This window comes from Candidatus Vallotia laricis (assembly GCF_020541325.1).
Taxonomy (GTDB): Bacteria; Pseudomonadota; Gammaproteobacteria; order Burkholderiales; family Burkholderiaceae; genus Mycetohabitans; species Mycetohabitans laricis.
In genome coordinates this window covers 807,401-1,038,086 of record NZ_CP047399.1, presented here as the reverse complement: position 1 = coordinate 1,038,086, position 230,686 = coordinate 807,401, and the positions used below count along the sequence as shown (strand labels likewise).

147 protein-coding genes, 5 tRNA genes, 2 other RNA genes and 9 pseudogenes (2 of these 163 cut by a window edge) are annotated in these 230,686 nt (G+C 42.2%); 89 read left to right on the top strand and 74 right to left on the bottom strand.

Annotated features, from left to right (window positions below):
* Positions 1 to 573 carry the 3' portion of an exodeoxyribonuclease III gene (locus GKR41_RS03860; RefSeq protein ID WP_226809833.1) on the top strand. The gene continues 237 nt to the left of window position 1, outside the view, so 573 of the gene's 810 nt are visible here — the last part of the coding sequence; its start codon lies off the left edge, out of view; the stop codon is at positions 571 to 573.
* Positions 574 to 785: 212 nt separating this feature from the next.
* Here GKR41_RS03860 and GKR41_RS03855 read toward each other — a convergent pair whose 3' ends face one another.
* The 5 genes from GKR41_RS03855 to dapF form a co-directional block, all read right to left on the bottom strand.
* A complete protein-coding gene (locus GKR41_RS03855) occupies positions 786 to 2,084 on the bottom strand; it encodes an AmpG family muropeptide MFS transporter (protein WP_226809832.1) in 1,299 nt (432 codons plus the stop codon).
* 4,097 nt (positions 2,085 to 6,181) lie between these two features.
* The gene (gene hslU, locus GKR41_RS03850; RefSeq protein WP_226809831.1) at positions 6,182 to 7,513 is read right to left on the bottom strand and encodes an ATP-dependent protease ATPase subunit HslU; all 1,332 of its coding nucleotides are present in this window, start codon (positions 7,511 to 7,513) and stop codon (positions 6,182 to 6,184) included.
* Positions 7,514 to 7,610: 97 nt separating this feature from the next.
* Positions 7,611 to 8,147, bottom strand: a complete 537-nt coding sequence (gene hslV, locus GKR41_RS03845) for an ATP-dependent protease subunit HslV (RefSeq protein WP_226809830.1) — start codon at positions 8,145 to 8,147, stop codon at positions 7,611 to 7,613.
* Between the two features lie 251 nt (positions 8,148 to 8,398).
* Complete coding sequence (gene dksA, locus GKR41_RS03840; protein WP_226809829.1) at positions 8,399 to 8,818, bottom strand: RNA polymerase-binding protein DksA; 420 nt, start codon at positions 8,816 to 8,818, stop codon at positions 8,399 to 8,401.
* 2,020 nt (positions 8,819 to 10,838) lie between these two features.
* On the bottom strand, positions 10,839 to 11,723 hold the full coding sequence (gene dapF / locus GKR41_RS03835) for a diaminopimelate epimerase (RefSeq protein WP_226809828.1): 885 nt from the start codon (positions 11,721 to 11,723) through the stop codon (positions 10,839 to 10,841).
* A 1,064-nt stretch (positions 11,724 to 12,787) separates the two neighbouring features.
* On the opposite strand from dapF, the gene metK reads away from it, so the two are divergent.
* Positions 12,788 to 13,975: a methionine adenosyltransferase gene (gene metK, locus GKR41_RS03830; protein WP_226809827.1), complete on the top strand. Its 1,188-nt coding sequence runs from the start codon at positions 12,788 to 12,790 to the stop codon at positions 13,973 to 13,975.
* Between the two features lie 545 nt (positions 13,976 to 14,520).
* Here metK and GKR41_RS03825 read toward each other — a convergent pair.
* Positions 14,521 to 15,927, bottom strand: coding sequence for a branched-chain amino acid transporter BcaP (locus tag GKR41_RS03825; RefSeq protein ID WP_226809826.1), 1,407 nt, complete (start codon positions 15,925 to 15,927; stop codon positions 14,521 to 14,523).
* A 730-nt stretch (positions 15,928 to 16,657) separates the two neighbouring features.
* On the opposite strand from GKR41_RS03825, the pseudogene GKR41_RS04115 reads away from it, so the two are divergent.
* From GKR41_RS04115 to metF, 5 genes and pseudogenes are all read left to right on the top strand, one after another.
* Positions 16,658 to 17,301, top strand: a pseudogene (locus GKR41_RS04115) (adenosylhomocysteinase).
* Positions 17,298 to 17,693 (top strand): annotated as a pseudogene (locus tag GKR41_RS04110) (hypothetical protein). The pseudogenes GKR41_RS04115 and GKR41_RS04110 overlap by 4 nt, the downstream one beginning before the upstream one ends.
* A gap of 34 nt (positions 17,694 to 17,727) precedes the next feature.
* Entirely contained in the window at positions 17,728 to 17,874 is a 147-nt protein-coding gene (locus GKR41_RS04105) for an adenosylhomocysteinase (RefSeq protein WP_420885655.1), read from the top strand.
* A gap of 154 nt (positions 17,875 to 18,028) precedes the next feature.
* Entirely contained in the window at positions 18,029 to 18,394 is a 366-nt protein-coding gene (locus GKR41_RS03815) for a phage holin family protein (RefSeq protein ID WP_226809825.1), read from the top strand.
* A 59-nt stretch (positions 18,395 to 18,453) separates the two neighbouring features.
* Complete coding sequence (gene metF, locus GKR41_RS03810; protein WP_226809824.1) at positions 18,454 to 19,284, top strand: methylenetetrahydrofolate reductase [NAD(P)H]; 831 nt, start codon at positions 18,454 to 18,456, stop codon at positions 19,282 to 19,284.
* Positions 19,285 to 20,087: 803 nt separating this feature from the next.
* On the opposite strand, the gene GKR41_RS03805 is transcribed toward metF, so the two are convergent.
* Entirely contained in the window at positions 20,088 to 20,687 is a 600-nt protein-coding gene (locus GKR41_RS03805; RefSeq protein WP_226809823.1) for a 5-formyltetrahydrofolate cyclo-ligase, read from the bottom strand.
* Between the two features lie 1,312 nt (positions 20,688 to 21,999).
* On the opposite strand from GKR41_RS03805, the gene GKR41_RS03800 reads away from it, so the two are divergent.
* Positions 22,000 to 23,223 carry a multifunctional CCA addition/repair protein gene (locus GKR41_RS03800; RefSeq protein ID WP_226809822.1) on the top strand — a complete coding sequence of 408 codons (1,224 nt, stop codon included), beginning with the start codon at positions 22,000 to 22,002 and terminating at the stop codon, positions 23,221 to 23,223.
* Positions 23,224 to 24,958: 1,735 nt separating this feature from the next.
* Positions 24,959 to 25,258 carry an H-NS histone family protein gene (locus tag GKR41_RS03795; protein WP_226809821.1) on the top strand — a complete coding sequence of 100 codons (300 nt, stop codon included), beginning with the start codon at positions 24,959 to 24,961 and terminating at the stop codon, positions 25,256 to 25,258.
* A gap of 2,672 nt (positions 25,259 to 27,930) precedes the next feature.
* On the opposite strand, the gene GKR41_RS03790 is transcribed toward GKR41_RS03795, so the two are convergent.
* Both GKR41_RS03790 and rsmI read right to left on the bottom strand, forming a co-directional pair.
* Complete coding sequence (locus GKR41_RS03790) at positions 27,931 to 28,620, bottom strand: 3'-5' exonuclease family protein (protein WP_226810262.1); 690 nt, start codon at positions 28,618 to 28,620, stop codon at positions 27,931 to 27,933.
* 1,488 nt (positions 28,621 to 30,108) lie between these two features.
* A complete protein-coding gene (rsmI, locus tag GKR41_RS03785; RefSeq protein ID WP_226810261.1) occupies positions 30,109 to 30,993 on the bottom strand; it encodes a 16S rRNA (cytidine(1402)-2'-O)-methyltransferase in 885 nt (294 codons plus the stop codon).
* Positions 30,994 to 32,316: 1,323 nt separating this feature from the next.
* Between rsmI and GKR41_RS03780 the strand changes: the two genes are divergently transcribed.
* Positions 32,317 to 32,392, top strand: a tRNA-Ala gene (locus tag GKR41_RS03780).
* 947 nt (positions 32,393 to 33,339) lie between these two features.
* On the opposite strand, the gene bioD is transcribed toward GKR41_RS03780, so the two are convergent.
* The 7 genes and pseudogenes from bioD to GKR41_RS03745 form a co-directional block, all read right to left on the bottom strand.
* Entirely contained in the window at positions 33,340 to 34,077 is a 738-nt protein-coding gene (gene bioD / locus GKR41_RS03775; protein ID WP_226809820.1) for a dethiobiotin synthase, read from the bottom strand.
* 110 nt (positions 34,078 to 34,187) lie between these two features.
* Positions 34,188 to 35,555, bottom strand: coding sequence for an adenosylmethionine--8-amino-7-oxononanoate transaminase (gene bioA / locus GKR41_RS03770; protein ID WP_226809819.1), 1,368 nt, complete (start codon positions 35,553 to 35,555; stop codon positions 34,188 to 34,190).
* A gap of 1,129 nt (positions 35,556 to 36,684) precedes the next feature.
* Complete coding sequence (locus GKR41_RS03765; RefSeq protein ID WP_226809818.1) at positions 36,685 to 37,308, bottom strand: thiol:disulfide interchange protein DsbA/DsbL; 624 nt, start codon at positions 37,306 to 37,308, stop codon at positions 36,685 to 36,687.
* 107 nt (positions 37,309 to 37,415) lie between these two features.
* On the bottom strand, positions 37,416 to 38,192 hold the full coding sequence (locus GKR41_RS03760; RefSeq protein WP_226809817.1) for an SPOR domain-containing protein: 777 nt from the start codon (positions 38,190 to 38,192) through the stop codon (positions 37,416 to 37,418).
* Between the two features lie 111 nt (positions 38,193 to 38,303).
* The gene (argS, locus tag GKR41_RS03755) at positions 38,304 to 40,112 is read right to left on the bottom strand and encodes an arginine--tRNA ligase (protein ID WP_226809816.1); all 1,809 of its coding nucleotides are present in this window, start codon (positions 40,110 to 40,112) and stop codon (positions 38,304 to 38,306) included.
* 224 nt (positions 40,113 to 40,336) lie between these two features.
* Positions 40,337 to 40,564 (bottom strand): annotated as a pseudogene (locus GKR41_RS03750) (HflX-like GTP-binding protein); the annotation flags it as partial.
* A gap of 1,362 nt (positions 40,565 to 41,926) precedes the next feature.
* A complete protein-coding gene (locus GKR41_RS03745) occupies positions 41,927 to 42,184 on the bottom strand; it encodes a BTH_I0359 family protein (protein WP_226809815.1) in 258 nt (85 codons plus the stop codon).
* 1,005 nt (positions 42,185 to 43,189) lie between these two features.
* Here GKR41_RS03745 and GKR41_RS03740 point away from each other — a divergent pair.
* Positions 43,190 to 44,062, top strand: coding sequence for a ferritin family protein (locus GKR41_RS03740; RefSeq protein WP_226809814.1), 873 nt, complete (start codon positions 43,190 to 43,192; stop codon positions 44,060 to 44,062).
* A 299-nt stretch (positions 44,063 to 44,361) separates the two neighbouring features.
* Here the strand turns inward: GKR41_RS03740 and GKR41_RS03735 are convergent, their stop codons facing one another.
* The 3 genes from GKR41_RS03735 to GKR41_RS03725 form a co-directional block, all read right to left on the bottom strand.
* Entirely contained in the window at positions 44,362 to 45,183 is an 822-nt protein-coding gene (locus GKR41_RS03735; RefSeq protein ID WP_226810260.1) for a type III pantothenate kinase, read from the bottom strand.
* 52 nt (positions 45,184 to 45,235) lie between these two features.
* Positions 45,236 to 46,360 (bottom strand): biotin--[acetyl-CoA-carboxylase] ligase, encoded by a 1,125-nt coding sequence (locus GKR41_RS03730; RefSeq protein ID WP_226809813.1) that lies wholly within the window; start codon positions 46,358 to 46,360, stop codon positions 45,236 to 45,238.
* Between the two features lie 165 nt (positions 46,361 to 46,525).
* The gene (locus GKR41_RS03725) at positions 46,526 to 46,672 is read right to left on the bottom strand and encodes a hypothetical protein (RefSeq protein ID WP_226809812.1); all 147 of its coding nucleotides are present in this window, start codon (positions 46,670 to 46,672) and stop codon (positions 46,526 to 46,528) included.
* Between the two features lie 909 nt (positions 46,673 to 47,581).
* On the opposite strand from GKR41_RS03725, the gene GKR41_RS03720 reads away from it, so the two are divergent.
* The 4 genes from GKR41_RS03720 (at position 47,582) to lipA (ending at position 51,810) form a co-directional block, all read left to right on the top strand.
* Positions 47,582 to 48,820 (top strand): D-alanyl-D-alanine carboxypeptidase family protein, encoded by a 1,239-nt coding sequence (locus tag GKR41_RS03720; protein WP_420885654.1) that lies wholly within the window; start codon positions 47,582 to 47,584, stop codon positions 48,818 to 48,820.
* A gap of 64 nt (positions 48,821 to 48,884) precedes the next feature.
* Positions 48,885 to 49,166: an HP0495 family protein gene (locus tag GKR41_RS03715; protein ID WP_226809810.1), complete on the top strand. Its 282-nt coding sequence runs from the start codon at positions 48,885 to 48,887 to the stop codon at positions 49,164 to 49,166.
* A gap of 898 nt (positions 49,167 to 50,064) precedes the next feature.
* A complete protein-coding gene (lipB, locus tag GKR41_RS03710) occupies positions 50,065 to 50,763 on the top strand; it encodes a lipoyl(octanoyl) transferase LipB (protein ID WP_226809809.1) in 699 nt (232 codons plus the stop codon).
* A 33-nt stretch (positions 50,764 to 50,796) separates the two neighbouring features.
* A complete protein-coding gene (lipA, locus tag GKR41_RS03705; protein WP_320412911.1) occupies positions 50,797 to 51,810 on the top strand; it encodes a lipoyl synthase in 1,014 nt (337 codons plus the stop codon).
* A gap of 542 nt (positions 51,811 to 52,352) precedes the next feature.
* On the opposite strand, the gene GKR41_RS03700 is transcribed toward lipA, so the two are convergent.
* Positions 52,353 to 52,532 carry an accessory factor UbiK family protein gene (locus tag GKR41_RS03700; RefSeq protein WP_239024482.1) on the bottom strand — a complete coding sequence of 60 codons (180 nt, stop codon included), beginning with the start codon at positions 52,530 to 52,532 and terminating at the stop codon, positions 52,353 to 52,355.
* A 1,378-nt stretch (positions 52,533 to 53,910) separates the two neighbouring features.
* Here GKR41_RS03700 and gshB point away from each other — a divergent pair.
* The 3 genes from gshB (at position 53,911) to ptsP (ending at position 57,603) form a co-directional block, all read left to right on the top strand.
* Positions 53,911 to 54,861, top strand: a complete 951-nt coding sequence (gene gshB, locus GKR41_RS03695) for a glutathione synthase (protein ID WP_226809807.1) — start codon at positions 53,911 to 53,913, stop codon at positions 54,859 to 54,861.
* 504 nt (positions 54,862 to 55,365) lie between these two features.
* Positions 55,366 to 55,632, top strand: coding sequence for an HPr family phosphocarrier protein (locus GKR41_RS03690; RefSeq protein ID WP_226809806.1), 267 nt, complete (start codon positions 55,366 to 55,368; stop codon positions 55,630 to 55,632).
* Between the two features lie 225 nt (positions 55,633 to 55,857).
* Positions 55,858 to 57,603, top strand: coding sequence for a phosphoenolpyruvate--protein phosphotransferase (ptsP, locus tag GKR41_RS03685; RefSeq protein WP_226809805.1), 1,746 nt, complete (start codon positions 55,858 to 55,860; stop codon positions 57,601 to 57,603).
* A gap of 25 nt (positions 57,604 to 57,628) precedes the next feature.
* On the opposite strand, the pseudogene GKR41_RS03680 reads toward ptsP, so the two are convergent.
* Positions 57,629 to 58,355 (bottom strand): annotated as a pseudogene (locus tag GKR41_RS03680) (HesA/MoeB/ThiF family protein).
* A 1,217-nt stretch (positions 58,356 to 59,572) separates the two neighbouring features.
* Complete coding sequence (gene gpmA, locus GKR41_RS03675) at positions 59,573 to 60,307, bottom strand: 2,3-diphosphoglycerate-dependent phosphoglycerate mutase (RefSeq protein WP_226809804.1); 735 nt, start codon at positions 60,305 to 60,307, stop codon at positions 59,573 to 59,575.
* A 98-nt stretch (positions 60,308 to 60,405) separates the two neighbouring features.
* On the opposite strand from gpmA, the gene GKR41_RS03670 reads away from it, so the two are divergent.
* The 4 genes from GKR41_RS03670 to GKR41_RS03655 all read left to right on the top strand — a co-directional run bounded on the left by GKR41_RS03670 (position 60,406) and on the right by GKR41_RS03655 (position 63,421).
* The gene (locus GKR41_RS03670; RefSeq protein ID WP_226809803.1) at positions 60,406 to 60,819 is read left to right on the top strand and encodes a rhodanese-like domain-containing protein; all 414 of its coding nucleotides are present in this window, start codon (positions 60,406 to 60,408) and stop codon (positions 60,817 to 60,819) included.
* A 10-nt stretch (positions 60,820 to 60,829) separates the two neighbouring features.
* Positions 60,830 to 61,090, top strand: coding sequence for a glutaredoxin 3 (gene grxC / locus GKR41_RS03665; RefSeq protein ID WP_226809802.1), 261 nt, complete (start codon positions 60,830 to 60,832; stop codon positions 61,088 to 61,090).
* 151 nt (positions 61,091 to 61,241) lie between these two features.
* A complete protein-coding gene (gene secB, locus GKR41_RS03660) occupies positions 61,242 to 61,733 on the top strand; it encodes a protein-export chaperone SecB (RefSeq protein WP_226809801.1) in 492 nt (163 codons plus the stop codon).
* Positions 61,734 to 62,401: 668 nt separating this feature from the next.
* Entirely contained in the window at positions 62,402 to 63,421 is a 1,020-nt protein-coding gene (locus tag GKR41_RS03655) for a methyltransferase domain-containing protein (protein ID WP_226809800.1), read from the top strand.
* Positions 63,422 to 64,495: 1,074 nt separating this feature from the next.
* On the opposite strand, the gene cydX is transcribed toward GKR41_RS03655, so the two are convergent.
* From cydX to ftsY, 6 genes are all read right to left on the bottom strand, one after another.
* Positions 64,496 to 64,603, bottom strand: coding sequence for a cytochrome bd-I oxidase subunit CydX (cydX, locus tag GKR41_RS04100; RefSeq protein ID WP_420885677.1), 108 nt, complete (start codon positions 64,601 to 64,603; stop codon positions 64,496 to 64,498).
* 43 nt (positions 64,604 to 64,646) lie between these two features.
* Positions 64,647 to 65,783, bottom strand: coding sequence for a cytochrome d ubiquinol oxidase subunit II (gene cydB / locus GKR41_RS03645; RefSeq protein WP_226810259.1), 1,137 nt, complete (start codon positions 65,781 to 65,783; stop codon positions 64,647 to 64,649).
* Between the two features lie 63 nt (positions 65,784 to 65,846).
* On the bottom strand, positions 65,847 to 67,406 hold the full coding sequence (locus tag GKR41_RS03640; protein ID WP_226809799.1) for a cytochrome ubiquinol oxidase subunit I: 1,560 nt from the start codon (positions 67,404 to 67,406) through the stop codon (positions 65,847 to 65,849).
* Between the two features lie 5 nt (positions 67,407 to 67,411).
* Positions 67,412 to 67,609: a cytochrome oxidase putative small subunit CydP gene (gene cydP, locus GKR41_RS03995; RefSeq protein ID WP_338140482.1), complete on the bottom strand. Its 198-nt coding sequence runs from the start codon at positions 67,607 to 67,609 to the stop codon at positions 67,412 to 67,414.
* A 267-nt stretch (positions 67,610 to 67,876) separates the two neighbouring features.
* Entirely contained in the window at positions 67,877 to 68,803 is a 927-nt protein-coding gene (gene rpoH, locus GKR41_RS03635) for an RNA polymerase sigma factor RpoH (RefSeq protein WP_226809798.1), read from the bottom strand.
* Between the two features lie 714 nt (positions 68,804 to 69,517).
* On the bottom strand, positions 69,518 to 70,642 hold the full coding sequence (gene ftsY, locus GKR41_RS03630) for a signal recognition particle-docking protein FtsY (RefSeq protein WP_226810258.1): 1,125 nt from the start codon (positions 70,640 to 70,642) through the stop codon (positions 69,518 to 69,520).
* On the opposite strand from ftsY, the gene GKR41_RS03625 reads away from it, so the two are divergent.
* The 4 genes and pseudogenes from GKR41_RS03625 to GKR41_RS03610 all read left to right on the top strand — a co-directional run bounded on the left by GKR41_RS03625 (position 70,527) and on the right by GKR41_RS03610 (position 72,914).
* Positions 70,527 to 70,829 (top strand): hypothetical protein, encoded by a 303-nt coding sequence (locus GKR41_RS03625; protein ID WP_226810269.1) that lies wholly within the window; start codon positions 70,527 to 70,529, stop codon positions 70,827 to 70,829. The genes ftsY and GKR41_RS03625 overlap by 116 nt on opposite strands.
* A 264-nt stretch (positions 70,830 to 71,093) precedes the next feature.
* Complete coding sequence (gene rsmD, locus GKR41_RS03620; RefSeq protein WP_226809797.1) at positions 71,094 to 71,810, top strand: 16S rRNA (guanine(966)-N(2))-methyltransferase RsmD; 717 nt, start codon at positions 71,094 to 71,096, stop codon at positions 71,808 to 71,810.
* A gap of 158 nt (positions 71,811 to 71,968) precedes the next feature.
* A pseudogene (gene coaD / locus GKR41_RS03615) lies at positions 71,969 to 72,436 on the top strand (pantetheine-phosphate adenylyltransferase); the annotation flags it as partial.
* Between the two features lie 223 nt (positions 72,437 to 72,659).
* Positions 72,660 to 72,914, top strand: a complete 255-nt coding sequence (locus tag GKR41_RS03610; RefSeq protein ID WP_226809796.1) for a YfhL family 4Fe-4S dicluster ferredoxin — start codon at positions 72,660 to 72,662, stop codon at positions 72,912 to 72,914.
* A 24-nt stretch (positions 72,915 to 72,938) separates the two neighbouring features.
* On the opposite strand, the gene pth is transcribed toward GKR41_RS03610, so the two are convergent.
* The 6 genes from pth to GKR41_RS03580 form a co-directional block, all read right to left on the bottom strand.
* Positions 72,939 to 73,580 (bottom strand): aminoacyl-tRNA hydrolase, encoded by a 642-nt coding sequence (pth, locus tag GKR41_RS03605; protein WP_226809795.1) that lies wholly within the window; start codon positions 73,578 to 73,580, stop codon positions 72,939 to 72,941.
* A gap of 162 nt (positions 73,581 to 73,742) precedes the next feature.
* Complete coding sequence (locus GKR41_RS03600; protein WP_226809794.1) at positions 73,743 to 74,360, bottom strand: 50S ribosomal protein L25/general stress protein Ctc; 618 nt, start codon at positions 74,358 to 74,360, stop codon at positions 73,743 to 73,745.
* A 93-nt stretch (positions 74,361 to 74,453) separates the two neighbouring features.
* Complete coding sequence (locus GKR41_RS03595) at positions 74,454 to 75,407, bottom strand: ribose-phosphate pyrophosphokinase (protein WP_226809793.1); 954 nt, start codon at positions 75,405 to 75,407, stop codon at positions 74,454 to 74,456.
* 84 nt (positions 75,408 to 75,491) lie between these two features.
* A tRNA-Gln gene (locus tag GKR41_RS03590) sits at positions 75,492 to 75,565 on the bottom strand.
* A gap of 63 nt (positions 75,566 to 75,628) precedes the next feature.
* Complete coding sequence (ispE, locus tag GKR41_RS03585; RefSeq protein WP_226810257.1) at positions 75,629 to 76,525, bottom strand: 4-(cytidine 5'-diphospho)-2-C-methyl-D-erythritol kinase; 897 nt, start codon at positions 76,523 to 76,525, stop codon at positions 75,629 to 75,631.
* 1,019 nt (positions 76,526 to 77,544) lie between these two features.
* Positions 77,545 to 77,688, bottom strand: coding sequence for a hypothetical protein (locus GKR41_RS03580; RefSeq protein ID WP_226809792.1), 144 nt, complete (start codon positions 77,686 to 77,688; stop codon positions 77,545 to 77,547).
* 977 nt (positions 77,689 to 78,665) lie between these two features.
* Here GKR41_RS03580 and mutY point away from each other — a divergent pair.
* Positions 78,666 to 79,787, top strand: a complete 1,122-nt coding sequence (gene mutY, locus GKR41_RS03575; protein ID WP_420885676.1) for an A/G-specific adenine glycosylase — start codon at positions 78,666 to 78,668, stop codon at positions 79,785 to 79,787.
* Positions 79,788 to 80,149: 362 nt separating this feature from the next.
* Here the strand turns inward: mutY and GKR41_RS03570 are convergent, their stop codons facing one another.
* The 3 genes from GKR41_RS03570 to GKR41_RS03980 form a co-directional block, all read right to left on the bottom strand.
* A complete protein-coding gene (locus GKR41_RS03570) occupies positions 80,150 to 80,323 on the bottom strand; it encodes a RapZ C-terminal domain-containing protein (RefSeq protein ID WP_226809790.1) in 174 nt (57 codons plus the stop codon).
* 232 nt (positions 80,324 to 80,555) lie between these two features.
* Complete coding sequence (locus GKR41_RS03565) at positions 80,556 to 81,638, bottom strand: AI-2E family transporter (protein WP_226809789.1); 1,083 nt, start codon at positions 81,636 to 81,638, stop codon at positions 80,556 to 80,558.
* A 1,058-nt stretch (positions 81,639 to 82,696) separates the two neighbouring features.
* On the bottom strand, positions 82,697 to 82,831 hold the full coding sequence (locus GKR41_RS03980; RefSeq protein WP_276313953.1) for a hypothetical protein: 135 nt from the start codon (positions 82,829 to 82,831) through the stop codon (positions 82,697 to 82,699).
* A gap of 1,021 nt (positions 82,832 to 83,852) precedes the next feature.
* Here GKR41_RS03980 and GKR41_RS03560 point away from each other — a divergent pair.
* The 7 genes from GKR41_RS03560 to nudB all read left to right on the top strand — a co-directional run bounded on the left by GKR41_RS03560 (position 83,853) and on the right by nudB (position 95,427).
* On the top strand, positions 83,853 to 84,020 hold the full coding sequence (locus tag GKR41_RS03560; protein ID WP_226809788.1) for a hypothetical protein: 168 nt from the start codon (positions 83,853 to 83,855) through the stop codon (positions 84,018 to 84,020).
* Positions 84,021 to 84,532: 512 nt separating this feature from the next.
* A complete protein-coding gene (locus GKR41_RS03555; RefSeq protein WP_420885653.1) occupies positions 84,533 to 85,741 on the top strand; it encodes an MFS transporter in 1,209 nt (402 codons plus the stop codon).
* A gap of 56 nt (positions 85,742 to 85,797) precedes the next feature.
* Positions 85,798 to 86,304 (top strand): single-stranded DNA-binding protein, encoded by a 507-nt coding sequence (gene ssb / locus GKR41_RS03550; protein ID WP_226809787.1) that lies wholly within the window; start codon positions 85,798 to 85,800, stop codon positions 86,302 to 86,304.
* 2,531 nt (positions 86,305 to 88,835) lie between these two features.
* Entirely contained in the window at positions 88,836 to 89,876 is a 1,041-nt protein-coding gene (locus GKR41_RS03545) for a Tim44 domain-containing protein (protein ID WP_226809786.1), read from the top strand.
* A gap of 489 nt (positions 89,877 to 90,365) precedes the next feature.
* Positions 90,366 to 91,946 (top strand): ubiquinone biosynthesis regulatory protein kinase UbiB, encoded by a 1,581-nt coding sequence (ubiB, locus tag GKR41_RS03540; protein WP_226809785.1) that lies wholly within the window; start codon positions 90,366 to 90,368, stop codon positions 91,944 to 91,946.
* A gap of 1,184 nt (positions 91,947 to 93,130) precedes the next feature.
* Positions 93,131 to 94,957: an aspartate--tRNA ligase gene (gene aspS, locus GKR41_RS03535; RefSeq protein ID WP_226809784.1), complete on the top strand. Its 1,827-nt coding sequence runs from the start codon at positions 93,131 to 93,133 to the stop codon at positions 94,955 to 94,957.
* A complete protein-coding gene (nudB, locus tag GKR41_RS03530; RefSeq protein WP_226809783.1) occupies positions 94,957 to 95,427 on the top strand; it encodes a dihydroneopterin triphosphate diphosphatase in 471 nt (156 codons plus the stop codon). Before aspS ends, nudB begins: the two co-directional genes overlap by 1 nt.
* 3,012 nt (positions 95,428 to 98,439) lie before the next feature.
* Here nudB and GKR41_RS03525 read toward each other — a convergent pair.
* Positions 98,440 to 98,730 carry a hypothetical protein gene (locus tag GKR41_RS03525; protein ID WP_226809782.1) on the bottom strand — a complete coding sequence of 97 codons (291 nt, stop codon included), beginning with the start codon at positions 98,728 to 98,730 and terminating at the stop codon, positions 98,440 to 98,442.
* A gap of 34 nt (positions 98,731 to 98,764) precedes the next feature.
* Between GKR41_RS03525 and GKR41_RS03520 the strand changes: the two genes are divergently transcribed.
* From GKR41_RS03520 to erpA, 7 genes are all read left to right on the top strand, one after another.
* Entirely contained in the window at positions 98,765 to 100,048 is a 1,284-nt protein-coding gene (locus GKR41_RS03520) for a Glu/Leu/Phe/Val family dehydrogenase (protein ID WP_226809781.1), read from the top strand.
* Positions 100,049 to 101,907: 1,859 nt separating this feature from the next.
* Positions 101,908 to 102,177 carry an ATP-binding cassette domain-containing protein gene (locus GKR41_RS03515; protein ID WP_226809780.1) on the top strand — a complete coding sequence of 90 codons (270 nt, stop codon included), beginning with the start codon at positions 101,908 to 101,910 and terminating at the stop codon, positions 102,175 to 102,177.
* A 1,204-nt stretch (positions 102,178 to 103,381) separates the two neighbouring features.
* Entirely contained in the window at positions 103,382 to 104,473 is a 1,092-nt protein-coding gene (gene pyrC, locus GKR41_RS03510; RefSeq protein WP_226809779.1) for a dihydroorotase, read from the top strand.
* A 524-nt stretch (positions 104,474 to 104,997) separates the two neighbouring features.
* Positions 104,998 to 105,402, top strand: an RNA gene (gene rnpB / locus GKR41_RS03505) — RNase P RNA component class A.
* A gap of 692 nt (positions 105,403 to 106,094) precedes the next feature.
* Positions 106,095 to 106,523 (top strand): 50S ribosomal protein L13, encoded by a 429-nt coding sequence (gene rplM / locus GKR41_RS03500; protein WP_226809778.1) that lies wholly within the window; start codon positions 106,095 to 106,097, stop codon positions 106,521 to 106,523.
* Positions 106,524 to 106,536: 13 nt separating this feature from the next.
* Positions 106,537 to 106,929: a 30S ribosomal protein S9 gene (rpsI, locus tag GKR41_RS03495; protein ID WP_226809777.1), complete on the top strand. Its 393-nt coding sequence runs from the start codon at positions 106,537 to 106,539 to the stop codon at positions 106,927 to 106,929.
* Between the two features lie 138 nt (positions 106,930 to 107,067).
* Positions 107,068 to 107,424 (top strand): iron-sulfur cluster insertion protein ErpA, encoded by a 357-nt coding sequence (gene erpA / locus GKR41_RS03490; protein ID WP_420885652.1) that lies wholly within the window; start codon positions 107,068 to 107,070, stop codon positions 107,422 to 107,424.
* A gap of 727 nt (positions 107,425 to 108,151) precedes the next feature.
* Here the strand turns inward: erpA and GKR41_RS03485 are convergent.
* Entirely contained in the window at positions 108,152 to 109,042 is an 891-nt protein-coding gene (locus tag GKR41_RS03485) for a M23 family metallopeptidase (protein ID WP_226809776.1), read from the bottom strand.
* Positions 109,043 to 109,360: 318 nt separating this feature from the next.
* On the opposite strand from GKR41_RS03485, the gene tyrS reads away from it, so the two are divergent.
* Positions 109,361 to 110,605: a tyrosine--tRNA ligase gene (tyrS, locus tag GKR41_RS03480; protein WP_226809775.1), complete on the top strand. Its 1,245-nt coding sequence runs from the start codon at positions 109,361 to 109,363 to the stop codon at positions 110,603 to 110,605.
* A 469-nt stretch (positions 110,606 to 111,074) separates the two neighbouring features.
* Here tyrS and ruvB read toward each other — a convergent pair whose 3' ends face one another.
* The 4 genes from ruvB to purH all read right to left on the bottom strand — a co-directional run bounded on the left by ruvB (position 111,075) and on the right by purH (position 115,006).
* Positions 111,075 to 112,139: a Holliday junction branch migration DNA helicase RuvB gene (ruvB, locus tag GKR41_RS03475; protein WP_226809774.1), complete on the bottom strand. Its 1,065-nt coding sequence runs from the start codon at positions 112,137 to 112,139 to the stop codon at positions 111,075 to 111,077.
* Positions 112,140 to 112,191: 52 nt separating this feature from the next.
* The gene (ruvA, locus tag GKR41_RS03470) at positions 112,192 to 112,773 is read right to left on the bottom strand and encodes a Holliday junction branch migration protein RuvA (RefSeq protein WP_226809773.1); all 582 of its coding nucleotides are present in this window, start codon (positions 112,771 to 112,773) and stop codon (positions 112,192 to 112,194) included.
* A 62-nt stretch (positions 112,774 to 112,835) separates the two neighbouring features.
* Positions 112,836 to 113,378, bottom strand: coding sequence for a crossover junction endodeoxyribonuclease RuvC (gene ruvC, locus GKR41_RS03465; RefSeq protein WP_226809772.1), 543 nt, complete (start codon positions 113,376 to 113,378; stop codon positions 112,836 to 112,838).
* A gap of 62 nt (positions 113,379 to 113,440) precedes the next feature.
* Positions 113,441 to 115,006 (bottom strand): bifunctional phosphoribosylaminoimidazolecarboxamide formyltransferase/IMP cyclohydrolase, encoded by a 1,566-nt coding sequence (gene purH / locus GKR41_RS03460; RefSeq protein WP_226809771.1) that lies wholly within the window; start codon positions 115,004 to 115,006, stop codon positions 113,441 to 113,443.
* A 2,964-nt stretch (positions 115,007 to 117,970) separates the two neighbouring features.
* Between purH and lptD the strand changes: the two genes are divergently transcribed.
* The 4 genes from lptD to rsmA all read left to right on the top strand — a co-directional run bounded on the left by lptD (position 117,971) and on the right by rsmA (position 122,014).
* Positions 117,971 to 118,498 (top strand): LPS assembly protein LptD, encoded by a 528-nt coding sequence (gene lptD / locus GKR41_RS04095; RefSeq protein ID WP_420885675.1) that lies wholly within the window; start codon positions 117,971 to 117,973, stop codon positions 118,496 to 118,498.
* A gap of 322 nt (positions 118,499 to 118,820) precedes the next feature.
* Complete coding sequence (locus GKR41_RS03445) at positions 118,821 to 120,149, top strand: peptidylprolyl isomerase (protein WP_226809769.1); 1,329 nt, start codon at positions 118,821 to 118,823, stop codon at positions 120,147 to 120,149.
* A complete protein-coding gene (gene pdxA, locus GKR41_RS03440; protein ID WP_226809768.1) occupies positions 120,136 to 121,182 on the top strand; it encodes a 4-hydroxythreonine-4-phosphate dehydrogenase PdxA in 1,047 nt (348 codons plus the stop codon). Before GKR41_RS03445 ends, pdxA begins: the two co-directional genes overlap by 14 nt.
* Before the next feature lie 13 nt (positions 121,183 to 121,195).
* Entirely contained in the window at positions 121,196 to 122,014 is an 819-nt protein-coding gene (gene rsmA, locus GKR41_RS03435) for a 16S rRNA (adenine(1518)-N(6)/adenine(1519)-N(6))-dimethyltransferase RsmA (RefSeq protein WP_226809767.1), read from the top strand.
* 1,158 nt (positions 122,015 to 123,172) lie between these two features.
* Here the strand turns inward: rsmA and GKR41_RS03430 are convergent.
* The 5 genes from GKR41_RS03430 to ybeY all read right to left on the bottom strand — a co-directional run bounded on the left by GKR41_RS03430 (position 123,173) and on the right by ybeY (position 130,230).
* Positions 123,173 to 123,901: a lysophospholipid acyltransferase family protein gene (locus tag GKR41_RS03430; RefSeq protein ID WP_226810254.1), complete on the bottom strand. Its 729-nt coding sequence runs from the start codon at positions 123,899 to 123,901 to the stop codon at positions 123,173 to 123,175.
* 650 nt (positions 123,902 to 124,551) lie between these two features.
* Positions 124,552 to 126,654 carry a glycine--tRNA ligase subunit beta gene (gene glyS, locus GKR41_RS03425; protein WP_420885651.1) on the bottom strand — a complete coding sequence of 701 codons (2,103 nt, stop codon included), beginning with the start codon at positions 126,652 to 126,654 and terminating at the stop codon, positions 124,552 to 124,554.
* Positions 126,655 to 126,720: 66 nt separating this feature from the next.
* Entirely contained in the window at positions 126,721 to 127,689 is a 969-nt protein-coding gene (glyQ, locus tag GKR41_RS03420) for a glycine--tRNA ligase subunit alpha (RefSeq protein WP_226810252.1), read from the bottom strand.
* A gap of 539 nt (positions 127,690 to 128,228) precedes the next feature.
* Entirely contained in the window at positions 128,229 to 129,119 is an 891-nt protein-coding gene (locus GKR41_RS03415) for an HlyC/CorC family transporter (RefSeq protein WP_226809766.1), read from the bottom strand.
* Positions 129,120 to 129,720: 601 nt separating this feature from the next.
* Positions 129,721 to 130,230 carry an rRNA maturation RNase YbeY gene (gene ybeY, locus GKR41_RS03410; RefSeq protein ID WP_226809765.1) on the bottom strand — a complete coding sequence of 170 codons (510 nt, stop codon included), beginning with the start codon at positions 130,228 to 130,230 and terminating at the stop codon, positions 129,721 to 129,723.
* A gap of 2,883 nt (positions 130,231 to 133,113) precedes the next feature.
* On the opposite strand from ybeY, the gene GKR41_RS03405 reads away from it, so the two are divergent.
* Positions 133,114 to 133,938 (top strand): ferritin-like domain-containing protein, encoded by an 825-nt coding sequence (locus GKR41_RS03405; RefSeq protein WP_226809764.1) that lies wholly within the window; start codon positions 133,114 to 133,116, stop codon positions 133,936 to 133,938.
* Between the two features lie 197 nt (positions 133,939 to 134,135).
* On the opposite strand, the gene GKR41_RS03975 is transcribed toward GKR41_RS03405, so the two are convergent.
* From GKR41_RS03975 to GKR41_RS03395, 3 genes and pseudogenes are all read right to left on the bottom strand, one after another.
* On the bottom strand, positions 134,136 to 134,264 hold the full coding sequence (locus tag GKR41_RS03975; protein ID WP_276313952.1) for a hypothetical protein: 129 nt from the start codon (positions 134,262 to 134,264) through the stop codon (positions 134,136 to 134,138).
* Between the two features lie 163 nt (positions 134,265 to 134,427).
* Positions 134,428 to 135,606: pseudogene (locus tag GKR41_RS03400) on the bottom strand (DEAD/DEAH box helicase); the annotation flags it as partial.
* 2,084 nt (positions 135,607 to 137,690) lie between these two features.
* Positions 137,691 to 137,767: transfer RNA gene (locus tag GKR41_RS03395), tRNA-Met, on the bottom strand.
* Positions 137,768 to 139,717: 1,950 nt separating this feature from the next.
* Here GKR41_RS03395 and recA point away from each other — a divergent pair.
* From recA to sucD, 3 genes are all read left to right on the top strand, one after another.
* A complete protein-coding gene (gene recA, locus GKR41_RS03390) occupies positions 139,718 to 140,773 on the top strand; it encodes a recombinase RecA (protein ID WP_226809763.1) in 1,056 nt (351 codons plus the stop codon).
* 1,076 nt (positions 140,774 to 141,849) lie between these two features.
* Positions 141,850 to 143,028 (top strand): ADP-forming succinate--CoA ligase subunit beta, encoded by a 1,179-nt coding sequence (sucC, locus tag GKR41_RS03385; protein WP_226809762.1) that lies wholly within the window; start codon positions 141,850 to 141,852, stop codon positions 143,026 to 143,028.
* A 72-nt stretch (positions 143,029 to 143,100) separates the two neighbouring features.
* Positions 143,101 to 143,982 carry a succinate--CoA ligase subunit alpha gene (sucD, locus tag GKR41_RS03380; RefSeq protein WP_226809761.1) on the top strand — a complete coding sequence of 294 codons (882 nt, stop codon included), beginning with the start codon at positions 143,101 to 143,103 and terminating at the stop codon, positions 143,980 to 143,982.
* A gap of 2,242 nt (positions 143,983 to 146,224) precedes the next feature.
* Here sucD and GKR41_RS03375 read toward each other — a convergent pair.
* The gene (locus GKR41_RS03375) at positions 146,225 to 146,410 is read right to left on the bottom strand and encodes a zinc-finger domain-containing protein (RefSeq protein WP_226809760.1); all 186 of its coding nucleotides are present in this window, start codon (positions 146,408 to 146,410) and stop codon (positions 146,225 to 146,227) included.
* Between the two features lie 33 nt (positions 146,411 to 146,443).
* Complete coding sequence (locus GKR41_RS03370; RefSeq protein ID WP_226809759.1) at positions 146,444 to 147,364, bottom strand: branched-chain amino acid transaminase; 921 nt, start codon at positions 147,362 to 147,364, stop codon at positions 146,444 to 146,446.
* 271 nt (positions 147,365 to 147,635) lie between these two features.
* On the opposite strand from GKR41_RS03370, the gene GKR41_RS03365 reads away from it, so the two are divergent.
* The 9 genes from GKR41_RS03365 (at position 147,636) to GKR41_RS03325 (ending at position 157,104) form a co-directional block, all read left to right on the top strand.
* Positions 147,636 to 148,391: an AzlC family ABC transporter permease gene (locus GKR41_RS03365; RefSeq protein ID WP_226809758.1), complete on the top strand. Its 756-nt coding sequence runs from the start codon at positions 147,636 to 147,638 to the stop codon at positions 148,389 to 148,391.
* The gene (locus GKR41_RS03360) at positions 148,388 to 148,714 is read left to right on the top strand and encodes an AzlD domain-containing protein (protein ID WP_226809757.1); all 327 of its coding nucleotides are present in this window, start codon (positions 148,388 to 148,390) and stop codon (positions 148,712 to 148,714) included. The genes GKR41_RS03365 and GKR41_RS03360 overlap by 4 nt, the downstream gene beginning before the upstream one ends.
* 309 nt (positions 148,715 to 149,023) lie before the next feature.
* On the top strand, positions 149,024 to 150,217 hold the full coding sequence (locus GKR41_RS03355; RefSeq protein ID WP_226809756.1) for a phosphoglycerate kinase: 1,194 nt from the start codon (positions 149,024 to 149,026) through the stop codon (positions 150,215 to 150,217).
* Positions 150,218 to 150,397: 180 nt separating this feature from the next.
* Positions 150,398 to 151,834, top strand: a complete 1,437-nt coding sequence (pyk, locus tag GKR41_RS03350) for a pyruvate kinase (RefSeq protein WP_226809755.1) — start codon at positions 150,398 to 150,400, stop codon at positions 151,832 to 151,834.
* Positions 151,835 to 152,009: 175 nt separating this feature from the next.
* Positions 152,010 to 153,074 carry a class II fructose-bisphosphate aldolase gene (fba, locus tag GKR41_RS03345; protein ID WP_226809754.1) on the top strand — a complete coding sequence of 355 codons (1,065 nt, stop codon included), beginning with the start codon at positions 152,010 to 152,012 and terminating at the stop codon, positions 153,072 to 153,074.
* A gap of 140 nt (positions 153,075 to 153,214) precedes the next feature.
* Positions 153,215 to 154,102: a phosphoribosylaminoimidazolesuccinocarboxamide synthase gene (locus GKR41_RS03340; protein WP_226809753.1), complete on the top strand. Its 888-nt coding sequence runs from the start codon at positions 153,215 to 153,217 to the stop codon at positions 154,100 to 154,102.
* A 12-nt stretch (positions 154,103 to 154,114) separates the two neighbouring features.
* The gene (purE, locus tag GKR41_RS03335) at positions 154,115 to 154,675 is read left to right on the top strand and encodes a 5-(carboxyamino)imidazole ribonucleotide mutase (RefSeq protein ID WP_226809752.1); all 561 of its coding nucleotides are present in this window, start codon (positions 154,115 to 154,117) and stop codon (positions 154,673 to 154,675) included.
* Between the two features lie 186 nt (positions 154,676 to 154,861).
* Positions 154,862 to 156,016 (top strand): 5-(carboxyamino)imidazole ribonucleotide synthase, encoded by a 1,155-nt coding sequence (locus tag GKR41_RS03330; RefSeq protein WP_226810251.1) that lies wholly within the window; start codon positions 154,862 to 154,864, stop codon positions 156,014 to 156,016.
* Between the two features lie 92 nt (positions 156,017 to 156,108).
* Positions 156,109 to 157,104 carry an L-threonylcarbamoyladenylate synthase gene (locus GKR41_RS03325; protein WP_226810250.1) on the top strand — a complete coding sequence of 332 codons (996 nt, stop codon included), beginning with the start codon at positions 156,109 to 156,111 and terminating at the stop codon, positions 157,102 to 157,104.
* Positions 157,105 to 157,337: 233 nt separating this feature from the next.
* Here GKR41_RS03325 and GKR41_RS03320 read toward each other — a convergent pair whose 3' ends face one another.
* From GKR41_RS03320 to GKR41_RS03310, 3 genes and pseudogenes are all read right to left on the bottom strand, one after another.
* Positions 157,338 to 158,132 (bottom strand): metal ABC transporter permease, encoded by a 795-nt coding sequence (locus GKR41_RS03320; RefSeq protein WP_226810249.1) that lies wholly within the window; start codon positions 158,130 to 158,132, stop codon positions 157,338 to 157,340.
* Positions 158,133 to 158,524: 392 nt separating this feature from the next.
* Positions 158,525 to 159,034: pseudogene (locus tag GKR41_RS04090) on the bottom strand (metal ABC transporter ATP-binding protein); the annotation flags it as partial.
* Positions 159,031 to 159,930, bottom strand: coding sequence for a metal ABC transporter solute-binding protein, Zn/Mn family (locus tag GKR41_RS03310; RefSeq protein WP_420885650.1), 900 nt, complete (start codon positions 159,928 to 159,930; stop codon positions 159,031 to 159,033). The pseudogene GKR41_RS04090 and the gene GKR41_RS03310, both read right to left, overlap by 4 nt.
* Before the next feature lie 172 nt (positions 159,931 to 160,102).
* Between GKR41_RS03310 and GKR41_RS03305 the strand changes: the two genes are divergently transcribed.
* Entirely contained in the window at positions 160,103 to 161,056 is a 954-nt protein-coding gene (locus GKR41_RS03305) for an ABC transporter ATP-binding protein (protein WP_226809750.1), read from the top strand.
* Positions 161,056 to 161,817, top strand: a complete 762-nt coding sequence (locus tag GKR41_RS03300) for an ABC transporter permease (RefSeq protein WP_226809749.1) — start codon at positions 161,056 to 161,058, stop codon at positions 161,815 to 161,817. Before GKR41_RS03305 ends, GKR41_RS03300 begins: the two co-directional genes overlap by 1 nt.
* 218 nt (positions 161,818 to 162,035) lie before the next feature.
* Here GKR41_RS03300 and GKR41_RS03295 read toward each other — a convergent pair whose 3' ends face one another.
* Positions 162,036 to 163,868, bottom strand: a complete 1,833-nt coding sequence (locus GKR41_RS03295) for a glycoside hydrolase family 15 protein (RefSeq protein ID WP_226809748.1) — start codon at positions 163,866 to 163,868, stop codon at positions 162,036 to 162,038.
* Between the two features lie 676 nt (positions 163,869 to 164,544).
* Positions 164,545 to 165,705, bottom strand: coding sequence for an MFS transporter (locus GKR41_RS03290; RefSeq protein ID WP_226809747.1), 1,161 nt, complete (start codon positions 165,703 to 165,705; stop codon positions 164,545 to 164,547).
* 1,283 nt (positions 165,706 to 166,988) lie between these two features.
* Between GKR41_RS03290 and GKR41_RS03285 the strand changes: the two genes are divergently transcribed.
* The 7 genes and pseudogenes from GKR41_RS03285 (at position 166,989) to GKR41_RS03255 (ending at position 174,364) form a co-directional block, all read left to right on the top strand.
* Complete coding sequence (locus tag GKR41_RS03285; protein ID WP_226809746.1) at positions 166,989 to 167,279, top strand: co-chaperone GroES; 291 nt, start codon at positions 166,989 to 166,991, stop codon at positions 167,277 to 167,279.
* A 45-nt stretch (positions 167,280 to 167,324) separates the two neighbouring features.
* Positions 167,325 to 168,965, top strand: coding sequence for a chaperonin GroEL (groL, locus tag GKR41_RS03280; RefSeq protein ID WP_226809745.1), 1,641 nt, complete (start codon positions 167,325 to 167,327; stop codon positions 168,963 to 168,965).
* 706 nt (positions 168,966 to 169,671) lie between these two features.
* Positions 169,672 to 169,842, top strand: coding sequence for a rubredoxin (locus GKR41_RS03275; protein WP_226809744.1), 171 nt, complete (start codon positions 169,672 to 169,674; stop codon positions 169,840 to 169,842).
* A 996-nt stretch (positions 169,843 to 170,838) separates the two neighbouring features.
* A pseudogene (locus GKR41_RS03270) lies at positions 170,839 to 170,982 on the top strand (YqgE/AlgH family protein); the annotation flags it as partial.
* On the top strand, positions 170,979 to 171,416 hold the full coding sequence (ruvX, locus tag GKR41_RS03265; protein WP_226809743.1) for a Holliday junction resolvase RuvX: 438 nt from the start codon (positions 170,979 to 170,981) through the stop codon (positions 171,414 to 171,416). The pseudogene GKR41_RS03270 and the gene ruvX, both read left to right, overlap by 4 nt.
* Before the next feature lie 603 nt (positions 171,417 to 172,019).
* Positions 172,020 to 173,015: an aspartate carbamoyltransferase catalytic subunit gene (locus tag GKR41_RS03260; protein WP_420885674.1), complete on the top strand. Its 996-nt coding sequence runs from the start codon at positions 172,020 to 172,022 to the stop codon at positions 173,013 to 173,015.
* 65 nt (positions 173,016 to 173,080) lie between these two features.
* Positions 173,081 to 174,364, top strand: coding sequence for a dihydroorotase (locus tag GKR41_RS03255; RefSeq protein ID WP_226809742.1), 1,284 nt, complete (start codon positions 173,081 to 173,083; stop codon positions 174,362 to 174,364).
* Between the two features lie 321 nt (positions 174,365 to 174,685).
* Here the strand turns inward: GKR41_RS03255 and GKR41_RS03250 are convergent, their stop codons facing one another.
* Positions 174,686 to 175,564: a symmetrical bis(5'-nucleosyl)-tetraphosphatase gene (locus tag GKR41_RS03250; protein WP_226809741.1), complete on the bottom strand. Its 879-nt coding sequence runs from the start codon at positions 175,562 to 175,564 to the stop codon at positions 174,686 to 174,688.
* A 729-nt stretch (positions 175,565 to 176,293) separates the two neighbouring features.
* Between GKR41_RS03250 and rfbB the strand changes: the two genes are divergently transcribed.
* The 6 genes from rfbB to GKR41_RS03220 all read left to right on the top strand — a co-directional run bounded on the left by rfbB (position 176,294) and on the right by GKR41_RS03220 (position 183,417).
* On the top strand, positions 176,294 to 177,322 hold the full coding sequence (gene rfbB, locus GKR41_RS03245; RefSeq protein ID WP_226809740.1) for a dTDP-glucose 4,6-dehydratase: 1,029 nt from the start codon (positions 176,294 to 176,296) through the stop codon (positions 177,320 to 177,322).
* Between the two features lie 51 nt (positions 177,323 to 177,373).
* Positions 177,374 to 178,267, top strand: a complete 894-nt coding sequence (gene rfbA / locus GKR41_RS03240; RefSeq protein WP_226810247.1) for a glucose-1-phosphate thymidylyltransferase RfbA — start codon at positions 177,374 to 177,376, stop codon at positions 178,265 to 178,267.
* Positions 178,252 to 178,845, top strand: a complete 594-nt coding sequence (gene rfbC / locus GKR41_RS03235) for a dTDP-4-dehydrorhamnose 3,5-epimerase (protein ID WP_226809739.1) — start codon at positions 178,252 to 178,254, stop codon at positions 178,843 to 178,845. Before rfbA ends, rfbC begins: the two co-directional genes overlap by 16 nt.
* Positions 178,800 to 179,750, top strand: coding sequence for a dTDP-4-dehydrorhamnose reductase (gene rfbD / locus GKR41_RS03230; protein WP_226809738.1), 951 nt, complete (start codon positions 178,800 to 178,802; stop codon positions 179,748 to 179,750). Before rfbC ends, rfbD begins: the two co-directional genes overlap by 46 nt.
* Positions 179,751 to 180,846: 1,096 nt before the next feature.
* Positions 180,847 to 182,229, top strand: coding sequence for a phosphomannomutase/phosphoglucomutase (locus tag GKR41_RS03225; protein ID WP_226809737.1), 1,383 nt, complete (start codon positions 180,847 to 180,849; stop codon positions 182,227 to 182,229).
* 345 nt (positions 182,230 to 182,574) lie between these two features.
* Positions 182,575 to 183,417 carry an undecaprenyl-diphosphate phosphatase gene (locus GKR41_RS03220; protein WP_226809736.1) on the top strand — a complete coding sequence of 281 codons (843 nt, stop codon included), beginning with the start codon at positions 182,575 to 182,577 and terminating at the stop codon, positions 183,415 to 183,417.
* Here the strand turns inward: GKR41_RS03220 and trmB are convergent.
* The 7 genes from trmB to ribD form a co-directional block, all read right to left on the bottom strand.
* The gene (gene trmB / locus GKR41_RS03215; RefSeq protein ID WP_226809735.1) at positions 183,407 to 184,123 is read right to left on the bottom strand and encodes a tRNA (guanosine(46)-N7)-methyltransferase TrmB; all 717 of its coding nucleotides are present in this window, start codon (positions 184,121 to 184,123) and stop codon (positions 183,407 to 183,409) included. The two genes, GKR41_RS03220 and trmB, sit on opposite strands and share 11 nt — an antisense overlap.
* A 699-nt stretch (positions 184,124 to 184,822) precedes the next feature.
* On the bottom strand, positions 184,823 to 185,386 hold the full coding sequence (locus tag GKR41_RS03210; RefSeq protein WP_226810246.1) for a YggT family protein: 564 nt from the start codon (positions 185,384 to 185,386) through the stop codon (positions 184,823 to 184,825).
* Between the two features lie 854 nt (positions 185,387 to 186,240).
* Positions 186,241 to 186,678, bottom strand: a complete 438-nt coding sequence (gene nusB / locus GKR41_RS03205) for a transcription antitermination factor NusB (RefSeq protein ID WP_226809734.1) — start codon at positions 186,676 to 186,678, stop codon at positions 186,241 to 186,243.
* A 2-nt stretch (positions 186,679 to 186,680) separates the two neighbouring features.
* On the bottom strand, positions 186,681 to 187,187 hold the full coding sequence (gene ribH, locus GKR41_RS03200) for a 6,7-dimethyl-8-ribityllumazine synthase (protein ID WP_226809733.1): 507 nt from the start codon (positions 187,185 to 187,187) through the stop codon (positions 186,681 to 186,683).
* Positions 187,188 to 187,303: 116 nt separating this feature from the next.
* Complete coding sequence (gene ribBA, locus GKR41_RS03195) at positions 187,304 to 188,416, bottom strand: bifunctional 3,4-dihydroxy-2-butanone-4-phosphate synthase/GTP cyclohydrolase II (RefSeq protein ID WP_226809732.1); 1,113 nt, start codon at positions 188,414 to 188,416, stop codon at positions 187,304 to 187,306.
* A 696-nt stretch (positions 188,417 to 189,112) separates the two neighbouring features.
* Positions 189,113 to 189,769 carry a riboflavin synthase gene (locus GKR41_RS03190; RefSeq protein ID WP_226809731.1) on the bottom strand — a complete coding sequence of 219 codons (657 nt, stop codon included), beginning with the start codon at positions 189,767 to 189,769 and terminating at the stop codon, positions 189,113 to 189,115.
* A gap of 18 nt (positions 189,770 to 189,787) precedes the next feature.
* A complete protein-coding gene (gene ribD, locus GKR41_RS03185; RefSeq protein ID WP_226809730.1) occupies positions 189,788 to 190,939 on the bottom strand; it encodes a bifunctional diaminohydroxyphosphoribosylaminopyrimidine deaminase/5-amino-6-(5-phosphoribosylamino)uracil reductase RibD in 1,152 nt (383 codons plus the stop codon).
* 1,067 nt (positions 190,940 to 192,006) lie between these two features.
* Between ribD and zwf the strand changes: the two genes are divergently transcribed.
* The 3 genes and pseudogenes from zwf to GKR41_RS03170 all read left to right on the top strand — a co-directional run.
* The gene (gene zwf, locus GKR41_RS03180; protein ID WP_226809729.1) at positions 192,007 to 193,464 is read left to right on the top strand and encodes a glucose-6-phosphate dehydrogenase; all 1,458 of its coding nucleotides are present in this window, start codon (positions 192,007 to 192,009) and stop codon (positions 193,462 to 193,464) included.
* Positions 193,465 to 193,516: 52 nt separating this feature from the next.
* A complete protein-coding gene (gene pgl, locus GKR41_RS03175) occupies positions 193,517 to 194,203 on the top strand; it encodes a 6-phosphogluconolactonase (protein WP_226809728.1) in 687 nt (228 codons plus the stop codon).
* A pseudogene (locus GKR41_RS03170) lies at positions 194,184 to 195,257 on the top strand (glucokinase); the annotation flags it as partial. The gene pgl and the pseudogene GKR41_RS03170, both read left to right, overlap by 20 nt.
* An 849-nt stretch (positions 195,258 to 196,106) precedes the next feature.
* On the opposite strand, the gene GKR41_RS03165 reads toward GKR41_RS03170, so the two are convergent.
* On the bottom strand, positions 196,107 to 196,373 hold the full coding sequence (locus GKR41_RS03165) for a double-stranded DNA-specific endonuclease (protein ID WP_226809727.1): 267 nt from the start codon (positions 196,371 to 196,373) through the stop codon (positions 196,107 to 196,109).
* 1,354 nt (positions 196,374 to 197,727) lie between these two features.
* Positions 197,728 to 197,802 (bottom strand) — tRNA-Arg (locus GKR41_RS03160).
* Between the two features lie 478 nt (positions 197,803 to 198,280).
* Between GKR41_RS03160 and GKR41_RS03155 the strand changes: the two genes are divergently transcribed.
* The 3 genes from GKR41_RS03155 (at position 198,281) to parC (ending at position 204,734) form a co-directional block, all read left to right on the top strand.
* The gene (locus GKR41_RS03155) at positions 198,281 to 200,242 is read left to right on the top strand and encodes an ATP-binding cassette domain-containing protein (RefSeq protein WP_226809726.1); all 1,962 of its coding nucleotides are present in this window, start codon (positions 198,281 to 198,283) and stop codon (positions 200,240 to 200,242) included.
* 103 nt (positions 200,243 to 200,345) lie between these two features.
* Positions 200,346 to 202,334 (top strand): DNA topoisomerase IV subunit B, encoded by a 1,989-nt coding sequence (locus tag GKR41_RS03150; RefSeq protein ID WP_226809725.1) that lies wholly within the window; start codon positions 200,346 to 200,348, stop codon positions 202,332 to 202,334.
* A gap of 78 nt (positions 202,335 to 202,412) precedes the next feature.
* Positions 202,413 to 204,734, top strand: a complete 2,322-nt coding sequence (gene parC / locus GKR41_RS03145; RefSeq protein ID WP_226809724.1) for a DNA topoisomerase IV subunit A — start codon at positions 202,413 to 202,415, stop codon at positions 204,732 to 204,734.
* 1,592 nt (positions 204,735 to 206,326) lie between these two features.
* Here the strand turns inward: parC and GKR41_RS03140 are convergent.
* Entirely contained in the window at positions 206,327 to 206,785 is a 459-nt protein-coding gene (locus GKR41_RS03140) for a RidA family protein (RefSeq protein WP_226809723.1), read from the bottom strand.
* 728 nt (positions 206,786 to 207,513) lie between these two features.
* On the opposite strand from GKR41_RS03140, the gene htpG reads away from it, so the two are divergent.
* Positions 207,514 to 209,403: a molecular chaperone HtpG gene (htpG, locus tag GKR41_RS03135; protein WP_226809722.1), complete on the top strand. Its 1,890-nt coding sequence runs from the start codon at positions 207,514 to 207,516 to the stop codon at positions 209,401 to 209,403.
* An 808-nt stretch (positions 209,404 to 210,211) separates the two neighbouring features.
* Positions 210,212 to 211,114, top strand: a complete 903-nt coding sequence (locus tag GKR41_RS03130; protein ID WP_226809721.1) for a class I SAM-dependent methyltransferase — start codon at positions 210,212 to 210,214, stop codon at positions 211,112 to 211,114.
* A 282-nt stretch (positions 211,115 to 211,396) separates the two neighbouring features.
* On the opposite strand, the gene GKR41_RS03125 is transcribed toward GKR41_RS03130, so the two are convergent.
* The 4 genes from GKR41_RS03125 to GKR41_RS03110 all read right to left on the bottom strand — a co-directional run bounded on the left by GKR41_RS03125 (position 211,397) and on the right by GKR41_RS03110 (position 217,241).
* Positions 211,397 to 211,472: transfer RNA gene (locus tag GKR41_RS03125), tRNA-Thr, on the bottom strand.
* 125 nt (positions 211,473 to 211,597) lie between these two features.
* Positions 211,598 to 212,617: a class 1 fructose-bisphosphatase gene (locus tag GKR41_RS03120; protein ID WP_420885673.1), complete on the bottom strand. Its 1,020-nt coding sequence runs from the start codon at positions 212,615 to 212,617 to the stop codon at positions 211,598 to 211,600.
* 2,396 nt (positions 212,618 to 215,013) lie between these two features.
* Positions 215,014 to 215,374: a transfer-messenger RNA gene (ssrA, locus tag GKR41_RS03115) on the bottom strand.
* Positions 215,375 to 216,557: 1,183 nt separating this feature from the next.
* Positions 216,558 to 217,241: an OmpA family protein gene (locus tag GKR41_RS03110; RefSeq protein ID WP_226809719.1), complete on the bottom strand. Its 684-nt coding sequence runs from the start codon at positions 217,239 to 217,241 to the stop codon at positions 216,558 to 216,560.
* A gap of 423 nt (positions 217,242 to 217,664) precedes the next feature.
* Here GKR41_RS03110 and gyrA point away from each other — a divergent pair, with 423 nt between their 5' ends.
* The 6 genes from gyrA to GKR41_RS03080 all read left to right on the top strand — a co-directional run bounded on the left by gyrA (position 217,665) and on the right by GKR41_RS03080 (position 226,842).
* Positions 217,665 to 220,241 (top strand): DNA gyrase subunit A, encoded by a 2,577-nt coding sequence (gene gyrA, locus GKR41_RS03105; RefSeq protein WP_226809718.1) that lies wholly within the window; start codon positions 217,665 to 217,667, stop codon positions 220,239 to 220,241.
* Between the two features lie 128 nt (positions 220,242 to 220,369).
* On the top strand, positions 220,370 to 220,972 hold the full coding sequence (locus GKR41_RS03100) for a DUF2059 domain-containing protein (protein WP_226809717.1): 603 nt from the start codon (positions 220,370 to 220,372) through the stop codon (positions 220,970 to 220,972).
* A gap of 1,158 nt (positions 220,973 to 222,130) precedes the next feature.
* Complete coding sequence (gene cmk / locus GKR41_RS03095; RefSeq protein WP_226809716.1) at positions 222,131 to 222,844, top strand: (d)CMP kinase; 714 nt, start codon at positions 222,131 to 222,133, stop codon at positions 222,842 to 222,844.
* Between the two features lie 211 nt (positions 222,845 to 223,055).
* On the top strand, positions 223,056 to 224,771 hold the full coding sequence (gene rpsA / locus GKR41_RS03090; protein WP_226809715.1) for a 30S ribosomal protein S1: 1,716 nt from the start codon (positions 223,056 to 223,058) through the stop codon (positions 224,769 to 224,771).
* 6 nt (positions 224,772 to 224,777) lie between these two features.
* Entirely contained in the window at positions 224,778 to 225,110 is a 333-nt protein-coding gene (locus tag GKR41_RS03085; RefSeq protein WP_226809714.1) for an integration host factor subunit beta, read from the top strand.
* 1,513 nt (positions 225,111 to 226,623) lie between these two features.
* On the top strand, positions 226,624 to 226,842 hold the full coding sequence (locus GKR41_RS03080; RefSeq protein WP_226809713.1) for a hypothetical protein: 219 nt from the start codon (positions 226,624 to 226,626) through the stop codon (positions 226,840 to 226,842).
* A gap of 782 nt (positions 226,843 to 227,624) precedes the next feature.
* Here GKR41_RS03080 and mltB read toward each other — a convergent pair.
* Complete coding sequence (gene mltB, locus GKR41_RS03075; RefSeq protein ID WP_226809712.1) at positions 227,625 to 228,755, bottom strand: lytic murein transglycosylase B; 1,131 nt, start codon at positions 228,753 to 228,755, stop codon at positions 227,625 to 227,627.
* Between the two features lie 1,280 nt (positions 228,756 to 230,035).
* Here mltB and GKR41_RS03070 point away from each other — a divergent pair.
* Positions 230,036 to 230,686, top strand: the 5' portion of a protein-coding gene (locus tag GKR41_RS03070; protein WP_226809711.1) for an electron transfer flavoprotein subunit beta/FixA family protein. 99 nt of this gene lie beyond the right edge of the window; 651 of the gene's 750 nt are visible here — the first part of the coding sequence; its start codon is at positions 230,036 to 230,038; the stop codon falls past the right edge of the window.

The window sequence follows — 230,686 nt, the reverse complement described above, 5'->3', positions numbered from 1 at the left end:
TTTATCGCTGGCTTTGGCAATAGAACGTTTGATCATGAGGGGCGCTACGTTGAGCTACGATACGGCAACCTGTCACTAGTGTCGGTTTATATACCGTCCGGTTCGGGTAGTAAAGATCGGCAATCTGTAAAATACCGCTTCATGGACGATTTCTATATACACCTAGACAAGCTTCGCCAGGATCGCGAAGTAATTATCTGCGGCGATATAAATATCGTGCATAAGGAAATTGATATTAAAAATTGGAAAAGCAACCAGAAGAACTCTGGATGCCTGCCAGAAGAGCGTGCCTGGTTGGGCAAGATATTTAGTGATCTTGGCTATATAGATGTCTTTCGAATACTAGATCCTCGACCCGAACAGTACACATGGTGGAGCAATCGCGGTCAAGCCTATATGAAAAACGTTGGGTGGCGAATCGATTACCAGATCGCGACATCTAGTATTGCTTCCACCGCTAGATATGCTTCCATCTTCTCTTATACTAGGTTTAGTGATCATGCGCCACTCACAATTGACTACGAATATACACTATCCGGCCATACTTGTCATGCGGGTCTAAGACAGAGTTAAAATAATATCCAGCGCGCGACTTCAGAGATTTTAGCGTTCTAACTTAATTAACGTCTCGTTATTTTATTCCCCTAGAGGCAACCGCGTTTTTTAACATACAAAAATCTTTTAAGATAGCTCATACAACTCAATATTGTTTTAAAAGCTTTACTGGCGCAGTAGCTCAGAGGGGCCTCAGTTGATAACTTAGAAGAAGCAAGCCATAGCGGAAACTAACTCTCTTTATTAACGCGCTCTTTCCATGGTGCAATCCTCGGAAGTAGCATCATACCTGGAATTGCTAGTAAGGCACACAGCAAAAAAAACTCAAACCAACCAATCTGCGAGACGATATAACCAGCGCCAGCATTAGCGAAAGTTCGAGGCACTGATGCGAGGCTTGTAAATAACGCAAACTGTGTTGCGGTGTAACGTGGGTCAGTTGTACTCGCGATATATGTAGTAAATGCAGCCGTACCTAGTCCCGTAGCAAATGCTTCAAGGCTAATAACTATAGCCAGTCCTGGGATCGTATGACCTGTGCGGGCAAGAGCCGCAAAGCCTAGTACCGCAGCTATCTGGGCGATTCCGAAAATCCATAGCCCACGGGCTGTACCAATGCGCATTAGCCACATACCCCCCAAGATACCGCCAGCAATACTTGCCCAAAAGCTACTAGTTTTAGATACTATCCCAATTTCAGTTTTCGTAAAGCCAATATCAAGATAGAAGGATGTAGCTAGTGAGGTCGCCATATTATCGCCAAGCTTATACAGAAAAACAAACGCCAGCAAAATCAATGCCTGTTTTGCGCCATCACGTGCAACAAACTCCCGAAACGGCATTAGCACAGCCTCTTCCAGGGTATGCGGTAGAGTGCTCTGTATCTTCGGCTCACGAACCATAAGCGCTGTTACCACACCTGGCAACATAAACGCTGCAGTAATAGAAAAAACCGTTGACCAAGCGAAGTGGTCTGCTAGGATCAATGATAGCGAACCAGGCACAAGAGCAGCTAGTTTATATGCATTAACGTGAATTGCTGTGCCTAGGCCTTGCTCAGTATCTTTTAGCAACTCGCGGCGGTATGCATCAAGCATAATGTCTAGACTTGCACTTGCGAATGCGAGGGCAGCTGCAAGCACGGCTACCGTTCGAATTGAGTTGGTTGGTGATATAAATCCCATGGTAGCGACTAGCGTTAGAACGCCAAGCTGAGTTAGCAACATCCATCCTCGCCGTCGTCCCGGGCGCCATCGGCCAAATCTAGGTATAAAACGATCCATTAATGGCGCCCACACAAATTTCCACGTATATGGAAACTGTAATAACGCGAAGAGACCGATAGTTTTTATATCGACACCACCGTTTCGAAGCCACGCCTGAACTAGATTTAGGAGTGTGAAAAGCGGCAGGCCAGACGTAAATCCAAGAAACACGCAGATTAACATACGTGTATTAAAGTAGACTCGCCAACCAGAGTGTGGATCGTGTTCGGCTAGTGTATGGGCTTCGTAAGGCGGAGTGGACATGAGTTTTCAGTGAACGAACGAGGTCGGTCAATTTTTGAGGGCGCAGTGTTCTATTAGACTATCACGCTAGTTTATTCTTTACTGTTGTACATCTGCTGCCCGTACAGTACCCTGTCTAAAAGCAGGGTACCGAATTCCAGGGCAAGTAGACTGGAGTCAAAGATCATTTTATATGCCTGTCAGTTTTTTATGCGAAGCTGAATATGCCATCATTTAGTACGCTTACACTCGTCACGACCTAGCTCATCATTATATGAGAATCGATATGGATAGCGGCGCATTACAATCTCATTGGTTTATTCTGGTTCATTCGCGGATTTCCGTAGTGATAGGTTCTATCTCAATAGTCGCATATAGAATTGCTAGTGAATGCACTGTGTCTACGATATGCTAATTGTGCCACAAAGCGATGTTACGCTTATATTCGGGTAGATTTTAGGGCTGATCTCGCGAAAGAGAGCTAGCAGCAATAAAAAACAGTATTCTACAAAGCTAAACAGAAGGTGGGCAGCTAGTGTTTTCGCACGCGTCGCAGTCATATTTTGTTGTACGCTTTAATAGAATTAGGGTAACTCGATAATCTCCCAATCACGCATCGTACATTAGTAGCCAAGTGGCTAGTGCATTTGCTGAGGCTGTGGTGCTGCAAACGGGACTTAACTTTAAATTCATCATTAAAAGTAAGGTTACATATATTTTGCGCTTGGTCTATAAATCTTAATGTATTGGTAAACTTTAGCGCTACATTATTAGCGGATAATACATGATTGTTTAGCTATGTGCGTGATTCTGAATTTACGACACAGTATGTCACTGTAGTTTTCCGCTACAAAAATCTACAATAGAATAGAGGCGTTGAGCTAATAACTTTATGGAACCCCATCTTTTGTACTAATAAACCAAGCTTCCAAATGATTACCATGCAACATGCTAGACTATAAAAACATAGAATGTTCCAAACGACAACCCACATATTACTGGGTGAGTTATTTATAATCACAGTGAAACCCTAATTTCTAGAAGACGTACATCATAGAACTGGCTAGTAGTAAGATCAATACCTATAAGTATACTCAAGACGAGGAGATTCGAGATGCGATTATTAATCGCCGAGCATAAAGAAGTGTATTGTGTCAAGTGGCTTTTTCGTTTTCTATATCACAAAGAGTTTCCATTTTTGAGCTTTGTCTTGTATTCATACATCCTACTAGGTAGTATGACATATTTGGCGCTTGACAGAGAAAGATAGCTTTAGCGAGCGAGACCTTAAACACGCTAAAGCTCTTAATAATTAGACTCCAACCAGCTAGAGAGCAAACTACTTTTAGCTGTAGTGGTATGATGCTGTATGCTGTAGAAAACTTAGGCATAACAACATCGATCGAACTTATACTTTTGTCTGTGTTTTTATCTACTCCTGAACGTGCGGATAGCAGTCAACTAAAGATTAAAGAGTGCACTATATGCCTGAGAATAGGCTATTAAAATCATTAGCTATATTTTATACAACACCGCTTGGATATGCTCGTCTGCACTAAAATACTGCATGATGAGTCGATTCTCTATTAGCTATAATTAGTAATACCGTATCATCGGGCAACTGTCCGGTTAAGACTTTACGCAAAACTAAGTACCCGATGCGTCTATCAATAATATGCATGGATGTACGCTACTTTTGGTTACATCTAGCGCTGAAAAAAATTTCAGGCATCGTACTTCCGAAATTTTGTCAGCAAGCTGTATATGATGTTATATGCCGATAAATCCCTGAATAGCATACTGCTCTTGTGTATTACGCCAGGTATGCTCATCATTATGATGAGCTTTTCCTAATGAATTACAGATGCTATTTTAGCCTCAACAATGTCCGAGTTAATATTGTATGCAAGATCGTATTTACCTAATCCGATGAGTAATTTTACTGGAGTAAATACATCATTTTGAAGTATCTGTACGACTACAGCAGATTCATTTCTTCGATTTCACTTACCTAGTCAATATCTAAAAATATAAACAGTTTATGTATTTGTATGCATCAATTAGTCCACCATCTTTCCTGTGAAGCTAGTCGAGTGACTACTAAAATTATTGATTAGCAGAACGATACTTGCGAGTACCCACTCTACGACCTTCATCGTTTCTTGATGCCAATTTTTTAGCTCTTTATAAATTTTAGAATCACTACTGTAGATAATAACCGGATTAATTTTTATCCGATTTAGCAATACTACATCGCGCGCAAGGCCCTGCTTTAGATGATCCACCCATCATCCGTATCCGCTATATTTGATTACAACTGTCTTACCCTGACACTAAAAATATAAAGCAGTAATTCCACAAAGATCCCTGCTTTCAGCATGGATAAAACGGCAGGAGGATCGTTAGTATTAGTATGATTTAACGGACTGAGAAGAAAGCAGATCTTGGTGGCTAGGTACTGTACAATACCGTGTATCTAGAATTTTGACGTGCTGTATTTTACTACACTAACCAGTGGGACAAAATATGTAGATATAAGAACTTGATGAATAGTAATCATGATTACCCTAATAATAGCAGCTATTGCTGCCTAGTAAAACCTATAAGGTATCTATAAGGTATCTATAAGGTATCTATAAGGTATCTATAAGGTATCTATAAGGTATCTATAAGGTATCTATAAGGTATCTATAAGGTATCTATAAGGTATCTATAAGGTATCTATAAGGTATCTATAAGGTATCTATAAGGTATCTATAAGGTATCTATAAGGTATCTATAAGGTATATTTTTAGCCTATTGCGCAAGTCTCATTGTTATTTAGTGAGGGTGATGTTGGCATTCCGACTTAGATTCGCATAGCGAAAGCTACGTTAGAAACACGTATTCAGATAATCGGAGGATAGCTGTAAATTAATTTTACACAGTATTACTGTGTATCACAGTAGCCTTATTAACGGGCTCATATTTCCAAGCTTAGCTTAATAAAGTATACTTTTGCGATTTTACCAGTTGCTCACAGTATTCAGCTTGCTTAATTCGTTTTTGATTTAATATCATTAAAAGCTAAACAAACTATCTAACTTATTAGATTACTAAGTAAACTAGACTAGTATGTAGATAAATTTTTATTTAACATAAAACTATGTTTTAGTATATCTAACGCATATTTTTTGTACTGTAGAGGCTTCACAGTATGTAGTACACAAGTTACGGTGTTGCACACAAAATTGGTGTTTTCTACCAACAATTTCGATACTAGTCACATCACAACTCAAGCAACTAGACATTTTTTCCTGCATGAGCAGGAGCTGTCATTTTATACTATGCAGTTATAACCCTCTGGTAGCCAGCGATCTACCTATCGGTTCTATATCTGAAGAGTAAGTTAGACATATTTATGTCTATATGTGAATTCCTCGTAGATTAGTGAAATGTTTTCTTATCTATTGGTTCTATTATCTTGCAGCATCTCTCCTAGACAATATAGCTTGAGCTCACTACTTATTGGTAATATTATGGGTGAGATAGGGGGTATCGCTACTTTTCGATATCTGCAACCACGGTTTTTAAGCATCTCACCTAAATCTCGCAACAAACTAAGTTTATAATATGCGCAGGCACGAAATGAGATTGTGTCGTTGTTTTATATCTCGCTTTTATGCAAACGACTAGTTTAATTATATCTAAAAATTTTTAATCAAAAAACTTATTAGTGCTTAACAATATTTTGTCTACCTATACCTGCGGCTAAACCTGGTTTGTATACTGTTTATTAGATATATAAACCTCGAATAGCTCGCCCGGATTTTTTAGGTTCGGTCATAACAACAACCGTATAAATTTTGATGCGTTTGTTATGTAAACTATGACGTAGTCGCAGATTCTTGTTAGTGCCCGGTTATACAAATATAGAACGATAATGCTTTCCCTTACTAAGGTGTAGACAATGTCTTCGCTGTTTCTCGCCTGAGAAAAAACTTAAGATTTAATGGCACCCTAGTATGAGAACCTAGTTGACGGGGCATTTGACGGAGTGTGCGCTTTAGTGATAATAAATACAGTTTATTCTTGTCCAAGTATCTATAAAACAAGCGTACACACATTTTCTAGTTGTTTTATAGTACATAACGTGATAAATCCTCGTTTTTCGACACGTCATTCAGCGCGCTATCGACATATGCAGAATTAATCTTGATTGATTGTTCAGAATTGCTGTCTGCTGAGAATGAAATTTCTTCAAGAAGTTTTTCAATAACTGTATACAACCGCCTCGCGCCAATATTCTCAGTCTTTTCGTTAACTGAAAAAGCGATTTCGGCTAAGCGCTTAATGCCATCATTGGTAAATTCAAGATGAACGTTCTCAGTTGCAAGAAGTGCCTGGTATTGCTTGACCAGGCTCGCATCAGTACGTACCAGAATCGACTCAAAATCACCGACTGATAACGAATCAAGTTCGACGCGAATCGGAAATCGACCTTGAAGTTCTGGAATAAGATCGCTCGGTTTAGCGAGATGAAACGCGCCACTAGCAATAAAAAGAATATGATCGGTTTTTACCATGCCATATTTAGTGTTGATGGTTGTACCTTCAACAAGCGGCAATAGGTCACGCTGTACACCTTGGCGCGATATCTCACTGCCACTATTTTCTTGACGCGACGTAATCTTGTCAATCTCGTCGAGAAATACGATTCCGTTTTGTTCGGCGTTTTGCACTGCGCGAGTCTTAATATATTCTTCGTTGATCATCTTGGCAGATTCTTCATCCGTCAGTAGTTTCAAGGCTTCCTTGATCTTCGCTTTGCGATGTTGTTTCTTGCCTCCGCTGAGATTAGCAAACATCGCGCGGATTTGCTCCGTCATTTCCTCCATGCCAGGAGGGCCCATTATATCCATACTAGTCTGTGGCATCTCGATGTCTAGCTCGATTTCTTTGTCATCGAGCTGACCTTCTCGTAGCCGTTTTCGAAATGTCTGGCGGGTAACACTTTCACTCTCCTCACTAATTGTGCTACAGCCGACGGGACGTATTTCCGGTAGCAAGATATCCAGGATCCGGCTCTCCGCCAGTTCCCGCGCCTTTTTGCAAACTTTCCTCACTTCTGATTCACGTATCTGCTTAACCGAGATATCAATTAAATCACGCACGATACTATCGACATCGCGTCCGACGTACCCAACTTCCGTAAACTTCGTGGCTTCTATCTTAATAAACGGCGCATCGGCAAGCTTGGCTAGGCGTCGCGCAATTTCTGTTTTTCCTACGCCAGTCGGCCCGATCATTAAGATATTCTTCGGAGTAATTTCCTGACGTAAAGGCTCTAGCACCTGCTGACGACGCCAGCGGTTACGTAGGGCAACTGCGACTGCGCGCTTAGCGCGGTTTTGACCAATGATGTTCTTATTCAGTTCAGAGACGATTTCAGCGGGAGTCATAGTAGTCATGTTTGACATTTCAGATAGCGTCAATCCTGAATCGGCTCTTAAGCTTCGATACACAGGCACAATGGGTTTGTATAGGATCGCTTAGAGTAGCCGGAATTTATTCAATAATTTCAATAATGCGGTTATGATTTGTATAAATACACATATTGCCAGCAATTGCGAGCGATTTTTCGACGATGTCTCGCGCACTCAGATCAGTATTTTCCGCAAGTGCGCGGGCGGCAGCCTGTGCATATGCACCCCCCGAGCCGATGGCGCATATACCATTTTCCGGATCAAGCACATCACCGTTACCGGTAATCACTAGTGTTGTTTCAGCGTTAGCAGTAATCAGCATGGCTTCTAGTCGTCGAAGCATACGGTCAGTGCGCCAGTCTTTAGCAAGTTCGACAGCTGCTCGGGTCAGGTTTCCTTGGTGTTTTTCCAACTTGCCTTCGAAGCGATCTAGTAGCGAGAATGCGTCGGCAGTACCGCCGGCAAAACCTACCAAAACCTTGCCACTATAGATGCGCCGCACCTTCTTCGCGCCGCTTTTCATAACAATATTGCCTAGCGTTACCTGACCATCTCCGCCTAATGCAGTGCTATTGTTTCGACGTACTGAGACTATAGTTGTGCTGTGATATTGCTCCATGTGGAATTCCTTGAAATCGGGGTCCGCGCGAGCAGCGAAAAGCGGAACTGAGGTCTCGTATTCCCGCCTATTTTAGGGCAGCCCGAATAATATCAAGGCGTTCTCGGGGGGGGGTAGAGCTCATATGAGCGTAATGCACCTGCAGAATTCACCCGAGAACGCCTACTATGAATAAAAAAATTACGCTTATCGTGTGCTTTCTAGATCTAATCCGCCTAAATCAGATTAGGTCTCTATATGTTGTACAGTGTTTATTCGCCGAATAGCTTTTGTCGAAGTTCGCTGCGTTTCTGTGCCTCGAGAGACAGTGTTGCAGTCGGTCGAGCAAGCAAACGTGGAATTCCAATTGGTTCGCCTGTTTCTTTACACCAGCCATAATCACCAGATTTAATTCTTTCGAGAGATTGCTGCACCTTCTTTAGAAGCTTGCGCTCGCGGTCTCGTGTTCGAAGCTCAAGTGCATGCTCTTCTTCGATCGTCGCGCGATCAGCGGGATCTGGTACGATTACGCTCTCCCGGAGATTTTCTGTTGTTTGCCCAGCATTGCGCAGGATTTCTGCCTGTAACTGTTCGAGCCTGTGCTTAAAGAAGGCAATCTGATTTTCCTTCATATAATCCTTATCATTCATCTGCAGGATCTCGGCTTCGGTCAAAAGTCGTATCGTCGTCATCTGGCTAGCTGTCTTTATTGTAAGTCGCTGGATCAAGCATTATCCACACTTACCATAACCGCATCTACGGCGGTCTCGCCAGAATATATCTGGCGAGTACGGTAATTGTTGTGGGGCTGAACCTCTGTGGGTGCTATGTAGTTAGTATTTTCTGGCGGGCACATATTGTAACTGAACTAAATCGATTCCAAGAGTATCGGAAAATTTCACAGGGTATTCCTCAATTCGAAAGGAACTTTTTAGTATTGATATAATTATATCAATATACAGGAAAGATAATAAATCCAGAGTGTATAAAAAAGATGATTGACGGGCTATCTTGGGCGCTGCCAAGACATGAAGACTTAGTTTTCAACCTTACCCATGTTTAAGTTTTGTTTTCGGTTATTGCCTGCAGTTAGTGAATACTACAAATAGTATTTGCAGAATTTCGTATAAACAGAGCGACTGTGTATAGTAACGGGATCTTATTACAGATGAAAATATATTTATATAATATAATATATTCTATTTTTTGTTTGTGATATTCAGAGTAATAAGTATGCAATCGTCATAATTTTTCGATTACAGTAGATAACTGTAATAATATTTTTGAGATTCTAAGACCTTATCACAGAATTCCCAATAAATTCTCGAGGGGTATGCGAATTATATTCGATCGAGCTAATAACTTTCTTAATATCTATTACCAAAATTAATTTCTAGACTGATCTAGATTTTTGTATTCAGCAGGAATACATCAGCGATTGACCGATAGTCTAAGAATGCCTGAAATTGGATTATATATTTAATCCTATTCAGCACTTTATTTTTTGGATATGCTTTAGTTGAAAACTATCGAGAAGTGTTAATACTAACTTGAGGCATTAGTGATTTTGTAGCGCTGCCACTAGATTACTTTCTGTAGTCATTGACGATTAGTCAAAAGAGCCCAGTGTCTTCTCCAAAAAAATAAGTTGTAATGTATTAGTTAATGCAGAATGTGCTAAATTGCCTTTGTGGATTATAATACATAAGCAATAGTTATTCTGAGATTTTTAAAAGTGAATAAGCTCCATCATAGATGTAAGAAAGATACTGAAGCAGTAGACCTACGTAGCGTAGATACGCTACCCGAGTGATAGAGAAATTCTAGGCTGCACGAAGATTATTGATCGATTGCAGGAGGTACATCGCGAAGAAATGCTAAAGCACATGTGGGATGTACATAAAATAGAAAACCTCGGCTAACGCAGAGCGTTTGACCAGCGCGCATAATACTGCTGACATTCGCATGCTACGGGCTGATAAGAATCAAAAGTTTTTGTAATTCTTGAAGAATTTATTATAAATTGTAAGCTGCTGATGCAATATATCTATTGCCCACCGATTAGCACTATTCGGCGCCATCATCCTTTGCCGAGCACAGTGATATTCATTGCGTATTCGATCGATCGAGTACGCTGAGTGATATTGTGAAATATGATATGAATCTACTCCGATAACCAGAACAGCCGCAGACCTTCAAGAGAAACTATCAAAAGTACAGTATCTGCTCTATAATTTTTTGATCTTGCTAGTGCAAGAAGTATTTCAATACGCGAGCTTCTACTAGTGTAACAGCGTTGTTGATAGATAACGCCTTAGAAGTGCTCTAGATTGTTTTGGCGAACATAAACTAGCTAATTGATAATTAGAGATCGATAGTTATATCTTCCTCGCTGCCGCGAAGCTTCTATAAGCTAAGAACTCATAAACTCAACTGCTCCGAATGCGCTCGATGCGGTGTTCTAGTGTCCCTTACTAATACTATATTGATTGGAGATTTAGTGCATTGGCCTCTTTTAGAACTTGGCGTCTAGGCTATGTAGCGTTCTAATTCGTTTCTTTCTCCGTGAGACTATAGCTATACTTTAAGGCTATTAATGTTAATTTAGTTTTACTTAGTAAAGTATTTCACGACTCGCAGACAGTCTATTATCATAGACTGTCTGCGAATACTGAACAGTATATAGTGCACCCTTTTTCTAGAAAATCTCGCTTATACAAGGAAGCAGTTGGGAATATCGATTTCTCCTTTGAACACAGTGCTTGCTGGACCGGCCATCATGACTGAGGGGTTGTTATTAGCATGACGACTATTCCATGAGATAGTCAGCACGCCACCTCCGCGCGTACGAACGCGAACCGGAGAATCTAATACTCTCCGACGGATTCCAGCTACTACCGCCGCACACGCGCCAGAGCCGCATGCGAGTGTTTCACCTACACCTCGCTCATAGACGCGCAGTCTAATTTCATGCCGCGAGACGATTTGCATAAATCCTGCGTTCACTTGGTTTGGAAAGTTCGATTGCGATTCGATGAATGGCCCATCCCTAAGTACCTGTGCGGCATTAATATCATGAACGATTTGCACTGCGTGGGGATTGCCCATCGAGACTACAGAGATCCATTGTGTCGAGCCGTGCACATTAAGTGGCCACAGTAAATCATCACCATCGCTGACCGGTATTAACCCGGATGGGTCAAATGGCACCTGTACCGGAGTTAAGCCCGGAGAGCCCATATCAACTAGTACTTCGCCATTTTCCTGAAGACTTAATGTGCTTACTCCGTGTTGAACCTGCACGCGAATTGTATGCGCATAACTTAAGCCGGTTTCATGTACAAACTTTACAAAGCATCGGGCACCATTACCACAGTGCTCAACTTCACGGCCGTCACAGTTAAAGATCCGGTATTTAAAATCCACACTATTTATAGTTGGTCGCTCGACTAGCAGTACTTGATCTGCGCCAATACCGAAGTGTCTATCAGCAAGGTAACGTACCAATGCGGGTGTGGGTGAGATTATGTTGCGTACACCATCAAGGACTACAAAGTCATTTCCAGCACCGTGCATTTTAGTAAATTTAAGCTTCATAACATCACATAATAGTTAAGCAATAGTATGGTTAAGCAATAGTCAAGCCTGATTTGCCTAATAGAGATGTTTTCAGGCGTTTATGTATTAGCAATATTGCCCAGAGATACAAAGAATTTTTCTTCTAGCCATGTATTCATGCGTCGTGATTGCAATAAGGAAACCATTGCGTAAAGGATTTTCTGGAGGGCAAAGATTTTAGTCAATGACTCTTATAATTAGACGGTATCTAACAGATGAGCGATGCCAGCCTAGATGTTCTTATATTAGCAAGCCCGCTGTGCACCGAAAATGGTATGGAAGCTGCCTATATTTTATAATCGATTTTAATGTTAAGTATAATTATTTGGGGCTCGCGTATACGATCCATGGCATCGAGTCATAACGATGACCTATGACTGTTAGCACGATTTGGCATATCCGCGCACTTCTAACGAAACTAGCGGAAAATTGATTTAGACTGCGTGTCTCGAAATTCGCACTGAAAAACATCGTCGATGGAAAATGGTAGTATTTTACGAGCCCATCGTACTTGCCAGGCCAGCAACTCTTCTTTAATTTATGCCTCAAGATAAATCACTGCGCATTTCGTATCGGAAATACCTATAATGATCTTCCTATATTGCTTGATTATATTATATGAGGCGAAGTGCTAAGCTAGAGTTCACTATGCGCTAATAATTGTTCGGAATTCATTGTGTTAAACTGCCTAGCAGCGTTTCGACAAAAAAGAAATCCAGATGGCGACGGAGAGCAAAGTTTTACAAACTAGATAGCAGGTTAGGAACAAGCCAAGTTCTGAAGATACCTGATATAGAGGCTTACGTAATAAGCCGCCCTTTATTAGTATAATAAAATGGCAAGGAAGAGGCTCTTGTAAATGCTAATATACAAGTCGATCTAATATAGAAGTCCTCAAGTTTATGAGGCAGCTTTCTCGACAATAATAGGCGCGGCGCTTATAGAACGGCGCCTGAAGCGTAATTCGCCAAAGCGTCGCCGCTTCGATTCGAATCCGGCAAAAACGTGCAAATTCAACCGACTTCATCACTGGAGCCAACGAAGTGGCGAACAGCTATCTTTTTACCTCAGAATCCGTATCTGAGGGTCATCCAGACAAGGTGGCTGACCAAATTTCCGATACAATTCTGGATGCGATCCTGGCACAGGATCGCTATTCTCGTGTAGCAGTCGAAACTTTATGTAACACCGGTCTAGTGGTTCTAGCTGGAGAAATTACAACGCATGCAAATGTCGACTATATTCAAGTTGCGCGAGACACGATCCGGCGTATTGGATATGACAACACCGATTTTGGCATTGATTACCGCGGTTGTGCAGTGCTGGTAGCCTACGATAAGCAGTCTCCAGATATTGCGCAAGGTATAAATAATGCGCATGACGATAACTTAGATCAAGGTGCAGGTGATCAAGGCTTGATGTTTGGATATGCATGCGACGAAACGCCTGAATTAATGCCGCTACCAATTCATTTATCGCATCGTCTTGTCGAGCGGCAAGCCGACTTGCGGCGTGACGGTCGGCTTCCGTGGCTTCGTCCGGACGCGAAGTCGCAAGTGACGGTGCGATATATTGATGGACGTCCTGACTCAATTGATACAGTTGTGCTCTCTACGCAGCATTCGCCAGATATTGATCTATCTACATTGCGAGAGGCTGTGATTGAGGAGGTCATTAAGCCGGTGTTACCAAATAATCTAATCAAGAATAATCTAAAGTTCCTGGTTAATCCAACTGGCCGATTTGTGATCGGCGGCCCCCAGGGAGATTGTGGGCTTACTGGACGTAAAATCATCGTCGATACGTACGGTGGAGCTGCGCCACATGGCGGAGGAGCTTTCTCTGGAAAGGATCCATCTAAAGTAGATCGTTCGGCTGCGTATGCTAGCCGATACGTTGCCAAGAATATCGTTGCTGCAGGTCTTGCCTCCCGATGCTTAATCCAAGTTTCATACGCTATCGGGGTGGCACACCCAACATCAGTGATGGTGAATACATTTAAGACGGGTCGGGTACCGGATTTAGTAATTACTAAGCTTGTGCATCAGTATTTCGATCTACGCCCTAGAGGTGTTATTCAAATGCTAAACTTGCTACGTCCGATTTATGAAAAGACCGCTGCCTATGGTCACTTTGGTCGCAAGGAGCCTGAATTTTCATGGGAATACACCGATAAAGCAATTGCTCTATCTAAAGCAGCAGGCATCGAGCCGGTAGTTACCGCGATCTGATACACGCGCATAGTTATAACTTATGTATTAGATGAATCTTGAGCGACATAAAGAGCGACTAGAGTGCCCCCCCCTTTTTTAATAGCTAGCTCGTGAATACATACTTTGATATCTAACGTAGAGAATGTAGAAATATGTATTCTGTTCTAACTGTTACCCATTACCCATTATAAAGTACCACCAACACCAGCGCGAAACATACGGCCTTGAGTGTACGGCATATCTACTATCAGATTGGCACTCAAAATTGATAACGGTCTGTATATTTAAGTCTTATTAAGAACGACGCTGATATAGTAATCCGGCATGAACTCAGATTTAATTATTTAATAGACAGCGCTAAGCTAGCCTATAATATTTATTATATTGATTATTATTCTTGGTGGAATACCCTTAAAAAATCTTATAAGAAGTACCTATGGTAATCATAGGATTACATCTGCTGTGTGGCACAGATGCGGCCGACTTTCATACTGAAAGATCGAGCCGCACATATACCAGAGGATATTCAAACGCCTTGCACCTCTTTGTACTTATTTACAAGTCTATCTATGTTCTGGATTCAAGGCAATCTTTGCGTGTCTCCGTGAGTAACTAAAGTATACGATTATCCCCAGTACTATCCATATCACAAATGCGACCCACGTCATCGCTTGCAAATGAGCCATCAGAAATACACAGGATGCAACTGCTAATATTGGTACAAGCGGTATGCCTGGACATCGAAATGCTCGCGGTAGCGCTGGGTGTGTTCGGCGAAGAATCAGAACTGCGATAGAAACCATCGAAAAAGCCGCAAGAGTACCTATATTAATTAACTCCGCTAGAACACCCAGTGGCATCAGCGCACCAATTAGTGCAAAAAAGATACCTACTAGCCAGGTAGTAGCCAATGGTGTCTGGAATCGCGGGTGGACACGAGAGAGGGCGGCAGGTAACAAGCCATCTCGTGACATCGCGAAGATGATACGTGTTTGACAGTACATCATTACAAGAATCACTGTTAGCATTCCGAGGACCGCACCAAGATCAACAAATCCGGCAACCCAATCAGCTCCTATCACTTGAAGCACGTAGGATACGGGATGCGAGACATGGGCAAACTCACTGTACGGCACAACTCCAGTAACGACAGCAGCAACTCCCATATAGAGTGTTGCACAGACGGCGAGCGATCCAATGATACCAATCGGTAGGTCGCGCTTCGGATTCTTTACTTCTTCTGCTGCCGATGATACTGAGTCAAACCCAATAAAGGCGAAAAACATTACTGCAGCAGCTCCAAAGACGCCAGATAATCCCATCGGCATAAATGGATGCCAGTTGACGGGTTTGATATGGAGCGAACCCACTACGATCACTAGCAACACAATACCCAGTTTAATGGCGACCATCACATTGTTGATTCGAGTAGATTCCCGTATACCGATTGATAGCAGAAGTGTGATGGCGATCATAACGAAAAACGCTGGCAGATTAAACCATGTTATATGGTCGGGTACAGTGCCAGGCGCCGCAGTCAGCATCTCTGGTAACGTAATGCCAAAGCCAGATAATAACGATTGCAGGTAGCCTGACCACCCAACTGATACAGCTGACGTTGCAAGTCCGTATTCAAGCATGAGATCCCAGCCAATGATCCAGGCAGCAAGCTCGCCAAGAGTCGCATACGAATAAGTATAAATGGAACCAGCAACTGGAATCGTCGACGAGAATTCAGCATAGGCAAGGGCCGCAAAGCAGCATGCGGTCGCCGCAATGAAAAAAGATAGCGTTAGAGCTGGGCCAGCAATCACTGCGCCGGTTCCTGTCAGCACAAAGATGCCGGTACCGATGATAGCCCCGATACCAAGAAGCGTAAGATCTAATGGACCTAATGTTCTTGGTAAGCTATTGTCGGCATTGCGGCCAGCCAGCATATGATCAATATTTTTCTTTCGAAACAGTGACATAAGGCAATACTCGGCAGCCGGAGAGTGGCGCAGCCGACCTCAGTAAAAATGTCTATTCTAACTGACTAGTAGTGAATTCGGCGCTATTAGCTGTAATTCTTAGTTAGTATTGTCGTCGTAGTAGTGAGGGTTCGATAGCACTGTGGTGATGTATATTTTTAGTTACCGACTAACAGCGCGATCAACGTAGGCTTGGAGCGCTAATTCTGTTTGAGGTGTATGCTATCCGGCTAAGCTGCATACGCATCATAGTATAGTTATTTTTAAGATTGCAACTACCGTGGTCGGAATCCTGCTCGGAAAACTAATGCTGACATTTTATGTAGCTTAAGCGTATGCGCTTGAACCCACGGGATACTAGACAGCTTGGGAGGGTGTCGTTTCCAGAGGAAACGTGCGTGTTCATCTATTTTCTAGTTGTCTAGTCTAATTGAGCGATATCTGTCATTTTGATACCACATGAAAGCTTGTTTTGAGAAGCGTTGCGACGACTAGTAGCTACCAGACTCGAATTCTTTGATTAATTCTTCGATTAGCGCGTTTAGCCTATATAAATTCCTGCGGTCGTGGCTATAACGGCACTTACGTCTTTTATTCCTTTTAATAGAAAAAAGGGGGGGGCATGATGAACGCTATAGTCTACGAAAATCCCCCCCCCACAGGATTGTGTAATTTCTAATGCATCGCTCGCCGAATAGGGTCGGAAGAGTTAAACATTGCTGAGACTAAAATGCCGGGCCTAATGCAGGTGCGTAGAGAGTACCGCGCCGAGCGGCCATTAAAAGCGCTCGTATTGCTAGATCGCTACACATAATAATCCAGACCGGCGTACTAATCGAGACGCTAAAAGCGCTAGGCGCAGGCGTACGCTGGACCTCGTGCAATATCTTTTCTACACAGGACCACGCTGCGGCAGCGATTCTCCCTTGTACGCTAGCATTGGCGTACAAGGGAGAATCGCTAGATGAATACTGGGAATTTACTTACCGGATCTTTGGTAGCCAGGTAACTTGTGTGCCACTATCATCAGAGATGATAGTGGCACACAAGTTACTAATGATCGGGGCTTAAGCTGGCCAAGATCGCTCTGTGCTTTCTAAGCCGTCGAGTAAAGAAGGGGTTGCATTATGCGGCACGATTATCCGCTATCTTAGATTATATCCGCACTGGTATTCTACACACCTCTCATATACTCGAGGAGTAACCGAAGAAACCATAACTGGTGTACATCGATTGTATGAGATGGAACATCAGTCTCGTCTGCCATTTCCGGTTATAAATATGAATAATTCGGTAACGAAATCTAAGGTTGACAACCGATATGGTTATCGCGAATTATTGGTGGACGTATCCAGCGGGCAACTAACGTCATGATTGCTGGTAAAATCGCCGTAGTGGTTGGCTACGTCGATGTTGGCAATGGCTGTACCAAATCCCCGCTGGGGGGGCATGGTATAGGTAACCGAGATTGATCCAACTGCGCATTACGGGCTGCTATGGAAGATTATCGTGTTGTCACAATAGACAGTGTAGCGGATAAGGCTAACATTTTTGTAACAGCTACTAGTAATTATCATGTAATTAACCATAACCATATGAAAGCGATGCGTCATGATGCAATCGTTTGCAATATTAGTCACTTCGATTTAGAAATTGACGTGGCGTCTACGTGTCAGTACCAATGGGTAAATATTAAGCCATTGGTAGACCACATCACCTTCTCGGAAGGTAAGAGAATAATTTTATTAGCTGAGGACGGCTTGTAAACCTTACTGCGCGACCGGTCATTTATCATTTGTAATGTCCACTTCGTTCACACATCAGATACTCGCGCAGATCGAGTTATTCACTCGCAACGGACAGCATCACAATAAGGTTTACATGCTGCTGAAGCATTTAGTAGATGAGAAAGTCGCTCGTTTCTGTCGCATACTAGAGCCACATTGACCGAGCTAGGCGATGCGCAGGCACGATATATTGGCGTGGACAAGAGGGGTCCCGTTCAAGCTCGATCACTATCGTTATTAACTGTATCCGAGCGTACTGCAGCGAGATTAGCAGCGTGCACCAATGTACGCTGCCCTTATCACAAGGAGTTCTAATGAAAGTATTGTTAACCTGGTTGATCAATTCGCTTGCGCTACTAATTATTAGATATATCGCGCCTTCGATCCAAATTAAGGGCATCGGCACTGCATTAATCGTGACAATCGTGCTCGGGTTAATTAACTCGATTATTCGGCCAGTTCTAATCCTATTCACAATGCCCTTAACTGTGCTTACCCTGGGATTATTTGTTTTAGTGATTAATGCACTCTGCTTTTGGTTATGTGCGATGTTGCTCAGGGGGTTCGAAGTCTCCGGATTTTGGTCGGCATTCTGTGGCTCGATTCTATATAGCACTGTATCGTATCTACTAAGAGTATTAATCCTTGGTCAGCGTTTTGCTATCGACCGCTGGTACTAATAATCAATCGCTAGCGGAATACCTCTCTTTCCCGTAGCTCTATTTTGCTTCTAATCTTTATGTCTTCTCCCCAAATATCGTTCGAGTTTTTTCCGCCGAAGACTGCGGAAGGAACCGAGAAATTACATGTAACGCGCGCGCGATTATCGTTACTTAAGCCAAAATTCATGTCAGTGACATTTGGTGCTAGTGGCTCGACCCAGCAGGGTACATTCGACACCGCGCTTGAAATAGTGAGTGATGGCTTTGATGCTGTGCCACACCTGTCCTGCATTGGTGCGTCTAAACAGAGTTTGCGTGGGATTTTAGCGCAGTACCATGCGCACGGCATTCAACATATTGTTGCGTTGCGAGGCGACTTACCCCCTGGAATGAAGAAGGTTGGCGAGCTGCACTATGCCTGCGAACTAGTTGCGTTCGTGCGAGCGGAGTACGGCAACTGGTTTCATATCGAAGTCGCTGCTTATCCGGAATATCATCCCCAGGCAAAGTCACCGCGCGCAGATTTGGAGAATTTCGTGCGCAAGGTAAAAGCTGGTGCAAATTCAGCTATTACACAGTATTTCTATAACGCAGACGCCTATTTTCGCTTTGTCAACGATGTGCACAAGCTTGGTGTAGACATACCAATTACGCCTGGCGTCATGCCGATTACAAACTATACGCAACTGATGCGGTTTTCTGCAATGTGCGGTGCAGAAGTCCCGAAGTGGATTGCGCGGCGGCTGGAATCCTTTGGTGACGACCGTGATGCTATTCAAGCATTCGGACTCGATGTTGTGACTGCAATGTGTGAGCGGTTAATTATGAACGGTGCGCCAGGATTGCATTTCTATACACTGAATAGTGCCGTAGAGAGCAAAACGATATGCGAGCGACTTAATATCTAATTTTGCAGGAGTACCAAGCATGCGTCAACTCGTTTCATATTCGCCAACTTTGTTGGTCTAGTGGCGTGGCATCTAGTGCTTTCAGGCCTATTACCATATTGCTCACAACAATAATCCATAGCAGGTATGTATATAATCCTAAACCTTAATTATCTAAAACTGAATGCTGTATTCCTCTAAGCTGCATCACACATAAGTTATTATTGTATTCATAACGTCTTACTGATACTAATTTCACTGCCAAATTTTACTGTCTTAATTCACTAAAGAGTTTAGGCGCAGTAGCATGAAATGAAGTGTATGTCGCTGGATAGCCGCTAATACATTACAAAGCGCATACTAAGGCCTACCGTTGAAATGACTACATTATAAGAACTAGGGAGTCATCATAAGCTTTAAACACATAGCCATGCAGACAACAGCTAGCTATTGTAATGGGGTATAGATGTCCCTGTAGTTTTACAAACTTTGGTACCTATCTTCTAGCGAATGATGCGTTGCACTAAATATGCGTTGTTGTACTAAGCTATACCTATATCTATAGCAGCAGTATCCTACGTTCTTTGTTTGTTTCAGCACTGCATCAAACTAATTCGACGTGCGCACTAAAAGAACTACTGCGAGCTGCTATACGACAAACAAGAAAATCAGGCAGCATCTGTTTTATAGCGACTGAGGTTAGTCGGGGGGGTAGCGTAAATATGAAAAGAGATATAAGCGTAGCTTCTACTTGCTGAATTTATTCCTCTATAACACCGCTATAGGCACTGTTGCTATTGATTTGAAAGTTTGCCCCACGAAGATTAATAACAGATTGTATCTGTGACGATGATATCCATGGGTAAGTCGTGCGCCTTATGTGGAAGCGACTTTATCCTCGAACACTCATATGCGATCCCAACTGTGACTGGCGGGCTAGCGTGCTTAGGCCAAGTAGCTAGAGTCCGGTCAAAATAGCCTCCTCCGTAACCAAGTCGGTATCGTGATTTGTCATAGCCAACACATGGCACTAGTAGAAGATCTGGTATGACACCATCTTCATGCCTTGGAACGGGAATTCGATGTCGCCCTTCCTTCATCTGTGAGTTAGGTGTCCATGCATGGTAAACCATTGGCGAGTACGAAGTAACACTCACTGGTAATGCTGCCTGCCGTGTAGAGTCGCCCCTGAGCCAGCGAGTAACTACCGGTCGTACGTCAAACTCTGCAAAAACCGGCCAGAATAGACCAATGCATCGCGGGGAGTACCGTTGCAGTACCGCATCTAGGCGAACCGCTAATTCGATATCGGCTTGGATACGCTGTGGCGTCACAGAGAAGCGCATGCGTTTTATCACTAACCTAGTGCGCAACGCCATCTTCAGAGAATATCGAGTTGTGCTCGGCAGTTTTAACTTATCCATTATGTTTTTAAACATTTTTGTCTTTATTTAGACATATAAAACATCGGCCTGCCCCCGCTTATCTACTAGATATATTATGTAATTAGGAACGCCCTAACACCTAGAATTTTCTGTCTGTGGTATGGCGCTATCGACTATACTTATGGTGATAGCAGGCCGATTCGGACTAGAATGCAGGATAGCGTGCTAAAGCAATGCGCTAGCATTGTCTAATTTTATGGATTCACTTATCACTATTCTACTGAGTTATATCTAGTGTACTTTTAGTAGTACTACGCAATTATAAATACGAGTGACATTATTTATGCTCGATTTATATCGAGCTATTATAGCGGTTGGTTGTAAAGCGGATGCTCTACAATTATTTTTCCGTGTTTAGTACTTGTTGTATTTAAATACATTATGTCTCTCAGACGAATTATGTAATCGATAAACATATACAGCGTAATGCTACTGCTAAATCCTAAGTAGTAGCGGTTCCAGGATGTCTCTAACATGGCGTAATTATTACTGGTAGTGATTGTAAAGAATATAGAGACGACCTAATACCTCTTAAGCACTACATAATTTTATTTCGCACTAATAAATGATAGAGTAAGATTTTTAACACCAAATCCCACAGATAGGATCGCGTCTATACGACGGTGTGCTTTATGACTCTTTAGCTATCACGCTTAACGTCTTTCAAGGAGCAAGGGATTGCAATAATTAATGGTCAGAGCTTTAGCTTCAATAAGGTGAAGTATTAAAAAAATAATATCAATATTTCTTGAGCAACGTATAAAATTCTTACCGCGTGCTGATGTTCTAGCATAGACCAGAATTATGAGTTTTCTATTTATAGATTAAATTAATTTGTACCTTGTTGCAAGATAACGATTTACTGTGCATTGTATTGTGCGGTTACTAAGTTTAGTATAATAAACAGGGTGTTTAACTTTATACTGGATTATTTATACTATCCGTCAGACGGTAAATAGCTATACGCGATATACTCAGCCAACATTAAAGCATATATCACAACATATTCTTCAACTAGCCCGGATGGGGCTAGCTGAAGAATATTCGGGGAGCATATCTTTTCGGGCACGATCTTATAGCTAGAAATTCGGGCTATGTAATCCACTGCACTCAGGAATTACTATAACGCGCCGGTCTATCTGATATAACAAGGGTGCGATAGCGTACGAATCACCTGCCTTATTTATCGTTATATCTTTAATTAAAAGTTTATAGACTCTGCTTGAAGCATGCGGAATGCTCTGCTGCTGTATTGGCCTAGTGCCGCATAACCTCGAAAAGAAAAATGACAATGAAAGTATACGTGGTGGGCGGCGCTATTCGCGATGAATTGCTAGGCAAGCCAGCTAAAGATCGCGATTATGTAGTAGTCGGGGCAACGCCTAAACAAATGATGGCACAAGGTTTTCGCCCCGTCGGAAAAAACTTTCCGGTATTTCTTCATCCTCGCTCGCAAGAGGAATATGCTTTAGCACGCACTGAGCGTAAGATAGCAGCCGGCTATCACGGTTTCCAGTTTTTCTATACGCCGAACGTGACGCTTGAGGAAGATTTGGCTAGGCGCGATCTGACTATTAATGCAATGGCACGGGCAGTATCCCCCGATGGGGGTATGCATGGACCTATAATTGATCCGTTTAACGGCCAGATGGATCTTCAGTCGCGTATTTTTCGACATGTAAGTGATGCCTTCGCTGAAGACCCTGTTCGCATTATACGCGTAGCACGCTTAGCTACAAGATTCACTAATTTCATTGTTGCGCCGCAGACGCTGTTGTTGATGCGACAAATGGTCATAGCAAAAGAAGCCGATACACTAGTGCCTGAACGCATATGGCAGGAGTTTTCTCGCGGCTTAATGGAACAAGAACCATCTCGTATGTTCTATATACTACACCAATGTGGTGCTCTAAGGCGCATACTGCCTGAAGCGTCAAGACTGTTCGATATTCCGGAAAACCATGCCGTCACACATGCGATGATGGTAATCGACTATTCGGCAGCACGGAATTATGCACTTCCAGTGCGCTTTGCTGCACTTGCGCATAATCTGTGCGAGATTAACGCTCCGCCACATGTACTGTCACGCTATATGAGATATAAGGAACGTAGCGTCGAGCATATTCTCCAACTCTGCAAACGTCTTAGGGCTCCTAGCGATTGCCGTGACCTAGCAGTGCTAGTAGCACATGAATATGGTAACATCCATCGCGTGATGGAGATGAGAACTACCACGCTGCTACATATGCTCGAGCGCATCGATGTGTTTCGTAGACCTGCTCGGTTTATGCAAGCTCTACAAGCCTACGAGGCAAATTTTCATGGACGTTTAAGTTTTTCGTTTCATGCTCATCCTCGAGTCGAGCGATTTCTCGTCGCGACGATAGCCGCTCGAGGTGTTGATGCCGGCGCTATTGCCCACCGTACGTTTGGCGGGCCAGCTTGTATTAAGGAGGCCCTACATGCAGCGCGCATACAAGCCATTAAGTGTGCGATACAAGAAAGTATACGGTAGTGGAGTGAGCTAGCCCTATCTCAATCAAAGCACTACGGGCTTGTTATGATACATCCTGGTATGAAATAGAAAGTGTTCATCTCACTGAGATTGTCGTGGGTGCTCCGGATGCGATTAGCTTTGAGCTAATATCCTGCTTACATCCCCATCTAACCATTCTGGTGGGCATCTATTATCTAGCAATACTATATTATATAAAACGGATAATAGGCCAACTAATCGCGGTAGTGTTTGTAGCAGCTACAATATGCGGTAGATATTAATGCGTCTAGCGTAATTAAGCATTTCCAGGAACTGAGAGCGATCTATCTGCTACTACTGAAGTGGTATTGTCACCTCTTATATCTATGTTGAGTGACCTCACTACTTCCGCATGATGCCGGCACATAACAATCAGTGTGGCGGCATCTAGCAATGCGTAGTATCTGCATTCTAGGCGCATGGCCTCCCTGTCAAAAATTTATTTGAGTAATTACCACCCACCTGCCGGTAGCGCGCACAACAATCCTATACCATTACGTCACTCTCCTTTGGTATTTTATGAAGTCCAAGCTATTTTATATTTAGCATCAACATCACATAACTCTTTGCCGCGTACCGAACAATTTATATGCGGATATATTAATGAGTTGAAAATATTTTCAATGACTTACTATATAGTATATATACTAATAAGATATTATTATTAGTATATGACTCTATTAATAATAATATGTATTTCTCAAGCAAGAATAAATATAAATTCAATAAATAATAGAGAATTATTTCAGATAAGTATAAAAATAATGTGGTCAATCAGATAAATATGTATTTCTTTCGTATGCGATGCGCCGAATATTATCACTAACTAGATAAAAATCGCTAACTTAACTAATATATTAAATATTAAAGATAGAAATCCGAGTACTTTAATATTTTACGCTTATTTATATTTAGACAGGCAACATGTATCGATGTACGTGTACTAATGTCGTTCGCAAACCTCTTGCTTATACTTGCATTGACACTGTGTGAGGTAAACTTGCATTATGGATTTTAATAACCAAGAACTAATCGATAATTTAATCGAGATCGCTGCCGTTTAAGTCGCACTACTGATGCAATGGGTAAGAAAAGTATATTGACGAGTATACATTAAGCACTTTTAGCTGGAAATTGAATAGTAAAACCCCTTCCTACTCTTGAAAAGAGTTAGCCTATTTATAGGTTTGTACCGAAAATATAGCAGTATGCGATTTTAGCCTGCTAAGCATTAGTTTTGTATATAGATTAGGCTTACTTGATTATATGTTTTTGTGCTATAAGCGATTCTCAAAGTAATTAAGATATGTTGAGATCGGCTTGTGCTATCGAAAAAATTTTTAATTAGACAGATCTTCTGAGTAGTGACTCTCTTGCCAGACTAAATTATTAGTAAATAAAAAAGTATGCACTCTTCTAGAAAAGTGCGATCTAATCAATATATAAGATCGTATGGTTTATAGAATGTTAACATCGATACTAAAATCCTTAATGATCGATAACTAGTAGTTCTTAACTGCGTTATTTACTGTAATAGATGGTTACTTAAGTATTACATTTTAATGTAACCTAAATTTTATGAAAATATAAATATTTTTTATTTGTATTATTCAAATTCTGTGTTAAATTTAGTAAAATTTCATTTTTATATGATTCTTATTGTATTAATTTAACGCGTACAAAACTGAGTCGTATATACTATATAAGGACCACTATGTCATCGTACAAAGATCTTCTTGCGCAGCGTGAAAAGCTCGAAAAGCAAATTGAGGAAGCAAAAGCTAAGGAGCTTATTAGAATAATAAACGATATTAAACAAAAGATGTCTGATTACGGACTGACCTTAGCTGACCTTGGTTTTGGCCGGAGTAAGATGGCCAAGGCTGTTCGTCCTCGTTCAGGTGTAGCACCAAAGTATCGGGATCCTGTTAGTGGCAGTACGTGGTCTGGTCGCGGCAAACCACCAAAGTGGATTGCTGGAAAGAATCGGGATGAATATTTAATTCAGCAATAAGCCAAGAAAGCATATAAAGCATACGGTAGAAGCATAGAGGAGCTTATAAAGAAAAAGCGGTACTCAACACAAGCCTATTGCTTTGCCTAGAACTAGTGACGCCCTAAAATAGGCTGCGCCTTAAGCTATATCTCAGAGTTATATGCGAGAGCTCTACGAAGTTTAGAGAACGTGAATAAAAATGCATTACGTTTATATGGGGAATTTCATTCTGCATAAAATTGGTTAGAACTAGATTACTTGATATTACAGTTTTCTCTAGTCCGATCTATTGTGATAGAGCTTCTATTTCCCAGGTGCTTAATTTCTGCTCAAAATATGTAGGTATTACACTTCATACGGTGTTAATACTATTACAAATTATTGTCGAAGTGCCTTGTTTATTCTTAAACCATGATTACCTACTAGCATATTTATTTACTAACTTAGTATCTCATTATTATTTGATGATGTATCATAATAGCAGAGATTATCAAAGCACTAATTAGAACTATGGTTCTGGTTCTAACTACTTGAAAGAGTTTCTTCGATTTTTCTACTAGATATCTTGTTTTTATTTATGGAATAGGAATGACATAAGAGTACGCGCCGCATAGTTATCAATAAAAACTTAACCTTATGTATATTTACGCTTGTTTCTAGAGCAAAAGGTGATGCTTAGTGACTAATTCATAGTATTTATTGATCATAGTATGTATTGATCCAGTGTTACATCCACGGTTATAGTTAATATCGCTGGTGAGTACTAGTTAGCTCCTTGCAGGAGCTGCTGTTAACTTTATAATTGTTATAGGAAATTATATTTTAGCTGGAAGTAGTCTGAGATCCATTAGAGTGAGAGCAATGTAGGTAGACGACATACGGATCCCTGGGTGCATGATCGACACTCGGCATGCAAAAGTACGCCAATTAGGAATACCTAAAATAAAATTAGTTAATACATATATCATTGCGGCATCTAAATCAGCTCTTATACGGGACTGTCTTTTGGACATAGCCAATCTGCTATATGTTGAAAGATATACTATGTTTTATTGCATTTAACTGGGTTAATCTGAGAAATTAAAAAAACCACCTAGCAAGAAATACTGTTACAGTGGCATTTTTCATAAAAATCTGAAGCGAGCCTTATTTATTCGCGACGTACATTATGTCGTTTAACATCTATTTAGTATCGACGAGTAGCTCAGTGTATTAGACTTAACCCTAGAAGGGAGTTCGGTAGGGGTAGTATTAAGAGAGATAAAGCAAAAGCTTAAAGAAAATGATTCGCACTAAAGCAGCAATTTACAAAGCAGTAATGTATATGGCATTTAATTTCCAACGCGTAAGATACGATATCGTCAGCAACAATTTAGGGGGGGGTAATTAGCCTTTTCGTCGATTGACGATATATTTATGTAATTTCTCTTTTTAGAGTCGAGCAGTTTAGCGTAGGCTCCGGATAAAATCCAATTGCTTTATTTGCTTTATTTGTCACACGCATAGTGTGATTGATAAACTCGATGGATCTAAAATTTTAGAGTGCTTTTTAGCAGGTTAGGATCAGTTCAACATTTTGAAAAATATATTAATCGCTAAAATGCTTCTTTCATTAAATCTTTACTTCCAAAGTAAGGATATCAAAAGATAAGTGACTTATTCTAAAGACTAGATTCCATCCGGGATGTTATTTACGGTGCTTATACTTATCTACTGCATAAATATAATTAATCGTTGTTTAAGTTAAGATTGCTCTATTAGAAATAGCAGCTTCTAATAAAAATTATCCTATGCATGTCGCTTTAACAATAACTACTTTGTGGTCTTGCTATCTTTTAACTAGGCCACCACATGGGCTTATAGTCATATGCATTAATATTCGTATTATGCTACTCAAGATATCTTAAGCAAGGTATAAACGTGTTGGTAATTTTGAGTGAGTATGCATGCTAGTAACATGCTACTAAGTATTAAAATCAAGTATAATTTTCAAAATAAATATTTATAGTTCGATCAAATCTAAGTTAGCTAGAGTGCTATATATATCCTACATGTTTATAAATGCCACTTTGTCTTATAGGTGACTATAGTACTGCACTGCTTTGCTCTTTGTTTGTGATGTGTGTTCTTATATTAATAACTAGTGGATTTAGCTATAGACAAATAATTAATTCATTGAAAACATAAGTATTGTATGAGCAGAAACTAATTCCACCTATTTCGCACGCTATATAACAAATATGTCTAGCAATAGTATTCGTCTTCTGCTAATTATCCCCGATAAAGTTGATGAATAAGTCGAAATAGCTTGTTTGAAAGTACACCTACAGATGTGATAGCTTGTCCTAACCAACGCCATTCATCTAGGGATGAATGGCGTTGGTTAGATACACTCATGGAGTACAGAAAGTTTGATTAAGTATTTAATATGTCACATACATATAACAGTAGCGTATATTTTAATTTACCTGTATTGCAATCTTATTGTGAGTATTTACCTAGTACCTCTTTGGATGGACGGACAAAGTTAAATAGCTGGTGATGACAAAAGTAATCAGCAAGTATTTAAAATGTAATCAATAGTAAAACTAGATTGCTATATACGTCTATGTCTGGCAGTACTCCGTCAGATTAATTAGGGATTATGACATATCAGCAATATAAACAGCTCGAGTTTAACGGGTTAATATCTACCCATCTGATGGTTCTAGATCTGATGGGTCCAGTTTTGTTTTGGATTCTCTAGAGCTTACTTTCGGAGGAAAAGGTATTTTCTTATCGAATTCTCTATTTGTTATCCCTGCGCACCATTGAGCATGCATTAACTGCCGGACACGTAACTCCGAAAGCATGTTGCAAAACAATGCTCCTTGTTCGATGGCATCATCAAGCGCAATATGCGTGTGCAGATCTGTATCGAACCAGTTTTTTGGCAACCGTGGCTTGATCGATTTCCGATAAGGCAGCCCAGTCATCGCAAATGCCAGCGTTTTTATATCTAGTGCTGACCAGGAGAATGGGCAGCGGCCAACAAAGCGTATCATATACCAGAACATAAACGTAAAGTCGAAGCCTGCTGGATAAGCTACGAAAACAGGCTTTCCAGGTAAAGCCTCAACCCAATCAACATAGGCGGGCAGTGCTTCTTCGGGTGAGCGCGTATTTCTATGGCACGCTGCCCAAGCGTCAGGTTGTGTTTTCCACCACGCGTCTTGAAGTGGGTGTGGGGATGCGCCAGGCAGTGTTTCTAAGTTAGCGGAGAACGTAGCAGTTAGTTGTTTGCCTGCTGTATAAGCCGCGGACGCGAAGCTTAACATCGAATGTGGACCGGGAATTGGGCCATCAGCTTCGATATCAGTGCTGATATAAATTTCATTCATTAAATATTCGATTAACCAGCAATAACGTGGTCTGTCTATCACGCATGGGTTCGTGCGTCGCTCTTCTCTGAAGGTTGACATTGGAGACATGTCCGGGGACGAAGCGCACATCGCCCCCCCCCCAAGAGGCCATAGATTCTTTTAAATCGACGAGATAAGATTTATATGACTGCTATATGAGAAATCTGTTCGCCTAAAATTGACCCCACAAATAGTACGTTTCCAACTAAAGCAAGTCGACCATTTCGACTAAAAAATTACGTGTCTGGGAGTATGTTCCAGGCAGTGAATAACCTCCAGTATTTCATTACCAAACTGCACAGTGTTACCAGCGTAGCCACCGATCTGGAGCGAATTTTGTTTGGGAAGATCTAAAATCGTGTTCTGTTGTGGAAGCAATAATAGCTAGAATTGCTCATCCGGATTCGCCCTCCCCTCGATCGGTGTACTATAATAAATCGCTAATGCATCCGCGCATGCGCAGTGATCAATATGTCTATGCGTCAACAATACTTTTTTACGTTTACGCTATGCTTTTTCACCTGCGCTTGAATTAACTTTAAATTCCCCCCCGGGGGGGTCGATAATATCAGTGTGCATCGTCTGTTCACATACAAAAAGCGAACAGTTTTTCATAAAATTAGCAATGGAGTCAGCATGACTTACATCGAGTTCGGGAGCGTACCAAGTGTTTAATTAGTATAAACAATATTGTAGTCTGTATATTTCAACTGTGCATCTGTATAACTTTCAGTAAAGCACTACAAGAATTGTACGAATTGAGCCTGACGACAGAGTTATTCTGGAGGTTAAGAAGTATTGTTTGGTATTCTCTCTCTATACAAAAAATAAAAAAGTACTATTTAATAGTAACGCTTTATACAAAATGTAGTAATTTCAGACTAAAAGTTCATTCAATACGTTTATCCAGCTGAGCATAAAGCATCTAATTTAGAGCATAGCTTAGTCCCAAGCAAGAGTACTTGCGCTACGAGTTAAGACAAAATCCAGCGGATTATAGTATGTACTATTTTTGTATATTTAGTTCGCAGCCTAGTCTAGTTAGCATGATTTTCAATCATGCTAACTATTGAGAATATTATCTATTGATCAAAGATCATAATAATAATGGTTTAATCATAAAATCCTAATTGACTGGGCGTATGGAGTATTTGTATCACCATTTTCATAGCGTAGATATACGATGGAGCCAATTGTAAAAGCTATTAACAATGAGTTTAGATAATCAGTAGGATTATCTAAACGTGTCTATTAACGCAATCAAACTAAATACCACCTTAACGTAGTTTCCTGCAATTAGGGGGGGGGCACCAAATACACTATTATTTTTTTATGCTCTTACTTATCACACATAAGGACAGTACTAAAATTCCGTAACTACTTTCAGCTGAGAATATTCCTAGGTAGTGGAATTATTAATATCGTCTAGATAACCTAGACAGCGGGTGATTGGAACAATACTCTGTCTCAATCATGTTTTCTTGGGCTCGATTTATCTTTTTTCAATTCTAATGCGCGTGAATAAATCTTACTATGTGATACGCCTGTGAGCGTAACTGCTAATTTTACTGCGGTTCTAAGTGGAACTTCATCTAGGCACGCTATTAGTATGGCATCATGCTGATGAGAAATACGCTGCATGGATGTAGCAGCACCTTCAACTATAAGTATGAACTCCCCTCGAAGTCGATTCGGATCCATGGCTAGCCATTCCTTTCCTTCCGAAAGGATACACTGATGTAGGCTTTCGTGTAGCTTGGTCATTTCTCGACCGATTAATATTCGACGAGATGGGCCAAACGTGTCAGCTAATGCGCTTACGGTCTGAAGCGCGCGGTGCGGTGCCTCACAAAAAACTAGTGCTTCCTCTCGAGACGCTAGTACCTGGAGCTGAGCAGTCCGCTGCTTCGGCTTGGTCGGTAAAAAGCCGGCGAATGTAAACGTACTGGCCCAATTGCCAGTTACACTCAGCGCAGCGGTGATTGCACTGGCGCCAGGTATTGGAATCACTTGTAGTCTTTCACTGCGTACCGCATCAACTAGTCGTGCCCCTGGATCTGAGATACCGGGCGTTCCTGCATCGGACACATATGCTATACGCTCGCCCATATGCAGGAAATCAACGATACGCTGTGCAGCTTTGCATTCGTTATGTTTATGAAGAGCCAGTAATGGACGCGCGATTTTGTAACGTGCAAGCAGTTGTGCTGTGTGTCGCGTATCTTCTGCTGCAATTCGGTCTACTAGCGCCAGCACGTGTAATGCACGAATAGTGATGTCTGAGAAGTTGCCAATCGGTGTTGCTGTCACATAAAGAGCTGATGCCGGATAGTTCTGGTTCTCAGTAAGCATGAAAGAATTAATCAATAAACATCTCAGAAAAAGCGATAAACAACAAATATTTGCTACGACGTAATATGAAGACTGAGCATTTTTTATCAGGCAATACCAGTATCCAATGTGGTAGACTATTGTTCATGCTGTTCGGTGCTAAAGAGCTCGATAGTTATATTTTGAGACTATAGGATTAGTACATTATTTAAGGTACCTCGCATTAATGTTGGTGACACATAATATATGTTAAGCATATAGAGTTACACTTTGTCTAAAGACCCCCGATATGTATCAGGGAAGATTTGTTTGAATAATTCATCAGATACGCGCCGCTCTGTTTATATACTTGTTGATATGACTACTGGCCCTCGTTCCCCTTATTATTGATCTGGGCAATAGTAAATACCTAACTAGTATTGACATCTATATTTATATATTTCGGCAATGTCAAGCTTAAATTCCCGGGTTGAAGGTGCTCACTACCTATCATTATTGGAACTAAAATTAGCATAATCTTTTTTGCAAAAAAGATTAATGAAATAATGGAGAGCCTGTCGATAACAGCTAGACGCGCTTATACAACTCTTATGCAAGCGCGTCTAGCTGTAATCTTTTCTTCGTCGCTTAATAACTTCGGCTGATGATTTCTAGAGGCCGTTGCTGGCGGCATACTAATAGCCGTCGATCTAGAACATTTTTAGCTTAAAAAGAAGACCGAGAGATTCAACTTAAGGTATGAAATCGCATTAAAAATTCATTTCCGGAAACTACCTATGTTAATTAGACAGTCTATAACCGTCGAACTAGTAATGGAGCTCGTGAGTTCATTTTCTTCATGCGCCAGGATATATATTAGTAACAAGATATAAGCTGAGTTGCTCAGAAAAAAATATTTTACAAATTATTATAAATAAACTATAAAGTTCGGTATTGTTTATCAAATAAACTTAGTGACGATTTCCAAGGGTAATAAGGGTTGGGCGCTGTCAGTCGTATAACTGGCATAAGGAGGGTCGTGAAACTTTTTCAGTATGTGAGGTTTGTAGATACGAAGGCGCTGATAGAGTCGCGGGTATCCACTGTACAGTGTAGTTTCCGAACACAAAATTGTGACTAGATAAGATCTAGACGGAGCTCTTCTGAGAGAATCAGACTTATCATCGCTTGATCAAGATCTAGCTACTAAATATTAGCATACCCTCGGTAAAGTAAGATCACCAAGTAAGATCACTAAATAAGTGTTAGTAGGTTAGATTATTGGCATGGATTGCAGAAGTAGCGGGAAACGACTTACTTTCACAAGTCTATGTCTATATTACTGCTATAATTTAATACTTAATTGGGGCGGTAGCTCAGCTGGGAGAGCGTCGCGTTCGCAATGCGAAGGTCGAGAGTTCAATCCTCTTCCGCTCCACCAAAAACTACACAGAAATAAATTATCTTTAATAAATTTTGCACTAAGCCAATTTGTAATTTAGATACCGCGCTGGCTCTAAGGTTCTGTTAATCTCTAGCTAATCAAACTACTGCGCAAAAGGTTCACTGCGATAGTAATAGAAGCTAAGCGATGAGCATGTGATTATCTAATATCATCCATCGTAAATATAGTGCCTAATATTTATTAGCTATATAACTTTTCTGTATTATTAAGCGACTGATAATCTTGCAATGCTTTAGCAAAAGATATATTGCTAATAATTACTTCTACTACTTTATATGGTCCTAATATATGAAAATTATAGGGAGTAATTGCTATCTCTAATCGTTTCCTAGCACATGACTCGTAGATTCTGACGACTGCAATAGATCGCATAAAGTCATGAGTTTAGCTTAAAATATGCATGTATAAGATAAAATGAGTGCACCTCGATTTTTATTTGGAATAGCTACAGCATTTCCTCTGGATAGTAAATCTAGTTAGTGTAATTAGCTCCAGTAATAGCGCTGTGTATTTGAATGCCATTTTGTACTTCTAATAAAATTGCGAAACTAGTAGTTTACTATTATCGGATATGTATTAGTCCGGGGACTTCAATGCAGTGCGGTAATCTACGTGTATACACACTCCACATCCCACACTCCACATCCGGTCGGGTAGTAACCCGAATAGCAGCCTCAGATCACTTATCGTTAATTAGATTTATTGTGGCGTAGATCTAAAGCTAGATTTCTTTAATATCGCAAGTTATCTCCAAGACTTTATCCGGATTTTCATTCAAGTGCATGTCTAACTATGCGCAGCGCACTTAATACTGCCTTATATAACAATATAGGGGTTGCCTCGCTTAGTCACAGAATCTGATCAAATTTACATGTATGAATACCGTGGTTTATTTGCATAAAAACTTACCAACGAGACGAGATTTATCGAAAAGGATTAGACTGATGCGCATGTAAGTATCGGAGACGCTTAAGCAATGTGTCAATATCAAGGTATGATGCCGTTTTATCGGAACGATTTCCATCAAGGCGTGGAATTATACCGAGCAGCGGTGCACTATACTGTCGATCAAAGCGTTGTCGAACTGCCTCAATATTCTCAGCAGAGCATGTCATATATGGGTCAACTACATTAGCAATCCATCCCGCTAATGTGAGGCCACGTGTCGCAATTGCTTCAGCACTAAGCAGTGCATGATTAATACACCCTAATCGCAATCCAACAACCAATAAAATTGGTAATTTAAGCATAATTGCGATGTCAGATGTATCCTTCATCTCATCTATCGGTACACACACACCACCCACGCCTTCAACAATCACTACATCAGCAAGCTGTGCAGCGTCGTGATAACACGATTGAATATAGCTGATATCTATCGGAAGACCTTGATGTGCGGCTCCGATATGTGGCGCTACTGGTTCTCGCAGCAAATAAGGCGTGATTAGATGTGGCTGGAGCGTAACATTAGACTCATCTAGTAAAAGCTCCGTATCTTCGTTTAGCCAAACCCCGTTATGCAGTTTCGCGCCAGCGGCAATCGGCTTGAGAGCTACAACTCGCTGATCCCGTGCGCAAAAGCTGCGCAATAGTGCACATGAGACAAACGTCTTGCCGATTCCAGTATCAGTTCCGGTAACGAATAGCGAAAGCGCTTTCATTGTGGTATCCCCTAAGATCCCGAGTCGCAGCAAGTGTCTAAATTAACCTCGAACCGCACGTTAATATAATATATCCTAACAGAAGTGGACTACCGGTTAAGGCTATGATGCTAGATCCTGACTGTATGTTTACCTAACTCAGCGAGAACTGTCGTTAGTGTTTCATATAAGCGCGTAGTGAGCAGCACTTGTTCATCTTCCTTTAATATATAAGGCGGCATTAGGTAGACGGTAGTACCGATCGGGCGCAGCAGTATCTCGTTCGCGAGTGCGCATTCGAAGAAACGCCGAGAGAAGAGAGGTGCTAGTGCGTTAGGCAACGATACGTCAAATGCGAATATCGTGCCACACCGTCGTAGGTGTTGTACGAATGGATGATTGCGTAGCGGTTCAAGCAACATGCTTAGTGTGTTTGACGTGATGCGGTTCTGTGCCAATACATCATATGCATCAAATAACTCGAGCGTGGCTAGACCCGCACGGCAGGCGAGCGGATTTCCGGTATATGAGTGCGAGTGTAGGAAGCTATGCGTTATTTCGTCGCTGTAGAACGCGGTGTATATTACATCGCGCGTAAGCACGATAGACAGTGGCAAGTAGCCCCCACTAATACCCTTAGAGAGACATAGAAAATCAGGCCATACGCGTGCTTGCTCGCAGGCAAAAAACGTTCCAGTGCGACCACAACCAACCGCAATCTCATCGGCAATCCAATGTACGTCATATTCATTGCATAATATGCGTAATCCCGTTAGATATGAGGGATCATGCATCGCGAAACCAGTGGAGCACTGCACTAGCGGCTCAACGATCAACGCAGAAATTTTTTCGGCGCGCTCAATAAATAGCCGCCTGACGTCATCCAATGCTCGAGTCACTACATCCGCCGCCTGTTCGCCAGTACGCACTTGACGCATGTCTGGTGAGGAAACCACGTGTGCGGCACGGATTATTGGATGGTACGCATCCCTGAATAACGCAATGTCAGTAACACCTAATGCACCAATTGTTTCGCCATGATAGCCGTTAGCAACACAGACAAACTCGCGTTTCTGATTGAGGTGGCTGTTGCGCCAGAAGTGAAAGCTCATTTTCAGTGCAATTTCCACTGCTGATGCTCCATCGGACGCAAAAAATGCATGGCCAAGAACCCGATCAGTCAACGTCGATAAACGTTCGGCTAACTCAACCGCTGGCTCATGCGTGCAGCCGGCAAGCATCGCATGTTCAAGTGTGTCCAGTTGGACTTTTAATGCATCGTTGATATAAGTATTAGCGTGTCCAAAAAGGTTAACCCACCACGAACTAATTGCGTCTAGGTAGCGTTTTCCATCTCGATCGTAAAGCCATGCTCCAGCGCCCCGTGCAATGGCGATTAATGGTAATTTCTCGTGGCTTTTCATTTGCGTGCAAGGATGCCACACTGCGCGTAAGCTGCGCGCAATCAGTTCAGATGAATTATTTTTTAAAGAATACATTTATATATATTCTCAAACTTTAGTTAACAGCTAAAAGAGGAATCAGCACTATCTATTGAGTGCATCTAGTATAGATCGTGATTATGTTTATAAAACTTGTTAAATCGACAGATATTTATAGGCTCCTTAACTAATCACCACACATTACTCGACTATAAACATGAGGCTTGGTATGGTTTATATGAATATGCATGTATTTACATACAAATCTACCTTTTAAGTAGAGGCTGCGGCAGTCGTACTTCTATATGTCTATATGTATTACTGATCACTGAAAATTAGTCCAAGCTCCAGCATAATCTCGCATGCCAGTGATAATAATGATTAGCCTAATATTAGGCTAATCCACAAATTTTATATATGCCATATCAGCTACGTAAACGCCGTATATCTTCGCCGTAAATTGTAGTGGTGCAAGAAAAGCTATTTTAGTTAGGAAACTATGATAAAAGTAGACACACAGTACTGCTATATATAGAAAGCTTGTATTCAAGCAGCCAGTTTCTAGATAATTTACGGCGAATCTAAAATAGCGTATCGCGGATGCTCGAGCGAGTTATCGATTATAGTATCCTCGAGTTACTCTAAGTAATTTACCAGTAAATTACTTAGAGTAACTTAATTAATCATGTTAATAGCTCTGGCACTTTATATAAACACTTTTCTAGGAGATTTTCCAATAAGTTTGGGGCATGTAGGATTGAAATTTATCCATCTTAATGTTTGAGTCCAGGTATTTTGCTTGACCAGTCTACTAAGAAATATACCCGAGGTCCCGCGGAGCTCGACATCTTTTTAAAGTTTCACAAGCTGTTGGTATGGGCGGGCTTAGTCTATACTGTCGCCCCCAGTTGTTGGTTACGCTTCGCTAATGCTAATCTTATGTTATAATTTCAGAAACAGATCAACTAATAGATAGTAATCATTTGACAACTGCTATATCGTTTGGGTAATTACGTAAGTAATTATAAATTTATCGCAAGTGAGTCTCCGAAAAGATAGTTAATATAATATATATACACTTCATTCAAAGTGCGAATGTTTATACGTGCCCTTAAACATACCTTAATCAGCATTCCCACTAACTTTAATAGCAACTACAACTTTTGAACAATTGATTGCCTGTACACTACATCTTTTTTTCGACTACTTTTCTCACTAAATATTCAAGAACTTGAATAGTGTCTTCTAAACTGTTAGTCATCGCTGGGCTGATTTGGTATGTTCCTTGAACGACTATCGTTGGTACGCTATCAATTTTATAGTTCTGTACCATCTGAGATGTGCGTTTTATTTCGATTTCGACAAGAAATGAATGATATGCATCAAGATATTTTCTCTTATCTACGCCCTTCTTAACTAAGAAATTTACCTGCTCATTTAAGTTCAGCAGTCGGTTTCTACCGAGGCGAATTTCCTCAAAAATCTCCGGTGTGAGTCTATCACACAAACCAAGGATATTAAGCGCAAGCAACATCTTTGAATGTGGAATAAACTGATTACTCAACGTAATTGGTACGCGTCTAAACGCAATGTTTTCGCTTTTTTTAGCTTTCCACTTTTCAAGATATGACTCTAACTCTCCACAATACGGGCAGCTATACCACATAAATTCTATTACTTCCACCTTGCCATCTTGGGCCTTTACTAGCTGAGATTTCGGAAGTATCGTATAGTCCCTCCCAGCGACTGGCGACAGAATTGATGCTTGGACAAATAAGGTTGAATAGGTGGCAGAGGCGACTATGAGCAAAACAATACCGAAAATTTTTTTCATAGATAGCGGGAGTAGCCTAGCAAGAAAAACAGGCGTGAAATGTTAAGAGAGTCCGACGTACTCATATAATTCCGGATATAAGTCTATTGTTTCGCAACGCGGATTACGATGGTATCGATACCCGCGACGGATAGACGGTGATGCAAGTTGTTCATATCTTCATCCTCAAAACTTGAGAATGGACCAATTCGAACGCGGTAGTATACGACTTCTCCAACGTTGCGCTGAGTAATCTTAGACTCGAATCGTTGTAGCTCTAGCTCTGCACGCTTTTGCTCTGCATCCTGTTTCGTTTGGTACGCGCCGACTTGTAGAAAATAGGCAGTGTTGACATTACTCGAGCTGTCTAGATTTTGTGGGACAGCAGAGGGTTTAGCTAACGCAATAAAAGTCGGCTTATTGCCGATGCAACTAGACGAAACAAGATCAGATGCCTGTGTCTCATCTCGTTTCAAAGATTTCTCTGGTTTAGGCTGTTCTGTGACTGTGGTAACGCTAGTCGTGGACGGAATTTCGATAATCTGTGGTTCTTCCGGAAGCACGCTTGTCAAAGGAGATGATGTCTCTATCTCACTTGGCACTATATTTGGTATAGGAAAAGCGGTGGAAGAAGTTTTTTCTTGGCTGAATAGATTATTATCTAATAATCTATTCAGATTAAACGATCCACTATTATTTACTGTACTGAACGTTGATTCGGGTATATTACCCTTAGATAAGAACGGCGTCGGCGCCTCTCTGAGGTATAGTGCTATTACAATCGCGATTGCCAGTCCAATGATTAATCCAAACACGATTCCGAAAAATATACCGCTACACCCCCTTTGATCTTGCAAGGAGGATTGTCGTGACTTTTCCATTGTATTGATTAACCATATTGTATCAAACCGCACCCGTTATGCTACCATCGCGGCTACCTTCCCCTAACTATGTGGAGTTCATTATATAATCTCCACGTCATATGCTATTTCCTACATCTTTTCTGGTGCTGATACTCCGATTATCGATAGCCCGTTAGCTAACACCTGTCGTGTTGCAGACAACAGTGCAGCCCTGGCTAAGCGTTCGCGCATATCATCTACGAGCACCCGCTCACTCCGATCGTTGTAAAACGAATGAAATTCTCCTGCCAGATCACGCAGATAAAACGCGACCATATGAGGAGCGAGTTCGTTTGTTGCATCTTCTAATATCTGCGGATATTCAGAGAGTTTCTGCAGTAGCGATTTAGATCGCTTACTATTTAGCGGTGTTAAAGTAATCTGCGACCAGTCTTTGGGATCATCCACATAGCGTGTACGTAACTCTGCTAAAATCGAGCAGATTCGAGCATGGGCATACTGTATATAATACACTGGATTTTCTTCGTTCTGTTTCAGCGCAAGGTTAATATCGAATGTAAATTCGGTATCAGCCTTGCGCGAAATCAGGAAGAATCGTACCGCATCTCGACCCCTACGAAGTAAGGGGCTATCCAACTGCTTTGTACTCGGCGTAGAGGTAAACTGGGCAGGATGGTTTCCATTGGACCATACGATTAGGTCTCTGACAGTTACGTAGCTGCCTGCTCGCTTAGATATCTTAATCTCCTTGCCAGCACGCATGACAGTGACCATTTTATGTAGCACATATTCTGGATATCCACTAGGAATTCCGATATCTAGCGCTTGCAGGCCAGCACGCACACGAGAGATTGTCCCATGATGATCCGAACCCTGTATGTTGATTACTTTCGTAAAACCACGCTCCCACTTTGTGACGTGATAGACGATGTCAGGTACGAAATAAGTATAAGTACCATCCTTCTTGCGCATTACTCGGTTTTTATCATCACCATAGTCCGTAGTGCGTAGCCATAGCGCGCCATCATCTTCATAGGTTTTACCGGAATCGATTAGTGCTTGAACCGCTCGCTCGACTCGACCTTCTTTATATAAAGACGACTCAAGATAGTATTGGTCAAACTTAACGCCGAATGCCTTTAAATCTATGTCTTGCTCATGCCGCAGGTAAGTTACAGAAAATCGCCGAATCTCATCAAGATCGTCGATATCTCCAGCACCTGTTACAGGTGATCCGTCGCTTGCTAACACCGTTTTTCCGGTAATGTAGTCGAGGGCGATGTCAGCGATGTAGTCGCCATTGTAGGCTGTTTCTGGCCACTGTGTATCGCCTGGCTTCAATCCGCGCCCGCGTGCTTGTACCGAGAGTGTAAGCGTGTTGATCTGAGTACCAGAGTCATTATAGTAGAACTCGCGATGCACGGTCCAGCCCTGTGTTTGCATCAGTCTGCTTAGTACGTCGCCAAGCACTGCCTGGCGGCCGTGGCCTACGTGCAACGGCCCAGTTGGATTAGCCGACACAAATTCAATGAGTACCTGTTTGCCATGCCCATGCCTGCCTGGCGGAGCAAATCCAAAGAGCTCGCGTTTTGCTAGTACCGCATGCACAGTCTGCTGTTTTGCGGCGTCAGTTAGTCGAAAATTTAGAAAACCTAAGCCGGCAACTTCTGCACTGGAAATTAGCCCCGGAGCAAGTGAGTGCGCAAGAGCAGCTTCAGCTAGTTGTTGCGCCAGCACGCGCGGACTCTCACCTAGAGATTTAGCTAGCTGCATGGCTAAGTTTGACGCGATATCACCATGTGCACTAATCCTGGGTCGATGCAACGTAATGATCTGTGGCATAAATGCCGCAGCGCTGGCTACTGACAACGTCTTGGCAACTTCAGCAATAGCATCTTCCAGGATTAATGTAATGATGTGTTTCTGTGCGGGTAGCATGGAATAAAATATCGTCAGTTATCAAAACGGGCGGCCTGGTTAAATGGTATCCGACTATTTCTAGAACACGCCTAAAGCAAGATTAATACATTTAAGCGGGTATTAAAATTCTAAATAGGGTGCCTTTCTAGTTAGTGTATTAAACATGCGATGTTGCATTCTTTTGCTTTCGATAAAGCGAATAAAAAGCTATGATCTCAATCACCCTTAGTTCAGTGTGATTAAATATATAATAGCTGCGCTAGTTCTACTTGTAACTTACCCTCATAACTACGCGCGCGTTGCGCAAAGATATCAAGAATCAGGCTGGTACGATCAACGACACGTCGCTCTAGCGCGTATTCTAGATTGCGCTGCTGTGCGGGCGATAGTGTATGGTTAAAGATAACAATCTTTATATTATGATCTTGAATACCGCATTGAAGTTCTTTAAGTTTTCCACTGCCTATAAAATATGCAGATATCTTAAATTATCTGCATCAAATATAACAAGTTGCGGTTAGTAGTGTGATGCGTTGTGCAAGATAAGTAATACAAGCACTAAAAATTCTAATTACATCGCCCTCCCAGATTAATAGAAGTACGCCGCCCTTTAAGTACCTGTTTACAGTGCCAAAAACAAGTATTATTAGTATTTTAAACATTGCTAGATATTAGGACATATATTAGTGGCTGGTGTGTTATCGGTGAATGGATAATAGTCAGTTAGTAATGGTGCCTATACTTAGCATGTCATGCTATGGTTGCTATGATGCCGCTTAAACTGCTTTTTCCGTATTAATTATTGATTCCTGCTATGACTGCGAACGCATCTATATATTAGGTTAGACTATATTTTTATATCCATGATGGGTTTCAATAAGTCTCGCGTTGCTATTATTGATTACTTCGACGGGCCAAATTTCTATGAGTAACTTTCTTATGCTCGAAGTTTAAAAAACTTACTATAGTCCTCACGAGTCTCGTTTGAGATTATCTGATCTTGGATCAGCGTGACTAGCTCAACTTAGTCTTTTTATTCACATACTGCCCAAGAAACATAATATTATTGACATAATTCGTGATATGCGATTATTTAATAGAAAGCCAGAAGCAAACAACTCATATTGATAGCATCTCTCTAACATAGATGTATGTCATATAGTGGGTGTTCTCTAATTTTCGAGAATCAGATTAATAAGACCTCATATCGACACGTGTTGCTTGAAGACTTATACAGGTAAGTCTAGTGTTTTCATAAAGTCAACGTTCCTTATTAGATTCGGAAATCTATCGTCTACGTAACAGGCAGTTGTATAGTCTAGAAAATCTACACGGCATGTATTTGGATAAAACTTACTTAAGCTATTTTCTTACTATGTGTTAGATTGCAATAGAAAATACCTCGCCAGCGTCCTGCAATTATGAAATCTTTCTTCATGAAGAAGTCTTTTGAGTAAATCTAACAGTCTATTTGCAGCTAGCATAATTATACTACCGCCTCCTTCTCATCCGATAATTTGCTCAGTTATTTGAGCCCCACCACCTTAGTGCTACTTTTTAGTTTACTGATCTACGGCTGTATATCGACAGCGGCTTATTATGAAGAGTGATATTAAGATTAAAAGCTAGTGTAGCGAACAGCTAATCAATATATTATTTCAGCATCTTGTACTACTGAATTATCGCCTATTACGACATCTAGTAGAACACACTAACCAAGGTAGAAGACGGACAATGTGTATTTATAGAAAAAAATACACAAATTTTGCGCTGATTAAACTTGATAAGTATGAAGTTCGCTGGTACGTAGATAGAGGCTATTAAATCAAAACTTAATGTAGCAAGACAGGTTGATTCATCAGGCAATTGAATTGCCCGAGGAATTCATCGACTTCCTCTAGTGAAGGTTGATCTTGAATGAACCGTTGCACGTGCTCACGAAAGCGCGTTGCCATCGAGCCATCGATAAATATCTCGCGCTGCGTATTTTTATCAACAATCTCAAATCCGCCAGACAGCATAGTGCCGTGCTCAGCTTGAGGGGCGAATTCGACAACGCAGTAGTTCGGGCTGTTGTAGATCATTTGCATGGCGACACTCCTCAATGCTGTTGCTCTGCAACGGTTAGAGTTGTAAATGGAGAGATTTAGTCAGAAATTCAAGGGGCCGACTGGGAAAGGGTATTGCATGAGGTAACATTACGTTACATATGTTTTTCAACTACTAGATATCCGACTCTACTGTTTCGGATATCTAGTATGGAAAATAGCGTGCCGTAACAGCTATAAGAATGTCTGCGTTACGTTTTTCCGTGTTTTCTGAGGCGATAATTCATTATGGCCTATACTTAGCCCAGAAATAGTGCATCGTTATCGGCATCCATAAGCACTAGATACAGTTCAACCGGTAGCTTTGTGCTACAGAAACTAGATTTATTAATGTTTAGATTTGTTGAGATAGTCTGACTAATAGATAATTATGTATATAAGAGAGAGTCATGGATAATACGCCGACAGTTGTTATTTCCGGGCGTAGCAGCTGTAGAATGTAATGTCTTACGCACTCTTGCTGAGTTTATACTGATTTCGCCTCATCATCTTGGTTAATCGATTTTGCGAATATCTGGATTGATGAAAAATAGTATGTGTCCACCTAGTAGACCTAATATATAACCTGACACGTTGTGTATACAAGACTGGTTCATTACTCCACACTGTCAGTGTCCTATATACTTGCGAACAGCGACGAAATTTGAAACGAGTGCCTAATGAACGATCTTTTAGCCTGCGCATGTTGTACGTGAAGCGCAACGTATCTATATTAGAACGACGGCTATGCTTTATAGCATATGCAGATTATTGTTGATAAAGCATACATTATCAACTCAGTTATCGGAACGATTACCTACCAATAGGCTTTATCGATAGTTCAAATGCAAGTGTTAGCATGAGTTTAAAAGTGCTCCATTAGATATTATGGTCCGAGCATGCCACACTCAAATCCAGCATCTGTTCACTGGGTCGAACCATGAAACGTCATAATATATGCGACAGTGTGCAACGCAGTCTATGCTTTTAGGTTGATAGGGTGGCACTATGAACACCATGCTTTATCCAGAACTATACCGTTCGCTAGAAGCGGTGCGATGGGATATGGAAAAGGATATCCCATGGAGTAAGTTTACTGTATCAAAGCTTACTGACGTACAAGCAAATACTATTAAGATGAATGCGATTACCGAATGGTCGGCATTACCGGCAACGGAAATGTTTCTGCGCGATAACTATAATGACAGTGACTTCTGCGCATTTATGAGCATATGGTTCTTTGAAGAACAAAAGCATGCTTTAGTATTGATGGAATATCTTCGACGCTTCCGCCCAGAGTTTGCACCAACCGAGCAGGAGTTGCATGCAGTACGCTTTACATTCGACCCGGCGCCGCCACTAGAAACACTTATGCTACATTTTTGCGGCGAGATTCGCTTGAACCATTGGTACCGCCGTGCGGCCATTTGGCATACAGAGCCTGTTATCAAGCACATCTACGAGATAATATCACGCGACGAGGCTCGCCATGGTGGCGCTTACCTTCGATATATGAAGAAAGCCTTAACTATATCTGGAGACTCTGCTTACGTCGCATTCGCGAAGATCGGCGTGCTGATGGCGTCGTCTCGACGTACAGAGAAACCACTACACCCAACAAACCTTCATGTAAACCAGAAATTGTTTCCACGAGACACTGTTCAATCACGACTTCCCGACCCAGAATGGCTGGAGCGCTGGTTGGATAAACAGATACAATTCGACGATATGTTGGAAAAAAAAGTCATTGATCTTATTCTGCACAATCTCTCACTTCTATTCGGACACACGTTCACAACAGCACAGGAATTAAACCGTTATCGAAAAGAGTTAGCAAGAAAACTGCAGAGCGATACTGATATACGTGAAATCTCTAGATAGGCGTAGGTTAATTCAAGAGAAAACTCGTCGAGTTGGTAGACCTTGCTTGCTCGCCGGACCTTATTCGCTCGCCTCTTTTATTGACTAATGGTGTGTTGGTGTGTTTGATATTTTGTAGTGCGGGCACAACATATTTAGAGAACGCCCCCCCGCGTTGGGCGCATCTTTAGTAATAAGAGTCAATAACGATGCCTCGGCTCAGCCACTTGATAATAGGGGCGATCGCCTGTCCACTTAGGTCTTGATAATCAACTAGAGTATCATCTGCGATTTTGTTTTTACTATAAAGTCGTGCTGTGTCAAGAACTGTGCTTATGCGCTATTACCTCATCCTGCGCAATCAGCGCGAGCCCAGATAATATTAAATGCTCGTGACGAGTATGTGGAATAGTTAGCGTTTTCGCCACCACGTCTCCACCGCCACCGCCAAGAATCATACGTACAGGCGCTCCACCTAGTTCAGCGCGCCATTTCACATAAGCATGTTCTATAAGGCTAGCTTGCGCAAGAGCACATCCGGTAGATAGAGACGCTGGTGTGTTCGTACCGAACATTAGATCTAGCTTTCCGGCTAGAGCTGATCGTGCGCCTGCCGGTGTCAGCGTCGGCAACTGCGCAGTATGTTCTCCGAGAGAGCGCATCATTAATGACCATCCTGGTGCAATCAGGCCACCGACAAAAATGCCGTCGGCGTGTAGTGCCTCGATTGTCGTTGCAGTGCCGAGAGTGACGATCAGTAGATGCTCATGCGGGTAAGCTGCTCGTGCTCCGATCATACCGGCCCACCGATCCGTACCAAGTTGTGTTGGTTCGCTATATCCATTCCTTACCCCACACTGCGCTGCTCGCGACATAATAGTCGTACGTGAAATGTCCGGCCATCTTATATCAAGCATTTCCGACAAACGCGCGGCGACGTGCTGGCCAGCAGCGTTAGAGATCCAGATATCGGCTGGCTCCGGAAAATCGACTGCTAGTAGTCCTGTCACACGTGCCGGGAGGTTGACCTGCTCATTTTCATATGAGAACACACCTAGTTTCCGTAAATTACCATCAGCGTATACCAGAGCCCATTTAGTGCGGCTATTGCCAGCATCGATCACTAAGCGGTAACTGGTCATGCCAGCAATGTCGGGATCGATCATGAGTGGATTTAGCGTCGTCGTTGTACGGCTATTGTTTATGCGAGCATTCAGCGGCTGGCTGCGTGCTAGAGCTTGAAGAGCGCGGCGACGGATGAGTAGGATCCAGGCGTATCCCCGGTAGGCAATTAGGTAAATACCGTTTTATTACGGAGGTATTGGCTATTGATAGTTTATTGAGGCGTTCTTCATAAGAAAACGCACTCGATACCGGCTTCGCTGACGTAGGAATGTTTTCGGAGAGCCTCAATGATACATCTCCTGTGGCAATCGCCCGGATTTCTTGAGGCGTACGTATTAACAGTTGTCCCTTTTCATCAACGCCGTACACAATACCACGCGCCACTTCTCCTCTATGTCCAAAAATGACCACCTCCTGGCCCACATAGGCATTTACGGAGATCCAGGTATTACGGAATGGCTCGAAGCCATGCTGGCCAAAGCGCTCCAATCCAACCGCTAACGCATTGAGTACCGCTCCAAGTACAGGGGTCAGAGCGACATGCGGCCACGCGCTCGATAATGCGCTAGGCATAAGTGGAGAAGCGGCGCGTAATATTTCGTGTGACGATTCAATTTGCTTCACCAAACTGTCGGCGCTATTAATATTAAGTCCCACGCCGACCACGAGTGCAGTAGCGTCTTGCGTGCTCCATACGGTTTCCACAAGTACTCCAGCCAGCTTCTCGCCATCTAACAGGATGTCATTTGGCCACTTGATTAAAATCTGTCGGTTATCATCTAGTGGTAGGGTGCGCAGCCCTTCTACGATCGTCGCGCCGACAGCTAGGCTTAGACCGGAGAGTCGATTCGGAGTGCGCGGTATCAAGTGAGCTAGCGAGAACAGCAAAGCATTTCCGGGAGTGGATAACCACGGCCGGCTATGCCGGCCTCGTCCTGCCGTTTGAGAATAGGCGACGCGTACACGAGGATCGAACGGTATCCAGCGTGCTGACTTTAGCCATGCAGCTAGATCCGCGTTAGTTGATCCGGTCTCATAGACTACTTCGAGTGTCCAGCGCGAAGGCTGTGGGTCAAGTAGTTCGAGGAGCCGTTTGTATTCGATGCCATCAGCTACTGCTGCAAGCGATTCAAAACCAGCATCGGTTTTTTCTGGGATGCTGGGCAGATCTTGGAAGGAAGAATGATAGGACATTTTGAGATTGTAGTGAGGCTGTGCTGTGCCTTTCGATACAATGATACAAAAGTTGACACCTTGTTGTACCTAATGGGTAGTGAAAAGCACTGCCCATTGAATTACTATTAATGTCGCTAAACAGCACTAGTTCTATGCCAATAGAACATGAGGTTTTTATAGTCGCTAACAGAACAATTTTCGCCGCCGGATTGCTAAGTCGGCGAGGGCATGGTAATCAATCCAGGCATGATACGCGATATATTTACTAACGATGATGTGCTGTAGTACTTGATTGCTAATTCGGTCTAGGAAACCCTGTCGTCGGTACATGGGTGTAGTATAAAGAATAGCTTTTCCCGCTCGGTCTCAGCTTGACTAAAATTTCTGATATATGGTCTTGACCATATATCAGATTATGCCGCTTTAGGTAGCGTCCGAATATACCAAGAAGGCATGGGAATGATTCAAATTGTTCAGTTTGCTATATTTAGATGGAATAATTGTGGCGCTAACGCTAGGATACTTAGCATCCTTATAATAGATAACTTATAGGGTGCTTCTCTATTGATCGATTCTATCTATGTCTTATGAACCAAGATTGAAGTAAAACTCCTATGTCATTAAATCCTATCTAGAGCGGGCTTAATTATATGTAAGAGATTCTTAGGTTTGGACCCTAACTATAAGCGCTTGCCCTTTACTGAGCACAATAGAAATTGTAAACGACTCCAGTAATTTTTTGAGTGCAATCTCGTATTACATAGCAATATTCTGACTGCGCAACTGGCGTTTAACATTAACGGTGCGGTTTTTTCATTCTGTCATTTCTGAATGTTATACCAACAGCTGGTAGAGAATTTAAATTCGCCTGAACACAAGCGTGTAGTTTAGCATGCCCAGTGAAAGAGTAACCTAGATACAATATTTCGTTATTATTGTCTAGTTGTGCGAGAGAGAACAGGTTTCGTCGATTGAAAACCAATTATTCAATAACGACCACTAAAGTAGTCATCGAGGTACGAATAAACACCCCTTGATTTCGTTTAACCAGGGAGTCTCATAAATTTTATGCACCTTAGTTTATTCGACAAGTCACAATAGCATAACCGCATTTATGCAGTACTGAAAGTTGGCGTGTACAATAAATACTACTCTCTGCTTCGGCGTATGGAGTTTAGTTTACTTGTAGTTTAATCGGTTAGTATTGCGCCTGTTATAGCAGTCGCTGACCAAACTTTTATGTTTAACATTCATTCGATTGCTATGAGTTTGATCTTTATCTGGCGCGTTATCACACGCGTCTTGAAACCTTCATGTGTATTACCTACCATACTCTCCGCATCTGCCCTGATCGTTTCTAGCGATGTGCTCGCACAAATTCCACCTCCTGCGGTTAATGCGCGCTCCTGGGTGCTGGTCGATGTTAGTAGCATGCAAACGCTTGCGTCGAATAATGCCGATAAAAGAGTGGAGCCTGCATCATTAACCAAGTTAATGACGGCGTACTTAGTTTTCGATATGTTGAAGACTAAAAAAATTTCGATGGAGCAAATTGTAGTACCAAGCCAGTCGATCCGTCGCATGCATACAGATGAATCGCGCATGTTTATCGAGGCAAAAAAGCCCGTAACCGTACATGATTTAGTGTACGGGATGATCGTGCAGTCTGGGAACGACGCAGCTATTGCGTTAGCTGAGCTTATTGGTGGTAGCGAGGCACACTTCGTAGAGATGATGAACGAAGCGGTACAAAAACTTGGCATGAAAAATACGCACTATATTGATGTCAGTGGCATGCCTAATCAGCTGCACTATACAAGTGCAGCTGACCTTGCTGTGCTGTCAGCGCACCTGATGTTAGACTATCCCGAGTATTATTCAATCTTTTCGGTCAAAGATTTTACATATAATAAGATTAAGCAGCTAAACCGCAACCGATTGTTGTGGATAGATCCCTCTGTAGATGGACTTAAGACTGGCTATACTAAAGCAGCAGGCTATTGCCTTATTGCTAGTGCAAAACGGCCCTTGCCATGGGCGTTTTCAAACGCGTCGCGCCGGATGGTAAGTGTGATGATGGGGGAACCAAAAGAGAGTGATCGCACGCAAGATAGCTTGAATATGCTCAACTATGGCTACGAAGCGTATGACACAATACTATTGTATAAGGCCAACCAGGTTGTTGAGTCGCTACGTGTGTACAAAGGCCAAAAATATACGATACCGATCGGAGTTAAGAAAGACCAGTACATAACGGTTCCACATGGTATGGGAGAGAAAATTACACCAGTGCTAGAAGGCTATAGCCCGCTTGTTGGCCCCATTTCTGATGGACAAATAGTGGGTGCGGTAAAGGTTACCGTCAAAGATAATGTGCTAACGCAGTTTCCGGCTGTGGCCCTACAAGCTATGCCAGAAGCTGGAATCTTTGGACGCTTGTGTGATACAGTACTCATGATGTTTTCTAAGAAGGCGTGACGTGAAAATAAAGTGATTAGCTACCGTAGTTACCAAGAGTGCGATGTATAAACTTGGGGACTAAATGGCCGAGATTATAAATTCGCTGAATAAACCACTATTACAGTTTCCATGCGACTTTCCAATAAAAGTGATTGGCAAGTGGCATCCGAAATTTGAGCGGGTTATTGTTGGGGTAATTCAAAATTCTGGTTTTGAGTTCGACAATATTAAAGTGCAGAGTAAGAATTCCAGCAATGGTAACTATATTAGTGTCACAGTGACTGTGCGTGCAATTAGCCGTGCGCAATTAGACGCTCTTTACTATGTGCTCACTAGCCACCCGATGGTAAGGATTGTGCTATAACAGCCGGATATATAGCAGTCTCACAACTACATATGTAATATAGTATCTATATGTCCCGGGCATTAGAGGATCACATCGTGTCTCACGTGCGTACGAGTCATGGGGACTATTTTATGCAGAATAACTGTCTTTTCCTAGAAAAATCCTTAGATAGACAAATGAATAATCTATCGGGGGGGGCTTTTAGGTCTCTAAATTAATAGACTAACGCGCTAGTCTATTAATTATTTTTTGTAAGTAATAACTTCTTATGTCTCCAGCAGAGTTTACAATATAACTGACGGGCTTACATATAACATCCTATAAGATCCATCTTCTGAGATCCGATTACTTAGAAACAAAGACCCTCTATTATCGTTACGCAAATTATACAGATCAATCAAAGACATGCTGGCTTAAGTCTCCAATGTGCAGATTTATTTAGTAAATAGCAGCGTAGACCGTCGTACATGGTTCTTGCGTTTTTTATAAAGGTTTAGGGTCGAGGCACTTGAAGGCATTAATGCACTTAGATTAGTGTAGTAAAGCTCGTCTATAGTAGACTTACTAATATCTCGTTGTTAATTTCTAATGCTACTAGCAGGTTCTATTAATTATTTGTATGAGCCACCTAAAATACGCTATTTATATTATAGACCTACTATTTATCCGAATATTTTGGGAGATAAGCATGATGTCTGATAAAGATTGGCCATCGGAGTTGTATTTATACAATAAATAAACAAATTATTCTCTAGTAGTTGATACAATATTCCACAGTTAGCAGATGATATACTAAAAGTCGTTGTCAGCTTTATCTGCGTAGTCGCCTAGTAGTAATAACATTTACCGACAAACTAACGGGATGATGTCTGTGCCGTCGATTGACCTTAGCACAAAGCCGGCCGCTTGAGCTGAGATGTTTAATGATATAATTTTGCGTTGGCGTGGTGTTGAATCCTACGAGGTAAGCTTTAACGCTATGCGTGTATTTACTGCTAAACGCACGTTATTTACCACCGACGAAATTTGGCTGGTTGAGCATCTTCCGGTCTATACGCTAGGTCAGGCAGGCGATAGCGCGCATTTGCTGACCGAAAATAATGACATAGCACTTATCCGGGTCGATCGTGGTGGACAGATTACCTATCATGGTCCAGGTCAGGTCATCGCTTACCTTTTGACTGATCTACGGCGCCGACGGATATGGGTCCGTGATTTAGTGACGTGCATTGAGCAAGCAGTGATTGATACTCTGGCGACGTATAATCTTGTTGGTAAGCGACAAGCTGGCGCGCCAGGCATCTATGTAGAAGTTAGATCTTCTAATCAAAATATTATTGCAAAGATTGCAGCGCTTGGTTTAAAAATCCGCAATGGTTGTTCGTATCACGGCGTGAGTCTTAATCTCCAAATGGATCTTAAACCATTCTACAATATTAACCCATGTGGTTATGTAGGTCTCCAAACGGTTGATATGGCTTCACTTGGCGTATTAGCAAATTGGCATGAAGTAGCACAGATACTTGCCGAGCGACTAATGTTTAATCTACCTCCGATCGCCGTTTTTCCATCGTCCGATGTGGCGAGCGAGAATGTTAACTTTGTGGACGGCTAAGCCGGATATAGTTGCTACTGCATAGAATTCAATATGACGACGACGCCTCCTAATTTATTTGTTCCTCTCGCTGAATCTGAGATACATATCTCTTGCTCTACCATTAATCAAGGTACAAAACAAAAATCTTGGGCTAAGACGTCGAGAATTCCAATTAAGATTGTACCAATTGAGAAATTAAATAAACCAGATTGGATTCGTGTGAGAGCTGCAACTAGTAACTCTAGATTTTATGAGATAAAACGCATTCTGCGCGAGAACAATCTGCATACAGTCTGCGAAGAAGGTAGTTGCCCGAATATCGGCGAATGCTTTGGCAAAGGGACTGCGACATTTATGATTATGGGGGATAGGTGTACACGTCGTTGCCCATTCTGTGATGTTGGGCATGGACGACCACACCCACTAGATGAAGACGAACCGATCAAACTGGCACGTATCACTGCCATGCTAAAATTGCGCTATATGGTGATTACCAGTGTAGATCGAGACGATTTACGCGATGGTGGTGCTAGACATTTTACAGAATGTATCCGGAAAATTAGAGATCTTTCGCCAAAAACTCAGATTGAGATACTAACCCCAGACTTTCGGGGTCGATTAGAGCGCGCCTTAACCATTCTTAACACAGCGCCTCCGGACGTCATGAATCATAATCTTGAAACTGTACCGCGACTATATAAAGAAGCACGGCCAGGCTCAGACTATGCTCACTCCTTAAATCTCTTGAAGAATTTTAAGTCACTACATCCAGACGTTTTAACAAAGTCTGGATTAATGGTGGGGCTTGGCGAAACTGAAGAGGAGATTTTACAGGTTATGCATGATTTACGGGAACATGATGTTAACATGTTAACAATTGGCCAGTATCTTCAACCATCGAAGCATCATCTTCCTGTGCGTACCTATGTGCACCCAGACAGTTTTAAAATGTATGAGCAAAAAGCTTATATGATGGGTTTCTCACATGCAGCTGTTGGTGCAATGGTGCGCTCAAGCTATTATGCAGACGTACAGGCGTTAGGTGCGGGCGTTATTACAGAATAAGAGTGCTGAAACAGCAGAGCGGGAGAACTCTTCAGGGATAAGACCTGGATTTTTACAGGACTCTTCGGGTCAATTTGCAACTCTCTTGGGATAATTGCCAACGAAATCTAAGTATAAACTAGATAAATCTAATACGGCTAGATTGTAATAATACAATTGTTGTTAAAGTGTATTTTCTTTTCTAGAGTTGCAATAAACACACTAAATTAGGTAGATTTATTTAAAGAAGGACACTTCTTTCCAGAAATAAGATTACGTGCTGCACTTTGATATACCCCTTATACGATAAGAAAATATTTTAAAAGCATACTGTACATATAAATCGAGTGCGATACAGATTGCTATGATCGTATCCAAATTACTATAATAGTCCAAATATGCCACGCGAGTTCTACAAGTAAAGTAGAGTAGAATTAACGATTAAACTTAGATAGATTAATATAGCTAGAGTCTAATTATCACTCGTATATTGTAACGAGCAGCGGGCATGAGCAAAGGGCTCTTTTAGATGCGCGGACAGCCTTCTTGAGGCAGCCTTTTCTTTAATTAAAGTTCTGATATACGCGTCGCTCTAGCCCTTCGAGCTTCAGCTGAATGCGGTCTAGAATATTAGCTTGTGCGTCAAATTCCTCACGCGTGACTGGATTTAATTTAGAGAAGCTTTGCGAAAACATCGCTTTGATGTTGCGCTCGACATCTTTTGCAAGCGAATTTTGTAGCATTTTGCTAAAGTTAGACTTCAAATTGTCTAACACTCCATTATGTCTAACACTCCATTAGACTGTTTCATTATTTTTTCCTAAATCTAAAATACAGCATAAAGTTTATGCATTGCTCCAGTCTATCACTATGGTCACGCGGGCGATAAGGGATATAGTATGTTCAACCGCGCAGTGAGGCTGTTAGGTGATTCTAACCAAGATTTTCGCATGCTGTATCGACGATATTGATCGTAATACTTCTGCACTGCTTGAAGTACTGTAAACATACTATATTGTACAATTATCACTATAGGTAGCTTAAGTCGCAGCGGCTTATTATTGAGATAATTCAATGCTATGAAACGTATTGCTGTGCTCATTAAATTAATTAACCTAGATAAGGTAAAGATGCATAATGTGCTCTATGATAACAATCATATCTTTTAAACACTGTAATGATCGAGGCTATAACTTTGATTGCTAGAAAGAGAGTTCCTGCTGTATTGCGAAACCGATAATGACCTTCGAATTGCGATTAATAGCTAGTAGCTACTGTAGTTAGAATTAGGAAAGTAATTAAAGTAATGACTGCATCATAATATGGAAACTATTTTAGTTTCGGTAAAAAAACTATGTACACTTATGCATATACTGACGAAACATCCCGATAGAATTAGACATAATAGACTAAAATTGTACGGTGTATATAAATAAATTAGAATAAATAGTAAGAAACTACCTGTATTTATTAGGAATTTTGATTTTTATCTTTAACATAACTATGTTTAGATAATAATATTCAGAATACGTATTAGAGTCGATTGAATTGCAGTGCGCTCCATAAATAGCTGAAAGTAAACTATTGATTATTAGGTGCTGTATACGATAGTAGTAGAAGACTTATGCTGGCAATTTAGCCCCAAAATAGGCTGCGCTAAGACACTTTTTAATCCTATTAGATTTATAATCTGGCACTTTAGTATAAATTACGTAGCACTTTATACTAGTATATGCTCAATTAAAGATATTGGCAGCAGCGATAGTGTCGTGATACTGTGGCTAAGAAGCTGATGGACACTACATTGATTCAGATACAATCACAAGCCTATGTGTAACTTCAATAAAAATAAATATGGTATTAAACCTACCTTCCCAAAAATCTGAATATCCAGTTTTCGCTAGATTATAGCTATCAGGATTTAAGTGGCCGTGAGCTCAAGTTCTTTCTGTGAATTGAAGGTCACATGTAGCATAAGTATTGCACTATTACTTTCCTTGAACTGTTAGCTGCATCAGGTAAATTAGTAGGATAACGAAGAGGCGCGCCTTGCGTAACTTACTAGAGTACAGCAGTACCTCGATAATACACCCTGAATAGCCGATATTGCCGGAACAACCCATGGATATTCTATTTATTGCTGACTCGCTGCCCCAGTTCAAGATTTATAAAGATACAACATACGCGATGATGGTCGAGGTCGAACGGCGCGGTTATGTGCTTTATGCGTGTGAGCCTCGGCACCTTGTATATACGGGGGGTGGTATCGAGGCCAGGGTACAGCGTTTTTCGATTGTCGGCGATTATACAAATTTGGGCCAGTGGTACAACATAGAACGCTTAGAAAATCGCTGTTTAAACACCTTTAGTTCTGTGCTCATGCGAAAAGACCCCCCATTCGACATGGAGTATGTGACATCAACCTGGCTTTTAGAGATTGCCGAGCGGCAAGGCGCAAGAATTTTTAATAAACCACGTGCAATTCGTGATCATTCCGAAAAGATCTCAATTAGCGAATTTACACAGTTCGCTGCGCCTACGATCGTTACATGCGATATGGTACGTCTTCAGACATTCCACAGCGAAAACCAAGATGTGATTTTTAAACCATTGGGTAGTATGGGTGGAAGAGGGGTATTCCGCATACGCAAGGACTGCATGAATCTAGGCTCAACAATTGAGATGCTTAGCGATAATGGTTCGCGCAATGTGATGGCACAGAAATATATTCCACAGATCAAAAACGGCGATAAGCGTATTCTACTAATCGGTGGAAAGCCAGTGCCCTATGCACTCGCGAGGATTCCGCAAGGCACTGAAATTCGAGGTAATCTAGCCGCCGGTGGAGTTGGGCGTAGACAGTTGCTGGGGTTGCGTGACTGCGAGATTGCTACCGTGCTCGGCCCAGTTCTGTCTGAGCGCGGCCTTCTTTTAGTTGGATTAGACGTGATTGGCAATTGGCTAACAGAGATTAATGTGACAAGTCCGACATGTTTCCGCGAGCTTACTGAACAAACAGGGCTTGATATTGCGGCAATGTTTGTCGACGCTCTAGAGTATGCGATTAGATGATACCTGGTCGGAATAATCTGCATCAGTTTAGTAAACTAATAAAGTTCCTAGCGATTTTTATGTAGGGCTAATATGGGGCCGTTCATTGCCTATGCACTACTAGAGTCGAATCACAAGATTGTGTCGTGCCTTATGGCTCTATTTACCGCCGAACATCGGCGCACTAGATATGATACCTGATGTAACGGTGCTACCGACTCGTACGCATAACTACAGTATATATTGTCATATGTTCGACTGATATAAGATATCAGTCTGTCGATGTTAGTGCGCGAAGTGTGTACACATTGCTTCTTCTATTGACATGTAGCTAATAAAACGTACCGAAAAGTGCCTAGAGAGGCATTCATGAAAATATAGGTATATCCTATATAACATAAAACTCTTCGCAAGGTGCCCTCATTCCGCTCTATGCGACTAATGAGTCTACGTTAACGCTATACGGTGGGGATTTCCGGGCTTTCTTTCGATCTGACTCTCTATGATTTTAATCATAACCAGAATATGATTCAAAAAGAAGCAACGATCATTAATAAATTAGGATTTCATGCTCGAGCGTCTGCTAAACTAACACAGTTAGCTAACAGATTTAATTGTGAGATCCGAATATCGCGTAACGGCCGACAGATTAATGCAAAAAGCATTATAGGAGTTATGCTGCTCGCAGCGGGTATTGGTAGCTCGGTTAGCATCGAGACAGAAGGTCCGGATGAGCAAATGGCAATGGATAAGATTCTTGCGCTAATTGCGGACAAGTTTGGGGAGCATTAATAATGCCAAGCTCATCAGCAATAACGGTTTTCTTATATAGAAATCTACGTTTCCTGGCTTTGAAATCAAAGGTTTCAAAAAATATAGAGTAAAACCTATAGTCATCATACTATCTAAAGCTGTATTAGATATCTGTTAGGCTAGGTAATAGAATCTAGCATGAGTTAGTTGTTAAGCGCGAATTAGACTGCCCCAGTCGCTCTAACACAACTATAGGAGGTGCGCGTGTCATTTACGCTGCATGGAATCCCTGTATCTCGTGGCATCGCGATTGGTCGGGCGTATTTAATTGCGCCTGCTATGCTAGACGTTAATCATTATCTAGTTAAGCCTAAATATATTGAGGCTGAGGTGGCTCGCTTTGTCGCTGCACAGCAGGCTGTTCATAACGAACTAGTTACGTTGCATGCGAAGCTACCGTCGGATACGCCAAACGAAATAAGAGCACTTCTTAATGTTCAGGGCTTAATCTTGGGCGATGATCTTCTAGTCGAAGCTGTAATTGAGCTAATGAGGGTACGGGGCTTTAACGCTGAATGGGCACTTACTGATCAACTGGAGCGACTATCTAAGAATTTTGACAATATTGATGACGAGTATCTGCGTGCACGCAAGGCAGACTTGGAACAAGTTATTGAGCGTGTATTAAGGGCCTTAGCTGGATTATCAACAATCGCTATAATGGCTAAGAGCATGCAGCACGACATTAGTGAGATGATTATCGTCGCGCATGATATCTCACCGGCCGACATACTGCACTTTAAGGCGCAGAAGTTGCTCGGGTTTGTTACAGACCTTGGTGGGCGTACGTCGCATACTGCGATCGTCGCACGCAGCTTAGACATTCCAGCCGCAGTGGGTATACAGAAAGCAAGCGCACTCATTCGACAGAATGATATGCTTATCGTGGATGGAGACCGTGGGATGGTAATCGTTAATCCAGCGCCGCTTATTTTAGAAAAGTATACATACCGGCAAAGTGAAAAACAGCTTGTGCAACATAATCTACAGTGCTTGAAGTCTTTGCCAACACGGACTATATGTGGAACCAAGGTTAATCTGTTAGCAAATATTGAAATGCCAGATGATGCATGCGCTGCGTTAGATGCTGGTGCAGTCGGAATTGGGCTGTTTCGTACCGAATTTCTGTTTATGAACTCGTACGGCGAGTTTCCTCAAGAAGAACAGCAATTTAACTTTTATCGCCGCGTTGTCCAGACGATGAATGGTCGGCCAGTTACAATACGAACAATCGATGTTGGTGCTGATAAACTAATAGATGCGACCCAGGAGTTAGAGATAACACCCCACTCGGCACTTGGACTGCGCGCTATTCGCTGGAGCCTATCTAAACCGCAGATATTTCTCGCCCAGTTACGGCCTATTCTACGTGCATCAGCTTTCGGACCTGTAAGGATTCTTGTCCCGATGCTTGCTCATACTTTTGAGATAAATCAAACGCTAGACCTGATCGAGAAAGCCAAGCAACAACTCGACGATGCGGGCCTAGCATTCGATCCGAATATACAGGTTGGCGCAATGATTGAGATCCCAGCTGCTGTGATCGCGCTGCCTATATTTTTGAAGCGGCTCGACTTTCTATCAATTGGCACTAATGACTTGATTCAATATACCTTAGCAATTGATCGATCGGATAACGCAGTTGCGCATTTGTATAACCCACTACATCCAGCGGTACTGCAACTGATTAACATTACACTGCGCGAAACAAAGCGTGCCGGCGTGCCAGTATCCGTATGCGGAGAAATGGCTGGCGATCCAGCGCTGACGCGGTTACTCTTAGGGATGGGGCTCACCGAGTTTTCGATGCATCCGAGCCAGTTACTGCTAGTTAAGCAAGAGGTACTGCGTGTTCGGTTGAAAAATTTGAGAAAGCCGATCGAGGACGTTCTAGCATCATATGAGCCAGAACAAATCCAGGGGGCACTTGAGCGCTTATTGCAGGCGTAACGCGTGGAATCGAACCACATACGAGTCAATCAGATTGACGGCTAATACGTATTGTCTGCCAATGCATAGTCATTGCGTTAAGAATCATCAGCCGTCCAACTAGCGTATGTCCAACCCCTGCGATCATGCGCAATGCTTCGGCTGCTTGCATCGCGCCGATAAATACCAACTAATGTGGAAAAGACACCAAGTGTCGAGCACGCGACCTCATCACACGATTGGTCTGGCGGAAAAAGGCATGCATAGCATGGTGAGGCTGAGTCGCGCGTATCAAATGTACTAATTTGCCCGTTAAAGCCTAGCGCCGCACCAGATATTAATGGCACACAATGTTGTACACACACTCAGTTTACTATGTGATGGGTCGTAAAATTGTCGGTGCAATCGAGCACGATGTAGGAGCGGAGCACCTATTTCTGTAGTAGCGTATCATCTGCGCGCGAGTTGATTGCATTAACATATACATCCGGATTAAGACGAGAAATTGTTGCATGTCCCGAAGCGACCTTTGTCTGTCCGATGCTGTCACTGGAATGCAGGATTTGTCATTGCAGGTTTGTTAATTCCACAGTATCAGCGTCAACTAAGGTTAGAGTCCCAATGCCAGCTGAAGCTAGGTACATTGCTGCTGGCGAACCTAGACCACTAATTCCGATAATTAATACGTGTGCGCTTGGAAAACGCTGCTGCGCCTTTACGCCGATTTCATCGAGTGGGATGTGGCGCGAATAGCGTAACAGTTGATCGTTCATTCATGCAGTATGCATCGTACTTCCTTCATCCCATATTGCGGGTAATCTTAATACTCCACATGGTTAGCCTACCGCTAATTAACCTATACCAGAAGCGCTGATGTAGGGGGATATGTTATATAACTAACCGAGATGCACTCGGACATGGGGTAGTGCGTGACTTATTTTCGGATATTTTTTGTTCGGTCCGCAAGCAAGAAATTTGAATTGGTTTGTCTTTAATTTAGTGTAGCACAAAGTTATTGCTCTCATGAATACAATTAGTAATTTGTAACGTTTTTTCGCATTGTTCAAGCGTTTTTCTTAAATTGTGTCTTGCGAGCTTAAGAAACTGCTCGATCTGGTTCTACTCGTACTTTTCCTGCTGAGCTATCATGCATTATTCTGCTTATTATCTAAGTAATGCGAATAATCTATCTGCTATAGCATTATCTAGATTACCACTCTTGAGTTGATTAATTGAAATTTCTGGGGAGATGCCATTATTTTAGATCGAGTAAATACTGAGTGTATAGTAATAGGCAGCATGTGGCGTAGTGCGGTATCGGTAGTTATCGGACATACGGTTCCACCGATTTCTTGATAAATCGAGCGATACCGGTCCCGCTATGCATCCGAGACAATCTTGGATGCTAATTCTGAATACGCATTCACCAGCATTACTATTGGCACCGTCTTATATATAGCTGGTAGATTCTTAAGAGGGTACATTGCCGCAGGTCGACAACTAACTGATAGCGCTTAAACGTATTTTAACGGGTCTGCTTAGCATTAGACATCCATTATTAGTTGATACGACTATCGAATCCGGAGTTTCGGCCATCCAGATTACACTGCGCCATAAATCATTAATATGATTATGCAAGTCAAGAATTAAACCATTCAGCTTCGGTTCTTGACATGCAATTTCTGTGAGTTTATCTGCCAATCTTTATGGCGCACCCTTGGAAACTAATAATGCGCACCGCATACATAAGGGAGTTGTACGGTTTTAGCTTGCATACATTTAACTTTCATTATCGCTCAGGTAATAGTGCTTTGGAATATGCATGCATCGCTCTTATAATAAAATATTGGCGTAACTAGCTGTGCGGTCACCACATATATGTGGTGACCGCATGATCAAGTGTCACAAAGCACACCGACCTATCGTAGATCTATGTAATTAAGTCACTAGGACAGATGCCGGGATCTTGGATAGGCTATTGGTAATTTAATTATAAAAAAATAGGAAGCTGCTGCGCATCACAGTTTTCTAAGGTATCAGACAGATAGTAATGCTTAATGGGTTTAAGCGATGCGTCGAGCGTGTAAATAAGTGGTACACCGTTCGGGATATTTAGCCCGATAATATCGATATCTGATATCTCATTGAGGTATTTGACTAGTGCTCGGATTGAATTGCCATGTGCAGTAATTAAAACGTTTCGGCCCGCCCGAATCGTCGGCACAATAGATTGATTCCAGATCGGTAGTACGCGCACTACTGCGTCTTTAAGACTCTCCGTAAGGGGCAAAAGTTCGCGTGGCACGTTAGCATAGCGTGCGTCATAGTACGACGTTCGCGGATCATCTGGATCGAGTGCTGGCGGGGATGTATCATAGCTACGCCTCCATATTAGCACCTGTTCGTTACCATACTGATCTGCTGTTTCGGCTTTGTTTAGTCCGGAAAGCGAGCCATAGTGCCGTTCGTTTAAGCGCCATGAATGCACGACTGGAATATACATTAGATCCATCTCATCCTGCACATGCCAAAGCGTACGAATAGCACGCTTGAGCATAGACGTGTATGCGACGTCGAACGTATATCCGGCCCGCTTAAGAAGAACGCCGGCTTTTTTAGCCTCGGCTATGCCTTTGTTAGTAAGGTCGACATCAACCCAACCAGTGAAACGATTTTCGTTATTCCATGTTGATTGGCCGTGTCGGATGAAAACAAGCGTATACATATATATAGATAGACAGTAAGGGAGCGGTAAACCGCTATCTTGCACTAGACGATGTATTTTATAATAACTAGCCCATCTTCTTTCAATTAAATTTATCCGTGAAGTTTTTCACCGAACCAGCTAACCTTATATTGATCGCCACTTCTGTCGTCTCTGGGGGGCTATTACTATGGCCAGTGTGGTTATCGCTTATCGAGACCGACTCCTATCTTCCTCAGAAGGCCATACAACTTATCAATCATCATAACGCCGTCATTATTGATCTTCGCTATGATGATGAATTCGTCCGGGGCCACCTACCGCAGGCGCGTCATCTGCTATTTAATGAGTTAAAGAGCAAAATTACCCAGACAGTTAAGAATAAAAAAACACCAGTACTACTAGTTTGTCAAAATGGTAAGCATTCCTCTAGAGCACGGAATATATTACAAGAGGTTGGTTATGTAGCAGTATTCACTTTACGGGGAGGTATTAAGGCCTGGCAGCAGGCCGGCATGCCAATCGTTAAGTAAGGATAGCGAAATGAGAAAAGTGGTGATGTACAGCACGCAGGTTTGTCCGTACTGCCAACTAGCCGCGCAGTTGTTGCAGTCATATGGTGTTGTACATATTGAGAAAGTGCTAATCGAGCATGACTCTAAGCATCGGATAGAAATGATGAAGCGTACAGGCCGACGTACAGTGCCGCAAATATTTATAGGGCCGACTTACGTTGGCGGATACGCTGACCTATCCGCCCTCGATCGTACTGGTGAATTAAGGTCATTACTTAAGGTAGTTTAGTCTCCCTGAGACTTGATAACTTTGCTTTTTCCTCTACGCATAGGCATAAGTATTATGCCTATGCGTCTAACTTACCTCACTATACTTATTCACATAGCGAGCAGTGATGGCTCGTATCGACTATAGATGCCTCTTTTACGAAGGAAAGCTCATGTCTGTTCAACAGAACAAGCAACCACGCTTTAACATCCGGCGTATTTACTTAAAAGATCTGTCACTCGAACAGCCAAATTCTCCAGAAATTTTTTTGGAGCAGGAAATACCCGGTACTGAAATTGAAGTTAATATAAGCGTAGGCCGGCTTGCTGATAATATGTTCGAAGTAGTTTTAACAAGTACTGTAACAGCAAAAATTTCTAATCAGATTGCCTTTCTAGTCGAAGCTAAGCAAGCTGGAATCTTCGACATCGGCAACGTTCCAAACGAGCAAATCGATATACTAATAGGTATTACATGTCCAACGATTATTTTTCCATACTTACGCGCAAATATCGCTGACGTAATTACTCGGGCAGGCTTTCCACCGATTCATTTAGCTGAAATAAATTTTCAGGCGCTATACGATCAACATCTAGCACGGATTAATGAGCAGCACGGCAATAGCATAGTGAATGAAAGCTCTAAGATCACGCATGAAGCATGAATACAGTATCGATACGATAACCGATAAATCTTAGATTATTATACGCACATTAAATACTAATTTAGTAAACAGTTTTTTGCTAATATTCTGAGCGCTAACTGAAGTTTCGGAATGTTTTAAAGCATGATTGGGCTTACAAAATTATCTAGTCACTTTAGTTCTACTAACCATCAATAGCATTTGATATTGGCGCCTACAGTATTGCACTATCTTAGTATAGCTTAATGCGCGTCTATATAGAGGATTAAACTAGACCTATCAATGTTGAGAACGATAATATGTAGTCCACAATATGCACGTAATTATTATAAAGCACCTTTATCTTAGTCCTAAGACATAAATTATGATTTGATGACCGGGTTAGGTAATCTCTGGGTAGCTAAGATCCACTATTTTGCATGCTCCTGGATGTTAGTTTCTAACTAACATCCAGGAGCATGCTCAGTGAGCGTTTGGCTACATTGCTATATATTGCTACATGAATCAGATATACTAAATCAGTATTAGATACTGCAAGATTAAGATTCTATTCGCAGTTGTAATCAAAGCTCACTTGCCTAGAGAATAGAGCACTAAACAACATCCTACTTTATTAGAAGGAATAAAGGTGGTACTAGCTCGTAGCGGTAGAATGAGTATAATTCGACCCCTCTAGTAAATCTGCTTTCATGTCAATCAATCGCGACTATACGACAAACAAAGATACAAATTTGTATTTGGAGTCCACCCTAAAGTTACGCCAGCTCAGGCGGGTTTTTGATCGTCATGCGGCACAATTCCGGAATGTGGCATTTCTTCCGCGCGAGGTCGCACGGCGTATGCATAAGCGGTTGCTATATATAAAGTCTCAACCAGCTTGTGTACTCGACGCGGGGTGTGGCGCGGGCGAAGATATCGATGTACTACGAACGCTCTGCGTTCAGGCAACTATCTATGGTGTAGATCTATCACGGGCGATGCTTAGTGCGGGGCATTCAGGGTATTCTATAGGTTGTGGTAATATCTCCGGTTGGCATCGTTTTTTGCTATCAGTACTGCGTTACTTCTCGACAAGTCATATCCAACCAGGCAATCGTATACAAGCTGACTTTAGTGCATTACCGTTTGCGCCGGGGCGCTTTGATTTATTATGGTCAAATCTTGCGCTGCAATGGCACGCACATCCTGACCTAGTATTTCTAGAGTGGAAACGGGTACTAAAAACCGGTGGACTATTAATGTTCTCCACACTCGGCCCGGATACGCTGCAAGAGTTGCGTAGTGCAAGAGCAGCCGCAGATGGTAGTAATTCCCAGAATATGCGCAACTTTTTTGATATGCATGACATAGGTAATATGTTAGTTACTAGCGGCTTTGAGATTCCAGTAATAGATATGGATACACTGACAGTTATGTATTCGTCTCCGAAATCTCTACTAGAGGATGTGCGTATATGGGGGGCAGTACCGCAGCGGGGTGTGTCCAACGGTGATACATTATGCAAATCGATTTCACGAGGTACATATTATCGTATACTTGATGCCTTGGAAACACAACGCCGGCCTGACGGCCGGATACCACTTACCTTTGAGATACTCTACGGTTATGCGCGGAAAGCGATAGATCAAATGACACCTGAAGGTCATAATATTATTCGTGTTAACGAAATTGATTATAAATCATATGGTGCGAGCAAGAGATCTTTCTAATGCATCTAAATATTTAGATATGCAAACTAGTATTTAAGTATTTTTTAAAGTTCGGCACATAATAATTTATGAAAAATAAATATTGTTATGTAAAAATTTTAGGGTACTTTAAAAGTACTAGATAGCTATAAACAATATCAATCGTACGGCTACAAAAAACAATAAAGTTATTTAAATAGTGCTCTAATTAATAAATATTAATCTATGACTTTAGAGTGAAAGTTTGAAATATCAATTTAATATCATTTCCAAGAAAAAAGACAACCCTTACATTAAAATAATAACTATTAAAATATCCTAATAAGATATATTTTTTCTTTGTATTATCTGATAACTATAGATTTTAATTAATACTAAAATATGTTTTATATACTATATATTTTTTAGAAAATCGGTAATTTTTTACCTTATTAAGTATTTAATAAATTGAATTATTACAATAATGCGGTGTAGATCTCTTTGTTTATATTTCGCTTAGTATTATGCGGAACTTAATTATATAAACACTTTCGGTAAAGAGATAAGTACATATAAATCAGTACATGTCATATCGCTTTCTGTTAAGATACATAGAAAGATTACCAGTTAAAAAATAAGTTCGTTTATAAAAAATTTAAATTTTAATTTATTTGTTGGATAAGCGTGTAATGTAATTAACTCAAATATCTTTTGTAAGATATCTAAGCATTACAGTTTTTAGATTAGTTTAAGTGTAATAGATAAAGAATTTCTTATTTTAGTCCGTTGGTTTTCTGAGTACTACATAATACAATATATTAAACGTAATATTACTAAATATTAAATCGAAGCGCATACTATTATTTAGTGATAATTTATTTAATGCTTTTCAGGCTGTCTAATTTTTTAGTTTTATAGCACGCATAGATTACTACTGATATGTTTTTAGTATCGTATTTAAGAATGAAACCTATATGCAATGTACGACGAAATAACAACAACCTAAGTGTTTAAACATCTGCAGATAAAACAACCTAAAAAACGTATTGGAAGTTGATTAGCTATTAATAATCTATAAATAGCTATATATTAATTAGTTACTATGCAATATATTTTTTACTCTTTAGACGATTTCATCTCTTCTGCGTCGTAATCCATCTCAAGCCACATTCCATTAATAATGCCAAAAGAAAGTGCGACACTAACACTTAATATCCAGATCATGTACCACATTTTTATTTAATTAGTTTGTTGAAGTAAGCACTATTTAATACATCGAGTGCGTATTACCTTTTACCCCTTGTTCGGTTACCTTACCCCACATTACATGATAGACCCATCCAGTGTATAAAATTATTAGTGGCATAAATATAATTACGATAAACAGCATAATGCTTAGTGTAAGGTAACTCGATGTCGAGTCCCATAACGTCAGGCTACTAATTGGATTTATTGATGATGGCATAACAAATGGAAACATTGAAATACCCGCGGTCAGGATTATACCAATCACTAATAGCCCCGTCATAATAAAATTCAATATGGTAAGACTCGATAGTGCAAGCAATGGTGCCAGCATACCAGCTGCAATACTAATTGCAGGCGCAAGCATAGTCCACGGATATGCAGCATAGTTTGATATCCATAGACCAGGTGCAGTAATTACGCGCTTCAGCAGTGGGTTAGCCGCTGCGTCTAGTGGTGCTGCCTGAGTAATTTTGAAGCCCGTGATCTGGGTAGCTATGAGGATGCCTGCTATGATAAATAATACAACTGTAATTAGTGCCGCGATAAATAACACATACGATGAACGGTGAGCTATTGCCCCATCAGTTTTTATGCGCAGAAACGCTGCACCGTGAGCGATTAGCATACCGAGACTGATCGTACCACATAGTAGTGCAAATGGGTTTAAAAGCCCGAAGAAGCTACCATGATAAGTTACACGCATCTCTGGGTCTAAATAAAATGGAACGCCTTGAAGCAAGTTGCCAAACACGATACCAAATACCAGTGCTGGAATTGCGCTACCGGCAAACAAGGCCCAGTCCCAGCTTGCATGCCACCGTGGATCGTCGCGTTTAGCACGGTACTCAAAGCCCACGGGTCGCATAAAAAGTGCAAACAATACCAATAGCATTGCAAAATAGAAGCCGGAAAAGGAGGCGGCATAAACTAACGGCCATGCAGCGAATATTGCGCCGCCGGCTGTGATTAGCCAGACCTGGTTACCCTCCCAGGTCGGACCAATTGCATTGATTATGACACGACGTTCGGTATCGGTCTTACCAATGAACGGTAGAAGTATGCCGACACCCATATCGAATCCATCGGTAAGTGCAAATCCAAGCAGCAAGAAGCCAATTAGTGCCCACCAAATGACCTTCAAAGTTGGATAGTCAATCATAGATTGTAATATAACAAAGACTTTGTCCATGAAGCTTTCGTAGGCTATTATAGTGTCACACTAGTGCGGTTGCTCATAGCTATACCGTCCAGTATGTAGGGATGATGGTCCAAGCCTTGCATACTTGAACATTAGAGTTATCTCGATAATAAATAACGCTGTATAAAATACGATAAACCCACTAATACTTAGGTACAGATCTAAAGGTGCTAGGCTAGAGGCTGATAAAAAGGTTGGTAGTACACCAGTTATCGTCCATGGTTGACGGCCTATTTCAGCAACAATCCATCCAAACTCAGATGCTAACCACGGTAACGGGATCGCTAAAGTACACCAATGTAGGAACCAGCGCCGACGCTTATGCGTTAGACTGCGTGTAGCGCAAAACCAAAAAGCGAATATGAATGTTATAAAGAATAAAATCCCTAAACCAACCATCATCCGGAAAGACCAAAATACTGGTGCTACGGGGGGGATAGAGTGTTTAGCTGTCTCGGAGATTTGCGCATTAGTCGCATTTAGTACGTCTGGTGCATAGCGCTTCACAAGTAGACCGTAGCCTAGATTGTTTTTATAGGAGTCAAATATCGCATGTGTTGCATCGGATGTATCACCTTGTTTTATCTTTTGTAATGCCCGATAAGCGACGATACCATCTTGGATACGCTGCTCGTTCTGAGAGATCAAATCGCACAGCCCGACTACAGGTTTGTCGATTGAGCGCGTAGCAATTAATCCTAGCACGTAAGGTATGCGAAGTGCATAATCCGTGCACTGCCCCTCTTGATTTGGAAATCCAAAGATAGTAAACGTGGCTGGAGGAGACTCGGTAGTCCATTCGGATTCAATCGCAGCAAGCTTCTCTTTTTGGACTTTTCCGATCGTGTAACCTGACTCATCGCCGAGTACAATCACGCTTAAAGTTGAGATTAAACCAAATGCAGCCGAGACGGCAAACGATCTCCATGCAAAAGTAACATCACGCTTTTTCAGCAAGTACCAAGAAGATATGCCAAGCACGAACATCGCCGCCGTTACATAGCCCGCAGACACGGTATGAACAAACTTAAGCTGAGCGACTGGATTAAATAACACCTCAGTAAGACTCGTGAGTTCCATGCGCATGGTCTTATAATTGAACGAGGCGCCAACTGGATGATTCATCCAGCCGTTAGCAATCAGAATCCATAATGCTGATAAGTTTGAGCCAAGTGCCACAAGGAAAGTAACGATCAGATGTCCAACGCGCGATAGTCTGTTCCAACCAAAAAACATTAGCCCCACGAAAGTTGATTCAAGGAAAAACGCCATCAGACCTTCTACCGCTAATGGCACTCCGAAAATGTCTCCGACATAATGAGAGTAGTAAGACCAGTTCGTACCGAACTGAAATTCTAGAGTAATTCCGGTTACTATGCCCATCGCAAAGTTAATACCGAATAACTTAGCCCAGAACTGGGACATATCCTTATAGACTTGCTTTCGTGTCATCACATAAAGAGCTTCCATGATGACTAATAACCAAGATAAACCCAGCGTCAGAGGAACGAAAAGAAAATGGTACAGCGCAGTAATGGCGAACTGTAGCCGTGAAAGGTCAACGACTTCGCTACTGATCATGATAATTACCTGAAGCTGGCAGAATGTAAAGCTGGGATAGACAACAGCGCCTGAGCGACCTGAGCTGGTGGCAGTTCCATGTGCAATGTCTGAGGATAACTAAATAACGTATACTTAAAGATCAGCAAAATAACGAATTTAGCTATTACTACCCCAATTAGCTCTCGAACTAATTTAGGGCGTTGCAGTATCCATGCTAGCATACTAGGCTGCTGCGCAAGGGCGGTGTAATTAGTATCGGTACTATGACAAATGTCATGACTAGACTTAATTTTTCATGTTCTTCGTTGGAAAACGAGATTTCAACAAACTTATTTTATAGACAGGGTACGTAAGAAGCAATGACTTAGACTCGCTAAACTTCTGCAGTTTTACTACATTACCTTGGGTATCTATGTATTATTGTCTATAGACGTATCACAGCATAAACCAAACGCTGGGTTGGCTAATTCTAGCGAGTTTCGAAAAACTCATGTGTAGTGCAGTAGCGTCCCGCGCATTTTTTTCATTGCGCTCGCCTCAATTTGGCGAATTCGCTCAGCAGAGACCCCGAACTCGTCCGCTAGATCATGAAGCGTTAAGCCGCCCGAACCATCATCCTGCACATGCAGCCAGCGCGCTTCTATAATACGACGGCTACGTGTATCAAGTGATTTAAGTGCATCAGCCAGACCCTCTGTCTGCAGAAGATCACTCTGTCGTGAAGCGAGCACTGCAGTTGGCTCAGTACGCGAGTCCGCTAAGTAGGCAATAGGTGCGAATGATTCCTCACCGTCTTCGAACCGTGTTTCGAGCACGATATCGCCACCAGCTAGTCGTCTCTCCATCTCAGTTACTTCTTCACATTTAACGTTTAGCTCCTTCGCAAGTCCTGCGATTTCGTCCGGTGTAAAAGGTTGAATGCCTTGTTTATGGCTTCGCAGGTTAAAGAACAGCTTGCGCTGCGCTTTTGTCGTCGCGACTTTTACCATTCGCCAGTTACGAAGGATGTATTCGTGAATTTCGGCTTTAATCCAATGAATCGCATAAGACACTAGTCGTACATTCTGGCGCGGGTCGAAGCGCTTTACGGCTTTCATCAAGCCAATATTTCCTTCCTGAATTAGGTCCGCATGCGGTAAACCGTAACCCATATAGTTGCGTGCGACCGATACGACTAGCCGAAGATGTGATAGAATAAGCTCGCGTGCGGCATCTAGATTATTTTGCTCGCGATATTCGGTCGCAAGACGCGTTTCATCAGCTTGCGATAACAGCGGGATACGATTAACGGCCTGGATATAGGAATCTAGATTGCCCAATGCACCCGGAAGCATTGACTTTGCAGAAAGCGCCCGAGCTCTCGCTGGCACTAGGCTTTCAGAGGTCGTAGTCGGTAGGGTTATTTCATTACACACTCGTATATTCCTTGTGTGGACAGCTTTACGTGCTGCTACGAACACGGAGCTACCCGGCATTTTAGCACTCAATACTATTGTAGCTACAATAGCTCTTATTAATTTAACGCGTGGAGACGCAAAGAGTGGCTCTTAGAGCATATCTAATAGGTGCTATTTTATTGACATATGTTTCCTAATACACCGGGATTGATTCTAGAAAGCTCAGGGTGTTTGTTTGGCCAATTCATGGCAATCATCTGATTTTACCAGCATTGCTCATGGTACCTGGTTTATGTGTGCACGTGTTGCGGATCTTCTAAAGCACTTAAGAAATAATGAGGATTGATGTGTCTTAAAGATACACGCAGATAGCTAAAAAGTCTCCACATCAATAAGCAATCGCCTATCCGCTAATTTAGCCACGACCTAATTTTTCTGATAATTTGATCTAAAATAGATTATTTTGCTATGTTTTGTTTATAGGGCATTAGTGAGCTTCAAAATCAGTTACAATAAAATTGTTGGCATTTTTTAAGATCGAGTTAATGCTAGGCAAGCGTGCACCTTATGTATAAGCTACTATTATCAATAATGATATCAAGATAGTCGTCGAAATCTGATCGCTAATCTAGACGCTAATCTAGAGCATGTGTATTACCAAAGTGATAGATTGAGTTGTACCGATCCAAGCATCAGATAATCAACTGCAGAAGCGGGAGTTATGATGCACGCTTACCCGAGCAAGGCGTCAGCAAATTCATCGGCAACGAAAGGTTGCAAATCTTCAATATTCTCACCAACGCCGATAAAATATACTGGCACCGGGTGTTGTCGAGCGATTGCAGCTAAAACTCCACCCTTGGCAGTACCATCTAACTTTGTGATAATGAGTCCAGTTAACCCTAGTGATTCATCGAATGCTTTTACTTGGGCTAGCGTGTTCTGACCAGTATTTGCATCAAGCACTAGTAGTATTTCATGAGGAGCACCCTCCATCGCTTTTCCGATTACTCGCTTGACCTTGCGAAGCTCCTGCATTAAATGAAGCTGGGTTGGTAAGCGTCCAGCGGTGTCTGCTATTAGCACATCCATACGGCGAGCTCGCGCTGCATGGACTGCGTCAAAGATCACTGCACTAGGGTCAGCGCTTTCCTGCTGAATTACGGTGATGTTATTGCGTTGGCCCCAGATTACCAACTGCTCACGCGCAGCGGCACGAAACGTATCGCCAGAAGCTAGTATTACTGATTGATTCAATAACTGCAGGTGCTTAGCTAGCTTACCAATACTTGTAGTCTTGCCAGCCCCATTAACGCCAACAATCATTATTACTAGTGGTTGTGCGCGGCCAAGAACTATAGATAGCTCAAGCGGCATAAGCAACTCGATCAACAGCCTACGCAATGATTGCTTAATCTGTTTTGTATCAGTTAGTTTCTCGCTGCGTACCCTCTGTCTTAGGGCATTAAGTAGATAAGTCGTAGCATCTAAGCCGACGTCAGCCATTAATAACTCGCTTTCGAGCTTTTCAAATAACGCCTCATTAAACTTTACACTAGAAAAAATGCCACTTAGGCCTGCGCTAGTTTTATTGAGCCCTGATTTCAATCGTATAAGCCATAAGCGATTCGTATCTGGATTGTAAGCGGGGGGCGGAACAGTTCCAATAATCCTTTCGTTTATCCCACGAATAGGCTTTTGCGTAGGGGTTTCAGCGGTTTTGAGATGAATGCCCTGCGATATGCCACCGAACGCAGATTGGATCGACACCTCTGAAAGGGGCTCCGAGACCATGCGCTTTATGGTATTTGGCAAGGCAGTGGATACCTCAGTAGCCGTAACGTCTGGGGGGGGCAGCGGCGACATAGCATGCGCTATTGGCAAAGTAGGGGTGAGCGTTTGTGAGACTCCAGCTTGGGATAAGGTTTCTGTCTCTAATGAGACGACAGGATTTACTGATATTGGCCTAGAAAGCGCTGGTATTGGCGTTCTAGGTGTGCTCAGGATTTGGGTAGAGTTCGATGTGGATACATCTTGCTGTTGAGCAGGTGTATTACTCTTTCTAAGTCGCTTTAGAAAACTGAACATAGTTCATATAAGACTATCTATACTATAGTCGAGGGACGTTATATCCGGAAACAGAGCGCTATCGCCAAACCTTGCATTCTAGCAGAATGCCGAATATCTTTCTTAGTTTGATATTAACTATAGTGAGGCCGCCTCTCTTAAAACATTTCTCGGGAAGATGATTAGTTTATGCTGAGATCATGTATATTTTTCGCGCCCCGACAGATAATGGAATAAATCGATGAGCTATATATGCCGTACACTCCGCCCCGTGCCTTTTGCTGCTTCTACTCCTCCTCATAAGCGCCTCTCAGATTACACGGGATTACGATATGATGCTACTGTAGTACGTCATGCGCCGCATCAAGTTCGACTTATTGGCGGTATCTGGAAGCGTACACGGTTACCGGTCCTCGACCTAGTGGCATTAAGGCCCACACCAGATATTGTGCGTGAAACCCTATTTAACTGGCTTGGTCAAAAACTAGATGGTCTTGTGTGCTTAGATCTATTTGCTGGCACTGGAGCTCTAGGCTTCGAAGCCGCCTCGCGTGGCGCAAAGCGTGTGGTAATGGTTGATCGCGATGAACGAATTACTGCACAAATGGGCGAAATTCGAAAAAAATTGAATACGCAATCAATTGCAATAGTGCGTGCTGACGCATTACAGCTGCTGGCCGGTCTAGCCCCGGCAGAGTTTGACATCGCATTCCTTGATCCACCATTTGATAGTGATCTGCTAGAACGTTCCTTACCGCCTGTATTACCGCTTATAGCGCCTGGCGGAGCAATCTATATCGAATCTAATAGATCACTATCTGGGGTATGGGGGGCTCAAGAGCAGCCTATCTGCAGTTCTATACTCGACCAGCCATTCTTAAGAGAGTGGCGTATCGTACGCTACGGTCGTGCTGGGGCGGTTTATTATCATTTGCTGCGACGTAAAAATAGTGAATAATGCGTATTCACTAAGCGGACTAGCTGTTTTTACTAGCGATATAGTGCTGTCTACGATTATCAAGTACCAACTTACCAGCGAGCTGCTTTACATAACCGCTCATATACTACTACTAACTTCCATAGTGCCGCTAGATTCTTCATGGAGGGGAAATATTGATGATAGTCGCTGTCTATCCCGGTACTTTCGATCCGATTACCCGTGGTCACGAAGATCTGGTACGCCGTGCTTCCGGTATTTTCGATACTCTGGTAGTTGGGGTAGCTGATAGTCGAAATAAAAAGCCATTTTTCTTGTTGCACGAGCGCCTAGAAATCGCACAGGAAGTGCTGGGTCATCATACGAACGTAAAAGTAATAAGTTTTTCTGGGTTGCTCAAAGACTTTGTGCATACTAATAATGCCCGAGTGATTGTTCGTGGCTTGCGTGCGGTATCAGACTTTGAATATGAGTTCCAGATGGCAGGAATGAATCGCTATCTTCTGCCAGACGTTGAAATGATGTTTATGACACCATCGGATCAATATCAATTTATTTCAGGAACTATTGTTCGAGAAATCGCCCAATTGGGGGGGGATGTTAGTAAGTTCGTATTTCCTTCGGTTGAGAAGTGGCTTAAGAAAAAGTTTTCCCAAACTTCTCATACTGAGGTTAGCAGCCCAAAACCACGATTACTTACTCATGCCACGGCAATGCAGATTATTGAGGTAGCAGAATATATTATATCTAGCTCAGAATCACGTCAAATGAATATTTCTGCTTTGCATAGATCAAATATTCATACGTTACTAAGCCAAGAGATTAACCTCAAAAAATCATGATGTCCAAATTTACTTGGAAAGTTCATAAATGGCTTTAATGATTACCGACGAGTGTATTAATTGTGATGTCTGTGAACCAGAATGCCCAAATAGTGCAATTTCAATGGGATCAGAAATCTATCTGATCGATCCCAATAAATGTACTGAGTGTATTGGTCATTTTGACGAACCGCAGTGTGTTCAAGTATGTCCTGTTGAATGTATTCCGGTAAACCCTAAGTGGCCTGAGACACACGATCAGCTGGCAGAAAAGTATTACGCTTTGATCGCAGACAATAAGTGAGCTGACAGCGCGCTTTGAGAAACCTTAATATAATCGTTCTGTCTGATATTCAGATTTTCTATGTGCGATACAACCTCGTAGCTTGATTATTGCAACTTCGAATTCCCCCCTAACAATTAATGGTATTAGATCTAGACTTTTATCTATAGCTATATCGATAAGATTTTTTTCCTCTGAGCGCGGGTTTTTTAGAACGAAATTCACTACATCAAATTTAGATTTGACTCGCTCACTTTCTGGCATTAAGTCTCGTGGATGACCAATACCGATGCGCAGACGCCAATATTGCCAAGTTAACAGATGCGCGGCAATATTTTTTAAGCCATTATGGCCGCCGCTGCTACCGCCTAACTTTAGTTTAGTAATACCCGGTAGAAAACTTAACTCGTCATGAACGATGAGAATAGATTTTGGCAAAATTCCAAAGAATTCTGCCAACGCTATCACAGATAATCCGGACCGGTTCATAAATGTGTCTGGTTTTAGCAAGTGAATTTCTTCACCGCTCAGACACGCTTGTGCATAGGCGCCGTGAAATCGGCGGTCATCATGCAGCTTAACGCCTATTTTTTTCGCAAGCTGATCGATAAACCAGAATCCTGCATTATGCCGAGTAGCTACATATTCGATGCCTGGATTGCCGATTCCGACAATTAATTTAATCATGATAGTATTGCTATTCATGAATTTAGTTAAAAACTGCTACCTCTCAGCACAACTCCAGAAGATTGGCTCAGAATAACTAATTCAACTGTATCGCATCGTACTAGTGTATATAAAAGACTATTTTCTAGTAAATTTCTGATATTTGTAGCAAGTGTCCATACATTATGTGGCTGTCATGTTGCCCTCTGGGGGCTCAGACCCATTATCTGATACTACACTAGCAGGCAGAGTTGCGGATACAATTACTGGGTTTTCCTGCTCGCAGTGAGGTGTTAGTTCGACGCCAGCCGGTAGACTAACATCCTGAGCATGTAAAGATTGGTTTAATTCGAGGTTAGCTAAGTTTACCTCAATAAACTCAGGCAGGTTGCTCGGTAAGCACGACGCTTCAATTTCGTTTAACACATGCATAATCACGCCGCCCCCAAGTTTCACTGCGGGAGATCCTTCTTGGTTCATATAGTGAAGCGGAACTCTTACGGTAATCTTTTTCTTTTCGTCGACACGTTGAAAATCTACATGAAGCACTTTCCGGCGGAATGGATGATACTGGACATCGCGCAGTAAAACTTTTTCAGTTACACCGGAAATTTCTAGATCAAGAATCGACGAATGGAATGCTTCTTTGTTTATTGCGTGGTACAAAGCATTATGATCTAACTCAATCAACTTTGGTTCAGTGCCCGCACCATACACAATACCCGGCATTTTTCCTAAATTACGTAGGCGGCGGCTTGCACCAGTTCCTTTATGACTACGCGAAAAAGCGACTACTTTCATGTTGTCTCTCCAATAATTGCCCATAACTGACAGTGAGTCAGGGGAAAATTTCCTGAGTTATTTAGAACAAAGCTATCCTAAAAGGGGCTAGTCTCAATGTTCGGTAAACAGTGACATTACTGATTCGCCTCGGCGAATTCGTGAGAAAGTTTCAGCAAGTAGGCTGGCGCATGATAAGGTACGCACCCGTAGACATTGCAGGGCATGCTTACTTAACGGAATTGTATCTGTAACGACTAGCTCATCGAGTTCTGAGTCTGCGATTCTCTGGATCGCGCTACCAGATAGCACTGGGTGTGTCGCATACGCAAATACTTTCTTCGTCCCACGCTCCTTCAGAACTTGCGCTGCCTTACATAGTGTTCCAGCAGTGTCAACCATGTCATCCATAATCACACACGTGCGACCCTCAACTTCACCGATGATATTCATCACTTTAGCGACGTTTGCTTTAGGGCGGCGTTTATCAATGATTGCTAGATCTGTGTCGAGCTGTTTTGCCAAAGCGCGTGCGCGTACCACGCCACCAACGTCCGGTGATACGACCAGAAGATCATCATATGCTTGCTTACGCAGATCACTGAGTAGCATTGGCGTTGCATAAATGTTATCAACGGGAATGTCGAAAAAACCTTGAATCTGATCAGCATGCAGATCCATAGTAATAATTCGTTCTACACCGGCTATTTCTAACATATTAGCAATAACTTTTGCAGAAATTGCAACACGCGCCGAGCGGGGTCGACGGTCTTGTCGAGCATAACCAAAATATGGAATAGCTGCCGTGATCCGTCCGGCCGATGCGCGCTTAAGTGCGTCGACCATAATCATTAACTCCATCAGGTTATCGTTTGTCGGTGCGCAGGTCGACTGTAAAACGAATACATCTTTTCCTCGGACGTTTTCTTGTATCTCAACCTGAATTTCCCCATCCGAGAAGCGACTAACCATAGCCTTACCAATAGGGATGCCCAATATCTTAACAACTTTCTGTGCAAGCGATGGATTTGCGTTTCCGGTAAATACCATAAGGCCGTCACTGTTCATCGTGCATCTGCTACTCGGTGGGCGCGGCATTAGATGGAGTGTGTAGCACTTATGGAGCGCTACACCCATAACATTGGTAATGGGCAGGGGAGGAAGGATTCGAACCTTCGAATGCCGGAATCAAAATCCGGTGCCTTAACCAACTTGGCGACTCCCCTATACACATCATTTTCGCAGTCAAGATTCTTATGCCTGACGTAGCGAAACTTTCTATGAAACGATTACAAGGCGAAAGTGTACAACGGATGGTAGTCTAGACTTGATACTACCGCACTCTTCCAGCCACCAGGAAGCCTTGCTTGTGCTACTTTTACCCCACTAGGAAATGCTGCAAACACACTAGCACCCGACCCAGTCATACGTGCCGGTCCTATTGGTGAAAACCAATCTAATACTTTTGCTATTTCTACGTATTTTTTGGAGGCAATATCTTGCATATCGTTGTGGCCAAAATTATCTGGCCACTTTCCTGCGCATGCTCTATTTGCATAAGCAGTTTTTCGATGCGCAAGAAAGTCTGTAATTTTTATTCGTTTGGTGTCTCTTGTCAACGCCTCAGAGCGGAAAATTTCAGCAGTTAGTACATGTACTGCTGGTTTCACTACTAGAAAAGTGCGCATTGGAAGCTGAACTGCTTGTAATTGCTCTCCTATGCCTTGCGCAAATGCATTTCGACCAAATACAAAGAACGGGACATCGGCACCGAGTTTTAGAGCTAGGGCTTGTAATGTCGTACGGGGCAAATATAAACGCCATAGTCGGTTTAATGCGAGCAGGGTGGTTGCCGCATCCGAACTGCCCCCGCCCATTCCTGCTCCTATCGGTAAACGCTTGTCGATGTCTATTTCTACACCATAATGGCAACCGCTGTGCTGTTGCAACAGATTTGCTGCTCGAATACTAAGATCAGTCTGCCCAGGAATTCCATCTAGTGGCTGCAGATGTCGTACTTTCCCATCATCACGGCGCCTAAAATGCAATATATCACCCCAGTCCACCAACTGGAACACGGTCTGCAGCTCATGGTAGCCGTCACCTCGCCGACCAGTCACATGCAAAAAAAGATTAAGCTTTGCTGGGGCTACACAGTTACGCAGCATTTCTTCAGTTTCAGTCATGGGAGTTTTTACTGTAGACATCTGTGCTCGGTTTATTAGTCTAATATGAGCTTAGTTGATAGCCCCAGAGATTTCTGCACCATATTTATGAGCTTCACATGATTTTCTAGCGCCTCTATGTAGCCAAATATTTAATACTCCAATCGTCTTATTTGATGGACCTGAAGCGGTTAGCATCGTCGGTCGGTGCAGCGCCATGCGCGTATAGAGATACCAATGCTCGCAACTAGTACCGTAGTCTATTTACTTATCTTGTAGTATGAGAGACGTCTATCCCGCAATAGTTCCGATACGATTGGTGCTATTTGTAGCATCTCTTTATGTAGATCGAAGGTACTAAGGCTTGATCTATATATAATAATCGTCTATGGTGCGCACGCACAATATTCCTCGGTTATATAGCTTCCTATATCGGAAACTATTTTAGTGGGCTGTTGTGGTGGGGGTGGGCAAGTGGCTTGTGATAGAATGAAGAAACTGAGCGTACTACATCAATAGTACATAGTAATCAATTTCTTAAAGCCGTTAGTAGCGACGATACAAAACCCACTTTGAGTAGTAAGAGCGATAAAAATCTAACAGATTTTTATAAATCGCAGTTATTTATATTGCACCGTTTTGGTACTCTAAATAGCATATCGTTATGCAATTTGGGCTTCGGTGAATCTTACTGCCTACTATAATAACTTGAACCTATTTAAATTGCTTTTAAACACAACTGGTCTCTAGTAAAAAGATGGAGCTCCGTGTATCACGTTTACCATATTGCTATATCGCTAGTCTTAATCTAGTTAACAATATTTATAATGAAATATTATTTTGTAGAAACGAAGATAGTTTCTTCATGAGATTATTAGCACTTAGCATCTTCTCCCAGAAAATGCCCTGTCGAGCTCGACAATTATCAGTTACTGTAAACTCCATTCAGTTCGTCATAAAACGTTTTGGTGCTTTTGCGTATGCTCCAACACCCTCAGTATTTGTCATATCGCTTTGCGTAGACAGGAACCAAGCCATTTCTATATACGTGTTGGCGGTACTTCGATCGGTGCGGCCAGCTTAAATTCGATGAGTAGGTTTTTCGGATGATCCGTGCGCATATAATTATTACTATATATCTCGCCCGCTAGAGATGTATCTGACTTAGGCTGATGTTTTCTCACCTTCTAGTCATCACGAAGTTCTGTGATTTTAGTAGTTGCTTAACCTGGATCAGGGTTTCTTTGCTCAAGATTAATCAGCGCAGGAAATATTAACAGTATTAGATATAACTATTAGTTAGTCGTATATATTTGACCTATGCTTCGTTTAGCTGGGTAAGTATGGTAAGGAGGCTTACTATTTAGTGTGTATTCCGTATGACTGCAATTAGAATTCTGGCGCACTACTTTATCGAAAGTTAAGTGTATTATTGCCTCGAATAGATATAGAAATCTAAGTCTTATGTCTATTCGAGACAGTAATAGGCAGAGAGATTATGTATATAGCCAGCTATCGGATATATATGCTGTAAAAATAGCTATATTTAGCTTTAGCATATTGACAGTCCCTCACAAGGGAGGGGCGATTTGTACAGCTTTAAGTTTATGCTTAGTTAGACAACATCCGTTAACTGCCCTCACCTCAACGTAGTAATGCTCGCACTCAATAGATAAATTTGACGATCAGCGCTGAATGCGGCTTGCGGTGCGTCGAAATGCGAAATTCGTTCAGCAACGGCTAGCGCCAGTCATTCTGACATAAGTGTAGTTCTAAAGTGGGGTGGGTATCCGAATTCAAACTTGAAGATCAATAACTTAGAACGCCCCTCGAATATCTAGATACCGTAGATTTCTGCGCAACTTTCTAATAATTACTGTCCGTACTTGTCGAGTACCGCATTTAAGCATTAACCGTTGACTCGACCTGGAGTCGAATCTTTGAAGGTGCAGTGCTGTATGCGTATACAGTCGATGCGGTAAGGCCTATTATTAATGGTAAAGTTAATACGAATAGTAGATTTATTTATTCTATATATTTAAAAGCCTGTTTATGGCTTTTGTTAGAAGAATATGGTAGCAGCACTAATTTTAAGTATTCGTATTTCATTTATGAAAAAGCCTTGCCTATGACTGCAAATCTGCTAGCGATTAATCGACAGATGAGTGGGAGTTATATAGAACCAGTTAACTTTGCATCGCATCTAATTACGTGGCAGCTTACGCATGGACGGCATAACCTACCATGGCAGCGCAGCCGAGATCCGTATCGAGTATGGTTATCCGAGATAATGCTGCAGCAGACGAAAGTCTCAACAGTGATTCCGTATTATTTAAGGTTTCTTGAGCGTTTTCCTAACGTTTACGCTTTAGCATCTGCTTCTTCTGACGACGTAATGGTATTATGGAGCGGTTTAGGTTACTATGCCAGGGCGCGAAATCTACACAAGTGTGCGCAGATCATTGTACAGAAGCAGTATGGCGGTGTGTTTCCGAAAACTATTGAACAACTTGTATTACTACCCGGAATCGGCCGATCAACAGCGGCCGCAATTGCTGCATTCTCATTCGGCGTACGATCCCCTATTTTAGACGGAAATGTTAAGCGAGTACTTGCACGAATCTTTGGGATTGAGGGATTTCCAGGCGATAAACATATAGAGACTGCGATGTGGACGCTAGCTCAATCATTACTTCCAACAGACTACGAAATCTCAAAAAGAGTATTGAATAATATAGAGCGATGCGCTAGCGTACTGATTGAACCAATCATTCCGTATACGCAAGGACTGATGGACCTCGGGGCAATGCTCTGCCTACGCAACCGCCCGGATTGTAGTCGCTGCCCATTTGCACTAGTATGCGTAGCTAATTTAACGAATCGACAACGCGAGTTACCGGCTTCTAGGCTCAGGAAACCCGCACCAATGCGCCATATAATGCTGCTAGTGTTGCGCAGTGCTGATCGAGTGCTACTTGAAAAACGACCCCCGGCTGGTATCTGGGGGGGGCTCTGGAGTTTACCTGAAGCAGATGATGTAAATAGACTCACTAAGCAGGCAGAACAACTAAGTGGTCAAGCCGTCGTGCTGGCACCGCTTGCTTCTCTGATACACTCGTTTACACATTTTCGCCTAGAAATTGAAGTGAAGTTTGCGAAACTATCTAATGAACCCCAGCTCGCTGCTCGCGTGGACATGGCATGGGTATGCCTTGACGATATTAGTACCTATGGATTACCTGCACCGATACGAAAGCTACTAAAAAGCCTTGTTGTAATCTGAACTATGATAGTGGTTCGTATAGGTATTTAGTAACAAACATTGTCTTCGGGATGCGTATTTACGAGATCCCGGGCTGCTAGTTACACCAAAATACCAAAATAGAGAAGCGATCATTTGCTTCTCAGAGGGGTGCGGTTGCGTTAGAAAATTATAGTTATGAATTATCAAGCTTGGTCTAATTCTGGGCCTGGATCGATCTCTATTCGCTCGCATCAGCTGCGCGCTTTACCTATTACTTTTTGCTGCTATTCTTAAATCTTTGAGATAGTATTAAAGCTAATATATGTTAGTTGGATAACTACTTACTTTTGGTATATGCTGACTTACTATTGCTATTAGAGCTAGAGACTCTCGATGTCGTACTAGCCGTTCACCTTATGCACAAAGCGTTCAGCTAGCACTTTAGCAATATAAACAGAGCGATGCCGCCGTCCGCCGGTGCAGCCGATTGATATAGTCAGGTAAGCGCAATTATCATCTCGATGATATGGCAGCCACTTAGACAGATACTGGCGGTGAGGCAGAAATAAAGTCAATTCCTGGTTGATCGAGCCCTGTTAGCAATTGAACTTCTTGTCTTAATATAGAGATATTACACTCGAAATTTAGATGAGTACTCAATCCGCGGATAGCATTTGCTTTAGATATCGAATATATGCAGCTAGCTGCAATGACACGCTATTGATTTTACTATCAAGAAAATATGCACCTAGCACATAACGCCTAGCCTGGGCTAGGCGTTATGTGCTAGGTGCGAAAACCATTTTTCTAAATTAGGTTAGAGAGCACTAACTCACGTTTGATATAAGCATAGAAGATCGGTGCGGCAATTACCCCGAACAATCCAAATGCTGCTTCCATGACTAGCATCGCGATTAGCAGTTCCCATACTTTAGCCTCAATCTCGCCGCCGACAATGCGCGCGCTTAAAAAATATTCCAGCTTATGAATTAGAACCAGGAAAGCAAATGAGGAAATAGCGACGCCAACCCCAGAAGCCAATGAGATGAGCACGATCGCGGTATTTGAAATTAAGTTTCCGACAACCGGAAATAATCCAACCAGAAACGTGAAAATCACCAATGTCTTGGATAGAGGTAAGCTCGAATGGAATAGCGGTAATGCGACAAGCAGGTAAAGCCCAGTAAAAAACGTATTCAGTGCTGAAATCTTAACTTGCGCGAACACGATTCGACGAAATGCGTCAGCAAAGCGCGATATTCTTATGACTAGTGCCGCAAGCAGCGGTGCACGAGTTGCGCGATGCTGCGCACTGATAGCTACAATCGCGCCTAGAACTATGCCGATCAGAACATGCGCGATACCCCGCATTGCAGTCTTACCGCCCTCCTGAATCTGAGTTGCATGAGCAGATAGCAGGATATTAATTTTCGATTCGATTTCGGCAGCATTGCTGGGTAGATATGTCAATATCCAGACTGGAAGTTGCGAACGCCTCTGCTCAAAGAGCAATATCACATGCTCAAATAGTGCTTGAACGCTAGTAACATTCTTTACGATATACTGTGCGATTCCCAGAGAGATGCCGATAAAGCTAACGACCACAATACATGTGACGAATACGACCGAGAACCACCGAGCTCTCTGGCTAGACAAGTAACACTCTAAGCTAGGCGATGTCTTGTGTATAACTTGATAAACTAATAGCCCAGAAAGCAGAACACCGAGCAGTTTTAACTCAATAATCAGTATCATGGCAGCGATCATAAACAGATAGCTGACAATATCTACTACAGCAAGCTTAGGCAATGAATAACCTACTGAAGTCTGTCCGTGTACTGAGTCATGTTGGTTATTTCTCAGCTGAGCTGTTTCATATTCTGTTGCCATACTCAATCCTATGTGTCTACACGCGCATCAGCAATTGTATGACGCATGCGTCACGCCTACATTTAGTGTATGTTTCAGCGATACAAGAGTGTATGACGCAACTATACCAGGTATTTTCCAGTAAAGCTTATTTGCGATTATGCCTCGTATTTGAGCGCTCCTTGCTCAATCGTTTGACTCCCGATATCTCTGGGGTCCAAAATCAATAATAAATCCACTGCCCTGATTGCGGCGAGATATGCTTGACGACGACAGGCGTCTATCTACGATAGCGCAATGAGTACATGAATTCTATAGGAAGCGCGATATTATTGGAGTGTGAGCCTATCGTCGGCTTATCCAGCATATAAGGCGTGTGACCAGTGTCACCCTGTTCAGTTCTGGTGCAAACTTAATTTGTTGAGCTTCGCAGCTAGACAATATAGTTTCTAGCTGATCTAGCCGGATGTAGCTTAGTTCAGTATCGAGAAGTATCTTAAGTTGAGACCACTGGTACCAAACGAAAAAACTGATACGCATTTTCAACTGTCGTATCAAGAAGTTAGTTGATATTTTCCTGTGTATTGGATTTTCAATATATCTCGGTTATATCGTTGCCGTAATATACATTGCAAGCATGTAAATATCCTGTAAGGTACATTTACACCTTGTATATTCTATCGTCTAAGTAAGACTCGCAATGACCTCACCTTTAATATTCACGAAAACTGTCCTAAATCATAATCCAGTTCCATAGATGCTGGCACACTAGCGAATAAGTCCCGCCAAGGTGAACAATTCTGCAGTCAGTAAGTGAATTTGCGTGTCGCACAGCTAATCTTGGGGTCTGATTAGCATAGATTACCCCGTCGATTACTTTGTCGAAATATCTGGTGCATTAATAGAATCGTGCAGAGTAGGATCGACATCTAATCTGTACAGATGTCACACGGTAGTACTAGTACTACAAACAGTATCTTGGCTCAAGGTAGACTTACTTAATCCAGATATACCGGTTTTACTAGTAATAAACCTCCCAATAAATCTAACGTTATACGCTTGAGATTTTTGCCGTAAGCTTACGTACTTCGCAACCATCGCTCGTTTGGTGCATAAGGCCGCAGATGTACCGCGATCCGTTGCTCACCATAAAGATACTTCCAGGTAACTGCATCGGTGGTATCTTCGATTTTCTTCAGCGTGCCACTCCGCAACTACTTACTGCCGCGCTCGCCAGCGTCCTAGCCCATATCTACTACATAATCTTTGTCTTGATTATAAAATCGATGTGCTTCGAGCTGATAAGTGAGTTGCTTAGATCTCGAAAATACTTTAATCTTCCGATTAACCAATTATTGTCGCGTTAATGTAGCTCGATCGATAAATTATCAAGACATGCATCACGCCGGTTTCTATGAGCCGATCTGTGACATAAGATGGATGCACTGCATCTCACACAAGAAAGCATTTGCTCCGTTATCTAGTAATAAATAATCGAGTGCATCTACAGCAGATGGCAGATTACCCTGCAAATTGCTTATGCATTACTATCGGAGATAATCTTGCTGATCTTATTAATACGGATGCTCCTCACGTCGTAATCCAGCACCCCTACACTAGGTCATACCGGGTTATCTTAGTATCTAAAGCTAGTTCTTTTTGCACATGTGCTAAATCTGTATCGAAGTAGCGGCGATCTAAATTGTGAATAATGCCTTTAAGTGAGACACTCTGTACAGCTGCTCTGCCGCGCCCCTTCATATACGAGAATTAAATAACTTGTTCGTTAAAATATTATAAATATAAATTTACGTATCAGATGGGGTAGATTTTCAACAGTCATTTCAATATCGAATGCGCAAAATGCAGCTATATTATAGTATTTAAAAAATGCGCAGTCACTTGCGGGTTCAAAGGTAATTTTCCCTAGACCATCGCATTTCGACACACACCTATCAAATTATTAAATGAGAACAAGCGCGGCTTGAGTTCTTGCGGTGGGTAAGAGGTAGCCAGTATGCGTTCTTCGCACTGAACTGATGCTCAGTGTTACTGTTCATTTCTAGTGAGATGGGCTCCCATCGGCAAGCTAGATTGCAATTTCAGAAGACTCCGCAAGACCCGATTCATTTGGGTCCGCACTTTTAGCCGATCTACGACGACCTTGATCATAGTTTATCACTCTTTTGCAACTTAGGTAGTGGTGTCAACCTCAAAGATTTTCACAGTGCCTTCATGTGCGATACCGCTTTCGGATTGAATCTAGAATCTGACAAAACCTTGCGCCTAAATTTTCCGAATGCGTCGGTGTGCTTGCCATTTCGGTTGATCACAATCGGGATCGTCGCGAAAATTACTAACCTCATGTTCTCGGGCAGTGCTGGCGTGGTATCGACTATTTGAGATACTCGTTATACCTATGTGGCTATGCGGTGATCTGTATAGTTAGTACTCTAACCATATAAAATAGCCGGAGGGCAGTCCGATTCTATAATCGGTATTAACTGTGGAGCTTGGGGTATAGAATGCGTAGCTTTTTGCCTAAATCTGGGGACAAGTTCTGAATCAAACATGAGATTTTCTATGAATTGTAGGGACTGCCGACTATGCGCAGATGGGCTCTCGACATAGCGTATACGTTCCTCTAGGAGGTATATCAAAATGAGTAACGACTTACTTGCCTGAACCTTTTAACTCAGCGACATAATTAGTCTAAAGTTCCACAGGTCAGGACTGATATTTTAAAAATGTGGATTGCTTTCTACAGATACAAATTTTCTCCATTGAGCAATAGCACCAGAAGCTCCGCTAGAATCCTGTTAGATTCGATACTATAATTGGTTAATTTGTTGTACTAGACTCCAATCGGTAATTCTGCTGTTTAATAAAAATGTATAAATGGATGGAATATTTTCATGTCCACATCCTCCCCACCTCCATCCATAATGAATACGCTAGAGCTGCGTGCAACCATTTCACTTGCCTCAGTTTTCGCTTTACGCATGTTTGGTTTGTTTATGATTATGCCGGTGTTTTCGGTCTATGCACGAACGATACCCGGGGGCGATAACGCAGTGCTTGTCGGAGTCGCAGTCGGCATCTATGGCCTTACACAGGCGGCGCTGTATATCTTCTACGGATGGTTATCTGACTGTATTGGGCGCAAGCCGGTAATTGTCTCTGGATTAGCGATTTTCGCGTTCGGCTGTGCGGTAGCCGCATGTGCAAATAATATTTACTGGATCATTGCTGGACGTGCATTGCAGGGTGCCGGAGCGATTTCCTCGGCTGTGCTTGCACTTATCGTCGATTTAACAACTGAATCTAATCGCACAAAAGCAATGGCGATAGTTGGAGGCAGTATTGGGGCCTCGTTTGGGGTAGCTATTGTCGTCGCTCCACTACTATATACAGTAATTGGCATGAGTGGTTTGTTTACAGCGATCGGAATACTATCAGTGTTAGCAATTGCAGTTGTACTGTGGATTGTCCCTAATCCTAAATTACCGCCTCTCCATATTAAAGCGCATTTTAATGAGGTTTTTCATCACTGCGAACTTCTACGAATGAACTTTAGTGTATTTGCATTACATGCGACGCAAAGTGCATTATTCGTTGTTGTTCCTCGGATTCTAGTCGGTGCCGGATTGCCGATCTCGTCGCACTGGAAGATCTATACACCAGTTATGGTATTAGCATTTATGTTGATGATACCGGCGATTATCATAGCCGAGAAGCGGGGTCGGATGAAGTCCATGATGCTCTGGAGCATCATCGCTATTCTAATTAGCCCGATTGTTCTGTCCCAAGTTAGACATACGGCGATAGCAGTAGCTACGGCCCTGCTTATCTACTTTACTGGGTTTAACATCTTAGAGGTGTCGCAGCCCTCGCTCGTATCGAGGCTCGCTCTAGGTACGCGCAAGGGCGCTGCAATGGGTATCTACAATACGGCGCAGGCTCTTGGGTTTGCTCTGGGTGGTGTAATGGGAGGTTGGTTGCTTAAGCTGTATAGTGATACAGCCGTATTTTATGCTTGTTTTATTCTAGTGTTTTCATGGCTTATAATCGCTATCCCCATGAGGATACCACTAACAGTGAATAGCTATAGCGAGGTTCATTAACCTTATATCCGACACTTCGTGTAAAGCGTATCGAATTAAACTGGAGCAAAGTTAATATGGCATCCGTCAACAAAGTAATTCTCCTGGGAAACCTTGGAGCTGACCCAGAAACTCGCTATTTGCCAAGCGGTGATGCGATAACTAATATTCGTCTAGCAACAACGGAGCGATATAAAGATAAAACATCTGGTGAATTAAAGGAGCTGACTGAATGGCACCGTGTGGTTCTTTTTGGACGTTTAGCAGAAGTTTCTGCCGAATATCTAAAAAAAGGCTCATCTGTTTACTTTGAGGGACGTATCCGTACCCGAAAATGGCAGGACCAGGGTGGCCAAGACCGTTACTCGACAGAAATTATTGCAGACAATATGCAGTTGTTAGGTGGCCGTGGAGGGGATAACCAGAGTAGCGCGACTTCTAGTGGATCCCGGCGCAGCGAAATTGTAGCCCCTTCCCGAGGTGGGGCGAGTAATGTTCAGAAGGGTGCGGGCGGTAGTACTAACCGCCAAAGCTCACCTATCAATAGCGAATTCGATGAGATGGATGATGATATTCCATTTTAAATAATGCTTTTCCATGTATACAAAAATCAACTATAAAACTTATAGTTCGATTTATACTTATGTCAAATCCTAATTTGATAAGAATTGCGTTTTTTCTTATTTGTATTAAGAAAAACATTCTAGAAATAATATTAGTTGCTAGAACTATAACTATAAATTTGAGTAAAACTAATTTAGTTTTCCTATAAATAAACTTGAGTTAGATTAATACTAATCTAACTCACCAGAATAAGATATTATTTGGAATCTATATATAAGTATATAGAAATAATCTAGATGCACAATCAGTGCTAACCATATTCCATATAGCAGCGGAATATGGTTAGCATACTTTCGGCTCACCTAAGTAAGTACTAGATGAGTGGTAGCATGTATTATAATGATACACCGCTTTAGTAATATCCCCTGCCGGAACGGAATTTGTATTACTAGCCAGTATTTCTCACCAATACCAAAATTGAATTTTATAGACCTAAGCGTGAAATAAACCTTCAGAGTAGATGCAATGAGACTAAGCTCTTGGTGATATGGATCTACTCGTGTGTATATGTTGCATGGCGGATCTAGGAACTGCAAATTCTGAGTCACAAGCAGATCGACATAATGTGAGTAGTAATTTTTTGATATTGCTATCTTACGGTAAATTTAGATCTTTATGCGCGGAATACGTATTTTGTGCAAAGCTGCTATATAACTAGCGTAATAAGATTTTAGCGACGTTGCTGCTACAAAAGATTTTATATGGGATGTAGCAGAACGGTGTATAAATCCAGTATTAGAAAATATAACTATGCACTTACTGAATCTGTAACCACTATGGGCTCATATAATATGAGTAGTAGAACTACTCAATTTCGCTCAAGCCCCATAGGAAAGTTGTTTCTATGCGACCAATTTTTTATAGACGATTCGAGGTACTTGAGTAATCATGAGATGACAGAGATCATCTCTAAATCCTGATTTTGTAGATATTTGTAATTCGATCACCAGAAATATACTATTAGATAGTACGACTATAGCATGGAAACTATCCTAATAACTATGCATTAGGCTACCAAGTGTGAAAATACTTCACTACTAAGATTTTTCTAGAAGAGGCTTGTTATAAACTACGGTAGTTCACTATTTCCTTATTATTAATTGAATAGCGTAGCATAGGCCACGTGTATTATAAGTGCAAACTTTTTTACATGCTCACTAAGAATACAGATTCTATAAATATAGTTATTTATTAACAGCCAGATTGACAAAAATGTAGCCAATTAGGCAGGACTTTGGTGATTACCCCGCATTTATTCTGAAAGGAAGAAACCTAGTTTACACGCTATTTTAATGGTAATATTACCTATTCTTTACAGGTAAATACAGATCTTACTAAATCAAGGCATGCTTAACAGTGCGTCTCGGGACGATAGTTACTTACCAATACAGAAATACTATTCTCTAATCAATGTTTGGTACTTTCTAAAACTTTATACACTGTTTATTGTTTCTACTTTTCGCTATGTATTAAGCAATACTAAAATTGCGTTGTCGATCGCTAAATTTTTTTGATATGCTGGTAACGATCCGTGTATATCACGTAATATAGAGCTTATATCAGTCACATATCCATGGCGTGTTTTATATTACCTAAGATGCATTTAATAATGCCTAGTTCCACTATTCTCTAGCAGCTAGCATTTTTCGACAGGCACAGTTCTAATATCTATATGTAAGATTTCCACATGTTCCCCGAACTTCTAAAGAATACTAGTCAGTCTATTTTGCAGGGATAGTGTGAACGAGCCGCGCTAATAAACATAGTTACTCATATGTTATTTACAATCATGGATTGCTGCGCATATTACTACGGTATATATCACGCCTTTTAAGCAAGGAACTTTTATTATAGAGAAAACTTATTGTAGTTATCGAACTACGAATAAACTCCACCCCCCCGTGGAAAACCTTCGGTATTAATAAATCCGGCATACGCCTCGGCCGAAATATGTTAAATTAATTGGTAATATGCTGACGGCTGGGCTAAAATGTTTATTCAACCAAAGCAAGGTTGTCCTGAATAGTATAGCATGCTGCTATCAATAGTTAGTTCTGTAGCCCAACAAGACATGCCTACGATATTAGACGATTCGGAAAATTGCTATTTTCAAACTATTACTTCAGCGTAGTAAATATCGCGTTTGGCCGCATGTATAACTAACTAGAAGGTTGCTCTTGCTGGAGTGTGCTACGCATTTATGCTAGGCAGCAGCTATTAATTCTAGATTTTTCTAAAGTGTATCAGCTGCTAAATAAACATATAATATATGTTTATTTAAACTTCTACCACGGCTCGGCAAAAAAGTAGCTCATACCCCTGGAGAGTAATCGGTATCTGGCCGAATCGATTTGGCTGCATCCGGGTCGGGAGGCGATAAAACTATGATAGAGGCAGTCGGACTGGACAACGTTAGATATTACGATCTGATATATGGTGTTATTTCACTGCATGTCACCGCCAAATACTAGCAACCCATCCAGGAAATCAGATGTTAGCCTATTCCAATTCTCGCAGTAATTTTTTCTATTTTCTAACTTCTATTACGCGGCTCTTCAGTGCGCTTATAAGCCCTAGATTGGGAGCAATTGCGGTAGCCAGCTTATTAGCTATCGGTTTATTTAGCGCATGTAGTGCCGAAGCAAAGCGTATAGGGAGCGGCCGCTCGATCGGAAGGCAGTCTCATATCGAGCAACAGGCGCAGCCTTCTATTCAACTAAACACGCCAGCACAAAGTGCGCAGGCGTCTCCCCATGCTCAAACACTACATTCCTTAGCACCTCCACCCAAGCGTGATTGGCTCAGCCCACTTGCGGGATTAGCAGCTGGTTTTGGGCTAGCAGCCTTACTATCACAATCTGGATTCGGAGGGGGCTTAGTCAGCGTGCTGACCAATTCGGTTCTTATTGTCCTAGTTGCATTCGCTGGTCTATGGCTATTTCGTAAGTTTTCGAATCGAAACGCGCGATCTACTCCAGCCTATGCTCATAGTACCTTTAATCTAGCTTCCGACGAATCACTAGATCAATATAAAACACCAGTACAGTTTTCTATGACGGAAGGTATGAACCAGGCGAGCATTAAACCTAATAGCGGGGTGTACGCTGCCGCGGGTTCCTCTAGCATTCTTAATATTTCTATAATGCCCACTGATTTTAATGTCGATGCATTTATAAGAGAAGCAAAGGCAGGGTTCCTGCGGTTGCAAGCAGCCTGGGACACTGGTAATCTTAGCGATATCCGAGAGTTTACAACGACTGAAATGTTCTCTGAGATTAAGCGAGATCTTTATGCACGAAATGGCGAAAATCGCACTGATATAGTACAGCTGAAGGCTGATCTGATAGGCGTTGAAAATTGCGGTAACAATGAGTTTACTGCATCAGTACGGTTCTGTAGTCTGCTGCGTGAGGTCCAGGGTGGCACGACTGAGCAAGTTTCTGAAATATGGAATTTCAGCCAAAATCTGCATAGCAGTAAAAACTGGGTACTAGCTGGCATTCAGCAACTGCCTGACTGCAATCGGGCCTGAGGGCAGTGTCGAAAAAGCGTTGAATATTATTCAACAAGTGAGCGCCGCTTATCAATAACTATTGCCGCTAAATCTCTATTGACCCTTGTGAACTAAGTGCTAATCCACGAAGGTGGGCACGCAAGTGCCTGCTTCGTACGATAGAAAACTGCGCGGCTAGTTTTATTTCTAGCTGCTCTCAAGTTAGCTATTCGAGACAATAGTACAGTCGTTGCTCCACACAACTTCTTAAGCTTGCCAACCTTGTTGCAGCTGCACTAGTAAAGGTAGCTGCACTAGTAAAGTCTACTATTTTGTTTGAAATGCAGATCAGAGTGCTAAAAACTACCGCACCTAAATATCATAGTATCTGAGTTTCAGAGTATATGCGCCATGTTTGCTTATATAAAAGTGTGTCGCATATATTGTCAAAAGACACCCGAGTATAGTTTTGCTATCTATAAAAGCACCCCTAAATGCAGCTGACGACTCGCACTGCTTCGGTCGCCCATGAAAATTCTTCGATTATTCAAAATATTATTTACCGTCTATCGCTTCGGACTCGATGAAATAGTGTTCGACTATATTATCGACTGGCGTGTGAGGCTGCTGGTACGCATGATAACGTTTGGCCGCTTGATGTCGATTCCTCGTACGAAGCGGCTACGTCTAGCATTAGAAAGCCTTGGGCCGATTTTCGTGAAGTTCGGCCAAGTCCTATCCACTCGGTGTGACTTGTTACCAATAGATATTGCGATCGAACTATCGAAGCTGCAGAATCAAGTCCCGCCATTTGATTCTGCGGTAGCGATTTCGTTGATCGAAAACTCGTTAGGACAGCCAGTTGATGTGCTATTCGACGAATTCAAGCGAGTACCGATAGCAAGCGCTTCGATCGCGCAGGTGCACTTTGCGAGGCTCAAAAGTGGTACGCACGCTGGAAAACCCGTAGCAATCAAGGTACTACGCCCCGATATACTGCCGGTAATTAATTCTGATCTCGCTTTATTGCGAGATATTGCACTCTGGATAGAGCGACTATGGATCGACGGTAAGAGACTACGACCCTGCGAGGTAATCGCTGAATTTGCTCAGCACTTATACGACGAGTTAGATTTGATACGCGAGGCGGCAAACGCGAGTCAGCTGCGCCGCAACTTTTCTACGCTGGATTTACTACTAATACCGGCAATATACTGGGAGTATTGCACATCGACGGTAATCGTGATGGAGCGGATGACTGGAATGCCGATCAGCCAAGTAGAGGAGCTACGCTCAGCTGGTGTTAATATCCAGAAGCTTGCTCGGGAAGGTGTAGAAATATTTTTTACACAGGTGTTTAGAGATGGATTATTCCATGCCGATATGCACCCCGGTAACATCCAGGTAAGCTTAGACCCAGATCATTTCGGTCGTTATATCGCTCTAGACTTCGGGATTATCGGTGCGCTCTCGGATTTCGATAAAAACTATTTAGCACAGAATTTCCTTGCGTTTTTTAAACGCGATTATCATCGGGTTGCGACGTTGCACTTAGAGTCTGGGTGGGTTCCTTTAGATACGCGGGTTGAGGAATTAGAGGGTGCGATCCGAGCAGTGTGCGAGCCCTATTTCGGGCGCGCTCTCAAGGATATTTCGCTTGGCCAAGTGCTAATACGACTATTTTCAACGTCGCGGCGCTTTAACGTTGAAATTCAACCGCAATTGGTACTACTGCAAAAAACGATGCTTAATGTCGAGGGTCTAGGCCGACTTCTTGATCCAGAACTTGATCTATGGAAGACAGCTAAGCCGCATTTAGAGCGCTGGATGAATGATCAGATCGGCTGGCGCGGTTGGATGGAGAGACTAAAAATTGAATCCCCTCAATGGAGCAAGACTCTGCCGCAAGTACCGCGCCTAATTCATCAGATGCTGTCTAGAAATAATAATCATCTTACCGAGGATACGATGTTGCAAATACTTGTCGAACAGCGCCGGACTAACCGTTTGATACAGGGGTTGCTAATATTTGGGGTGGCGATCGCTGTTGGTATGTTGCTAACTCAATTCGGGCTAACATCTCTGGGTAATATTAGGTTGTATATCTAGAGATATCAATGAGATCTCAAGCAATAATTTGCACTGTAAGAGCAGCATAAGATTCCTAGCGCGGGGTCCTTGAATAAGGTTACAGACTAGACCTTGCGATGAAGTATATGAGGGGTACCCTATCCTAAATTCTAGTGAGAGTATCTTGGTTTAAATGGCGATATAAGCACGGCTACGATATTTCTTATTGTGTTTTTTTCATTTATTAAGACTACTGTTTAAGACAAAATAATAAGTACTATAAGTGATACCAAACCCGTTGTTCGAATAAGTGAACAGATATCTATTAGTAGATTGCTGCCAGTGGTCGGTGTTTATCTAATGTAAAATCTAATGTAGGATCTAATAGATAAGCTAGCTTTAGTACCCTAAAAATAGCAAAGTTATTATAAGCCATAATTTTGTGAGATATTTTATAGATGATGGCGAAATACCGATTTATATAGATCTCTTCAGATTCCCAAACGTAGTAGCCTTTGTGTTGATGTCTATCGTACGTCTATAAGACACTGTAGAAAGTATCTGTATCTCAAGCTTAGATGGAAAAGTCTGGTGCTAGTTTATAAGTGATTTTAAAGACATTAGCGTGAGTGGTAACAGTAAATCATACGGTAGAATAATATGAAGAAACCTAGTATGAGTAGTGTAGGGGATATGGCATCGTACCGATGCGGTTATTATATAAATTCTAATAGAATATCGATCTGTAAAATCAAGATCCATACTTTATATAGGTTCTAAGACTAATTATCTTGGCATGTAATATATGTATGCGTGATAGCTAACAATTTAATTAGATTCTATATATATCTCTGGCCTAGAGTCGGACCTCCGCAATTCGAAGGAAAATCTGTGAAATTATATTAAGAAGGGGTAATTTAGTACTCTGCCATTGTAAAACAGCAATGTATGCTATAAACGTTTTTATTTAAATATAAATATCCGCGCATAGGCCCGATATTTAATTAGACATTATATAGGTGTCTATGTGTGTACTGACTACTCCGTGGGTTTGATGAGGCTACGCACATTAAATAAGGCTGAGGATTAATAAATAGATCATATTAATAGGTATAAAACTAGCTAACTACTTGATAAGGTCGCTAATTTTAGCTTAGGCATCTGCTAATCTAATTATTGCGAGCATATCCCATGTTCATTATTACGAATGAAAGACGAGTATTATGTCAATGAGATCTGAATATTGCGGTCTAGTAACCAAAAAACTTCTAGGCCAATTTGTATCGCTATGTGGCTGGGTGCATCGCCGCCGCGATCATGGTGGTGTTATCTTCATTGATTTGAGAGATCGTGAAGGGTTAATCCAGGTAGTATGTAACCCAGATCGGCCGGACATGTTTAAGATCGCTGAGGGATTACGGAATGAGTTTTGTGTACGTGTGGTTGGTATTGTTCTAGAGCGCCCAGAAAGCGCTCTTAATACACATCTAATGAATGGTCAGATCGAGGTCCTGTGCCACGAACTGATTGTGCTGAATAAATCGATTACGCCGCCGGTGAAACTAGAGGACGAAAATTTGTCGGAAATTGCACGTCTCATGCATCGCGTGCTAGACCTACGCCGACCTCAAATGCAGCGTAACCTACGTCTACGATATCGTGTTGCGATGGAATCTCGCAAGTACCTTGATGAACAGGGGTTCATCGATATCGAAACGCCGATGCTCACGAAGAGCACGCCAGAAGGTGCGCGAGACTATCTGGTACCGTCACGCATGAACGCTGGGATGTTTTTCGCATTGCCTCAGTCGCCGCAGCTATTCAAGCAGCTGCTAATGGTAGCGAATTTTGACCGGTATTATCAAATCACAAAGTGCTTTCGCGATGAAGATCTACGAGCGGATCGGCAACCAGAGTTCACACAGATTGACTGTGAGACTTCATTCTTAGACGAACAAGAAATCCGTAATCTGTTTGAGGCGATGATTCGTCATGTGTTCCAGGCAACGATTAAGGTTCGGCTTACCGATCCATTTCCGGTTATTCGGTGCGCGGAAGCATTGCACCGATTCGGCTCAGACAAGCCTGACTTACGTGTGAAGCTGGAGTTCACCGAGTTAACTGATGTGATGAGAGATGTCAATTTTAAAGTATTTAGTATACCAGCGAATATGAAAAATGGTCGCGTGGCTGCGTTACGAGTACCACGCGGGACAGAGTTAACTCGCAGAGATATTGATAGCTATACAAATTTTGTAGGCGTTTATGGTATGAAAGGGCTTGCGTGGATTAACGTTCACCAAGTAGATAAAGGACGCGACGGCCTGCAAAGCCCGATTATAAAGAATCTACATAATGAGTGTATTGCTTCCATCCTAGAGCGCACTGGCGCGCAGAACAGCGATATCATTTTCTTCGGTTCTGGTCATTCTAAGATTGTTAATGACAGTCTGAGTGCTCTACGATTAAAAATCGGTCATTCAGAGTTTGGGCGGGCTGTCGGGTTATTCGAGGAAGGTTGGAAGCCGTTATGGATTATAGATTTTCCAATGTTCGAATTCGATGATAAGAAGAATCGCTGGGTTGCTGCACATCATCCGTTTACTAGCCCAAAAGACGAATACCTCAAATATCTAAAAGATGATCCCGGCCGTTGCCTTGCAAAGGCGTACGACATGGTCCTGAACGGATGGGAAATTGGCGGTGGTTCAATTCGCATTCATCGTGAAGATGTACAAAACCAAGTATTCCAAATAATGAAGATCGGTTCTGAGGAGGCTAGAGAGAAATTTGGGTTTTTTTTAGACGCATTGCAATATGGCGCTCCACCGCATGGTGGTATTGCTTTTGGTCTAGATCGGATTGTTACTATTATGGCTGGCGTGGATTCTATTAGGGATGTGATTGCATTCCCTAAGACGCAGCGTGCGCAGTGTCTTCTCACGAAAGCTCCCAGTCGAGTAGATGACTGCCAGTTACATGATTTGCATATTCGGTTACAGAGTACCAAGCTCGAAAATACTAGCACGGATCTCATCGAGGATTATTAATGTCTTATCCGCTCAAGATACCAAAGTCGGTATTAGTGGTAATTCATACCGTTATGCTTGATGTATTAATGATCGAGCGCGCAGATTTCCCATATTTTTGGCAATCGGTAACCGGTTCAATTAACGCTTTTGATGAGCCGCTTCTATTAGCTGCAGAACGCGAAGTTTTCGAGGAAACTGGCATTATAGTGAATACAGAGCAGATATCTACTAACGTACTTCTTGATTGGGGGCATTCTATTGAATATGGGATCTACCCGCAATGGCGTTATCGCTATGCGTCTAGCGTCAAACTTAATACCGAGCACTGGTTTAGCCTCTGCATGCCAGAAACTGTTGACATCATACTTGAGCCATGTGAACACGTCTCATATACATGGCTGCCCTATCAAGACGCCGCTGCACTTTGTTTTTCAGAATCAAATCGTAATGCAATCCTACAGTTACCGGGGCGACTAGATGCGAGTTAAATGAGGTATTACAGTGGTGTATACGATTCATTGTCTTTTGGGTGGAATGACAATGCTGCGCGAGCTATTGCGGCTTTGATTATATGATGTAGCAACTTTTAGATCGGCGGCAGTTTGATGCGCTTTAATAGACAATATTAGTACAAATCTTATATTTACCAATATACAGCTCATCACATGTTGAAAAAAATAATATTTAGCCTTGATAGGCTTTCGCTGCTGGCTTGTTATAAAAAAAGCTTGTGTTGTTCCCACAATGACGTTATAAGCATGTGCGATTCGTCTTGAGTAGTAATATCAGGATACCCGTGATCTGTAGCACTACGTTCAAAACCTCACTTGGTGAGTGATATATACTAAATATCTGTTAATGTCGAGCTACTTCCCTTACAGAATTTGCGAGTATAATTCTCGTTTGTTATCAACTTATTCTGCATTATTAATAATTTTTAACCGCATTCAAAAAAATATTTAAAATTACTAGATTATAAGCTAAGAGATATTTATTACTTAGTGTCCATAATATATGGAAGAGGGCGGACGCTAGATTAAATGATTAATGATCGCACTGCTCGGTACAATCGTCTGTAAAATATTTCCAGATTAGTCAACTCTAATTATACAAAAAAGTTTTATTGCTCGTCACAATAAACGCATAGTAGACATGGTTATATAGCCATGTAGAAAAGATGTGTCAGTCATGCGTTGATTTTGAATGTTACTTCTAACCTAGAAGTCGGGGAAAAGGATGCCATAATCAATTAATAATTGACCCGACTGTTTAATTAAGTAAATGAGAAATAATTAAAGCCATCGCACTTAATTATACAAGAAAGTGAGTGGGTATTGGATTAGTTTATTTAGCGATAAGTAGGCGTAAAGCCATTATGATCACTGTCATATAGGACTCACTATAACTCTAGACTTAGATATTACCGATTATATATAGATATTAATGGATCAGCCTCTTCTACTAGAACGCGGGGCCTATTTTAGTACTTAAACCTGCGCCGCACGTATACGTTATGCACATTAATGGATATCTTATTAACAAGTTTCGTTAAATACTAGCCGTACCTCTACCAGATTACAATATTATTGTCTCAATTACCGATAGCAGGCGCTATTATTATAGTAGCAGACCCCGCCATGGTATACGTGATGCTGTTAGTATTAATTAATATTTAATGTCGTATTAGCGTCTGAGAGTATGTACTATTCAATCTTAAGGAACATGATTCTAAGCAATCATCGATAATGGTAGCAACATTGATAGCGATGCATTTGTACGAGCCTAGGGCATCGTAATGACATTTAACTAATGTATAATCTAAATAGGTAAGAATGAGAAAGAGAATAATCATTCCCACGTCAAAAGACAATTTAGCATCACGATAGTATGATCTAGGCAGATTACCGATTACTAGCTACCCTCTCTTAAACAATGACTAGCATATTTGTTTTGCTGCAACTAATCTCTCTCCGAGATATTTAAGATCCATCTCAACGTTAAAGTAATGTATGTCAATGATAGGTATAGCATAATGACGCTAGCCGATATAGTTAGTCAGCGCTTTCTTCTGATAGTCTAGAAGCTTTGGGATAGCAAATATCAATCTCTTCGGATATGAAATTCGATACGTAGCTAACATCTACTAGATTATTGCGGATATAAAATTGTTTGATTTAACTCAAAAGAGAATTGACACGCTCGGGAAATATCAGTTAATTATTTTAACCTAAATAACAACCAGCAGTGCTCGCACAATCGCATCACAAACTAGCCCCGTTATAAATCGGCAATATTCGATGCCTTTGATCTCTTCGCTAACTTTATATTACAGTAAATCATATTACCCCTCCTCAAAAGATGGAGTGTTAGATAAAATCTAAATTTATATAGTAGTAGAGCAGATTACTGATGAATATCGGGCGATAAAGTTGAAAAAATTACTATGACTGTGACAACACAATGGTTTACTCACGACGATATCGGCAGCATACTGGCGATTTTAATTTGAACTATAAGGTCGTGACTAGTAATACTAAAGTAGTGCATGATGCGAACTGTTTGTTGAGAACAAATATGCACTCAATACTCTCAGAGCAAATCTATTACTTTAGATGTTGCTTTATACACACAAAAGTCACATGTGTTTAATATTTTCCTATTTTTTAACCTTAATAGAAACATTCTAATCGTGATAATTATATCATTAGACCAATTGCACCGGTATACAGCTACTGGACGCGATCAGGAGTAAAACAATTATCTATTTTGACGATAAAGTACTAAATTAAGCTGCTGATAATATTTTATGTGTAGTGTAGCTATTAATACTGCTATGCAATAGTCTCATACGCTCATATTCTTTAGGGTAGTTACAAGTTCTAGATGTAGGCATTAGTGACGTGATTTCCGCTGAGCATTACAATCATGATGTGCGCTGTGCCATGACTACAATCTAAAGTATTTAAAGCCTAAATATTTTACTAATGAGGTGTTCAATAAAATTGAAGATAGAAAATCTGTGCGTCACATATCCTAATGTTTAGTGGCGGCAGTTTTACAGTAATCCAACATAAGTATCTGACGGGTTTACATAAATAGCGCAAGAAAGTGTCTTGCGGGTGCAGGATTAATAAAGCCAGCTTATTACGAAGCTTATCTAATACTTATTATTATCTATAGCGAGTGTTAGTTACTACAATTAAGTTTCCTTATTGAGCTCAATTGCGTTGAACCCGTATAGCACACAGTACTGTCACTAAGTGAGGTAACTATGACTTAACGATAACCTATTTCAGTTGAACCCGATTCTGTATGCTAATAGCATATTTATGCCGGGAATTAATCATGATTAGCTGGTATACTGTAATCACGTGTTTCTATACTGTTAGGTATAACCGTATAGTTGATTAAATTTATCTAGTGAGTGTACAAACCGATATAGTCAATAAGCTTAAGGCAGTAATACTAACTAGGTATAACAGCAAGTTCCTACTAGACATTCAGTAGTGACCAAGCAGCTCACGCTGCTCGGCTGGCTTTTGTAAGGGTGCAATAGTTAACCAGTTAACGCTATTTTTAATAGAGACTTGGTTATATTGCAACAAGCTAGCGCGTTTGTTATATAGGGATGCAGTCGCAGCTAATGGTAATATGCTGCTATCGTGCCCCGTGCCTAGAATGATACGATACTGCACATTATTGCAAGAAAAATAGAGAATGATAATTCGCGTTAGATTCAGTCTTGCTCCACTTTTATAGTGGCGACTATTTAACCGAAGAGAACCATTCATGTCCGCGCAGCAAACTGTTTTGAACAATTCATCAATGCCTTCTAAGCACCCCCTTCCTTCCTATTTACATGCCGATTCCTTGGGTCCATGGGGCTCTTATTTACAGCAAATTGATCGTGTAGCGCCCTACTTAGGTTCGCTTTCTCGATGGATTGAGACACTTAAGCGACCCAAGCGCATTCTAATTGTCGATGTGCCCATTAAAATGGACGACGGTACGACAGGGCATTTTGAGGGATACCGAGTTCAGCACAATACAGCACGCGGACCCGCAAAGGGTGGCGTGCGGTATCACCAAGATGTAACGCTATCCGAAGTAATGGCGCTTTCCGCATGGATGTCGATTAAAAATGCCGCAGTTAACATGCCGTATGGAGGCGCGAAGGGTGGTATCCGTATTGATCCACGTAAGTTTTCGCGAAATGAACTCGAACGAGTTACGCGACGGTATACGAGCGAGATCGCTATTATTATTGGGCCAAACATCGATATTCCAGCAAGCGACGTTAATACTGATGAGCAGGTGATGGCGTGGATGATGGACACGTACTCAATGAATATTGGTCAAGCGGCAACAGGCGTTGTAACTGGTAAGCCGGTTTCGCTAGGTGGATCTCTAGGCCGGCGAGAAGCGACGGGTCGTGGGATATTTACCGTCGGTTGCGAAGCAGCACAGCACATCGGATTAGATATTGCATCAGCGAGAGTAGTGGTGCAAGGGTTTGGAAACGTTGGTGGAATTGCTGCAAAGTTATTCGTCGATGCAGGCGCGAAAGTAGTTGCAGTCCAAGACCATACTGACACAATTTATAAACCATCTGGTATTAATGTATACGCATTACTCGAGCATGTTTCAGCGCAAGGTGGCATAACCGGCTTCTCCGGTGCGGAGTCGCTCGCCAACGACGATTTTTGGGGTATTGAAAGCGATATTCTAATTCCTGCCGCGCTCGAAAGCCAAATTAACGAGCAAAATGCGTCGAGGATTCGTACAAAAATCGTGATAGAAGGGGCAAATGGCCCAACAACGCCGAATGCTGACGATATCCTGCGCGAAAACAATATACTAGTGATTCCTGACGTGATTGCCAATGCCGGCGGTGTTACAGTCTCTTACTTCGAATGGGTTCAAGATTTTTCTAGTTTCTTTTGGACTGAAGATGAAATAAATCAACGATTAAAGCATGTAATGCGAGAGGCGTTTGCTAGTGTTTGGCAAGTTGCGCGGGAACATACTGTATCTATCCGTACTGCGGCTTATATCATTGCGTGTAAACGCATCCTAATGGCGTGTGAGATGCGCGGCCTATATCCATGATTTGTAAATCTCTGGCTCTTTATTGCTATCATTAAAGTTAGCTACTAGTAGTATGACTGTGTATGCGCAAAACAGCGCAAGCGATTTAATCACAAACGTGAAAAATTTTTATATTAATGCTTTTAACTTCTATTCTGCTAAAATGACAAATTTTTTCGAAAAAAATCATAATTATTTATGCTAGTTTACATGACCACTCAAGCGAAAAGCATAGTAAGTACACGATTTAGATGCGATTACGCTGGTATACTTAGAAGATTCGTTTCCCCCTGTTCTTGTATTATGCTGGTAGATATCACAACATAAATGTTCGTAAAAGTTTCTGCCCCCACTATTAACACAATGAATATAGGGGGCAGATCTGCTAAATCGCATTATTTATTAGTAATATAAACTAAGGGAAAAGTGCCATATCTAAGAGCTACCTTATTTTGTTTGCGACGTTAAGTCAGATAATAAAGTTATCATTTAAATTTGCACATTTTCATGACGCTAATCTTAACTAGCAAGCTTCTAAATATGATTAAACGGCTAATGCCGAATATATAAATATAATGTTGTTTTTTATAAAATATTTTTGGCGCTTTTCACATGCTAATTAAAGTATTAATGAATAAACAAATACTATCTCGTGCATGTGGTTAGTTTATATTAAAGTTTTCTGAAACATCCTATTAATATAAAATTTTAGATTCCGGTACCATATTCTCTCAGAAATTTTACTACTGTTAATTATTATGTAATTTAAATATTTTTTGCTGTATGTGAGATTTCTTTCGATATCATTCTGTTTCTGAAAATATTTATGATGGCTTAAGTCTGCACTCTCTACGGAGTTAGCTTAACCTTATATATTTCTACATTACTAAAGATCTTTCAACTTTTTTAAAGCTTTTAAGTAATTAGACGTAGCGTTAAATATTAAGTCTTCTCGATATATGATCATAGTACTCAGAGTGGTTTATTACGTTTTATAGGCATGTAGCATCTTAGTTAAACTTGTATTTATTTTATATAAACTAAGCGTGATGATTTTATTCATAAAGTCTAAAATAAAAGCATCCATCAAACCACATTAAATAGAAATAATTTATTATTTAAACCAGTTTAATTATCGATGTGCAGCAAACTGAGAGTAATGCGAAGGATATGTAACTTCTATTTTTCGGACATTATAGGGTCACAATACTGCTGTTGAGCTCCTAAACGTGTTTCCTCAATTAAGAATCCTGTATTAACAAGATTAATTTTTCCATATTTTAGAGCGGCGAGTATTTGAGAAGATTATCTAGGTCATTATCTGGGGATGGCGTATAGTAAAAGTAATATTTTTACTTAAGTCTTAGTATATCCTGTATGCAATATAATTTTTATATTTTTCAAAACGATTAGAAGACTATTAATATAATTGATTGATTTATAAATTTTTATAGTGAAGTTAAGCTTTCTTCACAAAAGTATAGCACTTTCCAGGTGCTGGAAAATTGTTCTACGGAGGTTAGAAAAAGCAAGGTGTTAGTTATATATAGCCCGACAAGCTCAATAAGTAAATATCTATTAAAAAGTCTAATAAAATAGAAGGGAAAAATTAGAATTAATGAGCAGTCAGTTGCTGATTCTAAAATAAATTTGTTTAAACTACCTATAGAAATAGGGATGGTATTTTAGTATTTCGAACCACTCTAATACTTATCGATCACCGAGAATCTTACACTTTTGCAAATAAAGATGCTTGGTAGATTGAAAAATTAGGCGATTGCCACTCGATCGTATTAGCTCAAAGGTACTGGGCTAATAAATATCTTATACAGTGATCCGGCAATCAGTAGCAGCGCATGTCAATTTTGCGAGCTTTATTGATGAACCCGATTAAGATGCTGTTCAATGAACCGACTTTAGCGCTTGATCTAGAGATGACCAATAAAATCTTTGATGTAATTATCGCACTAGCATGCAAAGGGATGGCAAGAATGTGCGTAACTCATGAAATTGGCTTTTCAAGAAAGATGGCGCATCGAGTTATTTTTATAAATCGAGAAGTAATCGTTAAGGATAATTTCAAAGAAAACTTCATCGAACATCTAAAATCTGATCACGCTAAAGATTTTCTAGATAAAATCCTACATTAATCGTTGTGTTTTCAGTGTATTTCGGATAAGCGCAATAACGCGAGTGCATCAATAAATACTGAGTCGTTGAGACAATTACTGGACACTAAACGGAAATTTTCTTAGCAAGGTGTTAATTTTGAGTAGCCTAAGATCGTCACATAAATGATGCATGTATGCTAATCATCTATTTATGTAGTGTGCATACACTAACAGATCACGAATTTTACTGCGTAATTACCAATCCTTTCTAGTCTTAGAGCTGTGAGCCTCAACGCAGTTGCCTATTACTATCATAAGCAATACTAACTATGCGCTAGGCCATAGGGAAAAATTTCTACGTGATTAGTGATACCGGGGCTGTATTGATATTATCTGGAGAACATTTTGTCAGTAATATGTAGAAGATGCTAAGCCTGAGAGCAATTTTGTAAAAACTATCTGATTAAATTTAAAAAATTTCGTAGCGAGCAAAGTTTACAATTTTATGGTTATATAACCGGTGTTATACCGTCGATAAAAGATCCTTTCCTCCCTAGTTTTCATGGTACTAATGTTTGTATAGATTAAATGCTCGCTTTAATACACCATATTGCACGAAGCAATGAATATATTAAAATATCTATTTATTTAATATTTGGAGATTAAATATGCAATTCTAAAATAAGTAGATTAAAAAATTTCTTATACGCGGGTGCCTATATAATCTTATGTAGAAGTTATTTCACACTAACTAACTAATACACATAGAAAATTCTAATATTTTATAGACTATCATAATTTTCCTCCAGATTTAATATCTGGGCCTAATAAATCGCGTCGGAATAAATAGTATTTTTTAGCACAAGCTAACTAATAGTTTTACAAATGTGTTTAATCAAGCTCCTTTAATATAATAAATAATTTTTAATTTTTCTCTAACTCGAGAAAGCTCTGTCGCCTGCTAGTTGATGCAGATACATCAAACTTGTACGTTTAAAAACGTGTTACCGAATATGTCATTATAATTACAGTGCGACTTGCAAAAACCCCCTAAAAACGTTATATAATTTTTTGGGCAGTAGCCGGATATTGTAAATATAATAGTTCACTCGCATACTTATCGCCCATTAAAATAATGCGTTATTAAAATAACTCAGACCCGGTCCGGGAAAACTAAAGATGAAACGGCGACGTATATTTCACGGTTACGTATATGCTGGCGCATGCTTAACTTTCGATCGATATGAATATCCTCCACCAATCTACCGAATTTAACTCATTTGGCATAGATGCGCTGACTCTTGCTCGCCCTGATGATTGGCATGTACATGTGCGTGATGGCGCGCTGCTTAAGGCATTGCTACCACATACCGCTCAGCAGTTCGGTCGCGCGATCATCATGCCGAATCTGAAGCCACCAGTTACCACGACTGAGCAGGCTGCCGCCTATCGGAAGAGGATCCTTGCCGCGCGTCCTACGCAGGGTCCTGGAACTGCATTTGAACCTCTAATGACGCTATATTTAACTGATAATACGTCGCCGGATGAGATTTGGCGAGCTCGCGAAAGTGGCTTCGTACATGGTATTAAGCTTTATCCGGCTGGCACAACGACTAATTCAGATGCTGGTGTTACGGATTTGCGCCATTGTGCAGTTACTCTAGAGGCAATGCAAAAAACTAGCCTACCGTTACTAGTGCACGGCGAAGTAACGGATCCGGTAGTCGATGTATTTGATCGTGAAGAAGTATTTATTGACCGAGTACTCGAGCCATTGCGGCGTGATTTCCCTGCACTTAAGGTGGTATTTGAACATATTACAACCCGCAACGCAGTGGAGTATGTGCGCCACGCAGATACATCATTAGGCATGCTAGGCGCCACCATAACCGCTCATCATTTATTACTAAATCGCAATACTATGCTAGTCGGCGGCATTAAACCACACTATTACTGCCTCCCCATCTTTAAGCGCGAAGTACACCGTGCTGCACTCGTCGAGGCAGCTATTTCGGGTCATCCACGCTTTTTTCTTGGCACCGATAGCGCACCACACCTGAAAAACTTCAAGGAGAGTTCATGCGGTTGTGCTGGGTGCTATACAGCACTACATGCCTTGGAGCTATACGCGCAAACCTTTGACGAAGCTGGCGCTCTAAGACGCTTAGAAGGCTTCGCAAGCTTTCATGGCCCTGACTTCTACGGATTACCGCGTTCTATCGACACAGTAACTCTTGAGCGCTCTAGTTGGACATTACCTGAAAATATTGACATAGACGGAATGAGTGTGGTGGTGTTTAAGATGAGCAAGGATTTAAGCTGGAAGCTTCGCTGAAATCGTGTTAGTTTATACTACTATCGCTGATACATAGGTGACGTATAATTACGTCCCTAGTTGTTTAGGATAGCAAAGCTATGCTCTGAAATAAATTTTTAATAAGATCGACTTATTTGAGCAATGTAAAATCGGAGTCGCGGCGCTACGAGCTATCACAAATACTTTTATTAAAGCCATAAATTGGATTCCTACATGTAAAAATCTAAACGATTTTCAATAAATTAGTTTTAATTTTTCTAATTAAATAAGAAATTATGCAGCTTCAAATTACTAAACGGGAGAGAGTGCTTAGGCTAAGTAATAATAAAAAAAATTCTATTAATATAGTTTACAGTTGCTTGTTTTAACGAGAAGTTATGCAATTTTTATGCCTCTGATGTTTCACTAGCTGAAGCACTGCTTGCTTCAAAAGAAAGCCATGTCAGCATTTGTGGACTTTCTAGCTAGCAATTCAGCTTAGACACTAAAATATTACTCATCGGCTGACATAGTTGGTACTCTGTGCTAATATAGGCGTATACAAAGTAGGCTAGACAGCCGCGTTTTCTGCATATTGCACGGGAACGAGGAAAGTCCGGACTCCATAGGGCAGGGTGATGGCTAACGGCCATCCGTGGTGACACGCGGAATAGGGCAACAGAAAGCAAACCGCCGATGGCCTGGCACAAGCCAGGATCAGGTAAGGATGAAATGGTGCGGTAAAAGCGCACCGCGATTGCGGCAACGCATTTCGGCAGTGTAACCTCCACCCGGAGCAATTCCAAGTAAGCAGGCGTGCGTCTGTAGCAAGGCGCAAGGGTGGACCCGTTCTAGCCTGCGGGTGGGAAGCTTGAGCTCGTCAGTAATGTCGAGCCTAGAGGAATGGCTGTCACGTGTGCCGGGTTCCGTTGCACGCACAGAATCCGGCTTACCAGCTTGCTTTGTGTCCCTTATTAATGTGCAATTTGCACTTAAATAAGCATTAATATAATGCATACGCGATATTATACTAATAAATTTCTTCGAAACTATGACAGATTAGGTGTATCATCTTGATGATGCAAAGTACAGATATAAAACTTATTTGTTTTAATCTTGTTCAGTGAACTATACCGTATGTTTCTAGCTTGACTTTCGTTTATCAGCTCGCTCAAGCACCATCAAGCGATCCCTACCCCCCCCACACGGTTGATGTAAAATAAGCTTAGTAGCTATAAACTGTGCTGGTTCAAGGTTTCGCTCAAATTTTTATAGTAATGTACTATTCTTAGGAAATTGCTTGCTTCAGTTACTATCTTGGTAAGCGAGCCATAGGGCTATTAATTGAAGGATTAATATTATTAATAAGTCACCTATTATTAATAGGTGTAGGAATATAGTTTTCCTTGCGACTGCTTAGCGTAAGCTTTATAATTCCTTACATTAGTTAACTTAAGTTCTACTTAGTACCTTTAGTAAATCGAATCTAGACGTTTGGGTTACTATTTAAATTTAGTTAAAGTTAAATAAAGCTTATCTACAAAATTTACTCTATAATTTTTTCTGAAAATGCCTGCGGAAAAAATTATAGAGTCTAAGCTGCACCTAGTGTGCAGCCATCAGTACACAGAAAAAGTAAAGCATCTCATTTGGATCAATCATGAAGACGTTTTCCACCAAAGCCCATGAGGTAAAACGCGAATGGTATGTGATTGACGCGACGGACAAGATACTTGGCCGCATCGCTAGCGAAGTAGCGAGCCGTCTTCGCGGAAAGCATAAGCCTGAGTTTACACCACACGTCGATACCGGAGATTTTATCGTCGTTGTGAACGCTAGAAAACTGAAGGTTACCGGAAAAAAAACAACTAATAAGACATATTACTCTCACTCTGGCTATCCGGGCGGTATCCATGAAACAATCTTTAGTAAAATGCAGGAGCGTTTTCCAGGTAGGGTACTAAAGAAAGCTGTTAAAGGTATGCTACCGAGAGGTCCACTTGGCTACGCAATGATTAAAAAACTCAAAGTCTACGCAGACGTGACACACCCGCATACCGCGCAACAACCGAAAACGCTCGAGATTTAAGGAGCCAGATTAAATGATCGGAAATTGGAATTACGGTACCGGCCGCCGAAAAAGCGCGGTAGCTCGGGTGTTTATTAAGTTCGGTAAAGGAGCTATTATGATCAATAACCAACTTATTGCTGACTATTTCTCGCGAGAAACGTCGTTAATGATCGTATGTCAACCTCTAAATCTCGTAAACCATATAAACACTTTTGATATTAAAGTTAATGTAATTGGTGGAGGCGAAACTGGCCAGGCTGGTGCTATACGCCATGGAATTACCCGCGCATTAATTGATTACGACTCAACGCTCAAATCTACCTTATCAAAAGCTGGATTTGTAACACGAGATTCGCGTGAAGTTGAGCGCAAAAAAGTAGGTTTGCATAAAGCTCGTCGTCGTAAGCAGTTTTCTAAGCGCTAAGTAGGTTCATGTATCGCGATAAATTTTATAAAAATGCTGGCGTCAGGCAAAAAAACTATAGGTCATATATATCCATGCGATATACATGACACAATGCTCAATAGCATTGAAGAATTTTTGGGAAACTCAATAAAATCTATGACTGATATCCCTCTGACCGAAATGCCAGTACTACTCGTTTTTACGGATACGGCCGCTAATCAGGTAAAAAAACTAATCGATGCAGAAGGTAACCCGGAACTAAAGCTTCGGGTGTTTATTCGTGGTGGCGGCTGCTCTGGGTTTCAATATGGCTTTACGTTCGATGAAGAAATCAACGAGGATGATACTGTAATAAACAAAAATGGTGTTCAGCTATTAATTGATTCGATGAGTTATCAATACTTACTAGGTGCTGAAATCGACTATAAAGACGATTTAAGTGGTGCCCAATTTATCATTAAAAATCCAAATGCGGCCACTACTTGTGGCTGTGGCTCGTCATTCTCTATATAAACACTATTTACTATTAAAATAGATTAACTACTATTATATAGTAGAAAAAAATAATCTACTAAGTGCAATTTATTTTTAATAAATATTTTTTGTTAAAAATGTGTTAGTGAGCAATATAACATTATTTATAATAAAACTGTGTTAAGTACCTTAGCTTAATCTAAAATAATCTTGTTGTTTATTTAAACAGAATAAATTTTACTACTATGAGAGCGTATTTAGCGATCTTATTATGTACGAATAGCGTTCTTAAATCAACTAAGTTGATTGTATACTATACTACAGTGGATATTTCCCTAAACAATAAGAGCTAGCTTTTCTAATTTTATAGTCTGTATTAGTAATATTAAGAGGTTAAATCCCAAGAGATCCTTAATAACATATTTCAGCACTATTTCAACTTTGAATAGATATTTCAATTAATTGTGATAATTAATTGAAATATCTATACGTCATTCTACAGTGTTACTAACACGCATAAAGTATCAGGTAACTTAGACAGAAAACCTTTAGCATTATAGTTATTTTTGATTTTTCATAAAGTGGCTTTTGTAATAACTGATATATGTAGGTGCGCTTTTGTTATACATTGGGAATCCACTCTGGTGTCTTACAAAGTAATGCTTATTAGACCGAACATTGAATTAATTTATCACCCCAAAATTTGGTAGTATTTAACAGAATATTGCGAATGAATAATATAGCTCATATAAAGCTGTATTTTTTACTATGATGCTACATACGCTGGCAATAGACTATTTCTATTTCCATTAGATAGATTGGATAGATATCGCTTGAATTCGCGTAGCGCAGTACCATGCAATGATGAGGGTTTACCGACTGATGCTGAAAGTGGATTTATATGGTAGCCGTAATGCCGTACCTCATAATGTAAATGTGGACCAGTTGCCCATCCAGTATTACCGACGTAGCCGATTATATCACCGCGTGCAATTCTCTTACCCGTTCTTAGTTTTGATGGAGTTCGAGATAGATGGGCATATACAGTCTCATATTGCTGATTATGACGTAAGATGACCGTCTTGCCGTAACCATGTAGCCATCCTAAAAATTCAATGTTTCCGGGCCCGCTTGCACGAACTGGTGTGCCTTGTGGGGCGGCCCAATCGACCCCACTATGGAACGTATAGTGTCCAGAAATCGGGTGCATGCGCTCACCAAAGCGCGATGATAATCGTGCTCTAGCAACGGGGCAGGGATTCAGTGCTTGCTGTAGAGAGCGTCCATTGGCACTATAAAAACCGTCTCCGCATTTACTTGGTAAGCGATACCAGATAGCCCGAATAGGCGCAGCCCCAACTGCTCTTGCTTCGAGAACAAGAATTCGTTGAGTATGAGATGATTCGTCGGCGGCTGCACCGACTAGCGCGCGGTAGCATTGCCCGCGTAATGGTCCAGCTAGCGCGCGCATACCTGGAAGCACATCGATCGCTGCATCGATCGATGTGCTTAATACGCCAGCCCGTCGCATTACGCTAGCGAACTGGTTATCGAGTACACCCGATAAAATGCGTCTAGACGGGGTGGATAGTTTAGCAGGTAGGCACTTATAATATGGGTCTAGTTCTATTCTAGGCCAACTAATGGTGCAGAACATACTATGGTTAGTTTGCGTATCTGTTGAGTAAGCTGGTGTATATACAGAATATATAGGTATCAATAGTACGGATACCATAGAAAAAACGCACGGAATTGTTGTGCTTAAGCTCACGGATACAAGATATTTAAGTGATTAATTATTTAATTATGCTGCACTACACTACTATAGTGGCGCAGCACAATTCCAAATGCTGTTAGAAGCAGTACTACATCATAAAAATTCAGTTTCTGTGCAATAAGTAATGCTTTGAGGGCAATACGTAAAGCATAATATGAGCGTTATTTGTGCAATAATTTTGTCAAAAGTTCCCAACTAATGAGTGATGAGCCAAGCGTTTCTGTACCATACTTTCCTATTACCGATGAAGTATATGCTGCCCTAACAGTAGCAAGGCGTGGCTGCGAAGAGCTTCTCATTGAGGATGAGTTCATACAGAAGTTAGCAAAAAGCGCACAAACTAGAAAGCCATTGCGTATCAAGCTTGGGCTTGATCCAACTGCACCAGATATCCACATTGGACACACTGTCGTGCTTAATAAGATGCGACAGTTTCAGGATCTAGGCCATACTATTATTTTCTTGATTGGCGATTTCACATCGCTTATTGGTGATCCCTCTGGGCGTAACCAGACGCGTCCACCGCTTACTCGCGAGCAAATTGAGCTTAATGCAAAGACTTATTTAACACAAGCCGCATTAGTTCTCGATTGTGAAAAAACTGAGATTCGCTATAACAGCGAATGGTCAATGCCACTAGGAGCTGATGGCATGATCGGTCTGGCATCACGCTATACTGTGGCGCGGATGCTCGAGCGTGATGACTTCACTAAGCGCTTCCAAAATAGGATACCAATCTCGATCCATGAGTTCTTATATCCTTTGATGCAAGGGTATGATTCGGTTGCGCTACAATCAGATCTCGAAGTAGGTGGAACCGATCAGAAGTTTAATCTATTAATGGGTCGAGAGTTGCAGAGGCAGTATGGTCAGGAGCCGCAGTGCATTCTAACCATGCCTCTGCTCGAAGGTCTAGACGGCGTTAATAAGATGTCTAAATCTAAGAATAATTATATTGGTATTAGCGAGAAACCGTCTGAGATATTCGCTAAGCTAATGAGTATTTCGGATACACTGATGTGGCGTTATATTGAGCTACTTTCGTTTTGCAGTCTTGATGAGATTGCAGACTTTCAGAAGCAGGTGCGGGCTGGTTACAATCCGCGAATACTAAAAGTACTGTTCGCGCAGGAAATTGTCTCCCGTTTCCATTCTATAGCCGATGCGCAACGCGCCTTAGAAGATTTTAATCTTCGTGCGAGAGGCGGGGTGCCGAATAATATTACTGAAATTCAGTTAGGTGGTGCACCGTTACCGGTTAAGCAATTACTAAAACAAGCTGGTTTAGTTCCATCTACTAGCGAGGCATTGCGTAATATCGAACAGTCTGGCGTGAAAATAGACGGAACAACAATTATTGATAAAGGACTAAAACTTGAGGCGGGCGTGTATATTATTCAGGTCGGGAAGCGGCGATTTGTTCGTGTGATCCTACAAGCTTAGTACAAGTGGACAATCTAACGAGAACTGGAGTTATAACAAAAAAGTAGATGTATTAATCTAGCATTTCTCTGGAGTTAGTATGCGGGTCTGATAGATAAGATTTTTAATATTTAATATATCGAATATATAATGCTTAAGGCTAGCTAATATACGATGAAACAAAACGGACAGTAATACGACTGACTATTTTATTGCCTATAATTGACGGCAGTATTCTCAATTCGAAAGTAGCTAGTTATGCCTAAACTGGCAGTGCATAACTAGCCAATTATCGTTTGATGCTCGACAGAACTTTCGGATTACTATAATACCAGATAAGTTTTTTACCTTATCTAGGAAAGAGTCTTTTAATGCCCCTAGTTAATCTGATGTGTACTTACCATATATAATTCTTTTTAGAGGAAGCCTAAGGCCACCGTCTCAATTCTGTCAACTATACTAGAGGTATAATAGTTCGAAGATAAAGAGATTAACTATTTTCTGCTAACGACCCACAGGTCATGGACTCATCTTGTATCCGGCCAGTAAGGCCAAAGTAACGATAGGAAAGCAGTGTAGCAACACGTCCGCGAGGCGTACGCTGCAGATAACCTTGCTGAATTAAATAGGGCTCAACCATGTCTTCAATTGTATCGCGTTCCTCACCAATTGCAGCAGCAAGGTTATCTAGTCCCACTGGACCGCCATTAAACTTATGTAGGATCGCGTCCAGAAGCTTACGGTCCATTAAATCAAAGCCTACCGGATCAACATCAAGCATTGCTAATCCTGCATCGGCTATTAGTGCTGTGATACAACCATTAGACTTTATTTCAGCATAATCACGCACGCGACGTAACAGCCGATTCGCAATACGTGGGGTGCCGCGTGAGCGCCGCGCTATTTCCAGTGCGCCTTCAGACTCAATCTTCGTACCGAGAAGGTGCGCCGAACGCTCAACGATCTGTGTTAGCTCGCTCGCAGTATAGAACTCAAGCCGAGCACTAATTCCAAATCGATCTCGCAATGGGTTAGTTAGCATGCCGGCACGAGTAGTGGCTCCCACTAGCGTAAACGGCTGTAGGTCTAGCTTAATGCTGCGTGCTGCCGGCCCCTCTCCGAGCATAATATCAATCTGATAATCTTCGAGCGCAGGGTATAAAATTTCTTCAACGACTGGCGACAATCGATGGATCTCGTCGATAAATAATATATCGTTCATTTCGAGATGAGTCAGTAGTGCAGCTAAGTCGCCGGCCCGTTCAAGCACTGGCCCCGATGTCTGGCGCAGATTAACGCCCATTTCTCGTGCGATAATGTGTGCAAGCGTGGTCTTGCCTAGACCAGGAGGGGCAAACAGAAGAACATGATCTAGTGCTTCTGATCGGCGCTTGGCAGCTTCAATAAAAATCTCGAGCTGCATGCGAACTTTTTCTTGCCCAATATATTCAGCTAAGCGCTGTGGGCGCAGAGTCTGTTCGCATGTTTCTTCATTAGGCGATGCGGGAATTGCCGAAATAAAGCGTTCTGAGACAAGCTTATCCGTTTTAATCATGTTACTGATTGTACCGCATATAGCTAGTGCGCTTCTATGCTAAAGCATAGGTTCATACCTTCGATAAAATTTTTAAAGCGAGTTTAATGCCGCTTGATACATCCATACTAACTGGTACGTGCTTTACTGCAGAAAGCGCTTCTTTTTCAGAATATCCGAGAGAAATAAGAGCGTTCAAAATATCTGGCGTATAGTTAAGTGGTAATACGTCCGACGTAGCCGAGTTAATATCGCCCTCTAATCTTCCTTTTAACTCAAGTAACAACCGTTCGGCAGTTTTCTTACCAATACCCGGAACCCGTATGAGGCGGGTTGTATCTTGCAATGCAACTGTACGAGAAAAATCCATAACACTCATTCCGGAGAGTATTGCTAGCGCTATACGAGCCCCAATGCCGCTAATTTTTAATAGTTCTCGAAAGATCTGTCGCTCCTGCTGAGTAAGAAAACCATACAGTAGGTGCGCATCTTCGCGAACAATCAGTTGGGTGAGTAACGTAACTTTGTTCCCAGTGCTAGGTAAGTTATAAAACGTGCTCATCGGCACGTCAATCTCATAGCCAATACCATTGCAATCAGCTAATAAATGAGGTGGGATTTTCTCGAGTAAGATCCCCGTAATGCACCCAATCATAGCGAATCAATATAAAGTTGATATATGAGTATATCGTATCGCGAAATAGAAATCATGCTTAATTATCTGATTAGCCGGCCTCGGCTTATCAGATAACTTTTCTTTGTTAATACGGGCGTAAGCGTACCAAGCGTGTTTATTAACTTGTTACCGTGCGCATGGCAGATCGCTATGCCGAGGGCATCAGCAGCATCGGTGCCTGGCAGACCATCCAAGTTCAGCAATCGAACCACCATCTGCTGTATCTGGTTTTTAGTAGCATGTCCGTAACCAACTACCGCTTGCTTAAGCTGTAGCGCAGCATATTCAGCTACCGGTATACAACCCGCTACAAGTCCGCAAATTGCCGCACCGCGCGCCTGACCTAGTAAAAGCGTTGACTGAGGATTAACATTAACGAATATTTTTTCGATTGCAGCCTGGTCAGGGTGGTGCTCATGAATCAGACTCATGACACCATCAAAGATCGTACCTAGGCGGTTTGGGAGGTCAGTATTAACAGTGCGAATCACTCCACTAGTTACGTAGGTAAGCATGTGCTTATGCTTATCGATAATGCCAAATCCAGTAACACGCAGCCCCGGATCGATACCAAGTATTCTCATCCTATAACTATAATCGATTAGCTTAATCCGAAATACGGCTTACATTGCAAAGGTCACAAATATCAGTGGCGAAAATGCCGTGTTCCGGTAATTACCATAGAGATATTATGTTCATCGGCTGCTGCAATTATCTGAGCATCTCGTATAGAGCCACCCGGTTGGATCACACAAGTTGCGCCAGCTGAAATAACTACATCAAGCCCATCTCGGAACGGGAAAAACGCGTCGGAGGCAACTGCAGAGCCACTTAACGATAGCTTTGCATTTTGCGCTTTCATGTGGGCAATTCGAGCAGCATCGACGCGGCTCATTTGCCCTGCTCCAATACCCAAGGTCATGCCATTTGAGCAAAACACGATCGCGTTAGACTTGACAAATTTCGCAACACGCCAGGCGAATAATAAGTTATCCATTTCTTTAGATGTTGGATACTGTTTTGTAACTACATGCAGCTCATGCAGTTGCACGTTTTTCGTATCCGATGATTGCACTAATAATCCACCTTCGACACGCTTTAAGTGGTATGCATTAGCTGCGTTGCTTAGCGGCACCTGCAAAACACGCAAGTTCCGCTTTTCAGCAAAGACTTGGCGTGCCGAGTCAGTCAGAGATGGCGCGAGTAGTACCTCAAAAAATTGCTTTACAACCGCTTGCGCTGCTCGTTTGTCAATTTCTCGATTAAACGCGATAACGCCACCGAATGCAGAAGTCGGATCGGTTTGCCATGCCTTAGCATAAGCATCAGCCGGTGTCATTGCTACAGCGACTCCGCACGGGTTCGTATGCTTTATAATCACGCATGCCGGGATATCAAAAGTCTTCACGCATTCCAGGGCCGCATCAGCATCAGCGATGTTATTATATGATAGTTCTTTACCTTGTAGTTGATGGTAGTTCGCTAGCGCGCCTTTATCAGATGGCGAGTCTCGGTAGAACGCTGCGCTTTCATGCGGGTTTTCACCGTAGCGTAAATTCTGCACCTTTGTAAAAGATAAATTGAGCGTAGTTGGATACGCGCTGCGTGTTGCATGCTGCAGGTCCTCACCAAGGCTAGTGAGATAGTTAGTAATTTCGCCGTCATATCGAGCAGTGTATGCAAAAGCCTTGGTTGCTAGCCGAAAGTTGGTTGCATAGCTGACTGTATTTTTATGCACGCTCATTTCGTTTAGCACCGCTGCATAGTCGGTCGGATCAATAACCACTGTTACGTCATGGTGGTTCTTTGCGGCTGAGCGCAGCATGGTCGATCCGCCAATATCAATGTTTTCAATGGCCTCATCTAGTGAGCACTTCTCTTGTGCAACAGTTTGCGCGAACGGATATAGATTGACTACAAGCATATCAATCGTTAGTATCCCATACTGCTCAAGTGTAGCCATGTGAGTAGACGTATTACGTCTCGCAAGAATGCCGCCGTGGATCTTAGGGTGTAGAGTCTTGACTCGACCGCTAAGTATTTCCGGAAATCCGATATAGTGAGCTACTTCAGTAAATGGCAATCCCGCACGGTCAAGCAGCTTTGCTGTACCTCCTGTGGACAACAAAATAACGCCAAGCTGACATAAGCTTTTGGCGAAATCGACAATTCCAGATTTGTCGGAAACAGAAATTAGCGCTTGCTTAATCATAATAAAGAAACCCTCAAATCTACGCTTGAGCGCGAATAAAATATGCAAAAAGCATAGGCATTGTATTATGGAAGGCTGTGTTCTTGTAGTTTCTCGAGTAGCATATTTCGACTAATTCTAAGGTATTTAGCCGCTAAAGACTGGTTACTTCATGCTAATTCGAGAACAATTTCTAGCATTGGTTCCTAACATAGATATAGGTCATGCGGGCAAGATCCGATAGATCGTAGAAATATATACGAGACTATCGTAAATACGATGTTTGATATTATGTTTGCTCATGCTAAAAATGAGCCGGTATTAAATGGCATGTCGTGTATTCTGGGTTCTATATCTACGTAGATGAGACGCTATGACTACTTTTAGCTTCAAAAAACGCATTGACTGCGAATAGTGTGCTTGGATTAAATCTATGGTACTTATTTATTTCAGAAAACATTCGCCCAGGAAAAGCTGCGAGTGTGCTAGGCAATATGCTTTCGTTTGCGTGCCGCACAAAGACCTGTAATGCACCATAAACTCATAATAGCATCTACTGTAGCAATATTCGAATTACGCTTGAGTCAATCTAGTTACAGTCAGTAGCATATACTAATGGCTAATGAATATGCTAGTGTGCTGTATACGCTACATATTCAAGATCTAGTATACCTTGCTCCGAGTAATTAATTGTAATACGCCAGTAACTACGATGTGAACATATATGCGCTAGATTAGTTATTTTTTAACCGTCTCGACAAACGGCTGAAGCAGTCTTCTACTATCTGACACAGTACAAAACTATGCGGTCGTCTAGAGTTGAATCCCGCTGTACTCATCAATTGACGAAGCATGCAATGCATAGCACGGCATTCGGTGTGAGTAAACCAGCAAGAACGAGGTCATACGATCCGGTTCCTTAATAAACTACTAATATAATTTCCGGAGGAAGGGCTTATAAGTGGATAGAATATATCCTCGAGGAGTTTCTAGCTAGGGGCGGTATTCGAGCTTCATATAGTCATAGACTATCTGTCATCCTAATGGATAAGCAAACTAGTACATGTAGAGGTTTATATTGTCTAGATATTAATGTTATTGATTATAACCTCTGCGTTAAAACCGTACCGACACTTGTGCTGTACTTTAAAAAAACCAAAATGCTATTTCAGCATCAACTTTTTGCTCTATCAACAGAGAGGTATTAATGACCGTTAATTTGATTGTGGTTCTCGTACGTGTTACATGAAAACGTATCTTGTTAGGCGGGATCAACAGGCAAATTTCAGCTAATTTCGGTCGTAAGTAAAGTGTAGGTAGTCCAACTATCCACTACCGATAGTGAATATGGAAAAATTAGTTTTCAGCTGCTATAGCCATTCCTCCCTAGCAATCTAGCAATCGAAACGTTGAAAAATTCAACTTATGAGGAAACTGTGATAATCGAAAAATTATATTGTATAATGTAAATCTATAATGCAACTAACATCGAACACACAGTATCAAGCCTCTGGCTATAGTAAGTATTACATGCTCGAAGTACCTAGATGGCCTACGTCGTTTTCTGTCTACTGCATCTATGCAGACAATATAGCCAGCTCGAAAGAACTGATCACTGGTTTTTAATTTGAGATGCGTATCTCGCCCGATGCGGGCTCTTGCTGCATTGCTTTCGGTGCCGAGATTTCTGCCATCGTTTTATCACACCAAATTGATTGATATAAGCTTACCGCTTACCCAGTAAATGCACCATGGGAAATGGCTTTGTATCATAGCTCAAGAAGCATGTCTTTCTATCTAACACACTACCCATATTTCGGATTAAGTAAGATGACTAGTGGAATTATAAATCACGACTCATTACGAGAAGGGTGGTGCAGTGTAGCGGTGCTACACGACTGTAATCAAGACTAATTCAATCTATTATAATACAGACATCGATCTCGTCCAAGAATTTTGGAATGTGCGTATCATTCATCATGATACCGAGTTATACGGACTAGATACACACCACAGGATGGGCGGATCGATATAATTGACGACGAAAGATTAGTCGTGCACAACAGTACATATACGGAATTCCAGTTCGACAGTGACCCAGCTTGGTACGTGAAGGCCACGAGATTTAATACAGATAGTACAGAAAACCCGTATATTGCGCACAATATTATTGTATTTTTCCTAGGTGTTCGGATATTCGCTAGTCCATAGTTGTCATTTCCTCCCTCTAAGGATTGCCAAAGCAGCTTACTACTGTCTCCGTCCGTTACGACGAGTTTGAGTACTAGTTTTATAATGTCGCTACCGTATTATTTCCATCTTGCGCCAAACTATCAGTTGACGCTTACGCCTTGTATTATATTGCGACGTGGAGTACTAATTGCATTTAATTCGTGCTACTTATATTTTTGCCGCTTATCCTTGATTTACTCGGGTCACTTTATCATCGAGTATCTGCCGACCGTATTACGCATACCAATCGTTACACGGTGTTTTTCAATCACATACAGAATTTTAGAAATGGCTTCGGCGGATATATTTATCTATAACCGAGTATCTGACAATACCCACTTAAAGATCTCGTCTCAAGTAACTTTTTTGTAGTGCACACTCTGATCTTATATCAGCAGGAAAGCAGCTTTGCCTACAAAACAGGCTATGGGATGGATTGCTGCGCTGGCAATATTGGAAAACGTTACAGCCCCTAATAGTGCCATATAGCTTTAAACAACAGCTAAACGTAAAATATGGTCCCAATAATATTGGTAGCTTAAACTTTATTTAGCGCCGAAGTTGACGCAACTCAATGTGCGACCAACACAGCTGATGTAGCGGAAGCTACATGATTCGTTTTTAACCTCTCCATCTTATATCCAATTCTGCGTATTGGTTACTTTTTAATGCCAAAAAATACAGTGGCATTTCGCATGACACGACGTGTCTACTAATATACATGGCGCCCAGATTAAGAATATTAATATACTGATGCTAAGCCTCAACCCTAGCTTAGTATTGGATCGTAGATTTAGCCTCTTTAGTAAAGATTATATTCAGACGCTAGAACTATTCCTATATTATGTAATATACGTTGCACCAGAATTCAGCACTCACATCATGTTTTATAGAAGCAGCGTTCGGCGAAAGACGCGAACAATTCGTGATCGCACAGCAATATATTCCCATAATCAGCGGGTGGTATACACGCGATCGCAATCATCGCGGCAGGCCGTATACTCCGATGTGATGGTCGGCTTCTCATTTAATCTTGGTATCGGCTATTCGACTGAACAGACTCTTCAGTACAATCAGGGTACTAATCGGCTAGTGCACGCGAACATTGAGTTTATGTGGAGGTTAGTAGAGCGTCTCGTATTCAACGCGACGCTCTACTATAGATACGAAAATATAAAGCTATTTTATAAGCTAATCAACCAGTTAATGGTCTCGGTACGGTGTCCACTTGTTCGCCGCTTGTACGGAGTTTTCCGGAGGATGAATTATAGCATTATCTAGAACCGTCTACTTGACGCGTTAACGAGCTTTAAATACTACGCGAAATACTGATTTTTCAGTATTAGCATGCAAAAATACGCAAACAGTATTAGTGGCGCTAACCAGACGGTTACACGGATACTTGCACAACTGCAACTCAAAGGTTTTACAACGATAGGCAACGGGGCTAGTGTAGTAATTTAGAGTAAGTGGCTAGGTTACCAGACAGTTCCATTCCAACCTATGTCGCAGACCCGGTCTGTCCACTATTAGTAAAGACGCGACTAGTGGCGGGTCATATTCCTCTTGTGTCAGTTTTTACTTGAATGGAGTAATTGCAAAAATGATGAGGCCGATATGCTCGGCACTGTTGCAGTGCGTGCTTCTCTTGTTTAACAATGCGTACGCGCAAGCATTGCCGTCGCATCAAATTAGGCAGAAAGACAGCATCGTCGCGGTCGTGAATAATCAGGTAATAACGCGTTATGAGCTTGATTCGCGTATGAGGCTGATCACAAGACTGCGGTATCAGAATATGCCGTTGCAGACGCCATATCAGCTGCGACTACAGATACTGAATCAGATGATTCTTGAACACATCCAGTTGCAGCGAGCTCAGGATGATGGCCTTGTGATTGATGACGCGTCGCTACAACGCACACTAATTCAGCTTGCGCAGGTAAATAATATGTCGTCCGACCAGTATCGAGCTCGACTAGAGAGTAGGGGCGTCTCTTGGTCGATGTTTATCGATAATGTGCGTAATGAGTTACTTCTTTCGAAGCTTCGAGAGAAAGAGGTCGATAGCAGGATCACGGTATCAGATGCAGAAGTAAATAACTATATGGCTAGCCAGAATTGGACGACATGGCACGCGCAACAAGATCTATGCTTTGAACATATCCTGATTAAAATACAACCAGATACGCCACCAACTGAAATTAAGAACTCGCAAAAAAAAGCGATGAATCTCCTTAAACGCGCATTGTCTAATGAAGATTTCGCGCAGCTCGCAAAAGATAATTCGCAGGCGCCTGATGCCTTAAATGGAGGGAATTTTGGATTCCGTCCGGAGTCTTTATTACCTCAGGCAATGATCCAAGCTGCATCGCAGCTGCGGTCAGGGCAGATTTATCCAGAGGTATTGCGTACTGTAGAAGGCTTCGAGATCGTTCGACTTATCGATCGCCGGGTATCAAGCGATACTTACAGAGAAGCGCCCAAGTTTATGCAAACGCATGTCCGACACATTTTAATCCGAGTTAGCGAAAGACAATCGTGGCTCGCAGCACAGCAGAAACTACTAAAACTACGATCACAGATCGAGTCGGGTGGCGACTTTTCTAATTTTGCTCGCACTTACTCGCAAGACAGCTCAGCACCGCGGGGGGGGGATTTGGGATGGATTAGTGCGGGCGAGACTATACCGGAATTTGAGCGAGCAATGAATAACCTAGAAAATAACGAAATCAGCCAGCCAATCCGTAGCGATTATGGTTATCACCTAGTCCAGGTAATTGGCCGTCGCGAGGTACAGGGCCCCATCTTGAAACAACAGAAAATTGCACGTCAGGCAATAAGCCTGCATAAAGCCGAGCAGGCCTATTTAAATTGGCTATGGCAACTGCGTGATATCTCGTATGTACAGTATAAATTAGATGAGTCGACTTAAGCCTAGCAGCACAGAGCGTGAAAACACCCCCGTTCGAATTGCGATTACCACTGGTGAACCTGCCGGCATTGGCCCGGAGCTGACTGCACAGGCGTTCGTACGAGGATCCAGCCGCTGGCACCGTTCAGTACATTTCACAGTGCTTGGCGATCGTCGGCTATTGATCGATCGAGCGAAGCAAGTTGGCATAGATCCTTCTGTATGGTCAACATCAACATCAACGGGAGCACCCGTTGTTATACATAACATTCCCCTTAACACACAAAGTGTAGCTGGTGTGTTAAATACGGCAAACAGCCCCTATGTGCTAGAAATGTTGGATACGGCTATTACAGGAGCGCTTAATGGAATATTCGATGCTATTGTCACTGCACCGCTGCAAAAAAGCACTATTAACAAAGCCGGGGTGCTATTTACTGGACATACGGAATATTTAGCTAAGCGTACCAGTACACCAAGAGTCGTGATGATGCTATCTGGCACCGGAAAGCGGCCGTTGCGCGTAGCTCTTGCGACTACACATTTGTCACTTCGCGATGTTCCTAATGCACTAAATATCGATGGGTTGGTGGATACGTTAGTTATTATTGATCGAGACTTGCGTGAGCGTTTTTGTATTGCGTCCCCGCGAATTCTCGTGACAGGTCTTAATCCCCATGCAGGCGAGAATGGTTATCTGGGTCGTGAAGAGATTGAGGTGATTACACCAGCGGTACAGCGTGCGCGAGCATCTGGAGTCCACGCATGCGGTCCATATCCTGCAGATACGCTCTTTCAACCGCGTCACCTTAATAAGGCTGAATGCATATTAGCAATGTACCATGATCAAGGCTTGCCAGTACTTAAATTTGCCACATTTGGTAAAAGTGTAAACGTCACACTAGGACTACCCATCATACGAACTTCTGTTGATCATGGCACAGCGCTCGACCTGGCAGGTACCGGCTATGCTAATTGCGGTAGTTTAATAGCAGCGATTGAGACCGCTATATCGATGGCTTCTACTGCGGCTATGCGCGTCTCATCTAATTAAGGTAAGCGATTTTATGGGGCTGAATGCATATCAAGGCCACTTTTCGCGGAAGCGATTTGGTCAAAATTTCCTTATCGATATAGACGTAATTAACAAAATTGTGGAAATAATCCGACCCCAACCTACAGATCGGCTCGTAGAGATCGGTCCTGGTTTAGGGGCATTGACCGATCCACTTCTCAACCGAGTGAAGATATTGCATGCGGTTGAACTAGATCGTAATCTTATCGCCAGGCTGAGAAATCGTTTTAGCAGCAGGCTTATTTTACATTCTGGCGATACTTTAGCGTTTAATTTTGATTCACTGGCTAATTTTGCACATATCGGTGCATCTCTTCGAGTAGTTGGGAATTTACCCTATAATATCTCGAGTCCTCTGTTATTTCACCTTGCGTCATTTTCCAAAAATATAATCGACCAGCATTTTATGCTCCAGGACGAAGTAGTAAAACGAATGGTTGCTCAGCCAGGTAGCAAAGAGTATAGCCGCCTAACTGTGATGTTACAGTATCGATATACAATCAATAAATTAATGGAAGTATCCCCTGGATCATTCCGACCACAGCCAAAGGTAACCTCTGCAGTGGTACGGATGATTCCACGCACTGCAGGCGATGTACCATTAGTTGATGTTTCCTGTCTGAGTGAAATCGTAACAGCTGCATTTTCGCAGCGCCGTAAGATGTTACGAAATACGCTTGCAGCTTATAGTAAGAAAATCGATTTTAATGCGCTTAGCTTTGATCTCGCGCGCCGCGCTGAGGATGTATCGCTACTCGAGTATGTTACGTTAGCACAACAACTTATCAAGCCAATACTAGTTAAAAGCTAGTATACCAAACCTCAGATCTGTATACCAGTTTCTGTAGCGCGGTATAATTAAGGTTATCTGGTATATTTTCATTAAAATTAGGCAACGTACAGAATAATGCGGTAAAGTCTCAGACTTATTTTGATTGAGTAGTTGATTCTGATAACTAGTAGTACCGTTTTATACGAGAATGCGCGCGCACACCATCTTTAACACCCAACTGAATACTGGTTTCAGTATTTACTCTGAGGTAAAGTAAAGCTTTATATAGCTATCGTTACATTAGGCACTAGCATATAAGCAGATTAGTAGTTGTTAATTCTTTCTACCTAGCCACTTATTCAAACTGTTCATCTAGAGAGGTCTAGATATCTCTTAAACTTCCGCATCTAGATTCTCGCTATATTGGAGCGTTTTTATTGATGCATCTTGCTTGCTTGTCCTAAAATTAGGAGATTATTATAGCTTGCTCTTCTGCTGACTATTGTCACTGTAGCTTAAGCGTACTCAAGTACCCCCCCCTTTTTTATTTAGCTTTTTAAAACAATACGGCCGCATAATTTATCCGCTACTAGCACTCAGTGTGGATAACTATTTTAAGCTATTGAAGAAACTAGTTCATAGCTTTTCGGGGGCTGCTGGACTAGCATATGTATAGTGGTAATTACGCCGAAATAAGCTATTGGTATAAAAAATGTTTTATCTGTGCACTACGTATCCAGTAGAAACCTTAGTTCCTGACCAATGCAAGGATTCGCTTAGGCAGATGCCTATATCTCTCTTAAGAGGATCTAAAGTAGCATATAGCATACTTTAACTAGTACTCAAGACGATATCAGCTGAGATATATAAGAACCTATGAGCAATTATAGTATTAGTACCTACTTATCGATTAAAGTTATAAACCAACGTAGACATTATAGTATTTTACTGAAATAAAGTGAAAGTAGGGATATCATAGATAAATATCTACGGATAAGCATAAAAAATCGCTGTTATCGAACAGTCAAGCAGCTTAACTAGAAATAAACAATGCGTAGTATGAGTGTTTAACTTAAGTTAGGCTATGGGATTCGACTAAATTTAGATATATCTAGTTATAACTCTCTGGTTGTATTTTCGGAGTTTGATGAGAGTGCTTTAATCAATCATACAGATTAAAGCACTCTCATCAAACTATTAAGTAAAATTCTTGTATACATCGATACGGCACATCTCAGTTTCAATCCACTCTTCGACGCGCGCCATAACTTCATTAGCATTCAGATTGAAAGTGTCGACAGGCTTACCAATAGAGACTGTGACTATACCTGAATATTTTAGAAAAGAGTTGCGGGGCCACACGTATCCAGCGTTGTGTGCGATTGGCACGACAGGTACTCCAGCAGCTACAGCAAATCGTGTTCCGCCAGTTTTATACTGGCCACGCTTTCCTACTGGCATTCGTGTTCCCTCTGGAAATATAATTACCCATGATCCCCCAGCTATCCGTTCCTTACCTCGCCGAATTATTGATCTGAATGAGCTGTTCCCCTTATTACGGTCGATATGAAGCATGTTTAGCATCCAAAGAGCCCAGCCGAAAAATGGCAAATACAAGAGTTCGCGTTTGAAGACATAGCACAGCGGACGTGGCATGATTGCTGGAAACGCCAGCGTCTCCCAGGCGGATTGGTGCTTCGGAAGTAGCACGGCGGGTCCTTCTGGAAGATTATCCAAGCCCTTAATGCGCCAACTAATGCCAACAAAGTGCCGAAGCACCCATAGCGTTGAATGACACCAACCCGTAGCTATTTGATAGCGCCAATGTATGTTCAAGAGCGGGAAAACAATGCAGCAAACGCATGCATATGGGATTGTATAAAGGATTAGATAAATAAAAAACAGCATTGAGCGAATCACGCACATGATAGTTTTATAAAAATCCTTAGGTAGCTCTAGAGTCATCAGGTTAGTTGTCTTCGTTAGTATAGGAGTTAGTAAAATGCATATAAATTCGAACAGACTGTTGTGCCTACCGGAAAATCTCCCGTGCCCAGTGTTTATATCGATTTACAACTAGGTGCCCTACTTTATCTTGCTGATGCAGCAGCTTGCAAGTCATGTTGGAATTGCTGACTACTGGCGCCTTTCTAAGGGGGGTCGATCCTAAAGCGCTGGATGATCTGTACGCATAAGCCAGGTTTCAGTTTACGGCAATTACATGGTCAGCTGGCGTATGTGGACAGAAAGACAGAAAAATAGCAGCTATCCGCCTACCCAGTAATGACAACTTACGGCAATCTTCTCGTGTATATATAGAGCATAGCTATGCTAAACAGACCTCGATCGATAGCAGACTGGTTGCCTGCAATTACAATATGGTATCCAACCTAGGTGTGCGATTGTCTCTAGATTACCTGAGATTAAAATCCACTCATCAGGTGACTTTATAAATGCGTTAGAGTCGTAATTAATAACGCCATTACGATGAAAGATTACGAGTTTCTTTGGTGTGATCAATTTTTACAGCTTACCAGGCAAAAACTTGAGAATTCACTTATTTCTCGAGCATTCACTTATTTCTCGAGCTTAGAAATATCAGCTACGCAGTTCATTTGCTCGTACAACTTTGCTAATAAGCTCAGTCGATTTTCTCGTAATGCAACATTATCAGAGTTGACTATCACGTTGTTAAAAAATAGATCGACTGCATCGTGCATCGATGCGAGAGATAATAGAGCACCCGTATAGTCATATGAACGCAATCTGCCCTGAACAGTTGGCGTGACGTTTTGCAGAAGCTCAAACAGTGTGCGCTCAGAAACCTCTACTAATAGCGTTGTCTCGATGTCTCGTAGTGTTCCGTTCGATCTCTTTAGAATGTTCTTGATCCGCTTGTTAGCTGTTACTAGAAATGCGGCTTCTGACAGCTTAGAGAATTCGCATACCGCATCAAGTCGACTAGTGATAGTATCAATGCGGGTTGGATTTTGGCTTAGTACGGACTCTATCTCCTCTGTATTATATCTGTACTCACGCAACAAACTACGTAGGCGGTCGATGAAAAAATCATATAATGCGCTAGTGGGATCAGTAATTTGCGTTTGGCCTGAAAATTGGGCATATGCATTCCTTAACAAGTCCATCAAATCTATAGGCAGTTGCTTCTCAAGAATAATACGCAGAAGGCCAAGTGCATGTCGTCGCAGCGCGTAGGGGTCCTTCTCCCCTGTAGGTTGAAGGCCTATGCCCCAAATACCTACTAGCATCTCGATCTTATCGGCTACTGCGACTGCCGTACTAATCCCGGTAGACGGCAGCTCGTCTCCCGAAAATCGGGGGCGGTAGTGCTCTAAACACCCGATCGCAACATCCTCAGACTCGCCATTATATCGCGCGTAGTAAGCGCCCATCGTACCTTGCAATTCTGGGAACTCACTTACCATGTCTGTAAGTAAATCTGCTTTAGCTAAATGCGCTGCTCGTGCTGCTAGACGCGCATCTACGCCTATAATTGGCGCGATTAGCGTTGATAGAGCTTCAAGTCGCTCAACACGCTGTAGTTGGGAGCCGAGTTTATGGTGATACACAACATTAGCCAGCATTGGCACTCGTTGCTCAAGAGTTTTTTTCTTATCCTGTTCAAAGAAGAACTTCGCGTCAGTTAATCGTGAGCGCACAACGCGCTCATTGCCTAGCACGATTTGCCTTGGTGTGTCAGTCTGTAAATTCGAGACCACTAAAAAACGTGTCCGCAATTTACCAAAAGCGTCGGTTAGCACAAAATACTTTTGGTTTGTTTGCATTGTTAAAATCAAGCATTCTTGCGGCACTTGCAAGAATGCTTGATCAAAATGGCACTCATAAACACTTGGCCATTCAACCAGTGCATTTACTTCGTTCAGTAGCGATTCAGGCATTAGTACGTGGTCTAAACCCGCGAGCTCGAGTAATTGTATGCGGATTGCTTCTTTGCGTTCCTGCATACTAACAATGACTCTGCCACGATGCTTTAGCGTGTACTTATAGCTATCTGCATGTAAAATCGCGATATGACCTTCAGATAAAAATCTATGGCCGAGTGTAATGCTATTAGCGTTTATTCCGAGTGCTGTGATCGGAATAATACGATTCGCGTGTAACACAACTAGCCGGTGTATTGGGCGTATAAACCGAACACTCTCACCATCTGGCCGCTGATATGTTAAGATCTTATAAACCGGAAGCCTAGCAAGAGTTTCGTCTAGAGCAGACTGTAGCCCATTTTCTAGGGTTATACCCGGTGTAGTGTACTTTAAAAAGAATGATTCGATCTTACCGTCCATCATCCGATCTAGGCGCGTGATCGGTATTTTTGGAAATCCAAGTGCTGCGAGCCTTTTTATTAGATGAACACTTGGCCGTCCGTTCTCTTGTAATGCTATAGAAACTGGTAGCACTTTTTTATGTACCTGTCGCTGCGGCGCTACTGTACGTACATTATGGATTGCAACCGCTAGCCGACGTGGAGTGCCGAACGGCTCAAACGAGGGTAATTCGCCAACGGAAATATCTAGCAGTTCACGCGTGGCGAGTTGTTCAACTAGACAGTTAGAGAAAGCCTGAGACAGGCTAGCAAGGGCCTTTGGCGGTAGCTCCTCAGTTAGCAGTTCAACGAGTAGGGTATATGATTGACTCAATGGGATGGGTTCTCTCTATCGTTTTAAGTATTGTTTTCAATCTTGCACTAACCCACCGTGATAGACCTAATTAGATTCGTCGACGTTATTGCTGGGTAGTGATGATGTACAAGCATGTACGCATGCTACTGCGTTTAGCATCGGAAATCCGAGTGCTTTCCGAGAATTGTAGTATGTTTTAGCAACCAGTCGCGATAGCGTGCGAATGCGGCCAATATACGTGGCTCGTTCGGTTGCGGAAATCGCTCCGCGCGCTTCAAGCAAATTGAATATATGTGCGGTTTTTAAAACCAATTCATAGGACGGGACTGCGAGGCATTGCTCAACAATACGGCGAGCCTCGCTCTCATAGGCGTTAAAGAGCGTAAATAGTAGTTCAGCATTTGATTTCTCGAAGTTATATATCGACTGCTCAATCTCGTTTTGCTGGAATACGTCGCCGTAAGTTAACTGGCGCAGCATCTTTCCGGATGGGCCGCTCTCTTCCCACTCAGACCACACGAGATCGAACACATTTTCGACCCGTTGCACATACATAGCTAGACGTTCAATACCATACGTAATTTCACTGAGCACTGGCTTGCAATTAAGACCACCGACTTGCTGGAAGTATGTAAACTGCGTGATCTCCATCCCGTTGAGCCATACTTCCCACCCAAGTCCCCAGGCGCCTAGAGTTGGGTTCTCCCAGTCATCTTCAACAAAGCGCACATCATTCTGCTTCAGGTCTATTCCGAGCGATTGGAGCGAGCTTAAATACAGGTCTAAGATATTCTCCGGCACCGGTTTGAAGACTACTTGGTACTGGTAGTAGTGTTGCATCCGATTTGAATTCTCGCCATAACGACCATCCTTGGGCCGTCGCGATGGCTGCACATAGGCGGCACGCCATGGCTCAGGGCCAATTGCCCGCAGGAATGTCGCGGTATGCGACGTTCCTGCGCCAACTTCTATATCATACGATTGCATGAGTGCGCAGCCTTGTTTATCCCAGTAGGATTGCAGCATCAAAATAATTTTTTGGAACGTAAGCATAAATTCCTTTAGAGAAAGCGGGAGGGATATATGCATTAATATACGCCGCCACTCTAGATACAAAAGTATCAAAAGAGGAAATTCTATCGGAAAAAAGTATGGAATTGATTTATGTTTATGCATAGCAAAGTTTGCTATTAATGCTAGTGAATGCAGTTTCTAGTTGCCCATAGTAAGCTGTAAGAAAGCACGCGGGAAATTAGCCAGTTAATGGATAGCCATGCGATGCCAAGGTCCAGCGCAAAGTGCGTGAAGTTGTCAAGCAGAAAGAGGTAATCCTCTAAAGATATATCGAAAAATCAACAACCTAGAAAAGATTATGTCAAGCGCACTATCTATGAATATTCTGAGTATCCTATAATTTTTATTAGGATATATTTTTAATATAGTTTCACAAGTCAAAAATTAAAGAGCCTTGTAGGCTAGCTAATACCTAATACTGCTCCTAATACTCAAAATTCTAATCCTATTTAGAAACGCCCGTTGCTCACTAAAGCATGTATCGATATGGGAAAAACACGCATTACGATATTCTAAATTCAATGATCATTGTGCTCGTGGTGTGAGACCATATTAAATGGTAGCTGCTTAGCAAGCAGCATATGAACCTGTCGCGCGTCGCTTCGCAAAATCACGAATATAAAATCATCGATCTGCACCTTTTCACCACGGTGAGGTACGCGACCTAGGCGATGTGTGACTAAACCACCGATTGTATCGGCCTCATCATTGCAATACCGCGTGCTAAACGTCTCATTAAACTGTTCGATCTCAGTTAGTGCGCGTACCCGGTAGGCGCCATCTGGCGTTGCAATAATATTGCCCTCTTCTTCGTCATAATCATATTCATCTTCGATATCACCAACAATTTGCTCCAGTACATCCTCGATAGTAATTAATCCAGCGACACCCCCATATTCATCAACGACGATTGCAATATGGTTGTGGTTCGCTCGGAAGTCGTGTAAGAGCACATTTAAGCGTTTTGATTCAGGAATAAACACAGCGGGGCGTAACATGCCTCGCACATCGAATTCTTCTTCTGCGTAGTAGCGCAGAAGATCTTTCGCAAGCATGATACCAATCACGCTGTCACGGTTGCCGTCATATACGGGATAGCGTGAATGTGCTTTCTCTAGCACGAATGGAATAAACTGCTCCGGTTTGTCAGCGACATTGATTGCATCCATCTGGGCTCGGGGTACCATGACGTCGCGCGCACATAGGTCAGCGACCTGGAATACTCCTTCAATCATTGATAGAGAGTCGGCATCAATTAGATTACGTGTGTGTGCGTCCTGTAAAATCTCGAGCAGCTGCGCACGAGACTCCGGCTCAGGCGAGATAAGATCAGTCAAGCGCTCAAGTAATGAGCGCGGTTTATCTAGATTTTTTAGGTGACTTTTCCGGCTTGGATACGGGTCGTTCATTTTCAAGCGTCCCGAGAGACTGGACGCACGATAAGGATAGTTAAAGGATACACTAATAGTGTATGTATTTGTGAGCTGCATGGCTGTTGTAAGCCAGTGCTCTAGCTAATCATTATGCATAATCCCTATGGTCTCGTTCTTACTTATTATCAAACATGTAGCGCAGCTATATTATTAGCTAATATAGACCCATTGAAATCTTGCGGTCTTGTAGTTACTTTGGGGGGGGGTGTTTTTTATGCTCTTATAGATCTGAGAAATGCAATATTTAGGAGAGTCGATATTGGGATCTGGTAGTAAAAATCAGAGCGCTGGTAATATGCTTAATGTACATACACGACCCTAGGAATAGCGCAGATGTAGCTTATATTGCGCATTCCAGTCACGATGCGTGTTGGCTAGGCTCATTTGATAGCTGCAAAGCCATAAATCGCCTCACACGGTAGCGGTGAGGTATGCATAGAATCTATGATTCTATATTGCCCGGCAGTTATATCGGGTTATTGTGCTTGGGTTAAGCGCAGTACTGTGTCAATAAAGTAACGCTAGAATCTCTCAGGGTTCAGCGTTATTATCTGTAGCCGCAGATTGCTTAGCCCTGTTATATATACGGGTCTAAATAGCCGAGTTTAATTAAAATATCTTTTTCGATCGACTCCATTTCACTCGCTTGCTCGTCATTTTTATGGTCGAAACCCTGGGCATGCAGCACGCCGTGTACGATTAAATGAGCGTAGTGTGCATCCAGCGACTTATGCTGTTTGTGCGCTTCGCTTGCAACCACTGGGCAACAAAGAACTAGGTCGCCGCCGATTACCGTATTATGCAATTTCCCATATGAGAATGTAAGCACGTTAGTCGCGTAGTTTTTTCTTCGGTATCTATAGTTTAATGTGCGACCTTCTTGCTCATCGACGAAACGGATTGTCAACTCGGCGGAGTGTTTCAAAAGTGCAGTACGCACCCAGATAGCGATTCTAGCACGCGGCAACAATGCCCTATGAGTTCCGAACATCTTTGTTCGGAATTGCACGCTCAGGGTAAGCTTTGGATAACGGAATGCATTCATGCTCAATACATCCTGCTTCTCATACGTACCAATATAGTACATATGAGAAGCACCCTGATACCAAACTCACCCTTGTTGTCTGTGGGTATATTAATCTAATGATTCTATCAGTAATCATGACTGTGACCTAAACCTGATACACGGAACGAATATCCTCATCTACATCACCTTATAATAAAGCTGGACGTAAACCAGCGTCTTCTCCCAAGGGGAATATCCTGCATATTAGTAAGAGTGCTTTAAAATAATCCCATTAAAAATTAATGGCACGAATAGCATATGACTAGTACTAGTACTAGTCATATGCAGCCGAACTAGATAACCACCTGCGAGAGCGTTAAATTTATGGACTTCTTTGAAAATCGGTTAATCGATTAAAAGGAATTAAGTTGTAATTAGTCTACTATCACGATTATTAATATAATCCACTAAAATTACATCCTTAATCCCTGTATTAAGGTAAAGAGTGCGATATTAGATAATATCGCCAAAGTGCTGGATAGTATAATATTTGTATATTTCAGGCAGCTTAGCAAGCGAATTAAATAGAGTTTCATCCCAGGAATAGATGTTAGCGGAATACGGCTCTGCTAAGCATTTCTGCAAGCGTGCATCGACTACCATGGGTGTTATCTGAGGTTTAATATTAGCCTCCTCCGATTTTTTCTTACGCTGATTTGTCGAGCATGCTATCTATATGAATCTTGGATTCCGTGTCTCTTTGGTGAAGAGAAATAAACATAAGTTTTCAGATCGCTCTCACATATTATGAATTCCAGGTCGGGCATCTTAATGTATCTTTGAGTCCGGCGCGAGCACGTGTGAATGACTTATTGTACTCTTACGGTAATTATATTTTGATCGTAATATCAATATATTACAAATTTTGTTCTAAAATTCGGTTATTTTTGTCGTAATTCTAGATTGGCTGCTTACATTTCGAATGAGATTATAAAATCCCTATTGATAATAACATTCGAACGAGAATAGTCTACAACCTAACTCTTCGAGGTTAAGTTGTAGACTGATTTTAGAGCATGAGTACGTCGTCTACGTTATCAACTGATTCTTTTTTACTCAGGTAATTTTATACAACTTTCAAATTTCTATACCTCAGTCGAATAAGATTCTTAGCGCCGTGTAGCACACTATATATATGCGTATATCGAATGTATATAGTGCTCTGCAAATTGCTTAGCGAATGCTGTCAAATTTAATTTAGTATATCGCTGCCAGGTAGTGGTATATCGTGGGTTTAGGCTAGATGAATAATGATAGAGGTCTTCTGAATTGGCATATTGCTTTTCCGGAAAGTGGTATCTTACCGTCCAAATACGGACATAATAGAGCTTTCCCTAATGGAGGGTCTAGGGCTACGAGGTAATTTCATATGTCTGCAGAGATATCATCGCTTTTATGATTCTCCCATGGTAGAGATGTATAACAGAATATAAATATTCGCTAGAATATAAGATTCAAAGCTTGAAATAGCGATTTACCGATTCGCATAAGTATAAAGTTTGCTTTCATTGATCTGTATATACAAAGTACTGTCGTAGTATTTGATACTAATCGAATTATTTCGCCTCGAAACTGTGCATAAAATTATGTTAAGCACAACTAATCGCGCATCATTAGCTCAGCCATTAGAATAGACAAGCCACGCATGATGATCCGTGGAATGCTACCTAGATGAGTGCATCATTGATTCTTTTTGAGCCCGATAGTAACTGAACTAAGAAATTTAATTGTAGAAATAAACCAGCGTGGATGAGCTATGCAGGTCTCAAGTAAAACATATGCAGCATTAAACGTATGATGTTCAGACGGTACGCAAAGAACCTATTACTCCTTGGGCACTTTTCTTACTAGCGTAAGCTGGTAGTATTTGAGATAGCGCAACTCGATGGGGATCAGTTTAGTACTAGCTAAGAGCATACGCTATATGATTACCTTACTCGTAAGCAGTATTCTCAGTCCTTGGCCTTCGTATCTCCAGCAATACCTGCGCTATTGATGTCGATAGCGACTAGTTCAGGTGAGATATTTTACTGTATCTCCCTCAATATAATGGTACTGCTGTTCGGGTTCTATACTTTCCTATCAAATGTTCGAAAACTCGAATCTAATAAATATTCTTTAAATAAAAATTTAAAGGCATTTAAATAAATTCCGGAAAAACGGAACATGTGGAGATTGTTTTAAAAAACAGACCATATAATAGTAGTTATACCAGCGTAAGTGCTTAGGTGTATTTCTAAGTTCGGTTAGCGAAATGCACTAGCGAAATGCACATCAGATCGATGCCAGAATTACCTTCACTATCTTATCCGGTGCATATACGTCGGTGAATAAAGCATCAATTAATGTGAAAACAGAGTGCAACAGCTTCAGAATCTAATAAGTAAATTAAAACCAGGACGCATGCGAATTCGATGATAGCTTTTGCTATCTAAATATGGAGCGTATCGAAGTTGCTTAGCGTACCATCTAATTTTTAGGATATAGATAGCAGAGGATGACCCTCAGTTAGATCACATCGTTTCGGATCGTTTATAGCGTAACATGAAAACGTGTTCCACGATACATTACAATAACAAAATTTTTTTACCGAACGTAATAAAGAAATTTCTTCTAGCGTGTATTTAATGTGGCGAGCGAGTTTCGAGTTATGCTTTGATCGGGCATAGTCGCAAAGCGGTTCGACTATGTGTATATTGTAAAAATCTGAATACGATGTGCAGCAAATATTTTTTTGCGGAGGAATATTGGAATTACTTCATCGAATATCTAATCTGCATGAAGCATCGGACTCGGCACGTTAAACTACAGTTGTATTACGTAGTTTATGCGAAAGACTTAAACTAACCGGATTAAGCACTGTAAGCATGGCGAAGGCGATCAATGGCGTGCTTCGGAGGAAAAATGGAAACCGACAAAACTGTGTTACCGTGGCGTATCGAGGATATCGATTTGTCGCAGATTGTTCGTTTGCATGTTGCTATAAATGAGGATTTGCTGCTGCTATTATGTGCAGCGTCATTTATTGAGAGCGGCTCAGATTTATATACTAGTAATCTCAGCACATTCTTTGATGGTGATTTAGAAGTGTCAGACTGGCTGAAGCGTCATTGGGAAAATGAGGAGCTACAACACGGTCGTGCGCTCAAGGCTTATATCAATTACGTCTGGCCAGAGTTCGATTGGGATCTAGGATTTAAACATTTTTTTGATGAGTATTCAAAAACGTGCTCTTTAGAAGCTTTTGAAAAAAGCTGGGCGCTGGAAATGGTCGCGCGATGTGTAGTAGAAACTGGTACGGCTACATTATATCGCGCTATCAGCGAGTATTCAGACGAGCCAGTGCTCAAGGAAATCACCGATCATATTCGTAACGATGAGGTGAGACACTATAAATATTTCCTCAGATTTTTTAAGAAGTATAACCAGATTGAGGGTAATAATCGCTTTTCTGTGCTAAGCACGTTAGTGAGGCGCGTAATAGAAATTAAGAATGAAGACTTAGAGATCGCGTTTCGACATGTGTTTTCGATCAGATATCCAGAGAAGGTTTACAGTGGCGCCTGTATGCACAATAAGATAGCGCGCGTAAATTCACTAGTGCGCACACATATATCTGCTGACATGTGTGTGAAGATGCTACTCAAGCCGCTTGACCTACCCGCAAAGATTCAGCCTATTTTACAGTATCCGCTGGCTAAGATTGCGCAGCATGTGTTCTTTCGTTAAATAAACGACTGCAGGACGAATCGTCGGAGCATAATAATGCATATTACATGTGATTAATATGCATTGGATAGATGCAGACTTAGATTGATTTCGTACGCTTATATAAAGCATCGCTTTGACTCTATAATCGCTGGACACTATCTGCGTGGCTGACTTTATATGTTGAATTAATATAAGCATTCACTATTTGAATTTATTTACAAGAACATATAATTCTCAAGAATTTTTACACAAACTGTGTTGATATCGTTCTTCTCGGCACGCTGTAATGGCAGCGGATGCATAATGTGCTGCTCAGCGAGGACTGTAGTTTTCACTGAAGGCATTTACTAGATATTTCAGTTTAGATTTTCCGTGGTATGTCAATAACGCAGACTTACGAATCTGTTGAGGTCGTATCTTAAAAACTGCCTGACCCGGTTTTTATTGCTTTACTTGTTTTGCAACTTGAGGACTATTTAACAGAGTTCACCTATATAGCTTACTGCACCCTGGATAACCAGGATGTCGGATTAACTCCGGCTTAGCATTGAGATTCGGCTCAAAACCCGCCGCAATATTACGCGGTAATACACGCTTAATCAGGCGTTCTATGTCCGTTAGCAATGGATGTTCATCGGGGCAGACTAGTGATATAGCCTCACCAGTCGCACCTGCGCGCCCAGTACGGCCGATGCGATGCACGTAGTCTTCTGGAATATTCGGCAAGTCGAAATTTACTACATGTGGTAATTGATCGATATCAATGCCGCGTGCCGCAATATCAGTTGCAACTAACACCTGAAGCGTACCTTCCTTAAATTGCGATAATGCTCGAGTTCGAGCCATCTGACTTTTATTACCATGAATAGCGAGAGCACTAATGTCATCTTTTATTAATTGTTCAGCGAGTCGATTTGCCCCATGTTTGGTACGCGTGAACACAAGCACCCTGAACAAGTTTCGATCTTTGATTAAAAGGGTAAGTAACTGGCGCTTACGGTCCCGATCGATAAGATAGATCGTTTGAGTAACTGTTTCGGCTGTAGTATTACAGCGAGTGACCTCGATAAGCGTAGGCAAATCGAGTAGGTTTTTGGCAAGTGCTTTTATCTCGTTGGAGAATGTCGCCGAAAACAGCAGACTTTGGCGCTGTGGAGGCAGATGTTTAAGAACACGCTTGATATCGTGAATGAAGCCCATATCTAGCATTCGATCAGCTTCGTCAAGCACTAAGATTTCCAATCTACGGAGATTGATCGTACATTGCTGAATATGGTCTAACAATCGTCCTGGCGTAGCTACAACGATGTCGACACCGCACCGCAGCAAGTCGATTTGTCGGGTAATCCCGATACCTCCAAACATGACCATTGAGTGCAGTTTAAGGTATTTTCCGTATTTGCGTACGCTTTCTTCGATTTGCGCAGCTAATTCTCGTGTCGGTGTCAGAATTAATGCACGAACTATAGCTTTGCTTGATGCTATCCGTGTTCGGGATAATTTTTCTAGTATAGGCAGCGTAAAGCTCGCAGTCTTACCGGTGCCAGTTTGTGCGCCAGCTAGCAGGTCGCCACCGCTGAGTATTGCCGGAATAGCTTGCTGCTGTATTGGTGTCGGCGTTGTATATCCGAGTTCATGAACAGCGCGCACCAAAGGTTCAGATAAACCAAGATAATAAAATGACATATTAAATGAATTATCACCGGTCCGGCGCGCAACGCGCATCAGTCGCGAATCGGTGCAGTAGAGTACTAAAACACAAGGGTAGTGAGACTGTTGCAGTACTAACGCGAATACTAGCAGATGCTAAAGACAAAAGATCCTATATCAGTTGATAAGCGCGAAATTTCCCCATCTACTATGGAGTATTTCTTGATTTGACATAGATTTCGCAAACGATGACATCCCCAAGTAGCTTATATATCTATCTGTCAGACCGTTTTCCCATGTAATACACCACATATAATCTTAACACCTCTTTCTGATAAACTATCTTTGGGTGTGTCGAAATTGCTTAGATTTCTTCTTTGCGACATATAGTCGACAACGCATATTTGTTCCAAACATAGAATTGAACTATTAGCAATATGCTGGTTTACTAATATGAACTACCTAGAGTTTTCGAAAGAAGATAGATATCTTACATGGTTAAATTATTTAACTAAATAAAACATTTAGCCAAATAAATATAAAGTTCCATTCAACCGACCTAGTTAGATCTGACTGATATTCTCCTTCGCAAAAAATTGAGTCCGTTAACCAATCGGCATATTATGATGAATGATATGAGGATAGCTTGTATTCGTGCCTGAGCTATATAACTAGCTATAGCAATTTATAGTTTTAACACGATTAGTTTATGCTGATCGTCATCAAGCGATTTAGCTTTGCTTGTGAGCATTACACCGATTGTTCCTCTGAGTATATATTGTGCCAAATATTTTACATCAAAAGCTTATTGGCTCAAGGCTGTTTTATCAAAATAGCTATTTAATATTATAGTGTATATATTCTATGCCCTTAGAAAATAATAACCAGCATAGTGCTAGATTATTTCTATCATTTTAATGATTTTTTCAAAAGCTGCCTATTGTAATTATAACATACTGCGATATCAGTCTGATATTTGAAGTCTAAGACTTTTTTGATATAAAGTAATGCAGCTCAGCTTATTTTTTAGCATAAAGATTATGCTCTCATACGTTGAGCACTATTTGATTCTTTAATCGCTATAGCTATAGTTTGTTTTAAGCAGCGGGCTCGACGAACTCACGATCTATGATATGAAATAATTTTATAGAGCCCTTATAGGGCGCTTATCTTACTACCATAAGTTATTAGCAAATTTCACTGAAGCTCAGATAGATTATAAGATGCTTATAAAGAAATGTTTTCCTAAATCTTTATATGCACTGCTTTAATTAAAGTATTTATTAATTTTTAATATATTCATGATTTAGTATGACTGATGGGGCATAATGATATATGCGAGTGTATGTTATATCGTAGTCAATTTATCTTGGTACTACCGACCTCGTGATACGGCTTTATCTATTTCAAATATGCAAACTACCAGTACCTTATAATCTGTAGTGAACTCGCAGGGAAACCTATAATATATAGGTGATGAAAATTTATGTATCTAATCTATGTAATTAGAGTACAGTACCAAATCAGTATTTGAATATAACTTTTGTTAGCAGAGCGGAAGCCTATCCAAAACAAAAAATTATAGCGATTTTGGAAAGTCGAATTTTAGAAAATCTAGTTGTTACAGCATTAACTGGAATACTGTATTGACAGATGTAATTTATACTATACTCCTATAGAGTGCTTCTGATAGTTTTTGATAGCTGGTTTACTCGCTTAAACGTTTTCTGGTTAGCCTGAATAAACCCATGGTATTAGTCGAAATAGATTGTGATATATTTAATTACATCTAAATATTCGATCATATATCTTATATAAGATATATGATCGAATACATATTCGAGTCATCTTTTCGGATATTTTAATAAATTATTAATAATGTAAAAATAGTTTTACTAGACCAGCGAAGAGAGTACACTTAAATAAGTCTCTTACCCAACTTACATCTAGAATATTGAAGTCTAGAAGAAGTATGCCTCTAAACATATAGAATTAGAGGCATACTGATGAATTAGATTTAGTCAAAACATTCTTGGATTAAGCTATGCGATAGCACATAATGCAGTCTAATTAGACTACAAATTTTCAGCAGATGACGAGAGTCATAGCAAGCTCAAAAATGGTAGCGAATCAGGGACTCGAACCCCGGACCTTCGGATTATGATTCCGCTGCTCTAACCGACTGAGCTAATTCGCCAAAATTAGGCGCGATTATGGGCATATAAAAGTGTATTGTCAACTACTACCGGTTTACTAGTTATCAACTTATTCAATGAGTTGTCTCGATAGACACCGTTAGTTTCTAAGATAGAAAACGCGGTAGCGCTCAAGAAATCTCCGGGTTAGTATTTTGCGATATCTTCTATATAAGAATCTCTATGATAGCTGAAATGGCGTTCACATAGATGTACTCTTAGTGTAGAAACACGTCAATCGTATACGCCAGTACTAGTTTTGAATGCTTCCAATTTTGGAATGTATGCCACAATGTTCTGTAGAAAATTATAGATCTCAGTAACTATCTCCTAAGCATGTTTAATAGTGTGTATTGATGTTGCTGTATGTTTTATCCACCGCTAGCTTTTGCTTAATCTATATTTTGATAAACAGCACCCCTACCTTTGCAATACTAGTTAAAGTATACCAAAATAATAGACTAATATTAACATCGAAGTATATTAAGTAATTACTAAAATGAATTTTCGACCGAAAATCTTATAAATCACTCGAATATAATTTCGCTTAATTTCTACAGGAAACTAGCAGCACAACCAGCTGCGTAGAGAACATACTAATTGTTGATTTTTATTAACATATGCGAGATTTATATGCTATCTAGTTTTTATGGTTAGGTTAGTGAATATAGTCTAGTTTTTTAGAACTGTATCCACTCAAGTATTTTATGAGTAAATAAAATTTACTATTTTCTACGAAGAGATGCACTGGGATATTAATATATGCCGGCGTGTTGTTGATGTTATATATAAATGCTTTAATAAAAAATGTTTGCTCAATTCGCGGTAATAAAAAACTAATAAATATTTCGATGGGCTACGCTCTGGTGAGATATGTAGCCTAATATACATAAGGCGTTGCGCTTAGTGTAAGTTGTCTGACATATATACGTATTCCATTTTTCGTCCGCATTGTGGGCACGGCAGCTACTTGTCGCTTGTTTGGCGCGGAGTACGTCCTGAATTTAGTGCTACAGTCGATGGCGGAATGTTTCTCTAAGTTGGTTTCTGGAGGTAGTATCCTAATCGTGCATCGTTATCATCCGAGTAGTGACTAACTTGATTTTTTTGTTTAAAAGTATGCGTATAATTTGATCGTATTGTTATTCACCCTGTGCTCTATCGGAAGAGGTCATAGATTGATTCTTCTTAGGACACAGGATTCCATCCACTTGCTGTGGTAGACGGCAAAAGCCGAGATCTCAAATAAAGAGGATTGTCTAATCCAGGCGTTTTCGGTTGATCTGAGCAAATTATAATAACCTGTTTAGTAGCACTAACTATCCTATAGTATATCAGAGGGCTTATGAAAGTTTATGAGCCTTATATATAGTTTGACAATTATATGACGGCAATATTGAATCCCTTAATTTCCTTCCAAACTATTATCCTCAGCTATGACAATGCAATTCATCAAACTGGAATTGCATTGTCATAGCTGAGGATAATAGTTTATCGTGTGCGTAGGCTCAGTACGTGATCAGTGATTAGCAGTCAAGCGACTTTATAAAATGTAATGTTGTTGTCGACTGCCATTTTTAACATAGTCGACCACAGAGAGTCTAAATATTTGAATAATCGCTGAGCTATTTGCGAGTATGCGCCTGGGATTATTCTAATGAGAGTGATAAGAGCCTATTCACCCCCCACTTTCCTTGGGATCCTAACATCTTGAATATTGAAAAGATACCCGGTATCTAGGGAAATACACGCTGACTATTACCGCGAGTATCAAGAGGCGCAGCTAAACCAGGCATGCTAATTGGGGAATTATTGTGCGCCGCAGATAACATTGTCCTTTTATACGAAATTAGATAAGGGCGGTAGTGTCATTTGAGGACAGACGGAAAGCACAATGCAACTAAATGACGCATAAATAATGGACTGTCGCTCATCACAGCAAAGGACGATCCATGGAAGAAAGAAAAAAAGTCTCGACTGAGCTCACTACAGAAAAAAGTCAAGCACTATCTGCCGTGCTATCGCAGATCGAGAAGCAGTTCGGAAAGGGGGCTATTATGCGGCTTGGTAATGGCGAGGCAGTTGAAGACATTCAGGTAGTGTCTACAGGTTCACTTGGCCTGGATGTCGCGCTAGGCGTCGGCGGACTACCCCGTGGTCGTGTTGTCGAGATCTACGGACCAGAATCCTCCGGCAAGACCACACTAACTCTGCAGGTGATCGCCGAAATGCAGAGAATCGGTGGAACCTGCGCATTTATCGATGCAGAACATTCGCTCGATGTCCAGTACGCGTCTAAGCTCGGTATTAACGTATCGGAGTTACTTATTTCTCAGCCAGATACCGGCGAGCAAGCACTAGAAATCGCTGATGCTCTTGTGCGTTCGGGGTCGATCGACATGATTGTCATCGACTCGGTGGCTGCGCTTGTACCAAAGGCTGAAATAGAAGGGGAAATGGGCGATACGTTGCCAGGCTTACAGGCGAGGCTGATGTCGCAGGCGCTGCGTAAACTAACTGGAATAATTAAGCGTACTAATTGCCTGGTTATATTTATCAATCAGATCCGCATGAAGATCGGCGTAATATTCGGCAACCCAGAAACTACTACTGGCGGTAATGCGTTGAAATTCTACGCCTCAGTGCGTCTTGATATCCGTAGGATCGGTTCAATCAAGAAGAACGATGCAGTCATCGGTAATGAAACGCGCGTTAAGGTTGTTAAAAACAAAGTGTCCCCACCATTCCGTGAGGCGATTTTTGACATTTTATATGGCGAGGGAATTTCTCGACATGGTGAGATTATCGATCTTGGAGTACAGGTAAAAATTATCGATAAGGCGGGTGCTTGGTATAGTTACAATGGTGAAAAGATTGGCCAAGGTAAGGATAATGCTCGAGAGTTTCTACGTGAAAATCTAAATCTTGCTCGGGAGATTGAAAATCGGGTCCGTGAGTCGCTTGGTGTCATAGCGATGCCAGCCCGTGAGGTAATTGCTGATAGATAATCTTGATATACCAAGATGCAAGGTTAGTTATTTAGCATTCGGTTTGCTAAAGTAGTGGGCAGCCTGTATGTCTTATCGCTTTAGTGATTCGAGGACTATTAGTATGTTGAACTAGAATAGTCTGCCATGACTCATAGACTAATATTCTAGAAATCAGTTATATGGGACTAAATAGGAGTGAGTAAATGTGGAATGCTGGGCTTGTATTGCAAGTACGGACTTAGTAGTTTAAGCACATTTTTTCTCGTTACCCCCTATTTAACTTCTCTTGTGTATGTACGCTTTGACAGCGTTATCGGAATATAGGGTTACACTGAGGAACTCAATTATATAGACTGCTTCGTGCGATATAGCTTTCTGTACGATGCTACTTAGATGCATCGTAATAGTTGAAGAGTAGATAATCTCTTACGGTCTAACAGACTAATATGATAGACTTGATCAGTGCCAACTTTGACGTCGCTTTTCTATGTCACCCTCTATTCATCATTGGGCACGTGTTACTTCGCGACTAATAATACGCACACTTTTGAGTGTGAAGACGTCTTATTGGATATAAGAGCAGACCTGATCAATTAAATCGGGTGTACAGCTACGTAACTCATAGCTAGCGTTAAGCTACTAGTGAGGCATCTGTCTATAGACTCCGACTGCCTATTTCGATTAAGCGTCGGATAACAGCCGTTATGCATAGTTGTTATCAGAATAGATTCTTATATAGAGTGTTGTACAGATACCAATCTGAGCTATCGCGAATTCATTGGCGTTAACCTGGGGCGTAAGTTTTAGCGTGTAATTACTGAGTTTTGTAGTAGTAAAAGTACACACATCTTATTGACCTTTTCGAGGTATTACTGAGCGTGCTGTCGAGATGTGTCTCGACGCAGTCTCGAAGACGGGCGTGCTAGATATCTACGTAGCTAGCAATGAAATGGCACCTCAGACTGAGCGCAGTCACACATATTAAATACCCTGCTCAGTATAGCTATGTACTGTGTAAAGTCTGCTTCGCCAATCGTGAGGCTATGCTAAGAGTAAATATACTCACTCTAACTCCTAGATTGAGGAGAATCACTATGAAGATTCACGAATACCAGGGCAAAGAGATCCTAAAAAAATTTGGGGTCACGGTGCCGCGTGGTAAGCCAGCCTTTTCGGTAGATGAAGCTGTGCAAGTAGCCCAGGAACTGGGTGGCCCAGTTTGGGTGGTGAAAGCTCAGATCCATGCTGGAGGTCGCGGAAAAGGCGGTGGCATCAAGATAGCGAAATCATTAGATCAAGTTCGTGCGTATTCGAACCAGATTCTCGGTATGAAACTGAAGACTAATCAGACCAGTGCTGAGGGGCAAAAAGTTAATCGATTGTTAATCGAAGAAGGTATAGATATTAAAAAGGAACTATATGTTAGTTTCGTCGTCGACCGTACCTCACAAAGGGTTGTACTAATAGCCTCTAGTAGGGGTGGGGTAGACATTGAGGAAGTAGCCTCAAAAACGCCAGAACTAATCCATAAGGTTGTAATCGATCCATTTCGGGGCTTACAAAATTCAACATCAGACGACATGGTCGAAAAAATCGGAGTGTTGAATGAATTCCTCGAACAAGCCCGTTTAAACTTACAATCCTTGTATAGAACGTTCTGGGAGACAGATGCATCGCTAGTTGAAATCAATCCTTTGATTTTGAGCGGTGATAGTAAGGTTATTGCCCTAGATGCGAAGTTCAGCTTTGATCCGAGTGCGCTGTTCCGTCATCCCGAGATCGTTGCATACCGTGACTTCGACGAAGAAGACCCATCTGAAATCGAAGCATCAAAGTTCGATCTCGCGTATATTTCCCTTGAGGGCAATATTGGCTGCTTAGTCAACGGTGCCGGTCTAGCGATGGCTACTATGGATGCGATCAAATTGTTCGGTGGTGAACCAGCTAATTTCCTCGATGTCGGCGGCAGTGCAACGACGGAAAAAGTGACTGAAGCATTCAAGCTTATGCTAAAGAACCAGAACTTGAAGGCTATTCTTATAAATATCTTTGGTGGAATCATGCGTTGCGATGTTATTGCCGAAGGTGTGATTGCGGCATCGAAGGAGGTACGTTTACGTGTCCCATTAGTCGTGCGGATGAAGGGCACAAACGAGGATCTAGGCAAGAAGATACTCGCTAATTCGAGATTACCAATTATTTCCGTAAATAGTATGGAAGAGGCTGCACAGGGGGTAGTCGCCGCAGCAGAGAGTATGGAGCTACTCTGCTGAAATTGAGGATTTATATAAATCGTTACCGATGTGCATTCTAGATCCGTAACATCGAACGAAAAAGGTTGTTATATGTCGATTCTAATCAATAAAAATACAAAAGTTATCACACAGGGTATTACCGGCAAGAGTGGTCAGTTTCATACTCGCGCTTGCCGTAAGTACGCGAATGGGCATTCCGCATATGTTGCTGGTGTAAATCCAAGGAGAGCTTACGAAGATTTTGAGGGCATTCCGATTTTCGGAACCGTTAAAGAAGCTAAAATCCAAACTGGTGCAACCGTATCAGTAATTTACGTGCCGCCAGCTGCTGCTGCAGCAGCAATTTGGGAGGCGGTTGAAGCTAATCTAGATCTAGTGATCTGTATCACCGAGGGTATTCCGGTCCGAGACATGATTAAGGTACGCGACCGGATGCGTCGAGAGAACCGCAAAACGTTGTTGCTTGGGCCGAATTGCCCCGGTGTAATTACGCCTGATGAGTTGAAGATTGGTATTATGCCCGGACATATCCATAAAAAAGGGCGTATCGGTGTAGTTTCTCGATCGGGTACGTTAACGTATGAAGCAGTTTCCCAACTAACAGCTCTTAACCTCGGCCAATCATCAGCTGTTGGAATCGGCGGTGATCCGATCAACGGACTGAAACACATCGATATAATCCAGATATTCAATAACGATCCCAATACAGATGCGGTTATTATGATTGGTGAAATCGGCGGCCCAGACGAGGCAAACGCTTCATATTGGATCAAGGACAATATGAAGAAACCGGTTGTAGGCTTTATCGCTGGCGTGACAGCACTCCCCGGTAAGCGAATGGGTCACGCTGGAGCATTGATCTCAGCTGATGCTGATACCGCTGAAGCGAAGCTTGAAATCATGAGATCATGCGGAATCAAGGTAACAAAGAATCCATCTGAGATGGGTCACTTACTAAAGTCAGTACTTTAATCGATGCTGATATGTACGTTGCATACAACACAAATTTCGGTTAATAAAGACTAAGTTAAAAACTTTCAAAAATATAGAACTTTTCTATACCTCTTTGACTACCATATATCCCCGCCCCGGGTTCGTATGTAGCCAAGTTGTATATCACTTCTCTATGCTAGTTTGTATTCTAATCAGCCCCGATAGCATATGTATCTAGATGAACATCTTAGACTAGATACAAATCATATGCCACTAGCATCGTCATAGTGGCATACATAAAATCAGAAGAATGCACCGAATAACTCTACCATGCAATATTTTAGATACTTATGCCTTGGATATTTATACAAACACGCGGTGCGCGCGCTAGTTCGACAGAGATTCGATGTGGATTATTCTAAAAATACCACTAATTTATCGTTTTAATAGTTTTTATTGACGCAAGTAAGAAGCAATGAGTAACGTACTAGTGTTCCTGCTCATCGCTATATATATGCGACCGCGTTTATTGATTAGTATCCAGCTAGTGCCTCTAGGATAGACAATAATTTTTAGCATCCACCATACAAGCTACCTATGCATTTAAAATCTATCCATCCCTATAACACTACTATAGCTATTCTACTCTAGCTACGATTCGCTTACCGAAAGTGCATACCGTGGGTGAAGTTAGTAGAAATTTCGTAGGAATAAGAGTGGAGGCTGCTCGACAGACGGCGGAAATATAACTAAAATTCATAGTGATCTACAGTTCGCAACTCATTATACAGACGCTATAAAACATATTTATTTGTAAGCGGCGATACCCATTAAGTAGAAACAGAGTGTCTCTAATGCATTATTTTTCGATCTGGCGGATTAGAACTCGTGTATGTTGCTTGCAAGGTTCACTAGCATGAAAATTGTTTAAACAATGAGTATTTTACAAGGTGTTCGACATTAAGTTCATATAAATATCATTACTGTGGTCTTAGTCTGGGTATGAAAATATAGACCGACTTAATCGTTAGTCTAGTGGACTACTTTACCCCAAAAACTTCTAAATGCATCACTGATCTGGCGTTTATCGTAGATCAGTGATGCATTTAGAAGTTTATTTCAAATTCTTCATTCACTTAGACGTAGGTAATGTAGTGACATAGTGTATTAATCGATAAGTTTATTTATCTAATCGTTTAGTTTTCGAGGAAGTATGCTGAGTCTTAACACACTCAGCTATTAAAATAAGAATTCCGTGTAAGTCATTCAATATTCGTTCAGCAGATAGCTCGCATAGGCATTTAAGTGTGATAGAGACGATACTTACGAGTAAATCAAAAGCTGCACTCAAGATGCAACTATTGCACATAAAATTAGATGGGAGATATATTGAGGGTCGGTCGATCCATGGAGCGTGATAAGTAGTTGATACTATGCGTTACTACTACTCGCGCTCGCGTAACTATTGAACAAGCCTCATCAAACTACGTCTGGCTCCACAGGTTATATACTATTTGGTAGTATCCACTGAGAGTTCTTGAGAGATTGCTTGGTCTCCGTATAAATCAAGTACACGACAACATCATGCCAGGAAATGAGTGATCGACGGAGATAGTTCCGTGAGTGCTTTGGCGACCAACGCTTATCTGACCCTATATTCAGCGATAAGACAAAACATAATCCAGAACTCTGTATATCAAGATTAAATCGATTCTATATACGAATCGACTCACTAAAATCGGTTTCCAGATTCGGGAAGGTCGGATTTTCCTAGCACTTTATCGCCCGGAAGCGCAGGCGAGGGCTATGGTAGTACAGTACCACTAACGCTCGCCTGCCTCTTAGTGGCTTGCGATGTCTAACATTTGTAGCATATAGCGTTTACCAAAATATCTTATGCGCAGCGAGATCTCGGAAAACCCTACAATAAGTCATAATTTTAGTAAGCTTGGTAATATGTAATTTGAGTACAAGTAGATTTGTTTACATAATAACTACCAAAGCTGCCTAGTTACATCCTACCATACAGAAAATTAGTAGAATAGATTTAGTGGATCTCTGGCCCCTGCACAAGCACAGGTGCTACCCATATGGACGCAACAGCATCAAGATAATATTTAGATGCAGTCCGTTTGATTAGTACAAATAATGACTAGCTATTAGCATATCGCCAATCTAACTAGGCGCATTATAAGAGAATGTGATGTATCGTATAGATCTCATACAATATAATAGGCTCCTTACTTAGACTCCGCCAGCACGTAGAGAGACTCAACAAGCTTTATGCACTTTTTTCATCTCGAAGCTTGTAACGTGTACCACAGTAAGGGCAACGCGATTCGCCGTGCGTAACATCGATAAAAATACGGGGATGGGCGCTCCATCGAGGCATCGTCGGGTTTGGACAATAGGCAGGAAGCTCTTGCTCGCTTAGCTCTCGTAGTGGCATTTCTTTTGATTTACTCATGGAATAAAGATTTGAGATTCTTCGGAAGTGGGCTTAAATTTGGGTTAGCCAGTGCGCGTATCGTTTATTTTTTCCAGAGACGATATTAAAGAACGCAGACTGTAGCTTTTCAGTAACTGGACCGCGGTAGCCAGTACCAATTATGCGGTTGTCTAGTTCACGGATCGGCGTTACCTCTGCTGCCGTTCCAGTAAAAAATGCCTCATCTGCTATATATACCTCATCCCGTGTGATTCTCTTTTCGATGACCTCGATACCGAAGTCTTTCGCTAGTGTAATAATCGTGTCACGTGTAATGCCATTTAGGCATGATGATAAATCCGGAGTATGCAGCTTGCCGTTGTTGACGAGGAAGAAATTCTCACCAGCACCTTCAGATACATAGCCATCCACATCCAAGAGTAGCGCTTCGTCATAGTTGTCAGCAAGCGCTTCTTGATTGGCGAGGATTGAATTTACGTACCAGCCTGAGGCCTTAGCGCGTACCATAGATACGTTAACATGATGGCGCGTGAACGACGAGATCTTTACACGAATACCGTGAGATAATCCTTCGTCGCTAAGGTAGGCACCCCACGGCCATGCCGCAATTGCAACATGGATTGTATTGCCTATTGCTGAAACCCCGAGCTTCTCGGAGCCAATCCAGATGATTGGACGCAGATAGCAGGACTGGAGTTTATTTTCCCGCACGATGTCGAGTTGTGCATCGATAATTGTTTTTTGATCAAACGGCACATGCATCCGGAAAATCTTCGCTGAGTTGAATAGGCGCTCTGTATGCTCTTTTAATCGGAAAATTACAGTTCCATAGCTAGTCTGATATGCGCGCACTCCTTCGAATACACCCATTCCATAGTGTAACGTATGCGTCAAAACATGAATCTTTGCATTACGCCAGTCAATTAGCTTTCCATCCATCCAGATTTTTCCCTCTCGGTCGGCCATAGACATAAGGATTCTCCTAGCGGTATCTGTGATCGGCCGCATGCACAGAATGTGCAATGGCTTAGCCGAAGAATATTATTCTAGCTCCCATTTGGGGCCTAACGCACGTATAGAATATACCTATCAATAGCTAACAAGCTTCTCATAGATTAGCGAGTCATCGATAAATTCGTAGGTGCATAATTGGGACAGTCATATAATCTATGTTTTGACATAGAACAAGTCGAGCTTTAACTGCCTAGCTTCAGCTCGTTTCACTTCATTCATTGTTTCCGCCATGCTCCACCGTTTGTCCGATGTCGACCGCCCCGCCTTTTTAGATGGCATGCGTCTTTATACGCCGACCTTTGCTGCTATATTTTCTTGGGGGTTAGTAACTGGTATCGCTATGGGTAAGTCAGTATTGACTATGCCTCAGGCGATCGGGATGTCTTTGCTCGTATATGCTGGCTCCGCACAACTAGCTGTATTGCCACTGCTCGCCGCGAAGCTTCCGATGTGGAGCGTACTGTTGACCGCGGCAATGGTTAATACACGGTTTATCGTGTTTAGCGCCAGTTTAGTACCACATTTTTCATACCTTTCGATGCCGCGTCGTCTACTATTAGGTTACTTTAACAGCGACGTGCTCTACTTATTGTTCCGGGAACGTGGCTTTAAACCAGGATATGAGCCTGGTAAAGAAGCGTTTTTTTGGGGTATAGCGTTATCAAGCTGGATTATATGGCAGCTGTCCTCGATTATCGGCATTCTACTTTCTAGATTTTTTCTGGATAGCTGGGGATTAAGTTTAGCTGGTACTCTCGCCTTGATCCCGATCATGGTATCAGCTATTGTTGACCGCTCGACTCTGGTAGCTGTAGTCATTGCAGCTATCGTTTCACTTATTGGTAGCGATTTGCCATATCGCTTATCACTGCCAATAGCGATTGTCGCCGCTCTGATCGCCGGGGTTATCAGCGATACTTGTTCCTATAATAAATGGGCGAAGATCTTGCAATATATCAGACGGGATGGTGGAGTATCAAAATGAGCTCGACTAAAATTTGGCTTGAGATCGCTGGCATGATGATTGTCACCGCTGTAACCCGCGCGGCTTTTCTATTAGGCGGTAACCGATTTGTACTGCCGGAGCGTATGCTACGTGCATTGCGTTGTGCTCCTGCAGCAGCCCTAATAGCAGTAGTTATTCCGGATATTATGATAACGCCGCAAGGGCTATCATTCGGCCTTGAAAATCATGCATGGTGTGGAACGGTTGCTGGAACGCTTTGGTTCTTGTGGCGCCGAAGTATGGCCCAGACAATCGTCATTGGGATGTTAGCCTTTACGACACTTCGCTTAGGGTGTCCTTGATCAGTTCTATACCCACCTGTACTAAACTAATCGGTGCTTATTAAATGAAAAGCCAACTAACCACGACTAACGACTATACGAGGTATACACAGACTGTAATTTTGTGCTTTTTCCGGAGCTCTCGAGATTTTTAGGGTTATGCGATTCGATATTGCTAGCATATTATGCTAGCTACTAGCCGTCTTGGATCGCTTTATACGCTTTCTTTTCGGTTTCGCGCCGAACACTTATCACTCGATGGATGGTACGAATACGTTTACGTCCTCCAGGCTATGAATTTACCTTTCCTCCGCTTTGTTAGACAATTTTATGACTCAAGTTCTGCGTCTAACCGATGTTATCGTCGACGGCAAATTGCGCGGTCAGCGTGTGTTTATCCGCGCAGACCTGAATGTTCCACAAAACAATACTGGCAGTATCATCGATGATACTCGTATTCGGGCGGCGATTCCGGCGATTTGCCAGTCGCTTGATGCCGGCGCGGCAGTAATGGTGACATCGCACCTAGGGCGACCTATTGAGGGGCGGTTTAAACCAGAAGATTCTCTCGAACCCGTAGCTAGGCGCCTACGTAGACTAATCGGCCGCGATATACCTTTAGTAACTAACTGGGTTGAGCATGGTGTAAACGTGTCACCTGGTAATGTTATTCTTCTAGAGAATTGTCGCGTTAACGTAGGCGAGAAAAATAATTCAGATATACTTGCGAAGAAGATGGCTGCGTTATGTGATGTTTACGTTAATGATGCCTTTGGAACCGCGCACCGTACAGAAGCTACGACGCATGGGATCGCGAAATACGCAAAGATTGCCTGTGCTGGTCCGCTTTTAGTATCGGAACTTGATGCGTTGAGTAAAGCGTTAGCTAATCCGAAACGTCCGCTCATAGCGATTATCGCAGGCGCAAAGGTTTCCACAAAGCTAAAAATACTAAGGTCGCTTGCAGAAAAAGTTGATAAACTAATCGTAGGCGGAGGTATTGCAAACACTTTTATGTTAGCTGTTGGGCTACCGATCGGAAAATCGCTAGCTGATTCGGCTTTAGTCAGTGAGAGTAGATCGATTATTGATTCCGCAAATGCCAGAGGGGCGTCAGTGCCCATTCCGCATGACGTAGTTACTGCAAAAGCACTCACGCCCAATGCACTAGCGCAGACTAAGCTAGTGCAAGAAGTAGCTGACGACGACATAATCCTAGATATTGGTCCAAGAACTGCAGATAAATTAGCTCTTCATCTGGAAAAAGCCGGTACCATCCTATGGAACGGGCCCGTTGGTGTATTCGAGTTTGATCAGTTTGGCAACGGCACGAAAACACTGTCAAGAGCCATCGCAATGTCACAAGCCTTCTCCATTGCTGGAGGTGGAGATACTCTTGCGGCAATTGCGAAGTATGGTATTCATAATAAGGTTAATTATATTTCAACCGGCGGAGGGGCTTTCCTCGCTTTCCTTGAGGGTGGAACACTGCCTGCGATCGGTATTCTGCAAAGCCGTTCGTAAGCTATGGCTGCTTGCGCACTAAATAGTCATGAACGCAATGCTAAAATTATCGCTAATGCTCTAGCATAGTAGTGCGGCCACTTAGCGTGGACTTCGTAGAGCCGCGCTGGCGTTGTCCAATTCGTTTTAGGAAATCGCCGTGCCGGTGCTAATTTAATTTTAATTAAGTTGAGGGGACTCATGCATCGTGCTACTAAGATTGTTGCTACCATTGGACCCGCCTCTAGCTCGCCGGATATTTTAGCTCGGATGATCGCGGCTGGTGTGGATATTATGCGGCTGAATTTCTCGCACGGCACCGCAGAAGATCATCGACAATGTGCCGAGTTTGTGCGAGAAGCCGCGCAGCAGGTGGGTCGTGAAGTAGCAATCATGGCGGACTTACAAGGTCCAAAAATCCGGGTCGGCAAGTTTAAGAACGGCCGTGTAATACTTTCCCTTGATAGTACGTTTATTCTAGATGCTGAATGTGAATTAGGGAATGAGAAGCGGGTTGGTTTGGACTATAAAAATCTACCTCAGGAGTTAAACACCGGTGACATTTTGCTTCTCAATGACGGCTTAATCGTTCTAAGCGTGCAGCGGGTAATCGGTAAAGAAATCCATACGAGCGTGAAGGTTGGCGGTGAATTATCAAATAATAAGGGGATTAATCGTCAGGGTGGAGGGCTGTCGGCGCCTGCCCTGACTGCAAAGGATATGGAAGACATACCTATCGCTATGGAACTTGGCGCAGATTTAATTGCCGTATCGTTCCCGAAAAATGCGATGGATATGGAGATGGCGCGACAGCTTATAAACATTGCCGGTGCGCCATATGGTTACAAACCGAAAATGATAGCTAAAATCGAGCGAGCCGAAGCAATCCCATTATTACAAGAAATCCTTCATGCATCCGACGGTATTATGGTGGCGCGCGGCGATTTAGCGGTGGAGGTTGGTAATGCGGCAGTGCCTGCGCTACAAAAGCGCATGATTCGGATGGCGCGGAAGGCAAATAAGACCGTTATTACAGCTACACAGATGATGGAATCTATGATTCAGAACCCAGTTCCGACTCGAGCTGAAGTCTCAGACGTAGCTAATGCGGTGCTAGACGGTACAGATGCAGTGATGTTGTCCGCAGAGACTGCGTCTGGCCGGTATCCGGTCGCGACGATCGAAACGATGGCAGCTATCTGTTTAGAAGCGGAAAAGTCTAGTCAGGTCGAGTTGGATAAAGACTTCTTAGATCACACGTTCACTCATATTGAGCAATCAATTGCGATGGGAGCGCTATTTACTGCATTCCATCTCGGTGCTAAAGCAATTGTTGCCCTAACTGAATCAGGCGCTACTGCGCTATGGATGAGTCGTCACTGGTTGCATGTGCCGATTTACGCGTTGACATCATGTCTATCGAGCGAGCGGATGATGGCATTGTACCGAAATGTAGTGCCGATTCACCTAGAATCAAGCCTTGACCGCGATACAGCATTACAGCAAGCACTCGAAGTTCTAGTAAAAAACAATTATGCGGTAAGAGGAGACATTATTGTATTAACCATAGGCGAACCTATGAGACAAGTTGGGGGCACCAATATGTTAAAGATTGTTAAGATTGGCGACTCCCCTTGAGTTTTAGCCACTGCGTCGTAGTAGAGCCTTGCTCAAAGTCTAATGCTAATAATCGTGAATAGCTTAATAACTACGCTCAATCTGAGGCAGAACGGGGCGCGCAGAACAATAAAATACGCGTAATCCGTATTAGCGCGTCTGGTTCAGAAAAGAATTTCATTGAAAGGAGTAAAATATGCCTCTCGTATCTATGCGTCAGCTGTTAGATCATGCTGCTGAAAACGACTATGGATTGCCAGCGTTCAACGTTAACAATCTCGAGCAGGTGCAATCAATTATGGCGGCAGCAGATGAGGTAAATGCGCCGGTGATTATGCAGGCATCAGCTGGTGCGCGTGGATATGCGGGTAGCGTGTTTCTGTGCCATCTAATTAAGGCTGCGGTTGAGTCTTATCCCCATCTTCCGATTGTAATGCACCAAGACCATGGGCAATCGCCAGCGGTCTGTATGGCGGCGATTTGCAGTGGATTTACTAGTGTGATGATGGATGGATCATTACAAGCTGACGGCAAAACAGTTGCTAGTTATGAGTATAATGTCGAAGTTTCACGGCAAGTCATTGAATTTGCGCATTCGGTTGGTGTAACGACCGAATGCGAACTAGGCGTACTTGGCTCGCTGGAGACGATGAAAGGTGACAAAGAAGACGGCCATGGTGCGGAAGGGACAATGACTCGGGAACAACTGCTCACCAATGTTGAACAAGCGGCAGATTTCGTGCGTTCGACACAATGCGATGCTCTAGCTATAGCAATCGGTACGTCTCATGGGGCTTATAAGTTCACTCAAAAGCCAACCGGCGATATTCTAGCTATCAATCGAATTCGGGAAATTCATGCCAGGATTCCGAATACTCATCTCGTAATGCATGGCTCTTCATCAGTGCCACAAGAACTATTAGCAGAGATTCGTGCATTTGGTGGTTATATAACGGAAACATATGGTGTTCCGGTTGAGGAAATTCAGGAGGGCATTAAACACGGTGTACGAAAGATTAATATAGATACAGATCTACGCCTAGCAATCACTGGTGCGATTCGACGATATTTTGTCGAAAATCCAAGCCAGTTCGATCCGAGAGATTACCTCAAGCCGGCGCGTGAGGCAGCTAAGAAAGTATGCTTAGAGCGCTATCAGCAGTTCGGCTGCGAAGGGCAGGCTAGCAAGATTAAACCAATTGCGCTGAACAAGATTGCTAAGCAATATCAGTCAGGTGAGCTAAAACAAATAGTAGATTGATTACCAATAAGTAGGGCTTATACGTAGTATTGTGTAGAGGCTTCTTCTAGGCGCGTTGCAAGCCCTTTGGTGTTTACGCGTGCTGTTCTTACATTGCAGCGGAATAGCTTTTCTACTTTATAGGACTTAACGGTGCCCGTATGCTCTATGAATCTACGCTTAGGTCGCTATTGCTGGTAGGACGAGGTAAAGTTCGTGATAATTATGCAGTTAGCGACGACAAATTTTTGATGGTAACAACTGATCGCTTATCAGCATTCGACGTGATTATGAGTGATCCAATCCCAGATAAAGGACGCGTGCTGAACCAAATGAGCAATTTTTGGTTCGATAGGTTTGCGCATGTAGTACCAAACCACTTAACCGGTATAACGCCGGAGAGTGTCGTCGCTTCTACTGAAGTATCGCAGGTTATTGGCCGAGCCGTAGTAGTGCGTCGCCTCCGACCAATTTTATTAGAAGCTATAGTACGCGGCTATATTGCTGGCCGTGGCTGGAAAGATTATCAGGCTAGCGGCTCTTTGTGCGGAGTCGAACTACCAGTGGGTCTGCAAAACGCGCAGCAGCTGCCAGAGCCAATCTTTACACCGACATCAAAAGCGAATATCGGTGGTCACGATGAAAACATTACATTTTCTCAAGTTGAACAACGTATTGGCATTAAATTAGCGTCATATATTCGCGATATCAGCATCTCGCTGTACAAAATGGCTTCAGACTATGCGGCTACGCGCGGGATTATTATTGCAGATACTAAGTTTGAGTTCGGGCTCGATAACGATGGAAAGCTATTCCTTATAGATGAGGTGTTAACTTCTGATTGCTCTCGATTTTGGTCTATAGAGCAGTACCAAGTAGGTAATAATCCATTGTCGTTTGACAAACAGTTCGTTCGCGATTGGCTAGAAAAGCAGCCCTGGAATAAGGCGGCACCAGTGCCGCGATTGCCGCATGAAGTAATCGATGAGACTGCGGCTAAATACCGGGAGGCCTTTAAGCGAATTACGGGCCTGCCGCTATATCAGTAGCTTCAGTACGGAATGAATAAAGTTCATCAGCTAGCACAACCTAGTGGTACGAATAATCATCCAAGCCCATTGGTTGGAGTAGTTATGGGGTCATTATCAGACTGGCATACAATGCGGGATGCCGTGTCAATCCTGCGAGATTTCGGCGTGCCTTACGAGGCACGAGTCTTATCTGCGCATCGGATGCCTGATGAGATGTTTGATTATGCGCAGCTCGCCCAGGCTCGTGGTTTATGTGCAATTATTGCGGGTGCAGGTGCTGCAGCTCACTTGCCAGGAATGCTTGCGGCTAAAACCATGGTACCGGTGCTTGGTGTGCCGGTAGATAGTAAATACATGCGCGGCATAGATTCCTTATACTCAATCGTTCAGATGCCCAGGGGTGTTCCTGTCGCTACGTTCGCAATCGGTACAGCTGGTGCGGCTAATGCCGCGTTATTCGCTATTGCATTGCTCGCTAACGCACACAATATTAACGCTCAGATTAAGGGAAACGACTTCGCATCTAAACTCGAAATGTTCCGCGTGCGTCAAAATAATATCGCACGGGCGATTGTATTGCCATCAGATTAACCCGTTGTATAAGCCGACGTGCTTACTGAGCGGTTTGAGAATTAATTAAATATCTTTATCAAATAGTTTTTCTAATGACTATACTGTTTTTTTAACATGTCAGATACCCCCCAACCTATAAATGGTACCAGCTTATTTGCCAATGTAACAACATTCGGTACACCAGCATATGCGCGCGTACCTATTATGCCAGGAAGATGGTTGGGTATAATTGGCGGTGGGCAACTTGGACGAATGTTCTGTTTTGCCGCACAGTCAATGGGCTACCGTGTCGCCGTGTTAGATCCGGAGATTACCTGTCCGGCAAGTGGCGTTGTAGATCGTCATTTTTGTGCTGAGTATGATAATCGAGAGGCACTTGCTGAGATAGCGGAGTTATGCTCGGCAGTGTCAACCGAGTTTGAGAATGTGCCGGCCTCTAGCCTAGACTTGCTAGCACGCACAACCTGCGTGAGTCCGTCTGCGCAGTGTGTTGCAATTGCGCAGGACCGTATAATCGAAAAGCGTTGGATTAAGAAAGCTGGCGTACAAGTCGCGCCATATATAGTAATCGAATCGGCAGCTGCACTGCAAACTCTCCGCGATGAGACGATAGCGGCGATGTTGCCGAGTATCTTGAAGACTACTAGACTGGGCTATGACGGAAGGGGGCAAAAAAGTGTGTGCAGTCCAGATGAGGTGCGCGCCGCACATACGGCTCTGGGCGGCGTTACATGTATTCTTGAACAGAGACTGCCGCTTGCATACGAGATTTCGGCTATTATCGCACGTAGCGTGGATGGTACAATAGCACTGTTTCCAGTCGCACAGAATATTCATCGTAATGGCATTTTGTCGCAGACGATTTCGCCGTCCCCAGTTGGGGATGCTTCTCTTATCAATCGAGTGCAGGCGGCAACGCTGGCGATTGCAGTAAAATTAAATCATGTTGGCGTACTATGTGTAGAGTTCTTCGTACTAAAAGATGGCTCACTAGTAGCTAATGAAATTGCACCTCGTCCTCACAATTCTGGTCACTATACGATTAATGCATGCGTATCTAGCCAGTTTGAGCAGCAGGTTCGTGCAATGACCGGAATGCCCTTAGGTTGTACGCGTCAGCATTCGCCTGCAGTCATGCTTAATTTGCTAGGGGATACGTGGTTTATAGATAAGGTACGGCGCGTGCCGCCATGGCATGAGGTTATTGCGATACCTGGAGCACATCTACATCTCTATGCGAAAAAAGTGGTCCGTATTGGACGAAAAATGGGTCATTTAACGCTGACTGCTCCAGTATTACACGAAGCCCAGGCGGCATCGCGCAATTGTATGCGTCTTTTACATATCCCACCTGAATGAGTGCTACCTGGAAAGGTAGCGACGGACGTTGTTCTATACCGCTAACGTCTACTAGCGTCGATGCATCAAAGTCAAAGTACTATTCGCGAGCTATGATCGATGCCGCTGTATGCCGATTAGATATTGGGGAACTAGTTGCGTTTCCAACTGAAACAGTGTACGGGCTAGGCGCAGATGCTTGCAATCCAAAAGCTGTGGCGCGTATCTACAAAGCTAAAAATCGGCCCGTAACTCATCCAGTTATTGTACATCTAGCACCAGGCGACGATCCCGGTAATTGGGCACGCTCGATAGGTTTAGAAGCACAACGCCTAATCGATGCATTTTGGCCTGGGCCGTTGACGTTAATCCTAAAGCGGGCTATTACTATCACGAATGAGGTGAGCGGCGGTCAAGACTCAATTGGATTGAGATGTCCGTCGCATCCGGTCGCTCAGGCGTTACTACGAGCATTTTCTGACTTGCGTAACGGTCATGGTAGCGTAGCAGCGCCTTCTGCGAATAAGTTTGGATATGTGAGCCCGACAATCGCGCAGCATGTACGTGATGAGTTTGGTGATAGTGTATACCTACTAGATGGTGGAGCATGCGATATTGGCATTGAGTCAACGATCATTGACCTGTCTCGTGGTTTTCCGGCACTACTGCGCCTCGGGAGAATTACGCCGCAACAAATTACAGATGTGCTAGGCATAGTACCGCTACTGCCTAGCAACAGCGGTACTGCAACGCCGCGCTCATCAGGCACTCTAAAGGCACATTATGCGACACGTACACCAATCGCACTACTGTCGCTTGAAGAAATTTTAAACGAGGTCGAAACGTATTCGCCACATAACCGACTAGCAGTGATCGCGCGCGATGGCTCGCCACAAGTCGATGTATTGCGTGTACGGCCTAATTTATGGTTCCTTGCCGCGCCAAATGATCCATACATGTATGAGTACGAACTCTACCGGATGCTGCGAAAACTAGATAGTTCGAATATTCTGTGCATTTTTATTGAGCTACTACCAGCCACCCCTGAATGGTCTGCGATTAATGATCGACTGCAGCGAGCAGAGGCAGCATTTAAAATCAACAGTTAGCTGCACTTAAGTAGTCCAGGAATTCTTGGGACTATCTAATGTAGCACTGAACAAACATAGATCGCTACAATGTACTAAAGACAATACAGAAATAAAAGTCTGCGCTAATAATGATGTGAGTGATGGCTACCTTTCTAACCCTAATTTAGTAATGAGATAATCTACGCTCATATATACACTAAGCGCAGATCTATACATTACGCGGATTTAGTTAAGATATTGATTGCTAGTCACTATAGCGACCTCCACCATCTAATTAACAAACTAGCGCCATACACAGCAGCAGATAGGGCGCTGATCCAAAAGCTAGTCGGCCAGTCAGTGTAGAACGCGAGTGTGATACCAATCCATGCTTGTGCAAGCGCGAATAAAGTAGCACATACTATTCCAGAACTGATTCGCCTTGTGAGGTTCTGTGCGGCTGCGGCTGGCCCTACCATCAGCGTAAATACGAGCAGCATACCGACAATTTGTGTGCATTGTGCAACCGCAATGGCAACGATTGCTAGAAACAGAATGGATACAGCGCGTAGAGATACGCCCTTAGCTTCAGCTACCTCTGGCTGAAGGCTCGAGAAAATTAGCGGCCGAGCAATTGCTGTTAATGTAGTTAAAACTAATAGTGCCAACCAGCTAAGCGATACAAGCATACTGGTGTTTATGCCAAGCACATTGCCAAATAGCAACATAGTTACCTGCGTCGCATAAGCAGTAAAAAAATGCAGAAATAGTAAGCCGGCACCAAGAGATAATGATAGTGTAATGCTAACAGCAATATCGTACCCAGATAGACGTCCGCCGAGAGCCCCCATCACAATACCAGCCACAACTGTAAAAGCAATCATACCCCAAAGCGGTGGAATGCCAAGTAGTGCTGCGCCTGTAGCACCAGTAAATCCGAGATGAGCTAGTGCATGTCCTGCAAAAATTTGCTGGCGCAGAACTAGAAAAAAGCCGACAATGCCAGAAACAATTGCGGCAATACTAGACGCCAGGAAGGCGTTAATCATGAACTCATATTCAAACATTTGCATTTCGCGTATCGTGATCTGGTAGTCGATCTAGACAGTGACTATCAACAGAGTCGAATCTAAGATCCGATTCTATGCTGATCGTTATAGCCGCAAGTATAGTCGTGCAAGTGAGGGCATTTCTCTATTTCCACGCCACCAAACATCACGAAGATTCGTCCGGCAAGTCGTATGACATCAATTGGCGCGCCGCTATACAAGCGTGATAGTACTTGTGGTGTAATAACCTCATCGACAGTCCCAAGCTCGGCAAGGCCGTTTCCTAAGTAGAGAACGCGGTCAATGACGTGAAGTAGTGGATTAAGTTCATGAGCGCTAAATAAAACAGTAATGCCTAATTTACGTTGTACTCGCTTTACCAATTCGACAACACAAGCTTGGTGCTTTAGATCTAAACTAATCAACGGTTCATCTAGCAGAAGTAGTTCGGGTTGACCAAGTAAGCATTGCGCGAGTAGGAGACGCTGACGTTCACCGCCAGACAATTCTACGAAGGGACGGTCAGCTAGTGATAACGCGCCGACGATTGCTAGCACATCGTCTACTGTTTTGCGTTTTTTTCGCCGAGATAGCGTAATCCCCCAGCGGTTCCCGTCGATCGCGCATGCTATAAAATCTCGTGCGGAGAGGTGTCTCGCTATTGATGTGTTACGTACTTGTGGCATATAGCCAATCGCGGTATTACCAGGTGTGACTGGCTTCTTAAATATGCGTATCCTGCCTCGAGCAAGGGGTGAAAGCCCAAGTAGCATACGCATGAGCGTAGTTTTCCCGGCACCGTTGGGGCCTAGTACGCCGATAAATTCACCCTTATTTATCACAAAGCTGACACTATCAAGCACACGCCTCGCACCTAATTTAAGCGTAACACAATTCAGCTCGATCGCTGGATCACTCATTTAACTTGTCCTTCTAATGCTTTTTGCAAAGAGTTGAGTTGTTCCAGCATCCATTGGCAGTACGTTTTTCCATCTGGTTCTGTTTCAGTGATGTGTACCGTCGGCACATGTGACTGTTGTGCAATCTCTAGCATCCGTTGAGTTGACATGTTGCTGGCTTGGCTATTATAAATGAGTACCTTCACTCGTCGAGTCCTCAAGTCTTGCTCGAAGGCTGCAACATCAGCTGCACTTGGCTCTGTTTCGTTCATTGCAGAAAGTTGAAAACGTTTATTATGCATTGTCAGACCGATAGCCTCTGCCATATAGCTAAATACGGGTTCGGTAGCCGTCACAGGCGTGCCTTGATAGTACTGTTTCAATACTGCAATTTTTTGATTGATTGGCTTGAGAGAATCGATAAATCGCGTTAACCGGATGGCATAGTCAGTCTTATGTGCCGGATCTTTCTGTATGAGAAATGTACTAACCGCACGTGCTACTGCTGGCATGGTCTCGGGTAAATACCATAGATGTGGATTATCGCCTTGCTTCTTACCTACGAGATCAGCAACAATAATTTCTGTATAAGGTTTCCGGTGTTCTCGTAAGCTAGTAGGAAGCTGAGATAGCCATGGATTATAGTTGGTACCGTTGTAGATAAGGAGTTGTGCGGAAGCGTGTGCACGTGCGATTTTAGGACTGGCTTCAAATAAATGTGGATCCTGGTTGGGGTTACTTAGAATGCTAGTGACCGATACATGGGGGCCACCTAGAGTTTGTACTAGTTCTCCATAAAAGTTCTCACCTGCAATAACTTGGATCGTCTGAGAGCGTCTGACGCATGCTGGCGTTACGGCGATTAGTGGCATGTAAAAGACAATCAATACTAAAGCAGTTGCAATAAGACGTTTCATCAAACGGCTCCGAAGAAATCTTCGCCACAAGCATTAGTAGACTAGCATAAGCATGGGCGATATTTATATTATAATATAACAGTACTTAACTTTCTCTTATCGAAATTAAAAACGACGTATTTTAAGGGAGTCAAGGCTGAAAAAAACAATAGCTTCTGCTATTGTCCATGGCATGCAAACGATTCTTTCTGTATCTCATCTCTCAAAAACGTATGCGTCCGGATTCCGTGCGCTGAACGATATTAACCTTAATATCCGGCGTAGCGAGATTTTCGCGCTACTTGGATCGAACGGCGCCGGAAAAACAACACTGATTAGCATCATCTGCGGCATAGTCAATCCCAGCAAGGGTCGCGTCACGGTTGACGGCTATGACATCATCACTCATTATCGTGATGCGCGTGCGGCTATTGGATTATTGCCGCAAGAATTGACTACGGATACATTTGAATCGGTATGGCGCACAGTCTCATTCAGTCGAGGCTTATTCGGTAAGCCAGCGAATCCTGTGTATATCGAAAAAGTGCTAAAAGATCTATCGCTCTGGGATAAAAAAGATCATAAGATCCGAACGTTGTCTGGCGGCATGAAGCGTCGCGTAATGATTGCTAAGGCACTGTCGCATGAGCCACGTATATTATTTTTAGATGAGCCAACTGCTGGTGTAGATGTCGAGTTACGCCGGGACATGTGGCGACTCGTGCGTTCTTTGCGAGATAGCGGAGTGACAATCATCTTAACCACGCATTATATCGATGAGGCTGAGGAAATGGCCGATCGCATTGGTGTGATCCGTAATGGCGAGATTATTCTCGTCGATCATAAGATCGAGTTAATGCGCAAGCTTGGCAAGAAGCAGCTGACGCTTCAGTTACATATGGCACTACAGCGTATTCCGCATCGGCTTTCCGTATACGGACTTGAACTGGCTCGTGGAGGTAACGAGCTGATCTACACTTACGATGAGCATGCGGAGCATGCTGGTATTATCGAATTACTTCGAGCGCTAGATGGCGAAAATATCGCTTTTAAAGACTTGAAAACGACACAAAGCTCACTGGAGGATATCTTCGTGAACCTCATAAAAGAAAAGTATCGCGAACTACCCCGTAAGGACGTACCGTGATGAATATATATGCAATTCGTGCAATCTACTGTTTTGAGATGGCGCGCACTTGGCGGACTCTAATGCAGAGCGTTGTGTCGCCTGTAATTTCGACGTCACTTTATTTTATAGTTTTTGGTACAACTATTGGTTCGCGGATCCAGTATGTGAACGGTATGAGTTACGGGGCATTTATTGTGCCCGGACTTATCATGCTATCTCTGCTTACACAAAGTATCTCAAACGCCTCGTTCGGTATCTATTTCCCGCGTTTCACTGGAACTATATATGAGATCTTATCCGCACCTATATCATATGTTGAGATTGTAATTGGCTATGTCGGCTCAGCCGTTACCAAGTCAGTTATGCTAGGGATAATTATCCTTGCTACGGCCCACTTGTTTGTTCCGGTCCAGATTAACCATCCTGGTTTCATGCTGTTGTTTTTGCTGCTGACATCGTTCACATTCGCATTATTCGGCTTTATTATCGGCGTATGGGCTGATAACTTTGAGAAGTTACAGTTTGTGCCATTGCTTATTATTACGCCACTGACATTTCTCGGAGGAAGCTTTTATTCAATCGACATGCTACCGCCGCTTTGGCGTACTGTAGCCCTATTTAATCCGGTAGTGTATTTAGTTAGTGGATTTCGCTGGAGTTTTCAGGAAGAGAACCAGGTAAACATTGGTATTTGCCTAAGTGTAACAATTTCATGTCTGGCTCTATTTACGGGAATCGTTGCGTGGATCTTCAAGACTGGATATCGCCTGAAGAGTTGAGAATGCTAGTGACTAATTAGTCATTTATATCAATAAACTTTATAGCATGATCAATATGAACAACATCCTAATGCAACACGCTACTCAGCGCAGTATATAAATGCGACTGCGTATACGTGGCGCCAGATTAATCCCCAGATCATTCCCAACTAGTTTGACTGTAGAATCACAAAGATCCGTTTTTAAACGGGGGCGTGTTTATATAGTAGAAGCTCCGCTCAGATAACAGAATCCCAAGGCGCGGAAAGCCGCATTGCGCAGTTAATAATACCAACCATCGAGTAGGTTTGCGGAAAGTTTCCCCACATCTCGCCGGTAATTGGATGTGTGTCTTCGGATAGCAAACCGAGATGGTTTCGCGCCGCTAGCATTGCTTTAAAAATTACACGAGCCTCCTCATGACGACCAATTCTAGCTAGTGCGTCGATGCGCCAAAATGTGCAGATATTAAATGCAGTTTCCGGCTTGCCAAAGTCGTCTGGTGCCTCATAGCGTCGCATGTAGGGGCCATCGCATAGCGATCTCTCTAGTGCCTCAACAGTGGATACGAAGCGTGGATCTTTTGCATTAATTATATTAACTTCGGCCATCAACAGTACACTTGCGTCTAAATCTTGTCCACCGATGCTTTCAGCAAAAGCACCACGAGCCTCGTTCCATGCATTATTTAGTAGGTATTCACGGATCGTATCAGCGCGCTCACGCCATAGCATTTCCCGTGCGGGCAGCCCGAGCGTATTGGCGATTTTTGCGAGTCGATCGCAAGCAGCCCAGTTCATAAGAACTGATGAAGTATGAATGCGAGCTCGCGACCGCAGCTCCCACATGCCAGCATCTGGTTGCCTATATATTTTGTAGGCACTCTCCCCGACAGCTTCCAGGTATTTAAATTCGAATAGCCCAGCTGGACGTATTAAACGTTGGTCATAGAAAGCCTGCGCTGCTCCTAAAACAATGTTACCGTATACATCGTGTTGGAAGTGCTCATGTGCTTGATTGCCAACTCGTACTGGTGATTGACCGCGATATCCAGCTAGATGCTCGACAATCGATTCTGGAAGCGATTCTTCTAGACCAATGCCATAAAGCGGTTTGATATGTCCCCCACTAGAGCGCAGTACAACATTGCGTAGCCAGCGTAAATAGTCCTCCATCGTGCTCACTTCGGACAGGCTGTTTAGCGCACGCACGACGAAGAATGCATCGCGTAGCCAGCAATATCGGTAGTCCCAGTTACGACTGCTACTCGGTGCCTCCGGAATACTAGTGGTCATTGCGGCGATAATCGCACCAGTATCTTCAAAAAGTGACAGCTTCAGCGTGATCGCTGCGCGGATTACTGCATCCTGCCATTCTAGTGATATCGAGAGACGGCTGCTCCACTCACGCCAATACTGGATGGTGTTTTGCTCAAAATCTCGCGCAGTATTTTCAATACTTGTAGTAAGTATTTCATTCGGCCCAAGAATAAAATTAGCTTCGCTATCAAGCAGAAATTGCTGTTCTGCGATGATATACGATAAAGGTACATCAGTGGTTAACCGCAGTATTTGCGAAGAACCGACATAGCAGATATGGTTGCTATCTTGCGTGATTATAGGTGACAGCCGGCCCCAGTTAAAACGTGGGCGTAGTTGTACCGTGATCCGAACTGAGCCTTCTAACGGCTTTACACGGCGCACGATTGTTGTAGGGCGGAAATAACGTCCGCGCTCGTAGAAGCGTGGTGCGAAGTCGGTGATTTCGATACCTTGTTCGTTTATGTCATATAAACGCGTCCGTAACACAGCAGTGTTTGGCTCGTAGAACTGCTCGCTACGCACATAATTCTCGAGTTTAATACTCCATAAGCTAGCGTGGTCCGAGGTATCTATTAGTGCGTTGAAAACCGGATCGCCATCAAATCTCGGAAAACAACTCCAAACAATGCAGCCCATTTTATCAATTAGCGCACTGAATGCACAATTGCCAATGACGCCGAGATCGAGCGAGCGATGTGGAGTATTACAGAGGGAAGAGGTCTGGGATGACTCGGTAGAAGACAGGATCATCGTAAAATACCTTAGCGTTCTAGGTTTAAATGGGGTAGATGCGTCTACTGTATGCGAGGTCGTACTGCCGCAGTTTGTAGTCTGCGCTAGCTCTATGTATCGCGCAAGACTGACAGTGCATCGGTTATGAAATTAACAGCATATGAGTAATGCGGATTTGATATGCGCAGCACGAAGATACTGCTAGCAATAGAATAACGGCCCAATAATCGTTGGGAACGTTTAGTCGCACCATACCGATGCTTCGCTCTATTTTCGGATTATTGGAAAGCATTAAAACTCGTTCAGATAGATTATCACCGATATAGCAGGCTATTGGTTATTATGATAAACCAGAAGTTGGAGTATATTGTATTAGCCTTACACTTTTGTACATTAAATACTAATATCTATTTAATAAAGTAAAAGTAACGTGTGGTAGCAAGAAACTCAGGAAAAATTATAGAGATATAAGAAAAATTCTATAATAAATTTAGCGTACAACATCACTCGTCTAAGTTAGACGTTTTTATACTAGATTAATGCTGTGAAAATTTCTACAAAGAATAAAGTTCAGAATCATTCATATTTATTCGAGGCATTATTATACTGCTGTAATTAATACCGATTACTCAAAAACCACCATATATCGGTGGCTTTCCCCGGGGCTTAATAACTGTGGGTAGTAGTTAAAATTTTAACCTTGCGTTTCAGCACGCGCAGCGTATTGCTCCCATAGATGTGCACAAATAAATAGGATAATACCTATGAACAGCACAACGATTAGTGCATCAGGACTATTCATTCGCATTAGTAAACCGGCAACTATCGGACCTAAGAAACTTGCTATGCCCCATGATGCGCCGATTAGAGAGCTAGCAGTAACTAGAGATGGACCACGGAAACGCTCCCCAATTGCTGATAGAGATAACGTGTAGACTCCACCGGAAGCTGCGCCAAGTAAGATCAGCACAGGCCAATACAGCCACGGCTGCGTAGTCACTAATAGCAATGTCGGTAACAACAGGGTTACGACTATAGCAGCGCCGAAATGTATACGTTCTCGGCCGACCTGATCAGCTAGCCAACCCAGGAAGAATGCGCACACCGTTTCGCCAAGCGCAATTGCAGACCCAAATACGACAGCTCTTTCTGTTGAGATGCCATGGTGGAGCGCAAACAATGGCAGCAATGATAGCGCTAGTGTATCAAACAAGGCAAAAAAGCCCACACCGATTATCGGTGCGAGCATGCGTGGTAATATCGTTTTTCTAGTGGCATTAGAGTTATTGCCAACCTGGCCCATATCAGGAGAAATCCGCATTATTGATAGGCCTGGCAGAGCCAACAGGAATATCGAAGCGCACAATGCAAAACGCCAGCCAGGATAGCTGGCTATAACACTAACTAATAATGGGCCAGCCATCTGGAATAGGGTGAAGTTAGTCGTATACAGCGCGACAATACGTCCACGAGATCTATCTGGGGCAAGTTGGTGAACCCAGACTTCGGTAATCGTGAACAGCATCATTAAAGCAGCACCTGAGATTGCTCTTAGGAAAGTCCATGCCACAAGGTTGGAAGTCAATTGCATCAAAAGCGTCGAAATCGACGTTATCCATACCATACTGGTAATAGCGCAGTGTGCGCCAATGCGCGACGTAATGCGCCCCACAAATGGAACAATCACGAGCCCGCCACCCGCCTGCGCAGCTGTAAGAATACCAATCACGTGTGAACCATACCCGGCTTGCATTAATGCAATAGAGGTAAGCGGAAACGTGGCGCCGATACCCAGTCCTACGATAGCAACGCTTATAATTAAGGCGCAGAAGTCGCGTGTAAAGATAATTTTCATTCGAGTGTTATGGGGTCAGCATATTAGCGGTCAAACCTCTATTCTTATAGTGCTTTATTCGCATTTGATTGCATCAAACTCCGAGGATTACTCTAGTGTTTAAAATTCCATACCAGACAATAGTTGCCATTTAGTTTTATGATTAAATATAAAGCTGACTAGCCTAGGCATGCCAAGTACTAGTTGCAATGCTATCGTATATAGTTGAACACAAAAGTCTTAGCAGTGATGCATTCCACATCTAGAGCATCAGTAGATATCGCAAAACAGAATACTTAAACAAAGACTATGATCATAAATACCGTCGATACTATCAGTAGATTCATCTTTAGCAAGTAAACTAGGGCACTTAAACACTTAAGATGATGATTATCAAATCATAGGCCAAATAGTATAAGTATTAGTATTATGGGATGTACCATTGTCCGGTGTATCTTGAATATGAGGCTTTTTATATCTCAATCTACGCAAGTAGTAATGCCCCGAGTATGATGGTCATGGCTAGATCTGTATTATAGAGTTGGCGCGTCTAGCATGCCCTAGCTTACTAAAATATCTGCTGGACAAGCTGCTAGGCGTATGCTTTAGTGGCCTTGGGTAGACATGATAGTAGTTAAGAGCTCAGTAGCATTGACGTAGGATATGGGAGTTTATAGTAATTTGCCTTCCGGCAAGTAGACGCGGCAATATATTGTATCTACGCATACCTATATTAACAGCGTATAGCTAGTCAGGCATATAACTTGAGTTATCCAGGTAATTCAAAGCATGCTTGTTTATGGGCACTGGGTGCACGCTTAAAGATTGCATGCTGAATTTTACATGGCAGTTACGTTGGGAATACTCCACCTGCATTAGTGATACTTATTGAAACGGTATACCTTAATAGATAGTTAGTGTAGCCTGCGCACCTCGCATCTGTAAGGCTCGGATTAGAATACAATTTCTAATGTAGCCAATTTTGATGGTAGCTATTGCCCAAGGTGAATTGAATATTAACGATAATCAGACTTCTTTGGGTGTTATCAATGTAGAAACATATGCTTATATCGACATATCTAACATGTCTGACGGGTTCTGTATAGATGGTTATACTTAAGTGTATGTAGATATAAATACTATCTTGCACCCTGGGAAAATTTGGGTTCTTGAAATAGTCTTCACCTGTCCATATAATTGGCTCTATCCGCACGTGAGTGCTAACAACCCGTGCCACCAAGACGCCTAGTTTGTCGGGCGTTAACGTAAAAGCGTTCTTTAGCCTAAAACATAAAGGAGTGTGTATGAACCTTCGTCCTTTGCACGATCGCGTTATCGTCAAGCGCTTAGATCAGGAAACCAAGACGGCGTCGGGCATCGTAATTCCAGATGCAGCGGCTGAAAAGCCTGATCAAGGTGAAGTCCTGGCCATTGGCCCAGGAAAGCGTGACGATAAGGGCACACAAATTGCTCTTGATATCAAGGTAGGCGACCGCGTGTTATTCGGTAAGTATGCCGGCCAGACTGTCAAGGTTGATGGGCAAGAATTGCTCGTCATGCGCGAAGAAGACATTATGGCGGCTGTCCAAAAGTGATAGTCGTTGTTCGTTCGACTTTTCAAAGATTTTAAGGAGTAACAGATGGCAGCTAAAGACGTCGTATTTGGCGATTCCGCCCGCGCAAAAATGGTTGAAGGTGTAAATATCCTTGCCAATGCAGTAAAAGTAACGCTTGGTCCAAAAGGCCGCAATGTAGTGCTAGAGCGTAGTTTTGGTGGTCCGATGGTGACTAAAGATGGTGTATCTGTAGCAAAAGAAATCGAGCTAAAAGACAAGTTACAGAACATGGGCGCCCAAATGGTTAAGGAGGTAGCTTCCAAAACCAGCGATAATGCCGGAGACGGAACAACAACGGCGACTGTGCTTGCACAATCAATTGTGCGTGAAGGTATGAGGTATGTTGCATCGGGCATGAATCCGATGGACTTAAAGCGGGGTATCGACAAAGCGGTTACTGCTACGGTCAACGAGTTGCGCAAGATCAGTAAGCCGTGTACAACAAGCAAAGAAATTGCACAAGTCGGTTCAATCTCTGCCAATAGCGATACATCGATAGGCGAGCGTATCGCTGAAGCAATGAACAAAGTTGGAAAGGAGGGTGTAATCACCGTCGAAGACGGAAAATCGCTTGCAGATGAGCTTGACGTAGTTGAAGGTATGCAGTTTGATCGCGGCTACCTATCGCCGTATTTTATTAATAATCCAGATAAGCAAGTTGCGATACTCGAGAACCCGTATGTGCTGTTATACGATAAAAAAATCTCGAATATTCGTGACTTACTAGCCATACTCGAGCAAGTAGCAAAGGCTAGCCGTCCATTATTGATTATCGCAGAAGATGTCGAAGGTGAAGCACTTGCGACATTAGTCGTAAACAATATCCGCGGAATTTTAAAAACTGTCGCAGTAAAGGCACCTGGTTTCGGAGATCGTCGTAAGGCAATGCTTGAGGATATTGCGATCTTAACCGGTGGCCAAGTTATTGCCGAGGAAACTGGTCTTTCGCTTGAAAAAGCTACGCTGCAAGAATTAGGCCAAGCCAAGCGGATTGAAGTTGCGAAGGAAAATACGACAATTATCGACGGCGCCGGCGAAGCGAAAAGTATTGAGGGTCGTGTAAAGCAGATTCGTGCGCAAATTGAAGAATCAACATCAGATTATGATCGCGAAAAGCTGCAAGAACGTGTCGCGAAGCTTGCGGGTGGCGTAGCGGTAATTAAAGTAGGCGCAGCCACTGAAGTAGAAATGAAGGAAAAAAAGGCGCGAGTTGAGGACGCTCTACATGCTACACGCGCAGCTGTTGAAGAAGGAATCGTAGCGGGGGGTGGTGTTGCATTGATTCGCGCTCGCACCGCGATCACTAACATCAAAGGCGAAAATGCTGACCAAGAAGCCGGCATTAAAATCGTTCTTCGCGCGATAGAAGAGCCGCTTCGTCAGATCGTACTGAATGGTGGGGAAGAGGGAAGTGTTGTAGTTGCTGCTGTAGCTGCAGGTAAAGGTAACTATGGTTACAACGCAACAAGCGGTGAGTATGGTGATCTCGTCGAGGCTGGAGTTGTCGATCCAACAAAGGTTACTCGCACTGCGCTGCAAAATGCGGCATCTGTTGCTGGTTTGCTACTTACAACTGATGCGGCGGTATGTGAGCTAGCGAAAGAAGAAACACCAGCACCGAGCGGTATGCCAGGTGGTATGGGCGGTATGGGTATGGACATGTAGTTCAGCTGTCCAAAAATGGGAATTGAACGGCTTCCTTTAAAGTGCGCTGTTCATTTCATTCAATAACAGACTCTGTATTCAGAAAATACAGAGTCTGTTTTTTATGAGGATAAGTTTTTGACATCTAATATTGAAGCTCTTTATTAAAGAGCGGATTTTAGGAGAATTTAAAGGTTAGACTACTGTTCTATTATTTCTTCTAGCTCTGCGATTAGAATCCTAGGACAATGCGACTCTCCTCAGCGTCAGTAGTTCAAGCTTGGGCAGTTTCAAGCACTGAAAGTACCCCACTATTTACCTAGTACGCGCATTTTTGCATCTGCTTGCGAGCAATTTATTTGAAGCAATCTATTAGATCATAGGCGTATCTCGCAGCATCAATAATATGACTCATTAGTTACTCTTTTCTATAGTTTTAAGCATTTTAGCGAATTCAGCCTCTTCGCTGAAGTATTAAGCAGTTTCGAAGACTATAATCCTAGACTAATATTAGCGTGGGTATCATTAATGACTATCCAGATAGCATTGCTAGAAAGCAAGGCGTAACGTTGCCGGGGATAGCAATAATCGTAGCCTTGCTATATATAAATAAATTTGAGAAAAATAAATTGTATTGCATAATCCCTCTGCCAGGCATCCATGCAATAACAAAGTACTGTACCTTATATTTCATTCTCACGAACTATTTGTGTGACGCGGCAATACGATGGAATACAAAAGTTGGATGTGCCTGATTTGTGGTTGGATTTACGATGAAGAAGCGGGTCTTCCGGAGGAGGGGATTTCGCCCGGAACACGTTGGGAAGATATCCCAATTAACTGGACATGTCCCGAGTGCGGAGCACGAAGGGAAGATTTTGAGATGATTCAAATTTAACTCTCAAGAAAAGATTTAGTACATTGATGGCACGTTATATAAACGTACATCAATTAGATAAGCTATAGAGGATAATATAGCTTCATAAATTCTCTTCGCTTTGTTAGCATTATTAATGGCGCTTCTACATCTCATCGACTACGCTGCATATGTAGTTCCGTTTAAGTGTGCAATCAGCGTATGCGCTGAATAATACTATTTTAAGTATGTTATCTGTACTGAAGTTTTAGAAATGCATTCTAGAAGTGATAGATCCGGGAATTTTATATCTGTAGCGATTAGTTGTGGATGCCCTATATATATGCCCCCCCACTATAGCAAAATGTCTGAGATATTATTAAACAGAACGATACTAAGCATGTGATGAAAATTCGATATGGAGAAAATTAGCAGGCGGAGTTTGACTGTATAGTGTTAGATTAATTCACTGCCGGTCGATGTATATGATTTGACTATATTTCTTACGCTTGTGAGCTGATGTAGTAGCACACTAGACATGATTAGTGATACAGGCTAGGTGCTGTATCACTAACGCATAGTTTTAGCATATCAGGGTAGGCATTTTGAATCGATATGGCTCGAAAACAATGCATTTTTAGTGGTCAAGCGGCGAGTACGGCACTGTTTTCGTTAACGGACAAGGGGGTATTTTCTATTTTAGAAACGCATCTATCGTATGTAGATGGAATACTGACTAGCTATTGTCTCGGCATTTCTCCAAACTACATTAGAAGCAGGCTATTGTTAACTAGACTCGAAATCACTAAAGAACCCGTCTTTATTAAACTTTAAGACACGTTAAAGACTACTGATTCCCTAAACTTGATAAGCGCATGACTCTATCCACAGAGGGCACTATATATTGTCGATGTAAGTGCTTAATAGACTTAAAATAACTACGTTAAAAGACGTGCTTGAAGCAGCTGTAAATGGTGTAGGCCTAAACGCGTTCTACTTACGCTTGGACATACTGGCTGGGGTGCGGGTCAGCGAGAGGATAAGATTTCGAGGAATATCTGGCTAACTGTTAAGGGAAATCCGAATATTATGTTCGATATGCCGTCAGAGCAACGTTTTAATGTGGCACTTAGGTTACTAAGTAACTCATTCATGAGAATTTCAAAGATAGGGCACTCATGAATACGTCAGAGGCAACTCTTCTCGCGTTTGACTATGGACATAAGCGCATCGGCATAGCGATCGGAAACACGATAACTTATTGCGCGCGTGCCCTCATAACAGTCGAAAATCGTAATCGAGAATACCGTTTTTCAGCGGTGAAGAAATTGATTGACGTATGGCAACCTATGTGGTTAGTTGTTGGGCTACCAATATATCCCGATGGGACTTCACATAATCTGACGCAGCAAGCGAAGAACTTCGGCAATCAACTCAATGGGCGCTTTAATTTACCAGTGACTTTAGTAGACGAGCGATATTCGTCGGTTGAGGCTAAAGCAACGGGCGCTCGCGCTCATATTCTAGACGCAGTAGCGGCATGCATTATTCTTCAGCAATATTTTGATGAAGATTTATTGAAGAGCCATAATGGGTGTGGTTATTATATTGATTAATACGGAGCATTTGTATCACGCAATGCGTGATACGTTGCAGGCTACAGTAGACTTGCGATATGCTCGTGAACAACCGTACTAACCTGGATTAGTGCCCATGATTGTTGGTGTAGCTGTTTAAAATCTAGTACAGCTTATTTAGCGTAGTGAATACTGCACTCTATCGAGCTTCTATGAAGATGAATAGCCCAAGTCGGCAACAGATTCCCCATGCACTAGGACTACGGTCTGCAATAAATAAGCTCCACGATTATCAGCCACTTGGCGTGTGTTAATTGGTCATATTAATTGGACCAGGTCTGCTGCGAGCTACTTATCCACTTTTACGTCTCTGGAACAGTGCCTTACGAAAAACAGAGATGCTAGTACTGCATCGTGATAGTAGCGATATGCTAACGTTCGTCACTAAAACGAATGCGAATCACTTAATACCTATAAATTTGTACTACTTGAGATAGTATTACATTACTTCTTTCATTTGTTGTGTAGCAGCTACTACTTTCATGATCATAATCTAACCTCGGGTTATCTATAAATACCGCCCCTCTAAATCTTGCGGAAACGATGTGTGAAGATATATTACTTAATAATAATAGGCGGGGTTTGCCCTTGCCTGAATACACGGAATTCCAGCCAAGTTCTTTACGCAGTCACCCACAATTGAACCATCACGGCGAATTAAAGCATCTACTAACTATTGAAGGTCTTCCATGTGCAGTAATTACTTATATCCTAGATACTGCGGCTCGGTTTCTAAGTGTGACGAATCGTAGTATCAAAAAAGTTCCATTGTTGCGTGGGAAATCTGTATTTAATTTATTTTTTGAAAATTCCACTCGCACTCGAACGACGTTCGAAATTGCCGCAAAACGTCTGTCCGCAGACGTGCTGAACTTAAACATTAGTGCATTATCTACAAGTAAAGGAGAATCTCTGTTAGATACGATTAATAATTTGTCAGCAATGCATGCAGATATATTTATTATACGACACGCACAAAGCGGTGCGCCTTATCTAATCGCACAGCATTGCGAACCACATGTACATATTATTAATGCTGGAGACGGTCGCCATGCGCATCCGACCCAGGGTTTGCTAGATATGTACACGATTCGTCACTATAAGCGTGATTTTACTAGATTGAGGGTAGCTATTATCGGAGATATCTTGCATTCGCGCGTCGCGCGCTCCGATATTCATGCACTGACTACGCTGGGTGTGCCAGAGATTCGTGCGATTGGGCCCCGCACGCTTTTACCTGGAGGGTTAGAGCACTTTGGCGTACGTGTCTTTCACGATACAAATCAGGGATTACGCGACGTCGACGTAATTATTATGCTGCGCCTTCAAAACGAGAGAATGAATGGTGCATTAATGCCATCTGCACAGGAGTATTTCAAGACATGGGGCCTAACTCCGGAGAGGCTGGCGTACGCTAAACCTGATGCAATAGTCATGCATCCAGGACCGATGAACCGTGGCGTAGAGATCGAATCAAGCGTCGCAGACGGACCTCAATCTGTAATATTAGATCAGGTTACATTCGGTATAGCAATACGCATGGCAGTAATGAGCATTATCGCGGGCAACAACGATTGAAATGAATTAACAGGCATTAAAAATATCTATAAGCATAAAGATGTATATCAAGGATGGACGTGTGCATGAAGATGTATATCAAGGGTGGACGTGTCATTGACCCGGTGACTGGAACTGATCAGAAGGCAGACATCTGGATTGCCGATGGTAGAATCGTATCAATCGGTGATACTACTGCGCCCACGCATAATATACAGACTTTTGACGCTACGGGATTAGCGATTGCCCCGGGACTAGTTGATTTATGCGCACGGCTTCGTGAGCCAGGATATGAGTATCGTGCAACTCTAGAGTCGGAGGTATCTGCGGCCCTAGCTGGAGGTGTGACTAGCCTTGTGTGTCCGCCAGATACTGACCCGCCATTAGATGAGCCGGCATTGGTCGAGATGCTAAAGTTTCGTGCTCGCAATATAAATCAAGTCCACGTATATCCTCTAGGGGCATTAACGGTAGACTTGAAAGGTGAGGTGATTACTGAAATGGCTGAGTTAACTGAAGCAGGGTGCGTCGGCTTCACACAAGCAGATCGACCAATTATCGATACTATGGTGTTATTACGGGCATTACAATACGCAAACACATTTGGCTATATAGTCTGGTTACGTCCGCAAGACCCCCATCTGAGCCGGGGCGGTATTGCTGCTAGCGGACCAGTCGCGTCTCGTCTTGGACTATCAGGAGTACCAATAGCTGCCGAGACGATCGCATTGCATACAATCTTCGAGCTAATGCGCGCTACAGGTGCGCGAGTTCATCTTCAGCACTTATCGTCGTCAGCGGGTCTTGAACTAGTGCGAGCGGCTAGGCGCGAAGAGTTGCCAGTCACATGCGATGTTACAATTAATCATGTTCACTTGATCGACGTAGATATTGGCTACTTCAACGCCCAGTTCCGAATAGATCCGCCACTAAGAGCTCAAGGTGACCGTGATGCAATTCGTGTTGCACTCGCTGACGGCACTATCGATGCGATTTGCTCAGATCATACACCCCTCGACGACGATGAAAAACTGAGGCCTTTTGGGGAGGCTTCGCCTGGCGCGACTGGGCTAGAGTTACTGCTATCGTTAACTCTTCAGTGGGCGATTGAGGAAAAGAAATCACTTGCACAAGCGCTAGCTAAGATCACCTGTGCGCCAGCCGCATTGCTTGGATTGCCAGTGGGAAGGCTCGAGCCTGGAGCCATTGCTGATCTTTGTGTATTTGACCCTACCGTATATTGGCACGTCGAACGGCGGGCACTAAAAAGCCAGGGACACAATACGCCTTTTTTAGGCTGTAAATTGCCCGCAAGAGTGCGTGCTACGATTATAGCTGGTCGTGTTGTGTACGACAGCCGCAACGAGTAGGTATGAAACACTGCGCCAAACAATGAGAAGAAATCACGTCTTAGAATTAAAACAAATTTTTATGCCTCGAATATAAATAGGCATAACAGTTTATGCACGAATTGCCCCAGAAGATTCTGGGGAAAGATGATTAATCTTTATTCCCAGAATTTATTCTGAATGAGGACTTATTCCAAGTACGATACTAATAACTTTATAAAATTTGGTAAGTAGTGTGCTAGAAAAATCTCGGCGAAGTACGAGCCCCCCCCCCTTACCGACTTATATAAAATGATAAGTACGATACGTGACAATGCGATCTATAGTCAGACGAAGCATAGATTAGCGTTTTTTGCTGCAGTCAACTTGAACTACGATCGCTCGGTTCTGGGGGGCAGTATCTAGTCGTATAGCAGATAGTTTCCCCCCCCATACACAGCCCGTGTCTAGGGCAATTATATTATCACGAATCATAAGTCCCAGTGATGCCCAGTGGCCGAATACTACTAGTGTGTCAGCGCTACGGCGCTGAGGTACATCAAACCATGGCATAAACCCATCTGGTGCTGTATTTGGGGATCCTTTTGCTATAAACTCCATTCGTCCATACGCGTCACAAAAGCGAATACGTGTCATGGCATTGATAATCACACGAGCGCGCGCTTCACCTTGTAGTGAATTAAACCAAGTATTCGACCCGTTTCCTCGCAGAGACTGAAGAAATATTTTCCAATCCTTACTTCTCAGCTTTGTCTGAATCCCATGAGCCAGCCCGAGTATGACTTGGATATTCCATTGAGGCAGCACACCAGCATGTACAAGTAGTCTCTGTCCGTCGTAATGTACGATTGGCCGATATCGCAACCAGTCGATTAAATCGATAGCATCTGGCGCAGAAAGGATGTCATCAAGCGTATCATCATGCTCTGGACAATACTTGCCAGCTGCAAGCTCCAACAAGTGAAGATCATGATTGCCGAGTACGGTTATAGCACGTTCACCTAGCCCCATAATGCGACGCAGTACGGCAAGCGATTCAGGTCCTCGATTGACCAGATCGCCAGCAAACCAAAGCTGCGTATCTCCTATCGGTCCAAGCTTATCGAGTAGCCGATCTAAAGCGTTGCAGCAACCTTGAACATCACCTATTCCTATGGGTGAAGGGCCAACAGCATTAGAAAGAAGTCTAGAAACGGAATTTTTCTTAACTGGGTATTTCATCAGCTATAAGGTCAGTATATATCGACAGAATGCTAATCTGACAATTATTTTAAATATGTGAAGAATCGGCATCCGTATTTCTCTAGTTGCTCAAGCGAGTGGAACTATATTATTACCTCTTATTAAATACCTTGTATAAAAGAAAGTCACCAGTGGGCTGCTTTTAGCCTTTTGCTAGAAAGGGTAAATAATACGCTAAATACTTTAGAATCTTTTTAAGATTATATGAGCTAACAATATTTATACTAATAGGTGATTTTCTGTGAACAAATACTCACTCTTAGCACATCAGCTGGGTTTGCTTATATATACGGTGGAGCATTGTAGCATTACTTAAATTTGTGGATACGCTGTGTTTAAAATCTAATTTGCTCTTAACATAATAGCGTCACAATAAGTTTATATATCTTGTTTATCCTAGCTATACCTAGATAAGAGAAGTCCAGACTCTCTAAAAAGAGTTTTAGAAGTTTTTCTATATCGAAGTTTCTATAACGCACGAGATATTAGGTTTAATAAGTTTATAAGAGCCTTAGAGTCCCTCAATATCGACGTGTAATTAGATATATTTGATATGTAATCGGTCAAGAAATCTTGTTGAAGGTCGGGGGAATACCCACTCGATCCTTTATAATTTTACTAAATATTTGCTCACTGATTTGCATCCTAACTTTAATAGGATTGGTGGGCTTGTGTATATCCGTTGGTACTCAAACCAAAGGTAGTTCCATGATTCTTGTAACGGGAGGTGCTGGTTTTATTGGTTCTAATTTCGTTCTCGATTGGCTACAACGTAGAGAAGAATCCGTAATTAATGTGGATAAACTCACATATGCCGGAAATCTTTGCACACTAAAGTCTCTTAAAGACAATCCCTTGTATTACTTTGCTCGGGTCGATATTAATGATCGATTTTCATTAGATGTATTATTTTCGCGCTACGCGCCACGCGCAGTGATTCACTTTGCCGCAGAAAGCCATGTAGACCGATCTATCCGCAGCCCCGCAGAGTTTATACAAACTAATGTGATAGGTACATTTACGTTGCTTGAGGCTACTCGTGCATACTGGGGTCGCCTCGATGATGATGTAAAGACTGCATTCCGTTTTTTGCATGTATCAACCGATGAGGTGTTCGGGTCATTATTGCCGGGTGATGCACCTTTCTGCGAAATAACGCCATATGCACCGAATAGTCCATATTCGGCTACTAAGGCCGCATCGGATCATCTCGTACGTGCATATCATTACACATATGGATTGCCTGTTGTCATAACGCACTGTTCAAATAATTATGGGCCCTATCATTTTCCAGAAAAGCTAATTCCATTGACAATTGTTAGAGCACTGAGGGGCAAGTCTATTCCACTTTATGGCAACGGACAGAACGTGCGTGACTGGCTATATGTTTATGATCACTGCTCAGCAATACGTAAGATACTTTCCCATGGTATACCTGGCCAAACATATAATGTAGGTGGCCAGAATGAGAAAAAAAATATTGAAGTTGTTCGGGCTGTATGCGATTTGCTCGATTTTTTGAACCCAAAAGTTAGTGGTTCATATCACGATCTAATCGTTTCCGTTTCGGATCGTTTAGGACATGATCGCAGATACGCAATCAGTGCACGCAAGATTAAGACCGAACTTGGCTGGAAACCTATAGAGACATTCGAGAGCGGTCTAAAAAAAACAGTTCAGTGGTACCTGGATAACCAAAATTGGGTGAATGCAGTGCAGTCTGCAAGAGTGTATTGAGCTCAAATACACTAATGTGTATAAGAGCTGGGGTTGTTAAGCATGAACAAAATTAAACGTAAAGGAATTATTCTGGCCGGAGGATCTGGTACTCGACTGTACCCTATTACACTGGCGCTTTCTAAACAGTTACTGCCAGTGTATGACAAACCTATGATTTATTATCCACTATCGACACTGATGATGGCCGGAATTCGAGATGTACTTTTAATTTCATCGCCTGATGATGCGCCTCGTTTTAAAATTCTACTAAAGGATGGTGAACAGTGGGGGATGAATATACAGTATGCTGTACAGCCATTCCCGGGTGGTATCGCTCAAGCTTTCCTCATCGGTCGACATTTTATTGGTAACGACGCTTCGACCCTCATACTGGGTGACAACATTTTTTATGGTCACGACCTAATGAAGAAATTGGCATGTGCTAGTGCGCAGAAGGAAGGAGCTACAGTATTTGCGTATTATGTACACGCTCCTGAGCGCTATGGTATTGTGGATTTTGATAGCAATTTCCGCGCGCTATCAATCGAAGAAAAGCCCGATAAACCTCGCTCTCACTACGCTGTCACGGGATTATATTTCTATGACAACAATGTTTGTGATATCGCGGCATCAATGAGGCCTTCTAAACGTAACGAGCTTGAGATTACCGATGTGAATTGTGTGTATCTTAATTCTGGTAAGCTTAATATTGAGGTGATGGGACGTGGTTTTACGTGGCTTGATACTGGAACGCACGAGTCACTTATCGATGCTGCTACATTCGTCGCAATGCTGCAAAAGCGTCAGGGGCTTGTTTTTGCATGTCCGGAAGAAATTTCCTATCGGCTAGGATGGATCAAAATAGATCAATTGCGTAGGCTTGCGGCACCACTTTTAAATAACCAGTATGGACAATACTTGCAAACAGTACTAACTGATCAAATCGTATGTCAATCCAAGTAAGTTCTACTTCGTTGCCCGATATTAAACTCATAGATATACAAGTTTTTAATGATGAGCGTGGTTTTCTATTTGAGAGTTTTAATACGCGTGATTTCGCACGACTAGTTGATGCTAACGTAGTGTTCGTCCAGGATAATCACTCGCATTCTGTGCATGGTGTTTTGCGCGGATTGCATTACCAGATTGAGCACGTACAGGGTAAGCTTGTACGTGTTATACATGGAGAAGTCTTTGATGTCGCAGTAGACATTCGGCAAGGTTCTTCTACATTTGGCCAATGGGTTGGAGTATATTTATCCGCCGTGAATCGGCGACAGTTATGGGTGCCGCCCGGGTTTGCTCACGGTTTTTTAACGCTGTCAAACTGCGCCGAGTTTTTATATAAGACCACTGATTACCGGTATCCTAATTTTGAGCGCAGAATTTTATGGAACGATCCAGAGCTACTGATTAAATGGCCCCTACAGAGTAAGCCTATTGTTTCTGAAAGGGATGCGAATGGTAAACGATTATGCGAAGCAGAGTTATATGTATGGCAGTTGGTAAACAAAAGCAGACCAGCAGAGCGACGATCCTAGTAACGGGCGCGTTAGGGCAGGTTGGTTTTGAATTGGCACGCTCGATGCGTAGCGTAGGCAAAGTAATTGCGCTTGATAGATCTGCATTTGATTTGTGCGAACCAAATCAAATGTGTTCCGTTATACGCGCCATTAAACCGGCAGTAATTGTAAACGCAGCCGCTTATACGGCCGTCGATGCGGCGGAAAGCAATCGTAGCCTAGCAATGCAGGTTAATGCGAAGGCTCTGAGTATATTAGTCGACGAAGCAAGGAGGATAGGAGCTTCGATAATTCACTATTCTACGGACTACGTCTTCAGCGGTGAAAAAGAGTTGCCATATATTGAAGAAGATAAGGCTAGTCCTAAAAATTTTTATGGCGTAAGTAAGCTAGCCGGGGAACAAGTGATTGCAAGCGCAGGAATATGCTATCTCATCCTGCGCACGAGCTGGGTCTACAGTATGCGAGGCAAAAATTTCTTATCGACGATGCTCCGTCTCGGAAGGGAACAAGATACCATTAAAGTTATAGCTGATCAATTTGGTTCCCCGACATGGAGTCATACCATTGCAGCGATGACCGTACACATTGCGGAAAAAGCACTAAATGCATATGATACACAGCAATGGTGGCAAGAGCGTTCTGGTATTTATCACTTGACTGCAGCTGGATCAACTTCATGGAATGGTTTTGCTAAAGCTATTTTTAATGCGATGATAATGGAACGTGTGCCTACGATTATGCCAATCTTTACACACGAATTTCCTATGCGAGTGAATCGACCTAAAAATTCTTGTTTATCTAACAATAAGTTAAAGCGCGTGTTTGGTTTACAACCTCCCCGATGGGATCGGGCTTTAAAATTATGTCTACGATTGCACGGACATTACAAACTAAGTACAATAACCAACCCTAGTTTATAAAATTTCTCCTTAGTAGGTAACTCCTACAAACTAAGGGTAATCTCAGACGCCAGTGCTGTCCAACTATCGTATCTCCACCGAAGACCAGAAAGAAAAGAAACTTTCCGATTTCTACCTGCGCGACGAACGGCATAAGATTATTTGGAGTGCCGCTTTGATTTCACCGATTGGCCTGCTCTGATGCAATCCGACTAGATTGAGGTAGCGTAGCGAAGCAACCTTCCGGCTAGTATCCGAATTATCAGCTATCAGCTTACCAGATCACGAAGAATTTTTCGGCTATTAGCTTTGTTTGACTATACGGGTTGGTTACAGATAAGGATCATAACTTGTTGATAAGCACGCTTTGTAGCTTATCACACAACGTGGCCGATAAACTACACACAATACGTTTTACGTTATACTCATTTATTCTGCTAAGCAGAGCTACCAGGCTTTTTAAGCCATTCGAATAGTACTCCAGTAGTTTTTTCGCTGATTTACCAACTGCCTTTTCGCTGATTTACCAACTGCCTTGGAGCTGAAATATGAATAACCGCGTGGATTGGGGCACTACTTAAATACTCTTCGAAGCGCCTGATCATCACAAGAATTAACTTGATAGACTAAATTGTCTTGCCGATAACCTGCTCGACGTGCCGTATTGCGTCAAATTTGCTATTGATCAGGTTGTTGACTACTAATACATAGCTTATGTTAATTATTAACTCGACGCAGGTATACGAGCCCCTGAAGCTAGCACTGCTGGTGAAAGCTGCTGATCGGGATTGTTATACCTTCGGGTGAGTTGCTCTGGGCTGAGCTAACAAAGATAGCAAGTACATAATCAATATCAGAATTGCACGTAGTTTCGCTCATCACGTGAAATCCTATAAATAATAAATTACTAATCCTAACTCTGATATATACCAACATCTTAGCGATCGTAGTTTTCACCACGCTAAAATAGATCAATAAAAGTAGCTTAGGAATCCGCGATTATAGATTGTTTTTATGAACTGGCGGAAACCGAGAGAGGGGCTGTAAATGGTTTGCGTCATCGTTATATTGACGCTTTCGCGCTCTTTCGAATCTTCGCTTTAACAGTTGCTTACTTATGATTTCTAAATCTATTTTTAAAGCCTACGATATTCGTGGTGTTATTGGTAAAACGCTCGATAGTAATGTCGCGCGCCACATTGGCTACGCGTTCGGAAGCGAAGTACGGGCGCAAGGTGCTAATGCGGTGATAATTGGTCGTGATGGGCGATTGTCTAGTCCGCAGTTATCTTCCGCTCTAGCAGATGGTCTACACGCAGTGGGAGTAGATGTAATTGATATCGGTTTGGTGCCGACGCCGATCGGATATTTCGCAGCTAGCGTACCCATCGCAGGGCGACATGTAGATTCATGCATTATTGTTACTGGCAGCCATAATCCCCCTGACTATAATGGTTTTAAGATGGTTTTGCGTGGTACTGCGATCTATGGTGAGCTAATACAGGTGTTATATAAACGCATAGTCGATGGAAATTTCGATACAGCTGAAGGAAGCTACAGCACCTACAATATACTTAATGCGTATGTCGATCGGATCGTGTCCGATATCAAACTATCTCGACCACTAAAGATCGTCGTTGATGCTGGCAATGGTGTTGCAGGGTTACTTGCGCCAAGGCTATTTAAAGCGCTTGGATGCAAACTAGTCGAACTATTCTGCGACATTAATGGCAATTTCCCAAATCACCATCCGGATCCGGCCCATCCAGAAAATCTGCAAGACGTTATTCGTGCTTTGAAGGAGACGGATGCAGAAATTGGCTTTGCGTTCGATGGGGACGGAGATCGACTGGGCGTTGTCACTAAGGACGGTCAGATTATCTATCCGGATAGACAACTGATGTTATTAGCGCAAGACGTGCTGTTACGCACTCCTGGGGGGAAGATTATTTATGACGTGAAATGCACGCGTAATCTAGATAGGTGGGTACGCGAACGGGGCGGCGAACCAGTGATGTGGAAAACTGGCCATTCTCTAATAAAAGCGAAGTTGCGTGAAACTGGCGCACCCCTCGCCGGAGAAATGAGCGGGCACATCTTTTTTAAAGATCGATGGTACGGTTTCGACGACGGTCTTTATACTGGTGCGCGGCTTCTAGAAATTCTATCTCGAGTAAAGGATCCGAGTCAGTTACTTAACAGCTTACCGAACTCAATCTCGACGCCTGAGTTGCAACTTAGGCTCAACGAGGGTGAGAACTTTGAGCTGATTGGCAATCTTCAAAATCGTGCGACCTTTTGCGGTGCTAATGCAGTGATTTTAATCGATGGTCTTCGTGTGGAGTATTTAGACGGTTTTGGGCTTATACGCGCATCTAATACTATACCTGCAGTTGTAATGCGCTTCGAGGCTGATAATGATGCAGCGCTTAAGAGAATCCAGAGAGATTTTAAGCGCTGCATCATTGCACAGAAGCCAGATACTAAATTTCCATTTTAGAAAACTTGGCATAGTTTAGCTGTTGATCTATAAGATATTTACAAGAGATATTTAGATCAGTCTCTATAAGACTTGTCTATACAGACTATAATCACTGCCTTATCAATTAGCCTATCACTTGCCACTATATATATGGGAAATTTTGCCTGTACATTGATTACCCAATCTTTATAGGAATTCTCTTATCCACTATTTAAGTTTAAACAACTCTAATTTTTTAGGCGTCAATATGAACCCAATATAATTAATCTTTATACATAATGCGAATGCAGTATACGGGGATCATTGGGGTAATAGCAGTGGAAGCCTATATAAGCCTAGGTTGCTTCCTCAGGGGATGCTTTAATGGATATAATTTTGTTACTTAAAGCGCTAGTTCTTGGGCTAATAGAAGGCTTGACAGAATTTCTGCCAGTATCCAGTACGGGACATTTGATCCTAATAGGCGAATTGATTGACTTTACTGGTGATCGTAGCAAAGTATTTGATATTGCAATCCAATTTGGCGCTATTCTTGCGATATGCTGGGAATATCGAAAACGTATTAGCTACGTAGTACGGAGTTTGACCACTAAGCGACCAACCCAATGTTTTGTTCTTAACGTAATTGTTGCTTCTTTGCCTGCATCTATTATTGGACTGTTATTCGAAAGTCCTATCAAGGCACTTCTGTTTTCACCGGTGCCAGTATCTATTATGCTAATCATAGGAGGCATTATTCTTCTATGGGTAGATGCTATACATTGCCGGCGTGGTAACACCTTATATAATACTCGCGTACAGTCAATCGACGAGTTAACTACCATTGATGCATTAAAAATTGGTCTTGCGCAATGCCTTGCACTCATCCCCGGAACGTCACGATCTGGCGCTACTATTGTTGGTGGACTACTTACTGATTTAAAGCGGTGTATTGCGATCGAATTTTCTTTTTTCCTTGCTATTCCATTGATTTTTGGTGCTTCAATATATGAACTTGTTAAAGCACGAAGCATGATAAGCGCATCAGATAGCGGGTTATTTGCGGTTGGATTTTTGACTGCATTCGCCAGCGCATACGCATGCGTGCGCTGGTTGCTATACTATATTTCGACGCACAACTTTGCTTTGTTTGCGTGGTATCGAATTGTTTTTGGACTACTAGTTCTAGTCATTAGTTATTTTAAAGACCTTGGATTTAACCACTAACGAGTGATGCTGGACACTTTGTGAAAAGTAAATCCCATACGCTATGACCAAGGCGTAGTCCGCGGCGCTCAAATTTTGTAATCGGACGATAATCGGGGCGTAGTACGTAACCATTTTTCCGACTCGAGACATTGACAAGTGTTGGTTCTGCGTATAGTACTCTAAGCATCTGCTCTGCGTAGTTTTGCCAGTCTGTTGCTAGATGTAAATAACCACCAGTACGCAGGCGAGATGCGAGCAGTTTAATAAATGGTAATTGAATTAGCCGTCGCTTGTGGTGACGCACTTTATGCCATGGATCAGGAAAAAAGATATGTACGCCATCCAGACTATCCCTGGTGAGCATGTGATCGATGACCTCAACAGCATCATGCTGAATTACTCGGATATTACTTAATTGTCTTGAATCAATTAACTTTAAAAGCGATCCAATCCCGGGCTCATAAACCTCAATGCCAAGAAAATTGTCTCTTGTCCGTTGTGTGGCGATATCGACCGTTGTCGTTCCCATGCCACAGCCAATCTCGAGTACGAGTGGCGCATCGCGACCAAAAATTACCTTATAGTCAAGTCGCGCATCGGTGTATGGTAGTTTAAATTTCGGTCCTAGCTTTTCCAAGGCCCGCTGTTGGGCGTTAGATAGATGTCTTACTCGCGTTACAAAGCTGCGAATACGCGGGGGAATTGTATAGGTAGGATAGGTCATCACTATCTGTCCGCTTGAGCCTCAGTGTTGGGGCGTTTGTCCGAACTACGTCATCACGGCAATTGAAGGGGGGTCACTATTTTCAATAATCTGTCTAATATACCTACCACATAGAACAATTCACAGCTGAGAAACTAAGATCTGTTTTAATAGATATTAAGCGACTACTGCTATCTTAGAGTCGCTGCCGCAATGTACAACTTACTCTAGTCTTGCCATTAAAAGGATTACTCTAAAGTGTATCCTGAGAATGAATAAGAGGTGATAACCTCTATATTTTCCATCCCCTCCTTCATCGGATACTATATATCCGATATTTAGTGAAAGGCCTAAGAAATACTCTGGAAATCTCTTTTCTGGGGAACTATAGTCCCCCCTCTTGGGGGGGGTATGCTACTCACTTGCAGCTTTGGAAGCTGGGTAATAGATATCACACTATCTTGCAAACCTAAATATAATAGAGCGTGTATATGTTTCTGGGGCGACAGCTTACACTAACTAGTTAAATAGAGAGTCGGTATTAGATATAATAATTATTAAATAGTTTTTAACTATTTTAGAAGTATTGCATAAGCACAGTAAAAGTGCGGGCTTGATATACATCAAAAGATCGAGCGTACTGATGTTTACACTAGCACATGCCATGCAATATAAACTTTATGCGTTTATATTACTCCACGGTTGCTGGCATTTCAATGCTTAAAGTCCGAACATTGTTAATGATACTGTAATATGTGTGACGATAATCAATAATATTTCGACAAGTATAAGTAGTACTAACGGTGACAAGTCGATTCGGCCCAGAGGGGGTACTGAGCGGCGCAGCAGGTTTAACAATGGAGCTGTCAATTGTAGTAAGATTTCTATTGCTGGGGCGCTTGGGTTAAACCACGAGAGCAGCACCATAATTAGTGTTAACCAAATTATTAGATTCAACGCCCATTTGATTATTATCAATGCCGAGACAATTAATCCGATGAGCAACAGCGAGACCGGGTTACCACCAGAGATAGTTACTATCAAAATAGTAAATGTAATCGCAGCTAACCAGGCAGCAAATAGACTCGTCCAGTCAATGCAACGTGAGGCTGGAATTATACAGCGTAACGGTAATACCAACCAGTTGGTAGCCTTGAGGATGGCTTGCAAGAGTGGGTTGTATGGTTTTATCCATACCATAGTAAGCCACGCACGAAGCAGCAAGGCTGCGCCGAATAATGTGAAAGTCGTATTCAGTAAAAAACGAGCAATATCTACAAACATATTATTTTCCATGAGATTAATGCACTCGTGATTAGAGGGCGTAAAGCGCCAGGCAATATGACGGGGGGGCAGTCACAATAAGCTTCTCCTACATCCGACGAATTTATGTCACGATGCGTCGGTAATTTTAACTGTAGTATTGATTTCGTCGACAATCGGTTTCCAGCGGCAAGCATTAGGACAGTCACTCTAAACTAGAGCATAGTAGTAATGCAGATCGTGCACAGTTCTAATCTAACTAAATATTTTTATATGCTCGGCATTTTTGTATGCTGTACCACTCGTGCATTCGTACATTAGATAGATTGATAGTACCCTGGCCTAGGTAGAGGAAATAGATATAGCAGATGGAAGGTGCTTGTCAAGCCCCACCCCCACGGGGGGGGATTTAGTCAACGCATTGATCAGGAGTTATCTTATAGTACAGTTGGTATTAATGCTTTCGTGCATAACGTTACAGATTATGAAGTACACATACTAAAAAACTTGGTTATTATATTAGCCTATACTTTTAAATATTGGAGTTATAAGTGTTCTACGTGCGATTAGCGGCAAACTTAGATACTGTCTGTTACGGTAAAGTACCTCAAACTATTCCAGATTATATATACATCCTTGTAAATAAAATGTTGAAAAGACGAATATAGAAATAACGCCTAGTTTAGAAACTAGCGCAGGAGCGGAATATATAGTATGTTGAAATATCTTTACTATTTCTCAATGCATCAGGAAGATGTGATAGAAATTCAAGCAGATACTGCGTGTATTTACATCCTAATGATGCTGACTTGTGCGATGCGCCGAGCTTTAAGATATTAAATAGCTAAGCATTGGCGGATACAGTACCATGAAGCTCAAGTGCGAAGAACCTTGACTTCGTTAGGGCGCACGGTTACTGCGAGCCTATCTAGAACGCCGTTCACATACTTGTAACCGTCGGCTCCGCCAAATGTCTTGGTTAACTCTACGGCCTCGTTAATCACAACTCGGTAGGGGATCTCGAGTTGATGCTGAAATTCATATACCGCTATTAGTAGCACTGCCCGCTCGACTGGCGAAAGCTGGTTGAACGGTCGATCTAGGAATGGAATAAGCGTCTCGGTCAGCATTTTCGCTTTCTTGATCACGCCATACAGCAGTACATCAAAATGGACGCAGTCCGCTTTACTGAAACCGGGCTGTTCGCGCATAGCGGAGTCGATTTTACTGACTGCCGCCCCCGATATTAGCCACTGATACACACCTTGTGTAGCTAACTCACGCGAGCGTCGGCGAGAATTTCTAGTTGTCATACTTAATCCTCCACTACTGTCCGGTCTCTCTCTTGATCATCTTGATTAAGATGATCAAGAGAGAGCGATAAATGCCCCATTTCTACGGCAACACGCGCTGCATTGCGACCCTTTGTGGGCACTCGTACGAGTGCTTGCTGATCATTCTCAGCAGTTAAAACTGCGTTTGCGATTGGTATACCAAAGTCCAGAGCAATACGGCTAATACATGAACCGCTCTCGTTAGATACGAGCTCGAAATGATAGGTTTCACCTCGAATTACCGCGCCAATAGCAATTAGAGCATCGAACTGACCGGTCTCGGCGAGTTTCTGTAGAGCAAGTGGAATTTCTAGTGCTCCAGGTACTGTAACGAATAAAGTGTCCTCGCCTGTAACGCCAAGTTGCTTGAGTTCCTCAAGGCAGATTTTGGTCAGCTCGTTGCAAACTAGCTCGTTGAATCGGGATTGAACTATGCCGATACGCAGTCCACTACCATCGTAGTTCGGTTGATATTTCCCAATTTCCATATAAATGTTCCTCTAAATCAAAACGGACTCTGCTAGTCGGCGGGCTAAGATTAGAATAGCAGATATCACACGCATCGCTTTATTCATGAAAACATGTTTTTTCCTGATAATCCGTTTCACTGTACTAGCATAGGCTCAAAACCGGTTACCTCAAGGCCATATCCTGATATGCTACTTATACGGAATGGATTTGATAATAGCCGCATTTTTCCGACATGTAATGCCCGAAGAATTTGTGCGACGATACCGTAAGTCTTATAGTCGATTGGATTAGACTTGAATTCGACTCCATTCTTTTTCCAGTTATATTCTTGGAATATGCTTAATAACTGTTCGCCTGATTTGTGTACATTCAGCAGTACTATGACCCCCATTCCTCTCTGAGCAATCTTGTGTAACGCTGCATCTAATGTCCAGGAGTGTGTACTTATACCCGTTTCGAGAAGGTCTAGAATAGATAGTGGCTCATGAATGCGTACCAATGTTTCAATCCCAGGAGATGGTTTCCCGCGTACCAACGCTAAATGCGGTGCACCGCTTGGCTTGTCGTGGAACAGCACTACATTAAAAAGTCCATGCGTGGTGTGCATCGAGCGCTGCGCTATGCGTTCAATAACCGATTCGGTACGACTTCGATACTTGATTAGGTCCGCAATTGTACCGACCTTTAAGCCATGCTGCGAAGCGAACTCAATCAGGTCGTGCCATCGTGCCATCGTGCCATCATCTTTCATTATTTCGCAGATCACTGATGCGGGCGTAAGCCCGGCTAACTGCGTTAGGTCACAACCCGCCTCGGTATGACCAGCTCGGGAAAGTACCCCACCAGGCTGTGCCATAATCGGAAACACATGTCCAGGTTGGACAATATCCTTAGCTCGAGCGTTACATGCGACGGCTGCCCGGACCGTTCGAGCACGGTCAGCGGCCGAGATGCCAGTGGTTACGCCTTCTGCGGCCTCGATGCTAACCGTGAATGCTGTACCGTATTGCATACCATTTCGATATGTCATTAGCGGCAAATTCAATGTTTGGCAGCGCTCCTGTGTCAGCGTCAGACAGATCAGACCACGGCCATAGCGAGCCATAAAATTAATTGCCGCTGGCGTAACGAAATCAGCGGCCAGCACCAAGTCACCCTCATTCTCCCGGTCTTCTTCATCAAAAAGAATGACCATTTTTCCAGCCCCGAGTTCGGCAATGATCTCTTGCGTTGAAGCGAGTGTCATAGTGGACAATATTGACACAATAGTAAAAACTACTATTTTACGCGTGCATTTCGTCGAGAGCGCTTATTTCTATGCCGTTGTATGCCGATTTAGGTCAGTTTTTTTAAAAATATACAAGCGTAGAGTTTTACGAGGATTAATTTCTTCACGCAGTCGTGCTAGACGTTATACAAAACAGACGGATAAGGATCTAGAAAAGATCTTTTGTTGTTCTTTGGATTAGGATGATCTAATCCTATAATGAGCTGCAGGAGTTAGAATCTGCTGCATCCATAGCAGCCCTAAAAATTTCCAGGTTGTTAAGCTCAGCAGGTTTTAGGATATACTTATTGCCGCTACCTTATTTGCATTCTCTAAGTTAAGTATCACAACCAAATAATTTAGAACTAGAAATATTTACAGCGTTTATTTCATATATATTATCACTTCTTGTTTTATGTAGTTAAAATTTACCTCGATCATAAATCGAGCGTGTGTATGAAAACTACGTCTGTCATGCTGAAAGATTACTAGTAGAAAATGTAGCGCATTACAAATGATAATCGCTAGCGTTACAGTACATATAGTAAAGTAGCGACGCTCATTCTATGCTTTTTAGAGATAGGTCTTTGCGGATATTGCAAAAATTCAGCGCAGATAGTTCTGCGGCTCGATTAGATTCCTTGATTAATTTTAGCACAATACTAGTAGATTTTTCTAAACTTTTGAATTAGATAAATTTAATGATTTATAACTATCCTGATATGCGCTAAGCATTCGCTCAATATAACGCGAAATAATATCGACTTCAATATTGAGTGTGTCGCCAACTCGCAAATGCCGTAGCGTAGTCATCTGTATCGTGTACGGAATTAGGTTCAACGATAACTCGCATCCGTCGCCTAGATCTTTAACGGTATTAATTGTGAGGCTTACACCATTAAGCGTAACAGATCCTTTATGTGCAAAATACTTCGCGAGTGAGGAGGGCGCGACGATGCATAATACATATGATTCCCCCGCCGGATCAAAGAGGCTGACTTGCCCCATTCCATCGATATGGCCGCTGACCATATGACCGCTTAAGCGTTGATCGACTCTTAGCGCTTTTTCGAGATTCACGTCGCCAGGCTGGGTCAGCCCTGCAGTGCAGTTTAGTGTTTCCCGTGATACATCAACATTAAAATGTGCCGCTTTCTTTCCAATGACCGTTAAGCAAGCGCCTTGCACTGCGATGCTATCACCCAACCTCACATCGGACAAATCAAGTATGCCAGCGGAGATTGAAAGACGTAGCCCCCCCTTAATGCAGGAGGAATCTATCGGAGTAATCAATTCAATCCGGCCGATCGCTGTAACAATACCTGTGAACATTTGTATATAACCTCTTTATTATGAGAGCGTATCACTACTCATTTTCGATAAGTCACCAAACTCGGCTGCTAATATAAGCCTAGCTAGGATACGTAGATCTTTACCGATCTGCTGAACCGAATGATAGCGCAGCCGTATCCGTCGATCGAGTTCTAATGGCGGATCGAGGTTAAACATACCTATCGCGTTTCCAAGAAGAGATGGGTCAATATAGAGCAGAAGCTCATCGACGCAGCCTGCGCGCAATAATGAGCTATTAATCCTATATCCAGCCTCGACATGCAATTCATTAATACCACGAGCAGCAAGCATCCGTAGCGCCGCTTGTAGGTCAACCTTGCCAGATAGGTTCGGTAAGGCAATTACTTCGGCACCAGCTTTGCGTAAGGAATGGGCTCGTTTGGCGCATTCTCCATCATCGCTCTCACATACAATAAGTAGTGGTGCACCAGATAAAAGTTTTGCATCTAGCGGAATGCTTAATCGGCTGTCTACCAGCACACGCAATGGTTGGCGAGGTGTTGATACCGCACGCACGTTCATCTGCGGATCGTCTTTTTTAACTGTGCCAATACCGGTAAGCGTTGCACATGAGCGCGCTCGCCATGCATGTCCGTCTCTACGCGCGGCATCTGATGTGATCCATTGACTGCGGCCGTCTGGCAATGCAGTACAACCGTCTAATGTCGCAGCAATCTTAAGACGAACCCACGGAACGTTACGCGTCATCCGTGACACAAATCCTACGTTTAGCTCCTGAGCCTCCTGCGCCAGCAGTCCACAATGCACCTCCATACCCGCATTGCGCAGCATGGCTAGTCCACGACCACTAACCTGAGAGTTTGGATCTCTCATCGCAGCTATTACTCGCGAAATTCCGGATTCAATTAGGATATTAGCGCAAGGCGGCGTGCAACCGAAATGGCTACAGGGCTCCAGAGTCACATAGGCGGTGGAGCCAACGGTAGTGTGCCCTCGTGATCGAGCGTCTTTTAGTGCACAAATTTCTGCATGGTCTTGCCCAGCAGGCTGAGTGAATCCCTCTCCAATAACTTTGCCATTCTTAACAAGAACACATCCTACTCGAGGATTCGGCGACGTTGTATATAACCCGCGCTCCGCAAGCGCGAGCGCGAGCCGCATTTGTAAGCGATCAAAGTCTGAAAACATGGCATAGTTCAGTTGGAGTTGAGTGTTATAGCGTATTATCGTAAATAATAGATACGTAAATAGCTTCATATGCTGAGAAAGCTACATCCATATCATTATTAAATTTCTCGTAGAAAAGCGCGTTGAAGTGGGATATATCGGGGCTATAAAATATAGATAAATATACTCTTAGGGAAGTATCCGCTACTGAACACTATATATATGCATATTATAGTGTTCAGTAGCCCGTAATTACTTCAACCAAGCCGCCTTTATGGAGACACCCAAAATTAAGCTCCCGAATCTAACTCAGCATTTCGAAACCAACCCAACATTGCTATTTCAGCGGCCTTGTTAGCTCCCAGTATGCTCGCATTAGTCTAATCTGATATTAATGCGGTCTTTTAATACTTTATTAAAAGGGTACCCTAAGAAAGGTACTGAATAAAGTTTCCCTGAAATTGAGCATAGTATTACTACCAGCTATTTCTAGCTTTGCTATGGCGTAGTTTTTCTATAGGCACTTTTAATGATTTATACGTTTTTAACGTATGTCACTTCCTACTTTAATTTTTTGTTGAAAGATAGCCGTGCTAACAAGGCATTCACGGGATTTTAACTATATTAGATAGTGCTAGATTACATATCAAATCAATAGCACACAATGCAACGATGATTATACGAGGTTTATTGTTATTCCCTCGGGGCTTGGAGCGCTAGAGAAAGTATAAAGAGGCGATGTATCAATTACCTGGCTACGGGGTTATGTAGCCACAAAATAAGTAAATTTCGTAAATCTCCAACGGTATATAGATATGTCATCTTCTTCAGCATGAAGATCCCTCTGCGTGGCATATGTCATACTATTATTAAAAGGGTATCATGAACATCTACCGACTGGTTAGAAGCTGATAGCTTGTACTGTAACTGATTAATATAAAGAAGTTTTTCTTCACACTAAATGTACCGCTTTATTTAGATTGTAGTTACACTACACAGTGTCATAAATATTTTTATCAGACTATGGGTAATTGTGCCACGTGCGCAACAAAACCAAGCTATATTTACAACGTCACCATCAATACATAATGCAAGTTGACACAGGCTTTACGTTTGTTCTTTTCGGCGGAACCGGTGATCTGGCAATGCGTAAGATTTTGCCGGGGTTGTACCAGGCGCACCGTGGCGGCTTGCTGCCTGCGGCGGGACGGATTATTGCGGTCGCCCGTGGCTTCGGCAATCGAGAAGCGTACTTGCAGTGGATGCATACACATGTACGCAATCACATAAAGCCGGATGGCGATGATCCTTTGTGGAACGACTTTCTCAATCGAATTTTGTTTGTGCGGGTTGATCTCGGGCAGCCGGAAGATTATGCGTTATTGCGAGATGCGATTTCGCAGCTGTCCGGTATTCGGGTATTCTATCTTGCTACCAGGCCATCTCTATTCGTGCCAATTTGTCGTGCACTATCAATTATAGGCTTAAGTGATGGTGCACGAATCGTGTTAGAGAAGCCTCTTGGTTATGACCTGCAGTCGTCTAAAGCGATCAATAACGCAGTCGGTGAAATTTTCGTAGAAAGCCATATTTACCGGATAGATCATTACCTAGGCAAGGAACCCGTTCAGAATCTACTAGCTCTGCGTTTTGGCAATACACTCCTTGAGCCACTATGGCGCCGCGAGTGGGTCGAGAGTATTCAAATTACGATTGCAGAAGAATTGGGAGTCGAAGGACGAGGTGATTTCTACGATAGCACTGGCGCATTACGAGACATGGTGCAAAACCATCTACTGCAGCTGCTGTCTATCGTAGCAATGGAGCCGCCCCACTCAATGCATACTGACTCGTTACGCGATGAAAAACTGCGCGTGCTACGCGCCCTCAAACCTATTGAGCCTGGTGCTGTTAGTCGCGTTGCTGTACGCGGTCAATATCATACAGGCGTGCTCAAAGGTGTTGCGGTGCCTGCTTATATAACGGAGCAGGGCGTGAGCGCGTCTAGCACGACCGAAACCTTTGTTGCCCTAAAAGTCGAGATCGAAAACTGGCGCTGGGCTGGAGTGCCATTTTTTCTGCGGACCGGCAAGCGACTTGCTGATCGAGTTGCGGAGATTGTTGTTAACTTCCGAGCAGTTCCGCATTCAGTTTTTGATTCTATGGCACTACGAAATAGCTCTAATCGTTTAGTGATTCGTCTTCAGCCTAACGAATCAATTCGGCTATATGGCCTCGCCAAACAGCCCGGTGAAGGGATGAACTTACAAAGTGTGCACTTGGATCTAGCTTTTGATAAGTTCTTCAAAGAAGAACGTATGGAAGCATACCAGCGCTTACTATTAGATGTTATCAATGGCCGATTAGCATTATTTGTGCATCGAGACGAGCAAGAGGCAGCGTGGAGGTGGGTTGAGCCAATTCTAACAGAATGGACTCGACTCGGTACTGTGCCTAAGCGGTATGCAGCAGGAACATGGGGACCAGCTGCAGCTAGCGCTCTTCTAGCTCAGCATGGTACATGCTGGCTAGAAGAAGAGAACTAATCAGACCGCACGCGGTATCTATAGATAATAATTAAAGCAGTACGGAGGAAAAGTGATCGGGCTTCACGCTTTTGACAATGAGTACGCCCAGCGGGCCGCGCTAGTGCAAGCGGTTAGCGATGCGTTACAGTCGTCGCTAGCCAATCGTATAGACCCGGCGCGTGTCACACTCGCGGTGTCGGGTGGCACGAGCCCACGCCCATTCTTGCAAGCTTTATCACAGCGCTTGCTTGACTGGGCGCGCATTAATATCACCCTGGTCGATGACCGTTGGGTTCCCCTTATACACCCAGATAGTAATGCGAGATTCGTCCAAGATACATTGCTGCAGCATGCAGCGCGCGAGGCGATGTTCCAGCCGTTAGTCGACATCAATCAGCCCCCTAATGCCCACATCGAAGCTCTAAATATGAATGTCTCACGCATGCTTCCTGATGTAGCCGTTCTGGGTATGGGCAAAGACGGTCATATTGCGTCGATTTTCGCTGACTCGCCGCAGTGGGATTTAGCAATACTCACTCACGATCGTTATATTCTAGTCCAGCCACGACAGGCGCTACATCTACGGGTCAGCTTTTCATTATCGGCACTTAAGCAAATTAAGCGTCTCTTTCTGTTAATCTCCGGGCAGTCAAAGCTAGACGTTCTACATGCTGCGATTGAGCAATTACAACATAATGCCATCTCCAAACTGGCCAACGATATGGGAGTCAACGTCGATGCTTACTGGTGCGCCTAAAGCAATGTTTGCGCGTGAGAGTCCACATCCGGATGGGCCACGGCTGCTTGCCGACGTAGGCGGAACCAATGCGCGTTTTGCGCTGGAATTTAGACCTGGTCAGATTGACAATGTACGTGTATACCCTTGTGCAGACTATCCTGGTATTGCCTCTGCGATTAAAAGATTTTTAGAGGATAATAAGATTATTCGCGTGAACCATGCGGCTATTGCAATCGCCAATCCTGTAGACGGTGATCAGGTACAGATGACTAATCGCAACTGGAGTTTTTCAATTGAGGCTACACGCTGCGCATTAGGATTCGATACACTATTAGTAGTTAACGACTTTACTGCTTTAGCAATGGCTTTGCCGTGCTTATTTGATGCACAGCGCGCACAGATTGGAGGTGGTGTGCGTCGACAGAATAGTGTAATCGGACTGGTTGGACCGGGTACTGGTTTAGGTGTGTCAGGTCTAATTCCATCAAACGATCGTTGGATTGCACTGGGCAGTGAGGGTGGACATGCTACGTTTTCGCCGCAGGATGAGCGTGAAGATCGAATACTAAATTATGCGCGCAAGCAATGGACGCATGTGTCCTTCGAGCGCATCTGCGCGGGACCGGGACTAGCGCTAATATATCGGGCACTGGCTGTCTATAGTAAAAAGCCTCTTAACCCTAAACTCGAGCCAGCTGATGTAGTGAGGCGTGCGCAGGCGGCCGATCCGCTCGCTCTGGAAGCAGTAGAGTGTTTCTGCGCAGTTCTTGGCACATTTACTGGAAATATTGCAGTTACGCTTGGTGCTCTTGGTGGAATTTATATCGGCGGAGGTGTGATCTCTCATCTGGGAGAGTTATTTTCTGCTTCTCCGTTTCGTACACGCTTCCAAGAGAAAGGCCGTTCCAGGGCATATCTAGCGAATATTCCAACCTTCGTAATCACTGCGAAATATCCAGCGTTCCTGGGCGTGTCTGCGATTCTAGCTGAACAACTTTGGCATCGATCTAACAGAGAGTCGGCGGTATTTGAGCGCGTCTGGCAGATGCGAGACGTTTTTATGCCAGCCGATAGCCCATAGCCAGTTCGCATAATTATCTGATCTTAGAGTTATCGATACATCATTTCCAATATGATGGTCTGATATTGTTAGCCGACTCGCGTGTAGTCATCAGAGACTGCTAACTATTTAAGAAACCTGGTATAGGCCGGCTTTCTTAATAGTTTTTTGGGCTAGAAGTTAGATTACAAATAGGTAAGCTTTACTATCCCAAGCTAAAAAGTATAAGCCGCCGCATAATCTTAAGTATTATGATGCATTAGATCAACATTGCAATATGCCATTGCATTACAGCGCTAATTCATTTTTGCTCTGTTATAGTACAGGTCTTCGGCGTTTATTAACTATATAAATATAGTTAATATGTTATGCATAACAACTTAGATGGGCAAAGAATAAATGATCTAAGCGAGAACTATGCAAGTATACATCTAAGGAGTGTATTCAGTCTGTATCAACAAACTAAAACAAGCCTTTCTAAGGCTATTAGCAAATACAAAAGTTCTCAGTTGAATTTTCTAGAATCTAGAAAATTCAACTGAGAACTGAGTACAGTGCGCTGTCTATAGTAATCAAAATAGTCTAGACTATGTGTAGTGTAAATTTTACAGCTCATCAATCAGGTTGAAAATTGCGCTCTGCAATACTGCCTTGATTTAAAGCAAGATCTTCGTCCGCAAGAATTATAGAAAGCTCAGATTCCAGTAATCGTCAATCAGTTAAAGACCTTCCTAATTGTTAAATACTGGATGACGATTACTGGAATAAATACCTTCGTATTAAGTAGACAATGCTAGTTTAGCAGGTGACACGCAGGCCTAATCTGTAATATTTCTACCTTCATACTGGGAAACAACTGCGTTAATCGCCAAATAGTGTATTTAATGCGGCAGCAGCTTCGCTATCGATCGTATTGTATGTCACGCTATTAGCTTCAAAGATATAGTGCGTAGTATATTTACCTAGTCGTTCTAGGATCTCCTCCTGGATTACCTCGGGTAAATCATCAAACTTTAGATACCATGCGGTTGACGATAACCTAGTCTGGAAAACGCCATATTCGCTCATTAGCGTGTCGAATTCATGGGCATCTTGGTCGCGGCAAATAATAACGAGATTTCCTTTCATGCGCCTTTTATATTTATTTAAAAACCCATCATAATAATGGTTAATAGTGTCCGGGCTAGGTGTTTATTACTGCATGTAATTAGTTTAATTTAGCTAACTAGGGTGCGTAGCTCATGCGCGTAATATCAAGACAAGTCACAGTAGTTTAAAGGATTTTAGCTGTGTTGTTGCTTAGTATGATATCGATATCAGTTTTAAAATAGGTTGTTTTTCTACCTTGGATACCCTAGTATAATCAGCTTCTTTAAGCGGAGTGGAATTAATCTTCGCGCTTTTTATCAGCTAGACCTGAAGTATGTCATGTATTTCTTACTACTCGCTTTACGCCGCACTACCTAATCTAGATGAGGTGTGGGCATTCTTCACCTAACGGATGGCACTGTTTTTGAAACTCAAGAAATATTTTTGAATCTCAAGATGCTATTCTCAATGCTGAGTTTGATCTTGATTGGAATGATGTCGATATCTAGAGGAGGCTCTTTACTATCGCATCCGAATCAATAACTGTCGACAAGAACACTATTTTACGTCACCTGAGCATCACTTGCTTAATGCAAGTGATTGGGAATCGAAATTTGTTTCCAACATTAATTTCTCTTTCGGATACTAATTGTCTTGGCTAATAAGTTCCGGATAGACAATGTAGCTTCAGTGTTTATGCCTAAATCATGCTACTTAGTTTAATCACAACGTCAGTCTGTGAGTCCGTGGCTAGCTATAGTCATACAGAATGCGCTTATCGGGATACGTGAGCCGAAGCAGTTCTACTGTGCTATCGCGAGAGTGCTTATTCGATTTTTACGGCGAAACTTTATGCATTTAGATGTGAAAAGCACCCGCTTGTATTAACAGATGACCTCGGAACATCCGATTCCAAGTAGTTAGCACTGGTGTGCTGCACAAAATCGATTTATTCTTAGCAGTCCGAACGATTTATAGGGCGCTAGTATAATAGTAAAGATGCACCGAACACCGAATACACATTGCACATCTGCACAATACCGAACGAGCGGATCCGAGGTGATACGGTAGCAATAGATCGGGCCCGTAACTAAGAGCGGACTGACTCAACAGACTCCTCGAAATACGTTTGCAACAGCTTATAAATCCTTTACCGGTATTAGATTTATGGTTTTTATCTAGGCGGATACGCGCTTAAGTACGAATATGATCTGGAAGTATTGTAAGTTTTTGTAGCTAAGCGAAGCGATAGCTGACAAATCACTCTTCAGGTAATTTGCATATGATCGTACGATAATGCCTGCGCATTATTAAATATAACAATTATATAGACATAGTATTTTCTCTTTAAAAATAACCAGCTACCTGCATTATACAGTGCTATTACATAATGTGGTCCCGCCGCCAGGAATCGAACCTGAATCTCACGTTTAGGAGACGTGTGCACTCTCCATTGTGCTACGGCGAGCGGAGGGGGGGGGCTAGACATGAATCTAGAGACTACCTGAAGTCAATATACAATCATAACAGTGATACATTGCAAGTAGTCGCATTAAGAGATTATGATCATACCATGAGGACGATCCCAGAATACACCGATGTGGCACTCAAGATTTTACTATAGCAAGTAGGCTTTTCTAGGAGTTGACCGTAGCACTATTGTTCTAAAATCCCACATAAGTCCGATTTAAAGGCTATAACTATCTTTGATGGCTAGTCTGCTGCATTGTAAATTTACAATAAGACAGTTCCGAAATGACTGGATAATGTACTAAGTTTTTTTAAACATAGCTCAAGCTATTAGCCTCGAAGAGGCTACAAGTAAGGCCCTTGCTCCTATAACAAATAGTATTGCCCGCACCAACTAACTCGGTACCGCTTGTTTACAGGCAGGTCATTTATCTCAGACCGGTACAATAGGTACTTTGTATTCTTTTTATGCTCTGATGTCGCTGCTTTCCATTACTGCCGCGCAACTTGCGTTCGGCCATGTCGCGCTACTTGACCACGCGCATTTCTTAATCGAACCAGGTGAACGAGTGGGTCTGATCGGTCGAAACGGTGTTGGCAAGTCTTCATTGCTAAAAATCGTCGATGGCTTGACTAAGCTAGACGATGGTTTGATTAGCCGTGCGCAGGCACTCACTACTGCTTATGTGCCCCAGGAACCAATCTTCTGCCCCAGTATGTGCGTGTTTGATACGGTTGCTGCAGGACTTAAGCGCACTCGTGTGCTGCTCGATGAATATAACAGAGTTTTGTGCGCACTAGCAGATATGCCTGAATGTCCATCGCAACATCTATTATTAGCACGCATGAATACACTGCAATCCAAGTTGGATGCTTGTGATGGATGGACATGGCATACCAGAGTTGCGACTACGCTTACGCAATTAGGCCTAGATAGCAACGCGCTCATAGATAATCTCTCCGGGGGTGTACTTAAACGCGTTGCCTTAGCCCGCGCTCTAGTAATGCAGAGCGATATTCTGTTATTAGACGAGCCTACTAATCATCTTGATTTTGATTCGATACGCTGGCTTGAGACACTGTTATTATCATTACGTAGCAGTGTATTATTTATCACGCATGATCGTGCATTCCTTGATCGCGTCTCTACTCGTATTGTTGAACTCGATCGTGGTCGCCTATTTTCATATTCAGGAAACTTTTCATCCTATCAAGCCCGTAAGTCGAAGCATCTCGAAGAGGAGTCTATTGAGAATGCAAGGCTTGACAAGTTGCTTGCCAAGGAGGAGATTTGGATACGTAAGGGCATCGAGGCGCGACGAACTCGCAACGTCGCGCGCATCGAGTCGCTGGTGCAGATGAGAAACAATCGCGCAAAACGCCAAACAATACAGGATAATGTGCGACTTGATGTTAAACAAGCCGGCCGATCTGGAACAATCGTTGCCAAACTTATCAATGTAAATAAGCGCTACGGTCAACATACAGTCGTTTCGTGTTTTTCAACTACGGTGATACGCGGCGATAAAATTGGCTTCATCGGTCCCAATGGGGTGGGCAAGACTACGCTACTCAAGTTGCTGCTCGGCGAGATTATGCCGGACGAAGGACGGGTGCATATCGGTACAAATCTACATATTGCATACTTTGACCAAATGCGCACGCAGTTAGATCCCGAGCGTAGCCTTATAGATACGATTAGTCCCGGTGGCGACTGGATAGAGCTTAACGGCACCCGTAAGCATGTGATGAGCTACCTAGGCGATTTCCTGTTTTCGCCAGAACGTGCTACTTCTCCAGTTAAATTATTATCCGGCGGTGAACGTAACCGGCTATTACTAGCGCGACTTTTCTCGCGTCCCGCAAATGTGTTGGTCTTAGATGAGCCAACTAACGATCTCGATATTCCAACTTTAGAACTTCTCGAGGAGTTATTGATTTCTTATACTGGTACAGTGCTGCTTGTGAGCCATGATCGAGCATTTCTAGATAATGTTGTTACATCAGTAATCTCAGCAGAAGGAAAGGGTCAGTGGCAAAAATATGTCGGCAGTTTTTGGGACTGGCAAATACAGAAAACGCGTGCTGATGTGCTATTAAAGGCCGACGGCGCATTGTCCGAGAAAGCCGGTATAGATACTCAGAAAAATAGTTCGTTGCATAACGCCTCAAGTCCTGCTAAAGGGCGGAACGAAAAGCGTAGAATCAAGTTGACGTTCAACGAACAACGCGAGCTGGATGCATTGCCAGATCGAATTGCTCAGCTTGAGGCGAGGCAGCAGTCCATCGCGACACGTTTACAAAATGATTCAATTTTTATGGTAGATCTAGCTGAAAGTATTCGGCTTACCGAATGCTATTCGGCGCTCGACGAAGAACTGCTAGCCGCACTTGATCGCTGGCAGATGCTAGAGACTAAGCGCAATCCGCTAAAATAGCTTTAGCCCATACCAGCCTAAATACCATCTTATAGTGAGCTAGTTATCTGGCTTGGAAAAAATATTTGATTTTGTTTAAATAGCGGCGAAATTTATTAGAAATATGAATCAAAAAAAATCCGGTTCCGCATATAACGCAGCGTCAATCAAGGTGCTTAAGGGGCTCGAGCCGGTAAAACAACGGCCTGGAATGTATACGCGCACGCAGAATCCGCTGCATATCGTGCAAGAAGTTATCGATAATGCGTTAGATGAGGCGTTAGCTGGATTTGGCTCAAAAATCGTTGTAACACTGCATACTGACGATTCGGTCAGCGTTGAGGATGAGGGTCGCGGTATTCCATTTGGTCTACATCCCGAAGAGGGAGAGTTAGTGCTAGAAATTGTCTTTACTCAGTTGCATGCAGGTGGTAAATTCCACAAAAATTCCGATGGCGCTTATACCTTCTCTGGCGGTTTACATGGGGTGGGAGCGTCTGTAACTAATGCGCTGTCATATCGATTTGATGTCACCGTATGGCGGGATGGTAGGGTAGCTGATATTGGCTTCTCGCATGGCGATGTTGTACGAGCTCTCACTGTGCGAAAGGCGAATGGCCACATAGATAAAAAATCCGGTACTCGCATTACTGTATCGCCCGACCCGAAATACTTTGACTCGGCTACTGTACCGCAAGCTGAACTACAGTATTTATTGCGTTCTAAAGCAGTACTATTGCCTGGCATCGAGATAGTATTAGTCATTGAAAAAACTGGCGATCGGCAGTCATGGGAATATAAGAATGGGCTGCGTAGTTATTTGCTCGAGGGTTTGGCTGGATACGATACGTTAATTCCGTTGTTTGAGGGTGAGCGATATGCCGAATCGTGTCATATAATAAATAATGTATTTTCCCGGGGCGAAGGTGCATCGTGGGTTGTTGCATGGGTGGAAGAGGGTCCGATCTTTCGGGAGTCATATGTTAATTTGATTCCGACACCAGCGGGCGGTACTCACGAGTCCGGGCTGCGCGATGGCATTTTCCACGCGCTTAAGCGCTTTATTGAGCTTTATAATTTGAGCCTTAAAGGTGTTAAACTCCTTGCTGAGGATGTATTTGCACGAGTCTCGTTTATTCTATCAGCGAAGGTGCTTGATCCGCAATTTCAGGGACAGATTAAGTGGCAACTTAATAACCGGGATATAGTGCGATTGGTATCTACATTAGTGCGATCAAGCTTAGAGCTATGGCTTAACGAGCATGTCGAGCATGGACGTAGGTTAGCCGAGTTTGTAATGAAGCGGGCTCAGGAACGTATCCGCGCCGGACAAAAGGTCGGGAAGCGTAAAAGTTACGGTATAGCAGTTTTGCCTGGAAAGTTAGTCGACTGCGAGTCTCGTGACGTGTCACGAAATGAGCTGTTTCTGGTTGAGGGAGACTCCGCAGGAGGCTCCGCTAAGATGGGGCGCGATAAAGAGTTTCAGGCAATTCTGCCGCTACGTGGCAAGATCCTTAACACATGGGAGACGAAGCGTGACCGCCTTTTCGAAAATAATGAGGTGCATGACATCTCAGTAGCGATTGGCGTTGATCCACATGCAAGCGATGAGATACTGGACCTATCGCATTTAAGATACGGTAAGATTTGCATCTTAGCGGATGCTGATGTAGATGGCTCACATATCCAAGTACTCTTACTAGCTCTATTTTTTCGACATTTCCCTCAACTTATTGATCGAGGTCATGTGTATGTGGCGCGCCCGCCATTGTTTCGCGTAGATGCGCCAGCGCGCGATACGAATCCAGCGCAGAAACTATATGCGCTAGATGAAAGCGAGCTCGAGATAATAGTAGATAAGCTACGCAAGGATAGCACACCTGGATCTGCGTGGACAATCTCGCGCTTTAAGGGGCTAGGTGAAATGAATGCTGACCAGTTGTGGGATACGACAATGAACCCTGATATCCGGCGGCTAATGCCAGTACAGCTTGGCTATCTAGATTTCAATAAGACTACTGAGCGCATAACGATGTTAATCGGTAAAGGAGAAGCTGCCGCCCGGCGCATATGGCTTGCAGAAAAGATCAATAAAGTACAGGGAAGCATTTAGCGTACAGTGTTATATACGACTCGTAAGATTGCAACCGTGCATACTATTAGGAAAACTTAGATCTGAGACCCTCACCCGATGAGTGAAGAATTAGAATTAGATTTTTCGACGTCCGATGGCATTGAATATCTAACGCTAGGCGATTATGCTGAGCACGCATACCTTAACTATGCGATATCGGTTATCAAGAGCCGCGCTCTTCCTGATGTAACTGATGGTCAGAAGCCAGTGCAGCGCCGTATCTTGTATGCAATGCACGAAATGAGGCTGGTAGCCGATGCAAAGCCAGTTAAGTCGGCGCGTGTAATTGGCGACGTTCTTGGAAAGTACCATCCGCATAGTGATGCGTCTGCGTATGACGCTTTAGTACGATTAGCTCAGGATTTCTCGATGCGTTACCCATTGATCAATGGGCAGGGAAATTTTGGCTCGCGCGATGGCGATTGCGCAGCAGCGATGCGCTATACCGAAGCAAGACTCACGCCGATTGCACACTTACTGCTTGATGAGATAGACCAGGGAACAGTTGACTTCATTCCGAACTATGATGGCTCGTTTAAAGAGCCTGAGTCATTGCCAGCGCGCTTGCCGTTCGTCTTGCTTAATGGCGCATCTGGCATTGCGGTCGGTATGGCCACTGAGATTCCGTCGCATAATTTGCATGAAGTTGCGCAAGCTGTAATCAAACTCATCCGCAATCCAAATTTGAATTACGTAGATCTGATAGAAGTAATGCTGGGTCCGGACTTTTCTGGAGGGGGGCAGATTATTTCAAGTCCGGCAGAAATTTTCTCGGTGTATAAAAGCGGTCGTGGTAGTCTCAGAGTGCGCGCGCGCTGGAAGATTGAGAGGTTGGCACATGGGGAGTGGCAATTAGTGATCATCGAGCTACCGCCTGGAACCTCATCGCAGAAGCTGCTGAAAGAGATCGAAGAGTTGACTAACCCGAAGCTTAGGCTTCACAAAAAAATATTAACACCTGAGCAACTGCTAAGTAAGAAAAGTCTGCTTGCTCTTCTTAGTACGGCGCGCGATGAATCTGATAAAGATGCACCGGTGAGACTAGTATTTGAACCAAAGTTCAGTCACACCGACCAAAATAGCTTAATTAGAACATTATTTACGTACACAAGCCTAGAATCTAGCTTGCCAATCAACTTAGTGATGATTGGCACCGATGGTCGACCACAGCAAAAGGGGCTGATCGAGATTCTCCGGGAATGGATTCTCTACCGCTTTTCGATCGTGACCCGGAAGACAAGGTTTAGGCTATCTAAAGTGTGCGAACGGATTTATATCCTCGAAGGGCGGATGACTGTCTTCTTAAACTTAGACGAAGTGATGCAGATCATTCGATCGTCGAATATACCGCAGGCAGAACTCGTTAAGACCTTTGGGTTATCGCAGCGGCAAGTAGACGATATTCTTAACATCCGTTTTCGTCAATTAGCGCGACTAGAAAAAATTAAGATTGAGAAGGAGTGGGGCGAGCTTCACGACGAAAAGACTCAGCTAGAGGAATTACTGGGTAGCGATATAGCTATGAAGCAATTAATCATTAAGGAGATTGAGAATGATGCGAAGCAGTTCGGAGATGCTCGGCGTACGTTGATACAGCAGGATAAGCGCGCGATGATCGAAGGGCAAATCGCTAAGGAACCAGTGACCATTATTATCCTACAGTGCGGTTGGGCCCGTATCTTAAAGGGACACGAACTAGATGCATCAGGTTTTGCGATTAAGACGGGCGATACTTTGTATGCAGTTTTTCGGTGCAACACGACTGATGCATTAGTAATGTGGGGTAGTAATGGCCGAGTTTATTCAGTGCCAGTTGCGTTACTACCTGGCGGTCGTGGTGGTGATGGTGTGCCGATTACAGCATTCATTAATTTGGAATCTGGAACTCATCTAGTTCATTATTTTGCTGCGCCGCTTGAGCAGATGTTGCTGCTTTCATCGAGTAATGGCTTTGGTTTTATTGCGCGGATTGCTGATATGATCAGTCGCATGAAGACTGGAAAGCTATTCATGTCAATCAATTCTGACTCGCAGCTACTTGCTCCAATGCCCATTTTCCCCGATGCTTTACAGATTGCATGTTTAGCACTTACCACGCAGGGTGAGATGCGGCTACTAGTGTTCGGATTAGATGAAATACGACCGTTATCGAACGGTGGGCGCGGCGCGGCATTAATTACTTTAGACGGCAATGCGAAGTTGCTGCAGGCGCTAGGGATTAGTAAAACTGGGCTAATACTCAGCGGATCTGGGCGAAACGGCAAACCGCAGAAAAAGAGGCTAGCTGGAAATACGCTGACCCCCTATATTGGTAAGCGTATGCATCGCGGCAAGATCCTGGCGGTCAAATTTAAGGTATCGAGCATACTTGCGGTATAGTCTAGGGATACGATCCAGATCGGAGAAGAGTAGATATGTCAAGCACTATAACGCTGTTTTTGCATATTAGTGCATATGGTATGCGATGTTTATTAGACATACAATGTTCCAAAAATTTTTCTGCGTCCCGGCGAAGATCTTAAACTCAGTCACTATTCGAGTATCCACTCATTACTCGCGCAATTATTAGTAGCATAAAAAACATCTAAAAAGTGATAGAAACCCGACTAAGTTATACTAACTAGAGATAAATAAAATATCTCTTTTGTGTTAAAAACAGACCAACCAAAACTAACTATAGTACGAAGACAAAAAATAAATTTGTTATCAGAAATAACTAGAAATTTTTAGACAATTTGTTATACAAATAGCGCAGTGCATTAAGCGTATAAAAATGCTGGTATAGCGCAGTGTAAATTTTATTAGTCTTTTTCTTAAAACCTAGTCTTATGAGGCATATAAAGCTAGTGTACAAGAAAATAGAAATAAGCTTTTAGCTTATTTAATAGTAATCGTAGCACTACTTTAATACTATAACTCAATTTGTAGATTCATCTTAGTGTTTGTGCGTGCTTAACTAAACTCTGAACTAATCTAATTAAAAATTCAATTGCATGCACGCAGTGCGTAGCTATGGGTTTATAGCACAGAATAGAATGCCGCTTATCTAGTCGGACGATCAAATATAGTATTTTTCTCTAAAATGGACAAACCTCTCGAGATTTTATCTCGTTAATACACCTCCTAGCTCAAGCCGCTAACTATTAATGCCCGAGAAAACAAGGCTTCTAGAGCCCACTATTTTTATTTTGGAAGGTAAAAGAGTCTTCAGCTCTTAAGTAGTACTAAATTCTATCGCATATGGTGAGAAAAAATAAAATCTTTACTCCTCAATATTGTTCAGTCCTAGTAGCCAGGCTATATGCCTTTTTATTTTAGATACTCAATCTAATACTAACTTTTAGACATTTCACCCAAAGTTTAAATTAACTGAAGTCTAATTGTAGTACATTAAAATAAAAAAGATGTAAGTAAAAAAAGTAATAAATAATCGCCGCTAAACTAGAGGCACCGAAAATTCGAGGACTGCAATCGAATAAATATAGCTATTATTTAGCTGGTGATCTTATAACTATTTGCAATAGACTATGAATAATTACTTAGATAGTAGTAAATACTTTTTGTATGCTACCGATCTAGTTTTCGGTAAGTGATTTAATTATCTTGGATACCGGATGGTCGCTAGATATAAAGAGCGTAACGTATATAATCTGCCATGAAAGTTATCGCTGAAATATCTCTAATTTTGCTAAATTATAACCATACCCTTAAATGGCTGGGAATGGTTAAGCACGTTCTTGAGTTACAGCGCCTAGCGTTTAATTACGCACTCAGAAACGCCATCGCAGGTCCACTGGGAATCTGTTTGAAGATAAACGAAACGGACTATGCTTTTAAATTTTCTTTCCCTAAAATTTATGGCATTACCTTATTACATAAGTGACGCACTCAAATCGGCGCGTTATTGTGAAGAGCTTCAAGTGAAGATAATAAGTATATATACATATTCTCGGGCAGGGATATAGATACTATTATTCAGCTATAGCGATAAGTTCTATTTCCATACAAGCACCTAACGGAATCTGCGTAACGCCGAACGCTGAGCGAGCATGCTTACCTCGCTCACCAAATACTGCTATGAACAATTCCGATGCTTCGTTAGTTACCAAGTGCTGTTCTACAAAGTCTGGTGTCGAATTAACTAAACTCATAACCTTAACAATACGCTGAACTCGGTTTAGATCATCTAAGTGAGCATGTAGCGTCGCAATCAAATCGATAGCAATGCTGCGAGCCGCCCATCGCCCTTCTTCGGTACTAATCGTGTCACCAAGCTTACCACTCCAAATTTTTCCGTTTTTTTGGGCGATATGACCCGATAAAAATATAGTTTTTCCCACCTGCGCACTCATAACATAAGCAGATGCTGGTGCGCTAGCCGCCGGCAGCTTTATATTCAGCTTTTTTAGCTGATCATATACATTCAACATAAGGACTTCCCCTAAGATAGAAATCTAATAGACTAGATTCGTGATCTAGATCTGAATTAGGCCAAAGAACATTTTGGCTATAAGCTTAATTATATTATTAATTTAGGCGAACGAAGTTACTTAATGAGTATGCTAATTCGTATAGAACAATGTAACCCCTAATACATAACTTATTTAGAGTATATGTTATAGATAAGAATCTAAATCATTATTAGCATTGCACTGAATACTGTTACTAACTAGACTAGTTTTTATCATATATTCTAATATTCCCGTTAGTTAACACCCGGAAAACTGTATGTCGTCGTGTCGCACTGCATCTTATTAATAGAAATGTCACGAAACACTACCATAGCTATGGTACAACAGGAATGCACTGGTGATATGATGTGTTTTCCTTTGACATTAAGCTTGTCTCTTCAGATACTAAGTGCGATTTTTAATACTAAAGCGCTTGCTCGTCTAGGGTTATCGAAATTCGTGCCGCGCTTCTAGTTGCCTATAGTCAAGTGCAGCATAGCGTTTTTAGGAACACTCAACATGGCAATTTTAACCAGCATATATAAGTCTGCTATGCTTTGATATAGTGTATTAAGATAACTATGAGAGTACATTATGTAAATGCTCGGGAAAGTCTTGAATTCCTCGTGAATTATCTTAATTATCGGGAATACAAGTAAACCTAGCCTCGCGTCCATTGATATCAACTTGTTGAAAGAATTCGAAATATGGCACAAGAAATCATGAGCTTCCAGGCGGAAGTCAAGCAGCTTCTGCAACTAATGATTCACTCTTTGTATAGCAATAAAGAAATTTTCCTGCGCGAGCTAATTTCAAATGCGTCCGATGCAGCGGACAAGTTACGTTTCGAAGCAATTGTCGAAACCGGGCTATACGAGGATGATCCGGATCTATATATCCGGATTTCGTACGACAAAGCTACACGAATAATCATTGTAGATGACAATGGAATTGGCATGAGTCGTGACGAAGCGGTTTTACACTTAGGTACGATCGCACGCTCTGGAACCAAGGAATTCTTTTCTAAGCTGTCCGGCGATCAACAAAAAGACGCGGCACTAATCGGACAGTTTGGTGTTGGCTTCTATTCTGGCTTTATTGTCGCTGACCGAATTACTGTGGAATCGCGCCGTGCTGGTTTGTCTGCTGACCGCGGCGTACGCTGGGAAAGCACTGGAGATGGAGAATTTAGCGTCGAGAGCATAGATCGTATCCAGCGCGGTACATCGATTACGCTACATTTACGCGATGACGCGGATGAGTTTCTATCTTTTCACCGTCTTAAAACTATCATACAGAAGTACTCAGATCATATTGATTTACCTATCCTAATGAAAAAAGAGGAGTGGGATGCCAAGAAAAGTGAAATAGTTGTTAAGGATGAGGATGAGACTATTAATCAGGCTTGTGCAATCTGGACTCGTGCTAAAAACCAAATTAGCGATGAGCAATACAAGAACTTCTACGAGCATTTATCTCACGATCATGAAGCACCACTTGCATGGACGCATAACCGCGTTGAAGGACGCAGCGAGTATATCCAGTTGCTATATGTGCCTGCCCACGCTCCATTTGATATGTGGAATCGTAGCAATCGTGGAGGCTTAAAGCTATATGTAAAGCGCGTATTTATCATGGATGAGGCCGAGCAATTGCTACCTAATTATCTACGCTTTATTAGAGGTGTGGTCGATTCAAACGATTTACCTTTGAACATATCGCGAGAGATTCTTCAGGAAAGCCGTGATGTAAAGACGATCCGCGATGGCGTAACTAAGCGGGTACTGTCAATGCTTGAAGATCTGGCTAGTGATGCTGCTGATGGGCAAAAATACACAAAATTTTGGGGTGAATTTGGTCAGGTATTCAAAGAGGGCCTTGGCGAAGACCTCTCGAACCGAGAGCGGATCGCTAAGTTGTTTCGCTTTGCGTCAACGAGAGCCGACAGTGCGGAGCAGAATGTATCGCTAGATGATTATATCGCACGGATGCAACCCGAACAGTCAAAGATATATTATGTCACAGCCGATAGTTGGCAAGGAGCTCGCAATAGTCCGCACTTAGAGGTGTTCATCAAAAAAGACATCGAAGTGCTCTTATTGAGTGATCGCGTCGACGAATGGATGATGTCATTCTTACGTGAATTCGACGGTAAGCCATTGGCTAGCGTTGCCCGGGGCGATTTAGATCTAGGTTCAGTCTATAACGAGGAAAAAAATTCCCAGGAAAAAATTCGTGAAGATCTAAAGCCGTTAATCGATAGTATGAAAGATATACTAAAGAAAAAAGCTAAGGATGTACGTCTTACTTTCCGCTTAACCGAGTCGCCAAGTTGTTTGGTGGCCGATGAAGGGGAAATAAGCGGCTACTTACAGCGACTATTGAAAGCATCTGGACAGAAAGCACCAGATTTTCATCCGATACTTGAGATAAACCCAGAACATGCGCTGATTAACCAGCTATCACCAGAAATCGAAAACTTTACTGACTGGTGTCATTTGCTATTTGATCAGGCGCTGCTCGCGGAGGGGGGGGCACTTGATGACCCAGCAAGTTTTGTTAAGCGCACTAATATGTTATTAATATCCAGTAAGTGAGCGGTATATTTAGTCAGAGACCACTAACGAGTAAGCGGTCAATAGTATAATCGCGCCAAAATTAAGTAATACGTTTTAGCTCGCTTAAATACTATTTATCGAGCTTAGTGAGTAGGTTATGCAAGTTACTAAATTTATAGAAGACCGAAAATACGTGCTAGTTAAGTATCTAAATAGATCCTATCTGCTACACTAGCTTGCTTAGACTTAGGGCTAGTAAGATACAGTTATAGCAAAGCTGTTCGCTATTACCTGCCTTATTGGCTGATGAAATGGGTAAATATTTTTTGTACGTTATATTAACTAGATGGTTTTCAAAGTTTTTTAATGGCAGGTAGATTTAATACGAGTATTCTAACATTAGGTAATTTTCTTCTAGAATACTGCTTTTAGAACTAAGCGGATCCCCAGAATTAGTTGTGACCTGGGGAATTAGTTTTTATAGTTAGTACCAGACGAGCCCAAAGCTCATAGGCTAGTGTATGCACTATATTCATAATATTTAATTACTATAGAGTTAAATTATCTGTGGAGATATTTAAAATATATATACCTTTATCGCGGGAAATCTTAGTTCAGCGGCAAGACAGCTAGTTAGTATAGATGTGATTAGTGCTGGTTTATGCCCATCTTTTTTAAGTAAGAATATGCTTCCGTTATTTAAGCAATGGTTCTCTAATGACTAAACCCATTCGACTCTAGAGTTAGCTAAAAAATTGCTCACAGCAAATACGTATGCTAGATATATAAGATTGTCTGTTATGAAATTCTTTAGTAAGTATACGTATACATTGGTGCAAGCACTCGTATGCAAAGCGATAAACAGTTGTCTCGGAGACTACACGTACATACACGCCGCAAAGAATGTTGTAAACATAAAAAAATAGTACGGTACAAGAGTAAGCCGCTCTCCGAAGTATCTTATCAAGCCCATGTGAAACCAGTAACATTTTCTGAAGAAGGTGGAGTTCGATACCTGCACTTTGGTACTAAATTAGTTCAGGGCGCAATGCGCCTGAAAAATCCATTCGATATTGAATTTGAATACGTCCGACAGATGATGGCATGGCTTCTCTTTCTTGTGCCACCTAAGCGTATTGTACAATTAGGCCTAGGAGCAGGAACTTTGACCAAGTTTTGCTATCGACATTTTCCAAGATCACATATTGATGCCGTGGAATTAAATCCACAAGTAATTGTTGCGGCACGCCGTATGTTTGAATTGCCACCTGATGATTTACACTTACGTGTTCTTCAGACCGATGCATGGGATTTTGTAAACGATCAAATGAACCATGGTACCATCGGCGTAATGCAAATTGATCTATATAATCAGAACGGCTGCGGTCCAGCACTTGATTCTATCGCTTTTTATCGTGGGTGCTTTGCGTGTCTTGAAAACCAAGCTATTTTGATAGTAAACCTATTCGGAGGATATCAAAGCTTTTCGAGAAATATTCGACATTTACGTATAATATTTAATGCACGAGTGGTGGCATTGCCTGAATTATACGAAGGGAATCGTGTTGTTCTAGCTTTTTCCGGACCTACGCTGTCTGTTGACTGGAGCTTGCTAATAGATCGCGCAAAAGTAATAGAAAAAACATATGGCTTAAACGCTGCTCACTGGGTTGATACCTTGCGAGCCGCGACAAGTAAGACGCCATATCACATCACCCCTCATACTAAATCTAAGAGTTTTGTAATATGATGTATGGAGTTTATGCTTTTATACTAATGTTGTTGCAGTAGCTAATATGATTTTTCTGAGGTTTTAAGCTATTAATTGAGGCTACTTACTTTTAAAAAAAGTATACGCTCTGCTACTTAGATGTGATTGTGATATAAAAGAAATAATGCGCTCATATTCAATGATAACGCCTATGTATTGGCTGGTATTTTCCCTAAGCTTTATTGAGAAAGTAGTGTAAAGCACATAATAAAAAGTTGTAAACAAAAAATTCACAAATTTATATTTACAAAATTGAATGTGTGGTGCCGGAGAGAAGACTCGAACTTCCGACCTTCGCATTACGAATGCGCTGCTCTACCAACTGAGCTACACCGGCAATAGAGACGAATTATAAGAATGAATGAGAAGAGTAACAACCTCCTATATTAGGGAGCTTTATAGCTTTACTACACCTTGAATGGTGCTCAGCTCTAGGAGAAAGCTAGATATTCTATGGTATACCTAGCCCTCAAGATGGTACCGTGTCACACGGTCGACCTCATTCTTGGAACCAAGAAATACAGCGACGCGCTCGTGAAGACTTTGGGGCTGGATATCTAGAATCCTATTTTTTCCGTTAGTCGCAGCGCCGCCTGCTTGTTCGACGATAAACGCCATCGGATTTGCCTCATACATAAGTCGAAGCTTCCCAGGTTTATTTGGCGTACGCTTATCGGCCGGATACATGAAAATACCACCGCGGTGTAAAATACGATGCACGTCTGAAACCATTGATGCGATCCAGCGCATATTAAAGTCTGCCTTACGGGCAGCGTCTTCTCCCTCTATTAGTTCCTTAATATAACGCTGCACTGGTGCATACCAGTGTCGCTGGTTTGATGTATTGATCGCATACTCGAGCGTGTCGGGTGGAATGCGTAGATTGCGATGTGTTAATATCCACGAGCCGAGCTCTCGATCGAGAGTAAAACAGTTAACGCCGTAGCCTGTGGTGAGAACGAGCGAGATTTGTGGCCCATATACGAAATAGCCGGCCGCCACCTGATGAGAGCCTTTTTGCAGAAATGATGTTTCAGTTGGAATGTTGCCCTCTAAATATGGAAGGACTGAAAATATTGTCCCGACTGAAACGTTTACATCGATATTAGATGAGCCGTCAAGAGGATCAAATAGTAATAGATAATCCCCTTTCGGAAAACAATCAGGGATTAGATGAATATCTTCCATTTCCTCTGATGCCATCGCAGAGAGATTTCCGCCCCATTCATTAGCCTCAAGAAGGATGCTATTAGCTAGGATATCAACTTTCTTTTGTATCTCTCCCTGAATATTTTTTTTATTAGAGCTTCCGTATGCTTCACCTAGTGCACCTCTGCTAACGTGATAGCTAATAAGTCTACAAGCACGTGAGATAACTTCAATCAACAGCCGAAGATTGGCCGTGATATTGTTATTGTTGTGTTTACGCTGCTCTTCGATTAAGTGCTGGGTGAGAGTCATACCATGGGATGTAGACCGCATTGCTTCCATAATAAATCATAAGTCCGAAAATACTGCTCTAGAGATGTGCCCACTGCTTCTCAGTATGCTTTCTAGTACGATACCGCGATTATATAGACTGATTCTATGTGGACGTGTAACGCATTGACAATACCTACTTACCATATACTGGATTAATTTAAAATAAATTTTTTTGACTCAATTCCGCTTATTGTTGACAAAAACTAGTGGTGTAGTACTTGTCCCAGTAGCTGGGATAGTATTGTCTTAACCAATTCTAAGATATTGCTCCTCGCTTTTATAGCATACATAATTGCTGGTTTTGTATGCGGTAATTAAATAAGGCTTAGGAAAATATATAACATTAGCTGATCAAGATAAGTTCTCTTTTGCTTTCAATACATCGAACGCCACCGATACTATCTATGCGACAGCCCGCTCAGATCGCGATCGTTAATATATTGCAGCAATATTCGATAGCCCTAACCGTAGGGCTTATAAGTACTATAGTGAGATATGAGCATAGTTTATACTATATTAGGATAATATCCATGCTATAGTGTTCTGTTAATAACAGATATGCTTTGTGATTCACATCATGTTAACACTCAGTGTTTTATTGTTAGATATACCAGGATTATTAATAAATAACCTACACAAACAAAGATTAGTAGATTTATAGAGTTAAATAAAATGAGCTGTTTAATTTAGAACACGAAGCTTAATTGAGTAAAGACAGGAATTAACAAAAAAATCTTCGCCCCCCCCTCAAGATTAACGAATATTGTTGGTCTATGCTTGATCAGCTGTGCTAGGCCCACGCTACAGTCCCTTTAAGGGACATTTGCATATGCAAGTGGCGGGCACTTACTTCGGTTATTTATGTTCTCAACCTTATCAAGATGCATATATAAAACCCGCCACATATTATTTGGGTCAACTAGTTCATCTAAAATCAAGCTCATTACATCTACAGGTTATACGTACGCGATTAGTATACGATATGTGCATCACAGCAGGCTAATTCCTATAAGCGCCACAGTTTATCTGGATAATATAAACTACCAGGCTTAGCATACCGTCGCAGCTAAAATATTAGTACCTAAAATAATAATTAGCGCATAATTAGGTAGCAGATATCTAAACAGTAGTTACAAAAAACAGTAGTTACAGGAATTACTTGCTATATGTCAGTATAAATTAGAAGTAACTGCAAGTATTGTTGTATTTGATGAAAATTTTAGTTAAAAAAATGTGAAAGACTATCTTATGCTAGAGTAGCCGATCATATACATGATCGGCACTAAGATGCACCGGTTCGGTCTGCCCTAATCTAAGCGTGAAATTATCAGCAGCTATAGCATAGTCATTATGCTTTCTAAATATGCATGGTAAGCATAGCGCAACAATACGCGAGATGTTGTGCACTAATAGTTGACTAATCCTTTATAGGATATCTATTTCATAACCGAGTACGTATACTTGCACTTTTAGAAGAAGATACTTCAAGCTTTCGACCGAGTCTGCGCTCGTAGTGACAATTTACCTGGGCTTATCAATTTTGGTTGCTATAGTGGCGCATCGTCAGATTAGGCGTTACCCGATCTAGTGATTCACGTTGTCTGCACTAACTGGCAAAGTTGTACATCTTGCGGTCAAGCGATTCTTTGTGATGAAGCTTTAGATCTATTCATAAACAGTATAATGTTAGCGAGATTGACGGAAATGATACCGATTGATATCCGTACTACAAAGTCTGACTTGTATAAACTTAGCTGTAGTCGGCTTTATGCCAGCAATCTCTATTTTAGGAACCGGAAATTAAATGACGCCCGATTTTGTATATTAAGCGATCTAATAACAGTGCTAACACTGTACATTGATAATGTAACTTATATTTAAGTATTCTGATATGTTAAATAAGTTCTAAAATAGCATTGCAAGTCAGCAGAGCACAGATCATAGCTCCCCGGATAGCGCATTTAGCATGCGGACCGAGTATGCTTATCTATGGTCAGTGTAAACAACAATTATATGTGACTATGACTAGATATACGAGATCAGTCTAGCTAGACGTATTATGTTTATAAAAAATTTCATAGTTTTCTAACGATGTTTATAAAGATAGTGGATGAGCGTTGTATAGAGGCTAATAATTAAAATTCATAATAAATATTCTTTCTTATAAGGCTCTATTTATATTTTCTTAAAACAAACTCAGACCTTCTTCTTAAAGAATATTAGCCTAATGAGTTAATTATTTAGTTAATTAAACGAGAAATTTTTCTAGAATTTCTGGAGATTTCTTGGAAATAGAGGAGCGTACCTATGGAGTTAGTATCTGAAAACCCTATTCACTATTTATGTAAGCACCACAAGTGTAGGATCAGTAGATAAGAATCCAGATTAGCAAGTATTGGTGGAGCCGGCGGGAATTGAACCCGCGTCCGCAAGCACTTTACAACTAGTTCTACATACTTAGTTATGTCTTTTAATTTTAGCCGCATTAACGCGGACAAACACGCTTCGCTGCGGCGAGTTACTATATTTTCGGCTACAGCACCGTAACTCCGCTGTAGATTATCTGACGTAAATGACCTCTGCGTGGTTTTGCAACCCTAGCTCGTCAGAGAGCTAGTGCGAGGCTAGCCGTTATTAAGCGGCTAGTGCGTACGTTTCGTCGTTCGCAGTTACTTAAGTCCCATTGATTTACGAGATAACGGGTCCTCGGTATGCCCTAAATTGCTTTGCTACCCACGTCGAAACCAGGTCGGCCCCATAAAGAATACGTTCATTATCTTATAAGCCATAAACACAGTCAATTTATTAATATCTAAATAAGGAATCTAGCTTCACATACTACGCTTGTATTACTTACCCAAATAGCATGAGGCAACATACCGAGCTTCAGTACTTTTTCAGTGAAGTATGTATTTATGAGATGAGTGGCTGATACCGATAGTCGGCTTGATAGCTACTCTGCATGATACGAACAAGTTATCCCAATCTAGTATAGATCGTTGTGCAGGAAGTCTGGTGGTGCTGATGTAAATTGTCTAGTATGCAGATTTTCCTGTGACACAGCTATGCTGGTATGTAGGTGGATTGTCGCTGTGTAAGCATATAGTTTATATGGGTTTATGAGTGAACACGAAACGCTGAATAATCTCAACTAGAGTGAAATATTAGTTAAAGTGGTTTGGGGCAATAGGTTATTCTGTGAATTTCTGAACAAATAATCTAGACTTTCGAGTAAGCCTGAAAGTCTCCATAGCTTAGTAAAGCGTGAATAATTATTAGTTTACCTCTAGTATGATTTTTATCACGTACTCGGCGTCTACTACCGAATATAAATAAAGTTTTAGGTTGTGGTCGTGCGTTAAGAATAACACCTAACCAGCTGACTTTACCAATTGTGAGCATACGCATACGCGATAATTAACCAACGCGTTTTAACATTTCTTAAGTAATTTACTATGTATTACATAGTTCAGATCAGAAAAAACTTTCTGTAGATATTTTTATGCTCAACATTTGAAATACTATTCTCTATCCTAAGGGTCAACAACGCTAAATATTAGCTTACATAAATAAATTCTTTAGCGGATACATTGTTATCTGTGGCGTAAATAACTTAGATAAGTTATTTACGCCACAGATAACTTTGAGCGCTTGTTTATTAGGTAAATAAGCATGCAAGTCGAGCTGGACAACCGTCGTGGACTTATATCGTGAAGAGGTCTCTAGATTCAGCTATTAGATCCCACCACTGATGAGAGAAATGGCTCATTTGAGTCTATATAAATCAACGTTAATCATAGATAGCAAGAAATACGTAAAAAGAATCATGAACGCCAGTAAAAGCGGTAAAATTATAGGAATAATACTGTAACTGGCATCAAGCATAATATATAGATAAATACTTATCAAAGTACGAAAAACTCGACTTATCCTTGGTTATTTATTGCGTCTGCGAAGAAGTTAACTCATTTTGAGGCTGTCTCGTAGTGGTAATGACCTCTATCTCCACCCTACGGTTTGGAGCTAGGCACGCCATTAACTCTTTAAAATTCTTTTTAGGGCAGGCTGTTACTAAAGGTTTGCGATTACCCTGACCTTCCGTATAAATGCTATCAGCTGGGATACCCTTGCTAATCAAATACCGTTTTACGGCCTGTGCGCGGCGCAGTGATAGACGTTCATTATACTTATCTGAACCGATCTTATCTGTATAGCCTAAGGCTAAAACTTCTTCGGGATTTAAACCTTGAATCTTTAAGGTTAACTCGTCAAGTTCTTTTTTCCCAGCAAGAAGTTCAGTTTTATCGAAGTCAAATAGTATATTTGCCTGATAGGTAACTTTCTGTCTGGTCGCAACCGGAGTTGGTGTAAGCGGCAAGGGCTTTGATAACTCTTGTGTTTGATCCATCAGTTCGCTGCCGCACTCTGCATTCGTGGTGGTAGGAGTCCAAAAAGTATTGCGCCAACAAAGCTCACCGTCGCCGTTCATCCAAATGCATTCTCTAGTACTGCCCACCCAGTTGTCACTAGAAATCTGTTGTGAAGCTAGTGACGGGTCCGCTGATGCGAATGTAGTTATAGCCGTAGTAGATGCAATGAATACGAGCTTTAAAAGCTTGTGCATACTTTTCCTCTCGAGATTGATGCTGTCGCAGTTTACTGCGAACCTATTAACAAATAGCAAGATAGAAATTATCTGAGACTTAGTATTGTGGCATGACTAACTGCACCACTATATTTTGCCATACTAGTTCTATTGCGATAATAAATTTCTACTTTTTTCTAAATCTTCATCAGGAACTTGTAGTTAGATCGCAACAGTTACTAAAATAGTACTGGCTGAGAGCAGAGAGATTATAACCTTTAAGCTCATGCATCATAACTGTTGCCGACGTCACTCCCTAGTGTGTAGTGCTGTTCCAGATGCATGCTAACATTATAATATTAGATAGTGCGAGTTATCTACTACTAGGTACAGTATAGCTTGTACGCTACCCCCCCCCGCAGCTTAGTCTCGGACCGCTGGAGTTCGTCAAAGACGCTATAAATGGATCAATTCGCCAAAGAGACCCTACCCATTTCTCTCGAAGAGGAAATGCGCCGTTCTTACCTCGATTATGCAATGAGCGTAATAGTAGGTCGTGCACTGCCCGATGCTCGAGATGGACTCAAACCAGTGCATCGCCGCGTGCTTTATGCGATGTATGAGCTCGGCAATGACTGGAATCGAACATACAAGAAATCTGCCCGGATCGTCGGAGATGTAATTGGTAAGTACCACCCCCATGGCGATAGCGCAGTTTATGAGACCATCGTCCGCATGGCTCAGGATTTTTCGCTACGCTATATGCTAGTAGACGGACAGGGAAACTTCGGCTCGGTCGATGGCGATAACGCTGCGGCAATGCGCTACACTGAGATTAGGCTCGCAAAAATTGGTCATGAGCTATTAACCGACATCGATAAGGATACCGTTGACTTTGAGTGGAACTATGATGGCAGCGAGACTCAACCGCAGGTGCTGCCGTCGAGAATCCCGAATCTGTTAATCAACGGATCGTCTGGTATTGCAGTCGGTATGGCAACGAATATCCCCCCACATAATTTGAATGAAGTTGTTGACGTATGCCAATACCTGCTAAACCATCCACAGGCGTCAATCCATGAGCTGATTGAACTCCTTCCTGCACCAGATTTCCCAACGGGGGGGGTGATATACGGCGTGCAAGGTGTGCGCGATGGATATAGCTTCGGCCGCGGCCGAATTATAATACGCGCTAAGATTCATTTCGAGGAAATCGAGCGCGGGCAGCGTATAGCGATCGTCGTTGACGAATTACCATATCAGGTAAACAAACGTTCCCTGCTTGAGCGCATTGCTGAATTAGTCAACGAGAAGAAGATTGATGGTATATCCGATATCCGTGATGAATCTGACAAAAGTGGTATGCGTGTGGTGATTGAACTTAAGCGTAGTGAAGTTCCGGAGGTTGTGCTTAATAATTTATATAAGAATACGCAGCTGCAGGATACTTTTGGTATGAATATGGTTGCACTGATCAATGGGCAACCGAAGCTATTAAATTTACGCGAGCTACTGGAGTGCTTTTTATCACACCGGCGTGAGGTTGTTACACGCCGCGCTTTTTACGATTTACGTCGAGCTCGCGAGCGAAGTCATGTTCTGGAAGGCCTCGCGGTTGCACTTTCAAATATCGATAAGTTTATTGAGATTATCCGAGCCGCTTCGACACCACCAATTGCAAGGCGAGATTTAATGATGCGTGGATGGGACTCGGGGCTAGTGCGGGACATGCTTTCGCGCACCCAAAGTGAAACCCCGGGTGGGCTCGATGCGTTCCGTCCCGATGGGTTAGCACCCATTTTTGGTATGCAATCCCAGGGACTTTACAAGCTCTCGGATATACAGGTGCAGGAAACCCTACAGATGCGATTGCAAAGATTAACGGGCCTAGAAAAAGATAAAATTACTACAGAATATTATACGGTTACTACAAAGATTTCGGATCTTCTGAATATTCTATCTAAACCTGAACGGATCCGAGCGATCATCTCTGATGAGCTAGTTGCAATCAAGGCGGAATTTGGAAACGGGAGGCGCTCGCAGATTGCGTTGAATACTACCGATCTTAGCACTGAGGATCTGATTGTGCCGCAAGATATGGTTGTTACGATGTCGCACGCTGGCTACATTAAATCGCAGCCGCTATCTGAGTACGATGCGCAAAAGCGCGGTGGACGTGGAAAGCAGGCTATTGTAATGAAAGACGATGATTGGGCCGAGACACTATTTATTGCAAACACGCATGACCATATTTTATGCTTCTCAAATCACGGACGTGTTTATTGGATTAAAGTCTATGAGGTACCGCGAGGCTCAAGAAACTCCCGAGGACGACCAATCGTAAATATGTTTCCGCTACAGGAAGGCGAAAAGATTAATGTAGCACTACCGGTTAAGGAATTTTCTGCTGACAAGTTCGTATTCCTAGCTACATCCCTTGGAATAGTAAAGAAAACGCCGCTTGAGGCATTTTCTCGGCCGCTTAAGAAGGGTATCATTGCAGTAGGGCTTGACGATGGAGATTTTCTGATCGGTGCGCAGATTACTAATGGACAGCATGATGTAATGCTGTTCTCCGACGCTGGCAAGGCGGTACGATTCGAGGAGAACGATGTACGGCCAATGGGCCGGGAAGCACGCGGGGTGCGTGGAATGCAACTCGAAAATAGTCAGCAGGTAATCGCGTTACTAGTGGCTGGTGGCGAGTCACAATCAGTACTAACTGCGACCGAGAACGGTTACGGTAAGCGCACACCAATCTCTGAGTATACAAGACATGGGCGTGGTACAAAGGGTATGATTGCAATTCAGACCTCGGAGCGAAACGGCAGTGTAGTTGCCGCGACATTAGTTGAGCCAGACAGTGAGATCATATTAATTACGACTGCTGGTGTAATGATCCGTACACGTGTTACTGAAATTCGAGAGATGAGCCGTGCAACGCAAGGTGTTACACTAATTACCCTTGACAGGGGTACCAAGCTATCGGGCTTGCAGCAAATAGCTGAGACTGACATAGAAAATAGCATCGAGCCCTAGTTCTGAGGTCGCGTCCGATATAAATCGTAATAGTAGCACTTACTAATAGCTGTCAGATAGATGTAACGATCGAGTATGATTACTAAGTAGGCGCTAGGTTGATAAAACAACTTTTGATAGGAGTCGTGATGAAAAAACAATTTAAGCGGTGGATATTTCTGGCCTCCATCGTGTCGACGCTAGCGATAGCACAGACGCTTCCTGCCCAGGAAAAAGCAGGAGATTTATTACCTACTGTAATGCCAGTTGATTTAGCTAAAAAAGCCGCCATTAAAGATCTGCTTGATATGATCGATGTCCCTAAGCTAATTGGAGCTATTGCTAATAGCGCTCAAATGCAAGCCAAGCAACTAGTTCCAGTAATTTTGTCCAATGCCTTAACTGAAAGCAAATCGCTGAACGACAAACAAAAGCAATCTGCGGTGCCTATTCTGCAAAAGACTGCTGTTCCTAAACTTTTAGAATCTGCTGGCGCAGTATTCAAAAGTGAGCAATTCCGACAAGCCGCAATGCGCGCACAATATGAAGTGTATTCAAAGTACTACTCAGTATCGGAAATAAAAGATTTAATAGCGTTTTATAAAACCCCAACTGGTCGCAGATTTATTACAGTTCAGGATCAGGTTAGTCGTGATTTAGTAAGCGGTCTGATGCAAAAGTACATGCCTATATCGATCAAAGTAACTAGGGATCAGGCTAACAAAGAAATGGCTTTACTTAAACTAAAGTAGTAACTGTGTATGTGTACAATCCAGCTATTTTATAGCTTTACGTAGCGGTGTCGTAGAAGTAGGCTAATAATTGTGAGCAACGTTGGATATGTTTTTTATTTTTCTCAACGTAATAATTTTATTTATTTGAGGAAATAATTCTGGGTATAAATATTAAATTTTGATAAGGCTTCGTTCACGCCGTTAAGATATACGGTCAAAAATTAATAACTAGATTGACATATCTAAAGTTAGGTGCCAATGAAGATAAACCAACTTAGCTTATAAGCTAGTATCAATGCTTGAATTAAATGTTACTTATCTTACTGGATAATTGCTATCAGCATAAGCTGACTATTAAAGCCTACTTCCCCGTAAGTTTATCGACTAAGTTAAAATTTACAAAATAGTTTTTCTTGATACCATTAGAACTAGCACATAACGCGTCTTGCACTCGGGTATAGAATCGAGTGCAAGACATAAATCAATGCTTGAATGATTGACTATGATGTATCGTTATCTTTAGATCAATGCTTTAAAACTGTGCCTATTAATACGTACTGATATTTTCGTGTCTCACGATATAAGGGAATATTCGATACTATTTAGTAGATCTTAAGATCCCATATGTATGCACTTAGACTGGCGCATTTTAAACCCTAAGGGTATTTCAAGTAGTGTGCCGCCGCTAGATAATCGGTTTAAGAAGGTCTCGATAATCAAGAATTTGCCTACTTAAAAACATTAACAATATCTTATCTATATCCCCGTAGTGTAAGGTAGCTAATCGCTACGCCGTAGCATAAATCATCTGTGTAGTCTGTAGTCTACAGTAACTAAATAAGTGCCGGGAATCTCGCTCTCATTAAACAAGTGATACTATTTTAGTATAGATCCCATAGATAACCACGAATCTCTACATGAGTAGTTATAGTAGTAGGTGCTCACTGTGTGGCTACCATTAGACACTAATAAACGCGTACTAGATGTACTAGATGAGTATTGCATCGGTAATGCTTAGTCAATAATCTCTACAACTACTTTTCGCGATGCTAATCAATCATGCATGGAAAACGTTTTTAGGCAGATTATCCGCAATATCATATTCTTAAGTGGAACTCTATGCTCTATACGGCCAGTCCGTAAATTGTTTAACGTATTTTCTCTTTATATGGAGTAATGAAATTCAAGAATTTATTTCATGAATACGTTCCAGTTATTGCGATTGATGGACCAACCGCATCAGGTAAGGGTACGGTTGCTCGACTTGTAGCGTCGCACTTTGGATTTCATTTGCTAGATAGCGGTGCTCTATACCGATTAGCAGGACTAGCAGCAAAACAGCATCAAATAGATAAAAACAACGTCAGTGCGCTTGTATCATTAATTAATAATCTTAATTTCTTTTGTGCGGGGGGCTGCGTGCAATTAAATGGGGTGGATGTTTCAACCAGTATTCGGCATGAGTCTGTTGGCAGGATGGCTTCTGCGATTGCGGTTCATGCACCGGTACGCAGCGCGCTTCTATCCCGACAATACGCCTTTCGAAAACCACCTGGTTTAGTCGCAGACGGTCGTGATATGGGTACGGTAATTTTTACCGATGCAGTATTAAAAATATTTCTAACGGCAAGCGCAGAGGATCGCGCACAAAGACGTTATAAACAATTGATACAGAAAGGATTTCCTGCTAAAATTGAGAAAATTCTATGTGACTTAATTGAGCGTGATTCCAGCGATTCAAATCGGACGAGTGCGCCGTTAAAGCCAGCACTAGATGCACGTCTGCTCGACACGTCGATGTTATCAATTGGCGAAGCGGTTAATCGTATAGTGGTTTGGTATCAGAAAATCGAGTCGCATACCAGTGTTGTAAAAGTTAATTTTGATTAAAAAGTCTCCTAGATATAGGAGTTTCGCGTTTGTCATCTTGAGCCCCTACCTTGGCAGTAATTCTTCATCGGCTTTACAACGCCTAATGTGGATATAGTAGAGTGGTACTGTAAGTGTTCCCTAGTAATAAGGAATGTGTTTTTAACCTTTAACTCCGCATGTGGCCGCCGGCGATTATAAAGCCGAGCCTAACTATGCGCCATTCGATTTTATGTCTGACCTGCAAACTTCTAATCCGAATATCGAATCTTTTGCGGCTCTCTTTGAGGAGTCGTTAACCCGTCAGGACATGCGTGCAGGCGAAGTAATCTCTGCTGAGGTTGTGCGTGTTGACCATAATTTCGTAGTCGTTAACGCTGGTTTAAAGTCTGAAGCTTACATTCCGATCGAAGAGTTTTTAAACGATCAGGGTGAAATTGAGGTTCAAGAAGGTGATTTTGTATCAGTCGCGATTGATGCTCTTGAGAATGGTTATGGCGATACGGTTCTATCACGTGATAAAGCTAAGCGTCTTGCTTCGTGGCTTTCGCTTGAAAAAGCACTAGATAACAATGAGCTAGTGACCGGTACGGTCACTAGTAAAGTTAAAGGCGGAATGACTGTAATGGTCAATGGCATTCGTGCGTTCTTACCTGGATCTCTAGTTGACACCCGCCCGGTAAAAGACACGACTCCGTATGAAGGTAAAACACTCGAGTTTCGCGTGATAAAGCTGGATCGTAAACGCAATAACGTCGTGCTGTCACGACGTGCGGTTATTGAAGCCACGCAAGGCGAAGAGCGTGCGAAGCTCCTCGAGACATTAATGGAAGGCGCAATCCTCAATGGCATCGTGAAAAATATCACTGATTACGGCGCATTTGTTGATCTCGGTGGTATCGACGGCTTGCTACATATTACCGATATCGCGTGGCGTCGTGTACGTCACCCGAGTGAAGTGCTCTCTGTGGGCCAAGAAGTAACTGCAAAGATTTTAAAGTTTGATCAAGATAAAAATCGTGTTTCGCTTGGCATTAAACAACTCGGCGATGATCCCTGGGAAGGTATTTCTCGTCGCTATCCGTCAGGTACAAGACTATTTGGTAAGGTCACAAATATTACCGACTACGGTGCATTCGTCGAGGTTGAGTCGGGTATAGAAGGTCTAGTACATGTATCTGAGATGGACTGGACTAATAAGAATGTGGCACCAAGCAAAGTAGTACAGCTTAGCGACGAAGTTGAGGTTATGGTGCTGGAGATTGATGAAGCTCGACGACGTATTAGTCTCGGCATGAAGCAATGTAAACCAAACCCCTGGGATGATTTTAGTCGAAACTTTAAGAAAGGCGATAAGATTTCTGGCGCAATTAGATCAATTACTGATTTTGGTGTGTTTATTGGACTGCCGGGGGGGATTGATGGCCTCGTACACTTATCAGATTTATCGTGGAGCGAATCTGGTGAAGAGGCAGTTAGAAAATATAAGAAGGGGGATGAAATTGAGGCTGTAGTGCTTGGTATCGATGTCGAGAAGGAGCGCATCTCGCTAGGCATTAAGCAATTAGAGGGCGATCCATTTAATAACTTCGTTGCCTTAAATGATAAGGGCTCTATAGTCAATGGTACTGTTAAAATTATTGATCCAAAAGGAGTTGTGATTCAGTTGAGCGCTGAAGTCGAGGGTTATTTACGGTTGTCAGAAATAGCGCAAGACCGTGTAGAGAATGCGCGTAATATGCTCCAGAAAGGTGACAAAGTTAACGCAATGATTATTAATATTGATCGTAAGTCACGTGGAATCCATCTATCAATGAAAGTAAAAGATTCTCCAGAGCAACAGCAGGCAATGCGTGGCTTGCAAGTTGATAGTAGCGTGGCCGCTAGTGGTACAACCAATTTTGGTGCGTTGCTCAAGGCCAAGTTAGACGGTCAACAAAACCAGTAAAGCAGCATGACCAAATCAGAGTTGGTCGCTCAATTAGCGCTACGATTTCCCCAGCTTGTCTTAAGAGATGCAAATCGTGCGGTCAAGATAATGCTTGGAGCGATGTCCGATGCGCTTTCCACCAATCATCGTATCGAGATACGAGGCTTTGGTAGATTTGTACTAAATTATCGTATGGCTCGGGTCGGACGAAATCCAAAGTCTGGTAAGCAGGTTCAGATCCTAGCGACATGGGTACCTCATTTTAAGCCGGGCAAAGAATTACGCAATCGGATTAACAAAAAAACAGGTCAGTCGTCTATAAAAACTGGTGGCAATAATTTATCAGGCGATATGTAAAAAAAGCTAGTTACATTAGTAACTTAAGTATCATGCGACGTTTTTGCTGACATTAACGAGGTTAGTAACATTATTATAACTAGATATAGCTCAACATATATCGCTTTAAGGGCATTAATCAATAAGCAGCGTAAGCGTTTTTATTATAAAATAGACTTTTTTCTACAGCTAACTCAATTAATTCATAAATATAAAATATTATTTCATACGCCAATAATTCACTGTAATGGTTACTGTGAATAAAATTATTTATGAGACTGATTGTATAATTTACCCTCTTTATTAAATTCCTATTTTTAATGCTAGCGGCTAGTTACTATACAACTTTTAATACTAAATTCTTAGTTAGTTTATAGCACACCTTATTGATCATGGTGGTACCTCTATCGATTGAGTCTCTACCTTTTAGTTGGTATTCTTGCTTGGCAAATATTAGTGCTACTAGTGGTTTTTAGCTATAGCTGAATACTTGAGGTTTAGGCGCAGATTAAAGATAAATAGCTAGTATCGGTAACTATTGAGAAGCTACCGATACTAAGATCATCTAATAAACCTAGCACGCATATGCTTAACAAAGCATATTCATATATCTTGCTTTCTAATAGCTGCTGATCTTTTCTATGGTTTGCGGGCTGAGCTGGTCTTTACTATAACCTGAAATATTTTTTATTTAAGAGCAAAAAACTTCCAACTCTTACTTTCATGGTTTAAATTTCTTAATTAGTAAACAACCGAATCAAGTAATCGATATATTTGTCGAGGTAGCAAAACTAAATCCGGAGATAACTGCACTACACTTCGCTCTTGGAACTTTATTTTGTCAGCGTGTCAAGACGAATCGAGCAATCTATGTTCATCAACAAAATTTACTCTTGTGTAAAAACCTAAGCTGAACGAGCAAAATCGTGTGTTGCATGAGCTTAGACGGGATGTCTTGAGGAGGCTAGGCTGCTTGATCGGGCTGAAAGGGTTTTTCCAGAAATTACACCGGGTGTGCGCATTCAGTGCATTAAAAGCGCCATTGATCATTTGAGATCGAACGAGAATGGCAGAGAGCGATTATGGCGGCGAAATAGATTAAAGCAATAGACATACCGTCCCCAAGAAAAGAAATTTCGTAATTCATTAGATAATGCACTTAGGCACTGCAGCGGGCACTATATTTTAATCCGAGGAATGCCGCGTGCAACGCCGCCCTAAACGGTGGTGATGTTGAGATAGCCCGTAATGAACTAACACTCGCTGTTAATCATTGATGACAAAACACCACTTACTTGCTACTAGTTGTTTATAAGCCAATACAAAGCATATATATAAAGATGACCGATCGCAACAAGTGGGGGGGGGCTGTGTTATTAGCAAACTTACTAAGACATATTATTCTGGCGATCTGCTTGACGTTTCTTATAAGCCTAAATTATATGATATAGACGCAGCACATGCTTTAGTACTCACAAAAATGCAGAAGTCTCCAAATTTAGCTGGTATAGAATGACTGCTTAATGCACAGATTATGATTACCGAAAAGCCCCGGGAAATCGCATTAGAACTAATGTATATATTAATCCGGCACTGCGTGAAAAATCTACCACCATATGCGCATCAGAATTGCGGCCTACAGGCTAGGTTATTTTTATTAGCGGCGCCCTCTAGCTATGGCATCTGGGAAACTTATGTACCTCAGCGGATTGAGTCGATTACCTTGATGAATAATGCCTCATTAAGCGGCTAACTATAGTACAGTAGTTAGTTTTTCGCAGACCATACTTGTACGGTACAGAGCAATTATAGCCCATCAATTACACACTACAAATACTCGAACTTGTCTAGTACGAATACACGTTATGCTAATTATGCAACTTAGTCCTTATATTACCCAACCCAGGGATGGTAGACGCGGGCTTAGTAAACATTATTAGCAATCTATGGTCTTGGTGAGTGTACTGTACTGCGCAAACAATCCTGAGCAGGTGAGTGTAAAGTTAGTTATTTAGACTTAAACTAGATTTTTGATTCGGCGCTATCACCCCATAGTAGTACATGCCAATGGTCTATCAATGGTATCCTAGAACAAAATAAGATCGTGTCATATATAAAAGGTACAGTTACTACGTTAACCATTGATTCTACCTAAAACAGTAACCGCGGGGATAAGCAATATAGCCCTACGGTCGACCAACGTAAATAATCCAGTCTAATTATAGAAGAGGGATTTTTGCCTACTGTTTATGCTCGAAATACACTAATCTAATCAGATGTAAGAATAGCAGAAATTTAAAGTAATACTATTAAGTAGTATATATGAGTGACGAGCTAAGAAAATTTAGCATGATAGAAAAAACGATGCTTAATCAATCTGTAATGTGTATTGTCCGAATCCCCGCCCATAAGGAAGGACTAGTTAATAATGAATTATTTATTATTTACGATTAATATCTATCAACGAGATATATTCTTGGTATAGTTAACTATCATAGTATAGTTAGTTCGACGGATATGCTAATAGAGGTGTTACTATTGGATAGACGAAGATTTTTCCATCTGCGCCCTGACTCGCTCGCCTAGTTGATATGCCGCTAGCGCATAAAAGAAGCTGTGATTATAATAAGTGAGCACATAAAAATTTCGCAATCCAAGTATGTACTGCGTAGGTTGTTCTGGGGTAGGTAGTTCGATTACGGCTACGGGTGTTTTAGCCTCGCTTATTATATCGACGCTATTTTCATTGAGAAGCATACCAGCTCGCAACAGTTTTTGGAGCGCCCAGCGAGGCTCCGGACTCCCATTTGTAGCAGCTTGCGCAATACCGATACTGCCAGCATCCTCGTGAATCCGCCATGCGACTGGTCGTCCGCTGTTCCAGCCGTGCTGCTTTAAATAATTCGCAACGCTACCGATCGCATCATCTGGACTATTGCGTAAGTCTATACGATGATTGCCTTTGTAGTCGACTGCGTATTTAACGATGCTGCTTGGCAGGAACTGTGGGATGCCAATTGCTCCACTATAGGAACCTAGAACCGTCCTTGGTTCAATGCCAGCATTCTGGGTCCAGAGCAAGAAATCTTCTAGGTTCTTTCGGAATAACGCCATACGTTGAGCACGATTATGGGTTTCCGGATAATCGAATGCAAGGGTAGTTAGTGTATCTAATACACGGAAGTTCCCCATGTTCCGACCATATAATGTTTCGACTCCAATAATACCAACAATCACCTCCGGCGGAACACCAAATTCTTTGCTAGCCCGTTGTAGTGCTGCCTTACTCTGTTGCCAGAACTTCACGCCTGCATTAATTCTAAGCGGTTCAATCAACCGTGCCTGATATGCCTGCCAACTTTTAAGTGTTGACTTTGAAGCAGAAAGCGTCAACTTAATGGCGGTTTTCGAATACGCAGCTTGGTTAAACAACGTTTTTAGCGTTTTGGCATCTAAATCATACTTAGCAACCATATCGTTGATAAACGCATTAATACCTGGATGGTTCGCATAGTGCTGAGGAACGATTTCTTCTTCAAATGTTCTGTTTTGTAGCGGCGAGGTTTCTAGTTGTGTTTTATCAACAATGATCTGGCCGGAACCATTCGCTACTGCGCTACGAGAGATGGCGAGAATAAGTAATAATGATAGTGTCCAGCGGGTCATGAATCAGTTACGTCTTAATTACTGGCATGGAAAAAATAGTAATCAGATAGTAAATCAAAAAGATATCTATAACAAGAATAGCAAGTAAAGCAGCGCACAAGTATTAGAGTATCCTGGACAAGTCCAGGATACTCTAATACACAAAAATCTCCGAGCAGGTTAGATAGTATCTATACATCATAACTGATGCTGTCTATTTTTAATAAAAGTTGCTGTGTGCGGTAGCGAGATAGTAAAAGAAAGTATGCAGTTTTATAGAGAGCTATTACACAAATGATAACCATATTGCGATATCAATATTTTTTTAGCTATACAAGCTTCTTTCTCGCAAAATAAAACGGCATTTTCCTAAAATATATGGTGCGCTTGTCTGCGATTAAGAATTAGTTGATTATTACCTATATTAATTCCTTAAGCAGTACAAGTTTTGAAAACTCTTTTTGTGAATTTTGTGAAAAAAGCGGTCGCATGCACATGTTAAATCAATACCAATATAAAAAATTCTTATACGATCTGCGATGTTAGGGCGCAGTAGAGAGTTTATAGATATAACGGCTACCACAGTCGACGCCAGTAAACTGCATGCAAAAGTTGCTTATATCATCTTGTTGCGATACGCGGTTTAAGAATCGAAGCGATAAATTAGAAAATACTGTTCTAGTAACGATATAGCTTTTACTCGAACAAGAGATTAAATGATTTAGGGTGTATTTACTAATTTAAGAAAATTTGCGTCGCAGAATAAACTAGACAAGAATACCTCGGTGCCGCTATCGTTAAAAACGATTACGAAACCAGACATCATCAAGACTAGAGAGATAAAATTCCATAAATTATAGATAGTCTAAATCTACTTAAAAGCATAGTTTGCAGCTGAAGAAGATAATATTGTCGATGAAGATGCCTATATTTTGTATATACATGTTCCGAATACACAACCATTTTATCACAACAAATTATAGCTTAGAGATCTGGTCAAGGCGAATTACTGAGCAAAGGAACGGCATTTTTAGTAGATTAATAGCGTTAGATTATTTTTTAGTAAAACTTCTTTTATTAATCTTGCAGCAGCGACTACATCTATGCACTGCAGGGATGGATTCATACGATTTCTGCAATTTTTTGCAGTAAATCTATATGAGCGCATATTAAAACTATATAATCTGGGCCAAGCTAGCAGCTCTAACAGGCTATTCCCTAGCTTTTTCTTCTTTAAAAAAATTGTTGGTTATTATAGTGACCTTGATACGCTTCCGCGTTTTCATCTTTATAGCGTAGAAATGAAAGTTCTTGTATCTGTCAAGAGAGTAGTTGACCATAATGTTCAAGTCCGCGTGAAGTCGGACGGCACGGGCGTGGATATAAAAAACGTGAAGATGTCGATGAACCCGTTCGACGAAATTGCCGTAGAAGAAGCGGTACGATTAAAAGAATCAGGTATGACTAGGGAAATAGTCGTTGTATCTGCTGGGGTGCTCGCATGTCAAGAGACGTTACGTACTGCGCTAGCGATCGGTGCAGATCGAGCAATCCTCATCGAAACCCAGGAGGAGCTGCAGCCTTTGGCGGTTGCCAAATTGCTTAACGTGCTTATCACACGGGAGCGACCTCAGCTCGTGATCCTTGGAAAACAAGCAATTGATGATGATTCAAATCAGACTGGGCAAATGCTAGCTGCGCTAGCTGGATGGTCACAGGCTACGTTTGCTTCGAAGGTAACAGTTGAGGCTGGTTTTGCTACGGTGACCCGTGAAGTAGACGACGGAACGGAGACGCTCTTATTAAAGCTGCCGGCGGTGGTAACCACCGATCTTCGACTTAATGAACCACGTTATATAACATTGCCCAACATTATAAAGGCAAAGAAAAAACCACTAGAGCGCGTAACACCGCAAACCTTAGGGGTAAAAGTAGAGCCGCGTCTTAAAACA

What these genes read in the sequence shown, in the direction of transcription:
- GKR41_RS03855 (WP_226809832.1), bottom strand. Translation starts at nt 2,084, where the DNA reads ATGTCCACTCCGCCTTACGAAGCCCATACACTAGCCGAACACGATCCA.
- hslU (WP_226809831.1), bottom strand. Translation starts at nt 7,513, where the DNA reads ATGACTACTATGACTCCCGCTGAAATCGTCTCTGAACTGAATAAGAAC.
- hslV (WP_226809830.1), bottom strand. Translation starts at nt 8,147, where the DNA reads ATGGAGCAATATCACAGCACAACTATAGTCTCAGTACGTCGAAACAAT.
- dksA (WP_226809829.1), bottom strand. Translation starts at nt 8,818, where the DNA reads ATGACGACGATACGACTTTTGACCGAAGCCGAGATCCTGCAGATGAAT.
- dapF (WP_226809828.1), bottom strand. Translation starts at nt 11,723, where the DNA reads ATGAAGCTTAAATTTACTAAAATGCACGGTGCTGGAAATGACTTTGTA.
- GKR41_RS03825 (WP_226809826.1), bottom strand. Translation starts at nt 15,927, where the DNA reads ATGTCACTGTTTCGAAAGAAAAATATTGATCATATGCTGGCTGGCCGC.
- GKR41_RS04105 (WP_420885655.1), top strand. Translation starts at nt 17,728, where the DNA reads ATGTCCACTTCGTTCACACATCAGATACTCGCGCAGATCGAGTTATTC.
- GKR41_RS03815 (WP_226809825.1), top strand. Translation starts at nt 18,029, where the DNA reads ATGAAAGTATTGTTAACCTGGTTGATCAATTCGCTTGCGCTACTAATT.
- metF (WP_226809824.1), top strand. Translation starts at nt 18,454, where the DNA reads ATGTCTTCTCCCCAAATATCGTTCGAGTTTTTTCCGCCGAAGACTGCG.
- GKR41_RS03805 (WP_226809823.1), bottom strand. Translation starts at nt 20,687, where the DNA reads ATGGATAAGTTAAAACTGCCGAGCACAACTCGATATTCTCTGAAGATG.
- GKR41_RS03800 (WP_226809822.1), top strand. Translation starts at nt 22,000, where the DNA reads ATGAAAGTATACGTGGTGGGCGGCGCTATTCGCGATGAATTGCTAGGC.
- GKR41_RS03795 (WP_226809821.1), top strand. Translation starts at nt 24,959, where the DNA reads ATGTCATCGTACAAAGATCTTCTTGCGCAGCGTGAAAAGCTCGAAAAG.
- GKR41_RS03790 (WP_226810262.1), bottom strand. Translation starts at nt 28,620, where the DNA reads ATGAATGAAATTTATATCAGCACTGATATCGAAGCTGATGGCCCAATT.
- rsmI (WP_226810261.1), bottom strand. Translation starts at nt 30,993, where the DNA reads ATGCTTACTGAGAACCAGAACTATCCGGCATCAGCTCTTTATGTGACA.
- bioD (WP_226809820.1), bottom strand. Translation starts at nt 34,077, where the DNA reads ATGAAAGCGCTTTCGCTATTCGTTACCGGAACTGATACTGGAATCGGC.
- bioA (WP_226809819.1), bottom strand. Translation starts at nt 35,555, where the DNA reads ATGTATTCTTTAAAAAATAATTCATCTGAACTGATTGCGCGCAGCTTA.
- GKR41_RS03760 (WP_226809817.1), bottom strand. Translation starts at nt 38,192, where the DNA reads ATGGAAAAGTCACGACAATCCTCCTTGCAAGATCAAAGGGGGTGTAGC.
- argS (WP_226809816.1), bottom strand. Translation starts at nt 40,112, where the DNA reads ATGCTACCCGCACAGAAACACATCATTACATTAATCCTGGAAGATGCT.
- GKR41_RS03745 (WP_226809815.1), bottom strand. Translation starts at nt 42,184, where the DNA reads ATGCAAATGATCTACAACAGCCCGAACTACTGCGTTGTCGAATTCGCC.
- GKR41_RS03740 (WP_226809814.1), top strand. Translation starts at nt 43,190, where the DNA reads ATGAACACCATGCTTTATCCAGAACTATACCGTTCGCTAGAAGCGGTG.
- GKR41_RS03735 (WP_226810260.1), bottom strand. Translation starts at nt 45,183, where the DNA reads ATGACCAGTTACCGCTTAGTGATCGATGCTGGCAATAGCCGCACTAAA.
- GKR41_RS03730 (WP_226809813.1), bottom strand. Translation starts at nt 46,360, where the DNA reads ATGTCCTATCATTCTTCCTTCCAAGATCTGCCCAGCATCCCAGAAAAA.
- GKR41_RS03725 (WP_226809812.1), bottom strand. Translation starts at nt 46,672, where the DNA reads ATGTACCGACGACAGGGTTTCCTAGACCGAATTAGCAATCAAGTACTA.
- GKR41_RS03720 (WP_420885654.1), top strand. Translation starts at nt 47,582, where the DNA reads ATGTTTAACATTCATTCGATTGCTATGAGTTTGATCTTTATCTGGCGC.
- GKR41_RS03715 (WP_226809810.1), top strand. Translation starts at nt 48,885, where the DNA reads ATGGCCGAGATTATAAATTCGCTGAATAAACCACTATTACAGTTTCCA.
- lipB (WP_226809809.1), top strand. Translation starts at nt 50,065, where the DNA reads ATGTTTAATGATATAATTTTGCGTTGGCGTGGTGTTGAATCCTACGAG.
- lipA (WP_320412911.1), top strand. Translation starts at nt 50,797, where the DNA reads ATGACGACGACGCCTCCTAATTTATTTGTTCCTCTCGCTGAATCTGAG.
- GKR41_RS03700 (WP_239024482.1), bottom strand. Translation starts at nt 52,532, where the DNA reads ATGCTACAAAATTCGCTTGCAAAAGATGTCGAGCGCAACATCAAAGCG.
- gshB (WP_226809807.1), top strand. Translation starts at nt 53,911, where the DNA reads ATGGATATTCTATTTATTGCTGACTCGCTGCCCCAGTTCAAGATTTAT.
- GKR41_RS03690 (WP_226809806.1), top strand. Translation starts at nt 55,366, where the DNA reads ATGATTCAAAAAGAAGCAACGATCATTAATAAATTAGGATTTCATGCT.
- gpmA (WP_226809804.1), bottom strand. Translation starts at nt 60,307, where the DNA reads ATGTATACGCTTGTTTTCATCCGACACGGCCAATCAACATGGAATAAC.
- grxC (WP_226809802.1), top strand. Translation starts at nt 60,830, where the DNA reads ATGAGAAAAGTGGTGATGTACAGCACGCAGGTTTGTCCGTACTGCCAA.
- secB (WP_226809801.1), top strand. Translation starts at nt 61,242, where the DNA reads ATGTCTGTTCAACAGAACAAGCAACCACGCTTTAACATCCGGCGTATT.
- GKR41_RS03655 (WP_226809800.1), top strand. Translation starts at nt 62,402, where the DNA reads ATGTCAATCAATCGCGACTATACGACAAACAAAGATACAAATTTGTAT.
- cydX (WP_420885677.1), bottom strand. Translation starts at nt 64,603, where the DNA reads ATGATCTGGATATTAAGTGTTAGTGTCGCACTTTCTTTTGGCATTATT.
- GKR41_RS03640 (WP_226809799.1), bottom strand. Translation starts at nt 67,406, where the DNA reads ATGATCAGTAGCGAAGTCGTTGACCTTTCACGGCTACAGTTCGCCATT.
- cydP (WP_338140482.1), bottom strand. Translation starts at nt 67,609, where the DNA reads ATGCTAGCATGGATACTGCAACGCCCTAAATTAGTTCGAGAGCTAATT.
- GKR41_RS03625 (WP_226810269.1), top strand. Translation starts at nt 70,527, where the DNA reads ATGCCACCGAACGCAGATTGGATCGACACCTCTGAAAGGGGCTCCGAG.
- rsmD (WP_226809797.1), top strand. Translation starts at nt 71,094, where the DNA reads ATGAGCTATATATGCCGTACACTCCGCCCCGTGCCTTTTGCTGCTTCT.
- GKR41_RS03610 (WP_226809796.1), top strand. Translation starts at nt 72,660, where the DNA reads ATGGCTTTAATGATTACCGACGAGTGTATTAATTGTGATGTCTGTGAA.
- pth (WP_226809795.1), bottom strand. Translation starts at nt 73,580, where the DNA reads ATGATTAAATTAATTGTCGGAATCGGCAATCCAGGCATCGAATATGTA.
- GKR41_RS03600 (WP_226809794.1), bottom strand. Translation starts at nt 74,360, where the DNA reads ATGAAAGTAGTCGCTTTTTCGCGTAGTCATAAAGGAACTGGTGCAAGC.
- GKR41_RS03595 (WP_226809793.1), bottom strand. Translation starts at nt 75,407, where the DNA reads ATGAACAGTGACGGCCTTATGGTATTTACCGGAAACGCAAATCCATCG.
- ispE (WP_226810257.1), bottom strand. Translation starts at nt 76,525, where the DNA reads ATGACTGAAACTGAAGAAATGCTGCGTAACTGTGTAGCCCCAGCAAAG.
- mutY (WP_420885676.1), top strand. Translation starts at nt 78,666, where the DNA reads ATGAGTGGGAGTTATATAGAACCAGTTAACTTTGCATCGCATCTAATT.
- GKR41_RS03565 (WP_226809789.1), bottom strand. Translation starts at nt 81,638, where the DNA reads ATGGCAACAGAATATGAAACAGCTCAGCTGAGAAATAACCAACATGAC.
- GKR41_RS03560 (WP_226809788.1), top strand. Translation starts at nt 83,853, where the DNA reads ATGTGCGATACCGCTTTCGGATTGAATCTAGAATCTGACAAAACCTTG.
- GKR41_RS03555 (WP_420885653.1), top strand. Translation starts at nt 84,533, where the DNA reads ATGTCCACATCCTCCCCACCTCCATCCATAATGAATACGCTAGAGCTG.
- ssb (WP_226809787.1), top strand. Translation starts at nt 85,798, where the DNA reads ATGGCATCCGTCAACAAAGTAATTCTCCTGGGAAACCTTGGAGCTGAC.
- GKR41_RS03545 (WP_226809786.1), top strand. Translation starts at nt 88,836, where the DNA reads ATGTTAGCCTATTCCAATTCTCGCAGTAATTTTTTCTATTTTCTAACT.
- ubiB (WP_226809785.1), top strand. Translation starts at nt 90,366, where the DNA reads ATGAAAATTCTTCGATTATTCAAAATATTATTTACCGTCTATCGCTTC.
- aspS (WP_226809784.1), top strand. Translation starts at nt 93,131, where the DNA reads ATGTCAATGAGATCTGAATATTGCGGTCTAGTAACCAAAAAACTTCTA.
- nudB (WP_226809783.1), top strand. Translation starts at nt 94,957, where the DNA reads ATGTCTTATCCGCTCAAGATACCAAAGTCGGTATTAGTGGTAATTCAT.
- GKR41_RS03525 (WP_226809782.1), bottom strand. Translation starts at nt 98,730, where the DNA reads ATGAATGGTTCTCTTCGGTTAAATAGTCGCCACTATAAAAGTGGAGCA.
- GKR41_RS03520 (WP_226809781.1), top strand. Translation starts at nt 98,765, where the DNA reads ATGCCTTCTAAGCACCCCCTTCCTTCCTATTTACATGCCGATTCCTTG.
- GKR41_RS03515 (WP_226809780.1), top strand. Translation starts at nt 101,908, where the DNA reads ATGAACCCGATTAAGATGCTGTTCAATGAACCGACTTTAGCGCTTGAT.
- pyrC (WP_226809779.1), top strand. Translation starts at nt 103,382, where the DNA reads ATGAATATCCTCCACCAATCTACCGAATTTAACTCATTTGGCATAGAT.
- rplM (WP_226809778.1), top strand. Translation starts at nt 106,095, where the DNA reads ATGAAGACGTTTTCCACCAAAGCCCATGAGGTAAAACGCGAATGGTAT.
- rpsI (WP_226809777.1), top strand. Translation starts at nt 106,537, where the DNA reads ATGATCGGAAATTGGAATTACGGTACCGGCCGCCGAAAAAGCGCGGTA.
- erpA (WP_420885652.1), top strand. Translation starts at nt 107,068, where the DNA reads ATGACTGATATCCCTCTGACCGAAATGCCAGTACTACTCGTTTTTACG.
- GKR41_RS03485 (WP_226809776.1), bottom strand. Translation starts at nt 109,042, where the DNA reads ATGTTCTGCACCATTAGTTGGCCTAGAATAGAACTAGACCCATATTAT.
- tyrS (WP_226809775.1), top strand. Translation starts at nt 109,361, where the DNA reads ATGAGTGATGAGCCAAGCGTTTCTGTACCATACTTTCCTATTACCGAT.
- ruvB (WP_226809774.1), bottom strand. Translation starts at nt 112,139, where the DNA reads ATGATTAAAACGGATAAGCTTGTCTCAGAACGCTTTATTTCGGCAATT.
- ruvA (WP_226809773.1), bottom strand. Translation starts at nt 112,773, where the DNA reads ATGATTGGGTGCATTACGGGGATCTTACTCGAGAAAATCCCACCTCAT.
- ruvC (WP_226809772.1), bottom strand. Translation starts at nt 113,378, where the DNA reads ATGAGAATACTTGGTATCGATCCGGGGCTGCGTGTTACTGGATTTGGC.
- purH (WP_226809771.1), bottom strand. Translation starts at nt 115,006, where the DNA reads ATGATTAAGCAAGCGCTAATTTCTGTTTCCGACAAATCTGGAATTGTC.
- lptD (WP_420885675.1), top strand. Translation starts at nt 117,971, where the DNA reads ATGCTAAGCCTCAACCCTAGCTTAGTATTGGATCGTAGATTTAGCCTC.
- GKR41_RS03445 (WP_226809769.1), top strand. Translation starts at nt 118,821, where the DNA reads ATGATGAGGCCGATATGCTCGGCACTGTTGCAGTGCGTGCTTCTCTTG.
- pdxA (WP_226809768.1), top strand. Translation starts at nt 120,136, where the DNA reads ATGAGTCGACTTAAGCCTAGCAGCACAGAGCGTGAAAACACCCCCGTT.
- rsmA (WP_226809767.1), top strand. Translation starts at nt 121,196, where the DNA reads ATGGGGCTGAATGCATATCAAGGCCACTTTTCGCGGAAGCGATTTGGT.
- GKR41_RS03430 (WP_226810254.1), bottom strand. Translation starts at nt 123,901, where the DNA reads ATGTGCGTGATTCGCTCAATGCTGTTTTTTATTTATCTAATCCTTTAT.
- glyQ (WP_226810252.1), bottom strand. Translation starts at nt 127,689, where the DNA reads ATGCTTACGTTCCAAAAAATTATTTTGATGCTGCAATCCTACTGGGAT.
- GKR41_RS03415 (WP_226809766.1), bottom strand. Translation starts at nt 129,119, where the DNA reads ATGAACGACCCGTATCCAAGCCGGAAAAGTCACCTAAAAAATCTAGAT.
- ybeY (WP_226809765.1), bottom strand. Translation starts at nt 130,230, where the DNA reads ATGTACTATATTGGTACGTATGAGAAGCAGGATGTATTGAGCATGAAT.
- GKR41_RS03405 (WP_226809764.1), top strand. Translation starts at nt 133,114, where the DNA reads ATGGAAACCGACAAAACTGTGTTACCGTGGCGTATCGAGGATATCGAT.
- GKR41_RS03975 (WP_276313952.1), bottom strand. Translation starts at nt 134,264, where the DNA reads ATGCCTTCAGTGAAAACTACAGTCCTCGCTGAGCAGCACATTATGCAT.
- recA (WP_226809763.1), top strand. Translation starts at nt 139,718, where the DNA reads ATGGAAGAAAGAAAAAAAGTCTCGACTGAGCTCACTACAGAAAAAAGT.
- sucC (WP_226809762.1), top strand. Translation starts at nt 141,850, where the DNA reads ATGAAGATTCACGAATACCAGGGCAAAGAGATCCTAAAAAAATTTGGG.
- sucD (WP_226809761.1), top strand. Translation starts at nt 143,101, where the DNA reads ATGTCGATTCTAATCAATAAAAATACAAAAGTTATCACACAGGGTATT.
- GKR41_RS03375 (WP_226809760.1), bottom strand. Translation starts at nt 146,410, where the DNA reads ATGAGTAAATCAAAAGAAATGCCACTACGAGAGCTAAGCGAGCAAGAG.
- GKR41_RS03370 (WP_226809759.1), bottom strand. Translation starts at nt 147,364, where the DNA reads ATGTCTATGGCCGACCGAGAGGGAAAAATCTGGATGGATGGAAAGCTA.
- GKR41_RS03365 (WP_226809758.1), top strand. Translation starts at nt 147,636, where the DNA reads ATGCTCCACCGTTTGTCCGATGTCGACCGCCCCGCCTTTTTAGATGGC.
- GKR41_RS03360 (WP_226809757.1), top strand. Translation starts at nt 148,388, where the DNA reads ATGAGCTCGACTAAAATTTGGCTTGAGATCGCTGGCATGATGATTGTC.
- GKR41_RS03355 (WP_226809756.1), top strand. Translation starts at nt 149,024, where the DNA reads ATGACTCAAGTTCTGCGTCTAACCGATGTTATCGTCGACGGCAAATTG.
- pyk (WP_226809755.1), top strand. Translation starts at nt 150,398, where the DNA reads ATGCATCGTGCTACTAAGATTGTTGCTACCATTGGACCCGCCTCTAGC.
- fba (WP_226809754.1), top strand. Translation starts at nt 152,010, where the DNA reads ATGCCTCTCGTATCTATGCGTCAGCTGTTAGATCATGCTGCTGAAAAC.
- GKR41_RS03340 (WP_226809753.1), top strand. Translation starts at nt 153,215, where the DNA reads ATGCTCTATGAATCTACGCTTAGGTCGCTATTGCTGGTAGGACGAGGT.
- purE (WP_226809752.1), top strand. Translation starts at nt 154,115, where the DNA reads ATGAATAAAGTTCATCAGCTAGCACAACCTAGTGGTACGAATAATCAT.
- GKR41_RS03330 (WP_226810251.1), top strand. Translation starts at nt 154,862, where the DNA reads ATGCCAGGAAGATGGTTGGGTATAATTGGCGGTGGGCAACTTGGACGA.
- GKR41_RS03325 (WP_226810250.1), top strand. Translation starts at nt 156,109, where the DNA reads ATGATCGATGCCGCTGTATGCCGATTAGATATTGGGGAACTAGTTGCG.
- GKR41_RS03320 (WP_226810249.1), bottom strand. Translation starts at nt 158,132, where the DNA reads ATGTTTGAATATGAGTTCATGATTAACGCCTTCCTGGCGTCTAGTATT.
- GKR41_RS03310 (WP_420885650.1), bottom strand. Translation starts at nt 159,930, where the DNA reads ATGAAACGTCTTATTGCAACTGCTTTAGTATTGATTGTCTTTTACATG.
- GKR41_RS03305 (WP_226809750.1), top strand. Translation starts at nt 160,103, where the DNA reads ATGCAAACGATTCTTTCTGTATCTCATCTCTCAAAAACGTATGCGTCC.
- GKR41_RS03300 (WP_226809749.1), top strand. Translation starts at nt 161,056, where the DNA reads ATGAATATATATGCAATTCGTGCAATCTACTGTTTTGAGATGGCGCGC.
- GKR41_RS03295 (WP_226809748.1), bottom strand. Translation starts at nt 163,868, where the DNA reads ATGATCCTGTCTTCTACCGAGTCATCCCAGACCTCTTCCCTCTGTAAT.
- GKR41_RS03290 (WP_226809747.1), bottom strand. Translation starts at nt 165,705, where the DNA reads ATGAAAATTATCTTTACACGCGACTTCTGCGCCTTAATTATAAGCGTT.
- GKR41_RS03285 (WP_226809746.1), top strand. Translation starts at nt 166,989, where the DNA reads ATGAACCTTCGTCCTTTGCACGATCGCGTTATCGTCAAGCGCTTAGAT.
- groL (WP_226809745.1), top strand. Translation starts at nt 167,325, where the DNA reads ATGGCAGCTAAAGACGTCGTATTTGGCGATTCCGCCCGCGCAAAAATG.
- GKR41_RS03275 (WP_226809744.1), top strand. Translation starts at nt 169,672, where the DNA reads ATGGAATACAAAAGTTGGATGTGCCTGATTTGTGGTTGGATTTACGAT.
- ruvX (WP_226809743.1), top strand. Translation starts at nt 170,979, where the DNA reads ATGAATACGTCAGAGGCAACTCTTCTCGCGTTTGACTATGGACATAAG.
- GKR41_RS03255 (WP_226809742.1), top strand. Translation starts at nt 173,081, where the DNA reads ATGAAGATGTATATCAAGGGTGGACGTGTCATTGACCCGGTGACTGGA.
- GKR41_RS03250 (WP_226809741.1), bottom strand. Translation starts at nt 175,564, where the DNA reads ATGAAATACCCAGTTAAGAAAAATTCCGTTTCTAGACTTCTTTCTAAT.
- rfbB (WP_226809740.1), top strand. Translation starts at nt 176,294, where the DNA reads ATGATTCTTGTAACGGGAGGTGCTGGTTTTATTGGTTCTAATTTCGTT.
- rfbC (WP_226809739.1), top strand. Translation starts at nt 178,252, where the DNA reads ATGTCAATCCAAGTAAGTTCTACTTCGTTGCCCGATATTAAACTCATA.
- rfbD (WP_226809738.1), top strand. Translation starts at nt 178,800, where the DNA reads ATGGCAGTTGGTAAACAAAAGCAGACCAGCAGAGCGACGATCCTAGTA.
- GKR41_RS03225 (WP_226809737.1), top strand. Translation starts at nt 180,847, where the DNA reads ATGATTTCTAAATCTATTTTTAAAGCCTACGATATTCGTGGTGTTATT.
- GKR41_RS03220 (WP_226809736.1), top strand. Translation starts at nt 182,575, where the DNA reads ATGGATATAATTTTGTTACTTAAAGCGCTAGTTCTTGGGCTAATAGAA.
- trmB (WP_226809735.1), bottom strand. Translation starts at nt 184,123, where the DNA reads ATGACCTATCCTACCTATACAATTCCCCCGCGTATTCGCAGCTTTGTA.
- GKR41_RS03210 (WP_226810246.1), bottom strand. Translation starts at nt 185,386, where the DNA reads ATGTTTGTAGATATTGCTCGTTTTTTACTGAATACGACTTTCACATTA.
- nusB (WP_226809734.1), bottom strand. Translation starts at nt 186,678, where the DNA reads ATGACAACTAGAAATTCTCGCCGACGCTCGCGTGAGTTAGCTACACAA.
- ribH (WP_226809733.1), bottom strand. Translation starts at nt 187,187, where the DNA reads ATGGAAATTGGGAAATATCAACCGAACTACGATGGTAGTGGACTGCGT.
- ribBA (WP_226809732.1), bottom strand. Translation starts at nt 188,416, where the DNA reads ATGACACTCGCTTCAACGCAAGAGATCATTGCCGAACTCGGGGCTGGA.
- GKR41_RS03190 (WP_226809731.1), bottom strand. Translation starts at nt 189,769, where the DNA reads ATGTTCACAGGTATTGTTACAGCGATCGGCCGGATTGAATTGATTACT.
- ribD (WP_226809730.1), bottom strand. Translation starts at nt 190,939, where the DNA reads ATGTTTTCAGACTTTGATCGCTTACAAATGCGGCTCGCGCTCGCGCTT.
- zwf (WP_226809729.1), top strand. Translation starts at nt 192,007, where the DNA reads ATGCAAGTTGACACAGGCTTTACGTTTGTTCTTTTCGGCGGAACCGGT.
- GKR41_RS03165 (WP_226809727.1), bottom strand. Translation starts at nt 196,373, where the DNA reads ATGAAAGGAAATCTCGTTATTATTTGCCGCGACCAAGATGCCCATGAA.
- GKR41_RS03155 (WP_226809726.1), top strand. Translation starts at nt 198,281, where the DNA reads ATGTCGCTGCTTTCCATTACTGCCGCGCAACTTGCGTTCGGCCATGTC.
- GKR41_RS03150 (WP_226809725.1), top strand. Translation starts at nt 200,346, where the DNA reads ATGAATCAAAAAAAATCCGGTTCCGCATATAACGCAGCGTCAATCAAG.
- parC (WP_226809724.1), top strand. Translation starts at nt 202,413, where the DNA reads ATGAGTGAAGAATTAGAATTAGATTTTTCGACGTCCGATGGCATTGAA.
- GKR41_RS03140 (WP_226809723.1), bottom strand. Translation starts at nt 206,785, where the DNA reads ATGTTGAATGTATATGATCAGCTAAAAAAGCTGAATATAAAGCTGCCG.
- htpG (WP_226809722.1), top strand. Translation starts at nt 207,514, where the DNA reads ATGGCACAAGAAATCATGAGCTTCCAGGCGGAAGTCAAGCAGCTTCTG.
- GKR41_RS03130 (WP_226809721.1), top strand. Translation starts at nt 210,212, where the DNA reads ATGCAAAGCGATAAACAGTTGTCTCGGAGACTACACGTACATACACGC.
- GKR41_RS03120 (WP_420885673.1), bottom strand. Translation starts at nt 212,617, where the DNA reads ATGCGGTCTACATCCCATGGTATGACTCTCACCCAGCACTTAATCGAA.
- GKR41_RS03110 (WP_226809719.1), bottom strand. Translation starts at nt 217,241, where the DNA reads ATGCACAAGCTTTTAAAGCTCGTATTCATTGCATCTACTACGGCTATA.
- gyrA (WP_226809718.1), top strand. Translation starts at nt 217,665, where the DNA reads ATGGATCAATTCGCCAAAGAGACCCTACCCATTTCTCTCGAAGAGGAA.
- GKR41_RS03100 (WP_226809717.1), top strand. Translation starts at nt 220,370, where the DNA reads ATGAAAAAACAATTTAAGCGGTGGATATTTCTGGCCTCCATCGTGTCG.
- cmk (WP_226809716.1), top strand. Translation starts at nt 222,131, where the DNA reads ATGAAATTCAAGAATTTATTTCATGAATACGTTCCAGTTATTGCGATT.
- rpsA (WP_226809715.1), top strand. Translation starts at nt 223,056, where the DNA reads ATGTCTGACCTGCAAACTTCTAATCCGAATATCGAATCTTTTGCGGCT.
- GKR41_RS03085 (WP_226809714.1), top strand. Translation starts at nt 224,778, where the DNA reads ATGACCAAATCAGAGTTGGTCGCTCAATTAGCGCTACGATTTCCCCAG.
- GKR41_RS03080 (WP_226809713.1), top strand. Translation starts at nt 226,624, where the DNA reads ATGATTACCGAAAAGCCCCGGGAAATCGCATTAGAACTAATGTATATA.
- mltB (WP_226809712.1), bottom strand. Translation starts at nt 228,755, where the DNA reads ATGACCCGCTGGACACTATCATTATTACTTATTCTCGCCATCTCTCGT.